Annotated in this window: 251 protein-coding genes, 6 tRNA genes, 3 rRNA genes, 27 pseudogenes, 1 riboswitch and 2 other annotated features (2 of these 290 cut by a window edge); of the genes and pseudogenes, 228 read left to right on the top strand and 59 right to left on the bottom strand. The window is 32.8% G+C overall.

Annotated features, from left to right (window positions below):
* Positions 1–875: the 5' portion of a MocR-like pyridoxine biosynthesis transcription factor PdxR gene (pdxR, locus tag NMU03_RS08800; RefSeq protein WP_290137711.1), read on the bottom strand. The gene continues 364 nt to the left of window position 1, outside the view; 875 of the gene's 1,239 nt are visible here — the first part of the coding sequence; it begins with the start codon at positions 873–875; its stop codon lies beyond the left edge, outside the window.
* 122 nt (positions 876–997) lie between these two features.
* Here pdxR and NMU03_RS08805 point away from each other — a divergent pair, with 122 nt between their 5' ends.
* From NMU03_RS08805 to NMU03_RS08820, 4 genes are all read left to right on the top strand, one after another.
* Complete coding sequence (locus NMU03_RS08805; RefSeq protein WP_290137713.1) at positions 998–1,423, top strand: ECF transporter S component; 426 nt, start codon at positions 998–1,000, stop codon at positions 1,421–1,423.
* Between the two features lie 200 nt (positions 1,424–1,623).
* Positions 1,624–1,700: transfer RNA gene (locus tag NMU03_RS08810), tRNA-Thr, on the top strand.
* A gap of 309 nt (positions 1,701–2,009) precedes the next feature.
* Positions 2,010–2,852: an HAD family hydrolase gene (locus NMU03_RS08815; protein WP_290137715.1), complete on the top strand. Its 843-nt coding sequence runs from the start codon at positions 2,010–2,012 to the stop codon at positions 2,850–2,852.
* A 466-nt stretch (positions 2,853–3,318) separates the two neighbouring features.
* Entirely contained in the window at positions 3,319–3,996 is a 678-nt protein-coding gene (locus tag NMU03_RS08820; protein ID WP_290137716.1) for an Rpn family recombination-promoting nuclease/putative transposase, read from the top strand.
* Positions 3,997–4,075: 79 nt separating this feature from the next.
* Here NMU03_RS08820 and NMU03_RS08825 read toward each other — a convergent pair whose 3' ends face one another.
* Positions 4,076–5,272, bottom strand: a complete 1,197-nt coding sequence (locus tag NMU03_RS08825) for an O-antigen ligase family protein (RefSeq protein WP_290137717.1) — start codon at positions 5,270–5,272, stop codon at positions 4,076–4,078.
* Between the two features lie 90 nt (positions 5,273–5,362).
* Here NMU03_RS08825 and NMU03_RS08830 point away from each other — a divergent pair, with 90 nt between their 5' ends.
* The 3 genes from NMU03_RS08830 to NMU03_RS08840 are packed head-to-tail and all read left to right on the top strand — an operon-like array spanning position 5,363 to position 7,163.
* Entirely contained in the window at positions 5,363–6,286 is a 924-nt protein-coding gene (locus NMU03_RS08830) for a TRM11 family SAM-dependent methyltransferase (RefSeq protein ID WP_290137718.1), read from the top strand.
* Positions 6,287–6,297: 11 nt separating this feature from the next.
* A complete protein-coding gene (locus NMU03_RS08835; RefSeq protein ID WP_290137720.1) occupies positions 6,298–6,600 on the top strand; it encodes a diacylglycerol/lipid kinase family protein in 303 nt (100 codons plus the stop codon).
* Complete coding sequence (locus NMU03_RS08840; protein WP_290137722.1) at positions 6,597–7,163, top strand: diacylglycerol/lipid kinase family protein; 567 nt, start codon at positions 6,597–6,599, stop codon at positions 7,161–7,163. The genes NMU03_RS08835 and NMU03_RS08840 overlap by 4 nt, the downstream gene beginning before the upstream one ends.
* 184 nt (positions 7,164–7,347) lie before the next feature.
* On the opposite strand, the gene NMU03_RS08845 is transcribed toward NMU03_RS08840, so the two are convergent.
* Genes NMU03_RS08845 through NMU03_RS08855 form a run of 3 tightly spaced genes read right to left on the bottom strand, consistent with a single transcriptional unit; the run spans position 7,348 to position 8,830 of the window.
* Positions 7,348–7,923, bottom strand: a complete 576-nt coding sequence (locus NMU03_RS08845) for a sortase B protein-sorting domain-containing protein (RefSeq protein WP_290137723.1) — start codon at positions 7,921–7,923, stop codon at positions 7,348–7,350.
* 20 nt (positions 7,924–7,943) lie between these two features.
* Entirely contained in the window at positions 7,944–8,141 is a 198-nt protein-coding gene (locus tag NMU03_RS08850) for a hypothetical protein (RefSeq protein ID WP_290137724.1), read from the bottom strand.
* A gap of 59 nt (positions 8,142–8,200) precedes the next feature.
* Positions 8,201–8,830 carry a GNAT family N-acetyltransferase gene (locus tag NMU03_RS08855; RefSeq protein WP_290137726.1) on the bottom strand — a complete coding sequence of 210 codons (630 nt, stop codon included), beginning with the start codon at positions 8,828–8,830 and terminating at the stop codon, positions 8,201–8,203.
* Between the two features lie 91 nt (positions 8,831–8,921).
* Between NMU03_RS08855 and NMU03_RS08860 the strand changes: the two genes are divergently transcribed.
* Positions 8,922–9,734 (top strand): MerR family transcriptional regulator, encoded by an 813-nt coding sequence (locus tag NMU03_RS08860; protein WP_290137728.1) that lies wholly within the window; start codon positions 8,922–8,924, stop codon positions 9,732–9,734.
* A gap of 57 nt (positions 9,735–9,791) precedes the next feature.
* On the top strand, positions 9,792–10,190 hold the full coding sequence (locus NMU03_RS08865) for a hypothetical protein (RefSeq protein ID WP_290137730.1): 399 nt from the start codon (positions 9,792–9,794) through the stop codon (positions 10,188–10,190).
* A gap of 229 nt (positions 10,191–10,419) precedes the next feature.
* Here NMU03_RS08865 and NMU03_RS08870 read toward each other — a convergent pair whose 3' ends face one another.
* The 3 genes and pseudogenes from NMU03_RS08870 to NMU03_RS08890 form a co-directional block, all read right to left on the bottom strand.
* The gene (locus NMU03_RS08870) at positions 10,420–10,920 is read right to left on the bottom strand and encodes a hypothetical protein (RefSeq protein WP_290137732.1); all 501 of its coding nucleotides are present in this window, start codon (positions 10,918–10,920) and stop codon (positions 10,420–10,422) included.
* 91 nt (positions 10,921–11,011) lie between these two features.
* Positions 11,012–12,836: pseudogene (gene asnB / locus NMU03_RS08880) on the bottom strand (asparagine synthase (glutamine-hydrolyzing)).
* 76 nt (positions 12,837–12,912) lie between these two features.
* A complete protein-coding gene (locus NMU03_RS08890; protein ID WP_290137735.1) occupies positions 12,913–13,104 on the bottom strand; it encodes a hypothetical protein in 192 nt (63 codons plus the stop codon).
* 150 nt (positions 13,105–13,254) lie between these two features.
* Here NMU03_RS08890 and ftsE point away from each other — a divergent pair, with 150 nt between their 5' ends.
* The 15 genes from ftsE (at position 13,255) to NMU03_RS08965 (ending at position 23,502) form a co-directional block, all read left to right on the top strand.
* Positions 13,255–13,947 carry a cell division ATP-binding protein FtsE gene (ftsE, locus tag NMU03_RS08895; RefSeq protein WP_290137737.1) on the top strand — a complete coding sequence of 231 codons (693 nt, stop codon included), beginning with the start codon at positions 13,255–13,257 and terminating at the stop codon, positions 13,945–13,947.
* On the top strand, positions 13,934–14,251 hold the full coding sequence (locus NMU03_RS08900; protein WP_290137739.1) for a cell division protein FtsX: 318 nt from the start codon (positions 13,934–13,936) through the stop codon (positions 14,249–14,251). Before ftsE ends, NMU03_RS08900 begins: the two co-directional genes overlap by 14 nt.
* On the top strand, positions 14,248–14,433 hold the full coding sequence (locus tag NMU03_RS08905) for a permease-like cell division protein FtsX (RefSeq protein ID WP_290142308.1): 186 nt from the start codon (positions 14,248–14,250) through the stop codon (positions 14,431–14,433). Before NMU03_RS08900 ends, NMU03_RS08905 begins: the two co-directional genes overlap by 4 nt.
* 71 nt (positions 14,434–14,504) lie before the next feature.
* Positions 14,505–14,837, top strand: coding sequence for an FtsX-like permease family protein (locus tag NMU03_RS08910; protein WP_290137741.1), 333 nt, complete (start codon positions 14,505–14,507; stop codon positions 14,835–14,837).
* A 40-nt stretch (positions 14,838–14,877) separates the two neighbouring features.
* The gene (locus NMU03_RS08915; RefSeq protein WP_290137743.1) at positions 14,878–15,375 is read left to right on the top strand and encodes an AAA family ATPase; all 498 of its coding nucleotides are present in this window, start codon (positions 14,878–14,880) and stop codon (positions 15,373–15,375) included.
* 150 nt (positions 15,376–15,525) lie between these two features.
* A complete protein-coding gene (locus NMU03_RS08920; protein WP_290137744.1) occupies positions 15,526–16,797 on the top strand; it encodes a transposase in 1,272 nt (423 codons plus the stop codon).
* A gap of 238 nt (positions 16,798–17,035) precedes the next feature.
* A complete protein-coding gene (locus tag NMU03_RS08925; protein ID WP_290137745.1) occupies positions 17,036–17,593 on the top strand; it encodes a CDP-alcohol phosphatidyltransferase family protein in 558 nt (185 codons plus the stop codon).
* Between the two features lie 85 nt (positions 17,594–17,678).
* A complete protein-coding gene (locus NMU03_RS08930; RefSeq protein WP_290137747.1) occupies positions 17,679–18,080 on the top strand; it encodes a hypothetical protein in 402 nt (133 codons plus the stop codon).
* Between the two features lie 29 nt (positions 18,081–18,109).
* Entirely contained in the window at positions 18,110–18,289 is a 180-nt protein-coding gene (locus tag NMU03_RS08935; RefSeq protein ID WP_290137748.1) for a hypothetical protein, read from the top strand.
* A gap of 34 nt (positions 18,290–18,323) precedes the next feature.
* On the top strand, positions 18,324–19,874 hold the full coding sequence (gpmI, locus tag NMU03_RS08940) for a 2,3-bisphosphoglycerate-independent phosphoglycerate mutase (RefSeq protein WP_290137749.1): 1,551 nt from the start codon (positions 18,324–18,326) through the stop codon (positions 19,872–19,874).
* A 163-nt stretch (positions 19,875–20,037) separates the two neighbouring features.
* Positions 20,038–20,379 (top strand): hypothetical protein, encoded by a 342-nt coding sequence (locus tag NMU03_RS08945; protein ID WP_290137751.1) that lies wholly within the window; start codon positions 20,038–20,040, stop codon positions 20,377–20,379.
* 23 nt (positions 20,380–20,402) lie between these two features.
* Positions 20,403–20,642 carry a hypothetical protein gene (locus tag NMU03_RS08950; protein ID WP_290137753.1) on the top strand — a complete coding sequence of 80 codons (240 nt, stop codon included), beginning with the start codon at positions 20,403–20,405 and terminating at the stop codon, positions 20,640–20,642.
* Positions 20,639–22,012: a hypothetical protein gene (locus NMU03_RS08955; RefSeq protein WP_290137755.1), complete on the top strand. Its 1,374-nt coding sequence runs from the start codon at positions 20,639–20,641 to the stop codon at positions 22,010–22,012. Before NMU03_RS08950 ends, NMU03_RS08955 begins: the two co-directional genes overlap by 4 nt.
* A gap of 171 nt (positions 22,013–22,183) precedes the next feature.
* The gene (locus NMU03_RS08960; RefSeq protein ID WP_290137757.1) at positions 22,184–22,699 is read left to right on the top strand and encodes a DUF6568 family protein; all 516 of its coding nucleotides are present in this window, start codon (positions 22,184–22,186) and stop codon (positions 22,697–22,699) included.
* Positions 22,696–23,502 (top strand): zinc ribbon domain-containing protein, encoded by an 807-nt coding sequence (locus NMU03_RS08965; RefSeq protein ID WP_290137759.1) that lies wholly within the window; start codon positions 22,696–22,698, stop codon positions 23,500–23,502. Before NMU03_RS08960 ends, NMU03_RS08965 begins: the two co-directional genes overlap by 4 nt.
* Positions 23,503–23,530: 28 nt before the next feature.
* On the opposite strand, the gene NMU03_RS08970 is transcribed toward NMU03_RS08965, so the two are convergent.
* Positions 23,531–23,968 (bottom strand): hypothetical protein, encoded by a 438-nt coding sequence (locus NMU03_RS08970; RefSeq protein ID WP_290137761.1) that lies wholly within the window; start codon positions 23,966–23,968, stop codon positions 23,531–23,533.
* Between the two features lie 392 nt (positions 23,969–24,360).
* On the opposite strand from NMU03_RS08970, the pseudogene NMU03_RS08975 reads away from it, so the two are divergent.
* A pseudogene (locus NMU03_RS08975) lies at positions 24,361–24,783 on the top strand (IS1634 family transposase); the annotation flags it as partial.
* A gap of 129 nt (positions 24,784–24,912) precedes the next feature.
* Here NMU03_RS08975 and NMU03_RS08980 read toward each other — a convergent pair.
* From NMU03_RS08980 to NMU03_RS08995, 4 genes are all read right to left on the bottom strand, one after another.
* Complete coding sequence (locus tag NMU03_RS08980; protein WP_272595459.1) at positions 24,913–25,254, bottom strand: DUF6618 family protein; 342 nt, start codon at positions 25,252–25,254, stop codon at positions 24,913–24,915.
* Positions 25,255–25,259: 5 nt separating this feature from the next.
* Positions 25,260–26,066 (bottom strand): ExeA family protein, encoded by an 807-nt coding sequence (locus NMU03_RS08985; RefSeq protein ID WP_272595460.1) that lies wholly within the window; start codon positions 26,064–26,066, stop codon positions 25,260–25,262.
* Positions 26,020–27,360, bottom strand: a complete 1,341-nt coding sequence (locus tag NMU03_RS08990) for a TnsB C-terminal domain-containing protein (RefSeq protein ID WP_290137768.1) — start codon at positions 27,358–27,360, stop codon at positions 26,020–26,022. Before NMU03_RS08990 ends, NMU03_RS08985 begins: the two co-directional genes overlap by 47 nt.
* A gap of 89 nt (positions 27,361–27,449) precedes the next feature.
* The gene (locus tag NMU03_RS08995; protein ID WP_272595462.1) at positions 27,450–28,073 is read right to left on the bottom strand and encodes a DUF6431 domain-containing protein; all 624 of its coding nucleotides are present in this window, start codon (positions 28,071–28,073) and stop codon (positions 27,450–27,452) included.
* Between the two features lie 241 nt (positions 28,074–28,314).
* Here NMU03_RS08995 and NMU03_RS09000 point away from each other — a divergent pair.
* The 34 genes and pseudogenes from NMU03_RS09000 to NMU03_RS09165 all read left to right on the top strand — a co-directional run.
* Positions 28,315–29,583, top strand: a pseudogene (locus NMU03_RS09000) (IS1634 family transposase); the annotation flags it as partial.
* Between the two features lie 272 nt (positions 29,584–29,855).
* Positions 29,856–30,644 carry a Cof-type HAD-IIB family hydrolase gene (locus tag NMU03_RS09005; RefSeq protein WP_290137771.1) on the top strand — a complete coding sequence of 263 codons (789 nt, stop codon included), beginning with the start codon at positions 29,856–29,858 and terminating at the stop codon, positions 30,642–30,644.
* A complete protein-coding gene (gene hisC, locus NMU03_RS09010; RefSeq protein WP_290137773.1) occupies positions 30,641–31,696 on the top strand; it encodes a histidinol-phosphate transaminase in 1,056 nt (351 codons plus the stop codon). The genes NMU03_RS09005 and hisC overlap by 4 nt, the downstream gene beginning before the upstream one ends.
* 50 nt (positions 31,697–31,746) lie before the next feature.
* Entirely contained in the window at positions 31,747–32,400 is a 654-nt protein-coding gene (gene ppaX / locus NMU03_RS09015; protein ID WP_290137775.1) for a pyrophosphatase PpaX, read from the top strand.
* Positions 32,397–33,299: a thioredoxin-disulfide reductase gene (gene trxB / locus NMU03_RS09020; protein WP_290137776.1), complete on the top strand. Its 903-nt coding sequence runs from the start codon at positions 32,397–32,399 to the stop codon at positions 33,297–33,299. The genes ppaX and trxB overlap by 4 nt, the downstream gene beginning before the upstream one ends.
* Before the next feature lie 99 nt (positions 33,300–33,398).
* Entirely contained in the window at positions 33,399–34,247 is an 849-nt protein-coding gene (gene rapZ, locus NMU03_RS09025; protein ID WP_290137777.1) for an RNase adapter RapZ, read from the top strand.
* A gap of 12 nt (positions 34,248–34,259) precedes the next feature.
* Positions 34,260–35,207 (top strand): DNA-binding protein WhiA, encoded by a 948-nt coding sequence (whiA, locus tag NMU03_RS09030; protein WP_290137779.1) that lies wholly within the window; start codon positions 34,260–34,262, stop codon positions 35,205–35,207.
* A 2-nt stretch (positions 35,208–35,209) separates the two neighbouring features.
* Positions 35,210–35,446: a helix-turn-helix domain-containing protein gene (locus tag NMU03_RS09035; RefSeq protein ID WP_290137781.1), complete on the top strand. Its 237-nt coding sequence runs from the start codon at positions 35,210–35,212 to the stop codon at positions 35,444–35,446.
* A gap of 43 nt (positions 35,447–35,489) precedes the next feature.
* A complete protein-coding gene (locus NMU03_RS09040) occupies positions 35,490–35,774 on the top strand; it encodes a DUF4834 domain-containing protein (protein ID WP_290137783.1) in 285 nt (94 codons plus the stop codon).
* Between the two features lie 12 nt (positions 35,775–35,786).
* Positions 35,787–37,040 (top strand): DUF5050 domain-containing protein, encoded by a 1,254-nt coding sequence (locus NMU03_RS09045; RefSeq protein WP_290137785.1) that lies wholly within the window; start codon positions 35,787–35,789, stop codon positions 37,038–37,040.
* Positions 37,040–37,375, top strand: coding sequence for a hypothetical protein (locus tag NMU03_RS09050; protein WP_290137787.1), 336 nt, complete (start codon positions 37,040–37,042; stop codon positions 37,373–37,375). Before NMU03_RS09045 ends, NMU03_RS09050 begins: the two co-directional genes overlap by 1 nt.
* 102 nt (positions 37,376–37,477) lie before the next feature.
* Complete coding sequence (locus tag NMU03_RS09055) at positions 37,478–38,830, top strand: UDP-N-acetylmuramoyl-tripeptide--D-alanyl-D-alanine ligase (protein ID WP_290137788.1); 1,353 nt, start codon at positions 37,478–37,480, stop codon at positions 38,828–38,830.
* A complete protein-coding gene (locus tag NMU03_RS09060; protein ID WP_290137790.1) occupies positions 38,827–39,864 on the top strand; it encodes a D-alanine--D-alanine ligase family protein in 1,038 nt (345 codons plus the stop codon). Before NMU03_RS09055 ends, NMU03_RS09060 begins: the two co-directional genes overlap by 4 nt.
* A 205-nt stretch (positions 39,865–40,069) precedes the next feature.
* Entirely contained in the window at positions 40,070–40,669 is a 600-nt protein-coding gene (locus NMU03_RS09065) for a hypothetical protein (protein ID WP_290137793.1), read from the top strand.
* Positions 40,662–40,799, top strand: coding sequence for a hypothetical protein (locus NMU03_RS09070; protein ID WP_290137794.1), 138 nt, complete (start codon positions 40,662–40,664; stop codon positions 40,797–40,799). The genes NMU03_RS09065 and NMU03_RS09070 overlap by 8 nt, the downstream gene beginning before the upstream one ends.
* A gap of 189 nt (positions 40,800–40,988) precedes the next feature.
* Positions 40,989–41,239, top strand: a binding site (T-box leader).
* A 58-nt stretch (positions 41,240–41,297) separates the two neighbouring features.
* On the top strand, positions 41,298–42,983 hold the full coding sequence (gene leuA, locus NMU03_RS09075) for a 2-isopropylmalate synthase (protein ID WP_290137795.1): 1,686 nt from the start codon (positions 41,298–41,300) through the stop codon (positions 42,981–42,983).
* Between the two features lie 3 nt (positions 42,984–42,986).
* Positions 42,987–43,502, top strand: coding sequence for an acetolactate synthase small subunit (gene ilvN, locus NMU03_RS09080; RefSeq protein WP_290137796.1), 516 nt, complete (start codon positions 42,987–42,989; stop codon positions 43,500–43,502).
* 4 nt (positions 43,503–43,506) lie between these two features.
* Positions 43,507–44,523, top strand: coding sequence for a ketol-acid reductoisomerase (gene ilvC, locus NMU03_RS09085; protein WP_290137798.1), 1,017 nt, complete (start codon positions 43,507–43,509; stop codon positions 44,521–44,523).
* 82 nt (positions 44,524–44,605) lie between these two features.
* Entirely contained in the window at positions 44,606–45,877 is a 1,272-nt protein-coding gene (gene leuC / locus NMU03_RS09090) for a 3-isopropylmalate dehydratase large subunit (RefSeq protein ID WP_290137800.1), read from the top strand.
* A 1-nt stretch (position 45,878) separates the two neighbouring features.
* Positions 45,879–46,397 (top strand): 3-isopropylmalate dehydratase small subunit, encoded by a 519-nt coding sequence (gene leuD, locus NMU03_RS09095; RefSeq protein ID WP_290137801.1) that lies wholly within the window; start codon positions 45,879–45,881, stop codon positions 46,395–46,397.
* Positions 46,372–47,453: pseudogene (gene leuB, locus NMU03_RS09100) on the top strand (3-isopropylmalate dehydrogenase). The gene leuD and the pseudogene leuB overlap by 26 nt, the downstream one beginning before the upstream one ends.
* A gap of 15 nt (positions 47,454–47,468) precedes the next feature.
* Positions 47,469–49,136: a dihydroxy-acid dehydratase gene (ilvD, locus tag NMU03_RS09105; RefSeq protein WP_290137803.1), complete on the top strand. Its 1,668-nt coding sequence runs from the start codon at positions 47,469–47,471 to the stop codon at positions 49,134–49,136.
* 10 nt (positions 49,137–49,146) lie between these two features.
* Entirely contained in the window at positions 49,147–50,679 is a 1,533-nt protein-coding gene (ilvB, locus tag NMU03_RS09110; RefSeq protein ID WP_290137805.1) for a biosynthetic-type acetolactate synthase large subunit, read from the top strand.
* Positions 50,680–50,699: 20 nt separating this feature from the next.
* Entirely contained in the window at positions 50,700–50,822 is a 123-nt protein-coding gene (locus NMU03_RS18040; RefSeq protein ID WP_290137807.1) for a hypothetical protein, read from the top strand.
* A 108-nt stretch (positions 50,823–50,930) separates the two neighbouring features.
* On the top strand, positions 50,931–53,252 hold the full coding sequence (locus tag NMU03_RS09120; protein ID WP_290137808.1) for an HAD-IC family P-type ATPase: 2,322 nt from the start codon (positions 50,931–50,933) through the stop codon (positions 53,250–53,252).
* Positions 53,253–53,338: 86 nt separating this feature from the next.
* On the top strand, positions 53,339–54,232 hold the full coding sequence (locus NMU03_RS09125) for a DUF7916 family protein (protein WP_290137810.1): 894 nt from the start codon (positions 53,339–53,341) through the stop codon (positions 54,230–54,232).
* 109 nt (positions 54,233–54,341) lie between these two features.
* A pseudogene (locus tag NMU03_RS09130) lies at positions 54,342–54,940 on the top strand (phosphoenolpyruvate carboxykinase (ATP)).
* Positions 54,937–55,929 carry a phosphoenolpyruvate carboxykinase (ATP) gene (locus tag NMU03_RS09135; RefSeq protein WP_290137811.1) on the top strand — a complete coding sequence of 331 codons (993 nt, stop codon included), beginning with the start codon at positions 54,937–54,939 and terminating at the stop codon, positions 55,927–55,929. The pseudogene NMU03_RS09130 and the gene NMU03_RS09135 overlap by 4 nt, the downstream one beginning before the upstream one ends.
* A 177-nt stretch (positions 55,930–56,106) precedes the next feature.
* Positions 56,107–57,396: a phosphopyruvate hydratase gene (gene eno / locus NMU03_RS09140; protein WP_290137812.1), complete on the top strand. Its 1,290-nt coding sequence runs from the start codon at positions 56,107–56,109 to the stop codon at positions 57,394–57,396.
* Between the two features lie 174 nt (positions 57,397–57,570).
* Positions 57,571–57,804 carry a PTS transporter subunit EIIC gene (locus tag NMU03_RS09145; RefSeq protein ID WP_290137813.1) on the top strand — a complete coding sequence of 78 codons (234 nt, stop codon included), beginning with the start codon at positions 57,571–57,573 and terminating at the stop codon, positions 57,802–57,804.
* A 29-nt stretch (positions 57,805–57,833) separates the two neighbouring features.
* Positions 57,834–57,983 (top strand): hypothetical protein, encoded by a 150-nt coding sequence (locus NMU03_RS09150; protein ID WP_290137814.1) that lies wholly within the window; start codon positions 57,834–57,836, stop codon positions 57,981–57,983.
* A gap of 120 nt (positions 57,984–58,103) precedes the next feature.
* Positions 58,104–58,340, top strand: a complete 237-nt coding sequence (locus NMU03_RS09155) for a PTS transporter subunit EIIC (protein WP_290137815.1) — start codon at positions 58,104–58,106, stop codon at positions 58,338–58,340.
* On the top strand, positions 58,234–58,623 hold the full coding sequence (locus tag NMU03_RS09160) for a PTS transporter subunit EIIC (protein ID WP_290137816.1): 390 nt from the start codon (positions 58,234–58,236) through the stop codon (positions 58,621–58,623). The genes NMU03_RS09155 and NMU03_RS09160 overlap by 107 nt, the downstream gene beginning before the upstream one ends.
* Complete coding sequence (locus NMU03_RS09165) at positions 58,583–58,783, top strand: DUF956 family protein (RefSeq protein WP_353956607.1); 201 nt, start codon at positions 58,583–58,585, stop codon at positions 58,781–58,783. The genes NMU03_RS09160 and NMU03_RS09165 overlap by 41 nt, the downstream gene beginning before the upstream one ends.
* Here the strand turns inward: NMU03_RS09165 and NMU03_RS09170 are convergent.
* The 3 genes from NMU03_RS09170 to NMU03_RS09180 form a co-directional block, all read right to left on the bottom strand.
* Entirely contained in the window at positions 58,773–59,081 is a 309-nt protein-coding gene (locus tag NMU03_RS09170; protein WP_290137817.1) for a rhodanese-like domain-containing protein, read from the bottom strand. The two genes, NMU03_RS09165 and NMU03_RS09170, sit on opposite strands and share 11 nt — an antisense overlap.
* 80 nt (positions 59,082–59,161) lie before the next feature.
* Positions 59,162–59,431 carry a DUF4351 domain-containing protein gene (locus tag NMU03_RS09175; RefSeq protein WP_290137818.1) on the bottom strand — a complete coding sequence of 90 codons (270 nt, stop codon included), beginning with the start codon at positions 59,429–59,431 and terminating at the stop codon, positions 59,162–59,164.
* Positions 59,397–59,972 carry an Rpn family recombination-promoting nuclease/putative transposase gene (locus tag NMU03_RS09180; protein WP_353956691.1) on the bottom strand — a complete coding sequence of 192 codons (576 nt, stop codon included), beginning with the start codon at positions 59,970–59,972 and terminating at the stop codon, positions 59,397–59,399. The genes NMU03_RS09175 and NMU03_RS09180 overlap by 35 nt, the downstream gene beginning before the upstream one ends.
* 295 nt (positions 59,973–60,267) lie before the next feature.
* Here NMU03_RS09180 and NMU03_RS09185 point away from each other — a divergent pair, with 295 nt between their 5' ends.
* From NMU03_RS09185 to NMU03_RS09210, 6 genes are all read left to right on the top strand, one after another.
* Positions 60,268–61,452, top strand: coding sequence for a phosphoglycerate kinase (locus tag NMU03_RS09185; RefSeq protein WP_290137819.1), 1,185 nt, complete (start codon positions 60,268–60,270; stop codon positions 61,450–61,452).
* A gap of 16 nt (positions 61,453–61,468) precedes the next feature.
* On the top strand, positions 61,469–62,212 hold the full coding sequence (gene tpiA, locus NMU03_RS09190) for a triose-phosphate isomerase (protein WP_290137820.1): 744 nt from the start codon (positions 61,469–61,471) through the stop codon (positions 62,210–62,212).
* Between the two features lie 129 nt (positions 62,213–62,341).
* Positions 62,342–62,689, top strand: a complete 348-nt coding sequence (locus NMU03_RS09195; protein ID WP_290137821.1) for a sodium:calcium antiporter — start codon at positions 62,342–62,344, stop codon at positions 62,687–62,689.
* Positions 62,690–62,721: 32 nt separating this feature from the next.
* The gene (locus tag NMU03_RS09200; RefSeq protein ID WP_290137822.1) at positions 62,722–63,270 is read left to right on the top strand and encodes a sodium:calcium antiporter; all 549 of its coding nucleotides are present in this window, start codon (positions 62,722–62,724) and stop codon (positions 63,268–63,270) included.
* A gap of 172 nt (positions 63,271–63,442) precedes the next feature.
* On the top strand, positions 63,443–66,073 hold the full coding sequence (gene adhE / locus NMU03_RS09205; RefSeq protein WP_290137823.1) for a bifunctional acetaldehyde-CoA/alcohol dehydrogenase: 2,631 nt from the start codon (positions 63,443–63,445) through the stop codon (positions 66,071–66,073).
* A gap of 98 nt (positions 66,074–66,171) precedes the next feature.
* On the top strand, positions 66,172–67,641 hold the full coding sequence (locus NMU03_RS09210; protein ID WP_290137824.1) for a glycoside hydrolase family 1 protein: 1,470 nt from the start codon (positions 66,172–66,174) through the stop codon (positions 67,639–67,641).
* A 66-nt stretch (positions 67,642–67,707) separates the two neighbouring features.
* Here NMU03_RS09210 and NMU03_RS09215 read toward each other — a convergent pair whose 3' ends face one another.
* Positions 67,708–68,028, bottom strand: coding sequence for a PTS sugar transporter subunit IIB (locus tag NMU03_RS09215; protein WP_290137825.1), 321 nt, complete (start codon positions 68,026–68,028; stop codon positions 67,708–67,710).
* Positions 68,029–68,181: 153 nt separating this feature from the next.
* Between NMU03_RS09215 and NMU03_RS09220 the strand changes: the two genes are divergently transcribed.
* Entirely contained in the window at positions 68,182–68,532 is a 351-nt protein-coding gene (locus NMU03_RS09220; protein WP_290137826.1) for a NusG domain II-containing protein, read from the top strand.
* Positions 68,533–68,674: 142 nt separating this feature from the next.
* Here the strand turns inward: NMU03_RS09220 and NMU03_RS09225 are convergent.
* Positions 68,675–70,354, bottom strand: a pseudogene (locus NMU03_RS09225) (IS1634 family transposase).
* Positions 70,355–70,525: 171 nt separating this feature from the next.
* On the opposite strand from NMU03_RS09225, the pseudogene NMU03_RS09230 reads away from it, so the two are divergent.
* A pseudogene (locus NMU03_RS09230) lies at positions 70,526–70,783 on the top strand (NusG domain II-containing protein); the annotation flags it as partial.
* A gap of 511 nt (positions 70,784–71,294) precedes the next feature.
* A pseudogene (tnpA, locus tag NMU03_RS09235) lies at positions 71,295–71,818 on the top strand (IS200/IS605 family transposase).
* A 99-nt stretch (positions 71,819–71,917) separates the two neighbouring features.
* Here the strand turns inward: tnpA (NMU03_RS09235) and NMU03_RS09240 are convergent.
* Positions 71,918–72,709 (bottom strand): HAD family hydrolase, encoded by a 792-nt coding sequence (locus tag NMU03_RS09240; RefSeq protein WP_290137828.1) that lies wholly within the window; start codon positions 72,707–72,709, stop codon positions 71,918–71,920.
* A 129-nt stretch (positions 72,710–72,838) separates the two neighbouring features.
* On the opposite strand from NMU03_RS09240, the pseudogene NMU03_RS09245 reads away from it, so the two are divergent.
* Together NMU03_RS09245 and gltA are read left to right on the top strand one after the other, a co-directional pair.
* A pseudogene (locus tag NMU03_RS09245) lies at positions 72,839–73,688 on the top strand (sulfide/dihydroorotate dehydrogenase-like FAD/NAD-binding protein).
* Positions 73,688–75,091, top strand: coding sequence for an NADPH-dependent glutamate synthase (gene gltA / locus NMU03_RS09250; RefSeq protein ID WP_290137829.1), 1,404 nt, complete (start codon positions 73,688–73,690; stop codon positions 75,089–75,091). Before NMU03_RS09245 ends, gltA begins: the two are co-directional and overlap by 1 nt.
* An 8-nt stretch (positions 75,092–75,099) precedes the next feature.
* On the opposite strand, the gene NMU03_RS09255 is transcribed toward gltA, so the two are convergent.
* Positions 75,100–75,687: a substrate-binding domain-containing protein gene (locus tag NMU03_RS09255; protein ID WP_290137831.1), complete on the bottom strand. Its 588-nt coding sequence runs from the start codon at positions 75,685–75,687 to the stop codon at positions 75,100–75,102.
* Positions 75,669–76,103 carry a LacI family DNA-binding transcriptional regulator gene (locus tag NMU03_RS09260; RefSeq protein ID WP_290137833.1) on the bottom strand — a complete coding sequence of 145 codons (435 nt, stop codon included), beginning with the start codon at positions 76,101–76,103 and terminating at the stop codon, positions 75,669–75,671. The genes NMU03_RS09255 and NMU03_RS09260 overlap by 19 nt, the downstream gene beginning before the upstream one ends.
* A 161-nt stretch (positions 76,104–76,264) precedes the next feature.
* On the opposite strand from NMU03_RS09260, the gene NMU03_RS09265 reads away from it, so the two are divergent.
* From NMU03_RS09265 to NMU03_RS09300, 9 genes and pseudogenes are all read left to right on the top strand, one after another.
* Entirely contained in the window at positions 76,265–77,458 is a 1,194-nt protein-coding gene (locus tag NMU03_RS09265) for a UDP-glucose--hexose-1-phosphate uridylyltransferase (protein WP_290137835.1), read from the top strand.
* A 64-nt stretch (positions 77,459–77,522) separates the two neighbouring features.
* Positions 77,523–77,768, top strand: coding sequence for a hypothetical protein (locus NMU03_RS09270; RefSeq protein WP_290137837.1), 246 nt, complete (start codon positions 77,523–77,525; stop codon positions 77,766–77,768).
* Positions 77,761–78,774, top strand: a complete 1,014-nt coding sequence (locus tag NMU03_RS09275; RefSeq protein WP_290137839.1) for an aldose epimerase family protein — start codon at positions 77,761–77,763, stop codon at positions 78,772–78,774. Before NMU03_RS09270 ends, NMU03_RS09275 begins: the two co-directional genes overlap by 8 nt.
* 160 nt (positions 78,775–78,934) lie before the next feature.
* Positions 78,935–80,053 carry a galactokinase gene (locus NMU03_RS09280; RefSeq protein WP_290142310.1) on the top strand — a complete coding sequence of 373 codons (1,119 nt, stop codon included), beginning with the start codon at positions 78,935–78,937 and terminating at the stop codon, positions 80,051–80,053.
* A gap of 79 nt (positions 80,054–80,132) precedes the next feature.
* Positions 80,133–80,195 (top strand): annotated as a pseudogene (locus NMU03_RS17650) (zinc-ribbon domain-containing protein); the annotation flags it as partial.
* Between the two features lie 157 nt (positions 80,196–80,352).
* Entirely contained in the window at positions 80,353–80,484 is a 132-nt protein-coding gene (locus NMU03_RS09285) for a hypothetical protein (RefSeq protein WP_290137841.1), read from the top strand.
* Between the two features lie 73 nt (positions 80,485–80,557).
* Positions 80,558–81,217, top strand: coding sequence for a helix-turn-helix transcriptional regulator (locus tag NMU03_RS09290; protein WP_290137842.1), 660 nt, complete (start codon positions 80,558–80,560; stop codon positions 81,215–81,217).
* Between the two features lie 15 nt (positions 81,218–81,232).
* Positions 81,233–82,165, top strand: a complete 933-nt coding sequence (locus tag NMU03_RS09295; protein ID WP_290137844.1) for a DRTGG domain-containing protein — start codon at positions 81,233–81,235, stop codon at positions 82,163–82,165.
* A 23-nt stretch (positions 82,166–82,188) separates the two neighbouring features.
* Positions 82,189–82,872: a manganese-dependent inorganic pyrophosphatase gene (locus NMU03_RS09300; RefSeq protein WP_290142311.1), complete on the top strand. Its 684-nt coding sequence runs from the start codon at positions 82,189–82,191 to the stop codon at positions 82,870–82,872.
* 23 nt (positions 82,873–82,895) lie between these two features.
* On the opposite strand, the gene NMU03_RS09305 is transcribed toward NMU03_RS09300, so the two are convergent.
* The gene (locus NMU03_RS09305) at positions 82,896–83,651 is read right to left on the bottom strand and encodes a Cof-type HAD-IIB family hydrolase (RefSeq protein WP_290142312.1); all 756 of its coding nucleotides are present in this window, start codon (positions 83,649–83,651) and stop codon (positions 82,896–82,898) included.
* Positions 83,652–83,730: 79 nt separating this feature from the next.
* Here NMU03_RS09305 and NMU03_RS09310 point away from each other — a divergent pair, with 79 nt between their 5' ends.
* The 4 genes from NMU03_RS09310 to NMU03_RS09325 are packed head-to-tail and all read left to right on the top strand — an operon-like array spanning position 83,731 to position 85,208.
* On the top strand, positions 83,731–84,420 hold the full coding sequence (locus tag NMU03_RS09310) for a glycerophosphodiester phosphodiesterase family protein (protein ID WP_290137845.1): 690 nt from the start codon (positions 83,731–83,733) through the stop codon (positions 84,418–84,420).
* 7 nt (positions 84,421–84,427) lie between these two features.
* On the top strand, positions 84,428–84,802 hold the full coding sequence (locus NMU03_RS09315; RefSeq protein WP_290137846.1) for an AbrB/MazE/SpoVT family DNA-binding domain-containing protein: 375 nt from the start codon (positions 84,428–84,430) through the stop codon (positions 84,800–84,802).
* Positions 84,799–84,945, top strand: a complete 147-nt coding sequence (locus NMU03_RS09320; RefSeq protein WP_290137848.1) for a hypothetical protein — start codon at positions 84,799–84,801, stop codon at positions 84,943–84,945. The genes NMU03_RS09315 and NMU03_RS09320 overlap by 4 nt, the downstream gene beginning before the upstream one ends.
* Complete coding sequence (locus NMU03_RS09325; RefSeq protein WP_290137849.1) at positions 84,936–85,208, top strand: RNA-binding S4 domain-containing protein; 273 nt, start codon at positions 84,936–84,938, stop codon at positions 85,206–85,208. Before NMU03_RS09320 ends, NMU03_RS09325 begins: the two co-directional genes overlap by 10 nt.
* A gap of 490 nt (positions 85,209–85,698) precedes the next feature.
* Here NMU03_RS09325 and NMU03_RS18235 read toward each other — a convergent pair whose 3' ends face one another.
* From NMU03_RS18235 to NMU03_RS09340, 3 genes are all read right to left on the bottom strand, one after another.
* Complete coding sequence (locus NMU03_RS18235; RefSeq protein ID WP_494337156.1) at positions 85,699–85,857, bottom strand: replication initiation factor domain-containing protein; 159 nt, start codon at positions 85,855–85,857, stop codon at positions 85,699–85,701.
* A gap of 228 nt (positions 85,858–86,085) precedes the next feature.
* Positions 86,086–89,199, bottom strand: a complete 3,114-nt coding sequence (locus NMU03_RS09335) for an immunoglobulin-like domain-containing protein (RefSeq protein WP_290137851.1) — start codon at positions 89,197–89,199, stop codon at positions 86,086–86,088.
* A 196-nt stretch (positions 89,200–89,395) separates the two neighbouring features.
* Complete coding sequence (locus NMU03_RS09340) at positions 89,396–90,004, bottom strand: recombinase family protein (protein ID WP_290137853.1); 609 nt, start codon at positions 90,002–90,004, stop codon at positions 89,396–89,398.
* 479 nt (positions 90,005–90,483) lie between these two features.
* Between NMU03_RS09340 and yabP the strand changes: the two genes are divergently transcribed.
* The 9 genes from yabP to NMU03_RS09380 are packed head-to-tail and all read left to right on the top strand — an operon-like array spanning position 90,484 to position 95,788.
* The gene (gene yabP, locus NMU03_RS09345) at positions 90,484–90,777 is read left to right on the top strand and encodes a sporulation protein YabP (RefSeq protein WP_087244315.1); all 294 of its coding nucleotides are present in this window, start codon (positions 90,484–90,486) and stop codon (positions 90,775–90,777) included.
* 56 nt (positions 90,778–90,833) lie between these two features.
* The gene (locus NMU03_RS17655; RefSeq protein WP_353956692.1) at positions 90,834–91,187 is read left to right on the top strand and encodes a hypothetical protein; all 354 of its coding nucleotides are present in this window, start codon (positions 90,834–90,836) and stop codon (positions 91,185–91,187) included.
* The gene (locus tag NMU03_RS09350) at positions 91,159–91,452 is read left to right on the top strand and encodes an FtsB family cell division protein (RefSeq protein WP_290137855.1); all 294 of its coding nucleotides are present in this window, start codon (positions 91,159–91,161) and stop codon (positions 91,450–91,452) included. Before NMU03_RS17655 ends, NMU03_RS09350 begins: the two co-directional genes overlap by 29 nt.
* 41 nt (positions 91,453–91,493) lie before the next feature.
* Positions 91,494–92,291 (top strand): alpha/beta hydrolase, encoded by a 798-nt coding sequence (locus tag NMU03_RS09355; RefSeq protein WP_290137857.1) that lies wholly within the window; start codon positions 91,494–91,496, stop codon positions 92,289–92,291.
* On the top strand, positions 92,279–93,091 hold the full coding sequence (locus NMU03_RS09360) for a Cof-type HAD-IIB family hydrolase (protein WP_290137858.1): 813 nt from the start codon (positions 92,279–92,281) through the stop codon (positions 93,089–93,091). Before NMU03_RS09355 ends, NMU03_RS09360 begins: the two co-directional genes overlap by 13 nt.
* A gap of 6 nt (positions 93,092–93,097) precedes the next feature.
* Complete coding sequence (locus tag NMU03_RS09365) at positions 93,098–93,916, top strand: Cof-type HAD-IIB family hydrolase (protein ID WP_290137860.1); 819 nt, start codon at positions 93,098–93,100, stop codon at positions 93,914–93,916.
* A complete protein-coding gene (locus tag NMU03_RS09370) occupies positions 93,916–94,569 on the top strand; it encodes a uracil-DNA glycosylase (protein ID WP_290137862.1) in 654 nt (217 codons plus the stop codon). The genes NMU03_RS09365 and NMU03_RS09370 overlap by 1 nt, the downstream gene beginning before the upstream one ends.
* The gene (locus NMU03_RS09375; protein WP_290137864.1) at positions 94,569–95,525 is read left to right on the top strand and encodes a bifunctional folylpolyglutamate synthase/dihydrofolate synthase; all 957 of its coding nucleotides are present in this window, start codon (positions 94,569–94,571) and stop codon (positions 95,523–95,525) included. The genes NMU03_RS09370 and NMU03_RS09375 overlap by 1 nt, the downstream gene beginning before the upstream one ends.
* A gap of 20 nt (positions 95,526–95,545) precedes the next feature.
* Complete coding sequence (locus tag NMU03_RS09380) at positions 95,546–95,788, top strand: hypothetical protein (protein ID WP_290137866.1); 243 nt, start codon at positions 95,546–95,548, stop codon at positions 95,786–95,788.
* A 46-nt stretch (positions 95,789–95,834) separates the two neighbouring features.
* Here the strand turns inward: NMU03_RS09380 and gerQ are convergent, their stop codons facing one another.
* The gene (gerQ, locus tag NMU03_RS09385; RefSeq protein WP_290137868.1) at positions 95,835–96,137 is read right to left on the bottom strand and encodes a spore coat protein GerQ; all 303 of its coding nucleotides are present in this window, start codon (positions 96,135–96,137) and stop codon (positions 95,835–95,837) included.
* Positions 96,138–96,207: 70 nt separating this feature from the next.
* A complete protein-coding gene (locus NMU03_RS17660) occupies positions 96,208–96,567 on the bottom strand; it encodes a cell wall hydrolase (RefSeq protein WP_353956608.1) in 360 nt (119 codons plus the stop codon).
* Between the two features lie 209 nt (positions 96,568–96,776).
* Here NMU03_RS17660 and NMU03_RS09395 point away from each other — a divergent pair, with 209 nt between their 5' ends.
* The 19 genes and pseudogenes from NMU03_RS09395 to rpoC all read left to right on the top strand — a co-directional run bounded on the left by NMU03_RS09395 (position 96,777) and on the right by rpoC (position 115,821).
* On the top strand, positions 96,777–96,893 hold the full coding sequence (locus tag NMU03_RS09395) for a sugar phosphate nucleotidyltransferase (RefSeq protein WP_290137869.1): 117 nt from the start codon (positions 96,777–96,779) through the stop codon (positions 96,891–96,893).
* Positions 96,855–97,900 (top strand): annotated as a pseudogene (locus NMU03_RS09400) (glucose-1-phosphate adenylyltransferase); the annotation flags it as partial. The gene NMU03_RS09395 and the pseudogene NMU03_RS09400, both read left to right, overlap by 39 nt.
* 18 nt (positions 97,901–97,918) lie before the next feature.
* Positions 97,919–99,025 (top strand): glucose-1-phosphate adenylyltransferase subunit GlgD, encoded by a 1,107-nt coding sequence (gene glgD / locus NMU03_RS09405; protein ID WP_290137871.1) that lies wholly within the window; start codon positions 97,919–97,921, stop codon positions 99,023–99,025.
* The gene (glgA, locus tag NMU03_RS09410) at positions 99,025–100,452 is read left to right on the top strand and encodes a glycogen synthase GlgA (protein ID WP_290137872.1); all 1,428 of its coding nucleotides are present in this window, start codon (positions 99,025–99,027) and stop codon (positions 100,450–100,452) included. The genes glgD and glgA overlap by 1 nt, the downstream gene beginning before the upstream one ends.
* Before the next feature lie 100 nt (positions 100,453–100,552).
* On the top strand, positions 100,553–101,068 hold the full coding sequence (locus NMU03_RS09415) for a hypothetical protein (RefSeq protein ID WP_290137874.1): 516 nt from the start codon (positions 100,553–100,555) through the stop codon (positions 101,066–101,068).
* Between the two features lie 116 nt (positions 101,069–101,184).
* Positions 101,185–102,522 (top strand): cysteine--tRNA ligase, encoded by a 1,338-nt coding sequence (cysS, locus tag NMU03_RS09420; protein ID WP_290137876.1) that lies wholly within the window; start codon positions 101,185–101,187, stop codon positions 102,520–102,522.
* Complete coding sequence (locus NMU03_RS09425) at positions 102,522–102,932, top strand: Mini-ribonuclease 3 (RefSeq protein WP_290137877.1); 411 nt, start codon at positions 102,522–102,524, stop codon at positions 102,930–102,932. The genes cysS and NMU03_RS09425 overlap by 1 nt, the downstream gene beginning before the upstream one ends.
* A gap of 20 nt (positions 102,933–102,952) precedes the next feature.
* On the top strand, positions 102,953–103,684 hold the full coding sequence (rlmB, locus tag NMU03_RS09430) for a 23S rRNA (guanosine(2251)-2'-O)-methyltransferase RlmB (RefSeq protein WP_290137879.1): 732 nt from the start codon (positions 102,953–102,955) through the stop codon (positions 103,682–103,684).
* Positions 103,685–103,696: 12 nt separating this feature from the next.
* Complete coding sequence (locus tag NMU03_RS09435) at positions 103,697–104,311, top strand: sigma-70 family RNA polymerase sigma factor (RefSeq protein ID WP_290137881.1); 615 nt, start codon at positions 103,697–103,699, stop codon at positions 104,309–104,311.
* A gap of 38 nt (positions 104,312–104,349) precedes the next feature.
* Complete coding sequence (gene rpmG / locus NMU03_RS09440) at positions 104,350–104,499, top strand: 50S ribosomal protein L33 (protein ID WP_087357603.1); 150 nt, start codon at positions 104,350–104,352, stop codon at positions 104,497–104,499.
* Between the two features lie 9 nt (positions 104,500–104,508).
* A complete protein-coding gene (gene secE / locus NMU03_RS09445) occupies positions 104,509–104,697 on the top strand; it encodes a preprotein translocase subunit SecE (RefSeq protein ID WP_290137885.1) in 189 nt (62 codons plus the stop codon).
* A 1-nt stretch (position 104,698) separates the two neighbouring features.
* A complete protein-coding gene (gene nusG / locus NMU03_RS09450; RefSeq protein ID WP_290137886.1) occupies positions 104,699–105,256 on the top strand; it encodes a transcription termination/antitermination protein NusG in 558 nt (185 codons plus the stop codon).
* 178 nt (positions 105,257–105,434) lie between these two features.
* Positions 105,435–105,853, top strand: a pseudogene (gene rplK / locus NMU03_RS09455) (50S ribosomal protein L11).
* 23 nt (positions 105,854–105,876) lie between these two features.
* Positions 105,877–106,560, top strand: a complete 684-nt coding sequence (gene rplA, locus NMU03_RS09460) for a 50S ribosomal protein L1 (protein ID WP_290137888.1) — start codon at positions 105,877–105,879, stop codon at positions 106,558–106,560.
* A gap of 15 nt (positions 106,561–106,575) precedes the next feature.
* Positions 106,576–106,693, top strand: a sequence feature (ribosomal protein L10 leader region).
* Between the two features lie 36 nt (positions 106,694–106,729).
* Entirely contained in the window at positions 106,730–107,245 is a 516-nt protein-coding gene (gene rplJ / locus NMU03_RS09465) for a 50S ribosomal protein L10 (protein ID WP_290137890.1), read from the top strand.
* Positions 107,246–107,268: 23 nt separating this feature from the next.
* Positions 107,269–107,640: a 50S ribosomal protein L7/L12 gene (rplL, locus tag NMU03_RS09470; RefSeq protein WP_290137892.1), complete on the top strand. Its 372-nt coding sequence runs from the start codon at positions 107,269–107,271 to the stop codon at positions 107,638–107,640.
* Between the two features lie 54 nt (positions 107,641–107,694).
* A pseudogene (locus NMU03_RS09475) lies at positions 107,695–108,245 on the top strand (class I SAM-dependent methyltransferase).
* Between the two features lie 205 nt (positions 108,246–108,450).
* Positions 108,451–112,110 (top strand): DNA-directed RNA polymerase subunit beta, encoded by a 3,660-nt coding sequence (gene rpoB, locus NMU03_RS09480; RefSeq protein ID WP_290137894.1) that lies wholly within the window; start codon positions 108,451–108,453, stop codon positions 112,108–112,110.
* A gap of 13 nt (positions 112,111–112,123) precedes the next feature.
* Positions 112,124–115,821 (top strand): annotated as a pseudogene (gene rpoC, locus NMU03_RS09485) (DNA-directed RNA polymerase subunit beta').
* Between the two features lie 179 nt (positions 115,822–116,000).
* On the opposite strand, the gene NMU03_RS09490 reads toward rpoC, so the two are convergent.
* Positions 116,001–116,174, bottom strand: coding sequence for a hypothetical protein (locus tag NMU03_RS09490; protein WP_290137684.1), 174 nt, complete (start codon positions 116,172–116,174; stop codon positions 116,001–116,003).
* A gap of 71 nt (positions 116,175–116,245) precedes the next feature.
* The gene (locus NMU03_RS09495; protein ID WP_290137895.1) at positions 116,246–117,322 is read right to left on the bottom strand and encodes an ISNCY family transposase; all 1,077 of its coding nucleotides are present in this window, start codon (positions 117,320–117,322) and stop codon (positions 116,246–116,248) included.
* A gap of 263 nt (positions 117,323–117,585) precedes the next feature.
* On the opposite strand from NMU03_RS09495, the gene rpsL reads away from it, so the two are divergent.
* From rpsL to tuf, 4 genes are all read left to right on the top strand, one after another.
* Entirely contained in the window at positions 117,586–117,999 is a 414-nt protein-coding gene (gene rpsL, locus NMU03_RS09500; protein WP_087244288.1) for a 30S ribosomal protein S12, read from the top strand.
* 19 nt (positions 118,000–118,018) lie between these two features.
* Positions 118,019–118,489: a 30S ribosomal protein S7 gene (gene rpsG / locus NMU03_RS09505; RefSeq protein ID WP_087244287.1), complete on the top strand. Its 471-nt coding sequence runs from the start codon at positions 118,019–118,021 to the stop codon at positions 118,487–118,489.
* Positions 118,490–118,526: 37 nt separating this feature from the next.
* Positions 118,527–120,602 (top strand): elongation factor G, encoded by a 2,076-nt coding sequence (gene fusA, locus NMU03_RS09510; RefSeq protein WP_290137898.1) that lies wholly within the window; start codon positions 118,527–118,529, stop codon positions 120,600–120,602.
* 85 nt (positions 120,603–120,687) lie between these two features.
* Entirely contained in the window at positions 120,688–121,872 is a 1,185-nt protein-coding gene (gene tuf / locus NMU03_RS09515) for an elongation factor Tu (RefSeq protein ID WP_290137900.1), read from the top strand.
* Positions 121,873–122,147: 275 nt separating this feature from the next.
* Here tuf and NMU03_RS09520 read toward each other — a convergent pair whose 3' ends face one another.
* On the bottom strand, positions 122,148–123,710 hold the full coding sequence (locus NMU03_RS09520; protein WP_290137902.1) for a DDE-type integrase/transposase/recombinase: 1,563 nt from the start codon (positions 123,708–123,710) through the stop codon (positions 122,148–122,150).
* 205 nt (positions 123,711–123,915) lie between these two features.
* Here NMU03_RS09520 and NMU03_RS09525 point away from each other — a divergent pair, with 205 nt between their 5' ends.
* The 4 genes from NMU03_RS09525 (at position 123,916) to ltrA (ending at position 126,972) form a co-directional block, all read left to right on the top strand.
* Positions 123,916–124,059 (top strand): HAD family hydrolase, encoded by a 144-nt coding sequence (locus NMU03_RS09525; RefSeq protein ID WP_290137904.1) that lies wholly within the window; start codon positions 123,916–123,918, stop codon positions 124,057–124,059.
* Between the two features lie 22 nt (positions 124,060–124,081).
* Positions 124,082–124,705: an HAD-IIB family hydrolase gene (locus NMU03_RS09530; RefSeq protein WP_290137906.1), complete on the top strand. Its 624-nt coding sequence runs from the start codon at positions 124,082–124,084 to the stop codon at positions 124,703–124,705.
* 87 nt (positions 124,706–124,792) lie between these two features.
* Positions 124,793–125,101 (top strand): PTS lactose/cellobiose transporter subunit IIA, encoded by a 309-nt coding sequence (locus NMU03_RS09535; protein ID WP_087244283.1) that lies wholly within the window; start codon positions 124,793–124,795, stop codon positions 125,099–125,101.
* A gap of 554 nt (positions 125,102–125,655) precedes the next feature.
* Positions 125,656–126,972: a group II intron reverse transcriptase/maturase gene (gene ltrA, locus NMU03_RS09540; RefSeq protein WP_290137909.1), complete on the top strand. Its 1,317-nt coding sequence runs from the start codon at positions 125,656–125,658 to the stop codon at positions 126,970–126,972.
* 239 nt (positions 126,973–127,211) lie between these two features.
* Here ltrA and NMU03_RS09545 read toward each other — a convergent pair whose 3' ends face one another.
* Positions 127,212–128,048 carry a transposase-like zinc-binding domain-containing protein gene (locus NMU03_RS09545; protein ID WP_290137911.1) on the bottom strand — a complete coding sequence of 279 codons (837 nt, stop codon included), beginning with the start codon at positions 128,046–128,048 and terminating at the stop codon, positions 127,212–127,214.
* Between the two features lie 368 nt (positions 128,049–128,416).
* Here NMU03_RS09545 and NMU03_RS09550 point away from each other — a divergent pair.
* The 45 genes and pseudogenes from NMU03_RS09550 (at position 128,417) to rpsI (ending at position 156,439) form a co-directional block, all read left to right on the top strand.
* Positions 128,417–129,938: ribosomal RNA gene (locus NMU03_RS09550) — 16S ribosomal RNA — on the top strand.
* An 18-nt stretch (positions 129,939–129,956) separates the two neighbouring features.
* The gene (locus tag NMU03_RS09555) at positions 129,957–130,118 is read left to right on the top strand and encodes a hypothetical protein (protein ID WP_290137913.1); all 162 of its coding nucleotides are present in this window, start codon (positions 129,957–129,959) and stop codon (positions 130,116–130,118) included.
* Between the two features lie 30 nt (positions 130,119–130,148).
* Positions 130,149–133,031: ribosomal RNA gene (locus NMU03_RS09560) — 23S ribosomal RNA — on the top strand.
* A gap of 53 nt (positions 133,032–133,084) precedes the next feature.
* A 5S ribosomal RNA gene (rrf, locus tag NMU03_RS09565) occupies positions 133,085–133,193 on the top strand.
* The 16S, 23S and 5S rRNA genes sit together here, the layout of an rRNA operon.
* Positions 133,194–133,689: 496 nt before the next feature.
* A complete protein-coding gene (gene rpsJ / locus NMU03_RS09570) occupies positions 133,690–133,998 on the top strand; it encodes a 30S ribosomal protein S10 (protein WP_087245344.1) in 309 nt (102 codons plus the stop codon).
* 21 nt (positions 133,999–134,019) lie between these two features.
* Positions 134,020–134,736 (top strand): 50S ribosomal protein L3, encoded by a 717-nt coding sequence (gene rplC / locus NMU03_RS09575; protein ID WP_290137917.1) that lies wholly within the window; start codon positions 134,020–134,022, stop codon positions 134,734–134,736.
* Between the two features lie 22 nt (positions 134,737–134,758).
* Positions 134,759–135,385, top strand: coding sequence for a 50S ribosomal protein L4 (rplD, locus tag NMU03_RS09580; protein WP_290137918.1), 627 nt, complete (start codon positions 134,759–134,761; stop codon positions 135,383–135,385).
* A complete protein-coding gene (gene rplW, locus NMU03_RS09585) occupies positions 135,385–135,675 on the top strand; it encodes a 50S ribosomal protein L23 (RefSeq protein ID WP_290137919.1) in 291 nt (96 codons plus the stop codon). Before rplD ends, rplW begins: the two co-directional genes overlap by 1 nt.
* Before the next feature lie 58 nt (positions 135,676–135,733).
* Positions 135,734–136,567, top strand: a complete 834-nt coding sequence (gene rplB / locus NMU03_RS09590) for a 50S ribosomal protein L2 (protein WP_290137920.1) — start codon at positions 135,734–135,736, stop codon at positions 136,565–136,567.
* 62 nt (positions 136,568–136,629) lie between these two features.
* Positions 136,630–136,862 (top strand): annotated as a pseudogene (rpsS, locus tag NMU03_RS09595) (30S ribosomal protein S19).
* A 20-nt stretch (positions 136,863–136,882) separates the two neighbouring features.
* Positions 136,883–137,213, top strand: a pseudogene (gene rplV / locus NMU03_RS09600) (50S ribosomal protein L22).
* Positions 137,214–137,224: 11 nt separating this feature from the next.
* On the top strand, positions 137,225–137,878 hold the full coding sequence (rpsC, locus tag NMU03_RS09605) for a 30S ribosomal protein S3 (RefSeq protein WP_290137921.1): 654 nt from the start codon (positions 137,225–137,227) through the stop codon (positions 137,876–137,878).
* A 2-nt stretch (positions 137,879–137,880) separates the two neighbouring features.
* The gene (gene rplP, locus NMU03_RS09610) at positions 137,881–138,291 is read left to right on the top strand and encodes a 50S ribosomal protein L16 (protein WP_290137923.1); all 411 of its coding nucleotides are present in this window, start codon (positions 137,881–137,883) and stop codon (positions 138,289–138,291) included.
* Positions 138,292–138,293: 2 nt separating this feature from the next.
* Positions 138,294–138,487 (top strand): annotated as a pseudogene (gene rpmC / locus NMU03_RS09615) (50S ribosomal protein L29).
* A 12-nt stretch (positions 138,488–138,499) separates the two neighbouring features.
* Positions 138,500–138,802 carry a 30S ribosomal protein S17 gene (rpsQ, locus tag NMU03_RS09620; RefSeq protein WP_290137924.1) on the top strand — a complete coding sequence of 101 codons (303 nt, stop codon included), beginning with the start codon at positions 138,500–138,502 and terminating at the stop codon, positions 138,800–138,802.
* Positions 138,789–139,157: a 50S ribosomal protein L14 gene (rplN, locus tag NMU03_RS09625; protein ID WP_290137926.1), complete on the top strand. Its 369-nt coding sequence runs from the start codon at positions 138,789–138,791 to the stop codon at positions 139,155–139,157. The genes rpsQ and rplN overlap by 14 nt, the downstream gene beginning before the upstream one ends.
* Positions 139,158–139,171: 14 nt before the next feature.
* The gene (rplX, locus tag NMU03_RS09630; RefSeq protein WP_290137928.1) at positions 139,172–139,504 is read left to right on the top strand and encodes a 50S ribosomal protein L24; all 333 of its coding nucleotides are present in this window, start codon (positions 139,172–139,174) and stop codon (positions 139,502–139,504) included.
* Between the two features lie 18 nt (positions 139,505–139,522).
* Positions 139,523–140,062 (top strand): 50S ribosomal protein L5, encoded by a 540-nt coding sequence (rplE, locus tag NMU03_RS09635; RefSeq protein ID WP_435372897.1) that lies wholly within the window; start codon positions 139,523–139,525, stop codon positions 140,060–140,062.
* Between the two features lie 14 nt (positions 140,063–140,076).
* Positions 140,077–140,262, top strand: coding sequence for a type Z 30S ribosomal protein S14 (locus NMU03_RS09640; protein ID WP_066447586.1), 186 nt, complete (start codon positions 140,077–140,079; stop codon positions 140,260–140,262).
* Between the two features lie 33 nt (positions 140,263–140,295).
* Positions 140,296–140,685: a 30S ribosomal protein S8 gene (rpsH, locus tag NMU03_RS09645; protein WP_290137931.1), complete on the top strand. Its 390-nt coding sequence runs from the start codon at positions 140,296–140,298 to the stop codon at positions 140,683–140,685.
* Between the two features lie 28 nt (positions 140,686–140,713).
* Positions 140,714–141,259, top strand: a complete 546-nt coding sequence (rplF, locus tag NMU03_RS09650; protein WP_290137932.1) for a 50S ribosomal protein L6 — start codon at positions 140,714–140,716, stop codon at positions 141,257–141,259.
* A gap of 28 nt (positions 141,260–141,287) precedes the next feature.
* The gene (gene rplR, locus NMU03_RS09655) at positions 141,288–141,644 is read left to right on the top strand and encodes a 50S ribosomal protein L18 (protein ID WP_290137933.1); all 357 of its coding nucleotides are present in this window, start codon (positions 141,288–141,290) and stop codon (positions 141,642–141,644) included.
* Positions 141,645–141,658: 14 nt separating this feature from the next.
* The gene (rpsE, locus tag NMU03_RS09660) at positions 141,659–142,222 is read left to right on the top strand and encodes a 30S ribosomal protein S5 (protein ID WP_087357965.1); all 564 of its coding nucleotides are present in this window, start codon (positions 141,659–141,661) and stop codon (positions 142,220–142,222) included.
* 14 nt (positions 142,223–142,236) lie between these two features.
* Positions 142,237–142,428 (top strand): 50S ribosomal protein L30, encoded by a 192-nt coding sequence (gene rpmD / locus NMU03_RS09665; RefSeq protein ID WP_290137936.1) that lies wholly within the window; start codon positions 142,237–142,239, stop codon positions 142,426–142,428.
* Positions 142,429–142,439: 11 nt separating this feature from the next.
* Positions 142,440–142,880, top strand: a complete 441-nt coding sequence (gene rplO / locus NMU03_RS09670) for a 50S ribosomal protein L15 (protein WP_290137938.1) — start codon at positions 142,440–142,442, stop codon at positions 142,878–142,880.
* A 268-nt stretch (positions 142,881–143,148) separates the two neighbouring features.
* Positions 143,149–144,182, top strand: a pseudogene (secY, locus tag NMU03_RS09675) (preprotein translocase subunit SecY).
* A gap of 24 nt (positions 144,183–144,206) precedes the next feature.
* A complete protein-coding gene (locus NMU03_RS09680; protein ID WP_290137940.1) occupies positions 144,207–144,854 on the top strand; it encodes an adenylate kinase in 648 nt (215 codons plus the stop codon).
* Positions 144,854–145,600 carry a type I methionyl aminopeptidase gene (map, locus tag NMU03_RS09685; protein ID WP_290137942.1) on the top strand — a complete coding sequence of 249 codons (747 nt, stop codon included), beginning with the start codon at positions 144,854–144,856 and terminating at the stop codon, positions 145,598–145,600. Before NMU03_RS09680 ends, map begins: the two co-directional genes overlap by 1 nt.
* A 16-nt stretch (positions 145,601–145,616) precedes the next feature.
* Positions 145,617–145,838 carry a translation initiation factor IF-1 gene (infA, locus tag NMU03_RS09690; RefSeq protein ID WP_290137943.1) on the top strand — a complete coding sequence of 74 codons (222 nt, stop codon included), beginning with the start codon at positions 145,617–145,619 and terminating at the stop codon, positions 145,836–145,838.
* 30 nt (positions 145,839–145,868) lie between these two features.
* Complete coding sequence (gene rpmJ / locus NMU03_RS09695) at positions 145,869–145,982, top strand: 50S ribosomal protein L36 (RefSeq protein WP_006505646.1); 114 nt, start codon at positions 145,869–145,871, stop codon at positions 145,980–145,982.
* 14 nt (positions 145,983–145,996) lie between these two features.
* Positions 145,997–146,362 carry a 30S ribosomal protein S13 gene (gene rpsM, locus NMU03_RS09700; RefSeq protein WP_087245394.1) on the top strand — a complete coding sequence of 122 codons (366 nt, stop codon included), beginning with the start codon at positions 145,997–145,999 and terminating at the stop codon, positions 146,360–146,362.
* 14 nt (positions 146,363–146,376) lie between these two features.
* Positions 146,377–146,766, top strand: coding sequence for a 30S ribosomal protein S11 (gene rpsK, locus NMU03_RS09705; RefSeq protein WP_290137952.1), 390 nt, complete (start codon positions 146,377–146,379; stop codon positions 146,764–146,766).
* Between the two features lie 40 nt (positions 146,767–146,806).
* On the top strand, positions 146,807–147,751 hold the full coding sequence (locus tag NMU03_RS09710; RefSeq protein WP_290137954.1) for a DNA-directed RNA polymerase subunit alpha: 945 nt from the start codon (positions 146,807–146,809) through the stop codon (positions 147,749–147,751).
* Positions 147,752–147,786: 35 nt separating this feature from the next.
* Complete coding sequence (gene rplQ / locus NMU03_RS09715) at positions 147,787–148,149, top strand: 50S ribosomal protein L17 (RefSeq protein WP_087357973.1); 363 nt, start codon at positions 147,787–147,789, stop codon at positions 148,147–148,149.
* 167 nt (positions 148,150–148,316) lie between these two features.
* Positions 148,317–148,688: a hypothetical protein gene (locus NMU03_RS09720; RefSeq protein WP_290137956.1), complete on the top strand. Its 372-nt coding sequence runs from the start codon at positions 148,317–148,319 to the stop codon at positions 148,686–148,688.
* Between the two features lie 79 nt (positions 148,689–148,767).
* Positions 148,768–149,565, top strand: coding sequence for a MurR/RpiR family transcriptional regulator (locus NMU03_RS09725; protein WP_290137958.1), 798 nt, complete (start codon positions 148,768–148,770; stop codon positions 149,563–149,565).
* Between the two features lie 140 nt (positions 149,566–149,705).
* Positions 149,706–150,535: pseudogene (locus tag NMU03_RS09730) on the top strand (energy-coupling factor transporter ATPase).
* On the top strand, positions 150,511–151,362 hold the full coding sequence (locus tag NMU03_RS09735; RefSeq protein WP_290137960.1) for an energy-coupling factor transporter ATPase: 852 nt from the start codon (positions 150,511–150,513) through the stop codon (positions 151,360–151,362). Before NMU03_RS09730 ends, NMU03_RS09735 begins: the two are co-directional and overlap by 25 nt.
* Complete coding sequence (locus NMU03_RS09740) at positions 151,355–152,155, top strand: energy-coupling factor transporter transmembrane component T family protein (protein ID WP_290137961.1); 801 nt, start codon at positions 151,355–151,357, stop codon at positions 152,153–152,155. Before NMU03_RS09735 ends, NMU03_RS09740 begins: the two co-directional genes overlap by 8 nt.
* The gene (gene truA, locus NMU03_RS09745; RefSeq protein ID WP_290137963.1) at positions 152,152–152,886 is read left to right on the top strand and encodes a tRNA pseudouridine(38-40) synthase TruA; all 735 of its coding nucleotides are present in this window, start codon (positions 152,152–152,154) and stop codon (positions 152,884–152,886) included. Before NMU03_RS09740 ends, truA begins: the two co-directional genes overlap by 4 nt.
* Positions 152,873–153,781, top strand: coding sequence for a histidinol-phosphatase (locus NMU03_RS09750; protein WP_290137964.1), 909 nt, complete (start codon positions 152,873–152,875; stop codon positions 153,779–153,781). Before truA ends, NMU03_RS09750 begins: the two co-directional genes overlap by 14 nt.
* A 75-nt stretch (positions 153,782–153,856) precedes the next feature.
* Positions 153,857–154,330, top strand: a complete 474-nt coding sequence (locus NMU03_RS09755; protein WP_290137966.1) for an RNA polymerase sigma factor — start codon at positions 153,857–153,859, stop codon at positions 154,328–154,330.
* The gene (locus NMU03_RS09760; protein WP_290137967.1) at positions 154,323–155,456 is read left to right on the top strand and encodes a hypothetical protein; all 1,134 of its coding nucleotides are present in this window, start codon (positions 154,323–154,325) and stop codon (positions 155,454–155,456) included. The genes NMU03_RS09755 and NMU03_RS09760 overlap by 8 nt, the downstream gene beginning before the upstream one ends.
* 137 nt (positions 155,457–155,593) lie before the next feature.
* Positions 155,594–156,031, top strand: coding sequence for a 50S ribosomal protein L13 (gene rplM / locus NMU03_RS09765; protein WP_290137968.1), 438 nt, complete (start codon positions 155,594–155,596; stop codon positions 156,029–156,031).
* A 15-nt stretch (positions 156,032–156,046) separates the two neighbouring features.
* Positions 156,047–156,439: a 30S ribosomal protein S9 gene (gene rpsI / locus NMU03_RS09770; protein WP_087357982.1), complete on the top strand. Its 393-nt coding sequence runs from the start codon at positions 156,047–156,049 to the stop codon at positions 156,437–156,439.
* A 991-nt stretch (positions 156,440–157,430) separates the two neighbouring features.
* Here the strand turns inward: rpsI and NMU03_RS09775 are convergent.
* Together NMU03_RS09775 and NMU03_RS09780 are read right to left on the bottom strand one after the other, a co-directional pair.
* Positions 157,431–158,261: a class I SAM-dependent methyltransferase gene (locus NMU03_RS09775; protein ID WP_290137970.1), complete on the bottom strand. Its 831-nt coding sequence runs from the start codon at positions 158,259–158,261 to the stop codon at positions 157,431–157,433.
* A 203-nt stretch (positions 158,262–158,464) separates the two neighbouring features.
* A complete protein-coding gene (locus tag NMU03_RS09780) occupies positions 158,465–159,352 on the bottom strand; it encodes an ABC transporter ATP-binding protein (RefSeq protein ID WP_290137971.1) in 888 nt (295 codons plus the stop codon).
* Between the two features lie 182 nt (positions 159,353–159,534).
* On the opposite strand from NMU03_RS09780, the gene yqeK reads away from it, so the two are divergent.
* The 7 genes from yqeK to NMU03_RS09815 all read left to right on the top strand — a co-directional run bounded on the left by yqeK (position 159,535) and on the right by NMU03_RS09815 (position 163,537).
* Positions 159,535–160,782 (top strand): bis(5'-nucleosyl)-tetraphosphatase (symmetrical) YqeK, encoded by a 1,248-nt coding sequence (yqeK, locus tag NMU03_RS09785; protein WP_290137973.1) that lies wholly within the window; start codon positions 159,535–159,537, stop codon positions 160,780–160,782.
* Positions 160,766–162,130: an MATE family efflux transporter gene (locus NMU03_RS09790; RefSeq protein ID WP_435372898.1), complete on the top strand. Its 1,365-nt coding sequence runs from the start codon at positions 160,766–160,768 to the stop codon at positions 162,128–162,130. The genes yqeK and NMU03_RS09790 overlap by 17 nt, the downstream gene beginning before the upstream one ends.
* A gap of 62 nt (positions 162,131–162,192) precedes the next feature.
* The gene (locus NMU03_RS09795) at positions 162,193–162,861 is read left to right on the top strand and encodes an N-acetylmuramoyl-L-alanine amidase (protein ID WP_290137977.1); all 669 of its coding nucleotides are present in this window, start codon (positions 162,193–162,195) and stop codon (positions 162,859–162,861) included.
* Between the two features lie 74 nt (positions 162,862–162,935).
* Positions 162,936–163,012, top strand: a tRNA-Ile gene (locus NMU03_RS09800).
* A gap of 24 nt (positions 163,013–163,036) precedes the next feature.
* Positions 163,037–163,113: transfer RNA gene (locus NMU03_RS09805), tRNA-Ile, on the top strand.
* A 13-nt stretch (positions 163,114–163,126) separates the two neighbouring features.
* A tRNA-Ala gene (locus NMU03_RS09810) sits at positions 163,127–163,202 on the top strand.
* Between the two features lie 137 nt (positions 163,203–163,339).
* Positions 163,340–163,537 carry an AAA family ATPase gene (locus tag NMU03_RS09815; protein WP_290137979.1) on the top strand — a complete coding sequence of 66 codons (198 nt, stop codon included), beginning with the start codon at positions 163,340–163,342 and terminating at the stop codon, positions 163,535–163,537.
* Positions 163,538–163,636: 99 nt separating this feature from the next.
* Here the strand turns inward: NMU03_RS09815 and NMU03_RS09820 are convergent, their stop codons facing one another.
* Positions 163,637–163,864 (bottom strand): type II toxin-antitoxin system RelE/ParE family toxin, encoded by a 228-nt coding sequence (locus tag NMU03_RS09820; RefSeq protein ID WP_290137981.1) that lies wholly within the window; start codon positions 163,862–163,864, stop codon positions 163,637–163,639.
* Positions 163,857–164,108, bottom strand: a complete 252-nt coding sequence (locus tag NMU03_RS09825; protein WP_290137982.1) for a type II toxin-antitoxin system Phd/YefM family antitoxin — start codon at positions 164,106–164,108, stop codon at positions 163,857–163,859. The genes NMU03_RS09820 and NMU03_RS09825 overlap by 8 nt, the downstream gene beginning before the upstream one ends.
* 749 nt (positions 164,109–164,857) lie before the next feature.
* Here NMU03_RS09825 and NMU03_RS09830 point away from each other — a divergent pair.
* Positions 164,858–166,147, top strand: a complete 1,290-nt coding sequence (locus NMU03_RS09830) for a PTS sugar transporter subunit IIC (protein ID WP_290137984.1) — start codon at positions 164,858–164,860, stop codon at positions 166,145–166,147.
* 205 nt (positions 166,148–166,352) lie between these two features.
* Here NMU03_RS09830 and NMU03_RS09835 read toward each other — a convergent pair whose 3' ends face one another.
* On the bottom strand, positions 166,353–167,756 hold the full coding sequence (locus NMU03_RS09835; protein WP_290137985.1) for an IS110 family RNA-guided transposase: 1,404 nt from the start codon (positions 167,754–167,756) through the stop codon (positions 166,353–166,355).
* A 341-nt stretch (positions 167,757–168,097) separates the two neighbouring features.
* On the opposite strand from NMU03_RS09835, the gene NMU03_RS09840 reads away from it, so the two are divergent.
* From NMU03_RS09840 to NMU03_RS09930, 18 genes and pseudogenes are all read left to right on the top strand, one after another.
* Positions 168,098–168,832 (top strand): alpha/beta hydrolase, encoded by a 735-nt coding sequence (locus tag NMU03_RS09840; RefSeq protein WP_290137987.1) that lies wholly within the window; start codon positions 168,098–168,100, stop codon positions 168,830–168,832.
* A 12-nt stretch (positions 168,833–168,844) separates the two neighbouring features.
* Positions 168,845–170,311: a family 1 glycosylhydrolase gene (locus NMU03_RS09845; RefSeq protein ID WP_290137989.1), complete on the top strand. Its 1,467-nt coding sequence runs from the start codon at positions 168,845–168,847 to the stop codon at positions 170,309–170,311.
* A 54-nt stretch (positions 170,312–170,365) separates the two neighbouring features.
* On the top strand, positions 170,366–171,208 hold the full coding sequence (locus tag NMU03_RS09850) for a helix-turn-helix transcriptional regulator (RefSeq protein ID WP_290137990.1): 843 nt from the start codon (positions 170,366–170,368) through the stop codon (positions 171,206–171,208).
* Positions 171,209–171,261: 53 nt separating this feature from the next.
* Entirely contained in the window at positions 171,262–172,191 is a 930-nt protein-coding gene (locus NMU03_RS09855; protein WP_290137991.1) for an ROK family protein, read from the top strand.
* Positions 172,166–172,921 carry a ChbG/HpnK family deacetylase gene (locus NMU03_RS09860; RefSeq protein WP_290137992.1) on the top strand — a complete coding sequence of 252 codons (756 nt, stop codon included), beginning with the start codon at positions 172,166–172,168 and terminating at the stop codon, positions 172,919–172,921. The genes NMU03_RS09855 and NMU03_RS09860 overlap by 26 nt, the downstream gene beginning before the upstream one ends.
* Positions 172,922–172,986: 65 nt before the next feature.
* Positions 172,987–174,051 carry a putative ABC transporter permease gene (locus NMU03_RS09865; protein WP_290137994.1) on the top strand — a complete coding sequence of 355 codons (1,065 nt, stop codon included), beginning with the start codon at positions 172,987–172,989 and terminating at the stop codon, positions 174,049–174,051.
* Positions 174,052–174,068: 17 nt separating this feature from the next.
* Positions 174,069–174,736: pseudogene (locus NMU03_RS09870) on the top strand (PTS sugar transporter subunit IIC).
* 18 nt (positions 174,737–174,754) lie between these two features.
* Positions 174,755–176,206, top strand: coding sequence for a UDP-N-acetylmuramoyl-L-alanyl-D-glutamate--2,6-diaminopimelate ligase (locus NMU03_RS09875; RefSeq protein ID WP_290137995.1), 1,452 nt, complete (start codon positions 174,755–174,757; stop codon positions 176,204–176,206).
* Positions 176,207–176,357: 151 nt separating this feature from the next.
* Positions 176,358–177,455, top strand: a complete 1,098-nt coding sequence (locus NMU03_RS09880; protein WP_290137997.1) for a polysaccharide deacetylase family protein — start codon at positions 176,358–176,360, stop codon at positions 177,453–177,455.
* Positions 177,392–177,649 (top strand): polysaccharide deacetylase family protein, encoded by a 258-nt coding sequence (locus NMU03_RS09885; protein WP_290137999.1) that lies wholly within the window; start codon positions 177,392–177,394, stop codon positions 177,647–177,649. Before NMU03_RS09880 ends, NMU03_RS09885 begins: the two co-directional genes overlap by 64 nt.
* 62 nt (positions 177,650–177,711) lie before the next feature.
* On the top strand, positions 177,712–177,954 hold the full coding sequence (locus NMU03_RS09890) for a MerR family transcriptional regulator (protein WP_290138000.1): 243 nt from the start codon (positions 177,712–177,714) through the stop codon (positions 177,952–177,954).
* The gene (locus NMU03_RS09895; RefSeq protein ID WP_290138002.1) at positions 177,897–178,250 is read left to right on the top strand and encodes a hypothetical protein; all 354 of its coding nucleotides are present in this window, start codon (positions 177,897–177,899) and stop codon (positions 178,248–178,250) included. The genes NMU03_RS09890 and NMU03_RS09895 overlap by 58 nt, the downstream gene beginning before the upstream one ends.
* A gap of 150 nt (positions 178,251–178,400) precedes the next feature.
* Positions 178,401–178,700, top strand: a complete 300-nt coding sequence (locus NMU03_RS09900; protein ID WP_290138003.1) for a hypothetical protein — start codon at positions 178,401–178,403, stop codon at positions 178,698–178,700.
* A gap of 348 nt (positions 178,701–179,048) precedes the next feature.
* Positions 179,049–180,391: pseudogene (locus tag NMU03_RS17665) on the top strand (glycoside hydrolase family 1 protein).
* A 115-nt stretch (positions 180,392–180,506) separates the two neighbouring features.
* A complete protein-coding gene (locus tag NMU03_RS09915; RefSeq protein ID WP_290138007.1) occupies positions 180,507–181,172 on the top strand; it encodes a LacI family DNA-binding transcriptional regulator in 666 nt (221 codons plus the stop codon).
* 80 nt (positions 181,173–181,252) lie between these two features.
* Positions 181,253–181,525 (top strand): substrate-binding domain-containing protein, encoded by a 273-nt coding sequence (locus NMU03_RS09920; RefSeq protein ID WP_290138009.1) that lies wholly within the window; start codon positions 181,253–181,255, stop codon positions 181,523–181,525.
* Positions 181,526–181,621: 96 nt separating this feature from the next.
* On the top strand, positions 181,622–184,228 hold the full coding sequence (locus NMU03_RS09925; RefSeq protein ID WP_290138011.1) for a polysaccharide lyase family 8 super-sandwich domain-containing protein: 2,607 nt from the start codon (positions 181,622–181,624) through the stop codon (positions 184,226–184,228).
* Entirely contained in the window at positions 184,204–187,290 is a 3,087-nt protein-coding gene (locus NMU03_RS09930) for a discoidin domain-containing protein (protein WP_290142315.1), read from the top strand. Before NMU03_RS09925 ends, NMU03_RS09930 begins: the two co-directional genes overlap by 25 nt.
* A gap of 32 nt (positions 187,291–187,322) precedes the next feature.
* Here the strand turns inward: NMU03_RS09930 and gltX are convergent.
* Positions 187,323–188,734, bottom strand: a pseudogene (gene gltX / locus NMU03_RS09935) (glutamate--tRNA ligase).
* 48 nt (positions 188,735–188,782) lie between these two features.
* Between gltX and NMU03_RS09940 the strand changes: the two are divergent.
* The 4 genes from NMU03_RS09940 (at position 188,783) to NMU03_RS09955 (ending at position 190,982) form a co-directional block, all read left to right on the top strand.
* A tRNA-Gln gene (locus NMU03_RS09940) sits at positions 188,783–188,858 on the top strand.
* A gap of 233 nt (positions 188,859–189,091) precedes the next feature.
* The gene (locus NMU03_RS09945; protein WP_290138013.1) at positions 189,092–189,577 is read left to right on the top strand and encodes an AAA family ATPase; all 486 of its coding nucleotides are present in this window, start codon (positions 189,092–189,094) and stop codon (positions 189,575–189,577) included.
* Positions 189,577–190,425, top strand: a complete 849-nt coding sequence (locus NMU03_RS09950; protein ID WP_290142316.1) for an AAA family ATPase — start codon at positions 189,577–189,579, stop codon at positions 190,423–190,425. Before NMU03_RS09945 ends, NMU03_RS09950 begins: the two co-directional genes overlap by 1 nt.
* Positions 190,425–190,982, top strand: coding sequence for a hypothetical protein (locus NMU03_RS09955; protein WP_290138015.1), 558 nt, complete (start codon positions 190,425–190,427; stop codon positions 190,980–190,982). Before NMU03_RS09950 ends, NMU03_RS09955 begins: the two co-directional genes overlap by 1 nt.
* A gap of 305 nt (positions 190,983–191,287) precedes the next feature.
* Here NMU03_RS09955 and NMU03_RS09960 read toward each other — a convergent pair.
* A tRNA-Glu gene (locus NMU03_RS09960) sits at positions 191,288–191,363 on the bottom strand.
* Between the two features lie 294 nt (positions 191,364–191,657).
* On the opposite strand from NMU03_RS09960, the gene murA reads away from it, so the two are divergent.
* Both murA and rpmE read left to right on the top strand, forming a co-directional pair.
* A complete protein-coding gene (gene murA, locus NMU03_RS09965; protein ID WP_290138017.1) occupies positions 191,658–192,923 on the top strand; it encodes a UDP-N-acetylglucosamine 1-carboxyvinyltransferase in 1,266 nt (421 codons plus the stop codon).
* Positions 192,924–193,024: 101 nt separating this feature from the next.
* A complete protein-coding gene (rpmE, locus tag NMU03_RS09970) occupies positions 193,025–193,228 on the top strand; it encodes a 50S ribosomal protein L31 (RefSeq protein ID WP_290138019.1) in 204 nt (67 codons plus the stop codon).
* A 60-nt stretch (positions 193,229–193,288) separates the two neighbouring features.
* Here rpmE and NMU03_RS09975 read toward each other — a convergent pair whose 3' ends face one another.
* Both NMU03_RS09975 and NMU03_RS09980 read right to left on the bottom strand, forming a co-directional pair.
* Positions 193,289–194,638, bottom strand: a complete 1,350-nt coding sequence (locus tag NMU03_RS09975; RefSeq protein WP_290138021.1) for an MATE family efflux transporter — start codon at positions 194,636–194,638, stop codon at positions 193,289–193,291.
* The gene (locus NMU03_RS09980; protein ID WP_290138023.1) at positions 194,628–195,221 is read right to left on the bottom strand and encodes a cytidylate kinase-like family protein; all 594 of its coding nucleotides are present in this window, start codon (positions 195,219–195,221) and stop codon (positions 194,628–194,630) included. The genes NMU03_RS09975 and NMU03_RS09980 overlap by 11 nt, the downstream gene beginning before the upstream one ends.
* Positions 195,222–195,345: 124 nt before the next feature.
* Here NMU03_RS09980 and NMU03_RS09985 point away from each other — a divergent pair, with 124 nt between their 5' ends.
* The 3 genes from NMU03_RS09985 to NMU03_RS09995 all read left to right on the top strand — a co-directional run bounded on the left by NMU03_RS09985 (position 195,346) and on the right by NMU03_RS09995 (position 197,379).
* Entirely contained in the window at positions 195,346–196,095 is a 750-nt protein-coding gene (locus tag NMU03_RS09985; RefSeq protein ID WP_290138024.1) for an MBL fold metallo-hydrolase, read from the top strand.
* Complete coding sequence (gene rlmH / locus NMU03_RS09990; protein ID WP_290138027.1) at positions 196,085–196,564, top strand: 23S rRNA (pseudouridine(1915)-N(3))-methyltransferase RlmH; 480 nt, start codon at positions 196,085–196,087, stop codon at positions 196,562–196,564. Before NMU03_RS09985 ends, rlmH begins: the two co-directional genes overlap by 11 nt.
* Before the next feature lie 95 nt (positions 196,565–196,659).
* Positions 196,660–197,379, top strand: coding sequence for a glucosamine-6-phosphate deaminase (locus tag NMU03_RS09995; protein WP_290138029.1), 720 nt, complete (start codon positions 196,660–196,662; stop codon positions 197,377–197,379).
* A 25-nt stretch (positions 197,380–197,404) separates the two neighbouring features.
* Here NMU03_RS09995 and NMU03_RS10000 read toward each other — a convergent pair whose 3' ends face one another.
* The 4 genes from NMU03_RS10000 to NMU03_RS10015 form a co-directional block, all read right to left on the bottom strand.
* Positions 197,405–197,875 (bottom strand): LURP-one-related/scramblase family protein, encoded by a 471-nt coding sequence (locus tag NMU03_RS10000; RefSeq protein WP_290138031.1) that lies wholly within the window; start codon positions 197,873–197,875, stop codon positions 197,405–197,407.
* Between the two features lie 57 nt (positions 197,876–197,932).
* Positions 197,933–198,901 (bottom strand): C40 family peptidase, encoded by a 969-nt coding sequence (locus NMU03_RS10005; RefSeq protein WP_290138033.1) that lies wholly within the window; start codon positions 198,899–198,901, stop codon positions 197,933–197,935.
* Positions 198,817–199,305, bottom strand: a complete 489-nt coding sequence (locus NMU03_RS10010; protein ID WP_290138035.1) for a hypothetical protein — start codon at positions 199,303–199,305, stop codon at positions 198,817–198,819. Before NMU03_RS10010 ends, NMU03_RS10005 begins: the two co-directional genes overlap by 85 nt.
* A gap of 146 nt (positions 199,306–199,451) precedes the next feature.
* Complete coding sequence (locus tag NMU03_RS10015) at positions 199,452–201,509, bottom strand: elongation factor G (RefSeq protein WP_290138037.1); 2,058 nt, start codon at positions 201,507–201,509, stop codon at positions 199,452–199,454.
* A gap of 139 nt (positions 201,510–201,648) precedes the next feature.
* Between NMU03_RS10015 and NMU03_RS10020 the strand changes: the two genes are divergently transcribed.
* The 16 genes and pseudogenes from NMU03_RS10020 to NMU03_RS10095 all read left to right on the top strand — a co-directional run bounded on the left by NMU03_RS10020 (position 201,649) and on the right by NMU03_RS10095 (position 213,483).
* The gene (locus tag NMU03_RS10020; protein WP_290138039.1) at positions 201,649–201,891 is read left to right on the top strand and encodes a hypothetical protein; all 243 of its coding nucleotides are present in this window, start codon (positions 201,649–201,651) and stop codon (positions 201,889–201,891) included.
* 40 nt (positions 201,892–201,931) lie between these two features.
* Positions 201,932–202,413: pseudogene (locus NMU03_RS10025) on the top strand (peptidylprolyl isomerase).
* A 1-nt stretch (position 202,414) separates the two neighbouring features.
* Complete coding sequence (locus NMU03_RS10030; protein ID WP_290138041.1) at positions 202,415–202,660, top strand: thioredoxin domain-containing protein; 246 nt, start codon at positions 202,415–202,417, stop codon at positions 202,658–202,660.
* Positions 202,661–202,673: 13 nt separating this feature from the next.
* Positions 202,674–203,675 carry a UDP-glucose 4-epimerase GalE gene (galE, locus tag NMU03_RS10035; protein WP_290138043.1) on the top strand — a complete coding sequence of 334 codons (1,002 nt, stop codon included), beginning with the start codon at positions 202,674–202,676 and terminating at the stop codon, positions 203,673–203,675.
* Between the two features lie 110 nt (positions 203,676–203,785).
* Positions 203,786–204,616 carry an ABC transporter ATP-binding protein gene (locus tag NMU03_RS10040; protein ID WP_290138045.1) on the top strand — a complete coding sequence of 277 codons (831 nt, stop codon included), beginning with the start codon at positions 203,786–203,788 and terminating at the stop codon, positions 204,614–204,616.
* Entirely contained in the window at positions 204,616–205,377 is a 762-nt protein-coding gene (locus NMU03_RS10045; protein ID WP_290138047.1) for an ABC transporter permease, read from the top strand. Before NMU03_RS10040 ends, NMU03_RS10045 begins: the two co-directional genes overlap by 1 nt.
* A 26-nt stretch (positions 205,378–205,403) precedes the next feature.
* Positions 205,404–205,673: an acylphosphatase gene (locus tag NMU03_RS10050; protein WP_290138049.1), complete on the top strand. Its 270-nt coding sequence runs from the start codon at positions 205,404–205,406 to the stop codon at positions 205,671–205,673.
* Between the two features lie 266 nt (positions 205,674–205,939).
* Positions 205,940–208,120 carry an anaerobic ribonucleoside-triphosphate reductase gene (nrdD, locus tag NMU03_RS10055; protein ID WP_290138051.1) on the top strand — a complete coding sequence of 727 codons (2,181 nt, stop codon included), beginning with the start codon at positions 205,940–205,942 and terminating at the stop codon, positions 208,118–208,120.
* A gap of 2 nt (positions 208,121–208,122) precedes the next feature.
* Positions 208,123–208,644: an anaerobic ribonucleoside-triphosphate reductase activating protein gene (gene nrdG, locus NMU03_RS10060; RefSeq protein ID WP_290138053.1), complete on the top strand. Its 522-nt coding sequence runs from the start codon at positions 208,123–208,125 to the stop codon at positions 208,642–208,644.
* Positions 208,645–208,773: 129 nt separating this feature from the next.
* Positions 208,774–209,388 carry a GyrI-like domain-containing protein gene (locus NMU03_RS10065; protein ID WP_290138056.1) on the top strand — a complete coding sequence of 205 codons (615 nt, stop codon included), beginning with the start codon at positions 208,774–208,776 and terminating at the stop codon, positions 209,386–209,388.
* Between the two features lie 26 nt (positions 209,389–209,414).
* Positions 209,415–210,172, top strand: a pseudogene (locus NMU03_RS10070) (exodeoxyribonuclease III).
* Positions 210,169–210,708 carry a phosphodiesterase gene (gene yfcE, locus NMU03_RS10075; protein ID WP_290138058.1) on the top strand — a complete coding sequence of 180 codons (540 nt, stop codon included), beginning with the start codon at positions 210,169–210,171 and terminating at the stop codon, positions 210,706–210,708. The pseudogene NMU03_RS10070 and the gene yfcE overlap by 4 nt, the downstream one beginning before the upstream one ends.
* Positions 210,709–210,775: 67 nt before the next feature.
* Entirely contained in the window at positions 210,776–210,982 is a 207-nt protein-coding gene (locus NMU03_RS10080) for a GntR family transcriptional regulator (RefSeq protein ID WP_290138060.1), read from the top strand.
* Entirely contained in the window at positions 210,969–211,484 is a 516-nt protein-coding gene (locus NMU03_RS10085; RefSeq protein WP_290138061.1) for a UTRA domain-containing protein, read from the top strand. The genes NMU03_RS10080 and NMU03_RS10085 overlap by 14 nt, the downstream gene beginning before the upstream one ends.
* A 90-nt stretch (positions 211,485–211,574) precedes the next feature.
* Positions 211,575–213,174, top strand: a pseudogene (locus NMU03_RS10090) (ABC-F family ATP-binding cassette domain-containing protein).
* 51 nt (positions 213,175–213,225) lie between these two features.
* Complete coding sequence (locus tag NMU03_RS10095; RefSeq protein ID WP_290138063.1) at positions 213,226–213,483, top strand: heavy metal-binding domain-containing protein; 258 nt, start codon at positions 213,226–213,228, stop codon at positions 213,481–213,483.
* An 87-nt stretch (positions 213,484–213,570) separates the two neighbouring features.
* On the opposite strand, the gene NMU03_RS10100 is transcribed toward NMU03_RS10095, so the two are convergent.
* From NMU03_RS10100 to NMU03_RS10140, 9 genes and pseudogenes are all read right to left on the bottom strand, one after another.
* On the bottom strand, positions 213,571–213,708 hold the full coding sequence (locus NMU03_RS10100; RefSeq protein WP_290138064.1) for a hypothetical protein: 138 nt from the start codon (positions 213,706–213,708) through the stop codon (positions 213,571–213,573).
* A gap of 203 nt (positions 213,709–213,911) precedes the next feature.
* Positions 213,912–214,724, bottom strand: a complete 813-nt coding sequence (locus NMU03_RS10105; RefSeq protein ID WP_353956694.1) for an ATP-binding protein — start codon at positions 214,722–214,724, stop codon at positions 213,912–213,914.
* Positions 214,710–214,871: pseudogene (locus NMU03_RS10110) on the bottom strand (AAA family ATPase); the annotation flags it as partial. The pseudogene NMU03_RS10110 and the gene NMU03_RS10105, both read right to left, overlap by 15 nt.
* Positions 214,872–215,065: 194 nt before the next feature.
* Entirely contained in the window at positions 215,066–216,394 is a 1,329-nt protein-coding gene (gene tnpC / locus NMU03_RS10115) for an IS66 family transposase (RefSeq protein ID WP_290138066.1), read from the bottom strand.
* Positions 216,391–216,648, bottom strand: a complete 258-nt coding sequence (locus NMU03_RS10120; RefSeq protein WP_290138067.1) for a hypothetical protein — start codon at positions 216,646–216,648, stop codon at positions 216,391–216,393. The genes tnpC and NMU03_RS10120 overlap by 4 nt, the downstream gene beginning before the upstream one ends.
* Positions 216,649–216,714: 66 nt before the next feature.
* Positions 216,715–217,062 (bottom strand): IS66 family insertion sequence element accessory protein TnpB, encoded by a 348-nt coding sequence (gene tnpB / locus NMU03_RS10125; RefSeq protein WP_290138069.1) that lies wholly within the window; start codon positions 217,060–217,062, stop codon positions 216,715–216,717.
* Positions 217,059–217,322, bottom strand: a complete 264-nt coding sequence (gene tnpA, locus NMU03_RS10130; RefSeq protein ID WP_290138071.1) for an IS66 family insertion sequence element accessory protein TnpA — start codon at positions 217,320–217,322, stop codon at positions 217,059–217,061. The genes tnpB and tnpA (NMU03_RS10130) overlap by 4 nt, the downstream gene beginning before the upstream one ends.
* A gap of 69 nt (positions 217,323–217,391) precedes the next feature.
* Positions 217,392–217,598 carry an AAA family ATPase gene (locus tag NMU03_RS10135; RefSeq protein WP_290138073.1) on the bottom strand — a complete coding sequence of 69 codons (207 nt, stop codon included), beginning with the start codon at positions 217,596–217,598 and terminating at the stop codon, positions 217,392–217,394.
* A gap of 151 nt (positions 217,599–217,749) precedes the next feature.
* The gene (locus NMU03_RS10140; RefSeq protein WP_290138074.1) at positions 217,750–218,253 is read right to left on the bottom strand and encodes a flavin reductase family protein; all 504 of its coding nucleotides are present in this window, start codon (positions 218,251–218,253) and stop codon (positions 217,750–217,752) included.
* Positions 218,254–218,327: 74 nt separating this feature from the next.
* Between NMU03_RS10140 and NMU03_RS10145 the strand changes: the two genes are divergently transcribed.
* Positions 218,328–218,873 (top strand): alpha/beta hydrolase, encoded by a 546-nt coding sequence (locus NMU03_RS10145; protein ID WP_290138075.1) that lies wholly within the window; start codon positions 218,328–218,330, stop codon positions 218,871–218,873.
* Positions 218,858–219,247 (top strand): alpha/beta hydrolase, encoded by a 390-nt coding sequence (locus tag NMU03_RS10150; RefSeq protein ID WP_290138077.1) that lies wholly within the window; start codon positions 218,858–218,860, stop codon positions 219,245–219,247. Before NMU03_RS10145 ends, NMU03_RS10150 begins: the two co-directional genes overlap by 16 nt.
* An 18-nt stretch (positions 219,248–219,265) precedes the next feature.
* Here NMU03_RS10150 and NMU03_RS10155 read toward each other — a convergent pair whose 3' ends face one another.
* From NMU03_RS10155 to NMU03_RS10180, 6 genes are all read right to left on the bottom strand, one after another.
* Entirely contained in the window at positions 219,266–219,451 is a 186-nt protein-coding gene (locus NMU03_RS10155; protein WP_290138079.1) for a hypothetical protein, read from the bottom strand.
* 451 nt (positions 219,452–219,902) lie between these two features.
* Positions 219,903–220,313: an ATP-binding cassette domain-containing protein gene (locus NMU03_RS10160; protein WP_353956695.1), complete on the bottom strand. Its 411-nt coding sequence runs from the start codon at positions 220,311–220,313 to the stop codon at positions 219,903–219,905.
* On the bottom strand, positions 220,301–220,507 hold the full coding sequence (locus NMU03_RS10165) for an ATP-binding cassette domain-containing protein (protein WP_290138080.1): 207 nt from the start codon (positions 220,505–220,507) through the stop codon (positions 220,301–220,303). Before NMU03_RS10165 ends, NMU03_RS10160 begins: the two co-directional genes overlap by 13 nt.
* Positions 220,508–220,516: 9 nt before the next feature.
* On the bottom strand, positions 220,517–221,014 hold the full coding sequence (locus NMU03_RS10170; protein ID WP_290138082.1) for a hypothetical protein: 498 nt from the start codon (positions 221,012–221,014) through the stop codon (positions 220,517–220,519).
* Complete coding sequence (locus NMU03_RS10175) at positions 221,007–221,210, bottom strand: hypothetical protein (protein WP_290138084.1); 204 nt, start codon at positions 221,208–221,210, stop codon at positions 221,007–221,009. The genes NMU03_RS10170 and NMU03_RS10175 overlap by 8 nt, the downstream gene beginning before the upstream one ends.
* 127 nt (positions 221,211–221,337) lie before the next feature.
* Complete coding sequence (locus NMU03_RS10180; protein ID WP_290138085.1) at positions 221,338–221,847, bottom strand: hypothetical protein; 510 nt, start codon at positions 221,845–221,847, stop codon at positions 221,338–221,340.
* Positions 221,848–222,004: 157 nt separating this feature from the next.
* Here NMU03_RS10180 and NMU03_RS10185 point away from each other — a divergent pair, with 157 nt between their 5' ends.
* From NMU03_RS10185 to purD, 11 genes and pseudogenes are all read left to right on the top strand, one after another.
* A complete protein-coding gene (locus NMU03_RS10185) occupies positions 222,005–222,334 on the top strand; it encodes a hypothetical protein (RefSeq protein WP_290138087.1) in 330 nt (109 codons plus the stop codon).
* A 202-nt stretch (positions 222,335–222,536) separates the two neighbouring features.
* Positions 222,537–222,707 carry a hypothetical protein gene (locus tag NMU03_RS10190; protein WP_290138088.1) on the top strand — a complete coding sequence of 57 codons (171 nt, stop codon included), beginning with the start codon at positions 222,537–222,539 and terminating at the stop codon, positions 222,705–222,707.
* A gap of 56 nt (positions 222,708–222,763) precedes the next feature.
* The gene (locus NMU03_RS10195; protein WP_290138090.1) at positions 222,764–222,940 is read left to right on the top strand and encodes a hypothetical protein; all 177 of its coding nucleotides are present in this window, start codon (positions 222,764–222,766) and stop codon (positions 222,938–222,940) included.
* A 25-nt stretch (positions 222,941–222,965) separates the two neighbouring features.
* A riboswitch (ZMP/ZTP riboswitch) is annotated at positions 222,966–223,045 on the top strand.
* Positions 223,046–223,207: 162 nt separating this feature from the next.
* Positions 223,208–224,841, top strand: a pseudogene (locus tag NMU03_RS10200) (formate--tetrahydrofolate ligase).
* Between the two features lie 15 nt (positions 224,842–224,856).
* Entirely contained in the window at positions 224,857–225,342 is a 486-nt protein-coding gene (gene purE / locus NMU03_RS10205; RefSeq protein WP_290138092.1) for a 5-(carboxyamino)imidazole ribonucleotide mutase, read from the top strand.
* A gap of 18 nt (positions 225,343–225,360) precedes the next feature.
* The gene (gene purC / locus NMU03_RS10210; RefSeq protein WP_290138093.1) at positions 225,361–226,065 is read left to right on the top strand and encodes a phosphoribosylaminoimidazolesuccinocarboxamide synthase; all 705 of its coding nucleotides are present in this window, start codon (positions 225,361–225,363) and stop codon (positions 226,063–226,065) included.
* A gap of 11 nt (positions 226,066–226,076) precedes the next feature.
* Positions 226,077–227,102 (top strand): phosphoribosylformylglycinamidine cyclo-ligase, encoded by a 1,026-nt coding sequence (purM, locus tag NMU03_RS10215; RefSeq protein WP_290138094.1) that lies wholly within the window; start codon positions 226,077–226,079, stop codon positions 227,100–227,102.
* Complete coding sequence (gene purN / locus NMU03_RS10220) at positions 227,096–227,689, top strand: phosphoribosylglycinamide formyltransferase (protein ID WP_290138096.1); 594 nt, start codon at positions 227,096–227,098, stop codon at positions 227,687–227,689. Before purM ends, purN begins: the two co-directional genes overlap by 7 nt.
* Complete coding sequence (purH, locus tag NMU03_RS10225; RefSeq protein WP_290138098.1) at positions 227,690–229,213, top strand: bifunctional phosphoribosylaminoimidazolecarboxamide formyltransferase/IMP cyclohydrolase; 1,524 nt, start codon at positions 227,690–227,692, stop codon at positions 229,211–229,213. It begins immediately after the preceding gene.
* A 14-nt stretch (positions 229,214–229,227) separates the two neighbouring features.
* A complete protein-coding gene (locus NMU03_RS10230) occupies positions 229,228–229,656 on the top strand; it encodes an ASCH domain-containing protein (protein WP_290138099.1) in 429 nt (142 codons plus the stop codon).
* A gap of 11 nt (positions 229,657–229,667) precedes the next feature.
* Positions 229,668–230,686, top strand: partial view of a phosphoribosylamine--glycine ligase gene (gene purD / locus NMU03_RS10235; RefSeq protein WP_290138100.1) — the 5' portion only. 238 nt of this gene lie beyond the right edge of the window; only the first 1,019 of its 1,257 coding nucleotides appear in the window; the start codon lies at positions 229,668–229,670; its stop codon lies off the right edge, out of view.

A 230,686-nucleotide genomic window follows, 5' to 3' on the forward strand; every position in this document is an offset into this window, starting at 1 on the left:
TCATTTTGATCAATTTGAAATAAAGGAGATAAAGGTTTTCCTCGCATACGAAATTCACTATCATAATCATCTTCAATGATATAATGATCGTTTTGTGCCCATTTTAATAGTTCTAAGCGTCTTTGGATAGGCATTGTGATTCCAGTAGGAAAATGATGTTGTGGGGAAATATGAACAATTTGGGCTTGGCTGACATAAAGATTTTTCATATCGATGCCTTGTGAGTCTAAAGGAATGGGATGATAAGTCACATGGTTAATGTGATAAACTTTTGAAATACTTTGATGTCCTGGATTTTCTAAAGCATAAATCTTGTCATGACCTAATAATTGAATTACAAGATTGTATAAATATTCACTTCCTGCTCCAATAATGATTTGTTCAGGTAAAACATTCATCCCACAAAAAGCATAAAGATGTAAGCAGATGGCACGTCTAAGACTATCACAGCCTTGATTGGGGGAACGTGATAAAAGTTCCTGTGATTGTGAAGATAGGATTTGTCGTGTTATTTTAGACCATGTTGAAAAAGGAAATTGTGATGAAGCAACGGTATTGGATTTTAAATCTATACGATAGTTTTGTTGGGGAATTGATGAAAAGTTAGGCGTATGATGAGAAATATAATGGGGATAATGTAACTCACTGACAAAATAACCTTTTCTTTCTTTGGCATAGATATAACCTTCCAATAGCAATTGATGGTATGCATTTTCAACGGTAATTAAACTGACATTTTGATTTTTCGCAAAAGCTCTTTTTGATGGAAGTTTTTCATGAGGTTGAATTTTTTGATGGATAATATCGTTTTTAATACATTCATATAAATATTCATACATAGGTTTATCTTCATGCTCGAAAGAATATGTTAGCATAATAAGTTCACTCCTTTTTCCACATTATAACAAATCTGGTCATATAAAAAAATATAAAACTGGCTATTTTCATATAACCAATAATCGTTTATACTGTGTTACATATTAAGGGGGAATGAATCATGAATACAAAGATATTAAAAATTGTTGTAGTGGGGTTAATGGCAGCATTGTGCTATATTTCTTTTATGTTTTTACAAATTAAGATTCCAACGCCTGCAGGATTTACGTCTTTTCATTTAGGTAATACATTTTGTGTTTTAGCAGCTTTATTATTAGGTGGATTGCCTGGAGGTATCGCAGGAGCGATTGGTATGGGAATTGCAGACTTGTTGGATTCAGCCTATGTGCTTGTTGCACCCAAAACAATGATTCTCAAACTAGGTATTGGAATCATTACTGGTATTGTAGCGCATCGTATTTTCCATATTCAAAAAAAGCAAGGAGCAGCTTTATGGAAAGCAGTCCTTGTATCTACAATAGCTGGAATGTTGTTTAATGTGATTGGAGAACCAATTTTTCTTATTTTTATACAGCTTTTATTTTAGGGGCACCAGATCATGCAGCTAAAGCCTTAGCATCATGGAATGCCATTACAACTTCAGTCAATGCGGTACTTGCTGTTGTATTATCTACAATACTTTACATAATTATGGCTCCAAGGTTACAAAGCAATGGCATATTAAAGAAAATTGCACCGAAGGAATAGTGGAAATCTATTCCTTTTTGTATTATAATATTAAAGGATGCCGACATAGCTCCAATCGGTAGAGCAGGCCACTCGTAATGGTCAGGTTGCAGGTTCAAGTCCTGTTGTCGGCACCATCTGAAATATTAAGGCTCTTGACACAGAGCCCACAAAATACTTTAGATCAAGATGTTCAATCAAATATTCAATAAGTATTTTTTAAATCAAATATGTTGTTAATGATTTGAAGTATTTCAGGGTAAATCTTTTCTTTTTATTATAGAACTGAGCATTTAAGAATTGACAAGTGATTCATAAGAGCTTATCATACATGAATTTGGTTTTTTATATAGATAGACGCATATGCGTCTATTATTTTTTACAAAAAGAGAAATAAATTTGTCAAAATAAAAAAAGTTATTATAATAAAGGCAAGGGGTGATTTGGTGGAAAAGAAATTAATATTTTTAGATGTGGATGGTACATTGACATTGCCTGATGGCAATGCTTCTTCTAAAGTTCAGGAAGCTATTAGACAAGTTCAAAAAAATGGACATGAGGTTTTTTTGTGTACTGGAAGAAGTTATGCAGGGACAAGACCTTTATTACCAATTGGTTTTGATGGCATTATTTGTAGTGCTGGTGGATATATTGAAGTTCATGGACAAAAGATTTTTGAAACATCTCTTTTAGATGAAGATATTCAAAAAGCAAGAGAAGTGTTTGATCAACATCATGTTTTATATAATTTAGAAACAAATTATATGACTTTTCAAGATGAAACAATGAATTATGAATTTGTAAAACATCGCTTAAAAGAAGGTGAAAATTTAAATTCAGAATTACAGCGTTTATTAAATGAACAAAAAGAACATTTCAATATTCATCCTTTAAAAGAATATGATGAAAATCCAATTCCTGTTCAAAAAATATGTTTTATGTGTGAAACAGAAGACCAGTTAGTAGAACCAAAACGAGTTTTATCTGATAAATTTCATTTTGTGATTCATGAAATCTTTTCGCAAGATGTAATTAATGGTGAAATTATTTTAAAAGAAACAGATAAAGGAACTGCAGTACAAAAAGTTTGTGAATATTTAAATATACCTATTGAAAACACTATCGCTTTTGGAGATAGCATGAATGATTGTGCGATGATTCAAGCTTGTGGTCGAGGTGTTGTCATGAGTAATGGTTCTGAAGAATTAAAACAGTATGGTGATGCCATTTGTGAAAGTGTTCAAGAAGATGGCATTTATCATGAATTGCATCGTTTAGGTTTATTTTAATCATAGCAAGAAAGCTATGATTTTTTTAAAAAAGGAATTCTATTATTAATCACTTCTATAAAATATATATTTTATAGAAATGATTTATTTAAACTGTTGTTAAAGCTTTCGCATTTTGAATAAAATAAAAAAATTATAAAAAGTTGGAAATAAAAAAATTGCGTATATAAATAATAGGAGGGTTCTTATTAAAAATGAATATGTTTATAATAAGCAAATATTGTTGTATAATTTCTTTGAGCCCTCCTGGAATATTGTGAAAGGAGGAAACTATCATGAAAATGAAAACGGATCACATAATTAAGGATTTCTTCAAGGACACCACTCGTTTTTCTGACTTGATGAACGCTATTCTATATGATGGTCAGGATGTCATTTAGCCTGTAGAACTTCAATTAATGGATTCAAATGAAATCTTTGTCGGTGAAGTTCTTTCCAAAGAAAGACGACGTGATGTCATCAAGTTGTGGAAAGAAAAAACACACAGGCTATTCTTGCATTGGAAGCACAGGGTCAAATTGATTTTACAATGGTGTCAAGAACACTTCTCTATGATGCATTGACCTACAACATGCAGGATAAGGAATCAAAGAACTACAAGATATTGCCCGTTGTTAGTTTAGTATTATTTCATGGTGAAGGGAAATGGACAGCTGCCTCATCATTGATGGAAAGAATGGATATTCCTGAAAATTTGAAGGGAATACCAAATGATTGGAAGATGAAGATTGTTGACATCAAGGATTTGGATTATCACCTACTTGGAAATGAAGATAATCGTAATGTTGTCAAAGCGGTAAGGAAGATATGGAAAGATCAGTCTGACAATCTTAAAGGATTTTTTGTCACAAAAGCAGTGGCAAGAGTCATTGCCGTATTAACAGGAAAAGAAGAAATCTTAGACCAAATAAAAGGAGATGAAGGAACTGTGGCAATGTGGTCATTTTGGCAAGATATTGAAGATTTAGGTTTTCAGAAAGGAAAAATGGAAACATTAAAAATGATGCTAACGAATCTTTTTGGAAAACTTACACCTGAATTGACATTAAAAATTGAATTAAGTAATAAAGAAAAATTAAATAATCTTACATTACATATTTCAGACATTCATAGTGAAGCTGATGTCTATAAGATACTTGAATAATACAATAAAGGAATTTCGTTAATGATGGCGAAGTTCTTTTTTATCGTTTTTAGAATCAAAAAAGCCTACCGTAGTAGACTTATAAAGGTATTCTCTTTTTGTGAATATCAAATGAGCTGGCAATTAACAGATATAAGAAACCAGTTTGAACAAAGAAAATCGTATAATCCAATACACCATGTATTAAAATCATAACTGTAAAGGAAACAATTAAAGCAACAAGTGTTTTATCTATTTTGAGTTTCCATAAGCGATATAATCTTTGAATATTAGAATAAATATATGGTGTAATTGTTAATAAACCAACAATTCCGAAGCATAGCAATGGATCAAGATAAATGCTATGTGCATGTTCTGTAGGATGACCATTATACAATGAATAAATATGCATATATGTCATAGGACCTTCACCAAATAAAGGATGTGTTTTGATGTTTTGAATGGCTACTTCCCAAATACCAGCACGTGTCATGAAATAATCAATGATATTATCCACACGTGGAAACTGTGATGGATTAAATAAGAAATAAATGCAAACCAGAATGACAAGGGCTAATATTGTAGTACAAGTCTTATAATGCTTATCAATAATTAACATGATTAATATACCACCAGCTAATGCAGGCCATGCTGTACGACAAGCTGTTAATAATAAGACAAAAAGATTTAAAGCAATCACAGCGGCGTAATAAACAAATCTTTTCCATTCTAATTTTATATTTTTAATCTTTAATATTTTATAAAATGTTATACAAACAAAGAATTCTATCATCATTGCATAATAATTCGCATTAAAGAAAACAGAATTGATACGATCTTGAGGTCTATTAAAAATAATAATCTCAAACTGATCAATATTTAAGTCTTTTAAAATACCAATATATTCAATTAAGCCATAAATAGCTGCAAAAATACTTAAGACAACAAGACAATTGGTAATATATTCAAATAATCTTAAAGTAATATGAATGCGATAATACAAAACAAAAGATAAAATAAACAATAATCCAATACTACAAACAAGACCATAATAATTTTGGTAAACCAAAGAAACGATAGCACTTAATAAACAAAAATAAAGAATATATCGACTTTTAGGAATTTGTTTGTAGGCTTCTTGGATTTCACCTTTCCATAATAAACGCAGTGTTAAAAAAATAAGAATAGCCCCACACATATAGAAAGGTAAAAACATAGAAAACACTGCAACAATAATATATCTTTGATGATGTGTAAAATGTGTTTTTAAATAATCTATCCCAAAAATAAAAAACACCTCCCAAACGTATCTCTATTTTACAACATTTCTAAATTTATGTATACTATAAATAACAAAGATAACAAAAATGTAAGAAAAGAGGAAAATATGTTAAAGTATTTGTATATATATAATTATTCACCTCATGAACAAGACTTATGTGAAATGGAATTTAGACGTATTTTTCATGAAGATATGAAAACAAAATACTATATCACGACTCAAGATTTTAATCATACAAGAAGTGGATATATAAGGGGAAAATTAAATATTTTATATGAGAGTTCTTGTTTTGATGAGATTGTCACTTTTATTGAACAACAGAAATATTGTTATTATGATTTTAAAGTGATTTATTTAAAAAATGAAATCAGCCATGTACCTTATCAGGAATCATTAGAAAAATGCAAAAGAGTTGCTTTGCCTATTGCTGGATCAGTCAATATGCATCATCCACGTGTTATTTTTGCTATTACGAAAATACATCAACAATGGTATTTTGGTATTTATGAAGATAATAGGGTTTGGAATGAACATGGTAATAAACCACATTCTTATTCTCATTCATTAGCTTTAAGAGATGCCAGAGCAGTCGTGAATATTGCGATTGGTCAAGATTTGTCAAAGACAATTGTTGATCCATGTTGTGGAATAGGAACAGTTGTTTTAGAAGGATTAAGTATGAAAGCTAATATTGTTGGGTTTGATATTAATAAATATGTGGCTTATCAGGCAAGATTGAATTTAGAACATTATGGCTATGATCCTTTGTTGATACAAAGACAAGATATGAAAACATTGACACAGAAATATGATGTCTGTATTTTAGATATTCCTTATGGGGTTTATAGTCCTTTTACATATCAGCAACAATGTGAACTTTTAGAAAAAACAAGCGATCTTGCCAAAGAACTTGTTTTGGTATCACATATTTCCATGAATGAAAAATTAGAAGATATAGGTTATCATATTGAAGATCAGGCAATGATACAAAAAGGGAGTTTTCAAAGATATATAACATACTGTAAATAGGAGCGGGGAAAATGAAACATATTTTTATGATGCATGATACAAAGCGTCATCATGATTTAGAAGGCATGATTCATGAAGTCATGCAAGAATATTCATATGAAGTGATTTATACAACATCTATGAAAGATAGTCAAAAATATATTCAAGATTGCTTAGAACCATCACGTTTTTATGCTGTAGGGGGAGATGGCACAATCAACGGTTTATTACAGGCACTTGTTTATACGAATCATGAGCTTGTAATTTTGCCTTATGGCACAGGCAATGATTTTTGTCATACACTAACAAAAGAAAAAATCTCAAGAAAATATTGAAACAGTCTTTACAACAAACAAGTCAAAAAGTAGATACCATACAAATTAATCAACATTATTATTTGAATTCAGCATGTTTTGGATTGGATAGTATCATCGCAAACCATGTTCATGATATATCAGATATTCCACTTGTGCCTGAATCTCAAAGTTATATTGTTTCTATCTTTAAACAAGTTTTTCGTTATCAAAGTCAACATGTTAAAATTGTAAGTGATGGGAAGTGTCTTTATGATCATCCCGTTATTTTATGTACAGTAAATAATGGGAAGTATTATGGTGGTGGTTTTCAAATCACGCCTCAAGCCAATATTCAAGATGGTTATATGGATATCTGTATTGTAGACCGTGTACCTAAAATAAAAATACCATATCTGGTCACTTATCTTCTTTCTCATCGACTTCATAAAAGACATGAAGTACATTTCTTTAAAGTGAAAGAAGTGACTGTTTATAGTCAGACAAGTTGTAATGTTGATGGAGAAGAAATGCAAGGAGATACATATCATCTACAAATTTGTCCACAATCACTTCAACTTGTGATGTATGGGGATTTTAAGTAAAAGATTTCATTGGAAAGATTATCTTTTTAATGAATCTTTTTTTATTGAAATATCATATATGCTTATATATAATGTGATGCTCTTTTAATGAAGTTTAATTTCAATCAAACTTCTACACTTAATCCATAAAAAATGAGTAGTTATCATTTAACGATAACTACTCATAAATCATTTGACATAATATTTATTTTAAAGCTTTTTTCTTTTTGTTAAGAATAAGAATTGCAGCACCAACAAACGCTAATGAAGCAATAGATGCATATAATACAATATCACTATCATCAGAAGTTTTTGGTTTTGAATCAGTTGTATTCGTATTTGTTGTAGAAGCAGCAGATTGAGATGGGTTAGGTTGAGTTTCTACAGCTGATTTGTTTGGTGAAGATGTTGTTTCATTTGAATCTTCACTAGGTTTCGTAGTATGAGAAAGATCTTCGTTAGGTTTTATTGTATCTAATGGTTGATCTTCTAGAGTAGTTGGTTTTTGAGTGTCTTGTTTTGTGACAATGACATCAATTTCAATCGTTTTTCCATTAGCATTAACAACAATCTTTGTTTGACCTTCTCCTACAGCAGTAATAACACCATCTTTAACAGTTGCTACTTTTTCATCTTTTGAACTCCATTTTAATGGAATGTTGTTACCATCATAATCTTTAGCAGTGACATTAACTTTGACAGTATCACCGATTTTTAAATTTGATGACAAAGCAAATATTGCTAAAATAATTTCTAGTAAAATCAATAAATATTTTGGCATTTTCATCTACTCCTAGTAGCTTAAATTGGAACAGTTGCATACTTAACGATTTGTTTGTTATTCTCTTTATTTCCCATAAAAGTTAAAGAAATCTCATAACCACGAGGAATAATGGCAACGTTATTTGCACTTATATCCCCGTATTCATCGTAGGTACGCCCTAGAAAGTGCTTCCCATCTGCTGATTTACAGGTAAAACTACTACAACTAGCTTTCATAAAATATTCTCTTAATCTTAGTTTACAATAATAGCATAAACTATACACTAAGTATAAAGTCAATAGGTTATATTCTGATAGTCATAGATAAAGAAATTCATTTTAGCTGACTGTCCGTTGATGTTGAAGATATGCTCTTTTTCGCAACGTCGTGTCAAGCCTTGATGTTCATAAAATCCATAGTTACAGCTTGTGTCCGTAAACAAGTAAAATTCATTTAGGCTTCGACGTTTCATATAATCAAGAGCTGACTGGAAAAGTTGTTTACCTATCCCTTTTCCCTGACAGGAAGAACTGACGGCGAATAGAGCTAATTCTGCTGGATATGTTTTTTGACAATCATTCAACAACTGCCTGTCTATTCCGTTTACATTTTTAAAGATTTGGGAAACTTTTCTTCCTTCACTGGAAAGATACAGCTTTAGAATAGATTTAATCTGTCTATAACGATTATAGAGGGTACATCTATGGGCTTTGATGTCTTTTACTAAAATTATTCCTACTATTTCATCATTGAGTATGGCTACCTGTGAATAGGTATAATTCGTTAGACAACTGCTCAAAAAGACTTCTGCCAGCTTGGAAGCTGTTTTGGGACTGCTAAATTCATCATAGTGCCATGTTTCTCTGATAATTTCTTTTAAAGGCTGAAAATCCTGTTTCTGATATTCTCTAAATTTTATCTGCATTGCAATATCTCCTTGTACTTGTATTTTACATCTACTATAATAATCTTTACAGTAACTGTAATGTCAATACTGTGAAAGGAGATTTTTAGAAATGACACATACCAATATAAAAATGACAACAGCTCAGTTTGCAAAACTGCATAAAGTCAACAAACGAACACTGCATTATTACGATAATATCGGACTGTTCTCTCCCTCGACAAAAGGTGATAATGGCTATCGTTACTATGATGTATCACAGAGTATAACATTTGAGTATATCCGTATGCTGAAAGAAATGAATATGAGCATAGAGGAAATTACAGATTACTATAAACATCCCACAGCAGATAAATTCTTGAAAATTGCAGATATGAAAGAAACAGAATTGGATTTGGAAATCCAAAAGTTGAAACGCATTAAAAAAATATTAAAGGCAAAAAAAGACCAAATACGCCTTTGTGAAGATTTACAGGAACAGGAAATCAGAATTGAAGAATGTAAGGCGGTGAAACTATCTGTGTTACCCTACGATTTTGTTGATGATGATATATCGCATATTTTCGCTTTTCTTAACGATAATTGGAGCATAGAACAAATACGCATGGGAGTGGGAAGTTTTATTTCACTTGATAAAGTAATCAATAAAGCTTTTGAACGGTATGATGGGATTTATACTTATATGCTAGGAAAAACTACCGTATCTGATACGCTTGTCAGATCAAAAGGAAAATATCTTTGTGGCTATCAGAAAGGCAGTTGGGATAAAGCCCCCGCCATGTATGAGAAAATGATAGCCTATGCACGTCAAAATAACCTTATGCTGACAGGATATGCCTATGAAATAGGACTGAATGAATTTACCATTTCCAGCCCAGAAGAGTATGTTACAAAGTTTATGATTAAGATTGAGGAAAAGTATTGACTTTACACTTACTGTATAGTTTATACTAAAAAATATTATTTTAAGGTGGTGTCAAAAATGAAATGGATATTTCTCTTGCTGATTGTCGTAATTAAAATAATCTTGGATAAAGGATTGGTATTAGGACTTGTTTTATTATCGGTTTGGTTTAAAGGAAAATCAATTAAAAATTCTACCCTTGCATGGAACAAATATTTTCTGTCCATGAAAGAGAGCTTCTTAACTAAATATTTTATCGTACTTTATTTTATTTCCACTGTTTTATCTTCCTGTATTGCTTATGTGCTTTTCAGTGTATTTGAATTTCAAAATCCTCTGCTTAAGACAATTCTGCTTGCTATAGTGTGTATTGTACTTTCTATAAAGAGGTATAAAGTGAAAGGAAAGCAGGCAATAAAGGACGGATTAGATAAGGCTCAAAAATCTGTGGTAGAGGAAGAAATGGAAAAAGTTTAGGAGATTGATAAGATGATTGGACTTAAAAACGAGATATAAAAAAGCAATGAAGTTTGAAATCAAACGAAGTAATCAATGGAATAAAGAAAGAAAATATAGGGAGATACACAGTTATTTGTGCTATCTCCCTTAGCCGTTTTATCATCATATCAAGGCTCATTCAATCGTGGTAAAATGAATGTTTTCCTATACTTCAAAATGCTTGAAAGTATTGTATTTATGCGGATAATCAAAAATCAGATATAAAATTTAAATCAAATTTTTTATAATATTTAGAAAATAAATTCTTTTCATTCAATTCATAGACTTCATTTTTTATACAATAGTAAGATTGTCCATCTTGAAAATAAATATCTAGTACTGTTTGTGAATCTCTAATATTAGAAACAATTATAAATGATTTAGATGTTTGTGTTGTTCCAAAAAGAATAGTAGGAATACGAGTATAACGGTAAGACATTTCTACAGGTATCCTTAAAGATGCATGAAAATTATGATTGGTTGTTTTAACATCATTTGTATACATTGCTAGTATATGAAAAATATCTTCAAAGTTATGATGAAAAGGCATGGCTAAACAACTGCCTTTCTTTTGCAGTTCATCTTCATTTATTGGGAGTTTTCCTTTATATAAATATTGGGACAGTTCTAATATTTTTTGTTTTGATAAAGATTTAAAAACAATATATCCTGTAACTTGATTATCTAAGTAGAGTTCATCTAGAGTCATGATAAACACTTCCTTTCCTTTTTATTTTATAACATATAATAAAGATAATCTATATAAACTGTTTTTTAACAAAAAAACACCAGACATAAATCTAGTGTTTATATTCTTCAGCAAAGAAAACTTGATGCCATAATGAGAAACAGTAAACTGTCCATATTTTTTTATAATAGTCATGTTTATGATTTTTATGGTCTTCTAACATTGATAATAATTTTTGATCATCAAAGAGTTGTTTAATAATAGGTGTTTGTAATCCTTCATACACTTTTTGATAAAGATCATCTTCACGCATCCATTCTCTTAATGGAACAGGGAATCCTAATTTCTTTTTCTTATAAGCTTCATTAGGAATGACTTTTTTGCGGCTTGTCTTAATAAGACTTTTGTGTTTTCTTTTGTGACTTTTTGATTATCTTTTAATTGACTAGCCACTTGGAATACTTCTTTATCTGTAAAAGGTACACGACTTTCAATGGAATGAGCCATTGTCATCTTATCACCTTTTTGTAAAATATCTTTAATAAACCATGTCTGCAAATCAAAAGCTTGTCTTTTTTGAATATTGGTTGCCTTTTTGACATAATCAAAGACATTGCCTACAATATCTTGATGACTATGTAAATGACTTGTATCTTTTAATAAATGTTTACAGTCATTATCTGAAAAGACAGGATTGACACCCACATAATAATCTTCAATACGTTCACCATTTCTAATTAAGAAAGGGACACCTTTAAATGTAGGAAGGTGTTTACATAAAGAAGCAATCGCATGTCTAATAAAGAATGGTAACTTTCCATAAATACCACTATCAATATCACCACGATAAGTATTATATCCACCAAAGAATTCATCTGCGCCTTCGCCAGATAAAACAACTTTAACATCCTGACTAGCAAGTTGACTAACAAAATATAATGCGACAGCAGCTGGATCAGCAGTTGGTTCATCTAAATGATACATAATCTTGGGTAAAACTTGAAGATATTCTTCTTTAGAAATAATCTTGCTTTTATTTTCAATACCTAACTGTTGTGTTAAATCTTTAGCATAGCTAATTTCATTATATCTTTCATCATTATATCCCACTGTATAAGTATGTTGTGGTCTAGCTAGTGAAACAAGATATGATGAATCAATACCACTACTTAAAAATGAACCAACTTCAACATCAGCAATCAAATGGTGTTGAATAGAATCTTTCATAATTTGATCAATGGCTGCAATCATTTCTTGATCTGTTTTATATTGGTCTTTAAAAGCAATAGAATAATAACGTTTGATTTCAATAGATTGATTCTTATAAATCAAATAATGTCCTGGTAATAATTGTTTTACATTTTTAAAGAATGTATTTTCACCAGCCACATAATTCATCTTTAAATAAATATCTAAAACATCAGTATTTAATTCCTTATGAAAATCAGGATGATCTAAAAATCCTTTGATTTCACTAGCAAATAAGAAATGTTGAGGATCATTATAATAATAGAAAGGTTTAATGCCAAAATGATCTCTAGCACAGAATAATTCATGTGTCTTTGTATCGTATAATGCAAAGGCAAACATTCCTCTTAAATAATTCACAACATCATAACGATATTCTTGAAATCCATGTAAAATGACTTCTGTATCACTATGTGTTAAAAAAGTATGACCTTTAGCTTCTAAATCTTTTTTAATTCCAAATAATTATAAATTTCTCCATTAAAAACAATAACGAGATTGTCTGATTTCATAGGTTGTTGACCACCAGCTAAATCAATAATTGATAAACGGCGATGTCCTAAAGCTACATATTCATCAATAAACTGACCTTCACCATCGGGACCTCTATGGGCAATTCGATCCATCATTTTTTTTAATATTTGACTTGCATTTTCATTGGTTGGTGCGAATCCAACTATTCCACACATTATAATCACATCCTTCGTGAAAGCATTATAACACGCTTTTTCATATAAACAAATAAAAAGTAAAGAAAAAGAGGACTTAATCCTCTTTTACATCCACATATAATTCTACATACCCACATTTTTTACATAACGCAGCTTTTAAAGGATATTCACTTTTTTTAAGATTTTCATTTTTTTCAATCAATGTAAAATCACTAATTGGTTGTGCTGTATCCTTGATATAACAATCTTCTTTCATTTCACTATGACATCTTGGACATTTTCTCATCTATACCACCTCTTTACTATTATTATACAAAATTTTAAAAAGAAAACAAAGAAAAAGAAAAAATGGATGATAATGATTTTACAAGAAAACCATTATTTCCCATTTTATTCGTTGAAATATATGTTATAATATGTCGAGGAGAGTGATAAGATGATCAAACTTAAAAATGTAACAAAAGTGTATAAGACCGGTGTAAGAGCCGTTAATAATATGAATGTTGATATTGGTGAAGGAGAATTTGTTTATGTGATTGGGCCTACTGGAGCTGGAAAATCAACGTTTATCAAATTATTATATCGTGAAGAAAAAGCTAGTTCTGGTAAAGTGATTGTTGCAGGGCAGGATGTCTCAAAAATTAAAGATCGTAAAGTTCCTTATTTTAGAAGAAATATTGGTGTTGTTTTTCAAAACTTTAGATTATTACCAAAGAAAACTGTTTTTGAAAATGTTGCTTTTACATTAGAAGTTACAGATACCCCAAAAGTCCAAATTAGAAAGAAAGTCAGAAGAACATTAGAACTTGTAGGGTTGGAAGATAAAGCCAATGCTTTTCCTCATGAGTTATCTGGTGGTCAACAACAACGTGTAGCAATTGCAAGAGCGATAGTAAATACACCTAAAGTTTTGATTGCTGATGAACCAACAGGAAATCTTGATCCTGATACATCAAATGAAATTATTGAACTATTAGAGAGAATTAATGAAGTGGATCATACAACAATTCTTGTGGTTACACATGATAAAGAAATTGTTCAAAAACATAAAAAGAGAACAATATTGATTGAAGATGGATGTATAAAAACAGATACAAGTGTAGGAGGTTATGTAGATGGAGCTTATTAGTTGTATAAGAAACTTTCCTAAACATTGTAAAACAGCATTTCAGAATATTTGGCGAAATGGAGTGATGTCAGTATCTTCTATTTTTGCAGTAACAATTACATTGTTGTTGATTGCTGTGATTGGTGTTATTGCGATTAATGTTCAGGATGTGACTTATAGTATTGAAGATAGTTTAACCATCTATGTGAAGATGGATCGTGAAATTAGTGATAAACAGGCTCAAGAAATATTGCCTGATATTGAAAAGATAGATGGTGTAAAAAAGCGACATTTTCATCTAAGGAAAATGAATTGGATAAAATGATTGAAAAACAAGATGAAGATGGTAAAAAATTGTTTGAAGGTTATCGTGAAAATAATCCACTAGGTGCAGCTTACATAGTCGAAGTCAATGATGCTAGCGAGATAGATACTGTGGCAGATAAGATTAGTGCCTTAGATCATGTTAATGATGCGACATCAGGGGAGCATCAACAAAGACTTTAGTTGATACTTTAGAAACAATAAGAAATGGTGGAGCTGTATTTGTTGTAGGTTTAACGATTGTCGTTTTATTTATGATAGCTAATACAATTAAAATAACAATTACTTCACGTCAAACAGAAATCAGTATCATGCGTATGGTTGGTGCCAGCAATTGGTATATCCGTTTACCATATATGTTAGAAGGTGTCTTTATTGGAATGTTAGGAGCAATTATTCCTATTTTGGTTGTTTACTTTGGGTATAATTGGATGTATAGTGGCGCAGCTGATTTTTTACCATCAATGGTTTCAATGCGTGCACCAATGCCATTTATTTGGCAGTGTTCAGGTCTTTTGGTGGCTTTAGGAAGTGGAGTCGGTTTAATTGGAAGTTTTGTATCAGTAAGAAAATTTTTGAAATTTTAAAAGCTTTAGGTCTTTTCCTAAGGCTTTTTTGGAGGTTATAATGAAAAGATTAATAATGATTGGTGGTACAATGGGTGTTGGTAAAACAACAATTAGTCAATTGTTGAAAAAGAAATTGGATTGTTGTGTCATGTTAGATGGAGATTGGTGTTGGGATATGCATCCATTTGTAGTGAATGATGATACAAAAGCAATGGTTATGAATAATATTGTTTATCAATTACAATCTTTTATTGACTGTTCGGTAATTGAAAATATTGTTTTTTGCTGGGTTTTATATGAACAGGAGATTATTGATGAAATCTGTCAGAGACTTGATTTATCCAATGTTCAAGTTTATCCAATTTCACTTGTGTGTGACAAAAAGACTTTAAAAGAACATTTACAAAAAGATATTGAATTGGGAATCAGAAATGAGAGTGTGATTGAAAGAAGTTTGGAACGTTTACAACATTATCATAAACTAACAACACATCAAATTAATATCTCTGCTTTAAGTCAAGAAGAGATTGTTGGACAGATTCTTGATTATATTTAATAACAACATATTTGAGTTTCGGTAAAAAAATAAAAAACAGGTAAAAAGTTATTCACAAATTGCCTGTTTTGCTTTATTTATAAGGAAAATCAACCTCTTAAATGTTATAATAATTTTAGATCAATAAACAAAATTTAGGAGGGATTTTCCATGAGTTATTTTACCACAGATCTATATGAAACGAAAAGAGAAATTGTCAATTTTTCTAATAAATTATCAGACAGTCTTGATAAACCTGCTGCCAAGTTTGTCATGGACATGATGTTTGGTCTTGCAAGAAGTCAAAGTGTTCTACTTAGCGATATTGCCAGAGCTCTTGATGAAAATATCAAGCTCAATTATACAATTGACAGATTATCCAATCATTTGGCTCAATTTGATGATGAAGCAATGAACCAAATGAAATCCAATTATAATGATATGGTTATCAAGCATCTTAGCGAAGACAGGATCATTTTACTTGATAACAGTGAAATCATCAAAAAATATGGAAGAAAATTTGAAGATCTTTGTATGGTCAGGGATGCTTCCTCACTTAAGGATGACATTTATCCTGGATACCATGTATGTGAGGCAACTGCCCTCACACAGGATCAACATCATCCAATATCTTTGTATAGCCATATCTATTCAACTGAAAGTGAAGGATTCAGGTCAATGAACGATGAAACAATAAAGAGCATAAAATATGTCAAATCTCTCATTACTGAAAGATGTACATTTGTATGTGACAGAGGATATGATGCCAATGTATTTTATGATTACTTCATAGATGAAAATCATAATGCAGATGATTTCATCATCAGACTCAAAGAAAATAGAACATTATTGTTTAAAGGGAAGCCAAAGAAAGTAGGAGAAATCGCCAAAAGAAGAAAAGGCAAGATTAAGATGAACATGTATTTTTCTAAGGAAGACAGTGAAGTCTATGTATCACATACGAGAGTGGAACTGCCATCACAAAAGGGAAGGATATTAAATCTAGTCATTGTGTATGGATTAAGTGAAGAAAAACCGATGATGCTTTTAACGAATAGAGAGATCAGGAATAAAAGAGATGTGCATAAGATAGTGAGGGCATATATGTCAAGGTGGCGAATCGAGGAGAAATTCAGATTCAAAAAGAATCAGTATGGTTTTGAAAATATAAGAGTAAGGACAATGAAATCAATAAATGTATTGAATACGATATTGATGATGCATATAGGGCATATAACACTGTTGGCAGAGAAAGTAGACAAGAAATTACTGGTCATAAAGATGATAGAGAGAAGCAAATCGCTTAAAGGAAAGAGATATTACTGGTGCTATCAGATTAGTAAAGGAATACAGGAAATATTAAAATATGCACAAAAGGGAATCAAGGAGTTTCAAAATATAAGAGAGAAGCAGGAATACAGGCAGCTGCAACTGAAACTATAAAATGAACATATAGTAAATAATAAAAAAAGGTCATGAAAATGACACTTTTTCAGCTACAATAAAAAGAGAACAAAAACAAAAAAGATGATATAGATAAGAAAACAAGGGTTATGACAATAAACAACAAGACATACCCTTCAAAAAAGAATGCAAAAAACCGAAAGTCAAAAACAACATACGTTTGACTTCATTATCTATTTTCCTTATAATAGGGAATATATAAAGGCAGGGACATATGATGTTTACAAAGAAAGAAATTTTTAGTATTCCAAATATATTGTGTTATTTTCGTATCTTACTTGTACCCGTATTTTTATGGGCGTATTTTGATTTGCAGTCAGATGAGGGACATTTTGTGGCTGCTGGGATATTGGTACTGTCAAGTTTAAGTGATTTTCTTGATGGATTTATTGCCAGAAAATGTCATATGATTACTGAACTTGGGAAGTTGATTGATCCTGTCGCTGATAAATTGACACAATTTGTAGTAGCGTGTACACTGATGTATACTTATCCAGCTTATGCTTGGCTAGTCGCTATTATTGTTTTGAAAGATGGTATGTTATTGTTTGTGGGGTATTATATTTATCGTAAGAAAGATAAACATTTGGATCAGGCCCAGATGCCTGGTAAAATAGCCACCGCTGTTTTCTTTGTTGTTTCAATTATCCTTGTTGCGTTCTATATTCCAGAAACAATGGTTTCATCATTGTTGATTTATTCAACTGTTGTCTTAATGATTATTGCGATGATTTATTATGGTCATGATTTATATTGTTTATATCGTGAAAACTAGAAGCTTGAAAAAGGGCTTCTTTTTATTTTATGAAAGTCTATGTTTTCTACTTGGAATTTTGTATAATAAACATAGGTGATGAACAATGGGAAATAAAAGAGATTTAAAACGTTTGTGTTATATAGAAGCTTTGGAAGATAATGTTGTAGGCGTTGAAATGATTTTAAATCGTTTTAATCAAATTGAAGATAAAAAAGGTATTTTTGATTCATATATTTTAACGCACGATAAAACAAAAACGACCTTAGATTTAGAGTTATCATTAGCGACACTTTGTATTCTACTTAGAAAAATGTCAGAAAATTTAATGGTTGTCATACCGTCAGAATTACGTCGCGATATGAATAGTATTATTCATTCTAATCGTTTTGAATATAATCGTTTTGAAGTTGTTGTTTACTCACAAAAAGGAAGAGAGTTAGTGGATTTAAGAGGGTTACTTCGCTTTTGCCATTCAATTCTTGATAGTGACAAAGTTCGTAAATAGGTCGTGTTAGAATATTATTGGTGATGACAATGAATTTAAGAAAGAATATAGGTATCATAATGATGATGTTAGGTGTGATTTTAACAATTAATCATGACCAGCAAAATGAATTAGTAAAACAGTTGGAAACAAGTATAAAAGCTTATTGGCCTTTGTTCATTAGCTTTATTGGTATTTATATGATTTCGACACCTAGAAAAAGAAAATAAAATGTATATATAACTTTATTTTTTGAGTCAAATTTTGTATAATGAACGCGTATGGAGGTATAGAGAATATGAAAAAAGACCTGTAGTTTTATGTATTTTAGATGGGTATGGATTAACTGATCGTATTGATGGAAATGCTGTAAAATTAGCCAATACACCTAATTTGGATGATTTAATGGCAATGTATCCAACAACAACTTTAAAAGCTTGTGGAAATGCTGTAGGATTACCAGAAGGACAAATGGGAAATAGTGAAGTTGGGCATTTAAATATTGGAGCTGGAAGAATTGTTTATCAATCTTTAACTTTAATTAATAAAGCAGTTGAAGAAGGAACATTCTTTACCAATGAAGCTTTCTTAAAAGCTATTCAATATGCCAAAGATAATCAATCAAAATTACATATTTGGGGATTATTATCAAATGGTGGTGTCCATTCTTCAAATGAACATATTTATGCTTTATTAAAACTTGCTAAAGATCAAGGATTAGATAAGGTTTATGTTCATGCATTCTTAGACGGAAGAGATGTAGCACCTGATAGTGGTTCTGATTTCGTGAAAGAATTACAAGATAAAATGGATGAAATTGGTGTTGGACAAATTGCTTCTATTTCTGGTAGATATTATGCAATGGATAGAGATAAGAGAATGGATCGTGTTGAATTAGCTTATAATGCATTGATTGGTAAATCTGGTGAAACTTATAGTGATCCTGTTCAATATGTGAAAGATTCTTATGCTAAAGAAGTCTATGATGAATTTGTGATTCCAGGATATAATCCTGATACACATGGAGCTATTGAAGATAACGATTCTATCATCTTTGCAAACTTTAGACCAGATAGAGCCATTCAAATGTCAAATGTTTTCACTGCTGATGTTTATGATGATTTTAAACCTGCTGATAAACCTCAAAACATTCATTTTGTATGTATGATGAGATATGCTGATACTGTTAATGGAGATATTGCTTTCCATTCATTAGATTTATCTAATACTTTAGGTGATTATTTATCAGCTCAAGGATTAAAACAATTAAGAATTGCTGAAACTGAAAAATATGCTCATGTGACATTCTTTATGGATGGTGGAGTTGATAAAGAAATCGAAGGGGCAACACGTGTATTAATCAATTCGCCAAAAGTTGCAACTTATGATTTACAACCTGAAATGAGTGCATATGAAGTCAAAGATGCATTAATTGCAGAATTAGATAAAGATATTTATGATGTTGTCATTGTGAACTTTGCAAACTGTGATATGGTTGGTCACACTGGTATTATTCCAGCTGCGATTAAAGCTGTAAGTGTTGTTGATGAATGTGTTGGAGAAGTTTACGAAAAAGTTCTTGAACTTGGTGGAACAATGTTAATCACTGCTGATCATGGTAATAGTGAAAGATTATTGGATGAAGAAGGAAATCCATTTACAGCACATACAACAAACCCAGTTCCTTTAATTCTAACAAATACACATTTAGAATTAAAAGAAGGTGGAAAATTAGGAGATTTAGCTCCAACAATCCTACAATTATTAGGATTACCAGTACCAAAAGAAATGACTGGAGAAAGTTTATTGAAATAATCAAATAAAGAGATTGGAAGTATGATTGTATGAACAATGATATGGAAAATCTCTTTTTATATTGAAAAATTAATCATTAAAAAAATTTAAATTTATACCTGCAAAAGAAATTCTAAAAAGAGACAAAATATGATATAATAGTAAAAAGGGGAGGGATTATAAAATGAAAACTCAATTAAAATATGCTCCATTAGCAATTTTAACGGTTATCGTGAGTGCAATTGCTTTGATAGGAGCATATATGATTTATTCACCACTTAGCAGTTTGGTTAATGCTGCAACTTCTGGAAGTTATTCTGACATGCTAGGCTTTTCTGCTGATAGTATGGGCGGTGCATCACTTCTTTTTGTTTTAGGAATTGCTGCTATTGCGGTGATTGCGATTATTTTAGTTGTTTTCTTTATTTATGAAGAAAGAAAATTAGCCATTATAATAAGTGCTATCATTGGAGTTATTGAATTTATTTTATCTTTACGTTTTTTGGGAATGTTGTTTCTACCTTAACAGGTGGACTAGGATCCATTTTCATGGGCTCTGCAGATAGTGCTTTATCAATGATGAATTCTATTGTGGGGAATTTACAACTTACATTAATTGTGATTTTGATTGGAACAGTTTTTAATGTTGTTGTGCTTTTACAAATGTATCATGTGATTCATCTTTCATTTTTACAGCCATATATTCCATCACTCACATGGAATAAAGTGAACACTGTACAAGTAGAACATTCTTCTCAAGAATCAAATGAGGGAGGGGAATCATTATGAAAAAAACATATGCTTTTAAACCATTATGTATATTAATTTTTATTTTTGATTTGATTTTATCTCTTGTATTATGGAGATTTTTATCAATGGCATCTGATGTTTGGGGATTAATGAGTTCTTTATCAACTCTTATTAATGTTGTTATCTTTTTAATGGTTGGTATATTAGGTGTTATTGTTGTAACGATATTACTTTATATCTATTATTTGAAACAAGAAAAAATTCAGGGAATTCTTTGGGATGCTATTTTGCATACAGTTTTTTCTGCATACTTTGCAGTTCAAATGTTATCTATGAATAATCAGATGCTCACAGGTAGTCATACTTTAATGACACTTATTGGTATTTTTGTTTTTGCATCAGCATTATTGCATTTATTTGTTATGTTACGCTTAGATAAAGTTATCCATGTGACTGTTTTGGATGCTTATTTACCTGCAGGGCAAGGGAGTCTTGAAGCGTCTTCTACTCAAACAGAAACTGAACCATCACAAATAGTGCAAGAACAACAGGTTTCAACACCACCTGTTATAACAAAGGAAAAAGCACTCACATTCTTGAAGTCAAAGAATGGCAAAATAGCTCTAGGAATTGTTACTGTTATTATTGTAGCGGTTGTTGGTTATAAGGTCTGGGATGCTTTCTTTAATAAAACTGTCATTGATGCATTTGCAAATATGCAAGTGACTTATGATGGTTATGATGGTGCAGGTGAAGCAAGAATTGATGGTGTTGATATTGATTATGATATGACAAATACAGCATTGGAACAGTTTGTCAATGATATTTCATTTGATATTGAAAAAAATGGTGAGCTTTCTAATGGTGATAAAGTCACAGTTAAAGCTATATACTCTCAAGAAACAGCCAAACAGTTAAAAGTGGTCTTAAAAGAAGAAAGTCAAACATTTGATGTTTCAGGATTAACTGTTAAATATCAGAGTGCATCACAAATTGATAAGGCAGTTTATCAGAAAGCTTATGATAAAGCTAATCAGGAATCGAAGGAAGAATCATATTTTAGTTCAGATGGTTCTACAAAAACATTTTATAAATCTTATTATATTGTGAATACAAATGAGGAAATATCAATACAAAGAAATTATTTGGTCTTTGTTTATAAAGAAGATTATAAGAGTTATGACTTTGCGGCAGGTAAAGACGTTGATCAGGTAAGATATATTTACTATTATACAAATATTGATTCAAGCTATGATAGCGAAGAGGAATATATGAGCCAATCAACTTTGCATAATGATTCCTTTGATTATGTCAGCAATGAAGCTGAAATTTTACCAGCACTTCAAAAACAGTCAATTACAGATTACGGTGAGGCTAAAGTTGAAGAAGTGAATATATCTATTGAATGATGATAAGTGGGGAGAAGTCCTCACTTTTTTATTTATGAATAAAGAATTCAATGAAATGAATCTTATAATAATAAGATAATATTGATTGAGTTAATATACAGTTTAAATATTCATGTTAGATTGAAAAAAGAAAGAGTTTTGTGGTATATTAAACAAAAGTGGTGATGAAATATGAAAAAATGGATTTGTCTGTTCATGGTATGTTTTTTATTATGGGGTTGTCAAACATTTAAAACAGAAAAATTAGATATACAAGGTATACAGGCAATACCTTATGAAACATTGACAGAAAAATTAGATGAAGATGTGACATTTTTATTATACATAGGTAGACCAGATTGTGGTGATTGTCAGGAATTCTATCCTGTGCTTGAAGCGTATATAAATGAACATCAAGGAACAGGTATTTATTATTTAAATATTAAGGAATATCGAGATCAGGCACGTGAAGAAGATGCGACGCAAGAAGAAAAGGATTTTTATGAAAATCTTTATCAAAGATTAGATTTTGATTGGACACCTACTATTCAAAAGATTACAAATGGTCAAGTTGTTCAAACTTATCAATATCTAGATGAAGATTATTTTGAAATCAAAGATCGTCAAAAACAATTAGAAACAAAACAATATTTTTTAGATGCTTTTGAAACATTTATGGATGATTATTTTGAGGAGGAAACAATATGAAAAAATGCCCAAGATGTGGACATGAATTAAAAGATAATGAGAATTTCTGTTCTCATTGTGGCTTGGATTTGCGCAATCATTATCAACATCGCCGATCTAACAATAAAGCCATGACTTATTTATTATATGTGATTATATTCTTTTCATTTGTGACTATTCCTTTGTTGTATAGTCGAGCACTAGGCGAAATGACAGGAAATCGTACCAATATTCAACAAAGTGAAAAAGTGGCTTTGCCAGAAATGAATGGCGAGGCAAGAAGTCTTATTGCAAGTTATGATACATTGGCAGATTTTCAAAATCAATTTACAAATGTTGATGGGATAGTTGATAATATTCATCGATTTGAAGATTCACTGTCACAAAAACAAGCGGGATCATGGTCTAAATCTTATCAGGTTCAAATTGCTGATAACTATAACATATTTTTTGAATTAACATATCAAATAGAGTTAGAGGATCATACGATTCTTCAAGTACAGCGTTCTTTTGATCGTGCACATAGCTATAATGATGAAACAGTAACATTTATAAAGAATAATATCACAACTTTTGATGAATTATTTTTAACCACATCACAACAACAATTATTTGAAACATTTACAGGTCAACAATCCACAACCAATCAATTGATGGATAGTTTTAAAAAACGTCAAGATGAATTTGAAAAGAAAAAAGAAGCATTAGGACATTATGGTATAGGGAATTATGATGGTCAATCTTCTTTTGTTGTATATCGTCAAGAGAAAATATATCAGTCAAAATTAACATATGTTCATACACCTCAAGAATATATCTATTAATAAAAAGTGGGCTTTATTCAAGCCCATTTTAAAATATGTTTTGAAGAATATAAAGATACTTTTGATCATAAATAACATACATTTCATCATATCCATAATCACTTTTGAATATTTGATAAGTACACTGATCAAAGTGAGGATAATATGAGGATGGAATAGAAAATTCATAAGATATATCAAGGAATGTCTGTTCAAATTTATCATCACCAGAATGAGAAAGGTTAAAAGTCTTTGTAATAAGGGAAGGATTTTTAACGTCAAAGACTTCATAATAAACACCATCATTTTGAAAACCAAGCTCACTATGAGTTTTATAAATGGAAGTGAGATCCTCAGGCAAAGTTATGTGCCAATGGTCACGATAAAGTGAACCTTGATGTGTCATAAGATGATATGTTTCTAATGCCATACAAACAAGCATACCAGTTATAAAAAAGATTAGTATAAAAAGAGTACGCTTCTTCATATTCATCACCCTTTTTAACATAACATAGAGATATGAATAAGTTGTGTAAATATTTATCTTTTTTAGAAAAAATAGAGTTTCATTTTATGTTGATAATAAGAAATTTTATCTTTGCTTTTTATAAGAGGTTAGATATAATAGGAACAATAGGTGATGCATAATGAAAATATTAATAAGTGATGTAGATGGAACATTGATTCATCATGATCAAAATATAAGTGATGAAAACCCGTCTTTAGGAGTTCTCACTATATTTTTTAGTAATCCTTTTTTATCAAATATTATATTATGCCGATTTTATCGGCTTTTTTTGTTTTTTATCTTTTTTTATTTATTTTTTTATGTTATAATTTATATAGTGATACTAGTGATATCTATTATGGAGGTTATTTATGGCTTATTTTCTTAAAAAAACTCATCGTAACGGGCGTGCCTACCTTTCTATCGTGGAAAGTTACTATTCCCCTCAAAAACGCTGTGGAGCTCACCGCACCTTTAAATCCCTCGCTTCTGTCGAATCTTGGAAAGCCAAAGGAATTGATGATCCTATCGCTCATTTTCAAAAAGAAGTCAATGCTCTTAATGATGAAATTTCTAACAGTCAGGCTCTCAAAATTTCTGAATCATCTCCTGAACTTTATTTAGGATATTTTCCTTTTGTTTCTTTACTGAATAAAATGAATATCAAAAAGTTTGTTGACTATTTCAATATTTCCAATTCTTTTGAATTTGATCTGTACGAATTGCTTTCCTCTCTTATTTTTGCCCGACTTGTGAATCCTTGCAGTAAATACAGAACTTTTCATGAAGTGTTAAACCACAAATTCTGCGATAATGTTAACTGCAGATTAATTTATACTGATTTATCACGTCCTTTTATTTTTAACCGCAGATTATTTGCTACCTGCTGATGGATAGTAAGTGATCAATGAAAAAAGGATATATCATATCGATACATCCTCATAGTTATATTGTTCAAATATACTTTTTATCGCGTATGCAATCCTTCTGCTTTCTAATTCATCATCTATATTATCATACACAGATTCCGTATTCCACATGATATCTGTTGGATATGCCAGTGGTATAAATCTATCCTGGTTTTTTCTTATGATTTTATCGTAGTAATGTATAAACAATTCCCATTCCCCCGCTATTACGTGCATCTGACACCTATATATACTTTTTTCTGTTTTTATGTTAAATGTATAATATGGTCTGATTTCTATGCAGTCGATCTCCCCAACCTGTTTTTTATTTTCTCTATCTTTATATATATAATCCATCTTTCCTATCCTATCATTAATTCCTTGCCTGCTTCCATGATCAGTTCGCTATCAATGATATCCTTTTTATAATGCATTCCTAATATCAGGCTCTTACTGATGATCTGATTGAGTATCCTGACGGAGGTATTCATCAGTGTATAAAGTGTATGATAGCTTTCTTTTGTAAACAGGTCTGTTCGGCAACCGACCGATTCCAAACGTGATTCCACATAATTTTTTACTTCTTCTTCATTGAATCCTGTAAACGTATAATTCATATTGATACGTTGTCTAAATGGTTCCAGGACTTTAAGTCGCAGTGTTCTTATAAATTCATTCTGCCCTACGAATATCAGTGTACAGTAATCTTTTGAATCATAATCAAAATTCATAAGCATGATGAATTCTCTAAGCACTTCTTTTCTGAGAAATTGTGCTTCATCTATCGCTATAATGACTTCCATTTTGTTTTCTACTGTCAATCTTCTCAGTTCATCCTGGATAGCTTGAAACATCTTCGACTTTTTTGTCATCTCTTCAAGCCCCAGTGCATCATTAAGCATTCTGTAAAAATCTATGGCTGTAATCGTTGTCATACAGATATAGATTACTACATATCGATTGGGGTTGAGAGATTCCAATGTTTTTCTCAGACATGTGGTCTTTCCCATCCCAGGATTGCTTAAAAATACACCGATTCCTCTTGATTTGATGATAAATTCCAATCGGTTCGTCATCTGTTTAAAATCATTAGATTCATATAATGTTTTAATCATTGTATCTTTAGTAAATGGATTTCTGTCCATTCCGTAATACGTTGTCATTTCCATTAATAAATAATCTCCTCTCTTCTTGTCCTTCCGTTTTCAACCTTATCTGTCCTACTGATTGGAACTTTCTTTTTTCGGATATATCATACAGATAGGTATTTTCAAAAGTTCTTGGATCATATCGAATGATTACCCTCATCCCGATATAAATGGACGGAACATCAAATAAAACATTTTCAATCAATACGGTTGAATCTCCATTTACCTTACGTGTCGTTTCATGCATGAACACATCGTCAAGCCAGGCTCTGTATTCAACGGATGATTTATTGGATAGCTGACATACCTCCACGTCCTTCATATCGTACATGTATCTTTCCAATGGAGTGTGATTGTCGTGAATGTCATCCTTCAGTGAAGAATGAGGGGTACGGTTATATTCGTTAATCCAACTTTTTAATCTCATATTGAGCTCGGTCAATGAATGATAATGGCTTCCATGATCCCCATTCATCCATCTCATCTTGATGGTAGAAAAGAACCTTTCAATAACGGCCTTTCCTTCCGGTGAATAAGGTGGATTGTAGATGATTTTTGTGCCCAGCCTTGCTTCTATCTCCTTGGTGCTTTTATTTTTGTAGCTTGATCCATTGTCAAGGATGATCATCTTACTTCTCCCATATCTTAGTACTGCATCATGCCATACCTTCTGAAAATTAACGGCATTATCATTAAAAAAGAATTCAGCACCAACTATCATTCTTGAATGATTATCGATGATGGCAATCAGATAAGTTTTTCTGTACTCACCGGCTTCATCAAAAATATAAAAGGTATGACAGGTATCCGCTTCATATCCATCACATGAATGAGCAAATTCCCATGTACGTCTTTCTTTTGTGACAGGTTTTGACCCATGACGCAATCCTGAATTTTTAATGTACCTCTGAACAGTATCTACCGATACATCACCTACGTTGAGGAGCCCCTTTTCAATCATTCTTTCATAGATCATGACGCCTGTCACTTTAGGGAATTCCTTGATCATATCGCTAATAAAATCTTTATGGCGATTGTCCAGCTTCCTGACTCTTCCGGCATCCAGACGATCTTTAGGCATCAGTTCATCAAATCCACAATTTCTATAAATATAAAGCCAATTCTTTAAAGTTACAGCAGAAAACTTTCTTCTGGTACCATCGGGCCAATCGACCTCATTCTTGGAAACACGCCTAAAATAGGCTTCAGCGGATATATCCGTAAATGTAGCCGAAACGACAGGTGCAATAAGTGAAAATTTGACCTGTGCAACGAGTTTTCTGTACTCGTAACGATCAGTATTCTGTTTGTTCATAACTTTTTACCTCCCAAAAAAGTATAGAACAGTGAAAATGATAAAGATATTTCCATCTTATTTATTTTTATATTCTAATGATCATCATTTCACGAAGGAGCAAATAATTTGCGGTCATATTGAAATAAAGCATGGGAACTCAAATCGTAGATATCATTCATGACATCCTCATAAAGATAAATCATTGAAACAAAAAAAGACATGCGGTAACTGTTTCTAAGCTGCATATAGTAGCGTAGATAGCACATGTATTTTTTGATCCATCTGTAGATTGTAGAAATAGATATTCCATATTTATTTGAAACATCATTTACAGTCAATGAAGAATAAAATTTATCAAAAAGGACAGATAATATAAAAGGAATAGAATATTGGCAATGAGGCACAATGAAAAGATGAGGAAGGACAGCATGAAAATGTTTGCAGTTTTCACAGTAAAGCACGGGAATCGAAACAGTTTCCTCAACAACGGCATTATCACGGAAAGTAATAAAATAGCGATCATAAGAGATAAAGAATTTAAAATTAGGTGACTTACATATATGATCATCATGGATATGAAACGCAGAGAGTTCCAGATGATTTAATAAAAAGGTTTCGAGAAGCTGAAATTCACTAGCAGAGAGAGAATGGTTAAAATTAATAGGACAAGTTTGAAAAATATGCTTGATTAAAACAGAAAATGATTGTACCATAGTAGCGGGTGGATTCATCAAAGATGAACCCAGGAGAAAAGATGAGATTGAGCCTGCAAAACTGAACCTATCTTTTCTCTTTTTCCTTTCTTAAGATTAAAAAAATCAGTCAAAATAAATAACACATAGAATATTATAAATCAAAAAACAGATAAAGGATATAAGAACTGCGGTTTCTAACGGCAAATCTTATATCCTTTTGATTATATTAATCTGCGGTTTTTCATCTAAATTGATTTTGTAGAGTTTTCGGTTTAACAATGAAGTTATTCCTCAATTGAGAGGTGCCACTCATTTTTCTTATAATCAGCTTCTAGACGGTCTTGCATTCATGGGCAATGATTACGGCAAGTTCATCGAGATTTTTAATGAGCAGATGAAGAAAGTCTATAATATCAATACTTCAAGGACTTATTTTGATTGTACCAATTTCTATTTTGAAATCGATAAAGAAGATAATTTTAGACGAAAGGGTCCATCAAAAGAAAATAGAAAAGACCCTATTGTGAGTTTAGGGCTATTGCTTGATGCCAATCAAATCCCTATTGGCATGAAGCTGTTTCCTGGTAATGAAAGTGAAAAGCCAGTCTTAAGAGATGTGATTCAGGCTCTTAAAAAGAAAAACCAAATTTCAGGAAAAACTATACATGTAGCTGACAAGGGATTGAACTGCACTCAAAACATTGCTTTTTCTAAAGAAAATGGAGATGGCTATTTATTCTCCAAATCTGTCAAGACTCTCCCTGAAAAAGAAAAGATATGGGTATTGTTGAATAATGAAGACTGGAAAGAAATAAAAAATGATAATGGTACATTATTATACAGATATAAGTCATGCATTGACAAATTTCCTTATCATATAGAAATTGACGGGAAAAAGAAGACTATATATTTTACTGAGAAACGAGTAGTGACTTATAATCCAAAGCTTGCATCTAAAAAAAGATATGAAATCAGCAAACAGGTTGAAAAGGCAAGAAGCCTATGTTACAGTCAGGCAAAAAGAGCCGAATATGGAGATCTAGGAAAATACGTTAATTTCACTAATGAAAATGGAGAAAAAGCAAAGGCAACAATCAATGAAGACATCATAGAAAAAGAACTTGAACTGGCAGGTTATAATTTATTGATCACATCAGAAACAAATATGAAGTCAACAGACATCTACAATACCTATCACAATTTATGGAGGATAGAAGAATCATTTAGAATAATGAAATCCGATTTGGATGCCAGACCAGTATTCCTTCAAAAAGAAAACAGTATAAAGGGACATTTTTTGATATGTTACCTGGCAGTATTATTGGAAAGAATATTCCAATTCAAAATCTTGAACAATAAATATAGTACACAGGAAATTATGAAATTTGTAAAAAGTTTTAAGATAGTCAAGGGAGAAAGTAAATATATCAACGTAACAACATCAAGCAAGTTCATAAAAGACTTTGAACAAATGACAAAATTACCGTTAACAAATTATTACTTGACAGAAAGGCAAGTAAAACAAATATTCAGGTACAAAATATAAAAAAGCAGTAGCAATCACTTAAAAGATTACTACTGTTTTTCAATGAAAGTCTCACTATATTTTAATGTTGGATACCAAAGTCAGGTAGTATAAAAAGAGTACGCTTCTTCATATTCATCACCCTTTTTAACATAACATAGAGATATGAATAAGTTGTGTAAATATTTATCTTTTTTAGAAAAAATAGAGTTTCATTTTATGTTGATAATAAGAAATTTTATCTTTGCTTTTTATAAGAGGTTAGATATAATAGGAACAATAGGTGATGCATAATGAAAATATTAATAAGTGATGTAGATGGAACATTGATTCATCATGATCAAAATATAAGTGATGAAAACATACGATATATGAAAGAACTTCAAAAGCAGGGGCATCAAATTGCTTTGTGTACAGGAAGAAATCGTTTTGAAATGCAATGGATTTTAGATGCAATTGATTTTCCTTATGATTATTTGATATTGAACAATGGAGCACAGATTGTGGATAAAAACCATCATGTTCTTTATGAAAAATATCTTGATGGAGATGTAGGAAAAGCTGTATTAGATTATTTATCAAATTTTGAAGAATTGGCTTTCTTTTATAGTGATGGCAAAGTTAGCTATGGCTATGAAAATGGACATTGCATGGAACGTATGACAAAAGAACAAAAACCACAAGATGGTATGCTTTGTGATAGGTATCAGCTATCATCATGTTTTGAAATTATATCTTTTCATCAAAAGAATTATGAAATGGATATAACACGTCCTTGTTTTGAATATATTGAAAAACATTGGAAAGAACAATTAAGTATTTATTATAATTTGCATTGTGTAGATATAGTGGCTAAAGGGTGTTCTAAAGGAAATGCACTACTGTGGCTTTGTCAATATTTAGGTGTTAAGGATGATGATGTTTATGCTATAGGAGATTCTTACAACGATCTATCGATGTTGGAAAAAGCTAGAAATAGCTATACATTTGATTATGCACATCAGGATATAAAATTATTGATAACACAACATGTTCATTATGTTTATGAAGTGATTCAAGAAATGTTAGGAGGAAAAATATGAGCTGGCAAGATAAATTAAGAAAAGTTGAACCTTATCAGGCAGGGGAACAACCACGCATTCAAAACTTAATTAAATTAAATACTAATGAAAATCCTTATGATCCAGGTGAAAAAGTTAAAAAGGCTATTCAGGACTTTGATTCATCACGTTTATCTCTTTACCCACGACCTGATGCCGATGAATTAAGAAAGGCTCTAGCAGAATATCATCACATCAATGAAAACCAAGTTTTTATTGGAAATGGTTCAGATGAAGTTTTGGCACTTATCTTTTTAACGTGTTTTAATGGGCATGAACCAGTTCTATTTCCTGATATCAGTTATTCTTTTTACCCAGTTTACTGTGAATTATATCAAATTCCCTATCAGAAAGTTCCATTAAATGAAAGTTTTGAAATTGTTAAAACAGATTACTATCAACCTAATTCAGGAATCATATTTCCTAATCCAAATGCACCTACAGGAATATGTGTCTCTTTAGATTTCATTGAAGATATTTTAAGACATAATCAAGACAGTATTGTGGTAATTGACGAGGCTTATATTGATTTTGGTGGAGAAAGTGCTGTGACTTTGATTGAGCGTTATCCTAATCTATTGATTACCCAGACTTTTTCTAAATATCGTTCATTAGCGGGTATACGTTTAGGTGTCGCTTTAGGAAGTCAAGAAGTTATTTCTAAATTATATGATGTGAAAAATTCATTTAATTCTTATCCAATTGATAGTTTAGCTCAAGTTATTGGACTGGCAAGTATGGAAGATAGTGATTATATTTATCAAAATGCGATAAAAGTGATTGAAACAAGAGAATATACAAAAAAAGCACTGAAGGATTTAGGCTTTGTTATGCCGAATTCTAAAGCAAACTTTATTTTTGTAAAACATCCTGATTATGATGCTCAAAAACTTTTTGAACAGTTAAGAGAAAAAGGAATATTGGTACGTTATTTTAATCAACCAAGAATTCATCAATATTTAAGAATTACAATTGGTACACCTCAACAAATGGAAACATTGATTCAAGAAGTGAAAAATATTTTACAAGCATAACAGTATAGGCTTTTTGATGATTGTGTTATAATGCCTATAAAGGAGATTATATGAAAAAAGATTTTGCAGTTATTTTTGATTTAGATGGAACTTTATTAAATACGGATTTGTTGATTAGAAAATCTTTTGAACATGTGTTTCATCATTATAAACCTGATTATCAAATCAGTGAAGAAGAACATTTGTCCTTTTTAGGACCAGCTTTAAAAGAAACGTTTTCAAGATATTTTCCAGAGGATATGATTGATGAATTGATTGATTATTATCGTGATTATAATCATCAACATCATCAAACTTATGTAACGATTTATCCTCATATTCAAGAAACTTTGAAAATTTTAAAAGAAAAAGGTTATCCTTTAGCTGTAGTCACAACAAAATATCGTCATGCGGCTTTGATAGGCTTAGATTTATTTGCGCTTACACCTTATTTTGATATGATTTTAGGAATGGATGATGTTGAAAATGTTAAACCTCATCCTGAAGGAATTTTAAAGGTGATGCAAAGTTTAGGTTGTCAAAAAGGTCTTTATATTGGTGATAATGTGACTGATATGAAAGCTGGACAAAATGCTGGTATTTATTGTGCAGGTGTCAAATGGACACCAAAGGGCTATCAGGCAATGCAGGATTTACATCCTGACTTGATGATTGATGATATGTTAGAAATAATTGAATTTATTGAAAGGAAGAATGAAGAATGATTGATTTAATTGTGGTTGGAGCTGGACCAGCTGGGTTAACAGCGGCTTTATATGCATCTCGTGCAGGTGCGAGTGTACTTGTTTTAGATGGTGGAGCACCGGGTGGAAAAATGAATTTAACGGCTGAAATAGAAAACTATCCTGGTTTAATAACGAAAGGACCAGAACTGGCTTATGCTATGTATGAACAATGCTTATCTTTTGGTGCTAAATATGAATATGGAGAAGTATCACGTATTGAACATCATGATGATCATCAAATTGTTTATGTGGGAGATCAGGCATATGATGCACGTTATGTTTTCATTGCGACAGGAACAAAGGAACGTCATATGGGTATTCCTCATGAAGAAGAAATGAGTGGACGAGGTGTGTCTTATTGTGCTGTTTGTGATGGACCATTCTTTAAAAACAAAGATGTTTGTGTGATTGGTGGTGGGAACAGTGCCATTGAAGAAGCTATTTATTTAAGTGATATTGTCGCAAAGGTTCATGTGATTGTGCGTCGTGATGTCTTACGTGCTGATCAATATTTAGTTAATAAATTACAAACAAAAGAGAATATTGAAATGCATTATTTAAAGAAGCCTCATGAAGTTCTTGTGGATAATCAAAAAGTGGCTGGACTAGTTGTCGAAGATTCAAAGACTGGTGAGCTTTCAACCATTGCAGCACAGGGAATTTTCCCATTTATTGGTTTGGATCCTATCACAGAGTTTGTGAAAGATTTAGGAATTATAAATGACAAAGGATATATTGAAGTGGATGCTAATCAAGAAACAAAAGTTGCTGGTATTTTTGCAGGAGGAGATGTTGTAGATAAACAATTGCGACAAGTTGTGACAGCTGCAAATGATGGGGCTGTGGCTGGTCAATATATTGCGTCTTTATTAAAATAATATTGAAAGGGAAAAGGCGAATCTTTTCTCTTTTTTCATAAAAAGAGTACACTTATAATGTGGTTTTTGGTATATTATAAAAAGAAGAGGGTGAGTTTTATGAATAAGATTGAAGTTGTGATTGTAACAGGAATGTCTGGGGCAGGAAAAACACAGGCAATGGCTATTTTTGAAAATATGGAATATCGTTGTATTGATAATTATCCAATTCCTTTATTGAAGGAATTTGGAGATTTAATGCGTACTTCAACAAAATATTCTAAAGTGGCAATGGCAGTATCCTTAGGAGATGCGATTTTGGCTGTTCGTATTTTATCAAATATGGATTGGGTTGATTTAACAGTTATTTTTCTTGATTGTGATGATAAAGTTTTACTTTCACGTTATAAACAGACAAGACGTTCTCACCCATTGATGATTAGTAATGTGGCTTCATCTCTGGTTGATGCGATTGAATTTGAACGTGAAATGGCTGATCCTATTAGTCAATTAGCTAGTATTGTGATTGATACAACACTATTAAAACCAGCAAAATTACAAGATAAATTAGAAAGTTATTTTTATAAAGGAAATCGTGATACTTTCAGAGTTTCCTTTATTTCCTTTGGATATAAACATGGCATTCCTAGAGATGCTGATTTATTGTTAGATGTTCGTTTTCTACCAAATCCTTTTTATATTGAAAGTTTAAGAAAACTGACGGGAAATGATAAAGAAGTTTATGATTACGTTATGTCACAAAGTGAAACGCAGGAATTTGTGCAAAGAACGATTGAATATTATGATTATTTACTGAAAAAGTATGAGGAAGAAGGAAAAATGCAAATGATTATTGGAATAGGTTGTACAGGGGGTCAACATCGTTCTGTTACCCTTACGAATTATTTTGCTGATCATTATGCTGAGTATTATCAAGTTTACAAATGGCATCGAGATGCTGATCATTAAGGAGGGTTTAGGATGATTTCTTTTTCAAGAGTCGTCAAAGAAGAAATTGTTTTTAATGATTTTGATCAAGCATGTGAAAAAGCAATTTTATGTGCAATGATTAAAATTATTGGAACATTGTCATTAAATCAAGCTGGGTTATCACTCACATTAAGAACTGAAAATGCGAAAATAGCATCTAAGTTGCATAAGTTTTTAAAAGATTTATATCAGCCCCATATTGAATTTAGGGTATCTAGAAAAATGAAATTAAAGAAAAATAATATTTATATTTTGATGGTTTCTAAAGCGAGAGAGATTTTAGAAGATTTGCACTTAATGGAAGGAATAGGTATGCAAAGTTTCCCTGATATACGTTATTTAGAAACAGATGCAAAGAAAAGGGCTTATCTAGCAGGCGTGTTTTTATCTTGTGGCAGTGTGAATAATCCAGATACTTCTAACTATCATTTAGAAATGAGTGTGACTGAACCCGAATATGCTTCGTTTATTATGGAATTAATGAATCATTATGATTTGAATGCGAAAATGATTAAAAGACGTAATAAATATGTTGTTTATTTGAAATCTGCAGAAAAGATTGGTGATTTTTTAAGAGCCATAGGAGCTTCTCAATCAGTCATGAATTTTGAAATGACACGTATTGATCGTTCGATGGCTAATACTGTCAACCGATGGAATAATTGCGATATCGCTAATGAAGTGAAGGCGATGAGTGCCTCTTCTTCACAGATTGAAGATATAGCTTATATTATTGATAAAGTTGGTATTGAAATTTTAGATGATAAAACACGTATGGTAGCAATGTTGCGTTTAGAAAATCCTGAACTCACATTAAATGAGTTGGCGGATGCCTATGTTGAACAAACTGGACAAACCATCAGTAAGTCAGGATTACATCATCGTTTTAAAAAGATTAAAGATGAGGCTATGAAAATACGTCAAATGGAGAATCAATAGCTATGGAAAATATTAATATCCGATTTGGGAGAAGGATTAAAGAATTGCGTTTAATGCAAAATGTTTCTCAGGAAGAATTAGGGTTTCGTTGTCAATTATCTAAAAACTATGTGTCAGATGTCGAAAGAGGACGTCGTAATGTTTCTTTAAAAGCTGTTGAAAAATTTGCATTAGGATTAAAAGTGCCAGTTTATTATTTATTTGTCTGGCATGATGAGGAAGAAACAGTTCATTTATAGTTTATATTTATCATATAGACTATATCGCAAAAGGAGAAATGTTATGGGATATAATTTTATCTATTTGTTATGTGTTTTAGTGTTATTGATGTTAGCTTTAAGGCTATTTTTACCAATATTAATGGTTTTAATTGGTGTAGGTATTGTGATTTGGTTAATTAGAAGACTTTTGACTTCTCATCATAAACGTCAATATGAGGATGAAGATGATCGTAGTTATTATGAATCTATTTATCAGGAACATCAAAACCAAAATCAAAATGAAGATGTTATTGATGTTGATTATAAAGTTGTTGATGAACAGGAAAATCCACATCAACAGTCATAGGGGGATTAAGATATGTTTTGTCCAAAATGTCAAAATGAATTAAATGATGATATGAACTTCTGTCCACATTGTGGCTATCAAGTCAAACGTTGTCCATATTGTCATCAATTAATTAAAGAAGGGGATTTATATTGTTCTGCATGTGGCAGATCATTACAAACAACACCCCATGATCAGATGGGTGGCTATTATCAACCACTTTTCTATGATGAAACACCAGTCCAAGATGAAGAAAAAACTGATTTTAAAAAAGTACCCGTGAAACAAAAAGTAAATAAAGTGGTTGTACTTGTTAGTGTCATTGTTTTAGTGATTTTAACAGTTTTATCTTATGAATATCTAGAACATGGACCTACTTTAACGCAACAATCACCACAAATATCTTTACCACAGGAGGACATGACAATTGCTGGTCAAACGGTAGAGTCAAGTCTTATTGGTAATATTAATCAAAATGGTCAAGCTTATTTTGATGGAAAAGATCTTTATTTATGTGATTCAAATGGCTATCTTGTGCGTATGAATCAAAATCTTGATCAACAAGAAACAATTCTAGCTAAATCATGCCAGTATATTACCATACATAATGATAAAATTTATTATACTGATGAAAATAATTATTTTTGTGAAATGTCAAAAGATGGTCAAAATCAAAAAACTTTGATTTCTAAGGATATATATTATCCTTGTATTGATAATGATAAACTCTATTATCAATTGGATGAAGATGATGAATCTCTTTATGTTTATGATTTTCAATCACAAAAACAAACCAAACTAAACAATCGACATTCTTATTGTATAAATATTGTAGATGATATGATTTATTATAGTTCGACAGATGGAATTTATCGTATTCATAAAGATGGGAAAAATGATGAAAAGATTATTAGTGGGAAGTCAGGAAATGTTATTTATTCTCAAGGAAAACTTTACTATTTATCAACTGAAGGTCTTTGTGCCCTTGATATAAAAAGTGAAAAAGTAACAGTAGTAGAAGAAAATGCTGCTATTTTCTTAAATATGAATGACCAGTATCTTTTTTATCAATCTATGGATGGTAGTGTTGTTCGATATGATTTATCTAGCCAAGAAGAAAAAACAATTTATAATGGGTTGGTAGAAAATTGTTATATTGCTGGAGATAAACTGATTATCAAAACAAGTTCATCTCTTTATCAACAGGAGAGTTATTCTGTGGTAATGGATTTTGATGGTTTACAACAGCGTCGATTATTTTTTAATGGTCAAGGAGAGTATATTTAATGATTGTTGTTTTGGTGTCGGCACGATATAAGCGTATTTTACAATGGTTACAGAATGCCCCTATAGAAAGTATTCAATCCATTGAAGTTGTGAAACAAATAGGACCTAAATTATTTTTGTATGTTGATACGACACTTTCATATTCACAGATTATTCAATCTTTTAAACAACGTATTTATGAAAGTGGTGGAGTGATGTATGTTTGTCAGTTTTATTGCATTTTTAATGGAATGATAGATTATAATGAGTATTTATCTGATGAAACAAAATTATCCATGCCTTATTATCAATCACAAAAGAAAGATATTTTAGAATCTGAATATTTCAAGAAATAGTTGCCTTCAGGCGACTTTTTTCATATAAAGATGTATAAATTTCATAGCAATCCTTGGTAACAGGTGCTATAATAGTGCATATATTAAAAATGAGGTAAAATTATGTTGATAAAAGAGATTATTGAAGCAACTGGTGGAACGTTGTTAAGTGGAAATATGAATGATGATATTCATGGCTTTACACAAGATACAAGACAAATTCATAAGGGAGATATGTATATTCCATTGGTTGGTGAAAAAAATGATGGACATCAATTTATAAAGCAGGCTTTTGAAGCAGGAGCAAGTTCAATTATCACTGCTCATCCTATTGATGATACAAGTCATAATGTGATTTTAGTGAAAGATACTTTACAGGCATTAACTGATATGGCGACTTATTTAAGAAAACATCGTCATGTTAAGGTTGTTGGTATTACTGGTAGTGTTGGAAAAACGAGTACCAAAGATATGATTTATGCAGTTGTATCTAGTCAATATAAAACATTGAAAACATTAGGTAATTATAATAACCATATTGGTTTGCCTTTGACAATATTAAGACATCAAGATGAAGAAGTTATGGTTTTGGAAATGGGGATGAATCATCTTGAGGAAATTCATCATTTAACAATGATTGCTAAACCTGATGTTGCTTGTATTACAAATGTTGGTACAGCTCATATTGGTGAACTTGGTTCACGTGAAAATATCTTAAAAGCAAAAATGGAAATTGTTGACGGATTAAGTGAACAAGGAACTTTGATTATTAATGATGATAATGATATGTTGCATACTGTTTCATGTGATTGTTGTCATGTTGTACGCATTGGACAAAATGATGATTGTCAGCTAAAAGCACACCATATTCAATTATTGTTGGAAGAATCTTATTTTGATTTAGATTATCAAGGACAAACTTATCAAGTACATGTTCCGGTTTCTGGTGAACATTTTGTGAGTAATGCTTTAATGGCGATTGCAGTTGGTTTATCTTTGAATATTGATATAGACAAATGTATTGCCGGGATTGAAAGATTTGAACTCACAAAAAATCGTATGGATATCATTGCGTTAAGTGATAATGTGAAAATGATAGATGGCACATATAATGCTAATCTTGATTCAATGAAATCAAGTTTGGATGTTTTAGCAAAATATCCAGAAAGAAAGATTGCTGTTTTAGCGGACATGTTAGAATTAGGAGAATATGAAAAGGCGTTCCATGAAGAAGTTGGAGAATATGTGGCAAAGAAACAAATCGATTTGTTGATGGCAGTTGGTCAGGCAAGTCAAAATATTGTACACATAGCTAAAAATCATGGAATAGAAGCTTATCATTTTGAAAATAACCAACAATTGATTCAAAGGCTTGTTGAAGTGATGCAACCCCATGATGTTATTTTATTAAAAGGTTCTCATGGTATGCATCTTCAAGAAGTTGTGGAATATTTAAAGGAGAAATATAAAAAATGAGAAAATTAATGATTGTTTGTGGGGGACAATCCACAGAAAATTTGATTTCAAGAATGTCTTGTACATCAGTTTTAAAAAATCTTCATAGAGAAAGTTATGATTTAACTTTGGTAGGTATTGATTTATCTGGTGAGTGGTATTTATTAGATGATATGCAAGAAGATTTGGCTTTAGACTCTTGGCTAGAAGGAGCCAAGCCTATTGAAGATGTTTATCATTTACTAAAACAGCAAGATGTTGTTTTTCCTGTTCTTCATGGTCTTTATGGAGAAGATGGAACAATTCAAGGATTGTTTGAATTAGCCAATGTACCTTATGTGGGATGTCGTACCTTGGCTTCAAGTGTCGCAATGGATAAAATTTATACAAAGAAAATCTTAGAAACTGTTGGAATTCCACAAGTGAAATCTTTATATGTTAAGAAAAGATATGATGGTCAATATGTAGTAGTCGATTCTCAGTTTAATGAAAATAAAGATGTAGTAAGTGTTGTGAAAGAAAAATTAGGGTTCCCATGCTTTGTTAAAGCGAGTCGTTCTGGTTCAAGTGTAGGATGTTATCGTGTTGATGAAGAAACAAACTTTTTAGATATATTACATCAAGCTGGACAATATGATAGTCATATTGTTGTGGAAGAATGTATTGATTGCATTGAACTTGAAACAGCAGTTTTAGGAAATGATGATCCGATTGTATCACGTGTTGGTCAGATTATGCCCCATGGTGAATTTTATACATTTGAATCAAAGTATGAAGATGAAGAAAGTCAAACTTGTATTCCGGCATTAGTTGATCAAGACATTCAAGATCAAATTAGGGAATATGCTTTAAAAGTCTTTAAAGCCATTGATGGTCATGGACTTTCACGTGTTGATTTCTTTTTAGATAAAAAAACAAATCAAATTTATTTAAACGAAATTAATACAATGCCTGGCTTTACAAAGATTTCTATGTATCCACAATTGATGGCTGATTATGGTATCACTTATAGTGATTTAATTGATCGTTTGATTGCATTAGCATTTGATCGCTAGAATAACCTTTGGGTTATTCTTTTTTTATAACATATATGCTTTAAGCAAATATATTATAAAAAAGATAAAATTTTTGTAAAGAAAAATGGGGATGAAAATGCATATATATAATAGAGAGGTGTTTTCTATCTTTGATTTTAAACTAGATATTGTTTTTAAATATATATTTTCATCATAGGATCAAATGGGACAATCTTTATTACATATGTTAGTTGATTCTTTTCTGTGTGGTGTATCTTCAAAACTCAAAATATTGAATCCAGAAATTCTAAAGACAAATCCAAGAGAAAAGGGAATACGCTATGATTTAAAAATGATTGATGAAAGTTTGTTTGTAGGTGATTCTTATGAAGAGTTGCCTCAACATATTCAAATTATATTTATTAATGATTGTCATTCACATGTTTGTTCCCTTATAGAAAAATATGAATTTCCTACAGAAATGGGTGTTTTTGAAGGTGAGTCAAAAATGAATGAGGACGAAGTTTTGAGTATTCGTTATTATGTTTATATTCCATTTATTGATTATATTGTGAATGAAAAAGGATTAATGAATCTTGATGATTTTGAAATGATTGTTTACATGATGCGTTATGGTATTCAAGAACAAATAAAACAGTTGAATAGAAAGGTGGTATTCTATATGGAAAGACAAGCAGAAGAATTTTATCAAAATAATCAGTTAAGAGAAATGGAATTTAATCGCATAGTAGAGATGTATGTTTACATGAGGAAAGAATATTATGAAAAAGGATATAAAATAGGAAAGCATTTAGGACTCAAAAATAAAAGTAATTATGATTAAAATGATGTATCCAAATCAAGAATATTTCCATTGGTTGGAGTCTTTAAATGACAAACAATTGTTAAAAGTTATTAAAGTTTTATATACAACACATAGTTATGATGAATTATATCAATATTTTGTAAAATAGTTGCTAAAAAGTGTGATGTAATGGTCAAAAAAGGAATTTTGAAGATGTTCTTGGATATATGTTATTTTTTGAAAAAAGCGAAAAATGATACCTATAATTTCATAAAACTAAAAAATGAAAAGGTAAAAAAAGAAAAATATGGTTGACTATACTTTCAAAAAGGTATATGATATATCCAACAACTCTATAATAAATACAGTGATAGGAAATAGTAGATAATAAAGGAAGCATAGAGAAGTTCTGACTGGTGGAAAGAACTGTGAGCGTATTATTGAACTCGTCCTTGAGTGGAGCACTGAAATATAAGTAAGCTGCTACGGATGCGACCGTTATCACGCTAGAGTATGAACTTATAAATAAGCGTACTTGATAAGGTTATTGTCGTGAGGCAATAATGAATATGAGGTGGAACCACGAAGTCATGAACTCTCGTCCTCTATTATGATTTTTTTCATAATGAGAACGAGTTTTTTATTATAGGAAAGGGGAGGAAAAGAAATGAACTATAAAAAGTATAAGAAGTTTGAAACAATTAAATTAACAGATCGTACATGGCCTGATCGTGAAATTGAACAAGCGCCTGTCTGGTGTTCAGTCGATTTACGTGATGGCAATCAAGCGTTAATTACACCAATGGATATTGATGAAAAGGTGGAAATGTTCCAATTACTTGTTCATTTAGGATTTAAAGAAATAGAAGTTGGGTTCCCATCATCATCACAAATTGAGTATGATTTTTTAAGATTATTGATAGAAAAAGATTTAATCCCTGATGATGTCACTGTTCAAGTTTTAACTCAAGCTAGAGAACATTTAATCAAAAGAACTTTTGAATCATTAAAAGGATTAAAAAGAGCAATTGTGCATATTTATAATTCAACATCAGTTTTACAAAGAGATGTTGTTTTCCATAAAAGTAAAGAAGAAATTAAACAGATTGCTATTGATGGTACAAAATTAGTTAAAGAATTATCACAAGAATTTGACGAAGAAGTCATCTTAGAATATTCACCTGAAAGTTTTACAGGAACAGAAGTTGATTACGCAATGGAAGTTTGTGAAGCCGTATTAGATACATGGGAAGCTTCACCTGAACGTAAAGTGATTATTAATTTGCCATCAACAGTAGAAATGGATACACCAAATGTTTATGCTGATCAAATTGAATGGATGTGCCGTCATTTTAAAGATAGAGATAGAGTGATTGTCAGTGTTCATCCACATAATGATAGAGGTTGTGGTGTAGCAACAACAGAATTAGCTTTACTTGCTGGAGCAGATCGTGTGGAAGGAACATTATTTGGAAATGGTGAAAGAACTGGAAATGTTGATATTATTACATTAGCTTTAAATATGTTTACACATGGTATTGATCCAAAACTTGAATTAGGACAAATGAATCAAATTAAAAATATTTATGAAAAATGTACAAAGATGGAAGTGCCACCAAGACAACCATATGCTGGTGAACTTGTTTTTACAGCTTTTTCAGGTAGTCATCAAGATGCTATCAACAAAGGAATGTACGCTTATCATCAACGTGGTGAAGGCATTTGGGAAGTGCCTTATTTGCCAATTGATCCAGCTGATTTAAATCGTCAATATGAACCAATTGTACGTATCAATTCACAATCTGGTAAAGGTGGTGTAGCCTTTGTCATGGATACTGTTTTTGGTTATCATTTACCAAAGGCATTGCAGGCAGATTTTGCAAAAGCAATTCAAAATATTAGTGAAATTGAAGGAGAAGTTTCACCAGAACGTATATATGATACATTTAAGAAAGAATATATTGATTTAGAATACCCATATAAATTTATTAAACAAAGATTAATTGATATTAGTGAAGAAGATGGAGAACATGAAAGACGTGCTGAAGTCACAATTGAAGATCATGGTGAAGTGAAAACTTTAGTTGGTTATGGGAATGGACCGATTGATGCAGTAAAAAATGCTTTTAACTCAACAGAAGATTTCTTATATACTGATTTAATTGATTATAGTGAACATGCTTTAACAGCGGGTTCTAATTCTAAAGCAGCTGCCTATGTTCAACTTCGTCCTCAAGGAGAAGAAAAATGTGAATATGGTGTTGGCGTGCATTTGAATATTACAACTGCAACGATTAAAGCCATGATTTCTGCTATGAATCGTATTTACAAAAATATAAAAAAGGAAGGATAAATTATGGAAGAACTCATCTTATCAATTCTTGTGCATAATAGTGCTGGGGTCTTAACACGAGTGAGTGGCTTGTTTTCAAGACGTGGCTATAATATAGATAGTTTAACTGTGGGACCAACAAGCAATGAAGGAATTTCTCGCATGACAGTGGTTGCTCATGGAAATCAACAGATTTTAGAACAAATTGAAAAACAATTAAGAAAATTGGAAGATGTATTAGAAGTCTTTGCTTTACCAATTGAGACATCGGTTTATCGTGAACTTGTTTTAATTAAAGTTGAAGCTAATCAAAGTACACGTGCTGATATTGTTTCAATAGTCGATATTTTTAGAGCAAAAATTGTGGATGTGTCACCAGATTCAATGGTTATTGAAGTGACTGGAACACATAGTAAAATCAATGGCTTATTAGCCATGTTGGATGGCTTCAATATTGTTGAGATAGTGCGTACTGGGGTTGCTGGTATTGCCAGAGGTCTTAACGATTTTGAAATAAATAACAAAGGACACAGGGGGTAAAAATATGTCAAAAATTTATTATGAATCAGATTGTAATTTAGCTTTATTAGATGGAAAAACAGTAGCAATTATTGGTTACGGTTCTCAAGGGCATGCACATGCTTTGAACTTAAAAGAATCAGGAGTACATGTCATTGTTGGGTTATACGAAGGATCAAAATCATGGGCTAAGGCTGAGGCTCAAGGATTCGAAGTATATACTTCAGCTGAAGCTGCTAAAAAAGCAGATATTATCATGATTTTAATTAATGATGAATTACAGGCAAAATTATATAAAGAATCAATTGAACCAAACTTAGAAGAAGGAAATATGTTGATGTTTGCGCATGGTTTCAATATTCACTTTGGACAAATTGTGCCACCAAAAAATGTTGATGTGACAATGATTGCACCAAAAGCACCAGGACATACAGTACGTAGTGAATATCAAGCTGGAAAAGGAACACCTTGTTTGGTCGCTGTTGAACAAGATGCAACAGGCAGAGCTTTAGATATGGCTTTAGCTTATGGTTTAGCTATTGGTGGTGCTAGAGCTGGTGTTCTAGAAACAACATTTAGAACTGAAACAGAAACAGATTTATTTGGTGAACAAGCTGTTTTATGTGGCGGGGTTTGCGCTTTAATGCAAGCAGGATTTGAAACATTAGTAGAAGCTGGATATGATCCAAAGAATGCTTATTTTGAATGTATTCATGAGATGAAATTAATTGTTGATTTAATCTATCAATCAGGATTTGAAGGAATGAGATATTCTATCTCTAATACAGCTGAATATGGTGATTATATTACAGGACCAAAAATCATTACTGCTGATACAAAGAAAGCTATGAAACAAATCTTAAAAGATATTCAAGATGGAACATTCGCTAAAGATTTCTTATTGGATATGTCACCAGCTGGTGGACAAGCTCATTTCAAAGCAATGCGTAAATTAGCGAAAGAACATCAAAGTGAAAAAGTTGGTAAAGAAATTAGAAGTTTATATAGCTGGTCTGATGAAGATAAACTAATTAATAACTAAAAAACACACACTTTGTGTGTGTTCAGTAAAGAGTCATTTGACTCTTTAGTGAGGACATACAAAGAAAAGGGGGGATATGAATATGTCAATGACAATGACACAAAAAATATTAGCTGCTCATGCAGGATTAAAGGAAGTTGTGGCTGGGCAGTTAATTGAAGCAAAGCTAGATGTTGTAATGGCAAATGATATTACAGGACCAATGGCTTTACCAATTTTTAAACAGATGGCCAATCAAGTGTTTGATAAGGATAAAGTTGTATTGGTACCAGATCATTTTACACCTAATAAAGATATGAAATCTGCAGAAAATTCAAAAGCAATCAGAGAGTTTTCAAGAGAACAATGTTTAACACATCATATGGAACAAGGGAAATGTGGTGTTGAACATGCGATTCTACCTGAACAAGGGATTGTTGTTGCTGGTGAATGTATTATTGGTGCTGATTCACATACTTGTACATATGGAGCTTTAGGTGCTTTTTCAACAGGTGTTGGAACAACTGATATTGCGACAGGGATGGCAACTGGAGAACTTTGGTTTAAAGTGCCAAGTGCCATTCAATTTGTTTTAAAAGGTGAATTGCAACCTTATGTCAGTGGTAAAGATGTCATTTTACATATTATTGGAAAAATTGGTGTTGACGGGGCTTTATATAAATCAATGGAATTTACTGGTGAAGGTGTGGCTTCATTATCAATGGATGATCGTTTTACTATTTGTAATATGGCGATTGAAGCAGGGGCTAAAAATGGTATTTTCCCTGTTGATGAAAAGACGAGAGAATATTTAAAAAATCATTCAAAGAAAGAGTATAAAGAATATCAGGCTGATGAAGATGCTGTGTATGATGAAGTCATTGAAATTGATTTATCAAAAATTACACCAACTGTAGCATTCCCTCATTTACCAGGTAATGCTCATACAATGGAAGAAATTAATGAAAGTGAAAAAATTTATATCGATCAAGTTGTGATCGGTTCATGTACAAATGGAAGATTAAGTGATTTGCGTAAAGCTGCACAAATCTTAAAAGGACAAAAAGTTGCCGATCATGTAAGAGTGATGGTGATTTCTGCAACACAGAAGATTTTTGTGGAATGTATTCGTGAAGGCTTGGCTGAAATCTTTGTGGAAGCTGGTTGTGCGTTTAATACGCCAAGCTGTGGACCTTGTATGGGTGGACATATGGGTGTTATGGCAAAAGGAGAAAAATGTGTTTCTACAACAAATCGTAACTTTGTTGGTAGAATGGGTGATACAGAAGCTTTAATTTATTTAGCTTCACCAGAAGTGGCAGCAGCCAGTGCGATTGCTGGATATATTGCTGATCCAAGAAAAGGAGGACAATAGTATGCAGGCAAAAGGAACAGTTTTAAAATATGGGGATAATGTCGATACCGATGTTATTATTCCAGCACGTTATTTAAATTCATTTGATGCTAAAGAACTTGCCAGCCATGCAATGGTTGATATTGACCCAACTTTTACCCAAAGATTACAACCTGGGGATATTATGGTTGCAGGTAAAAACTTTGGTTGTGGTTCATCTCGTGAACATGCTCCTTTGGCTTTAAAAACAGCAGGTGTGAGTTGTGTCATTGCTGAGTCATTCGCACGTATTTTTTACCGTAATTCAATTAATATTGGATTTGCGATTTTGGAATGCCCAGAAGCCGCCAAAGATATTGAAGAAGGCAATCAGGTAGAAGTCAATTTTGATGATGGAACAATTTATAATTTAACAAAAAATAAAAAATATCAGGCTCAGCCATTCCCTGAATTTTTACAGAAAATGATTCAGGCCAATGGTTTAGTAAACTATGTCAATGAAAAGAGGGTAATCTATGGAAAAAACAATTGCAGTGATTAAAGGTGATGGTATTGGACCAGAAATTGTGGATGAGGCTTTAAAAGTTTTAGATGCTATTGCGAAAAAATACAATCATACATTTGATTATCAATATATTGATATGGGTGGGGCTTCCATTGATAAATATGGTGTTCCATTAACAGATGAAGCGATTGAAATTGCTAAAAAGAGTGATGCAGTATTGTTAGGTTCAATTGGTGGAGATACAAATACTTCTCCTTGGTATCAATTAGAACCATCATTAAGACCAGAAGCAGGATTATTAAAAATGCGTAAAGCATTAGGTTTATTTGCCAATTTAAGACCGCTTATTTATATAAAGAATTAAAAGGAGCTTGTCCATTAAAAGAAGAATTAAGTCAAGATGGTTTTGATATGATGATTGTAAGAGAACTCACAGGTGGACTTTATTTTGGTGAACGAGAAACCAAAGAAGTTGATGGACAGATGGTAGCTCATGATAATCTTGTTTATAGTGAAACAGAAATTCGTAGAATTGCCAAAAGAGCTTTTGATATAGCATTAAAACGTCGTCATAAAGTGATTAGTGTTGATAAAGCCAATGTTTTGGATACATCACGTTTGTGGCGAAAGGTTGTCAATGAAGTTGCAAAGGATTATCCTGATGTAGAATTAGAACATATGTTAGTTGATAATTGTGCGATGCAGTTAGTGAAAGATCCAGGACAATTTGATGTTATTTTAACAGAAAATATGTTTGGTGATATTTTAAGTGATGAAGCAAGTATGATTACTGGTTCAATTGGCATGTTGTCAAGTGCTTCATTAAGAGAAGATAAATTAGGAATGTATGAACCAAGTCATGGTAGTGCTCCTGATATTACCGGACAAAATATTGCCAATCCCATTGCGACAATTCTTTCAGCTGCCATGATGCTTCGTTATTCTTTTGATATGGATGAAGAAGCGAATGATATTGAAAAAGCAGTAGAAAACGTATTGGAACAAGGTTATCGTACAGTTGATATTATGTCAGCAGGAAAACAACAAGTATCTTGTTCTATGATGGGACAATATATTGTTGAAAACTTATAGTGAGGAGGTAATGAGATGAAAAGTGATCAAGTCAAAAAAGGTGTGGAAAGAGCGCCTCATCGTTCATTATTTAATGCGTTAGGAATGACCGAAGAAGAATTAGATAGACCATTAATTGGTGTTGTCAATTCTTATAATGAAATTGTACCAGGGCATATGAATTTAGATAAAATTTGTGAAGCTGTCAAAAAAGGGGTTTATTTAGCTGGTGGAACACCTATTGAAGTGCCAGCCATTGCTGTATGTGATGGAATTGCTATGAATCATACCGGAATGAAATATTCTTTAGTCACAAGAGAATTGATTTGTGATAGTACTGAATGTTTAGCCAATGCTCATCAATTTGATGGATTAGTGATGATTCCAAACTGTGATAAAAATGTACCTGGTTTATTGATGGCGGCAGCCAGAATTAATGTTCCAACTATCTTTGTCAGTGGTGGACCAATGTTGGCTGGACGAAGATTAGATGGTAAACAAACATGTTTATCTTCATTATTTGAAGCAGTTGGACAATTTAATGCTGGAAAAATGACAGAAGAAAAATTAAAAGAATTTGAGGAAAAAGCATGTCCAACTTGTGGATCATGTTCGGGTATGTATACAGCTAATTCTATGAACTGTTTAACTGAAGTCTTAGGAATGGGACTCAAAGGAAATGGAACTATTCCTGCTGTTTATAGTGAAAGAATCCGTTTAGCCAAACACGCAGGTATGCAAATTATGGAATTAGTCAAAAAAGAGATCAAACCAAGAGATATTATGACAAAAGATGCTTTCTTAAATGCTTTAACAGTGGATATGGCACTAGGATGTTCAACAAACTCTATGTTGCATTTACCTGCCATTGCCTATGAAGCTGGGGTTGATTTGAATTTAGAAATCGCCAATGAAATTAGTAAGCATACACCAAACTTATGTCACTTAGCACCAGCTGGTGATACATTTATGGAAGACTTAAATGAAGCCGGTGGTGTATATGCTGTCATGAATGAATTAGATAAGTTAGGTGTTTTACACACTGATGTCTTAACTTGTACAACAAAAACATTAAAAGATAATATTGCAGGATGCGTCAACTTAGATCCAAATATTATTAGACCAGTTGAAAATCCTTATATGAAAACAGGTGGGATTGCTGTTTTAAAAGGAAATCTCGCACCTGATAGCTGTGTTGTCAAACAAAGTGCAGTTGCTAAAGAAATGCTTCAACATACCGGACCTGCCAGAGTCTTTGATTGTGAAGAAGATGCCATTCAAGCAATTCGTGCTGGAAAAATTGTAGCTGGTGATGTTGTTGTGATTCGCTATGAAGGGCCAAAAGGTGGACCTGGAATGCGTGAAATGTTATCACCAACTTCAGAAATTGCTGGTATGGGATTAGATAAAGATGTTGCTTTAATTACAGATGGTCGCTTCTCTGGTGCAACGCGTGGAGCATCTATTGGACATGTTTCACCTGAAGTCGCTGTTGGTGGACCGATTGGTCTTGTTGAAGAAGGCGATATGATTGAAATAGATATTATTAATCATCGTATTGAATTATTAGTCAGCGATGAAGTTTTAGAAGAGAGAAGAAAGAATTTTAAACCTAAATTACCGGTTGTTAGTGGATATTTGAAAAAGTATGCTTCAATGGTGACTTCAGCTAACACTGGTGCAGTATTAAAAGTCAAAGAATAGGGGGAAGTCTATGTTATTAACTGGAGCCGATATTGTTATTGAATGTTTGCTGGAACAGGGTGTTGATACTGTTTTCGGTTATCCTGGTGGAACGATATTAAATGTCTACGATAGTTTATATAATTATCGTGATAAGATTCATCATGTTTTAACTTCTCATGAACAAGGAGCAGCTCACGCAGCTGATGGATATGCCAGAGCAACTGGAAAAGTTGGTGTTTGTATGGCAACAAGTGGACCGGGAGCGACTAACCTTGTGACTGGGATTGCTACTGCTCATATGGATTCTGTTCCATTAGTAGCGATAACCGCAAACGTTGGAGTACCATTACTTGGAAAAGACAGTTTTCAGGAAGTTGATATTACCGGTGTGACGATGCCAATTACTAAACATAATTATATCGTCAAAGATGTAGAAGATTTAGCACCAACAATCCGTAAAGCTTTCCAAATTGCTAAGGAAGGACGACCAGGACCGGTACTTGTTGATATTACTAAGGATGTGACATCTGCAAAATGTGAATATCATTCACAAAAACCTGAAAGTATTGAAAGACGTAGTTATACGTATCCTACATCAACATTAAAACAAGCAATCGAAATGATTGAAAAGAGTGAAAAACCATTTGTTTTTGTTGGCGGTGGTGTTGTACGTTCTCACGCTTCTGAAGAATTACGTGAATTTGTTGAAAAAATTGATGCTCCTGTTACTGATTCTTTAATGGGAAAAGGATCATTTGATGGAACAAATCCTCGTTATACTGGGATGCTTGGAATGCATGGGACAAAAACAAGTAATTTTGGTGTTTCTAAATGTGATTTATTAGTTGCCGTTGGGGCAAGATTTAGTGATCGTGTGATTGGAAATGCTGAAAAATTTGCGAGAAATGCGAAAATTATTCATATTGATGTGGATGAAGCAGAAATTAATAAAAATGTAAAAGTAGATTTAGGTATTGTTGGAGATGCTAAAAGTGTTTTAAATGCATTGAATTTGTTATTGAAACAACAAAACCATTCACAATGGTTAAAAGAAATCAGAGCATTAAAAGAACAATATCCATTATCTTATGATACGGATAAGTTAACTGGTCCATATGTTATTGAACAAATTGAAGCATTGACTGATAATAATGCAATTATTTGTACAGAAGTTGGGCAAAATCAAATGTGGGCAGCACAATATTATCATTTTAAAAGACCATGTCAGTTAATCACAAGTGGAGGACTTGGAACAATGGGTTATGGTTTGGGAGCTTCTATTGGTGTAAAATATGGTAAACCAGAACAATATGTTTTTAATATTGCTGGGGATGGTTGCTTTAGAATGAATATGAATGAATTGGCAACAGCCTCACGTTACCAAGTACCAATTATTGAAGTTATTTTAAATAATCATGTTTTGGGAATGGTGCGTCAATGGCAAACATTATTTTATGGCAAACGTTATTCAGCGACTATTTTAGATGATAAAGTTGATTTTTGTAAAACAGCTGAAGGTTTAGGATGTAAAGCTATTAAAGTTACAAAAAAGAAGAAGTAGCACCTGCTATATTAGAAGCAATGGATTGTCAAGGACCTGTTGTTATTGAATGTATGATTGAAGAAGACGATAAGGTCTTTCCAATGGTTGCACCAGGTGCACCAATTGATGATGTTTTTGATCAGAATGATATTCAGGAATAGTATAAAAAGCTATTCCTTTTTATTTAGAAAATCTTAAGAAAAAATTCATGGCTTTTCCATATAAATATGATAAGATTAAAAATAGCTATATATTGAATGGGTGATGATATGAATGAAGTCAAAGGATTAACAAATCAGCAAATACAAGAACAAATCAAATTGGGACATGTTAATATTTCTCCAAAACCATTGGTTAAAAGTCATTGGCAAATATTTTGTGAACATATTTTTACGCTTTTTAATGCTTATAATTTTATTATTGCTTGTGCTTTGGTTTATGTTCAGGCATGGTCAAGTTTATTTTTTGTTTTAATTGTCACAATGAATACAGTCATTCATATTTATCAGGATATACGTTCACGTAATATGGTGGCAAAATTAAATTTGATTATTTCACCAAAAACAAAAGTTTTACGTGATGAAAAGATTCAAAAAATTGATAATGAAGAGATTGTTCTTCACGATGTTGTTTTATTGGAAACAGGTCAACAAATAGCAGCTGATTGTATCGTTTTAGATACGGCAGTAGAAGTTGATGAATCATTATTAACTGGCGAAGCAGATCCAGTTTTAAAAAATGTTGGAGATCATTTGTTGTCAGGAAGTTTTATTGTATCAGGAGCATGTCATGCTCGTGTAGAACATGTTGGGATGGATAACTATGCCACTCAGATTGCTAATGAAGCCAGAAAACGTAAGCCAGTCACTTCTGATTTGGTTATCACTTTTAAAAAAGTGACACGCTGGACAAGTATGCTTGTTTTACCAATGAGTTTTTGTTTGTTGTATCAGGCAATGGGTGTAAGAGGTGAATCATTAACTGCGACAATAGTGAATACCTCTACAGCATTATTAGGAATGCTGCCAGTTGGGTTGGTTTTATTAACGAGTGTTTCACTGGCAACCAGTGTTGTCAGACTAGGAAAACGTAAAGTTTTGGTTCAAGAAATGTTTAGTATTGAAACTTTATCCCATGTTGATGTTTTATGTTTGGATAAAACAGGAACATTAACACAGGGGAAAATGCAAGTTCAAAATGTTTATACACTAGAGAGTCAATGGCAGGATAAATTTGATTTGATTATGAATTCATTTGTCAAAGGAAGTCTTGATAATAATGCTACCTTTTTAACAATGAAAGATTATTTTCAAGGGGAAACACCTTATGCTCCATTAAGAAGAGTTTCATTTTCATCAGCAAGAAAATGGAGTGCTTTGGAATTAGAAAATATAGGAACTATTATTGTTGGAGCGCCAGAAATGATTTTACCAGATTTTATTTTGCCCTCTTCTATTGAGGAGGCTAAACATCAAGGGGCAAGAATTCTATTAGTAGCAAGACATCATGATTTTGATACTTTTCAACAAGATATGGCAAACAGTATTCCTTTAGCTATTATTGTGATTTTTGATCCATTAAGGGAAGATGCTAAAGAAACGATTCAGTTCTTTAAAGATAATGATGTTGATGTCAAAGTGATTTCAGGGGATAATCCTGTAACTGTTAGTGCCTTAGCAATGCAGGCAGGCATCGAAAATGCGCAAAATTATATTGATGCATCAACACTCAAAACGCCTGAAGAATTAGAACAGGCGATTATGAATTATCATGTGATTGGTCGTGCTTCACCATCTCAAAAACATGATATGATTTTATATTTACAACAACATAGACAAAGAGTCGCTATGACAGGAGATGGTGTCAATGATGTATTAGCACTCAAAGACGCTGATGTTTCAATCGCAATGGGATCTGGCTCTGATGCAGCCAAACAAATTTCACAGTTTATTGTGATTAACGGTGAATTATCAACAATGGTTGATGTTGTTAAAGAAGGACGTTTAAGCATTAATAATGTCACACGTTCAGCTTCTATGTATTACTTAAAAACAATCTATACAATCCTTATTTCTCTTGCTTGTATTCTTTTTAATATGCCCTATCCATTTATTCCATTTCAAATGACATTATTAGATAACTTCGTAGAAGGTTTTCCATCATTTATGATTTTATTTGAAAAGAATATATCTAAACAAAAGGAATCCATTGGTAGATACACATTACGTTATTCATTTCCTAATGCGATTGCAATTGTTTTATGTGCTATTTTATTAAGACTATTAGCACCAACGCTTGCTTTATCATTAAATCAAGTTTTTACAATTCTTTATTATACAACGGCTATTTTATCTATTCATATGATATATCGTATTTATAGTCCGATTAATCTTTATCGTACAGTTGTTTTGACTATAGATGTTATTGCTTTTATTCTTGTGTCTTATATCACTTATGATTTATTACAGTTAGCCCCTCTTACAACAACATTAATTCAATATATTTTGATGATATTATTGTTTGGACTCATTGTTTCTACATGTTTATCAAAGATTGTTGTTCATTATTTAGATACACATCCTCAAGACTAGGTAATTAAGCCTAGTTTTTTAAAAATAAAGTTTCTTGAAAGCGTTACAACAAAGCGATATAATAATGTTTAGGAGGATATGAGAAAATGAAAAGATTATTAAATTGTACAACAAGTGAAATGTTATCAATGAACAAAGATGAATTGAAACAATCTATTTTAGCAAGTGAAGGAAGAACAATTATGACTGAAACAGTTGTGGCTTGTCCACCTTTACTTGGAGATTTAACAAATGCAGAATTGGCTGTGTCTTTTGGAAGTGATATGGTTTTATTAAATGTTTTTGATTGTGATCATCCTCAAATCAACGGATTACCAGAAACAGATGAACCAGTGAAACTTTTAAAGAAATTAGTAGGTAGACCAGTGGGATGTAATTTGGAACCTATTGATGAAAATGCCAAAATGATGGAAAACAGATTAGAAATATCTCATGGTCGTCATGCGACAAAAGAAACATTTATCAAAGCAAAGGAATTAGGTTTTGATTTTATTTGTTTAACAGGAAATCCAGGAACAGGTGTCAGCAACGCTTCTATTGAAAATGCCATTAAACTTGCAAAAGAATATTTTGGTGGAATGATTATTGCTGGAAAAATGCATTCTTCTGGAATTGATGAAGCATTGGTTGATTTACCAAGCATCGAAAGATTTATTGATGCTGGAGCTGATATTATTTTAATGCCTGCTGTCTATACAGTACCAGGGCTATCTGAAGAAGAAGTGAGAGATGCTTGTAAGCTTATTAAATCTAAAGGTGCTTTATCATTAAGTTCTATTGGAACATCACAAGAAGGTAGTGATGAAGGAACAATCAGAGAAATTGCTTTAGTTAATAAACGTTGTGGTATTGATATTCAACATATTGGTGATGCTGGTTGGTGTGGTATTGCTTTACCTGAAAATATTATGGCATTATCTATTGCGATTAGAGGTAAACGTTGGACATATCATAAGATTGCATCTTCAGTGAATAGATAGGGATTCTCAGGAATCCTTTTTTTTTTTTTTGAAAGTACGAGTTTTCTTGAGGTCAAGGCATATTTTTTATAGAATAAAAGAAAGAGGACTTTAAGAAAGGGGTGTTTATATGGATGAATATAATATAAAAAAATATGGTATTCATACAACAGGCAGTGTTTATAGAAATATTCCTGCTGGTTCATTAATTGAAAAAGCATTGATAAAAAAAGAAGGGCGTTTAAGCCGTGCTGGATGTTTGTGTGTAGAAACTGGAGAAAGAACAGGCCGTTCACCAAAAGATAAATACGTGGTAGATACACCTGCAACACATGATAAAATTGCATGGGGAAAGGTTAATCAACCTATTTCTAGAGAACAATTTGAACAAGTGTATCAAGCAATTATTCAACATTTTCAAGATAAAGATTTGTATATTTTTGATGGTTATGCTGGGGCGAATCCAAAATATTCGTATGGCTTTAGAATTATTAATGAAAAAGCCAGTCAAAATCTTTTATTTCAAACTTATTAATTAAACCAACACCACGTGAATTACAACATTTTCAAGAAGATTATCTAGTATTGGTAGCACCTGAATGTCATATTGATGCCTCAGTTGGTTTAAATAGTGATGTGGCTGTTATTATTGATTATGAAAAACAGATTGTGCTGATTGCTGGAACAGGATATGCAGGTGAAATTAAAAGAGTATTTTCTGTGTTATGAATTATATGTTGCCTCAGCGTAATGTTTTCACTATGCATTGTTCAGCCAATATTGGTGAAGATGGAAATACTGCATTATTCTTTGGTTTATCAGGAACAGGAAAAACAACATTATCTACGGATCCTCGTCGTAAATTGATTGGTGATGATGAACATGGCTGGTCACGTACTTCGGTTTTTAACTTCGAAGGTGGATGTTATGCAAAATGTATCAATCTTTCTAAGAAAAATGAACCAGATATTTGGGATGCAGTTAGATTTGGTGCATTAGCTGAAAATGTTTGTTTATTTGAAGATACAAGAATTATTGATTTTGATGATGATTCAATTACTGAAAACACACGTGTTGGTTATCCTTTGAACTTTATTAAAAATATTGAACCAACTGGAATGGGACCTATTCCTAAGACAATTTTCTTTTTGGCAGCTGATGCCTTTGGGGTTTTACCTCCTATTTCTAAATTAGATATGAACTCAGCAGTTTATCACTTTGTTTCTGGCTATACAAGTAAACTGGCAGGAACAGAAAATGGAATCAGTGAACCACAAGCAACATTTTCAACATGTTTTGGTGAACCATTCTTACCAATGGATCCATTACTTTATGCAAAACAATTCCAAAAACGTATGACTAAAGCAGGATCTAATGTCTTTTTAGTGAACACTGGCTGGGTTGGTGGCTCTTATGGGGTTGGACGTCGTATTCCTTTAAAATATACAAGAGCGATGATAGAGGCCGCTATTAATGGTGAATTAGATTATGTCAGCTATGAAGTTGATCCATTCTTTAATCTTAATATTCCATTATTCTGTCCAGGCGTTCCTACAGAATTATTAAATCCACGTACAACATGGGTAAGCAAAGATGCTTATGATATGACTGCACAAAAACTTGTTGAAATGTTTCAGGATAATTTTAAGCAATATACAAATTTCCCTGATACGATTGTTCATGCTGGACCAGGTGGAAAAGTGAATAATAATTTTTAATGGCAATTCTCATTGCCATTTTTTAATTTTTGCGTATAGAAAAGAAAATAAAAGATATACTATTTATGAAAATATTTTTGGGTTATTATCATTGCACAGCAATAAAAAATATGATATTCTATAAATAGTTAGATATAGCTAACTCTAAAATAAAATCTCAAATAGGAGGAAGAAAAAATGAGTCAAATTGTAAGTGTTTATGCAAGAGAAGTGCTAGATTCACGTGGGAATCCAACAGTTGAAGTAGAAGTTCGAAGCGAAAAAGGTGCTATGGGCAGAGCGATTGTTCCTAGTGGTGCTTCTACGGGTGTTCATGAAGCCGTTGAATTAAGAGATCAAGATACAAATAGATATTTAGGACTAGGTGTTTTAAAAGCAGTAGCTAATGTTAATGAAGAAATTGCTGGAGCTGTTATTGGACAAGATGTGATGGCACAAAGAAAAATTGATCAAATGATGATTGATTTAGATGGCACACCAAATAAAGGACGTTTAGGTGCTAATGCGATTTTAGGTGTTTCATTAGCAGTGGCTAAATGTGCAGCTAATGAATTAAATATGCCATTATATCGTTATATTGGTGGGGCTAACGCTCATGTTTTACCATCACCAATGATGAATATCATTAATGGTGGAGCACATGCTGATAATAATGTTGATTTTCAGGAATTTATGATTATGCCAGTGAATGCATCTTCATTTAAAGAAGCAATTCGCATGGGGGCTGAGGTTTTCCATAGTTTAAAGAAAGTTTTAAAAGCTAAAGGATTAAATACAGCTGTTGGAGATGAAGGTGGATTTGCTCCTAACTTGGCATCTAATGAAGAAGCCATTCAAACAATTTTAGAAGCCATTGAAAAGGCTGGATATCAACCAGGTGTAGATGTGAAACTTGCAATGGATGTGGCAAGTAGTGAATTCTATAAAGATGGAAAATATACATTACCAGGAGAAAACAATAAATCATTTACTTCTAAAGAATTAGTTGATTTCTATGTTGAACTTTGTGATAAATATCCAATTATTTCTATTGAAGATGGATTGGATCAAGATGATTGGGAAGGTTGGGATTACTTAACTGAAAAATTAGGTGATCGTATTCAATTAGTTGGTGATGATTTCTTTGTTACAAATACAAAACGTTTACAACAAGGAATTGATAAAGGTGTTGCTAATTCAATCTTGATTAAAGTTAATCAAATTGGAACATTAACTGAAACATTAGAAGCTATTGAAATGGCTCAAAAAGCTAATTATACAGCTGTGGTTTCACATCGTTCTGGAGAAACAGAAGATACAACAATTGCTGATATTGCAGTAGCAACAAATGCTGGACAAATCAAAACAGGTTCGGCTTCTCGTACAGATCGTATTGCAAAATACAATCAATTAATGAGAATTGAAGATGCATTGGCTGAACAATCTTGTTATGCAGGTGTAGAAGCCTTTTATCAATTAAATAAATAATGTTTGATTAAAACTTGAAGAAGGTATTCATTATGAATATCTTCTTTTTATGTGTGAAATGATTGGGCTTTTGAAACGATATTCTTTACAATAAGATTAGAAAATCTACAGAAGAGGTTGGATTATGGTTAAGAAAAAGCGTTTAGCGTTTTACAGAGAATTGGACGTAGTTTAATGTTGCCGATTGCTGTTTTACCTGTAGCAAGGTTATTTTTAGGAATTGGCAGTTCATTAACGAATCCAGCAACAATTTCATCTCTACATTTAGAGACTATCTTAGGCAAAGGGGCTTTTTTATATCAGTTTTTAATTTTATTAATGCAGGTAGGAGAAATTTTATTTGATAATTTACCACTTTTATTTGCCGCATCGGTGGCTTTAGGAATGGCTAAAAAGCCAAGGAAGTAGCTCTTCCTTCTATTATTGCTTTTTTTGTTATGCATTCTACTATTAGTGGCTTGTTGACCTTGACTGGTGTTATTAATGATAGCCAGATTGTGCAAACTGTACTTGATGGAACTTTAACCTATGTTTGTGGAATACTTTCATTAGAAATGGGTGTTTTTGGAGGTATTATTGTAGGATAGGGTGTAAGTTTTCTACATAATCACTTTTATCGTATACAATTACCAGATATTTTTTCTTTTTTTTGAAGGTGAAAGATTTATTCCTATTATTTCTACTGTTGTTTGTTTGTGGGTATTTTAATGTTTTATATATGGCCGTTTATTCAAAATGGAATTTTTACTTTAGGTCAATTTATCAATGATGCTGGATATTTTGGAACATTTGTTTATGGAATTTTAAAAAGAGCTTTGGTATCTTTTGGTTTACATCATGTTTTTTTATATGCCTTTTTATCAAACAGCGATTGGTGGTTCAATGGTTGTCGATGGTGTTGTGGTCAATGGAGCACAAAATATTTTCTTTGCACAGTTAGCTGATCCACAGGTGGTTCATTTCAATAGCGAGGCAACAAAATTTTTTACAGGTGAATTTATCTTGATGATGTTTGGTTTACCTGGTGCAGCACTAGCCATGTATCATATGGCTAAAAAGGAATCTAAGAAAGTTGAGGGGAGTCTTTTTTTATCAGCAGCATTAACGAGTATTTTAACAGGGATTACAGAACCGATTGAATTTACGTTTGTCTTTGTAGCACCTTTATTATTTGGGGGTTCGTGTTATGCAAGCGCCAACAACTTTTGTGATTGCTCAAATATTTGAGATTGCGATAGGTTTTATTTTTTCGACGCGTGATAATAAAGCAACTTTAAGAGCTGTTAACCAATACATACCTTCTGATCGACTTGTTCGTTCATTGAGTTTCTTTCAAGTCTTGCATAGAGGTTTGATTGGGACTTTTCGTAGAATATTTAAACGTTAAGATGGGCATTCCCATCTTTTTTTGTATTTTGGAATATTAATGAAAATCCATAAGGAATTCCATAACATTGATAACCTATTTTTTGTAATTTTGAAGCAAGCATTTTCGCATTTTTTCCTGTTTCGCAAATGAGATAAATTTGTTTATGAAAAGGCAGAAATGGGATTTGTGAGTCAAAGTCATCAAGAGGAATATTGATGGTGTTCTTGAAATGTTGTTGCTTGAATAATTGTGAATCTCGTAAATCTATAATGATATTTTGAGGATTTTGAATAAGTTCATTTATATCTATTTTCACATTTATCACCTATATTAAGATATGTACATTTTTTGAAGATGATAAAAAGAAAGTAACAAAAATCACTTTCTTTAATGGTATTAAACGAATTGTAGATAACGTGTAATGTCTTTTTCTTCTTGAATATCAAAGGTATGTATTGTTAAATAATCAAGCTGTTCTTGATTGTATGATTGGATAGTATCTAAAGTATTGCTTGATAGGTTTCCAAATTTTAATTGGAGTTGTCTGATTAATGTTTTGATAATACCTTGACTTTTTCCAATACTGATACCCTCTTCTTTACCTAATCTCTTTTTTTGCTTTCTGTAATCCTTAAAAGCCTTGCACATATCTTTCTTGACTTTCATAGAGATACTTCAACCCTCTCACCAATTCCTTAAGCTCTGGCGTATGGAATCTTTCTTCATCCATGTATCGCATCTCAATCAAAGGATAGGATTCTACATTCATATACTGCTCCAATGTTGGTGGGATAGGTCCCATCATGTCCTTGTAGGTTCTTGCATGCTTCCATGGCTTCTGTCCATAGTAGGCAACAAGCGTCATGACACCTTTGATGAGCAAAAGATGTGACTGGTACTGAAAGAACTGCTGGAGATAGGACATCTCGTCATAGTCCATTGTTTTCTGGAACATGGTATTGTCAACCTGAGCCTGATGTTCAATGCTTATGAAACATTGACAGTTTTCAAGTGTGACATTAACAATGTTATCTCTGGTTCTTTCCTTAGTGATACCAATGGAAAAGACATGGGAATCCTGATTGGAGTCGAGGATGGAAACATCATCTGAGGAGATGGCCTGCTGACCGTTAAAGAGAACACCGTTGATGAAATCAGCTGCGATGCGATTATCCCTGAAAAGTGTTCTCGTGCGAATATCAAAAATCTTTCGTAACTTCTTTTTTTAGAGAAACTTTTTTAAGAAATTATAATTACAAAGACATTATAACACAAATAATTGCTTAAAGCATATATTATTGTTAATGAAATTTATTTGATTAGAGATGGACTGATTTTCTTACGTATATTTTAGAAGATAGTGAATTATTCTTTGTACTATCTAAAGTCATGAATTTTATTTTATAAATAAAAATGGCATTTATTATCGAATGAACATCTATAAAATCGATTGAAAATCACTTATAAGAATGTTATAATTTGCACATGGAGGGTTGAAGAAAATGGATAAAAAAACAATTAAAGATATTGAAGTGACTGGAAAAACTGTCTTAGTTCGTGTTGACTTCAATGTACCTAGAAACAAAGAAACAGGAGAAATTACTAATGACAACAGAATTGTTGCCGCTTTACCTACATTAAAATATTTATTAGAACAAAAACCAAAAGCTATTGTATTGTTCTCACATTTAGGTAAAGTAAAAACTGAAGAAGACAAAGCTAAAAATGATTTAGCTGTTGTTGCTCCTAGATTATCTGAATTATTAGGAGTGGATGTAAAATTCGTTAATTGTACAAGAGGAGAAGAACTTGAAACAGCTGTTAAAGAAGCAGATAATGGTCAAGTGATCTTAGTACAAAATACACGTTATGAAAAAGGTGAAAGCAAAAATGATCCTGAATTAGGTAAATACTGGGCTTCTTTAGGAGATGTATTTGTTGAAGATGCATTCGGTTCAGTACATAGAGCACATGCTTCTACTGCTGGAATTCCTGCTCATTTACCATCTGCTGCTGGATTCTTAGTTGAAAAAGAAATTGCTTATATTGGAAAAGCTGTAAGTAATCCTGAAAGACCAATGGTTGCGATTTTAGGTGGAGCTAAAGTTTCTGATAAAATCTTAGTTATCGAAAACTTATTAAAAATTGCTGATAAAGTTATCGTTGGTGGAGGTATGTCTTATACTTTCGCTGCTGCACAAGGACACAGCATTGGAAATTCTTTAGTTGAAGAAGATCGTATTGAAGTAGCTAAAGAATTAATTGCTAAAGGTGGAGATAAATTAATCTTACCTGTTGATTCAGTTGTGAATAATGCATTTGCTGCTGAAGGTGATATCAAAGTTGTTGGTGAAGATATTCCTGATGGATACATGGGATTAGATATTGGACCTAAATCTGTTGAAAATATTAAAGCTGCTTTAGAAGGAGCTAAAACTGTTGTATGGAATGGTCCAATGGGTGTATTTGAAATGGAACCATTTGCTAAAGGAACAATCGCTGTATGCGAAGCTTTAGCTAATTTACCAGATGCTAATACAATTATCGGTGGTGGAGATAGTGCTGCTGCTGTTATGCAATTAGGATATGCTGATAAAGTTTCTCATATCTCAACTGGTGGAGGAGCTTCATTAGAATATATGGAAGGTAAAGTATTACCTGGTATTGCTGCAATTGATGATAAATAATAAGGGGATTATGAAAATGAGAAAACCAATTATTGTAGGAAACTGGAAAATGAATAAAACAATTGCTGATACAAAAGTATTTGTTGAAGCTGTTGATGGTGCTTGTAATGATAAAGCTCAGTGGGGAATTGCAACTCCATACTTAGCATTACAAACAGCAAAAGGAGCAGCTAAAAATTTAATTGTTGCTGCACAAAATTGTCATTTTAAAGACAATGGAGCTTATACTGGAGAAGTCAGTGTAGAAATGTTAAAAGAAATTGGAGTTGAATGGGTCATCTTAGGACACTCTGAAAGAAGACAATATTTCGCTGAAACTGATGAAACAGTGAATGCTAAAATGTTACAAGTTCTTCATAATGATATGACTCCAATCGTATGTGTTGGTGAAACATTAGAAGAATATGAAGCTGGAACAACAAAAGACGTTGTCAAAACACAAACTGTTGCTGCATTTAAAGATGTATGTCCAAATTGTGCAAGTCGTGTTGTTATTGCTTATGAACCAGTATGGGCTATTGGTACTGGAAAAACTGCAACGAATGAAATTGCTCAAGATGTTTGTGCATATATTAGAAGCGTTGTTGCTGAATTATATGGACAAGAAGTGGCTGATAAAGTAAGAATTCAATATGGTGGATCTGTAAAACCTGAAGGATTAAAAGCTTTATTAGAACAACCTGATATTGATGGAGCATTAGTTGGAGGAGCTTCTTTACAAGTAGATTCATACAAAGCTATGATTGCTGCATTAGATTAATGATAAGAGTCAACCTGCGGGTTGGCTTTTTAAATCATCTCATTTTAAGAATTGATTCTATCATTGTCGAATGAGTCAAAAAGTGATATAAAAAGAATATATTGATAATGAGAGAAAGGAGTGTTTCCGTTGATCATACATATATTTTTATTAATTATAGGCTTTGTCTTACTGATTAAAGGTGCAGATTTTTTTGTGGACAGTGCTTCACAGATAGCTTTACATTTTCATGTTTCAGAATTGATAATTGGTTTAACGATTGTTGCTTTTGGAACAAGTCTACCTGAAGCAGCAGTGAGTATTACTTCAGCATATACTGGCACAACAGGCATTGCCATTGGAAATATCATTGGCAGCAATATTGCTAATGTCTTATTGATACTAGGAATATCAGGAATCATTGGTCAATTGACAGTTCAAAAAAGACGTTTTATTTTGAAATTCCTTATGTTATTGTTGCAACAATATTATTATTGACTTTAGGTTATTTTGGACAGTCCCTTTCTTTTATGGATGGGGTTATCTTATGGTTGTTTTTTATCGTTTTTTTAGTCTATCTCTATCATAGTGCTAAACAACAAAAAGAAGAACAAAGTGAGTCCAAACAACAAACATCCATAATAAAATTACTATTTTATGTTGTTTTTTCATTGGTATGTATTATTGTAGGAAGTGAAGTTACAGTAGATGCAGCACGTTATATAGCTGCACAGTTAGGTATGAGCGAACGTTTGATTGGTTTGACAATTGTGGCTGTAGGAACGTCTTTACCAGAGTTAATGACATCATTGGTAGCTTCATATAAAGGAAAAAATGATATAGCAGTAGGAAATATTATTGGAAGTAATATCTTTAATATCTTATTTGTATTAGGAACAGCATCGCTTGTTGCACCACATGGAATTGCTTTTGATGTTCAATTTATCTTAGATGGAATCATAGCAATAGGGGTAGTTGTTTTGTTTATGATTTTTATAGATAAAGATATGATTTTAAGAAAATATGGAGCATTGGTGATGCTTATTGGTTATATTATTTATATTATTAGTTTGATATAGTTTTTGGAAAGGTTTACATTATTATGTAAGCCTTTTTATTTTTAAAAAATATGTTCTCTTGCTTGTTTTTTCACAAGGAATATAGTATATTAATCGTGTAAATATTAAATGATGTCGGAGGAAATGTTATGGCAGAAAAAAAGCTGTAAAAAAAGAAGCCCCAAAGGCTGAAATGACTAATGAACAAGTTGATGCTCATATTGATGAGTTGGTTCAAAAAGCATTAGTCGCATTAGACAAATTTGAATCTTTTGATCAAGATGCTGTTGATTACATTGTTGCTAAATGCTCTGTTGCTGGTTTAGACCAACATGGTGTTTTAGCTGAAGCAGCAGTCAAAGAAACTGGTAGAGGTGTCTTTGAAGATAAAGCTGTGAAAAATTTATTCGCTTGTGAATATGTAACAAGTAATCTTCGTCACTTGAAAACGGTTGGAATCATCAACGAAGATCCTTTAACTGGAATTACTGAAATTGCTGAACCAGTTGGTGTTATCTGTGGTATCGTACCAACAACAAACCCAACTTCAACAGTTATTTTCAAATCATTAATTTCATTAAAGACAAGAAACCCAATCATCTTCTCATTCCATCCATCTGCATATGAATGTTCAGTGCAAGCTGCTGAAGTCATCAGAGATGCTGCAATTGCTGCAGGTGCTCCTGAAGACTGTATTCAATGGATTGGAATCAGAGGTTCAATGTATGCAACAACTGCATTAATGAATCATCCAGGTGTCGCAACTATCTTAGCAACTGGTGGTAATGCAATGGTTAAAGCTGCTTACTCTTGTGGTAAACCTGCTTTAGGTGTTGGTGCTGGTAACGTACCTGCATATGTTGAAAAATCATGTGTATTAAAAAGAGCAGTTAATGATATCGTATTATCAAAATCATTTGATAATGGTATGATTTGTGCTTCTGAACAAGCTGCAATTGTAGACCAAGAAATCTATAATGACTTTAAACAAGAAATTTCTCGTTTTAAAGTATACTGGGTAAATGCTGAAGAAAAAGCAAAACTTGAAAAATATATGTTCGGTGCTGAAGCATATAGTGATAAAGTTAACGAAGTTGGAACAGTTAATGCTAATGTTGTTGGTAAAGCTGCAACTTGGATTGCTGAGCAAGCGGGATTCAAAGTACCTGAAGATACTCAAATCTTACTTGCAGAATGTAAAGAAGTTGGTCCAAATGAACCATTAACAAGAGAAAAATTATCTCCTGTATTAGCTGTATTAAAAGCAACTTCTACTGAAGATGGTATTGCAAAATCAGCTGCAATGGTTGAATTTAATGGTTTAGGACACTCTGCTGCTATTCATACACAAAATCATGATATTTCAGTAGAATTTGGTTTAAAATGTAAAGCAATTCGTGTTATAGAGAATGCTCCATCTACATTCGGTGGAATCGGTTCAGTTTATAATGCCTTCATTCCATCATTAACATTAGGATGTGGATCTTATGGTCACAACTCAGTTTCTAACAACGTAAGTGCTGTAAACTTATTAAATATTAAGAGAATAGGGAGACGTAACAACAATATGCAATGGGTTAAACTTCCTCCAAAAATCTACTTTGAAAGAAATTCAATTAGATATTTAAGAGATATGAAGATTATGGAAAGAGTCATGATTGTTACAGACAGAGGTATGTACAATCTTGGTTATGTTGACAAGATTGAAGATGCAATCAAGAGAAGACGTAACAAAGTTAAAATGGAATTATACTTTGATGTAGAACCAGATCCAAGCATTGATACAGTTAATGAAGGTGTTGAATTAATGAGAAAATTCGAACCAGATGTAATCATCGCTATCGGTGGTGGATCACCAATGGATGCTGCTAAAGTTATGTGGTTAATGTATGAACATCCAGAAGTTAACTTCGATGACATCAAACAAAAATTCATGGACATCAGAAAACGTGCATTCAAATTCCCTGAATTAGGAAAGAAAGCAAGATTAATCTGTATTCCAACAACTTCAGGAACAGGTTCAGAAGTTACACCATTTGCCGTTATTACAGACAAGAAAGCAAACAAAAAATATCCATTAACTGACTATGCATTGACACCAACAGTAGCAATCGTGGATCCAGAATTCGTAACAAGCTTACCACCAGCAATTGCTGCTGATACAGGAATCGACGTATTGACACATGCAATCGAAGCATATGTATCAATCTTAGCATCAGACTTTACAGATGGATGGGCTAAACAAGCAGTTAAATTAGTATTTGACTACTTAGAAGAATCAGTGAAGAAAGGAACACCACTTGCAAGAGAAAAAATGCATAATGCTGCAACAATTGCAGGTATGGCATTTGCCAATGCGTTCTTAGGAATGAACCACTCATTAGCACATAAGATTGGTGGAGAATATCATATTCCTCATGGACGTACAAATGGTATCTTATTACCACATGTTATTAGATACAATGGTACAGTTCCAACTAAACTAAACATCTGGCCAAAAATTGAAAACTACAAAGCAGACGTTAAATACATGGAATTAGCACAATTAATTGGATTAAATCCAAAAACACCAGCAGAAGGTGTAGAAATGTTTGCTGATGCAGTAGAAAAATTATGGGTAAGCATTGGTGGAGTAACAAACGTTAAATCACAAGGAATCGACAAAGCAGCATGGGATGAATCAATCCACAGAATTGCAATGAATGCTTATGAAGATCAATGTACTCCAGCAAACCCAAGAATGCCAATCGTAAAAGATATGGAACAAATCTTAAGCACTATTTATGATTATGAATCAAAATATGCAGTAAAGAATGAAAAATAGTAAAAATGGAGCATAACTTGCAACAGTTATGCTCTTTTTTCTTACAAACATATCAAAATATTGTATAATTAAATATATATGAAATGGAGGTAATGAAAATGAGTTTTCCTAAAGATTTTTTATGGGGTGGAGCTGTTGCTGCCAACCAATGTGAAGGAGCCTATTTAGAAGATGGTAAAGGGCTATGTGTACCAGATATGTTATTAGGTGGAGATGTCAATACACCAAGAACATTCTTGCCAAAAACTGATCCAACAGCTTTTTATCCAAGTCATGAAGCTGTCGATTTCTATCATCATTACAAAGAAGATATCGCATTATTTGCCAAAATGGGATGGAATGTATTTAGACTTTCTATTAACTGGGGAAGAATCTTTCCTAATGGAGATGATGAAGAACCAAATGAAGCAGGATTAGCATTCTATGATAAAGTTTTTGATGAATGTCATAAACATGGAATGGAACCATTAGTGACATTATGCCATTATGAAATCCCATGGAACATTGTTACAAAATATAATGGTTTTACTGATCGTCGTGTGATTGATTTATTTGTGAAATATGCGACAACTTGCTTTGAACGTTATAAAGATAAAGTAAAATACTGGTTAACATTCAATGAAATCAATATTGCTTGTATGGGTGAAGGTGGGATTGGAAATCTCTATGGATTAGGAATGATGGATCCAGAAGATGTTAATGCTGATCATCGTATACCATTAACTGAACTTAAATCAAATGATCAAAAAATGTTTGAGGCTTTACATAATGAATTTGTTGCCAGTGCATTGGCAGTTAAAGCAGGGCATGAAATCAATCCTGATTTTATGATTGGAAATATGATTGCACATACAACAGTTTATCCATTAACACCAAATCCAAAAGATGTGTTAGCTGCTTATGATGAAGATGATTATAAAAATAATTTCTGTGGAGATGTACAGGTTAGAGGAGAATATCCTTCATTTATGTGGCGTTATTTTAAAGAACATGGTATTGATACTTCATTTATTACTGAAGAAGATCAAAAGATTCTAAAAGAAGGAACAGTTGATTTCTATACTTTCTCTTATTATCAATCAAATTGTATTACAGTTGATAAGAATGCTCAAATGACGAAAGGAAATATGACAGTTGGTGCAAAGAATCCATATCTTGAAGCATCTGACTGGGGATGGCAAATTGATCCTGATGGATTACGTTATACATTAAAATTGTTAAATGGACGTTATCCACATACACCATTAATGATTGTTGAAAATGGTTTAGGAGCATTTGATAAAGTAGAAGAAGATGGATCTATTCATGATGATTATCGTATTGCATATTTAAGACCTCATATTGCAGCAATGAAAGAAGCAATTGAAGATGGTGTACCATTAATTGGTTATACAACTTGGGGACCTATTGATTTGGTTTCAGCAGGAACAGGACAATATGCAAAACGTTATGGATTTATTTATGTTGATAGACATGATGATGGTACAGGAGATTTCTCAAGAAGTCGTAAAGATTCATTCTATTGGTATAAAAAAGTTATTGAATCAAAAGGGGAAGATTTAGATTAAACAAGCAAAAAGGACATAGCAGCAAGTTATGTCCTTTTTAAAAGTATTCATTTTAAAAGCGAATGTTTATTTTTTCCAGTCTTCTAGCATTTTTAAAGCTTGATCTAGAACTTTAGATCCATCCATCATACCATAAGTACGCATGTCAATAACATCCACAGGAATGGCATGGTTCACTTGATCTTTGATAGAATTTAAACGGAAACGAACTTGAGGTCCGATAAGTAAAACATCGCATGGATCAGCAGCATATTCAGTTGTAAGAGCAGTTTCACTTATAGCCCAAATTTTTGCTTCTAAACCTCTATCCTGTGCAGCTTTTTGCATTCTAGTTACAAGTAAGCTTGTTGACATTCCTGCACTACATGCTAACATGATTTTCATCATATTCATATTCCTCCTTATTTGTTTTTCTATACTCATATTATACACCTATTAGATATATTATGAAATAACAAAGATAGAATTTCATAAATTTATTGACTTATTGTAGTGTCTTGATTACCATAGTAAAAGAAGTTGAAGAAAAGGAAAAGAGATATGAAAAAGAAAGATATTATTTTTATTATAGGATTATGTATTGTCATTGGAGTAATCTATCTTGTTTATGAATTTACACAAACTCAAAAAGGTGGGAAGATAGAAGTTTATTATCATAATGAACTCAAGGAAACCATAGATATATCAAAAAACCAAATATATACTTTTGAAGGTGATTATGGAACTTTTCATTTAGAAGTTAAAGATTATCAATATCGTGCCATTGATGTTGAATGTCCTAATCACGATTGTGAAGAAGAAGGTTGGATTCAAGAAGGAAGTTCAAGAAAAATTATTTGTGTGCCTAATAATATTTATGTTGTCCAAGCAGATATTGCGCCTAAATATTAATGATAAGCTCAGATTAAGAAAATGTTCACAGTCAATTCATAAGCTTAAGTTATGATACCTGACTTTGGTATCCAACATTAAAATATAGTGAGACTTTCATTGAAAAACAGTAGTAATCTTTTAAGTGATTGCTACTGCTTTTTTATATTTTGTACCTGAATATTTGTTTTACTTGCCTTTCTGTCAAGTAATAATTTGTTAACGGTAATTTTGTCATTTATTCAAAGTCTTTTATGAACTTGCTTGATGTTGTTACGTTGATATATTTACTTTCTCCCTTGACTATCTTAAAACTTTTTACAAATTTCATAATTTCCTGTGTACTATATTTATTGTTCAAGATTTTGAATTGGAATATTCTTTCCAATAATACTGCCAGGTAACATATCAAAAAATGTCCCTTTATACTGTTTTCTTTTTGAAGGAATACTGGTCTGGCATCCAAATCGGATTTCATTATTCTAAATGATTCTTCTATCCTCCATAAATTGTGATAGGTATTGTAGATGTCTGTTGACTTCATATTTGTTTCTGATGTGATCAATAAATTATAACCTGCCAGTTCAAGTTCTTTTTCTATGATGTCTTCATTGATTGTTGCCTTTGCTTTTTCTCCATTTTCATTAGTGAAATTAACGTATTTTCCTAGATCTCCATATTCGGCTCTTTTTGCCTGACTGTAACATAGGCTTCTTGCCTTTTCAACCTGTTTGCTGATTTCATATCTTTTTTTAGATGCAAGCTTTGGATTATAAGTCACTACTCGTTTCTCAGTAAAATATATAGTCTTCTTTTTCCCGTCAATTTCTATATGATAAGGAAATTTGTCAATGCATGACTTATATCTGTATAATAATGTACCATTATCATTTTTTATTTCTTTCCAGTCTTCATTATTCAACAATACCCATATCTTTTCTTTTTCAGGGAGAGTCTTGACAGATTTGGAGAATAAATAGCCATCTCCATTTTCTTTAGAAAAAGCAATGTTTTGAGTGCAGTTCAATCCCTTGTCAGCTACATGTATAGTTTTTCCTGAAATTTGGTTTTTCTTTTTAAGATCATGAATCACATCTCTTAAGACTGGCTTTTCACTTTCATTACCAGGAAACAGCTTCATGCCAATAGGGATTTGATTGGCATCAAGCAATAGCCCTAAACTCACAATAGGGTCTTTTCTATTTTCTTTTGATGGACCCTTTCGTCTAAAATTATCTTCTTTATCGATTTCAAAATAGAAATTGGTACAATCAAAATAAGTCCTTGAAGTATTGATATTATAGACTTTCTTCATCTGCTCATTAAAAATCTCGATGAACTTGCCGTAATCATTGCCCATGAATGCAAGACCGTCTAGAAGCTGATTATAAGAAAAATGAGTGGCACCTCTCAATTGAGGAATAACTTCATGAAAAGTTCTGTATTTACTGCAAGGATTCACAAGTCGGGCAAAAATAAGAGAGGAAAGCAATTCGTACAGATCAAATTCAAAAGAATTGGAAATATTGAAATAGTCAACAAACTTTTTGATATTCATTTTATTCAGTAAAGAAACAAAAGGAAAATATCCTAAATAAAGTTCAGGAGATGATTCAGAAATTTTGAGAGCCTGACTGTTAGAAATTTCATCATTAAGAGCATTGACTTCTTTTTGGAAATGAGCGATAGGATCATCAATTCCTTTGGCTTTCCAAGATTCGACAGAAGCGAGGGATTTAAAGGTGCGGTGAGCTCCACAGCGTTTTTGAGGGGAATAGTAACTTTCCACGATAGAAAGGTAGGTACGCCCGTTACGATGAGTTTTTTTAAGAAAATAAGCCATAAATAACCTCCATAATAGATATCACTAGTATCACTATATAAATTATAACATAAAAAAATAAATAAAAAAAGATAAAAAACAAAAAAAGCCGATAAAATCGGCATAATATAATATTTGATAAAAAAGGATTACTAAAAAATATAGTGAGAACTCCTAAAGACGGGAAAAGGTGGGAAGATAGAAGTTTATTATCATAATGAACTCAAGGAAACCATAGATATATCAAAAAACCAAATATATACTTTTGAAGGTGATTATGGAACTTTTCATTTAGAAGTTAAAGATTATCAATATCGTGCCATTGATGTTGAATGTCCTAATCACGATTGTGAAGAAGAAGGTTGGATTCAAGAAGGAAGTTCAAGAAAAATTATTTGTGTGCCTAATAATATTTATGTTGTCCAAGCAGATATTGCGCCTAAATATTAATGATAAGCTCAGATTAAGAAAATGTTCACAGTCAATTCATAAGCTTAAGTTATGATATAAGTGTCTTAAGATAAGACATATAATATTGAGATATAGACGACCTCTCCCTATATGTAAAATGCGTCTATACAAGAAGAACGTCAATTTCCCGCGTTCTTCTTTTTTTACAATGGATTTTAAAATGTCACATATGATAGTGATTTATTATATAAAAAAGTTCACATAAAGTTGATATTAAATTCACAATAAATTCATATCAATAGGTTAATATATAAGTGTCTTAAGACAAGACATATAATATAAGATATAGACGACCCCTCTCCCTATATATAAAATTCGTCTATACAATAAAAAAGAACGTTTCCCCACGTTCTTTTTTATTGTAGAATAATACCACGTGTTATACGCGTGGTAAGGAAAGAGCTTAAAGCGTTGTAAGTAAAAAGCCTCCAATGGTATAATGAACTTAGCCTGGCAGCTAAGAAATAAAATAATCAAAGGAAGTGTGTCTATGAAAGACACAAATAGTTTATTACATACATCATATAGATGCAAATATCATATAGTTATAGTGCCAAAATATAGAAGATTGATTATATATAATAAATTGAGAAAGGATATCATAGAGATACTTGTAATGCTGATTAACAGATTCAAAGATGTAGAACTGATAGAGGAACATGCATGTCCTGATCATATCCATATGTTACTTGAAATACCACCAAAATATTCCATATTAGAATTTATGGGACAGTTGAAGTCAAAGTCAACACTGATGATATTTGACAGACATGCGAACTTGAAATATAAGTTCGGGAATAGACCTTTCTGGGCAGAAGGGTATTTTGTAGATTTATGCCGATAACGGTATAAGTAGATACAGTAGGAAAAAACGAAAAAATGATAAAGGAATATATACAAAATCAATTGCAGGAAGACAAGATATATGATCAGATGAGTTTAAAAGAATTTATAGGCCCGTTTACGGGTGAGCTGGTGGAAAGTGGCAAAAATAAAAAGCCCCTTAAGGGCTAGCCAGTAAAGGAGGTTGCGACTGTCAGGCTTCGATAGCTGAAGACCTCCGCAACAAAATGCCCTTCTAGGACCTGTACATACCACGTCTTTTAAGCGTGGTTATGATATAATTTGAAAATGTTTGAGAGCATTTTCAATACCATTTTGATCAATATTTGTTGTGATATAAGATACTTTATCAAATAAAATAGGGTTACTATTTCCCATAGCGACAGATTCATGCGTATATGTTAACATAGGTAAATCATTTGTTGAATCACCAATGCTGATAGTATCTTTAAGTGTATATCCAAGATGGTCAACTAAATATTGAATACCGGTTGCTTTAGAGTAGGGCAATGGGACAATTTCTAAAAAATCAACATCTCGTTGGATGATATGAAAATCGTTTTGTAAAGCTTGTTTAAATGCATCAATTTGTGTATCAGGTTGATACCAAGTTGTGAGTTTGTCAAAAGAAACAATCTCTTGATGAGAAAAGTCGCCAACATGAAAACCAAGTTTTTGGTAATGTTTTTGAATAGTTTGAATAAAAGGATGTTTTAAATGTTGAGAAAAATAGACACCATCACTTCCCTCTAACATTGCATCAAGCTGATATTTTTCAATAGCGTTGATAACTTTTTGTTTGAGTTTATCATCTAATTGAGCATGAAATAATGTTTGGTTGTGATATTGTATATAAGTGCCACAACCACATATATATCCATCAAAAGGAATGTCTGTGATAATAGAATCAATTGTAGAAATAGGACGACCAGTATTGATAAAACAAAGGTGTCCATTTTTTTGTGCTGTTTGAATGGCATGAATTGTGGAATCAGGTACAGTTCCTGTTTTTTCATCTAATAAGGTACCATCTATATCAAAAAAGATAAGTTTTGTATGCATAATTATTCTCCTTTTTTCTTTTATCATAAGCCATGAATTAAAGAGGGTCAAGAGATAATTATGATGTTGTATTGCGAAAAAATTATCTCTATGATATAATTTTTGAAACTATGAGAGGGGTAGATAGAAATGTATAAGATTTTACACAAAGAAAAATTAAATGATGTTGTAGAGTTAATGGTTGTTCATGCACCCCATGTTTCGAGAAAATGTGAACCTGGGCAGTTTATTATTTTAAGAGTTGGTGAAGATGGTGAAAGAATTCCATTAACGATTGCAGATTATGATAGAGAAAAAGAAACGATTACAATCATTTATCAAATTGTTGGGTATTCTACAAAAGTGTTGGCTTCATTAAATGAAGGTGATGAAATCACTGACTTTGTAGGACCTTTAGGTGAACCAACAAAGCTTCATGCTTCTAGGCATGTTGTTGGGGTTGCTGGTGGTGTTGGAAGTGCACTCGCTTTATCCACAGCTAAGAGCATTAGCCAATATGGGTGTTGATGTGGATGTAATTATTGGTGGTAGAGAAGCACAATATGTCTTATGGGCTGATGAGTTTAGAAAATTCTGTAAGAATGTTTATATTACAACGGATGATGGATCATTAGGTACAAAAGGTTTTGTCACTCAAGTGCTTGGAGATATGATTGATCGTGGTGAAGTGATTGATGAAGTCATTGCGATTGGACCAGTACCAATGATGAAGGCTGTTGTTGGAGTTACAAAGCCACACAATATTAAGACTTCTGTATCCTTGAATCCAATCATGATTGATGGGACAGGGATGTGTGGATGCTGTCGTGTCAGCGTAGATGGAAAAATCAAGTTTGCCTGTGTTGATGGACCCGATTTTGATGGATTGCAGGTTGACTTTGATGAATTGATGGCTCGCCAGAGAATGTTCAAGGAAGAAGAACATCAAATGGATGAAAAGGCCAATCGTATGTGTAATTTAATGGGAGGTGTCAGATAATGCCAAATATGTCATTGGAAAAGGTGAAAATGCCTGAACAGGAACCTCAAGTAAGAAATCAGAACTTCAAAGAAGTGGCTTTAGGATATACAAAAGAACAGGCAATGGAAGAAGCAACGAGATGCTTGAACTGTAAACATAGTCCATGTAAGAATGGATGTCCTGTAGGTGTGCCAATTCCTGAATTTATCAGTGAAGTGGCTAAAGGGAATTTTGAAGAAGCCTATGAAATCATTACACAGGAAAATGCTTTGCCAGCTATTTGTGGACGTGTCTGCCCACAGGAAAATCAGTGTGAAGGAAAATGTGTCAGAGGCATCAGAGGTGAATCGGTAGGAATTGGTAGACTGGAAAGATTTGTCGCTGACTATCATCGTGAACATGGTACAAAGAAAGTCAATCAGATAGAAAAAAATGGCATGAAAGTTGCTATTGTAGGAAGTGGACCAGCTGGCATGACATGTGCTGGAGAACTTGCTAAGAAAGGTTATGATGTGACAGTCTTTGAAGCATTGCATAAAACGGGTGGTGTATTATCTTATGGAATTCCTGAATTCCGTTTGCCAAAGGATTTAGTTCAAAAGGAAATTGATGGTGTTGCTGATTTAGGTGTCAAATTTGAAACGAATGTTGTCGTGGGACGTTCTGTGACAATTGATGAACTTCAAGAAGAAGGATATGCTGCAATCTTTGTTGGTAGTGGAGCTGGACTTCCACGTTTTCAGGGAATTCCAGGAGAAAACTTAAATGGTGTTTATGCAGCCAATGAGTTTTTAACTCGTGTGAATCTAATGAAAGGGTATGAATTCCCAAATCATCCAACACCAGTCAAAATCAGTGATACAGTCTGTGTCATTGGAGCAGGAAATGTAGCTATGGATGCAGCCAGAACAGCTAAACGTTTAGGAGCAAAAAATGTCTATATTGTTTATCGTCGAGGAGAACAAGAAATCCCTGCCAGAGCGGAAGAAGTGCATCACGCTAAAGAAGAAGGGATTATCTTCAAATTGTTGACAAATCCTGTCAAGATTGAAGGAAAAGATGGCTGGGTAGAGTCAATGGAATGTGTAGAAATGGAATTAGGTGAACCAGATGCCAGTGGTAGAAGAAGACCAATTGAAAAGGCAGAATCAAACTTTACGATTGAAACAGGAACAGTTATTGTATCCATTGGACAAAGTCCAAATCCATTGATCAGACAGACAACACCGGGATTAGATACACAAAAATGGGGTGGAATCATTGTTGATGAAGAAACTATGAAAACATCAAAAGACGGTGTCTATGCTGGTGGAGATGTGGTAACTGGAGCTGCCACAGTTATTTTAGCAATGGGAGCTGGAAAGAAAGCTGCTCAAGCGATTGATGAAGCATTAAAACAAAAGCAATGTAAAAACGATTAGAAAATTCTCTAATCGTTTTTTTTGAGTTTTTGACATGATTCTCTTTCTACTAAATAACAAGGGAGTTGAATACGCATGGGTAATAATTTTGTATGATCTTTAATGGCTTGGTGTAAAAGTTTTGCGCCAAAATGTCCCATGTCAAATGATGGAGCATAGAAAGTTGTTAATGGGGGATATGTATAATTGCTGGCATCAATATTATCAAAGCCAATAATAGATATATCTTGAGGAATCTGATAACCATAATCATTTAAAGCTTTCATAGCTCCTATCGCAATGGGATCACTTGCTGCAAAGATAGCTGTTGGTAAATGTTGTGATTGAATCATATGAACCATCATTGCATAACCTGATTCACTCGTGAATTCTCCTTCTAGAATATAATCTTGATAATCTAAATGATAAGCATCTGCATACTTTAGAAAAGCTTGTTTACGAATATCATCATAAGGCTTACCATCATCAAGATATTCAATACCTCCTAAATAGCCTATTTTTTGATGACCTAGTTTTTTTAAATAAGTTAAAGCTTGTTTTAAAACAAGATCAAAATCTAAAACAATCGAACATTCTTTTAAATTTTCATAATCCATATCCAATAAAATAATTGCATCATTATATTTTTTAAAGTCTCAATATGGCTTTTACTAAATTTGCCTAAACAGATAATACCATCAATACCTTTTAATGATTTTTCAATATCAACATCATCTTTAAAAATACGTTTGAGAATAATACCATTTTTTGTACAATAATCCTCTACTCCATGACGTAAAGTTAAATAGTAGGGATCATGAATTTCTTGTTGTAAAGAATACCATTGAATTAAGCACACGTGAATATGTAAATCTTTTTTCTTCTTTTTTTGATATTGAAGCATTTTTGCGGCAGCTAGGACATTTTCTCGTGTTTGTTCTGGAACACTTAAAGTCGGATCATTATTTAAAATACGTGAAACAGTCGCAATAGAAACTTGTGCCATCTGGGCAACATCTTTTAAAGTGGCCATAATTACCTCCTTGTCTTTTTACTATTATATAGGAAAATAAAAGAAAAAGCCATGTTAATTCATAGAATATAAAAATAAGTAAAATTTTAGTTAAAAATGAGTAAAATAAATATTGACTTTTTAACTAAGCGTGGTATCTTATAGATAAGGGAGGATAGAGTATGAATACAGCAATTAATGAATTGATTCAATATGGTTTGGATTGTCATCTTATTCAAGAAGATGATGTAGATTATGCAGTGAATTTACTAATGGATTTGCTACAAATGAATGATTTTCATAAAGAAGAGATCATATCCAACAGAAAAGAGTGTACACCGATATTGGAGAAAATGTTAAATTATGCAGTTGAACAAGGAATAATAGAAGATAGTATTGTAGAAAAAGACTTGTTTGATACGCGTTTAATGAATTGTTTAATGCCTAGACCGAGTGAAGTTGTGAAGACTTTCCATGAACATTATCTTCATTCACCACAGGCAGCAACGAATTATTTTTATAATCTTTCGACATATTCACACTATATACGTAAAGATCGAACAGATTTAAATATTCAATTTCAAAAATATTATAAATATGGCAATATTGATATAACGATTAATTTATCAAAACCAGAAAAAGATCCTAAGGACATCGCAAAAGCAAAACTTATCAAAACAAGTGGTTATCCAAAATGTTTATTATGTAAAGAAAATGTCGGCTTTAGTGGTGATTTTCAGCTTCCTGCCAGACAAAATCATCGTATTATTCCCATTGATTTAAATGGTGCTAAATATTACTTACAATATTCACCATATGTTTATTACAATGAACATTGTATTGTCTTTAATGAAGAACATATATCAATGGTCATCAATGAACAGACATTTCAACACTTGCTGTCATTTGTTGAACAGTTCCCTCACTATATGTTAGGTTCGAATGCTGATTTGCCTATTGTTGGTGGATCGATATTAACGCATGACCATTTTCAAGGAGGTTGTTATGAATTTCCAATAGAAAGTGCTGATGTTGTCAAAACATTTTATTTTGCTACTTATCCACATATGAAAATTGAAATATTAAAATGGCCACTTTCAACAATCAGAGTGACTTCAGCCAATAAAGATGAAATTGTACGTTTTGCCTCGCAGACATTACAGGCATGGAAACACTATTCACATCCTTCTTTAGATATTGTTTCACACACAGCTGAGACACCCCATAATACAATTACACCTATTGCGAGAATGAAAAATCAGCAATATCAAATGGATTTAGTATTAAGAAATAATCGTACCAGCGAAAAATATCCAGATGGTATTTTCCATCCCCATCAAAATCTACATCATATAAAAAAGAAAATATTGGTTTAATAGAAGTGATGGGATTAGCAGTATTACCAGCTCGATTAAAACATGAATTAGAATTATTAAAGGAATGTTTGTTAGGAAAAAAGAAATCATACAATATCCTGAATTACAGAAACATAAATTATGGTATAATGAAATTAAAGAAAATTATCAAATAGAAAAACAGACAATAGATGATGTATTAAAAACAGCATTAACTCAAAAATATGTGGAAGTCTTAGAAGATGCAGGTGTATTTAAGATGGATGAGGCTGGAATTGATGCTTTTATATCATTTGTTGAACAATTAAAGGAGGATGAAAAAAATGATTGAAGTCATTCAACACATTGATGATCAAATTGATTTGATATCGATGAAAAATGATCAATTAGAAATTGTTGTGTCTAACTATGGTTGTACAATTATTAAAGTGATGATGCGTGATCGTTATGGACAAATTGATGATGTTGTATTGGGTTATGATGATTTTACACAATATCAAACATTGGATGCATATTTAGGAGCATTGGTTGGACGTGTAGCGAATCGTATTAAAGGTGGACGATTTACATTAAATGGACAAGATTATCATTTGGCAGTTAATAATGGACCGAATCATCTTCATGGTGGTTTGAAAGGGTTTAGTTATCAAATCTTTGATTATATAATAAAGGATGATAGTATTTTAGAATTTCATTATTTATCAAAAGATGGGGAAGAAGGATATCCTGGTGATTTAGATTTAACAGTCACATATACATTAAAAGCAGATACATTGACTGTTCATTATTATGCGACTTCATCAAAAGATACATTGATTAATATCACAAATCATTCTTATTTCAATTTATCAGGACATCAAGAAAATATTAATCAGCATACTTTACAGATTCATGCCTCTCATTTTGCATGTGTAGATGGTGATGGTTTAACAACTGGTCAGATCAAAGATGTCACAAATACAGCATTTGATTTTAGACAACCAGCTTTGATTGGAGAAAGAGTCAATCAAAACGATGAACAATTATTACTAGCAAAAGGTTTTGATCATCCCTTTATTTTTGATGTTTCAAAGCAACAGGTTATCTTAACGCATCAAGTAACTGGACGCCAATTGATTGTTTCAACAACATTACCACAGGCACAAATTTATACAGCTAATTATTTAGATGGTAGATTAGGTAAAAATCAACATCGTTATGATGCCAGAGATGCGATTTGTATTGAAACACAAAATATGCCAGATGCTATTCATTTGGAAGACAATCCAACAACAATCTTAAGAAAAGGAGAAACATATGATGAAACGACATCATATCAGTTTAAAGTGATGAAATAATGAAAAAAGCAAGTTTATTGATTCAAGATATTCAAAATCATGTTTATGAAAAGACTTTTTAGATATTTATGTTGATCAACATCAAATATCTTACCAACAAACACGTTATATTCGAGCTATAGAAAAATTTATTGATTTATATGGTGATAGAGAAGTTGCTATTTATAGTACACCAGGAAGAAGTGAGGTTTGTGGTAACCATACTGATCATCAACATGGAGAAGTATTGGCGGCTGCAATTAATTTGGATATGATTGCTGTGGTAGCAAAAGAAGAAAATACAATTAAAATCTTATCTGACGACTATGATATTCAAGCTATTGATATTCATGATTTAGCGTTAAGAGAGGATGAAAAAGAAACATCTGAAGGTCTTATTCGTGGAATTCTTGCTCGATTTGAACAACTTGGTTATCATATGGGTGGTTTTGTAGGTTATATGACGAGTGATGTTTTACAAGGTTCTGGTTTATCATCTTCTGCAGCTTTTGAAGTTATGATTGGAACAATTTTGTCTGGTATGTATAATAACATGACTCTTGATCCTGTAGAGATTGCAAAAATAGGACAATACAGTGAAAATGTATATTTTGGAAAACCATGTGGATTAATGGATCAATGTGCATGTTCTGTAGGAAGTTTAATTCATATTGATTTTCAAGATAATGAGAATCCAATAGTAGAAAAGATTTCTGTTGATTTTCCTCGTTTTCATCATAGTTTGTGCATTGTGGATGTTCATGCTTCACATGCTGACTTAACTGAAGACTATGCCTCTATTCCTCAAGAATTAAAAGAAGTCAACCATTTTTTCCATCAGGAATATTTAAGGGATGTTGATGAAAAAGATTTTTATGCAAAATTGAATGAATTAAGAGAAAAAGTTTCTGATCGTGCACTTTTACGAGCTATTCATGTATTCAATGAAAATAAACGTGTACAAGGGGCTGTTCAAGCATTGAAAGATGGAGATTTTGAAACATTTAAAGCAATGGTTAAAGCCTCAGGAGAAAGTTCTTTCCAATATCTTCAAAATATATATTCAAATCATTATGTTGATCAACAAGCTGTTTCATTAGCTTTAGCTTTATCACAAGATATATTGGATCATCATGGTGTCTGTCGTGTTCATGGTGGTGGTTTTGCAGGTACTATTCAGGCATTTGTAGAAGATGATTATGTTGATATTTATCAACAGGAAATTGAAAAATACTTTGGTCAGGGAAGCTGTCATATTTTGAAAGTTAGAAAATATGGTGGTATGAAAGTGATCGATTAAGCTGATGGAAAATCAGCTTTTTTTGTACTCATTTTCTTCACATAAATATGGTAAAATAGTAAGACGAGGAGGGATGTTTATGTATTGTCATCAGTGTGGAAAAGAAGTGGGAGAAGATATGAAATACTGTCCCTATTGTGGAACTGTGATGCAAAATGGTCAAGTTTATGATCAAAGGGAATACGATGCACCAAGCTTGTTATTTGCTTTTGTTTCTTTTTTATACCTATTGCAGGAATTGTCTTGTATGTCATTTGGCGTAAGGAATTCCCAAAAAAGCTGCTTCATGTTTAAAAGGATTGGTTGCTGGCATTATTGTAGAAATTATTCTTTATATTGTATTTTTAAGTATTATTTCTCAAAGTGTTAATACTTTTGAAGATATTTATTATGAAGGTATTGTGTTGATACAAAGTATTATGATGAGATAATTGTTTTTTTATCATGATAAAAAAGCTATCTCTTTTAAAAAATTAGTGTATAATTTCATTGGAGGCGAAATTCATGTATAAATTATTAGAACCCTATGCAAAGTTAGTTGGATTTTTAGGAGAGGCTTTAGGTGATAATGTTGAAGTAGCACTTCATGATCTCACTTCCAAAGAGCAGGAAATCGTTGCCATTGCAAATAGTCATATTTCAGGGAGAGAAATTGGTGCGAAGTTATCTAACTTATCCATTCATTATCTCAAAACAAAGCAATATAAAGATCACGATTATGTCATGAATTATAAGACAACAGGAAGTGATGGGAAATTGCTGCGTTCAGCAACCTACTTTATTAAAGAAGATGGACATGAACTTCCAATTGGGATGCTTTGTATCAATGTCAATATTTCTGATTATGAATATATTGAAACGACTTTAAAGAGAATTTTAGGGATTAAAGAACGTAAAGATGTAGAATTTAAATTGGATAATCCTATTGAAATTTTATCATCACCATTGGATGAAATGATTGATAAATATATTAAAGAATGCCTAGAACAAATGGGATTCCCAAGTTATTTTCTCGTTGAAAGATTGAATGTTGAAGAAAAAATAAAAGTGGTGAAATACTTACAAGAAAAAGGAACGTTTAAAGTCAAGGGGGCAATTGTGCTTGTGGCTGAAAAACTCGCTGTAAGTGAACCCACAATTTATCGTTATTTAAAGAAAATGTAAGGAAAGGGGATAGACATGAAAGATATCGTTTTTGTCAGTGGGCATAAAAATCCGGATAGTGATTCTATTTGTAGTGCGATTGCTTATGCTGATTATTTATTTAGAATTGGACGTTATAACGCTGTTCCAGTTAGATTAGGTGATATTAATAAAGAAACGGAATATATTTTAAAAAGATTTCATACTGAAATTCCTGTTTTATTAAAAACAGTTAAACAAACAGTAGAGGATTTAGAATATGACAAAGTGACTGTTTTTTCTAAAGAATTGACTTTAAAAACAGCGTGGTCACTAATGAAACAACAAAACTTAAAGAGTGCACCTGTTTTAGATGATCATAGTCAATTATTAGGCTTATTATCAACGTCTAATATTATTGAAGGATATATGGATCAATGGGATAGTCAAATTCTAAAAGAAGCGAATACACCAATTGAAAACGTGATTGATACTTTAGATGCAAGTATTTTGTATTTGGATAAACAATTAAAAACAATTAAAGGTGAAATTCATATTGCAGCCATGACTGGTGAAGAAGCCAGCAAACGTGTACATGAAAATGATGTAGTGATTGTTGGTGGAGATCGAGATGAAGCGATTGAACAATTAATGAATGCTCATATTTCATTAGTCATTTTAACAGGTTCATTAACGATTTCTAAAGAATTATTAAATCATTGTATAGAAGCTCATATCAGTGTGATTTCTACACCATTTAATACTTTTATGGCTTCACAACAGATTATTCAGGCTGTACCAGTTGAATATGTTATGCAAAAAGGTGGTTTAACAACGTTCTCAACTGATGATACTGTTGATTATGTTAAAGAGGTTATGAGCGAAACACGTTACCGTAGTTATCCTGTGATTGATTTTATGGGACGTGTCGTGGGATCAATTTCACGTTATCAGGTCTTAAATGGAATGAAGAAAAAGTTATTCAGGTAGACCATAATGAAAGAAGTCAAGCGATTGATGGTATTGAAGAAGCTGAAATCTTAGAAATTGTAGACCATCATAGAGTAGCTGATATTCAAACGATTGGACCAGTGTTATTTAGAGCGGAACCAGTAGGATGTACGGCTACCATTGTTGCGAAATGTTATAAAGAATCTGGTATTGAAATTCCTAAAGATATGGCGGGGTTAATGTTAGGGGCTATTATTAGTGATACACTATTATTTAAATCTCCTACATGTACACCAACAGATACAAAAATCGCAAGAGAGTTGGCAGAAATTGCTGAGGTTGATATTAAAGAATTTGGTATGAGCATGTTTAAAGCTGGAACTTCTCTTGTTGGAAAAACAGTGGAAGAAATCTTCAATCAAGATTATAAGAAATTCGCATTTGGTGATTTATCTGCTGGTGTGGCTCAAGTCAATACAATGGATATTGAAGGGTTTGCCCCATATAAGAAAGATATGTTGGCTTATATGGAAAAAGTGGCTAAAGATAACCATATGGAATTTGCAATGTTGTTGTTGACAGATGTTATTAATGCGACAAGTGAAGTGTTAGTTGCAGGACCACGTAAAGATTATGTGGAAACAGCTTTCCATGTTGAACTTGTTGATCAACAAGCAAGTTTACCAGGTGTTATTTCAAGAAAGAAACAAGTTGTACCAGTGATTACAGAAGTTTTAACACAATAAAAATGCAGGAAACCCTGCATTTTTTAAATGATTTGATATTTTTTTAAAGCATTGTAAATACCATCATGATCAATATCATCAGTCACATCATCACTATGGCTTTTGACTTCATCATTGGCATTGCCCATCGCAATACCAATATGTACACATTCTAGCATATCTATATCATTATGCCCATCTCCAAAAGCCATTGTTTCTTCAATCTTGATATGGTATTGTTTTAAGATTTCTAAAATACCATTTTGTTTGCCACCCTCACGTGGAATAATGTCAATGGCTAAATCATGCCAACGGGTATGTTGACAATGGGGCATTTGTTTTAAGATAGCCTTTTCCTGTGCTACAGTGACATCATAGGGAATCACTTGATAGATAGGATGTGTTAAACCACGTTTTAAATCACCAAGATCAGGTAATGGTGTAGAAATGGCGTTTTGGACTTTTTCGACAGCTTGATTGTGATAATTGATATACATTTTCTCGTCTTCAACAAAAATACAAGGAAATGGCTTTTCTTCAATAAGATTCAAAACTTGCTGAATATCTTGTTGATGGATTGGTAAAGCATAAATCACACCATCTCTGTTATAACAATATTGTCCATTTAATGTAATATAACCTTCAAATTCTAAATTTTCTAAAGGTAAATCTTTGATTTCAGAAATATGTCTACCCGTTGCAATAAAAGTATAAATTCCTTTTTCTTTCAGTATTTTTAATGCTAACTTAGTAGATTCCGGAACACTTTGACTATGATGGGATAATAAGGTTCCATCAATATCAAAAAAATAGCTTTAATCATTTGTAACACCTCGCATTTATAGTATAATATTATAGCATAGTGCAGGTGATAAAGATATGAAATTATTAGCTCATCGTGGATATAGTGCGCATTATCCCGAAAATACAATGGAAGCTTTTATTCAAGCCTATCGAAGAGGTTTTGATGGGGTGGAAACCGATGTTCATATGACTAAAGATGGTAAACTTGTTTTGATTCATGATGAAACCATTGATCGTACCAGTAATGGAAGTGGTTTTATTCAAGATTATACTTATAAACAATTACAGGATTATTCATTTTCTTATGGTTATCCAGGTTATTATCCGTTGCCATTATTGGAAGATTTATTGGTATTGATTCAAGGAAAACCATTTGTTGTGAATATTGAATTAAAGACTGATGTCATTGCTTATCCAGGCATTGAAGAAAAGGTTTATCAGTTAGTTCATGAATTGGGCGTAGAGAAACAGATTTATTATTCTTCGTTTTCTTTAACTTCTGTTTTAAAAATGCAAAAACTTGATCCAAAAGCTTATGTTGGATATTTAATGGAAGAACATTATGAACAAAAATATCAAGAATTATTAAAACATCATATTCGTGCTTTTCATCCCCGTTATGATTTTTTAGATAAACAAACTATCACAACATTAAAAAGACATGGGATTCAAATTGCTTCATGGACAATTCCCGATTTCACTGAATATCAAAGATTAAAAGACTTAGGAGTGGATATACTAATATCAAATGAATATTTGAGGTGAAAGCGTAATGAAAACAACTGGAATGGTTAGAAGAATTGATGATTTAGGAAGAATTGTGATTCCTAAAGAAATTAGAAAACAACTGATGTTGAAAGAAGGCGAAAGTGTTGCTTTTGCAGTAGAACACAATCATATTATTTTGACAAAGTTTTCGATGTTATATAAATTAAGTCCAACAATTCAAATCTTATTGGAAAGATTGTATAGCAAGTATCATAATACATTTTTATTATGTGATAAAAAATGTATCGTTGTTTGTTCATCAGATGGTTTGGCTAAATATCAAAGACGTGATTTAACAAAGGATTTTTTGTTGCAGTTAAAGAAAAATGAACAACAAATAGAAGTCGCTATGGATTTTTTGGTAAAGAGGAAAAAGTGACGATTTTTCCATTGCTTTATGAACAACAAATACAAGGGGCTTTATTGATGTTAAGTCATCAGACACCTTATTACTTAATGGATCAGGCATTGCTTGATTTTGTGAAAGATATTATTGAGGAGGAAATAGAATCGTGCGTTTAGATAAATTTTTAAAAGTATCAAGAATTATTAAAAGAAGAACCTTATCTAAGGAAATGAGTGAAGCATCACGTGTGAAAGTGAATGGCAAGATTGCAAAGCCATCAACCAAGCTCAAGATTGGTGATATCATTGAAGTAGAATTTGGGCGTAGTCTTTTGACTGTCCAAGTGAAAGAATTAAAAGATCATGTCTTAAAGGATGATAGTCATATGTTATATGATATTATTGAAGAAAAGAGGAAAGAAGAGGTTACGATTTTGTAGCCTTTTTTTCTTCTAAAAACAGATACTAAATTGAGAAAAACTGCATAAATACAATATTTATCAACAAAATAACAAAAAGAAAACAAGAAAAATTACAACAAATGAAAGAGCCTTGTGTAACGACTTATAAAGAGAACTGGGTTTACACTACGCATATCTTCGCTGTCAATCGTTGTACATTTCGTTGTAAATCACGCTATCATACTTCTCATTTCTTTATTTGCCCAACTCCTGAGGCATGAGCGTATAAGTTGAGTGTGATTGTTATGTTAGAATGTCCCATAATATACTGTAAATTCTTTGGGTTGTCTTTGAGTTCTGCCTGTTCAATCATATGTTTCAGTATCGTTGTATGATTTTCTTCGTCCAATGCCTGTACCATTTTTATCGTTGGTGCAACCTATCTTTGTAGCCAATACAATGCCTTTTGTAAAGTGTAAGGCTCTGGCTTTGTGGTTAAGCGTATCGGTTCTCTGTTTTCTCCTACAAATCAAGCCCAATCATCATTCGTTTTCCATTGACTTTTCGGTTTATCGTCCTCTCTGTCAACAAAGCGGACATAATGATTGATGATAGAAAAAGAGGTGCGTTCAGCGTCACGATAGGTCAGTAAATCTACAACTGTATAATAGGCTCGTTCATTCTTCAATTCCTCCAATCAAAAAAGGCAACTACCATATTTGATAATTGCCTATACTTACATTTCTGCAAAAGAAAAAGACAATCAATCTCTTATTTGAAATCAACTGTCTTTCCTATGTCTTATTCAATTTTATGTGTTAAATGAGTGCCTTTTAGTTAATACCCTGTTAAAAGCGGTTTTGCCTTGTAAATACAGCATTTCGCTTTTTATCTTTCAAGATTTCTAAAAATCTTCCTATTTATGCTCCAACGCTTTCTTTTTCTTTAATACCGTTAATACAGCGATACCAAGTGCACTCATGGAAAGCAGAACAGTAAATAAACCTGTATTTGTTTGATCGCCTGTTTTTGGTGCTTTATCTGTTGTATCAGGTTTTTCTGGCTTATGTGGGTTAACTGGAACTTTTTCTTTTACAGTAACCTTTATCGTCTTTGTTGTAGAAGCGCCTTTACTATCTGTTACTTTATATGTAGCACTATATGTTCCTGCCTTTGATGTATCAACTTCATTCTTTAAGATTTCGATTTTTCTTGTAAGGTCGCCATCTTCCTTATCAAATGCAGTTACATCTTTGAGTGAGTCAAATGTATCACCAACCGTTAGTGTTTTATTCTTTGCGTTGATTGTTGGAACATGATTTAATTCTTCTATTTTGGGATTGACTGTTACATATATTGTCTTTGTTGTAGAAGCACCTTTACTATCTGTTACTTTATATGTAGCGCTATACGTTCCTGCCTTTGATGTATCAACTTCATTCTTTAAGATTTCGATTTTTCTTGTAAGGTCGCCATCTTCCTTATCAAATGCAGTTACATCTTTGAGTGAGTCAAATGTATCACCAACCGTTAGTGTTTTATTCTTTGCGTTGATTGTTGGAACATGATTTAATTCTTCTATTTTGGGATTGACTGTTACATATATTGTCTTTGTTGTAGAAGCACCTTTACTATCTGTTACTTTATATGTAGCACTATATGTTCCTGCCTTTGATGTATCAACTTCATTCTTTAAGATTTCGATTTTTCCTGTAAGGTCGCCATCTTCCTTATCAAATGCAGTTACATCTTTGAGTGGGTTGAATACATCTCCAACAATTAAAGTTTGATTTTTTGCGTCAATTACTGGAATTGCGTTCCATTGCGCATATAGAGTTAAATCAGTTTCAACTATGTCTTTATTAAAATCCCACAGATTTTCTAATGCGGATTCTTTATACCAACCAATAAGTTGATACCCAACTTTTGTTGTTTGAGGTTCAGTGATTTTAGTACCATATTTAACATCATTTAAGTCAGCAACCTCTGTACCACCATTTTCTTCAAAGATTACATCGTAAGCATGAACATTCAAATACCATTCTCTTTGGATTCCATTGGATAAATTAACACTTCGATTATCTACAAAAAATGCAGTATCTGTCGAAGCAAACTGTGATACAGGAGTTGTATCTTGTTTTGTCTGCAAGAATGCATAACTTTGTTCATAAGATTCTTGTGCATTACTTGATGTATAAGAAGCTCCTGTACTAGAAGACACAGTTTTTTCTACTATTAATTTGGCTCCAGCCATAGTTGTTAGATTTCCCGCTGAGTTGAAATTACCTAAGATGGTATTATCTCCCAATAAATCTAAAGTTCCAGTCGTTCCTATTGTAACATTTTGTACGTTATTAAATATTTCTCTTGGACCATTGGTACTCGTTGCACTTCCGTTGTATTCCCTTACATGTTCTAATAATGAACCGTTTGTGATATTTACATTATCAAAATCATGAATAGTTGTAATTGTATTGATTCCTTCGACAACATTCACATTCGCTTTATAACTCTTATCATATTCATTTTTAGTTCCACTTGTTGCCATACGGTTATACAAATCACTGCCGACTGAATCAATATTACGATCAGCTCCTCCACCATATAAATTCACGGTAACTAAACCTTTGACTTGGGCATATTTACCTTGTGTATGAAGTCTTACTCGTGTATTTAAAAGATTGATTGTTACCGCTTTTTGGCTAACTACTTTATTGTCTTCATTTCCTTTTCCACCACCGTATACATTTGGTGTTCCATCTATATTTCTTAAAGTTATCTCTGTAGTTCCATCTACATTAGCCTTTTCTTCACCAGCACCGTAAATATCTCCAAAATTTCCATTCTCATAAGTAATGCTTACATTTCCTTTAACTCCTGCTGATTTAGAATTTGTAAAACTCCCAGACCCTGCACCATAAATAGTCGTATTGTTCTTTGACATATCATAATTTTTGACCGTGATATTCACATTTCCGCCAACATAGGCATCTCCTTTTCTGGCTATACCAGCACCATAAATATTTTTACCACTATCTTTTACAGTGTCATGATTAATCGTAACATTGCCTGTTACAATCGCATTAGCATTGCTTCCATCACCGCCACCATAAATATGTGGTTTGCTTGTTAATTGTGCGTTCTGAATAGTAATATTTGTATTTCCTACTACATTAGCGGGATTTTGGGACTTATAAACACTAAGACCACCACCAAATATTTGTGTACATGTTCCAGTTACGATTACATTGGTATTACCTGTAACATCACTATCAACTCCACCGCCATAAATCTTAGTGACTAATAATGTTCCATTGTTTTCTATATAAGTATTTCCAATAACATCTTCATAATAACCACCACCAAAGATAGCCCCGCTATATTTAGATGTGTCTTCATTTGTTTGAACACCACTTCCAATTACAAGTCTATGTGTATTCGCAACGATAACAAACATAGATAATAAATATTGACTACCACTAGGTTCAACTTCTAACATTAAATTATCCAGTGTTAAATCGCTTTCTAAAGTAATACTAGCAGTATTTTCTTTTGCAGTACTTCCTTTTGCCATTCGCAAAATAGAAGTATCTTTATTTTCTCCAGAAATCGTGATATTGTATGCTGGACTATGCCAATCTTTTGGTAATTGTACTTCTCCTACCAAAATAAAAGAATCTCCATCTTGAGCTTGTGTCATAGCGTCAGTAAAGGATAATGCATTTTCTGCACTTTCTCCATTTGCAAGTCCAACACTTTGTTGAGCAACATAAATAACACTATCACTTAATGCAAGTTCTTCATTTACAATTTTATTGTTCTTCTCAATCATTTCGCTATCTGACGAAATAATATCTGGTTCTGTACTCAATATATTGTTATCCGTTGTTTCATTAACGTTTTCTTGTTCTGTTTCATTTTGCACATTATCTTTTGCATAAACAATAGCATAAGAACCACTAAAAACTGTGGACAAAACTAAACTTATTACAAGCATGATTGACATTCTCCATTTAATTTTAGCTTTCATTTTTTCTACTCCTTTCTTGACTATTCTCAAAAAGTACACCTTTTGCAAAATGCATAATCTGCCAGTCACAGTAAAAAATAACATCTTCAAGGCTGTTTAAAACGATAAAATCATTGAAAAACAGAGTATTTTAAACTATAATATAGATGATATAGTAGACTATTAAAAGGTGTACTTTTTGATAGTTTAGAGCAAATTACCTTTTCTGTAATAGGCGATATTCCCTTAATTTTCGATAGAATGTAGCTTCGCTCATTTTGCATACATCTAAGACTTCTGACAGAGGAAGTCTTTTCTTTTCCCATTCATGAACAAGTTCTCCAAAATTTTTCGGAAGCCTGATTTCTGGTCTGCCAAATTTTATGCCTTTTGCTTTTGCCACCGCTATTCCTTGTGCCTGTCTTTTTCTGATGTTCTCACGCTCATTTTGCGCTACAAACGAAAGTATCTGTAATACGAGGTCGGCAATGAATGTCCCCATTAAATCTTTACCGTTTCTGGTATCTAGTAAGGGCATATCTATAACGCATATATCAATTCCTTTTTCTTTTGTCAGTATTCGCCATTGTTCCTGTATTTCAAGATAGTTTCTGCCTAAGCGGTCAATACTTAAAATATAGAGTAAATCACCCTGTTTTAGCTTTCTCACGAGCTTTTTGTATTGCGGACGTTCAAAACTTTTTCCCGACTGCTTGTCTATGTAGATATTCTTAGAAATCACATTCCTTTTTGATAGTTCAACAATCTGTCGTCCTTCATTCTGGTCTATACTTGAAACTCGTACATATCCATAAATCTTTGCCATTCTTTATCACTCCTCCTTTGTCATGGATATAGTGAAATATCATAAACAAAAAAAGCACCTTACTGTAAAAGTAAAATGCTTCATTTGAAAAATATTTTGTTGTCTTATTTGTGTTCCATTTTTCCGTTGAGAAGATATGACTTATTCCATAACTTGTAAAGAGTGCTGACGCATTGCATTGCAAACAGCTCTTGACAAGCTATGAGTGAAGTCGTTGATAAACGAACAAGCATCAATGAGATAGTCTGTTGTTTCACTACATAGAAAAAAGACGCTCTGTTTCAAGCGTCGTTCTTCTATAACTCTGTATTTCTCTTTATAAGTCGTTACACAAGGCTCTTTCATTTGTTGTAATTTTCCTTGTTTTCTTTTTGTTGTTTTGTTGATAAATATTGTATTTATGCAGTTTTTCTCAATTTTGTAGCCTTTTTTTGCATAAAAAAGTTTGAATCACATATGTTGATGTAGGAGGGTTGAATATGGATAATAGTTTACATTTTGAACAGACGCCTTATCATCATGTGTGTTTAAAAGATCGTAAGAGTTTAGAGTTAACGGGTGTTAAGAAGATAGAAAGTTTTGATGCTTATGAATTTTTGATTGAAACATCACTTGGTTATTTAAATATTACAGGAAGTGAGTTGACATTGGTACGTTTGGATCAAGATCAAAATGAAGTCAGTATTCGTGGTAATATTGATAGTATTTCATATGTGTCTGATAAGAAAAAGCAACATCCTAAAGAAAAAATGTTTAATAAACTCTTGAAATAATGTCATTAATTATACAGTTTCAATGTCTTGTCTATTCTTTTTTGTTTGGTTTTGTGATGACAGGTGTTTATCATATCATTAATCGTTTTTTATATGGTATACCTTTATGGATAAGATATTTTTTACAATGTTTGATAGGGAGTGTCTTTGGAGTTTTATATTTTGCTGGATTAGTCTTTTTCAATGAAGGTGTTTTGAGGGGTTGCTTTTTTATTTTTATATTTCTTGGCTATTTGATGTATAGTCGTTATTATGCTTACTATCTTTTGTATGGCTTAGAGAAAATTGTACGTATTTTCAAAAGAATATTCTCACCTTTTATCTTCTTTTTTCGTTATATTAATGGTATAATACAAAAAAGAATAGGAAGGATGAAGAAAAATGGCAAAAAAGAAAACACCAAGATATAAAAAACTCTTAGGCTTTGTCTATATTGGTATTTCTGCTTTGCTGATCTATACATTAGGAGTGAATGCTTATCGTGTCATAGGACAAAAACAGCAACTTGCTCAATTAGAAGAAAGAAAGGCAGAATTGGAAAAGGAAAAGCAAGAATTATCTGAAGAAGTTGAACTTTTAACGGATGATGATTATGTTGCCAGATACGCAAGAGAGCAATATATTTTTCCTGATGATGACGAAGAGGTTATTAAATTACCAGAAACAAAGAAATAAGCTCGGGCTTATTTTTTTGTCTTATCAAAGGAGGTTAGAAGATGTTTGTGTCATTTTGTTTTCCAATGAAAACATTGCAACGTGAACGTGAAATTACTGTTTATTTGCCCGATGATTATTACCAAAAAAGCAAGGATTATCCTGTGCTTTATATTCAGGATGGACAAAATGCTTTTTTTGATTATACATCATATAGTGGTGTAAGCTGGGGCTTTTTAGAATATGTGAAAGCAACAAAGATGGATATCATTTTGGTTGCTTTGCCATGTAATGAGGAAGGCTTTAAACGTATGGATGAATATGGACCTTGGCCTATTCATGAAGTGCTCTCTTATCAGGAAACACAACAAAAAGGAATGATTATAGGAGGCGAGGGAAAGGAATATATCAATTGGCTTAAAGATGAATTAAAGCCTTATATTGATCGACGTTTTCGTACGCAAAAGGATAATACAGGAATTGTAGGAAGCTCTATGGGAGCTGTTATTAGTGCTTATGCAGCTTTTCAATATCCACAAGTTTTTAAAAAATGTGCCGCTTTATCAACAGCCTTCTGGTTTTATGTTGATGAATTTATAGATATCATTGAAAATCAGCAATATGACCAAGATAATCGTTTTTATTTGGATTTAGGTGAATTTGAAAGTGGTGATGATCGTGTCATCAATCAATGGTACATTGAAAGTAATCAGGAGATTTATGAGCATTTAGAACCTAAAGTTGAACATTTACAGGTTCATTATTTTGAAGGAGCGCATCATAATGAAAGCGAGTGGCGTCAAAGAGTTCCTTTATTTATGTCATTTTTGTATGAGGAGGATGAATTATGTATCGAATGATTTTATCGGATTTAGATGAAACATTATTAGTCAATCATCATGTGCCATCATGTAATCAAAAAGCAATCCAAAAGATGAAGAATGTCCGTTTTGTTCCTGCAACTGGACGTTCATTTGGCATGATTGAAGAAATTTTAAAGGAAATAGGAACAAGTCAAAAGGCTGATGAATATTCTATTTGTTTTAATGGTGGTTTGATTGTTGAAAATAAGGATGCCAGAATTTTATCTTTTCATGGTTTGTCTTTTCAAGAAGCAAAGTTGCTTTTTGATTTAGGTGAAAAATATGATGTTTGTGTTATGATTTTTACTTTGGATCATTGTTATATATTTAAGGCGGATCCTAGTGAAGTTGCTAGAAAAACAGCTCAAAAAGCAGCGTTTACTGTGATTGATGAATATAATATGGATTTTTTGAAAGATGAAAAAATTGCTAAATTTTTATATGTAAAACCTGATATGGATTATCTTCAAAACATTGAAAAAGATTTACCTGAAACGATTAAGTGTCAATTTGCCATGAGTTATTCATCTTATCGTTATTTGGAATTTAATCCTTTAGGAGTCAGCAAAGGGGCTGCTTTAAAATGGTTGGCTGATTATTTACATATAGATATTAAAGATGTTATTGCAGTGGGAGATAATTATAATGATGTTTCAATGATTGAAGCAGCAGGTCTGGGTATATGTGTGGCTGGAGCGAACGAGGATATTCAGTCATTGAGTGATTATGTGACAACTGTAGATTTTGATCAAGGAGCTGTTAAGGAAGTTATTGAAAAATTTATATTGGAGGAGTAGAGGACTATGAAATACAAAGTCATTGCGAGTGATATGGATGAAACATTGTTAAATGATCAACATGTGATTTGTCAAAGAAATATTGATTTAATTCGTCAAGCCAAGGAAAAAGGAGTTAAGTTTGTACCAGCAACAGGACGTGGTTTTATGTCTATTCAACGTGATTTGAAATTGTTGGGGTTATATGATGTTGCTAAGGAATATGTTATTTCTTTTAATGGTGGAGCTTTAACTGAAAATAAAGATAATCATTTATTGTATTTTGAAGGATTGTCTTTTGAAAAGACGAAGGAAATTTTTGAATTTGGATTAAAACAGGATGTTTGTCAACATATTTATACAAAAGATAAGGTTTATGTTTTTAATTTATCCCAATCAGAAGCTAAACGTATTCAAGAACAACAGGTTGAATGTGAAATTATGACAGAAAATTCAATGGATTTTTTAAAGGATGAACCGATTTCTAAGATCTTGTTTCAAAATACAGATGTTCCTTATTTAATGAGTTTGGAACCACAAATGAAATATATTACAGAAGGTATGTGTGCTGTTAGTTATTCTTCTAATCGTTATATGGAATTTAATAAGATTGGTGTCGATAAAGGTCAAGGATTGAAACATTTGGCACAGATTATTGGAGTGGATTTGTCTGAATGTATTGCTGTGGGTGATAATTATAATGATTTGCCAATGTTGGAAGTAGCTGGTTTATCAGTAGCTGCAGGAAATGCTGTTGAAGATGTGAAAAAAGTTTGTGATGTTGTGACAAAAGCTGATAATAATGAAGGTGTGATTGCTGAAATTATTGAAAGGTTTATTCTCTAATGGATTTTAAAACAATTATTAATCGTGAGCGCCAACAGCCTTATTATCAACAATTAGAAGCCTTTGTTAATCATGAATATCAGATACATACTGTTTATCCTCCACGTCAACGTATTTTTCACTGTTTTAATTTTAAAGATTATGAAGATATTAAAGTTGTGATTATTGGACAAGATCCTTATCATGAAGAAAATCAAGCTAATGGATTGGCTTTTAGTGTCGCAAAAGGTGTGCAAATTCCACCAAGTCTTGTCAATATTTATAAAGAAGCACATGATGATGTTGGTATTGATATTCCACGTCATGGTGATTTGTCATCATGGGCCAATCAAGGCGTTTTATTGTTAAATACTGTTTTAACAGTTCAAGCCCATCGTGCGAATTCACATAAGGAAAAAGGATGGGAGATTTTTACAAATCATATTATTGAAGATATGAATCAAAGAGAAAAACCATTAGTTTTTATTTTATGGGGTAGACAAGCCATTGATAAAGCAAAGATGATTGATCAAACAAAACATTGCGTGATTACAAGTCCACATCCTTCACCTTTATCAGCTTATCGTGGTTTCTTTGGTTCTAAGCCTTTTTCTAAAACAAATCAATTTTTAATCAGTCAGGGAATAGAACCGATAGATTGGAGGATTCGATGATGTTTAAGGATGTTAATGAAGCAATTGCTTATATAGAATCAAAAAGAAACAAAAGACCTATTGATGCTTTTAGAGATACTTTGAATAAATGTCATATTTTAATGAAACAGAAAAATATGATTCATATTGCTGGAACTAATGGAAAAGGTTCAACAGTGAATTATTTACGTAGTATACTCAATGCCCATGGTTATAAAGTAGGAACGTTTACTTCACCTTATTTGATTAGTCATAATGATCGTATTCGTGTGGATGATGTCCCTATTAGTGATGAAGATTTATTGAAATATGTTAATCAGTATTATGCTATTATTGAAGAAGATGAATTGTCAATGTTTGAAATTGATGTGTTAATTATGTTGGCGTATTTTCAATCACTTGATTTAGATTATCGTATTATTGAAACGGGTATTGGAGGATTGAATGATAAAACAAATGTTATTGATTCAATTGTTAGTGCTATTACAAATATTGGTTTGGATCATCAAAAACAACTTGGTGATATTTATGATATTATTAATGAAAAAATGGGTATCATTAAACCCCACCAAATGTTTATTACTAGTGAAACCAAAGGAACAATTCTCGCACGTTTTCAAGAACAATGTGATGCTATGGGGGCTGTGATGTATGTGGTGCCTGAATATCAGGTTTCTCGTTATCCATTCCATTTTAGATATCGTGATATGGCCTTTACTTTAGAAAATCAAGGCATTTATCAGGTGACAAATGCTCGTCTTGCTTTAACTATTGCTTCTAAATTGATAAAGCTTGATCCACTCAAAACGCAACCGGCGATTGAAGATGCCTCTTGGAAAGGGCGTTACGAAACACTGACCTATCAAGATGTTACTGTCGATATCGATGGAGCACATAATATGCCAGGCATTAAAGCTTTGCTTCAAACTTTAAGAGTAAAAAAGAAAAAGATGTTGCTATTATTTTTTCTTGTTTAAATGATCGTGATGTAGATGAAATGTTAGATGCTATGTTGAAAGCGGGTTATCCAGTGTATTTAACAACTTTTCAAGATGAAAGGGCGATAGATTTATCGACAATTGAACCACGTCCACAGTTAATTGTTGTTAATAGTTATATTGAAGCCATGCAGACAGCATATATTAAAAAACAACATATTGTTGTGACAGGATCATTACATTTTATTTCAAAAGTTAGAAAGTATTTAATTGATTTACAAAATTCAAATACAAAAAAATAATGAAAAAACCAATCGGGAGTCTATGACTCTTTGATTGGTTTTTTAGCTAACGGATATTGAAATTGATAGGTTCATCAAATTCGGCCCAGTCAAAATAAACAAATTGAAAAATATAAAATTTCTGATTTTTAGGATCACGTACGACAAAGTGATCTCGACCGACTTGTTCAATGGTTCCTTTGTAGATACGATCACGCCAGTCTTCACTGCCTGTATAAGTGAAATAAAAAGTACCAAGTTTTCCAATGTTTAAACGTAAAATGTTTTCTAAATAAGTTTGTTCAGAAATTGGGGTAGGTAATGATGAGGTTTGACCTCCGGGAATGATTGTTTGATTGTTTGTGTCCATAGATCCTCCTATAAGTCACATCTTAATTTAGCACCTGGGGTGTAGAAACAATGATTTTTATAACGTCCACTCAATTCACCATAAAATTGTTGGGGACAGGTGACATTGCTGCCAGGATTTTTAAACCAGAGTGCATTTGTTGCTGGTTCAATGCGATAACCATCAATATTACGTAAAGCGAGTTCTTTTTCTTTAGCATTAACAGGTTGATTGAACAGGGGTTGGTTGACACCGGCAAAGGCATTTTTTGATAAACCACTTCTGAAATGGTACGCGTGTTTTTGAAAACATCACAGTTAGCAACAACACGATTGACAATGACATTGCCGACCATCAGCATCCCTTCTTCGCCTTCTCCTAAAGCCTCCGCTTTCATAATACGGGCCAGTAATTCAATATCAGAATCATTGTATAAGATTCTTGGGGACATTGTGATCACCTCTCTTTACTATATGAAAAAAATAGAAAAGTTGCTTCAAATCAAAAAATATTGATAACTTCAATGATATTTGAAAATGCATAAAAACAGTCAAAAATTTTTCATGAAAATTGACATGAAGTAGTATTTTTTAAAAGAGATTGTGATAGAATAGATATATAGGTAAGCACTTTCATAATCACAATTGAGGAGGAAAAATTATGGGAAAAGAAATTGTTGCGATGATTTTAGCTGGAGGACGTGGTACACGTCTTGAAGCCTTAACTGCAAAAGTAGCGAAACCGCTGTACATTTTGGAGGAAAGTATAGAATTATAGACTTTCCTTTAAGTAATTGTGCTAACTCTGGTATTGATGTTGTTGGAGTTTTGACACAATATGAATCAGTTCTATTAGGAACATACGTTGGTGCTGGAACAAAGTGGGGACTTGATGGAAATAACTCACTAGCTGCAATCTTACCAGCACGTGAAAGAGGTGGCGTTGGAGCAACTTGGTATGCTGGAACAGCCGATGCCATTTATCAAAATATCAGCTTCTTAGATCAATACGATCCTGAATATGTTTTAATCCTATCAGGAGACCATATTTATAAGATGGATTATGCTGAAATGTTAGCGGCACATAAAGAAAAAGGTGCTGATTTAACAGTTGCTGTATTAAATGTTTCGTTAAAAGAAGCAAGTCGTTTTGGTATTATGAATACAAATAAAGACGGAACGATTTATGAATTTGAAGAAAAACCAGCAAATCCTAAATCTACACTTGCATCTATGGGGATTTATATCTTTACTTATAAAGAATTAAGAAAATACTTAATTGCTGATGCTGAAGATGAAAACAGTAAACGTGACTTTGGTATGAATATCATTCCAATGATGTTAGCTGACAATAAGAAATTATATGCTTATGAATTTGCTGGATATTGGAAAGATGTTGGAACTGTTGAAAGTTTATGGCAAGCGAATATGGACTTGTTAGATGATAAAGAATTAGATCTTTATAACATTAAAAAAGATTGGAAAATCTATACTGAAGATACATTGAGTAAACCTCAAATTATTGGTGAAAAAGCATCAATTAAACATTCACTTGTCACTCAAGGATGTATTGTTAATGGTGAAGTAGAAGGTTCTGTTTTATTCAACAATGTATATATTGGTGAAGGTGCAAAAGTTGTTGATTCAGTCTTAATGCCAGGTGTATTGGTAGAAGAAGGAGCCCAAATCTATAAAGCTATTATTGATGAAGGTGTTGTGGTGAAATCAAGTGAAGTTATTAATAAAGACGCTAAAGAAGTGAAACTTGTCAGTGACAATGCATAATAAGAGGGGGTTAACGAGATGGCAAAAGTAGTTGGATATATAAATTTACACTCTGATATTTCATATAAAGGTTTAACAGAAAGAAGACCAGTAGCTTCAGTAAGCTTTTTAGGTCGTTATGGAATTATTGACTTTGTTTTATCAAATATGTCAAATTCTAATGTGGATACTGTAGGTATTTTGATTAAGGAAAAACCTAGATCATTATTTAAACATTTAGGAAATGGAAACTCTTGGAATTTTAACTCTAAATCAGGTGGAGTTTCACTTTTATACAATGAAAAGTATGCAAATAGTCCAATGTACAATCATGATATCAACAACATTGTGGAAAATATTGCATTCCTTGAAAAATCTAAAGCAGATTATGTTGTGATTGCACCTGCACATATTATTACAACTATGAATTATGCAGAAGTTGTAGATGCTCATGCAAAATCAGGAGCTGAAATCACAATGGTTTATCAAAAAATTAATAATGCTGATGAAGCTTTTGTTGGTTCTGATTTCTTACGTTTAAAAGGTAAACAAGTTATGGAAATCAAGAATAATAAAGGGAATAGAAAAGAAAGAAATATTTCCCTAGAAACATATATCATTAATAAAAAGACCTTATTAAAGATTATTCAATATGCTCAAAAAGTAAGTTCATTCTTTAATTTGAGAGATACACTTGCTTATTTATGTGATGAAAGAAAGATTATGGCTTATGAATATAAAGGATTTGCAAGATGTATTGATTCTTATGGATCTTATTATAAAGTAAGTATGGAATTCTTGGATATGGATATTTCTACACAAGTATTTAAGAGTACTTGGCCTATCTTTACAAATACAAATGATACACCACCAACAAAATATTTAAAGAATGCGATTGTGAAAAAATCATTTGTTGCTAATGGAGCAGTGATTGATGGTGAAGTTGATGGATGTATCTTGTCACGTAATGTTACAATTGGAAAAAATGCGGTTGTGAAAAACTGTATCATTTTAAATGGTTCTAAAGTATGTGCAGGAGCACATCTTGAAAATGTTATTATTGATAAAGATGCACGTATTGAAAAGAAAACTGAACTTATTGGTGAAGAAGAACCACTTTATGTTAGAGAAGGGGATGTTGTTTAATGAGAATAGTTTTTGCGACAAGTGAAGCGAATCCCTATATTAAATCTGGTGGTTTGGCAGATGTTTTAGGTTCACTTCCAAAAGCACTTGTTCAAAAAGGACATGAATGTATTGTTGTGTTACCAAAATATCAGGATATGAAATTGGCTGATACACTTGAATATGTGACGAACTATGATATTTGGGTAGGTTGGAGAAAATGCTATTGTGGTGTTTTTAAAGCTGAATATGATGGTGTGACTTACTATTTCATTGATAATGAACAATATTTTAGAAGACCAGGTTTATATGGGTATGATGATGATAATGAAAGATTTGCATTCTTTGATTTTGCAGTATTAGAATTGTTGTCACATATTGATGTGAAACCAGATATTCTACATTTACATGATTGGCAAACAGCTATGATTGCGACACTATATAAAGAAAGATATGCTTATTATGAATATTATCAAGGAATTAAAGTTGTCTTTACAATTCATAATATTGCTTATCAAGGAAAATGTGATCCAGCTTTATTAAGTGATCATTTTGGATTAGATAATTATCTTTATTATAATGGAAACTGCCGTAACGATGGATGTTTCAATATGATGAAGGCTGCAATTTATTATAGTGATATTATCACAACAGTATCACCAACATATGCTAAGGAAATTTTAACTGATAGCTTTGGTGAAGGATTGCAGAATATCTTACAAATGCGTAGACATGATTTGTATGGTATCTTAAATGGAATTGATTATGATACAATCAATCCAGCAACAGATCCAGAAATTGTTGAACATTTTGATATTACAAATGTTGATGAAAAGAAAGTTATCAATAAATTAGCTTTACAAAAAGAATGTGGATTACCTGAAAATAAAGATGTACCTTTAATTGGTATTGTGACAAGATTGACTTGGCAAAAAGGATTAGATTTGATTATCAATCGTATGGAAGAATTGATGAAACGTGATGTGCAAGTTGTTATTTTAGGTGCTGGTGATCAAAAATATGAAGAACCATTAAAAGGAATAGCGGCTTATCATAATCAAAAATTATCATTAAATTTGAAATATGACTTTGGATTATCTTGTCGTATCTATGCAGGATGTGATATGTTCTTAATGCCATCATTATTTGAACCTTGTGGTTTATCACAGATGATGTCACTTCGTTATGGAACAATTCCTATTGTAAGAGAAACAGGTGGATTAAAAGATAGTGTTGAACCATATAATGAGTTCAATAATACTGGAGATGGATTTAGCTTTACAAACTATAATGCTCATGAAATGATGGATATTATTGATTACGCATTAAAGGTTTATCAAGATAAAGAACAATGGCAAGGATTAGTACATCGTGCAATGGAAGCGAAACTTGATTGGGATAAAAGTGCTGATGCCTATTTGAAAGTTTTCAATTCATTGTTAGATTAATAAAGGGGATAGGGAAACCTATCTCTTTTGTTTGAAAAAGAAATTTTATTTGATTTTCGAGTTTGAGTTTAGTACAATGTTTTCGTAAGGAGGGAGGAAGATGAAAGTATTCATCAAAATTTTTACGGTTTTTTTGTTGATGGGATGCTTATTTGCCTGTGAACAAGGTGACGTAAAAGTATCTTTAGAAAGAGATGGGAATTTATATGAAGTCACAGATCTGGTTTCTTTCTACTACCCTAAAGATTTTCAATTGGATGCCAATCATGAAAATCAAAAAGATGTACGTTTTATTAAAGATGATGCCTCATATATTTATGCGACAATAATTGATGATACAGATAATGTTTTAGAAGAACTTCCACAACTCTATGAAGGACAGCTAGAAGAAGATGGTGCGATTGATATTTATTTCCAACGAGAAACCATTCCAAGTGGAATTAGCTGTTATGAGTTTACAGGAACATATCAGGCAACGGGAATGAAATTTGTCCAAATGGTATATTTTACAGAAGATGCCAGCTATGTTTATAGCTATCAGGCTCCAGAAAAAGTCTATGAAGACCAGATTGATATTGTTAAACAGTATTTAGAATCTTTGACAGTGCATCATTAATCTTGATTAACAAAAATGAATTTGTTATAGTATTGATAAAGAGTTTATAAAGCATTTGATAAAGTTAATAAAGAGGAGTCTTTATCATCTGCTTTTTTATTTAAGGAGGAATAGAAATGAAACTATTTAACTCATTAACCAATAAAAAAGAAGAATTTGTCCCTATTAAAGAGGGAGAAGTGAGTATTTATGTTTGTGGTCCAACGGTTTATAACTATGCACACATTGGTAATACACGACCTATGATTGTTTTTGATATTTTAAGAAGAACTTTTGAGTATTTAGGATATCAAGTGACTTTTGTATCTAATTTTACAGATGTCGATGATAAGATTATCAAAGCAGCCAAAGAAGAAGGTATCAGTGAAAAAGAATTGACTGATAAATATATTCAGGCTTATGAAGATGTTCGTAGAGGTTTAAATTTGTTGTTTCCAACATATGCTCCTCGTGTTACAGAAACAATGCAACCAATCATTGATTTTATTGATGATTTGGTTAAACAGGGTTATGCGTATGAAGTAGATGGAGATGTTTACTTTAGAGTGACAAAGATTAAAGAGTATGGAATGTTATCAGGAATTAAAATTGAAGATTTGATTGCTGGGGCAAGTGAACGTGTTGATGATAATGATAAAAAGGAAAGTTCGACAGATTTTGCATTGTGGAAAAAGACGGATGAAGGTATTCAGTTTGATAGTCCTTGGTCTAAAGGAAGACCGGGGTGGCATACAGAATGTGTTGTGATGATTAATGATATTTTTGAAAATGGATGTATTGATATTCATGGGGGAGGACAGGATTTGAAATTCCCACATCATGAAAATGAGATTGCTCAATCTATAGCTTGCCATCATCATCCAATTGCACATATTTGGATGCATAATCAGATGATTAATATTAATAATCAGAAAATGTCTAAATCTTTAGGAAATGTTTTATGGGCAAAAGATTTATTAGAACAATTAGGATGTAATGTCTATAAGTGGTTAATGTTGTCAACACATTATCGTAATCCATTAAATTTTACTGATGAAGTTTTAAATAACGTGAAAAAAGAAGTTGATAAAGTAGAGAATATTTTAAAACAGGCTTCTCTTTATTTGCAGGTGAATCGTTGTTTAGAAGATCAGTACTGTAAAGAAAGTGTTGATGAAATGGTTAAGGCATTAAGTGATGATTTGAATACATCTTTGGCTTTAACACAAATTTTAGGGCAAGTTAAAGTTTTAAATCAGTTAATGCGTGTTAAAGAAAAAGATAATGCAAAGATCTCACAAGAATATCAAACTCTTGTGAAGATGTTAGATTGTATGGGATTTGTTCATGATGTCAAACAGCTAAGTGAAGAAGATATTGCTTTATATCAAAGTTGGCAACAAGAAAAAAGTGCCAAGAATTTTGAACAGGCAGATTTATTAAGAAAAGAGTTACAAGATAAAGGAATTATATAATGAGACCAGAATTGATGAATGTATTAGCTTTAGCGTATTTAGGTGATGGTGTTTTCGAGGTTTATGTCAGGGAATATTTATTGGTTGAAAAAGGTATTATGAAACCAGATGTTTTGCAAAGAGAGGCAAAAGCTTTTGTGAGTGCGAAAGCACAGGCTGCCTTTATGCATGAAGCAATTGAAAAGCAATGGTTAAGTGAAGAAGAAATAGGCTTTTATAAAAGAGGAAGAAATGCTAAGAGTCGTCATGTTCCAAAAAATACCCCTTTGATAACTTATAATCAATCAACGGGGTTTGAAACATTGATTGGACACTTGTATTTGTTGAAAGAAAACGACAGAATTGCTGAGATTTTTCATTTGTTTAAGGTGTTTGTGAGTGAAAATGAGAAAAAATTGAGACAAATTTGAGACGCATGGAGTGAAAAAATATGACACAATATATTTATGGAAAAAATACAGTTATTGAATCTTTAAAGGGAAATAAGCCTGTTTATGAGGTTTATTTGATGAAAAATGCAAAAGATGATAAAGTTCTTTCTTTAGCAAAAGCAAAGAATGTAAAAGTGCATATGGTGCGTCATAAAGATGAATTAACTCAGCTTGTTGGTCAAGTCGTTCATCAGGGAATTGTTGCGGTGGTGGAAAGTTATCGTTATTATTCTCTTGATGAAATTATTCAAGCTATTCCTCAGGGAAAACAACCATTGTTGTTGATGTTGGATGGTTTAGAGGATCCACATAACTTAGGGGCGATTTTAAGAACCTGTGATGCTATTGAAGTAGATGGTGTTATCATAGGTAAAAATCGAAGTGTTGGTTTGTCATCAACAGTAGCCAAAGTTTCTACAGGGGCTATAGATCATGTGAAAGTGGCACAAGTGACAAATCTTTCTCGAACTTTAGATGAATTAAAAAAACAAGGGTTCTGGGTCGTAGGATGTGATTTGAATCAATCACAAGATTATCGTTCTATTGATTATAATATGCCTCTTGTTGTAGTGATTGGTTCAGAAGGTTTTGGTATTTCCCGTTTGGTAAGAAAAAACTGTGATATGAATGTTGTCTTACCAATGACAGGACATGTGACTTCATTAAATGCATCTGTTGCTTCGGCAGTTATACTTTATCAGATTTACAATTCACGTCATCCTTTAAAGTAGAAGGGAGGTAGCATGAAACGCTACAACAATGATGATGAATTGGTTTATTTAATGCGATGTGGCAGTGAACAGGCCAGGGAAATATTATATAAGCGCTATTATCGCATTGCATCTAAATGGATGTTAGCTTTTTCTAAATATTTTGTTAGCGGTTATGAGCTAGAAGATTTTATTCAAATGGCAATGATTTGCTTTCATGATGTTATTGATAGCTATCGTGATGATCAGCAAGCGAATCTGTCAACATTTATGAAAGTTTCAATTACAAAACGTATTTTGAGTTTATTACGCGTCAATAAAGATATTTGTTATCGTAAAGAAACCAAGATTTTATCTTTAGATAGTTATGCTGATGAGCAAAATAAAACACGTTATGTTGATATGGTTGCTGATATACATGAACGATATCAGCCTGATGTTGAACTGTTTGTTAAAGAGACTGAAACATATTATTCGACGCAAATTGATGCTATTATTTCACCACGTGAAAAACAGGTGATGGAGTATAAAAATATAGGCTATGATGAAATAGAAATAGCAAAAATGCTTCATATTTCTGTGAAAAGCGTGTATAATGCGGTTTATCGTTACTCAAAGAAAATAGTTGGCATTGACGTGCCAAAATAAATGTGTTAAATTATATTAACAGTAAAGGAGTGATGAACATGAAACAAAAAGTGATTCTCGTATGTACGGAGTGTTTATCACGTAATTATTCAGTCACTAAAAATAAAAGATTAAATGTAGAAAGACTTGAACTAAGAAAATATTGTAAAAAATGTGGGAAACATACAATCCACAAAGAAACAAAATAGGAGGTAAACATGAAAATCAAAGAATGGTGTACACTTAAAGGTGTTCGTAGTGAAATCAAGAATATCCATTGGTTAACTAAAAAAGAATTGGCTTATAATTCAGTTGTTGTTTTGGTTTTTTGCTTTTTGTTTGGAGTTTACTTTTATGGCAGTGATGCAGTGATTGCATTAATTTTAAAAGCATTGGGGATGAATTAAGATGTCTGGAATGAATGATGAAGGAAGACGCTGGTATGTAGTTAACACATACTCGGGTCATGAAAACAAGGTTAAAGAAAACTTAGAAAAACGTGTTGAATCTATGGGACTTCAGGATTGTTTATTTAATATTGTGATTCCTGAACATGTAGAAACAGAAATTAAAGATGGTAAAAAAATCAATAAAACAAAAAATATGTTTCCAGGTTATGTGCTTGTTGAAATGATTATGACTGATGAGGCATGGTATATTGTCCGTAATACATCAGGAGTTACAGGATTTATTGGATCATCTGGTGGTGGAGCTAAACCTTTCCCATTACCAAAAGAAGAAATTGATCCAATATTAAAGAGCATGGGTATTCAAACATCACAGCTTGAAGTGGATTTTGGAGTTGGAGATGAAGTTAAAGTTATTTCAGGACCATTTGCTGGAAAACAAGGAAGAGTAGAATCTATTGATCATGAAAAAGAATCTGCTTCAGTATTTATTAATTTCTTAGGAAATGAAAACTTGATGGAAATTGGACTTGTCCAATTAGAAAAAGTGGAATTATAATCGAAAGACCTATGTAAGGTCTTTTTTTGTAAAAAAGTTGATATATTCAATAAAAAACTATTGCAATTGGACGCAGTTTATGTATAATAAATAAACGACGCAATATGTGTTACTATGCGTGGGAGGATTGACTATCCTGTACCACAGCACGGACAAATTTTTATAGGAGGTGTGTCGCGTGAGTAAGAAAGTCACAAGAGTTATGAAGATTCAATTCCCTGCTGGGGAGCTAAACCAGGACCAGCTTTAGCAGGTGCTGGAATTCAAATGCCAAAATTCTGTACTGCTTTCAATGATCAAACAAAAGATCGTATGGGAGAAACTGTACCAGTTGTTTTGACAATTTATGAAGATAAAAGTTTTGATTTCGTATTAAAAACTGCTCCAACTGCAGAAATGATCAAAAAGGCATGTGGAATTAAAAAAGCTGCATCTGATTCTAAACAAACAGTAGCAACTTTATCAGCTGATAAATTAAAAGAAATCGCTGAATACAAAATGCCTGATTTAAATGCTAACGATTTAGAAGCAGCAATGAAAATCGTAGCTGGTACTGCTCGTAATATGGGTGTAAAAGTTGAAGGCTTAGATGCTTAATTTAATGAAGAGGAGAAAAGAAAATGGCTAAAAGAAGTAAAAAATATCAAGAAGCCGCTGCTCTTATTGAAAAAGGTAAAGCTTACCCAATTGATGAAGCAGTTGCTTTAGTAAAGAAAACAAATAAAGTAAATTTTGATGCAAGTGTGGATGTTGTATTTAAATTAGGATTAGATACAAGACATGCTGATCAACAATTACGTGGTGCTGTTGTGTTACCACATGGAACAGGAAAAACTAAAAAAGTTTTAGTTGTCACTCAAGGAGCTAAAGTTGAAGAAGCAAAAGCTGCTGGAGCAGATGTTGTAGGTGGAAAAGAAATCCTTGAAGATATTCAAAAAGGATGGCTTGATTTCGAAGTTATGATTGCAACACCTGATATGATGGCTGAATTAGGTAAATTAGGACGTATTTTAGGGCCTAAAGGTTTAATGCCTAACCCTAAAACTGGAACAGTAACTATGGACGTTGCAAAAGCTGTTCAAGAAACAAAAGCTGGTAAAGTGACTTACCGTACTGATAAAGATGGTAATGTGCATATGCCAATCGGAAGAATTTCTTTCGATGATGAAAAAATTGCAGAAAACTTCAAAACAGTTTATGACTTATTATTAAGAATTAAACCATCTTCTGCAAAAGGAACATATATGAAGAATATTGCTATTTCTTCAACAATGGGTCCTTCAGTAAAAGTTGCTTCTATGTAATATAGAGGCTATACAATCGGCGCAATCAATATACCGTAGACAGCAACGGGGAAACCTTAATTAAGTTGCCGAGGTGATATTGTCAATGAATTGACAACTCCCTCGCTAGTCGTGGGAGTTTTTCACGGATATATTGTTGCATATATAAAATTTCATAGGAGGTGTAACAATGTCAAAAGAAATCTTAGAAGCAAAACAACAAGTCGTTGCTGAAATAAGTGAACAATTAAAAGCTTCACAATCAACAGTTGTTGTTGAATATCGTGGATTAACAGTGGCTGAAGTTACTGAATTACGTAGAGCTTTAAGAGCTGAAAATGTGGGATTCAAAGTTTATAAAAACACATTAGTTCAAAGAGCTGTTGAGCAAGAAGGTATGAATGAATTAGGAGAATACCTTGTTGGTCCAAATGCATTAGCATTTGGTAAGGATGATGCTGTGGCTCCTGCAAGAGTTTTAGCAAAATTCGCAAAAGACCATGAAGCATTACAAATTAAAGCTGCTTATATCGAAGGTAAATTCTTACCTAAAGAAGAAGTTATGGCAGTATCTCAATTACCTAATCGTGAAGGTATGTACTCAATGTTACTTGCATGTATGAAAGAACCTGTTGCTAAAGTGGCAAGAATTATTCAAGCCGTTGCTGATGAAAAGGGTGGAGATGCAGCTGAAGCTGCTCAATAATTAAATAAATGGAGGAAATAAAAATGGCAAAATTAACACATGAAGATATCTTAGCTTACTTAGAAGAAGCTACAATTTTAGAATTAAATGATTTAGTAAAAGCAATCGAAGAAAAATTTGACGTAACTGCTGCTGCTCCTGTAGCTGTTGTTGCTGGTGGGGATGCTGCTGCTGATGCTGCTCCTGCTAACGTAACTGTAACATTAACTGATGTTGGTGCTACTAAAGTTGCTGTTATCAAAGCTGTAAGAGAAATCACTGGTTTAGGATTAGTTGATGCTAAAGGATTAGTTGACAAAGTTCCTGCTGAAATCAAGAAAGATATTCCTGCAGAAGAAGGAGCTAAAATTAAAGAACAATTAGAAGCTGCTGGTGCAACTGTAGAAGTTAAATAATTTCTAAAAATTAAAAAGCCCTTATTTAAGGGCTTTTTTTACAAGGAGAGAGATATGGCCCATTATTATACAAATAATATTGATTTAAAATCTCAAAAAACGCAAATTCATTTTCAATATCGTGGACATGATTTAACTTTTATTAGTGATTTAGGTGTTTTTTCTAAAGAACGTGTTGATTATGGATCACGTGTTTTGTTAGAAAATTTTCAATTATCTTCATCACAAAAAACATTGCTAGATGTTGGCTGTGGTTATGGAACGCTGGGATTATCACTAAAAAAGTTTACCCATCATTAAAAGTGGATATGGTTGATGTGAATGAACGTGCTTTAGCTTTAGCCAAAGAATCACTTCAATATAATCAAATGGATGATGTTCGTATTTATAAAAGCTCAGTTTATGAAAATGTTACAGGTTGTTTTGATGTGATTGTTTCTAATCCGCCAATCCGTGCTGGTAAAAAAATTGTTTTTGAGATTTTAGAAAAAGCATATCAACATTTAAATGATTCTGGAGAATTGTTTGTTGTTATTCAAAAAAACAAGGAGCACCGTCTGCTAAGAAAAAGATGGAAGATGTTTTTGGGAATTGTGAAATTATAAAAAGAGATAAAGGATATTTTGTATTAAAATCTGTAAAATAACACTGTTTTTGATGTTTCAAAAGAAATTTTGAAATTTTTGATTTGGTATTGACTTCAACTGGCCTCTATGCTAGTATAATAAAATGCCTACTCATATATAAAAAGCAGTGTTTTTTGCTTGCTTTAATAAGGAGATAGAGATAATTGATAAGGAGTGAAGTGGCTTGGAAAGAAATGTAACTCAGGCAAAAAGTCGTATTAATCGTCGAAATTATTCAAGAATTAGTGGGTCTTTAGAATTACCAAACTTAGTAGAAATCCAGACAAATTCTTATGAATGGTTTAAAAACGAAGGTATTAAAGAAGTTTTTAACGATGTTTATCCTATTAGCAATTTCAATGAAACTTTAACTTTAGAGTTTGTTGATTGCCGTTTTGATGAGCCAAAATATTCAGTAGATGAAGCTAAAGATCGTGATGCAAATTATTCTGCACCGATTCGTGCTACTTTGCGTTTAGTGAATAATGGAACTGGTGAAATCAAAGAAAATGAAGTGTTTATGGGAGATTTTCCATTAATGACTGATGCAGGTACTTTTATCATTAACGGAGCTGAACGTGTTATTGTTTCACAATTAGTACGTTCGCCAGGTGCATACTTTGCTGATGCAATGGATAAAAGTGGTAAAACTGTTTTTACTGGAAGCATGATTCCTTCAAGAGGAACATGGCTTGAATTTGAAAATGATGCAAAAGATATTTTGAATGTGCGTATTGACCGTACACGTAAAATTCCTGGAACAATTTTATTACGTGCTTTGGGGTTAAGCAGTGATGAAGATATTATTGAAGTTTTAGGTGACCATGAGTTTATCAGAAATACTTTAGCAAAAGATACAACTCATAATACGGATGAAGCTTTAATTGAAATTTACAATAAATTAAGACCAGGAGAACCTGCGACGTTAGAGGGTGCTAACACATTATTATATACAAGATTTTTCGATGCAAAAAGATATGATCTTGCACGTGCAGGACGTTTTAAACTTGGTAAAAAATTGAGTTTATTAGATAGAATTACAAACCGTGTTTTAGCTCAAGATGTTATAGATATAGATGGAAATGTTGTGATGAAAGAAGGAACTTTATTAACAAAAGATAAGGTTGACCTTTTGGCTCCTGTTTTCCAAGCTGGAGCGCATACAATGGATATCCATACCAATGATTTTTTAAGATCTCATGGGCGTATTCAAGTTCTTGAAGTCTATGTTGATGAAACAAAATCAAAGAAAATGAAAGTTGTTGGAACTGATTTATCATTGGATTGTAAGTATATTACAATCTCTGATATGATTGCAGCTTATTCATATATGTTGAATCTTGTGGATATTTATGAATCATTAGATTTAGCAAGTGACGATAGAGTTAATTTAATGAGTCGTATTGGTTTATTAGATGATATTGATCATTTAGGAAATAGACGTGTACGTTCTGTTGGTGAATTAATTCAAAATCAATTTAGAATTGGTTTATCAAGAATGGAAAGAGTTGTAAAAGAAAGAATGTCATTATCTGAAATCGACAGTGTGACACCTCAATCACTTACAAATATTCGTCCATTAACTGCCGCTATGAAAGAGTTTTTCTCATCATCTCAGTTATCTCAATTCATGGATCAAATAAATCCATTGGCTGAGTTAACAAATAAACGTCGTTTGTCTGCATTAGGGCCAGGTGGGTTATCAAGAGATCGTGCTGGATATGAAGTGCGTGACGTTCATGCCTCTCACTATGGTCGTATCTGTCCAATTGAAACACCTGAAGGTCCAAATATCGGGTTAATTTCAACTCTTGCTTCTTATGCAAAAATTAATAAATATGGATTTATTGAAACACCATATCGTAAAGTGAATCATAGTGTGATTGATGAAAACGATGTGCGTTATTTAACAGCTGATGAAGAAAAGAATTATGTTATTGCTCAAGCAAAAGTTCAACATGATGAAAATGGAAAAATCTTAGATGAACAAGTTATTGCCCGTCATTTAGGGGAAAATATTATGGCAAAACCTGAAGAAATTGATTTTATTGATATTTCTCCAAAACAGATTGTTTCTGTTGCCACTTCATGTATTCCTTTCCTTGAAAATGACGATGCTACTCGTGCCTTAATGGGTGCCAACATGCAACGTCAGGCTGTACCATTATTAGATCCTCATACACCACTTGTTGGAACTGGTATGGAATATCAGGCAGCCAGAGATTCTGGAGCAGCGGTTGTTGCGAAAAAAGATGGTATTGTTACTTATGTAGATGCGAAAAAGATTATTGTAGAAGAAGATACAGGACCTCATAAATATCGTTTAACAAAATTTGCGATTTCTAATGCAGGAACATGTATTAATCATAGACCGATTGTAAAAGCCGGTGATAAAGTTGTTAAAGGGGAAATTTTAGCTGATGGTCCATCTATGGAACAAGGTGAATTAGCCTTAGGACAAAATGTATTAGTTGGTTTCATGACATGGAATGGTTATAACTATGAAGATGCTGTTATCATGTCAGAAAGATTGGTTAAAGAAGATATTTATACATCTATTCATATTGAAGAATATAGTATTGAATGTCGTGATACAAAATTAGGCCCTGAAGAAATTACAAGAGATATTCCTAACGTTGGGGAAGATGCCCGTAAAAACTTAAATAGCGAAGGAATTATTATGATTGGGGCTGAAGTCAAAGAAGGAGATATCTTAGTTGGTAAGGTCACTCCAAAAGGACAAGCAGAATTATCTGCTGAAGAAAAACTTTTATTAGCAATCTTTGGTGAAAAATCTAGAGAAGTCAAAGACAATTCATTAAGAGTTCCTCATGGTGGAGCAGGAATTGTTCATGATATTAAAGTTTTCTCTAGAAAAAATGGTGATGAATTACAACCAGGTGTCAACAAAGTTGTCAAAGTATACATTGTTCAAAAACGTAAAATCTCTGAAGGAGATAAAATGGCAGGTCGTCATGGTAATAAAGGGGTTATCTCTAAAATCTTACCAATTGAAGATATGCCACACTTAGAAGATGGAACAATTCTTGATATTATGTTGAATCCATTAGGGGTTCCTTCACGTATGAACATTGGTCAGGTATTGGAATTACATTTAGGTTATGCTGCCAGAGAGTTAGGTATGTACTTTGCAACACCAGCCTTTGATGGTATTAACTCAACTGATCTAGAAAATATTATGAAAGAAGCCGGAATGTCTGTTGATGGTAAACAAGCAGTCATTTCAGGAAAAACAGGAGAATATTTTGACTCGAATGTTTCAGTTGGGGTTATGTATATGATTAAATTAGCCCACATGGTTGATGATAAATTACATGCCAGATCAGTTGGTCCATACTCACTAGTGACTCAACAGCCTCTTGGTGGTAAAGCACAAAATGGTGGACAGAGATTTGGGGAAATGGAAGTTTGGGCACTTGAAGCTTATGGTGCAGCTTATACATTAAGAGAAATCTTAACAGTGAAATCAGATGACGTTGTTGGACGTGTCAAAACATATGAAGCTATTGTTAAGGGACAAAAATTACCTGAACCTGGATTACCTGAATCATTTAGAGTTCTAACAAAAGAATTACAGGCACTAGCTTTAGATATTCGTATGTTAGATGAAAATGGTGAAGAATTAGATGCAAGAAAGATTGAAGATGAAGAACGTCGTTTCCCAACTTCAATTGACACAACTCCTGAAGAACCAGAAGTCACTGATGAAGAAGTGGCTGAGGTAGAAGGTGATTTCTCAGAAGATGAAGAATCATTTGATGATTTGGATTCAGCAATTGATGAACTCTTCACTGATGATGAAGAAGAAAGTAACGAAGAATAGGAGGAAATCATGAATGGCAGATGTCAATAACTTTTCAGCAATCCAAATTGGATTAGCTTCTCCAGAAAAAATTCGTGAATGGTCTTATGGTGAAGTTAAAAAACCTGAAACTATTAATTATCGTTCTCAAAAACCTGAAAAAGATGGTCTGTTTTGTGAAAAAATCTTTGGACCATCTAAGGATTGGGAATGTAGCTGTGGAAAATATAAGAAAGTCAGATATAAAGGTGTTGTCTGTGATCGTTGTGGTGTAGAAGTTACAAAATCTTCTGTACGTCGTGAACGTATGGGGCATATTGAACTTGCCACACCGGTTGCACATATCTGGTATTTAAAAGGAATTCCTTCAAGAATGGGGCTTATTCTTGATATGACACCAAAGCAACTTGAAGAAATTATTTACTTTGTTTCTTACGTTGTTACAGATAAAGGAAGTACACCTTTAGAATACAAACAAGTTTTATCTGAAAGAGATTATCGTAACTGTTATGAAAAATTCGGCCATCAGTTTGAAGCCAAGACAGGGGCTGAAGCGATTAAAATCTTACTTCAAAAAGTGGATTTAGATGATGAATTTGAATCAGTGACAAAAGATTTAAAAGAAGCACAAGGACAAAGACGTTCTAAATTATTGAAAAGATTGGAAGCTATTGAAGCGTTTAGAACTTCTCATAATCAACCTGAATGGATGATTCTTGATGTTCTTCCAGTTATTCCACCTGATTTAAGACCAATGCTTCAATTAGATGGTGGACGTTTTGCGACAAGTGATTTGAATGATTTATATCGCCGTGTCATTACGCGTAATAACCGTTTGAAAAAATTACTTGAACTTGGAACGCCATCAATTATTGTACAAAATGAAAAACGTATGTTACAGGAAGCTGTTGATGCTTTGATTGATAATGGACGTCGTTCAAAACCAATTACTGGTGCTGGAGGAAGACCATTAAAATCATTAAGCCATACATTAAAAGGAAAACAAGGACGTTTCCGTCAAAACTTACTTGGAAAACGTGTTGATTACTCAGGACGTTCAGTTATTGCAGTTGGTCCAGACTTGAAAATGTATCAATGTGGTATTCCACGTGAAATGGCTTTAAACTTATTTAAACCATTCGTTATTAGTGGGCTTGTTAGAGAACAAATCGCAACAAATATTAAGGCAGCAGAAAGATTAATTGACAAGATGGATGACGTGATTTGGCCAATTGTTGAAGAAGTCATCAAAGAACATCCTATCTTATTAAACCGTGCTCCTACGTTGCATAGATTAGGGATTCAAGCATTTGAACCTAAATTAGTTGAAGGACGAGCTATTCGTTTGCATCCACTTGTATGTCCTGCCTTCAATGCGGACTTCGATGGTGACCAGATGGCGGTTCACGTACCATTAGGTGAAGAAGCCATTCAAGAAGCTCGACAATTAATGCTTGGTTCTCACAATATCTTAGGACCAAAAGATGGAAAACCAATTGTTACACCTTCTCAGGACATGGTGTTAGGGAACTATTACTTAACATTAGAAGATGAAGGTGCAATTGGTGAGGGAACTGTTTTTGCGATGTCAATGAAGTTTTAATGGCTTATGATGCAAAAACTGTGCACTTACACACAAGAATTGCGATTAGAGGAAAATCTCTTAAAAATAAGACATTTACTCCAGAACAGAACAACAGTTATTTAATTACAAGTGTTGGTAAAATTATCTTTAACCAGATTTTTGATGGAGCTTTCCCTTTCATTAATGATTCTAGTAAAGAAAACTTAGTTGCTACACCTGATAAATATTTCGTTCCTATGGGAACTGATATTAAAGCGCATATTAAAGCTCAACCTTTAATTAAACCTTTAGGTAAAAAAGCTTTAGGGAACATTATTAATGAAATGTTCGATCCTACAAAAATTAGTGATACAACAGCGATGTTGGATAAATTGAAGGATCAAGGATTCTATTATTCAACAATTGCCGGAATTACTGTTTCTGTATATGATATTCAGGTTCCTCAAAGTAAATATGTATTATTTGATGAAGCTGATGAAAAACTTGAAGTGATTAAAAAATTATATCGTAAGGGTAAAATCACTGATGAAGAAAGACATAACATCGTGATTAAGTTATGGGAATCTGTTAAAGATCAAGTTCAGGCTGTCGTTAAAGAAGAATTCGAAGCAGATGATCGTAACCCAATCTTCATCATGTCAGATTCAGGAGCCCGTGGGAATATCTCAAACTTTACACAGCTTGTTGGTATGCGTGGATTGATGTCAAATCCAAAAGGGGAAACAATCGAGTTGCCTATTAAATCTTCATTTAGAGAAGGTTTAACAGCGTCAGAATTCTTTATTTCTACGCATGGTGCCCGTAAAGGTTCTACCGATACAGCCTTAAAGACAGCCGATTCAGGATACTTAACAAGACGTTTAGTTGACGTTGCTCAAGAAGTTATTGTTACTGAAGAAGACTGTGGAACAGATCAAGGATTTGTCGTTACAGAATTATATAATACGTCTGATAACTCAGTTATTGTTCCATTATATGACCGTCTTGTAGGGCGTTATTCACAAAAAGATATTGTGCATCCAGAAACAGGAGAAATTCTTGTTAAAGCTGGTGAAATGATTGATGAAGCTATTGCGAAAGATATCACTGATGCTGGTATCAAAGAAGTAGAAATCAGATCAATCTTTGGATGTAAAGCGAAAAACGGAATTTGTCGTAAATGTTATGGCCGTAACTTAGCAACTGGTGAACAAGTTGAATTAGGGGAAGCGATTGGTATTATGGCTGCTCAATCTATCGGTGAGCCAGGTACACAGTTAACAATGCGTACTTTCCACATGGGTGGAGTTGCTGGTGGAGCTGATATCACTCAAGGTTTACCACGTATTCAAGAGTTATTTGAAGCGAGAAATCCAAAAGCAAAATCAATTATTTCAGAAATCGATGGTGAAGTTTCTAATATCATTGATAACAATGGTAGAGCAGAAGTTGTCGTTTCTAACCTATTAGAAACAAGAAGTTATTTAACACCATATGGTGCAAAATTAAGAGTTTCTGTTGGAGATGAAGTTGGTATTGGTTCTAAAATTACTGAAGGTTCTATTGATCCAAAAGAATTATTAGCTGTTGCAGATGTTAAAGCTGTAGAAAACTATATCTTAAAAGAAGTTCAAAAAGTTTATCGTTTACAAGGTATTGAAATTTCAGATAAGCACATCGAAGTTATTATCCATCAAATGTTGAAGAAAATGAGAATTGTTGAAGGTGGAGATACAGGTGCCTTACCGGGAACTCATATTAATGTTCAACGTTTTACAGAACTTAACAAAGAAGTTTTAAAGGCTGGTAAACATCCTGCTGTGGCTAGACCAATTTTATTAGGTATTACTAAAGCTTCACTTGAAACTGAATCATTCTTATCAGCTGCATCATTCCAGGAAACAACAAAAATCTTAACGGATGCTGCAATTAAAGGCAAAGTGGATGAATTAAGTGGACTTAAAGAAAATGTTATTATTGGTAAATTATTACCTGCTGGTACAGGTCTTAGAGGGCCATTGAAATCTCCTGAAACAATTGCTAGAGAATTAGAAGAAGCACGTAAAGAAAAAGAGTTGGAAGAAGCTGAATTACTAGAAGCAGAAACTTTATCAGAAAATTTATTAAGTAGTAGCGAAAGTGATGAAGAATTTTCTGTAGCTGAATAGAATTGTTGACAAGGTCTTGAAATCAAGACCTTGTTTTGTGTTTTTGTACATTAAAAAGAATAAAAAGTGTGTCAAGCAATTTTGAAAATGTCCTAAAAATTTTTAAACATTAGCACCGCAATTTCGGTGCTTTTGCTTTGCAAGATACCTTAAATAAGAATCTTGTTTCCATGGATGACTCATTGGTGGAATATATTTATTTTTTCTTTCTTTGGCTTTATTTCTTCATCAAATTCTTTAGAATATGGACTGTGTTTCGGAACTTCCTGCATCAGGTAAATTTGATCAAGAATATTCACATATAATCCTCCATCAAATGATTCTATGACCATACAATCCATCTTATTTTTCATATAGCATGGGGTCCCGTTTGATGTCACCGGTATGTATATCTTATTTTTGAATTTGATACTGTGTCCTGCATCTATCTTTCTTGGTGAAAGAACCGCCAATGTATGATTAATCTTCTCCAATGATGGTTGCATTTCAAAGACCGATTTGGTACTATTGAGGTGTAGAGCAAATCTGTCATTGAATTTTTTAGGTATGAGTTTAAAAATTCATTGGCTGACTCTATATCTTTGATATGAGCACGTTTAAGCTCGACAGGCAATCTTGATTGAAAGGTCTGATTCAATCGTTCGATTCTGCCTTTGGCTTGAGCAATGCTCGTTGTTTTAATATCAACGCCAAGATTATGACAGGCATAGGAAAACTGTGTAAAGGTGTCTTCGTCATCAAAGGCGTTGTTTTTTCTTTTATATTCAAACACAGTGCGGCGATCAGTATAGAACATGGCAGGGATTCCATAGTTAGTGAGAATTTGATAAAAGACATGATAATAGCCATTTAATGTTTCCTGATGATCAAAACAAGCCCCAACCACCTCACCGGTAGCATCATCGACAGCAAGGTGAAGATGCCAAATTTGACCAGGAATCCACTCATAGCTGGATGCATCCATTTGAATCATCTCACCCTTATATTTACATCTAGGTCTTCTAGGATGAGCATCATTTTCATCAACAGAGGCAATGACTTCTTTGATTTGATTTTGAATTTTTCTAGAAGAAGTATTATTCAATTGAGCCTTCAGTTGATTTTTAAGGATTTTTCTAGTTTTTTTGGTAGCTTTAGGAGAAATAATATTTTCCTCTCTAAGCCATTTATTCAAGGTAGTATCACTGATTTTGACATAAAGATCATCATGAACGATTTCACAGAAATGAGTAAAATTGGCATTAGAGTAATAATCGACATATAATTTAATGATCTGATTTTTAATATCAAGAGGGATGGTAGTAGCAGGAGCTCTACCTCTATTGCCATGAACGAAACCAGCTTTTCCATAAGTTTTATATTTAATGATCAATCTATTAATGGTTCTGACAGAGCAGTTAAGTTTAACAGCAGCACGCTTTTTATTACCATTAGTTTCAACAAGTTTTTTAATAGTCAGATATTTATTTTCTTCATTCATTCTTAAAACAACCTTTCTCATAGAATAACCTCCCAACAAAAGTGAGATTATATAATAACATGAATTTTTGAATATGTCCTGCTAGCAGGACATATTCAACTTGGATACATTAAGACATTATCATATTTGAATCAGATTTGTATGATAAAAAGAATAAAAAGTGTTGACTTTATATATTTTGTCGTATATAATTGCTTTCGGTACTCGACTAAGAGTGCATTTTATCTAATCAAAAAATGAAACACCCGGAATTGTGTGTTAAGAAGAAAGGAAAGGAGAAAGACATGCCTACAATTAATCAATTAGTCAGAAAAGGACGTAGTGAAAAAACATCTAAATCAAAATCACCTGCGTTAAATAGAGGATATAACTCATTATTAAAAAAACCAACTAATATTAGTTCACCTCAAAAACGTGGAGTTTGTACTCGTGTTGCCACTATGACACCAAAGAAACCTAACTCGGCTTTACGTAAATATGCCCGTGTTCGTTTATCAAACGGAATGGAAGTAACTGCATATATTCCAGGAATTGGGCACAACTTACAAGAACACAGCGTTGTGTTAATTCGTGGAGGACGTGTTAAGGACTTACCAGGGGTTCGTTATCACATTATTCGTGGTACTATGGACTGTGCTGGGGTAAAAGATCGTATGCAAGGACGCTCTCGTTATGGAGCTAAAAAACCTAAAAAATAAGAGATAGGAGGAAAAACTGATGTCAAGAAGAGGACGTGTAGCAAAAAGAGATGTACTACCTGATCCAATTTACAATTCTAAGGTAGTTACAAAATTAATTAACAATATCATGCTTGATGGTAAAAAAGGTGTTGCGCAAAACATCTTGTATGAAGCATTTAAAAAGGTTGAAGAAAAAACTGGAAATCCTGCAATGGAAGTATTTGATCAAGCAATCAACAATATTATGCCTGTACTTGAATTAAAAGTAAGACGTATTGGAGGAGCTAACTATCAAGTACCTGTTGAAGTATCTCCAGAAAGAAGAATGACATTAGGTTTAAGATGGTTAGTTAACTATTCTCGTTTAAGAAATGAAAAAAGTATGATTGATCGTCTTGCTAATGAAATTATTGATGCCTCTAATGGAACTGGTGCTTCTGTGAAAAAGAAAGAAGATACTCATAAGATGGCTGAAGCAAATAAAGCATTTGCACATTTCCGTTGGTAATATATTATTTAGAGGAAATATTTGAAAGGAGAAAAATATGGCTCGTGAATTTTCGTTAGAAAAAACTCGTAATATTGGAATCATGGCTCACATTGATGCTGGTAAAACAACAACAACTGAACGTGTTCTTTATTACACTGGAAAAATTCATAAAATTGGTGAAACACATGACGGTGCTTCACAAATGGACTGGATGGAACAAGAGCAAGAACGTGGTATTACAATTACTTCAGCAGCCACAACTGCACAATGGAATGGATACCGTGTTAATATCATTGATACACCAGGCCATGTCGATTTCACTGTTGAAGTAGAACGTTCATTACGTGTACTAGACGGTGCGGTTACTGTATTGGATTCAAAAGCTGGTGTTGAACCTCAAACTGAAACAGTTTGGCGTCAAGCAACAACTTATGGTGTACCTAGAATTGTATTCTGTAATAAAATGGATGCAACAGGTGCTGACTTCTTAATGTCTGTTGAATCAATTGGAAAAAGATTAGATGCAAATGCTGTAGCTATTCAATTACCAATTGGTGCTGAAGATACTTTTGAAGGTGTTATTGACTTAATCAAAATGAAAGCTGTTCATTTCGAAGGAGCAAAAGGAGAAAACGTTGTTTACTCTGAAATTCCTGAAAATATGAAAGCACAAGCAGAAGAATATCGTCAAAAAATGATCGATTCTGCAGCATCATTTGATGATGATTTAATGATGAAAGTTTTAGAAGAAGAACCAGTTACTGAAGAAGAAATTAAAGCGGCTATCCGTAAGGGTGTATTAGCTGTTGAATTATTCCCAGTATTATGTGGTTCTGCATACAAAGATAAAGGTGTTCAATGTATGTTGGATGCTGTTATTGATTACTTACCTGCACCTACTGATGTTCCATCAATTAAAGGTGAAGATGAAGATGGTAATGAAATCGAAAGACATGCAAGTGATGATGAGCCATTCTCTGCATTAGCATTCAAAATTATGGCCGATCCATTTGTTGGAAAATTAACTTTCTTCCGTGTTTATTCAGGTTATGTTGAATCTGGATCATATGTATTAAACTCTTCTAAAGATAAAAAAGAACGTTTAGGACGTATCTTACAGATGCATGCTAATACACGTAAAGAAATTAGCGAAGTTTATGCAGGGGATATTGCTGCAGCAGTTGGATTTAAAAATACAACAACTGGGGATACTATCTGTGATGAAAAGAACTTCATTATCTTAGAAAAAATGGAATTCCCTGAACCAGTTATTGAATTAGCAATTGAACCAAAAACAAAACAAGACCAAGATAAATTAAGTAATGGTTTAGCAAGATTGGCTGAAGAAGACCCAACATTTAGAGTGACTACAAATCCAGAAACTGGTGATACTATTATCGCTGGTGTTGGTGAATTACACTTAGACGTTATCGTAGATCGTTTAAAGAGAGAATATAAAGTAGAAGCTAACGTCGGTGCTCCACAAGTTGCTTATCGTGAAACAATTAGAAAAACTGCTGACTGTGAAGGTAAATTCGTACGTCAGTCAGGTGGACGTGGACAATACGGGCATGTATGGATTAAATTTGAACCTAATGAAGGTAAAGGATTTGAATTCGTTGATGCCGTAGTTGGTGGTACTGTCCCTAGAGAATATATTGGTTCAGTTAAAGCTGGGCTTGAAGAAGCATTAGATAATGGTATGATAGCTGGTTATCCAGTATTAGATATTAAAGCAACATTATTTGATGGTTCTTACCATGATGTCGATTCATCAGAAATGGCATATAAAGTGGCTGCAAGTTTAGCATTAAAAGAAGCTGGTAAGAGATGTGATCCAGTTATCTTAGAACCAATCATGGCAGTTGAAGTTACTGCACCTTCAGAATATTTAGGAAGCGTTATGGGAGATATTTCTTCTAGACGTGGTATGATTGAAGGACAAGAAGAAAGAGGAAACGCTGTTTTAGTGCAAGCAAGTGTACCTTTATCTGAAATGTTTGGATATGTTACTGATTTAAGATCATTTACACAAGGACGTGGAAACTATACTATGCAATTCGATCGTTATGAACCAGTTCCTAAATCAATTGCTGAAAGTATTATTAAGAAAAATGGTGGAAATAATTAATCACTAAAAGTATTGCATTTTTCAATCAAATCATTTAGAATGTATATGTAAAAATTTAATGAAATTTATATAGGAGGAAGCTTAAATGGCTAAAGAAAAATTTGACCGCTCTAAAGCGCATGTTAATATTGGAACAATTGGTCACGTTGACCATGGTAAAACAACTTTAACTGCAGCTATCACTACTGTTTTAGCAAAAGAAGGAAATGCTCAAGCAATGGATTACGCTGCTATCGATGCTGCACCTGAAGAAAAAGAACGTGGTATCACAATCAACACTGCACACGTTGAATATCAAACAGCAACTCGTCACTATGCACACGTTGACTGTCCAGGTCATGCTGACTACATCAAAAACATGATCACTGGTGCTGCACAAATGGATGGGGCTATCTTAGTAGTAGCTGCTACTGATGGACCTATGCCTCAAACAAGAGAACACATCTTATTATCTCGTCAGGTAGGTGTACCTTACATTATCGTATTCTTAAATAAATGCGATATGGTTGATGATGATGAATTAATCGAATTAGTTGAAATGGAAGTTCGTGAATTATTAAATGAATACGGATTCCCAGGAGATGATACTCCAATTATTCGTGGATCAGCTTTAAAAGCATTAGAAGGAGATCCAAAATGGACACCAGCTATCACTGAATTAATGGATGCTGTAGATAGCTATATCCCAACTCCAACTCGTGATACTGATAAACCATTCTTAATGCCAGTTGAAGACGTATTTACAATCACTGGACGTGGAACAGTTGCTACAGGACGTGTTGAAAGAGGACAATTAAAATTAAATGACCCAATCGAAATCGTTGGTATTCATGAAACTCAAAATACAGTTGCTACTGGTATCGAAATGTTCCGTAAATTATTAGACTACGCTGAAGCAGGAGATAACGTAGGTGTATTATTAAGAGGTATCAACAGAGATCAAATTCAACGTGGACAAGTATTAGCTAAACCTGGTTCAGTACATCCACACAAAAAATTCGTATGCCAAGTTTACGTTTTATCAAAAGATGAAGGTGGACGTCATACACCATTCTTCTCTAACTATAGACCACAATTCTATTTCAGAACTACTGACATCACTGGTGTTATTGAATTACCAGAGGGTGTAGAAATGGTTATGCCTGGAGATAATGTAGAATTAACAGTTGAATTAATCCACGCAATCGCAATTGAAAATGGTACAAAATTCTCAATTCGTGAAGGTGGTAGAACTGTTGCTTCTGGAACAGTTACTGAAGTTATTGAATAATTTCGCAATAAAGGTATTCGTAATGGATACCTTTTTTGTTTACTCTTGTTAAAAAAAACGTTATGATGAATGAGGTAGAGTCAAAAATCTATGAAAGTTTTACTCTTTGCAACTTTACAAAGTGTACGATGACTCTGGCAGGATGCATTTATTTGAAAATCTTTCTTTGCCTTTTTCCAAAATTTACGGACTGCCATCTTTCCAATAAAAAAGCCCATTTTTGGGCGCAATGAGGGTATCGTTTCTCACGTCATTTTTTAAAAATGGTGAACTTTCTATGCTGCGTGATATTGTGAGCTGTACTCGATAAGTTGCAGCCATCTGTCAGGCATAAGCATATCCTTTTTGAACAGACCGTCATCAACAGGCGTCTTATAGTTCAGTGCTGAATGCCTTCTTAAGAAATTGAAGAAGCATACAAACAGGACCATATAACTATTTGCACATTCAAGCCTGTCATAGCCATTTGTTCCCTGATAGTTTTGCTTGTATGTCCTGTTGAGGCGCTCCTCAATCTGCTTGAAAGGTCTGTATTTCTGTGATTCCTCATCAAGATTCTTTACACCGATGACCTGATGCAGGTCAAACTTGATTCCATTGATTTCAAAGAAAACCTGTGCTGCATTATAGATTGGATTCCCATCTGTTATAAGAGTCATGTCATCTGGGATTTCACTGTAATGACTTAGACACTCATAAATAGATGTACAGGCACATTTTGTATCTCTTACGGGATAAATTGTGTAAGAAGTGATGATCTTTGTCTTGGGATCAGACCAGAAGAACACGTAATGATTCTTGCCTCTTATCTTAATATAGGTTTCATCGCCGGACAATATGGAGCCAAGCCTGTATGGATACCTGTCAACAAGAGGCTTGACCAGACGTGATACAGTTGTCGCATAGTTGATGACTGTCTGGTGTGATATTTTAAAGCCATGGACTTCCCTGATGATCAGTGCAGTCTTTCTTGAAGAAAGACCATAGTTGACGTAATAGGTCAATGCCAATCCAAGGATTCTGTGATCAAAATGAATTCTTGAAAGATTGACAGGAGTTGTGATGTTTTCTTCAGCCTTTTTAAGATTGTCAAGATTGAACTTGAAGTCACGATAGTGATAGCGAAGCCTGTACTGATTGCTTGAAGTCAGAAGGTGTTCTCCCTTTCCTTCATCGACAAGCTTTTTGTTTTTGATGTAATAGGGGCATTTCATGCTTGGGCATACAAAAACAAGATATCCCTGGCGGTCGTGCTTCATATCAAGCTTTTTGCCACAATGAGGACAGAAGATGCCCGTTTCACCGGAAAGAGAGATCTTCAGGGAGAATGTCTGGCAGCATACCTTGCACATGAATTGACCGCGACCATTGTTGTCATAGATATATTCATGAGGAGCACCACAAAAAGGGCAGACACCCTTAAAGTCAAAATTATTGTTTCTTCTGTTGACGGGCTTGATAGGACGACCATCCTTTAATGCATTTCTAAGAATATCTTCAAAACTCAGCTGAACAGGTGCTTCCTTTTTGAAGACAGGAGGCTCGTCAATTTTAAAGTCGGCATAAGGAATGGTATGATCATTCTTATTGGATTTCTTTAATTTCTTAAACTCTTTTTTAAGAGAGGGATTGATGTGTTTATCAAAGAAATCAATCATCCAGTCGAGATGGATTGTCACCTGCTCAAGGTGATAAATAAAATCAGAGGAATTAAGATGATACTCAACAGAATGAGGGATAGAATTTATCAACTGAAAGAAATCAATATATTTGGAAAACTTAAAGTTAGATTTAGAAAAAGAATTTAAATTATTTAAGATATGTGTTATAGTATTCATGTGAAATATCCTTTCGTTAGATTTTGTGTAAAGAATACTATAACATGGATATTTCACTTTTTTAATACAAATTTTAGAGAAATAGTAAAAAAATAAGAATACAAATTATTATTAAAATAGAACAAATAAAACAAATCAAGAGTAGTGCATTTGTGTTGTCATATAGCAACTTTTGACACTACCATGAATGAGAAGGGGGTATTTTATGGAAAAACTATTTTTCTTTGATATAGATGGGACATTGATTGAGTGCAATAAGGGTATTTATAGCATACCACAAGATGTCAGAGATGGATTAAGAAGTTTACAAAAAAAGGACATGATGTTTTTTAGCGACAGGAAGATGTAAGTGTTTTATTGTTGATGGTGTAATGGATTATCCTTTTAGTGGATATGTGACTTGTAATGGTGCTTATGTAGAATATAAAGGAAAAGAAGTTTATAAAAAAGTGGTCAGTCAAGAAGCAATCAAAAAAACACATGAACTGTGTCTAAAAAGAAATCTAGCCTATTATTTTGAAGGTAATGATTTTATTTATGTATTAAATAAGCAAAATCCTCGACATATCGAGTTTAAAGATAATTGGGGTATGAAAGATAAGGTTATTATTGATGATTTTTGTATAGATGAAATAGAAACATATATTGGAATGATTGTTTTAAATTCATCAGATGATATTGTTCCTATGTATGAAGCTTTATCGGCTTATTTCGATATTCAACAACATCAAAGTGGTTTGTCTTTTGATTTAACTTTAAAAGGAGAATCCAAAGCAAAAGGAATTCAAAAACTGGTTGAGGCTTTAGGAAAAACAATGGAAGATACAGTGGCTTTTGGTGATGGACGTAATGATGTTGAAATGATTTCACAAGTTCATTTAGGGATAGCTATGGGAAATGCCGTATCTCAAACAAAGAAAGTTGCTGATTTTGTAACAGATAATGTTGATTGTGATGGGATTATGAAAGCACTTGAACATTTTTCGTTTCTTTAATGTTTATAGTTGAAATTGTAATGTTGATTTGATAAAATAAATATACAGAGTAATTCTGAATTTGTTTGTTAAAGGAGATATTGAAAAATGGATGAACAAGAACAAGTAGTTATTAACCTTATCGTAAACAGTGGTAGTGCACGTAGCTCAGCTATCGAAGCTATTCAATATGCTAAAGCTGGTGATTTAGATAAGGCTGATGAATCATTACAAAATGCAAAAGAAACTGTAAATGAAGCACATCATGCACAAACTGAATTAATTCAAGCAGAAATTAGAGGAGAAAAAGCTCCATTAAATTTATTAATGGTACATGCACAAGATCATTTAATGACTGCATTAGTTGTTATTGATTTAGCACAAGAATTTATTGATCTTTATAAAAAAATTAAATAAATATAATCATTAATAATTTTAAGATGAAATCCTATTAATTGAATTTGACTCAATTAATAGGATTTTTTGTATGCCGGGCATGGCATATATCTAGGTGGTGAAAGTCCACTGTGGGGGCGATGTCGCAACTGCCAACCACTAGCCAATATCAAGGGTGTCTATCGTGAGATGGAATCTGAAAGAAGATGGAGGCAAAGTCCTGGTCCGAGGAACACGAATCACATCAGGCATATAATAGGGACGAGTGTGCAAAACAACACGAAGTCATAAGAGGTTGCGGAATAGGACTATTATATGTAAATGTGGCGGATATATGGGAGGAAAGAGATATGACCTTATCCCGGGAGGTCTCACTAGCGATACAGCAGTAACAACGAATAGTGAGAAGTCAGCAGAAGTCGTAGTAGTAAGGAAGTGACTGTAATGGTCATGGAGCGAAGGACTGAATAAATCTATCAGTTATTGAATTTTGAATTGATTTCATTATACGAAACCGTGGAGATAGACGAGTACACTAGAAGACCCGAAAGAAGAATGTAGGGAAGGTGAGTATAATGGATAGCGAAAGAAATGGAGGTAACGAAAATATGAAAACTGATAACACATTGCTTGAGGAAATGCTTAGTGATACTAATCTAGAACTAGCATTTACACAAGTCAAACGAAACAAAGGTGCAAGTGGAGTAGATGGAATGGAAGTAGCTGAACTTAAAGACTATTTAGATAAACATCTAGAAGAAATTAAGGACAGTATACGAAACAAGACATATAAGCCACAACCTGTGAGAAGAGTAGAAATACCCAAACCCGATGGCGGAATACGAAATCTAGGAGTGCCAACAGTACTTGATAGATTTGTCCAACAAGCCATAGCCCAAGTGTTAATACCTATCTATGAACCAATATTCAGTGACAATAGTTTTGGATTTAGACCAAATAGATGTTGCGAAATGGCAATCATCAAAGCATTGGAATATATGAATGAAGGCTATCAGTGGATAGTAGATATAGACCTAGAAAAGTTCTTTGATACAGTTAATCATGATAAACTTATTTCACTTGTCATGAAAGATGTAAAGAGTGGAGAAATAGTATCCCTAATTAGGAAATATCTAGTAAGCGGGATTATGATTGATAATGAATATAAAGAGTCAGTCGTAGGAACACCACAAGGTGGAAATCTAAGTCCGCTACTCAGTAACATAGTTCTCAATGAACTAGATAAGGAAATGGAAGCACGAGGACTAAGATTCACACGATATGCAGATGATTGTATTATATTAGTGGGTAGCAGTAAAGCCGCCGATAGAGTAATGGAAAACATTAGTAAATTCATAGAAAAGAAACTAGGACTTAAAGTAAATATGACTAAAAGTAAAGTTTCCAAACCTAATGATATTAAATATCTAGGATTTGGATTCTATTATGACTCTTTTTCATCTATGTGGAAAGCAAAACCACATGAGAAATCTATCGCAACACTGCAAACAAAACTAAGGAGACTAACAAATAGAAGTTGGTCAGTATCGTGGGAATATAGAATACTTAAGATAAGACAACTTGTAAATGGGTGGATTAACTATTACCGTATTGGAAATTTTATAAAAGTCTGTAGAAAACTAGATGCACAAATAAGATTTAGGATACGTATGTACTTATGGAAGAAATGGAAAACCATAGGAAATAGAGAAAAGCAACTAAGAAAGTTAGGGGCATTACCATGGCAAGCTAAAACTTGGGCAAACAGTCGAAAATCATATGCAAGATGTGCAAGTACATTTCTTCGAACAAGAATAACTAATGATTTATTATATAGAAAAGGACTACCATCAATGGTAGCCCAATATCAGTTAAAACATATTTCAGTATAGATTTAAACCGCCGTATGCCGAACGGCACGTACGGTGGTGTGAGAGGTCGAAAATAAATATAAAATTATTTATTTTCTCCTACTCGATTTAAAAAATATGCTCTTTTTAAGAAAAACGTTGCTAAGGGATGACTATCCTGCAAAGATGCCATAACGATATTCATAATATGCTTCTTTAAGAGATATTGGCATTGGTATTGCCAATACAAATTCATTCTTAAATGCTAATGTCTTTTGTACTTATTCTAGTATCTTTTCTGCCAATTCGTTGCGTTTGTATTTATACTTCATCTGTTTTCTAAGTATATTAAAGTTGAGATATCCCTGCATATATCTTGTTCCTATCCCTCTGCTTAATGTTATCAGCTCACGGATTTCCTTCATCATTTCATTGCTTCCCAATGATTTCCCATCTGCTGTGAGATATTTCTTTCCTATCGGTGATGTTGGAATCTGATTGCTCTTGGCTCCTAGATAATTTGCAAATTGCTTTATGCATTGCTTGGAATCTGATATGAGTTCTTTGACATCTTCAAAATATTTTTCATTGGCTTTGTATTTATCAAATGATTCACTGCCCAATCCTGTGATGTTCATAATCATGTAATCAGCATCATCAACTGCACAGATGATGCTTGCGTACTGTGCATCAATTTCTATTTCACCTGAAAGAATCTGCTGATTAATGATTTCAGTGGCTACATGATAGAGTTTATGTCGCATGTAAAAACATGTTGTGACACTCACGCCTAAAAAATGAGCTTCATCTTCCAATTTTATCTTGGATATCTCAAAATTTATGAAATTTTTCCATTGTTCCATAGAAAGATGTGACCGGTAAAGCAGGGTATTTGTTTTATCACAGAATGTTCTATGGCAGTCTTTGTATAGATATCTTTGATTTCCACAATGATCTCTGCCATTTTTCTTGATATGGATAGAACCGCATATAGGACATGTATCCATATCTAATGATTCATCATTTGAAAAATCATTGTTCAATGAAGAAATTAATCTGTTGATATAGTCACTGTCTTTAGGTTTCAAGAAATCAATAACTTGTTTTTCACTAATCATGATAACCACCAATCCTTTTCATATAATATTTTATATGAAATGAAAATTTCATGATTAGAGAAACAATGTTTTAACACCTAAAAAATGGAGTTAAAATCAATTTGTTATATTTTCAGCAATAAATTTATTAAAAAGATTGAAAAAATATAATGCAAAAAAAGTCGATGAAAAGGGAGAAAAAAGGAAAGTGAAGAAAAAAGTAAAAAAAAGATAAAAAAAGACTTGCAAAGGGGAGATAGAGATGGTATTATAGATGGGCACTCGAGAGAGGGCGACAGGGACATTGAAAACTGAACAGTAAACACGTCAATAGAAGATAAAGAAAAGAAAGAAGAGTCAAGAAGACAGGAAGTTGTCTTTAGATAGAGACAATGGAGAGTTTGATCCTGGCTCAGGATGAACGCTGGCGGCGTGCCTAATACATGCAAGTCGGACGCAGTGCCAAGAGCACTGAGTGGCGAACGGGTGAGTAAGACATAAGCAACCTGCCCCTGTGAGGGGGATAACTGCTGGAAACGGCAGCTAAGACCGCATAGGCATCGAGGTCGCATGACCATGATGTTAAATGTCCCACGGGACAGCACGGGGATGGGCTTATGACGCATTAGCTAGTTGGCGGGGCAGCGGCCCACCAAGGCGACGATGCGTAGCCGGCCTGAGAGGGTGGACGGCCACACTGGGACTGAGACACGGCCCAGACTCCTACGGGAGGCAGCAGTAGGGAATTTTCGGCAATGGGCGAAAGCCTGACCGAGCAACGCCGCGTGAAGGAAGAAGTCATTCGTGATGTAAACTTCTGTTATGAAGGAAGAACGCTGGATGGAGGGAATGCCATGCAGGTGACGGTACTTCATGAGGAAGCCACGGCTAACTACGTGCCAGCAGTCGCGGTAATACGTAGGTGGCGAGCGTTATCCGGAATCATTGGGCGTAAAGAGGGAGCAGGCGGCAGTGCAGGTCTGCGGTGAAAGACCGGAGCTAAACTTCGGTAAGCCGTGGAAACCGCACAGCTAGAGAGCATCAGAGGATCGCGAATTCCATGTGTAGCGGTGAAATGCGTAGATATATGGAGGAACACCAGTGGCGAAGGCGGCGGTCTGGGGTGCAGCTGACGCTCAGTCCCGAAAGCGTGGGGAGCAAATAGGATTAGATACCCTAGTAGTCCACGCCGTAAACGATGAGTGCTAAGTGTTGGGGGTCAGACCTCAGTGCTGGAGTTAACGCAATAAGCACTCGCCTGAGTAGTACGTTCGCAAGAATGAAACTCAAAGGAATTGACGGGGGCCGCACAAGCGGTGGAGCATGTGGTTTAATTCGAAGCAACGCGAAGAACCTTACCAGGTCTTGACATGCCGTCAAAGGCTCCAGAGATGGAGAGATAGTCATGGCGGACACAGGTGGTGCATGGTTGTCGTCAGCTCGTGTCGTGAGATGTTGGGTTAAGTCCCGCAACGAGCGCAACCCCTGTTGCCAGTTGCCAGCATTAGGTTGGGGACTCTGGCGAGACTGCCTCTGCAAGGAGGAGGAAGGCGGGGATGACGTCAAATCATCATGCCCCTTATGACCTGGGCTACACACGTGCTACAATGGACGGATCAGAGGGCAGCGAAGCCGCGAGGCGGAGCGAAACCCAGAAACCCGTTCACAGTTCGGACTGCAGTCTGCAACTCGACTGCACGAAGCTGGAATCGCTAGTAATCGCGAATCAGCATGTCGCGGTGAATACGTTCTCGGGCCTTGTACACACCGCCCGTCACACCATGAGAGTTGGTAACACCCGAAGCCGGTGGCCCAACCGCAAGGAGGGAGCTGTCTAAGGTGGGACTGATGATTGGGGTGAAGTCGTAACAAGGTATCCCTACGGGAACGTGGGGATGGATCACCTCCTTTCTAGGGAGAAGAGAGAAGATGTGGATACTGTTTGGTTTTGAGTGTATCTGTAAAGATGCATTCAAGGCAGGAACATTGAAAACTGAACAGCAAACTTTCTACAAAGAAAGCGAAGAAACGAAAGATGAAAGAGATCAGGAAAGAAAAGAAGAAGGTCGAAATCATCTAGTTGCAAACTAAGAAAGCACGAAAGAGAACTTGAACACTTTAGGTTAAGCGAAGAAGAGCGTATGGCGGATGCCTGGCCACCAGGAGGCGAAGAAGGACGCAGCAAACGGCGAAACGCGACGGCGAGCAGTAAGCATGCTAAGACCCGTCGATATCCGAATGGGGGAACCCGTCATCCAAGGGGATGACATCGACAGAAGTCGAGGCGATACGCAGGGAACTGAAACATCTCAGTACCTGCAGGAAAGGAAAGTAAGAACGATTCCGTGAGTAGTGGCGAGCGAAAGCGGAGGAGCCCAAACCATCAGATGATGGGGTTATAGGGGTGCCGATAAAGCCAATGTGACATGACAGGAGAAGCGCAGGGGAAGGCGCAGCGAAGAGGGTGAAACTCCCGTATCCGAAGTCGTGGAGCGAGGCGAGGCAGGCCCTGAGTACGTCGGGACACGAGGAATCCTGACGGAAGGATCGAGGACCATCTCGAAAGGCTAAATACTCCCTGGTGAGCGATAGTGGACCAGTACCGTGAGGGAAAGGTGAAAAGAACCCCGGGAGGGAGTGAAAGAGAACCTGAAACCATATGCTTACAAGAAGTCAGAGCCCGTTAAGGGGTGATGGCGTGCCTTTTGTAGAATGAGCCGGCGAGTTATGATATGGAGCGAGGTTAAGCAGGAGATGCGGAGCCGAAGCGAAAGCGAGTCTGAAGAGGGCGACAGTTGCATGTCATAGACCCGAAACCGGGTGATCTAGCCATGATCAGGTTGAAGTCGGGGTAAGACCCGATGGAGGACCGAACCGACCCCCGTTGAAACGTTGGCGGATGAATTGTGGCTAGGGGTGAAATTCCAAACGAACCCGGAGATAGCTGGTTCTCCCCGAAATAGCTTTAGGGCTAGCGTCGCGAGGAAGTCGCATGAAGGTAGAGCACTGAATATGTGATGGCCTCATCTCGAGGTACTGAGCATAATCAAACTCCGAATGTCATGAGGACATGCGCGGCAGTCAGACCATGGGTGATAAGGTCCATGGTCAAGAGGGAAACAGCCCAGACCATCAGCTAAGGTCCCCAAATGCATGCTAAGTGGAAAAGGATGTGGAGATGTACAGACAACCAGGAGGTTGGCTCAGAAGCAGCCATCCTTGAAAGAGTGCGTAACAGCTCACTGGTCGAATGACTCTGCGCCGAAAATTTACCGGGGCTAAGCATGATACCGAAGCTATGGATTTACGGAAGTAAGTGGTAGGGGAGCGTTCCAGACAGCGATGAAGCGGCATCGGAAGGAGCCGTGGAGCGTGTGGAAGAGAGAATGCCGGTGTGAGTAGCGGCACGTGGGTGAGAATCCCACGCACCGGAGACCCAAGGTTTCCAGAGGAAGGTTCGTCCGCTCTGGGTAAGTCGGGACCTAAGGCGAGGCCGAAAGGCGTAGTCGATGGACAACGGGTGGAGAGTCCCGTACCGGAGTGCAGGCGAGGGAGTGACGGAGACGGCTAGGCTGACCAGCTGCTGGAAAAGCTGGGGCAAGCGAGGTAGGGGCCATCCAGGCAAATCCGGATGGCATAACCCGAAGGCGTGATGCGGATGGAACATTGCGATAAGTACAGAAGATGCCAAAGCCGGCTTCCAAGAAAAGCTTCTAGCATAACTGCACTCTGCCCGTACCGAAAATGGACACACATGGGTAAGGAGAGAATCCTAAGGTGAGCGAGAGAACTATAGCCAAGGAACTCTGCAAAATGACTCCGTAACCTAGGGAGAAGGAGTGCTCAGTGAAAGCTGAGCCGCAGTAAAACGGCCCAAGCGACTGTTTACCAAAAACACAGCTCTCTGCGAAGACGCAAGTCGAAGTATAGGGGGTGACGCCTGCCCGGTGCTGGAAGGTTAAGGGGAGTGGTCAGCGCAAGCGAAGCCATGAACCGAAGCCCCAGTAAACGGCGGCCGTAACTATAACGGTCCTAAGGTAGCGAAATTCCTTGTCAGGTAAGTTCTGACCCGCACGAAAGGCGTAACGATTTGGGCGCTGTCTCGGCTGTAGACTCGGTGAAGTCTTAGTACCTGTGAAGATGCAGGTTACCGCGACTAGACGGAAAGACCCCATGGAGCTTTACTGTAGCCTGATATTGGACTCTGATGCATGATGTACAGGATAGGTAGGAGGCAGTGAGACGGATACGCCAGTATTCGAGGAGCCGACGTTGGGATACTACCCTTGATGCATTGGAGTTCTAACCGGGCCTCATGGAGCTGAGGACGGGACAGTGTCAGGTGGGCAGTTTGACTGGGGCGGTCGCCTCCCAAAGAGTAACGGAGGCGCCCAAAGATACCCTCAGCATGGATGGAAACCATGCGCAGAGTGCAAAGGCAAAAGGGTGTTTGACTGCGAGACAGACGAGTCGAGCAGGGACGAAAGTCGGGCTTAGTGATCCGGCGGCACCGAATGGAAGGGCCGTCGCTCAACGGATAAAAGCTACCCTGGGGATAACAGGCTGATCTCCCCCAAGAGTTCACATCGACGGGGAGGTTTGGCACCTCGATGTCGGCTCATCGCATCCTGGAGCTGAAGTCGGTTCCAAGGGTTGGGCTGTTCGCCCATTAAAGCGGTACGCGAGCTGGGTTCAGAACGTCGTGAGACAGTTCGGTCCCTATCTGTCGTGGGCGCAGGAAGTTTGAGGAGAGCTGCCCTCAGTACGAGAGGACCGGGGTGGACGGACCGATGGTGCACCAGTTGTCACGCCAGTGGCACAGCTGGGTAGCCAAGTCCGGAAGGGATAAACGCTGAAGGCATCTAAGCGTGAAGCCCCTCCAAGATGAGACTTCCCATTCGTAAGAAGGAAGGTCCCTCCAAGACGAGGAGGTAGATAGGTCATAGGTGCAAGCATGGCGACATGCTGAGCTGAATGATACTAATAGACCGAGAGCTTAGCCAGGGAAGTGTGAAAGAAAAAGCTGTTCAGTTTTGAGCGTTCGTGCTCTAAGGGGATCTGGTGGCGAAGGCATGATGGACACACCTGTAACCATGCCGAACACAGAAGTTAAGCATCATAGCGGCGAAGATAGTGGGCAACTGCGACAATAGCACGCTGCCAGTCCATTCGGGAAGGTTCAGTTCTTCTGTTTCCTTCCCTTTTTTATTCTCAATTATAATATCATACAAGAAAGGAATGATTATATTGGGTATCAATATAACCATTTCTTTTTTTATATAAATGTTTAATGATCATTTATATATTTTGCAGATAATTTTCTTAATAAATTAATAGGATAAGATATTGAATTGAATGGAAAGCTTGTTATAAAATCGATTATCTAACTACATGTTTCTATTGAGGAATATTAAAGCAAAAAATGATATTAATTTATTTAAAATAATGGCATAGTAAAAAGAGAAAAAGCTAACTGAAAAAAATTAAAAAAGATGCGAAAAAAGCTTGATTTAAAAGACAAATTAGTGTAAAATGCACTTGTTGTGAATGCGTAGAAGTGCGAGGTTGCTGAAACGCTGAAAGCCGTTGTCATGAGCGGAGGACGTTTTCAGGGAATTCGCATCGAGCAGCCAATAAAATTGGCAAGAAGGAGGAATAAGTCATGGCAAACAACAAAATTAGAATTCGTTTGAAATCATTTGATCACAAAATCTTAGATACTTCTGCTGAAAAAATTGTTTCAGCTGCTAAGAAGTCTGGAGCACAAGTTGTAGGTCCAGTACCATTACCAACTGAAAAAGAAGTATATACAATTTTAAGAGCAGTTCACAAGTATAAAGATTCACGTGAACAATTTGAAATCAGAACTCACAAACGTCTAATTGACATTGTGAATCCAACACCAGAAACAGTTGATGTATTAACTCGTTTAGAATTACCAAGTGGTGTGGATATTGAAATTAAATTATAAGGAAAGGTTAAGGTGTAACTCATGAAAGGAATCTTAGGTCGTAAGATTGGAATGACTCAAGTTTTCACTACTGATGGAAAATTAATCCCAGTAACAGTTGTAGAAGCAACTCCAAACGTTGTATTACAAAAGAAAACAGTTGCTACTGATGGATATGATGCAATCCAAGTTGGTTTTGAAGATAAGAGAGAAAAATTAGCAACTAAACCTCACAAAGGACATGTTGCAAAAGCTCAAACAGCTCCTAAGCGCTTCATTAAAGAATTTCGTTATGACGAAATGATGAGTTATGAAGTTGGTCAAGAAATTAAAGTTGATAGCTTTGTAGCTGGTGAAGTTGTGGATGTAACAGGAACTAGCAAAGGTAAAGGTTATCAAGGTGTTATAAAAAGACATGGACAACAAAGAGGACCAATGGGACATGGTTCAGGTGCTCATAGAATCGTTGGATCAATGGGACCAATTGCTCCAAACAGAATCGCTCCAGGTAAGAAATTACCAGGACATATGGGTAACGTTACAAGAACAGTTCAAAACTTGGAAATCGTTGCTGTTGATGTAGAAAACAATGTATTATTAATTAGCGGATCAATTCCTGGTCCTAAAAAAGGATTGGTTGTTGTAAAATCAGCAATTAAAGGGAATGGAAAAGTTAATCCTGCTAAAGATTTAGTTGTATATGAAACTGAAAGTCCAGTAGTGGAAGAAACTACTGATGCAGTGGAAACTGCTGAATAATGAAGCGAAAGGAGGAAAACTAATGTTAAAAGTTGCAGTATATAATCAAGAAGGACAAAAAGTTAAAGATACAGAATTAAATGAATCTGTATTTGGTATTGAACCAAATAACCAAGCAATCTTTGATATGGTCTTACTACAAAGAGCTTCATGGAGACAAGGGACTCATAAAGTGAAAAACCGTACTGAAGTTAAAGGTGGAGGAAAGAAACCTTGGCGTCAAAAAGGTACAGGTAGAGCAAGACAAGGATCTATCCGTGCTCCACAATGGAGAGGTGGAGGAGTTGTATTTGGACCTACACCAGATAGAAACTATAAATTAAAAATGAACAAAAAAGTAAGACGTTTAGCACTTAAATCTGCTTTAAGTCAAAAAGTTATTGATAGTGAATTAACTGTTTTAGATAACATCACTATTGATGCACCAAAAACAAAAGCAATGGTAAAAGTGTTAGAAAACTTAGAAGCTAACAGAAAAACATTAATCGTTATGGATGAAATCAATGAAAATGTTGCTTTATCAGCAAGAAATATTCCTGGTGTTAAAGTGATTAATTCAAAAGGACTTAACGTATATGATATTTTAGATAGCACAAAGTTAGTAATGACTGAAGGAGCTATCAAAGCTGTTGAGGAGGTATTGGCATAATGGCACATATTACAGATGTTTTAAAGAAACCAGTACTTACTGAAAAATCTTTATTGTTACAACAAAACGAAAACAAATATACATTTGATGTAGATGTAACTGCTAATAAAACTGAAGTAAAAGTAGCAGTTGAAAAAATGTTTGACGTTAAAGTTGAAAAAGTAAACATTATGAATGTGAAACCTAAAACAAAAAGAATGGGTAGATACGTTGGTAAAACAAATAGAAGAAGAAAAGCTATTATTAAATTAAAAGAAGGATATTCAATCGATTTATTTGGTGAAGAATAATCCTAAGAACTATTGGAATGAACTCCATTCCAGATAAAATAAATAAGGAGGAAATCAGATGCCTATTAAAGTATATAAGCCTACGACAAATGGACGTCGTAATATGACTTCTTTAACTTATGAAGAAATTACAACAAATAAGCCTGAGAAATCATTAACAGTTCGTTTATCTAAAACTGGTGGGCGTAATAATCAAGGTGTAATCACTACTCGTCATCACGGTGGTGGACATAAACGTTTATATCGTATTATCGATTTCAAACGTAATAAAGATGGAATTGTTGGTAAAGTTGCAACAATCGAATATGATCCAAACAGATCAGCTAACATTGCATTAATTCACTATGTAGATGGTGAAAAAAGATATATTTTAGCTCCTAAAGGATTAGAAGTTGGAATGAAAATTATTTCAGGAGAAAATGCTGACATTATCGTTGGTAACAGCTTACCTATGGGAAATATGCCTGAAGGTACAGTTATCCACAATATTGAAATGCATCCTGGAAAAGGTGGGCAAATTGCAAGATCAGCAGGTGTTTCTGCTCAAATCTTAGGTAAAGAAGGAAAATATGTTACTGTAAGATTAGCTTCTGGTGAAGTTAGAAAATTCTTAGCAGTTTGTAGAGCAACAGTTGGTGTTGTTGGAAATGAAGATCATGGATTAGTTAATATCGGTAAAGCCGGACGTAATAGATGGAAAGGAATTAGACCAACAGTTCGTGGTTCTGTTATGAACCCTAATGACCATCCACACGGTGGTGGTGAAGGTAGAACTTCAATTGGTCGTAAAGCTCCTATGACTCCATGGGGTAAAAAAGCTCTTGGAGTTAAAACAAGAAATAGTAAAAAAGCTTCAAATAAATTAATCGTACGTCGTCGTAACTGTAAATAAAAAGGAGGGTTATAGAATATGGCAAGAAGTTTAAAAAAGGTCCATTCGTGGATGAACACTTAATGAAAAAGTTGAAGCATTAAATGCTGCAAACAAAAAAGAAGTCATTAAAACATGGTCAAGACGTTCTACAATCTTCCCACAATTTATTGAACACACGTTCGCAGTTTATAACGGAAGAGAACACATCCCAGTATATGTTACTGAAGATATGGTTGGACATAAATTAGGAGAATTTGCTCCTACAAGAACTTATCATGGTCATGATGCTGATGATAAAAAATCTGGTAAATAGAAAGAGAGGAGAAAATAAACATGGAAGCAAGAGCTCAAGCTAAAATGATTCGTGTTTCACCTCAAAAAGCAAGATTAGTTGTTGACTTGGTAAGAGGGAAGCAAGTAAAAGAAGCACTTGGAATCTTAGAATTTGTAAACAAAAGTGCAACTCCTGCAATCATTAAAGTCGTTAAATCTGCTGCACAAAACGCTGTATTCAATGAAGGTGCAGAAGAAGATAAATTATACATCAAAGAAATTTATGTAGACGAAGGTCCTACATTAAAAAGATTCCGTGCAAGAGCAAAAGGAAGTAACTCAAATTTTAAAAAGAACAAGCCACATCACTTGTGTGGTTGCTGAAAGATAGGAGGGCAAAGTATGGGTCAAAAAGTAAGTCCAGTAGGATTACGTGTTGGCGTTAACCGCGATTGGAATTCAAGATGGTACGCTAATGATAAAGACTTTGCTTCATTATTACACGAAGATATCAAAATTCGTGAATTCTTATATGCAAAGTTAAAAGGCGCTTATGTCGCTAATATTGAAATTGAAAGATCTAAAAATCGTGTAAGTATCTATGTTCATACATCTCGTCCTGGTGTTGTTATTGGAAAAGATGGTGAAGCTGTTGATGCTTTAAGAAAAGAAGTTGCCAAAATGGTTAACGGAAAACAAGTATTTATTAACATTGTTGAAATTAAAAATCCAGATGTTGTTGCTCAACTTGTAGCAAACAAAATTGCTGAACAATTAGAAAACCGTGCTTCATTTAGAACAGTTCAAAAAAGAGCTATTCAAGCTGCTATGAGAGCTGGTGCTAAAGGAATCAAAACTGCTGTTTCAGGACGTTTAGGTGGTGCTGATATGGCAAGAACTGAAGGTTATTCTGAAGGTGTTGTACCTCTTCATACATTAAGAGCTGACATTGATTATGCGACTGCTGAAGCTGACACAACTTATGGAAAATTAGGAGTAAAAGTTTGGATTTGTAAGGGAGAAATTCTTCCTGCAAAGAAGAAAGGGGATAAATAATCATGTTGATGCCTAAGAGAACTAAATATAGAAGACCTCATAGAATCAAATATGAAGGTAAAGCTAAAGGTGGAACTGAAGTTTCTTTCGGTGAATACGGATTACAAGCTTTAGAAGGTGCTTGGATTACTTCAAGACAAATCGAAGCTGCTCGTATCGCTATGAACCGTTATATGAAACGTGGTGGGCAAGTTTGGATTAGAATCTTCCCTCATTTAGCAAAAACAAAGAAACCTCTTGAAGTCCGTATGGGTTCAGGTAAAGGTGCTCCAGAAGAATGGGTAGCAGTTGTAAAAACAGGTCGCGTTATGTTCGAAGTTGCTGGTGTAGAAGAAGAAGTTGCAAGAGAAGCATTAAGACTTGCATCTCACAAATTACCAGTGAAATGTAAGATTATTGGAAGAGGTGAGTAATTGTGACAGTTCAAGATATTAGAAATACAGAAACTCAAGAATTACTTAACAAAGTAGAAGAGTACAAAAAGAATTATTTGGATTAAGATTCCAACAAGCAACAGGACAATTAGAAAATACTGCTCGTATTAGAACAGTAAGAAAAAATATTGCAAGAATTAAAACAATTATTAGAGAAAGAGAATTAAACAAATAGAAGGAGTAGACTATGGAAAGAAACAATCGTAAAGTTTACACTGGAACAGTTATTTCTACAAAAATGGATAAGACAATTACTGTTTTAGTTGAAACTCATGTTAAACACAAAAAATACGGAAAACGTGTTAAATCTTCTAAAAAGTTTAAGGCTCATGATGAAGAAAACATTGCAAGAGATGGAGATGTTGTAAAAATCATGGCAACTCGTCCATTGTCTGCAACTAAACGTTTCCGTTTAGTAGAAGTTGTAAAAAAGCAGAAATTATTTAATGAAAAGAATCTGAAAGGAGGTCACTTGAATGATCCAGAATGAAAGCAGATTAAAAGTTGCTGACAATACAGGAGCAAAAGAAGTATTAGTAATTAGAAACCTTGGTGGTTCAAATAGAAAATTTAGTAACATCGGTGATGTAGTCGTAGCAACAGTGAAACAAGCGACTCCAGGTGGTACAGTTAAAAAGGGTGAAGTTGTAAAAGCGGTTATCGTAAGAACAAAATACGGTGTCAACCGTGATAATGGTTCTTATATCAAATTTGATGACAACGCTTGTGTTATTATTAAAGATGATAATTCACCTAAAGGAACTCGTATCTTTGGACCGGTAGCAAGAGAGTTAAGAGATGCAGATTTCATGAAAATCGTATCATTAGCTCCTGAGGTATTATAGGAGGAAACGAGAAGATGAAATTACGTGTAGGTGATACAGTTCAAGTTATCGCTGGTAGCGATAAAGGAAAAACTGGAGAAATTATTCAAATTCTAAGAAAAGAAGATAGAGTGATTGTTGAAGGTGTTAACATGGTAACAAAACACATTAAACCTTCACAAACAGATCCAGAAGGTGGTATTGTAACAAGAGAAGCACCTATTCATGTTTCTAATGTTGCATACTATGATTTAAAAGCAAAACAACCTGTAAAAATCGGATATGCATTCGATGAAGACGGTAAAAAATACCGTATCAACAAAAAAACAGGAAAAGCTTTAGATAAAAATACAAAGAAGAAAAAGTAATCGGAAGGAGGTTAAATAATGAACCGACTAAAGGAACGTTATGAAAATGAAATTGTTAAGTCATTAATGACTAAATTTAATTATAGTTCTGTAATGCAAGTTCCAGCTATGGAAAAAATCGTTATCAACATCGGTGTTGGTGATGCTGTTAGCAATTCTAAATTATTAGACGAAGCTGTAGAAGAATTAACTTTAATTTCAGGACAAAAACCAGTGATTACTAGAGCAAAGAAATCAATTGCTGGATTTAAATTACGTGAAGGAATGCCAATTGGTTGTAAAGTCACTTTACGTGGAGAAAGAATGTATGAATTCTTAGATAAATTAATCAGTATTTCTTTACCTCGAGTTAGAGATTTTAGAGGTGTACCAAAGAATTCTTTTGATGGAAGAGGAAATTACACATTAGGTGTTAAAGAACAATTAATTTTCCCAGAAATCAATTTCGATAAAGTAAACAAAATTAGAGGAATGGATATTGTATTCGTAACAACTGCTAAAACTGATGAAGAAGGTCATGAATTATTAGCACAATTAGGAATGCCATTCCAAAAATAAGGAGGACTTAATTAATGGCTAAAACATCAATGAAAGTTAAACAACAACGTCCTCAAAAATACAAAGTTCGTGAATATACAAGATGCGAACGTTGTGGACGTCCACATGCAGTAATTAGAAAATTTAAATTATGCCGTATTTGCTTCAGAGAATTAGCTTACAAAGGTGAAATTCCTGGTGTTAAAAAAGCAAGCTGGTAATCAAATCATCCAAATGGAAGGAGGACATTTCAAATGACAGATCCAATTGCAGATATGTTAACAAGAATTCGTAATGCGAATCAACAACGTCATGAAGAAGTTGTTGTACCAGCATCAAAATTAAAAGTGCAATTAGCTGAAATTTTGAAGAACGAAGGATTTATTAAAGGTTATAAAGTTGAAGGTGAAGGAGTTATCAAAAATATCATCATCACTTTAAAATATAAAGGTAACGATAGAGTTATCACTGGATTAAAAAGAGTCTCTAAACCTGGACTTCGTCAATACGCTAAAGTAAACGAAATTCCTAAAGTATTAAATGGTTTAGGTATTGTAGTATTATCTACTTCTCAAGGATTAATGACTGATAAAGAAGCAAGAGCTAAACAAATCGGTGGAGAAGTATTAGCATATATCTGGTAATAAAATAAGAAAACAGGAGGTGTAACTGATGTCTCGTGTAGGTAATAAGATTATCAACGTACCTGAAGGTGTTAAAGTTGAAATTGCAGCAGATAACACTGTGACTGTTACAGGTGCAAAAGGGACTTTAGTCAGACAATTTTCACCATTAATTAATATTAATATGGATGAAAATGTTATTACAGTAAGCAGAACAAGTGAACAAAAGAACGTAAAACAATTACACGGAACAACAAGAGCTTTACTTGCTAATATGATCGAAGGTGTACACAACGGTTATAAAAAAGAGCTTGAAGTTGTTGGGATTGGTTACCGTGCACAAATGCAAGGTAATAAATTAGTATTAAATGTTGGATATTCTCATCAAGTTGAAGTTGAAGGAGAAGAAGGAGTTAAAATTGAAACTCCATCTCAAACATCAATTGTTGTATCAGGAATCTCTAAAGAAAGAGTTGGAGAAATTGCAGCAAGAATTAGAGCTGTGAAAAAACCTGAACCTTACAAAGGAAAAGGTATTAAATACGTTGATGAAAGAATTATTAGAAAAGAAGGTAAAACTGCTGGTAAAAAGTAGTTAATGAAATAAGGAAGGAGCTATTATCATGGCTAAAACTATGTCAAGAAACGATTTACGTAAAAAACGTCATGCAAGAGTTCGTAGAAAAATCAGTGGAACTCCTGAATGTCCTCGTTTAAATGTATTCCGTTCAAGCTCTCATATTCATGCACAAATTATTGATGATGTGAATGGTGTGACTTTAGTTGCTGCATCTTCAGTGGATATGAAACTAGCAAATGGTGGAAATGTTGAAGCTGCAAGCCAAGTTGGTGCTGAAATTGCAAAGAGAGCTATCGCCAAAAATATTGAAAATGTAGTATTCGATCGTGGTGGATATATTTATCATGGTCGTGTCAAAGCACTAGCTGAAGCTGCTAGAGAAGCTGGATTAAAATTCTAATAGGAGGTTAAAGAATGGAACAACGTAAACCAAGAGAAAATGGACCAAGAAGAAATGGGCCAAGAAGAAATGGGCCAAGAAGAAATGGACCAAGAGTTGAAAAAGAATTCGAAGAACGTGTTGTCACAATTAACCGTGTTACTAAAGTTGTTAAAGGTGGACGTAAATTCCGCTTTGCTGCATTAGTTGTTATCGGTGATAAAAAAGGTCGCGTTGGATTTGGAACAGGTAAAGCTAACGAAGTACCTGATGCTATTAGAAAAGCATCTGAAGCAGCTAAAAGAAATGTTATCAACGTACCTATTATTCATGGAACTATTCCTCATGAAATTAATGGTATGTATGGATCAGGTAATGTATTCTTAAGACCTGCATCTGAAGGTACTGGAATCATTGCTGGTGGACCAGTTCGTGCGGTTGTTGAATTAGCTGGATATTCAGATATCATTTCTAAATCAATTGGTTCTAGAACTCCAATCAACATGGTTCGTGCAACAGTAGAAGGTTTAAAATTATTAAAAACTGTTCAACAAGTTGCTGAATTAAGAGATAAAAAAGTTGAAGAAATTTACGGATAGGAGGAGCGTAAGAAATGGCAGAAAACAATACAGTTATCATTACGCTTGTAAAAAGTCCGATTGGTGCGAAAAAGAATCAAAAGGATACTCTTAAAGCGTTAGGTTTAACAAAAATGAACAAATCAGTTGAAAAAGTAAACAACGAATTTATTCAAGGTATGATTAATACTGTTAGCCACCTTGTAAAAGTTGAAGAAAGTAAGTAGGAGGTGTAAACATGAAATTACACGAGTTACAATATACTGAAGGAGCACGTAGAAATAGAAAACGTGTTGGACGTGGAACAAGCTCAGGACATGGAAAAACTTCTGGTAGAGGTCAAAAAGGTGCTGGAGCAAGAAGTGGTGGAGGAAAGAAACCTGGATTCGAAGGTGGACAAACACCATTATTCATGCGTTTACCTAAACGTGGTTTCACAAATTTCAATAAAGTTGAATATGCAATTGTTAATGTTGAAGACTTAAACAAATTTGAAGCTGGAAGTGTCGTAGATATGGAAGCTTTAAAAGCATGTGGACTAATCAAAAAAGAATTAGATGGTTTAAAAGTTTTAGGTAATGGAAAATTAGAAGTTGCTTTAACTGTTAAAGCAAAGAAATTCTCAAAGTCAGCCATTGCTGCAATTGAAGCCGCAGGTGGAAAAACTGAGGTGATCTAGGATGTTAAACTTTTTTAAGAATGTCTTTAAAAAAGGTGAATTACGTCGTAGAATTATATTTACACTTGGTATGTTGTTCGTATTCCGTTTAGGTGCTGCTATTACAATTCCTTCAATTAATGCTGATGCTATTACAGCTTCAGCTACGAATAGTGGTATCCTAGGAATCATGAACATGTTAGGTGGAGGAATGTTAGAAAGATTCTCAATCTTTTCATTAGGTATTTCTCCATATATTACAGCATCCATCATCATTGAATTATTATCAATGGATGTTATTCCCGTATTAGCTCAATGGCAAAAAGAGGGAAATACTGGGAAAAAGAAAAAGATCGTGTAACACGTTATGTGACACTTGTTTTAGCTGCAATTCAAGGTGGATCATTAACATATGCATTTGATAAAATGTATGGTATACTTGATTCATCATCGTTGTTAGAATATGCATACGTTATTGTTGTCATGATGGCAGGAAGTATGTTGGCAATGTGGATTGGAGATCAAATTACACAAAAAGGTGTTGGAAATGGAACATCATTATTGATCTTTACAGGTATCGTTGCAAATTTACCAACAAACTTTATTACAACATTTAATAATTTAGTTTCATTTGATAATGGAACTCAAACAATGGTTTTAGGTATCTTATGGTATGCATTATTTGTGATTGTGTATCTTGCAATTGTCATCTTTGTTGTCTTTAATGAAGGGGCAGTTAGAAAAATCCCAATTATGTATGCTACAAATTCAAATCCAACAATGAGAACAAAAGATACAACACATATGCCTATTAAAATTAATAGTTCAGGTGTGTTACCAGTTATCTTTGCATCATCAGTCTTAGCTGCTCCTAGAACAATTATTAGTTTTATGGAATCTAGTGATGTGACGAAAATGATTGATACAATCTTAAATTATCAAGAACCATTTGGTTTTTGCTTATACTTATTGATGATTGTTTTATTCGCTTTCTTCTATTCTAATTTACAGATTGATGCACATAAGATTAGTGATGATTTAAAGAAAAATGGTGGTTCAATTCCTGGTGTTAGAACTGGGAAAGATACAGAAAGATTCATTAGTATGGTACTAAATAGAGTTACTGTAGTAGGATCAATTTTCTTAGTTATTATTGCAGCCATTCCAATTATGACACCAGTTATTTGGTCACAAACATCTAATGCGGCTTTGACATTAGGTGGAACTGGTTTAATTATCATTACAGGTGTTGCACTTGAAACAACAAGACAAATCAAAACTTTAATTACTCGTAAAGAGTATCATGGATATATAAGAAAATAGTATAATATAAAGGAGCGTGTAAAAATGAACATTATTTTAATGGGGCCTCCTGGTGCTGGTAAAGGGACTCAAGCTGAAAGACTTGTTAATAAGTATGGATTAACACAAATATCAACTGGCGATTTATTTAGAAAAGCTTTGCGTGAACAAACAAAATATGGTGTTATTGCTAAGTATTTTATGCAATTTGGGCACCTTGTACCAGACGATTATACGATTGAAATGGTAAGGGAATATCTAAAAGAAAATACTTTTGAAAATGGATTTATTTTAGATGGTTTCCCAAGAACAATAGTTCAGGCTAGAGAGCTTGAAAGTATTGCGAAAGAATTTGATTTTACAATTGATGCAATTGTTAATTTGGATATTCCAGTCGAAAAATTAATCACAAGATTATCTGGTAGAAGAACATGCAAAAATTGTGGATCAACATTCCATGTTGAATTTAATCCACCTAAAGTTGAAGGTATTTGTGACAAATGTGGTGGAAATTTGTATCAAAGAGAAGATGAAAGCGAAGAGGCTGTTAAGATCAGACTTGATACTTATAACAAACAAACAAAACCTTTAATTGATTATTATACAATGAAAGGTACAATCATTAATATTAATGGTGACCAACCTATGGAAGACGTCTTTAAAGACATTGAAAAAAGCTTGGAGGGTAAATAATGATTGTCACAAAAGACCAAAGAGAAATTGAATTAATGCGTGAGGCTGGACGTATTGTGGCACTTGTCCATAGTCGTTTAAAAGAATTTATTAAACCTGGTGTTACAACAATGGAAATTAATAAGTTCTGTGAGAAAGTTATACGTGATGCTGGTGCAACACCATCATTTCTTAATCTTTATGGTTTTCCTGGAGCTGTCTGTACTTCAATCAATGAAGTTGTCGTCCATGGAATTCCAAATAACAGAAAATTAAAAGATGGTGATATTATTTCAGTGGATGTTGGTGCATGTTATAAGGGTTATCATGGTGATAGTGCATGGACATATGCAGTTGGGCAGATTAGTGGTGAAGCTGCTCATCTTATGAAAGTGACTGAAGAGGCACTTTATGCAGGTTTATCGCAAGTGAAACCTGGCAATCGTTTATCCGATATATCTCATGCTGTACAAACATATCTAGAAAATCATGGGTGTTCTACTCCAAGAGATTACACTGGTCATGGAATAGGGACGCAGGTTCATGAAGATCCTACAGTGCCTAATTATGGGGCACCTGGGAAAGGACCTAGATTAAAAGAGGGAATGACTCTTGCAATTGAACCAATGGCACATCTAGGCAGATGTGAAACAAATGTACTTAATGATGATTGGACAGTTGTGACAAGAGATGGATCTCTGGCAGCTCACTATGAACATACTATTGTCATTACAAGTGATGGGTATGAGATTTTGACAAAACTTTAAAAGGGAGTTATAATCAATGGCAAAAAAAGATGACGTTATTGAAGTAGAAGCAACTATTCTTGAAACATTACCAAATGCAATGTTTAAGGTAGAGTTGCAAAATGGAGCTATTATTCTGGCTCACGTTTCTGGTAAAATCCGTATGAATTACATTCGCATTTTACCGGGGGATAAAGTAACCGTAGAGATTTCTCCATATGATTTAACACGTGGGCGAATTACATTTAGACATAAGTAGAAAATCTTCCCAAAGGAGGTAAAGATTAAGATGAAAGTAAGACCATCTGTAAAACCAATATGCGATAAATGCAGAGTAATTAAACGTAAGGGTAGAGTAATGGTAATCTGTGAAAACCCAAAACATAAACAAAGACAAGGTTAATAGGAGGAGAAACAATGGCTCGTATAGCAGGTGTTGATATCCCACGTGATAAACGTGTGGTAGTTTCTTTAACTTATATTTATGGTATCGGTTTATCTACAGCTCAAAAAATTTGTGCTGCAACTGGCATCAGTGAAGATGTAAGAGTTAAAGATTTAACAGAAGAAGAAGAAGGAAAGTTAAGAAAAGAAGTTGAAAATTATAAAGTTGAAGGAGATCTTCGTAGAGAAGTTGCATTAAATATTAAACGTTTAATGGAAATTGGATGCTATAGAGGAATCCGTCATCGTAAAGGACTTCCAGTTCGTGGACAAAAAACAAAAACAAATGCTCGTACTCGTAAAGGTAAAGCTCGTCCAATTGCTGGTAAGAAAAAATAGGAGGTTGAACGAAAATGGCAAGAAACAATACTCGTGGTAAAAAACGTGTTAAAAAGAATATAGCAAAAGGTGTCGCACATGTACATTCAACTTTCAATAACACAATTGTTACTGTAACTGATGAACATGGGAATGTAATCACTTGGTCAAGTGCTGGAGCACTTGGTTTCAAAGGATCAAGAAAATCTACTCCATATGCTGCTCAAATGGCTGCTGAAGCTGCTGCTAAAGCATCTATGGATCATGGTATGAAAACTGTTGACGTCTGTGTTAAAGGACCAGGACCAGGACGTGAAGCTGCAGTGAGAGCTTTACAGGCTGCTGGATTAGAAGTAACTTCAATCAATGATGTTACACCAATTCCACATAATGGTTGTCGTCCACCAAAACGTCCTCGTGGATAATGAAGTAAATAAGTAGTTATTTCTAAGTGAGGAGGAAATAATGCAAAAGTTTGAAAAAGCAAATTTTAATGTCGCAGAGTATGATGAAACAGATTTCTATGGTAAGTTCGTCATTGAACCTTTAGAAAGAGGTTTTGGAACAACTTTAGGAAATGCTCTACGTAGAGTTTTGTTATCATCTATTCCTGGATGTGCAGTACATGCAATTAAAGTTCAAGGAGCAATCCATGAATTTTCTGCAGTTGATGGTGTCGTTGAAGATGTCACTTCAATTATCTTAAACATTAAAAAATTGGTTTTTGCAATTGACGGTGATGATGATGTAACTATGGTTATTGATGTCAAAGGACCAGCTGTTGTAACTGGTGCTGACATTCAATGTCCATCAAATGTGACAATGATTTCAAATGATTTAGAAATTGCACATGTTGCTGAAGGAGCTCATTTCTATATGGAAATGTCTGCTCATAAAGATCGTGGTTACATGAGTGCTGATCAAAATAAGAAACTTATCAATACAATTGGTGTTATTGCAACTGATTCAATTTATTCACCAGTTGTTAAAGTGGCTTATAATGTTGAACCTACTCGTGTTGGACAAAGTGCAAAATATGATCAATTGACTTTAGAAGTCACAACAGACGGGTCTATTCAGCCTCATGAGGCTTTAGCTTTAGCAGCTAAAATCTTAGTAGAACATTTAAATATGTTTGTTGAATTAACTGACATGGCAATGAACATGGAAGTAATGAGTGAAACTGAAGAAGACACAAGTAATAAAGTATTAGATATGACTATTGAAGAATTAGACTTATCTGTACGTTCATATAATTGCTTAAAAAGAGCTGGTATTCAAACAGTTCAAGAACTCGCTTCTAAGAGTGAAGACGATATGATTAAAGTAAGAAACTTAGGGAAAAAATCTCTCAAAGAGGTTAAAGAAAAATTAATCGAATTAGGTTTAGGTTTTAAACAAGTAGATTAATTATAGACGAAATATATTGGAAGGAGCACTAATTTATGGCACACAATAGAAAATTAGGGCGTGTATCATCTCATAGAAAAGCAATGCTACGTAACTTAGCTACAGATGTTATCATGTATGGAAAAATTGAAACAACAGTTACAAGAGCTAAAGAAGTTCGTTCAATCGTTGATGAATTAATTACTTTAGGTAAACGTGGAGATTTACATGCAAGAAGACAAGCAGCACAAGTATTACAAGATGTTGTTGATCCTGCTACTGGGAAAACTGCTGTTCAAAAATTATTTGACGAAGTTGCCCCTAAATATGCAGATAAAAATGGTGGATACACTCGTGTTTTAAAAACATATAATCGTAAAGGTGATAATGCACCAATGGCAATTATTGGTTTATTCTAAAATCAAGGGCGATGATGAAAATCATCGTCTTTTTGTTTATCTTATTTACAAAATTATCTTTATAATGAAATATATTTTGTTAATAAACATATCAAATGATGGCAAAATATACAATTTAGAAATACTGTGTTTTATAATAGAGTCGTCAAATAAAGGAGGACAATGTTATGAAAACAAGAGAACAAATTATTATATTAGCTAAAAAGGCTTATAATCAGTATTTTAAAAATGATTATAATGAAAATCATGAATATACGAAGGTTGATGATATAAAACTTAATAAAGAAGAAATTATACATGATATAAGTAACATGAAAATTGAAGAAGAAAACAAATTAAGAACTTTGGAAGTGTTACAAATAAAAATTGAAAAAGAAGCGCGACTCTCTTATCAAAAGATGTTTAAAGAAAAAAACTATAAACCTTATATTTATGAAAAAATGAATATAGATAAAATGTATAAAAAGTTAAAAGAAAATCAGATATATTTAACACAAATGGTTGAAAATATGAAACAAAAACAACTTGCTCACAAATAAGTACATCGCTCTAGGATGTACTTTTATTTTGCAAGTTTCATTCATTTCCTTTATAATGTGGAAAAAGAGGTGATTGGATATGCTCATTCATAAAATAGAAAAAACTCATTTCTCTCCAAGTGAAGCGATTATTGTCGACTATATTCTCAAAAAAGGTTTACAAATTGAGAAAATGACAATTGCTCAAATTGCTCAGGAAACTTATACATCACCACCACTATTAGTACGAATTGCCAAAAAATTAGGATATGATGGTTATAATGAATTTAAAAATGATTATATCAAAGAATTGAAATATTTATATATGAATCAACAAGTAGATGCCAATATTCCCTTTGTAGTCAATGATGACATGATGCATATTGCTTATAATTTATGTATTTTAGAAAGGGAAACAATTCAAGATACTTATGCTTTAGTTGATCATGATCAACTTCAAAAAGCAGTACGTTTACTAAGGGATTGTCAGCATATTGATATTTATGGACGAACACAACATATTGATATTGCTCGTTCTTTCCAAAACCGTATGTATATTCTTCAACGTCATGTTCAATTGTGTTCTTTGAGTGATGAATTGGATTCAACATATTTACTCAGTGATTCATCACATTGTGCTATTACTATTTCATATTCTGGTCATGCTCCAAGTATACAACGACTTATTCATGTTTTAAAAAAGAAGCAGACGCCTATAATTGCTATTACAAATATTGAAGAAAATGATTTATCAATGATGGCAGATGTAACATTAAAGATGTCATCAAGAGAATTAATTTATACAAAGATAGCTGATTATGCAACGAGCTTATCTATAAAATATCTTCTAGATCTTTTGTATAGCTGCATTTTTCTATTCACTATCAGAAAAATTTAGATAATTGCATAAAAATAGCTAAAGAATTAGATGAAATGCAACATGAGGAATTTATGTAAGAATATGATAATAAATGTTAAAAGATGATGGTTGACAACTGATATAAATCATACTAAAATTGAACTACTTGGAGGCTAGATATGGAAAAAATTATTGAAGTAAATCACTTATCTTTTGGATATGATGAAAACATTTTAACGATAGATGATATTTCATTTCATATTCAAAAAGGTTCATATACAACAATTTTAGGACATAATGGGAGTGGAAAGAGTACTATTGCGAAATTACTGATGGGATTATTAGAAAAAAATCTGGTGATATCATCATTGGTGGAATCCCATTATCAGAAGAGACATTAGGTCAAGTTAGAAATCAAATTGGGATTGTTTTTCAAAATCCTGATAATCAATTTATTGGTTCAACAGTAAGAGATGATATTGCTTTTGGGTTAGAAAATAATTGTGTTGATCCAGCATTAATGGATGATATTATTAATGAATATGCGAAGAAAGTGAATATGTATGAATTTCTTGATCATGAACCAACAAAACTTTCTGGGGGTCAAAAACAAAGAGTAGCGATTGCAGGAATATTAGCTATGAGTCCATCAATCATTATTTTAGATGAAGCAACAAGTATGCTTGATCCTCGAGGAAAAAATGAAATTAATGCATTAGTTCATCAGTTAAATAAAGATAAAAATATGACAATTGTTTCAATTACACATGATATTGAAGAAGCTGCTTTGTCTGATTATGTTATTTTATTAAGTGATGGTCATGTTGTGGATGAAGGAACACCGGAGCAGGTTTTAATGAAAAAAGCTAAAATTGAAAGTTTATCATTAGATATACCTTTCGCATATAAAATTAGTGAAGGCTTACAAAAGATGGGAGTTTCCTTATCAAATCAAATAGAAAAAGAAAAGTTGGTGAAAGAATTATGTCAATTACATTCAAAGAAGTAGAACATACATACTCTCCAGAGACTCCTTTTGCATACCATGCTTTAAAAGGTGTTAACTTGGGTATCAAACAAGGCAGTATGACTGCCCTTATTGGGCATACAGGAAGTGGGAAATCAACACTTATTCAACATATTAATGCTTTATTACTACCAACATCTGGAGAAATTCAAGTCGAAGATTTTTTCATAACTGCAACTGATAAGCCATCTTCTTTAAAGCCTTTAAGGAAAAAAGCAGGGTTAGTGTTCCAATTTCCTGAATATCAGTTATTTGAAGAAACAATACTCAAAGATATTATTTTTGGTCCTAAGAATTTTGGGATTAATGAACAAGAAGCTATTGATATTGCTAAAAAGATGATTAAGTTAGTTGGGTTGGATGAATCTTATTTAGAACGATCTCCTTTTGATTTATCAGGAGGACAAAAACGTCGTATTGCAATTGCAGGTATTTTGGCTATGAATCCAGATATACTTATCTTAGATGAACCAACGGCAGGATTAGATCCTCAGGGAGCTAAAGAAATGCTCCAATTATTTAAAAAAGTCAATCAGGAAGGAAAAACAGTTATTTTAGTTTCACATGATATGAATCAGGTTTTAGAGTATTGTGATGATGTTATTGTTATGAATCATGGTTGTGTTGAAAAACACGTAAGTGTAAGTGAACTTTTTAAAGAAACGGAATATTTAACTTCATTAAGTATTGATTTACCTATGATTACATCATTTATTTTAGAATTAAATAAAAATGGTTTTCATATTGATCCTTCTATTAAAGATATAAATGTTTTAATCCAAGAAATAGGAGGACAACTCAATGAATAATATGATGTTTGGAAAATATATCCCGATTGATAGTTTTATACATCGTTTAGATCCTCGTTTAAAAATAGGGTCTTTACTCTTATTATTGATTGCTGTATTTTTTGATGCTGGTTTTATTGGATATGCAGTTTTAGGTATATTTGTTATTATGATGGCTTTAATGTCACGTATTAAGATTTCACAAATCTTAAAGGCTGTGAAACCAATGCTTTTTATGATGGCTTTTTTAATGTTTTTTAATCTTTTATTTATTCAGCAAGGAACTTTATTGTTTTCGTTAGGCTTTATAAAGATTTATGATCAAGCTGTTTTTCAGACATTATATATATTTATCAGATTAATTTTGATTATTGTTATGACAACGATTTTAACAGCGACGACTAAACCTTTAGATTTAACATTAGGAATTGAACATCTTTTATCACCATTTAAAAGAATTGGATTTCCTACTCATGAAGTTGCTATGATGATTTCAATTGCTTTGCGTTTTATTCCAACATTGCTTGAAGAAACACAGAGAATTATGAAAGCACAGGCGAGTCGAGGAGTGGAATTTTCAGAAGGAAGTTTAAAAGATAAAATACTTTCTATTGTTTCACTCATCATTCCTTTATTTATTTCAGCTTTTCAAAGAGCTGAAGATTTAGCTAATGCGATGGAAAGTCGAAATTATAATCCAGAAGCAAAACGTACAAGATATAAACAATTAAAATGGAAACTTGCAGATACAATTGCTTTTTCAAGTGTCATTTTAATATGTAGTGCGATGGTTATAATGAGCATTGTTTTATGAGAGTGAAATGTATTGTAAGCTATGATGGAAGTCGTTTTCATGGCTTTCAGGTGCAAAATCATGAAAGAACGATTCAAGGTGAAATTCAAAAGGCAATCCAAAAAATAAATGAAGAAGGAACTATCATTCATGCTTCAGGAAGAACTGATGCGAAAGTTCATGCTGTGCATCAGGTTTTTCATTTTGATACAAGAAAGAACTTACCAGAAAATCAATGGAAAAGAGCAATTAATCATTTTTTACCTAATGATATTTATATTTTAGATGCAAAATATGTTGATGATGATTTCCATTCACGTTATAGTGCTGTTAAAAAAGAATATCGTTATTTACTCAATACAAAAGAATATAATCCTTTTCAAACTCATTATATTTATCAATATGGACGTGAATTAGATATTGAACGCATGAAAGAAGCTGCTCAAATATTTATCGGGGAACATAATTTTGCTTCGTTTTGTAGCTATGATCAATATGGCAATACAATTCGTCATTTATATAGTTTTGACATCTTTCAAGAAGAAGGCATTATTACTTTTCGTTTAATTGGGAATGGTTTTCGTCGCTATATGGTTAGACACCTTGTTGGCGGAATCATTCAAGTTGGTGCTAAACGTATTCAAAAGGAACAACTTTTAGAAATGTTAGAGAGCTGTGGAGAGAAAAAATGTCTTTTTAAAGCTAAGCCACAGGGATTATATTTGCAGGAGGTGTATTATGAAGAAGACTAATTTCCATACACATACATATCGTTGTGGACATGCTAATGGGAGTGAAGAAGACATGGTCTGTGCAGCGATAAATATGGGTATTGAAGAACTTGGAATTTGTGAACATATCCCATTACCCCATTATCGTCGCCACTTATTCAAATCACTTGGAGCAGTGAGAAGCCTAAGAAGTCTTTTGTCACTGATTCATGCTTTTATTAAAAATGGTCCTAGTATGCGTATGCCTTACAAAGATTTAGAAACACATTTAGAAGCAATTAGTGAATGTCAAAAGAAATATCAAGATCAAATCAAAATATATAAAGGATTTGAGGCTGAAGGATTGGAAGAATATTTTGATTATTATCAAAGTTTATTATATGAACATAAAGTGGATTATTTAATTTTAGGTCATCATTTTCATAAACATTGTATACATAGTGATTATTATGGTAAAGACAACATGAAGAAAAAAGATATTTATCAATATTGTAATGATGTGGAAAAAGCTTTAGATACTGGATTGTTTAGTTATTTGGCTCATCCTGATTTATTTATGATTGGTTATAAAGAATTTGATTTAGATGTCAGAACAGTCAGTCAACGTATCTGTGAAAAAGCCAAAGCCCTACATATTCCTTTAGAAGTCAATGCTGGTGGAATGAGAAGAGGATTAAGAAATGTCAACGGTGAAATGCTTTATCCATATCCTAATGCACATTTCTGGCAAATTGCTGGAGAAGTAGGAAATGATGTAATTTTAGGCTTTGATGCTCATGATCCATCTGATTTTAATGATGGTATGTATAAACAAATGATGCAATTTTGTGAGGAACATCATTTACATGTGATTGATCATTTTGATTTTTTACAGGGACATATTGAAAAATTTCAAGGAGAATATGATATTCGTTAATGAATGATCATTTTCTCTTTTTTTGCAACCAAAAGGTTGTTATTTTTGTATTATAAGTGGAAGGAGGTTATATGAATGGAAAGGATAATGGGGTTATCTTTTGACGAGATTGTAGAAAAGTATAGTGATATGATTACAAGAATTGCAATCTTAAATTTAAAAAATTCTCAGGACGCTAAAGATTGTTTTCAAAATACATTTATAAAGTTATATATGTCTAATAAAAAATTTTCTAGTGAGGAGCATTTAAAAGCTTGGTTAATCAGGGTATGTATCAATGAATGTAAAAATTATCGTCGTTTGTGGAATAGAAATGTAGTACAAATTGATGATGTTGTAGCACCTGAGCATCATGATGAACTTTTTATAATATTAGAAATAATGAAACTCTCAAAACACCAAAGAAATACTTTGTATCTTTATTATTATGAAGGTTATAAAATATTTGAAATTGCTCAAATGTTGAATATGAAAGAAAATACTGTTAAGTCATATTTAAAAAGAGGCAGGGATACTTTAAAAGAAAGGATTGGTGAGTTTTATGAATAATAGGTTCAAGGAATTTAATTGGATTCAAACACCTGAAGATTGGAAAGATATTGATATGACTCAAAAACGAAAGCATGGGTTGATGTTTTATCGTTTGATTTATGTAGGTATTGTCGTAATTATTTGTATTTCATCATTAGGTTTGGTTTATGCCTACAACAATTCTTTTAGAGAGTGGATTCATCAGTATTTTACAAATGATCAAGTTAAGAAAGTTCAACCATTTTATGAAACAAAAAAATATATAGACGGACCATTTTTATGTTATTATCATGAAGATGAGCAAGCCAATCAAATTATTGACAAAGTCAGTATTTTTTATGAGGGACAATTTATAGATACAAAGTGTCATCGTTTTGAAGGAGAATTTCATGGTCAGGCATTTGCTTTTGATTATTATCAACTAAATGATAATATATATACATTCAATCATAGTGGATTTGTACAATATACAGTGGATCAGTTGATTGAACAAGATTTGTATTTTAGTTCTTCTGATATGAATTTATGTTGTTTAAATATGGAAACAGGTAAAGTAACAGAGATTACAAGTGATCAGCGTTCTGTTAATTTTCGTTTATCACCATCAAAAAGAAATATTATGATTAATAAAAGTGATAAATATTGGACAGTTTATGATGTTAAAACAAAGCAAGAAACGAAAGTCGAAGGATTATCAGGTTATGCCAGAAACAGTGAGTATTGTTTTATAGATGATTGGACGATATTATGTTTTAATGAGCAGGACAATAGTCGTTTGCTTGATTTGAAAACAATGACATATCGTGATTTTAATGAATCTGGATTGTATCCATATCTTTCATCATGGTATATGGCTGATGTGGATCAAAGTTCAACGAAACTGGTCAATATGTTTAATAGTCAGACAGTGACACTACCTTATGTTGTCAATGATTATAATTATACGATGTTGGATAATCGTTATATTATTTTAGAAAGAGAAGATGAAATTATTATTTTTAATCTTGAAAATAAACAATCAAAGGTGTTTCACTCGATTTTAGAAGAAAGTTTGATTGATGTGATGTGTCTTGATCAAAAATATATTATTTTTGCGAGTGAGGATGAATATGTTGTTTTAAAAATTGATGATATATTTGCTTAATTTTGATGATAAATAGATGAAAAAATCGATGATGATAAATAGATGAAAAAATCGTATTGACAAATGGAGGAATGTTGCTATAATAATAGGTGCCTTATTTTAACTTTGTAGCCCCGGAAACTACAGGAGGATAGAAAATGAGACAAACAACAATGGCTAAAGAAGCCACAATTGAACGTAAATGGTACGTTGTTGATGCTGAAGGACAAACTTTAGGACGTTTAGCATCAGAAGTAGCATCTGTATTAAGAGGAAAACATAAACCAACATTTACTCCACATGTAGATACTGGTGATTATGTAATCGTTGTTAATGCGGATAAAGTAGTAATGACTGGTAAAAAATTAGATACAGTTAAATACTATCATCATTCAGGTTGGTTAGGTGGTTTAAAAGTAAAAACTGCTCGCCAATTCAAAGAATCAAATCCTACAGGATTTGTAGAAGCAGCTGTTAAAGGTATGTTACCTCATAACACACTTGGAAGAAAACAAGGGATGAAATTATTTGTTTACGCTGGTAGTGAACATCCACACGCTGCACAACAACCAGTTGAATTAAAAATTAAGGGATAAGGAGGACGAGAATAAATGGCTAATGTACAATACAGAGGAACTGGACGTAGAAAGTCTTCAGTAGCACGTGTTATTTTAACACCAGGTGCAGGTAAAATTGTCATCAATGGTAGAGAAGCAAAAGATTATTTACCATCAGATGTATTATTAATGATCGTCAACCAACCACTTGAATTAACTGGTACAACTGGTAAGTTTGATGTGACTGTTAATGTTAAAGGTGGAGGTTACAGTGGACAAGCTGGAGCTATCCGTCATGGTATTTCAAGAGCTTTATTAGAAGCTGGAGAAGATTATAGACCAGCATTAAAAGCAGCTGGATTCTTAACTCGTGATGCAAGAGTTAAAGAACGTAAAAAATACGGACTTAAAGCAGCTCGTAGAGCACCACAATTCTCTAAGAGATAGTATTAAATTGTGGTCTGAGAACATCAGAAAAAATGAAATTATGCAAAAAGCCCTCTATTTACGAGGGTTTTTTCATTTTCTTAATTGCTTTTGAAGACCGTGAATTTCTGATAAAAAGTGCTGATAATTGCTAGAAAGCCATCTATTGACGGAAATTATGCAGCAAACTGGCGTAATTTCTGCGTAAAATTTAGCGTAACTTTGGCGTAAGATTGTGTGATGAAGCTTTTTATATAATCTCGATATTTATCTAGATGTTCAAATTTGAACATCTTTCAGTACTATGAAAGAACAGTTATTGCTAACCTTTGTATATGCCCATCATACAATATAGAAAAAAGCCGGTATAGAAATGTTCGTTTTAAAATTCATATTTGTATGTTTGGCAGTTTTATTTGTACTGCTCTTTTTCATGATAGCTTACATTTTGGTTTATCTAATTATCTTCCTTAAGTTATGGGAGCAGGAGTTATACTTCTTATCGTATTTCTTTTAATCTAATAAGTGATCATAGTATGTATAAAGAGTAGCTTAAAAATGAAGAAATTAAAGTAAGTTCTTTCTAAACTACTTTCAAGTTAAGGAATATATTATTTATCATGTAGTAATGGCTAATCACTAGCCTCAAAGTCTTTTTTTATAAAGAATAAGAAATAATGTTGTTGCAAGAATAATTTCTACAGTTAATATAATAAGACTATGAATTTGGAATGAATTAGTATTAGCGGTGATGTTGTTTACAAAATCCATGATAACACCAGTAAATGTTAATGAAGATACTGCTTCGATGATAGAAGGAATAAAAAAACATTTTTCCTATTCCTAGGGCTTATTTTAATATAGTCATAACTTTTATATTTTGTTTTATCGTGTTACTTTTCTAAATTAGGTACATTTTTGTTAAATTATGTAAAGATAAAATAAAAAATGAAACGATTCTTTTTATAGAATTGAGAACGTTTCATTTTTTTCTGTTTTAAGCATAGATGCTTTAAAACTCCATCTTTATAATTGACATCTTCATCATTCTATCTCCCAGTCTTGCAAGCAGACGATGAGATGGATGGATGCTGGGACTTTTCATGTCATAATAGCCCAGCATATATCCTTTTGAGCTCACGTTGATTGTATCCGACCAGTTTAATTCTTTAAGTGGATCAGAGACACAGAAATAGCCTTTCACATCCTGTATTTCCATGTTTTTAAGAATTTTGCTCATCATGAGCCTGAGCCCTGCTTTTCCTACTGTATCAAAAATCAGACAACCGGTTGGATAATGCTGTGAGAGTCTTAAAACCAGTGCTTTGACTTCCTCCGTTTTAAAATAATGGAAGACACCTGAAGCAAACAGAATGATTCCCTTGTTTCCATCTATCTGATCCATCCATGAATCATTTCTTATATCTGCCGCGATATTCTCTTCTCTTTCATGTACTGGCATCCAAAGATTACGAATCTTAATAATGTCAGGAAAATCAATGTTGACAATATGGCATGTACCGTTATCACATGTAAGTCCGGTCTGATCCAATCCACAGCCTAAGTTTACGACGGTTGCATTAGGGTGCTTTTTGAGATAATTCTTTATTTCCCACATCATATCCAGCTGTCGCATAGCTGCTTCCAATGCACCAAACTCGTAGAAAAAGGTATCCTGCTTCTTTTCCAGCTCGCTAAAATCATAATCCAGCTTTTCACAGAATGCTTTTGCAGATGTATCGGTATATAATTCAGGAAATTTCTCAGCACACATTTTTCTTCCAAACAGAGGTACGATCAGAGTTTCCTGAACCGAATTCTTTTCAATATGTATTTTATTCATTTCTTATATTTGCCTCCTTTTTTGGTTAGCTTTGTATAACTATTATATCAGATGAGAATCCCTTTTCATAGATAAAATGCCAAGCTGAATTAGCCTAGCTGATTGGTAAGATTATATACTGATTCACTCTTATTCACCAGTTTCTGGTATAATCCCTTCTCTTTTAGAAGTTCTTCATGAGTGCCTGACTGTACAATGCTCCCCTAATCAATGACAAGTATTTGATTGGCTTTTTCAATAGTATGCAATCGGAGAGCAATTACAATCAGTGTTTTTCCCTTGCATAGTTCCATGATGGCTTCCTGAATGTAGCTTTCATTATCAGCATCAACATTAGCGGTTGCTTCATCCAGAATGATAATTGGCGAATCTTTTAGAATACAGCGGGCTATGGATATGCGCTGCTTTTCACCGCCTGATAGACTGGCTCCACCTTCTCCAATAAGGGTATCAAAGCCATTTTCCAGTTCCATGATAAAATCATAGCAGCGAGCTTTTTTAGCTGCTTCAATCACCTCTTCTTTTATCGCATCAGGTTTTGCCATGGCGATATTATTGTAAATGGTATCTTGAAAAAGATACACTCTCTGGGATACCATGGAGATCTGATTCATCAAGCTTGCCAGCTGAACATCCTTGACATTTCTGCCATGAATGCAGACTTCCCCTTGCAAAACATCCCAGAATCGTGTCAGAAGGGAAGCAATAGTGCTTTTTCCAGAACCGCTTGGCCCTGCCAAGGCCAGCATTTCACCTTCTTTTAGATGAAAGTTTACATGATGCAGCACTTCCTTCTTTCCATAGGCAAAGCTGACATCTTTCATTTCAATTTCATATTCAGAAGAAACAGGAAACTCCTCTTTTCCGTTATCATTCAGTTCGTTTTCACGGAAAACATCTTCGATGCGATCCAGACAGCTGCTCATTACCGTAAAACGAGAACTTTCACTGAAAAGTGCTTTTGTAGGAGCGTAAAGATCAAATACGAAGAGTATCATGCCAATCAGATAAGGAACGTCTAACATGGACTGTTTATAGAGTATGAAAGCCAGCAGCATGATACTGGATCCAACTCCAAAGGCAATATTCAACAGAACTTTCTCATTCTTTCTAAAAAAGAGAAACACTTTCAAAAGCCGGTCGTATTTATTTACAAATTTTAAAAGACATATACCATCTTACATGATAATGATTTTTTCATTATCATTTTCTTTTATTGTTTCTTTTTATCGTTCGTGAGATAATAATGTCAAAAGATGAAAGGAATATATCCATGAGTTATACAATTTATCAATCAGCTTGTGATTTGCAAGAACATGTTTGTCAAATTCTAAAAGAAAATCATTGTTTGCATACGTTAGAACATGTTTTAAAAGTTGCCAATCAAGCTAAATTAATGGCTATCCAATGGCATAGTGATGTCGAAAAATGTTATCAGGCTGCTTTATTGCATGATATAAGTGCTATTATGCCTAGAAATGAAATGTATGATTTTGCATTGCAACAAGGCTGGCAAATTGATCAAGCATGTCAAAAATATCCTTTTTTATTACATCAAAGAATTTCAGCATGGATGGCGAGTCAATATTTTGGTATTGATGATGAAGAAGTTTTATCAGCTATTTCTTGTCGTACCACATTAAAAAGAGAAGCCGGCGATATAGATATGATTGTGTTTCTAGCTGATAAAATAGCGTGGGATCAATCAGGAATTCCACCTTATTTAGAACTAATTGAAACAGCTTTGCCGGTATCTTTAGAAAAAGCCTGTTGGATCTTTTTAGATGACCAGTTAAAGAATCATCGTATTTTATATCCTCATCAGTGGTTATTAGAGGCTTATCAAGATTTAAAAATGAAATTGGAAAGGAAAGGTATTATGAAAAAATATAAAGCGATTATTTATGATATTGATGGAACAGTGTTAAATACGTTAAATATGAATATGTATCCATTAATGAAGATTATTAAAGAAGAATTGAATGAAGATTGGAGTTTTGAAGATGTTTTGAAATTTGCAGCTTATCCAGGTATGAAAGTGATGGAAGAATTAGGCATTCAAGATAAAGAAAAAACTTATGCTAGATGGGTGCAATATGTGAATGCATATGAAGAAGGGGCATCACTTTATGAAGGTTTTGAAACAGTTTTTCCAGCTTTTCAAAAAGCTGGCATTATTCAAGCTGTTGTGTCGGCTAAAACCAAAGCCCAATATCAAATTGATATGGTTGATAAAGGATTGGATCAATATATGGAAGTTGCTATTTTAGCAGAAGATACGACTAAACATAAACCGGATCCTGAACCATTATTAGAATGTATCAAAAGATTACAAGTTGATTTGACTGATGTGATTTATATTGGTGATGCAAAATCTGATGCTTTAGCATCCCTGAATGCTCATATTAATTTTGGTTATGCCAAATGGGGCAATGTTTTAAAAGAAGATTTAGAAGGAGCAACATTTATTTTTGAAAAACCATTGGATTTATTGGGATTAATTGATGCAACAACAGAATAATTTTGCGATTGGAAGTGTGTCACAGCATATTTTACATATTGCTGGACCAATGATTGTTGCTAAATTGATTAATGTTTTATATAACGTTGTTGATCGTATTTATATTGGGAGATTGCCAGAAGTTGCTACGCTTGCCATGAGTGGTTTAGGGTTATGTTTACCATTGATTTCTATTATTATTGCCTTTGCGAATCTTTTTGGCATGGGTGGTTCACCTTTGTGTTCGATTGCTAGAGGAAGTGGAGATAATGATTTGGCTGAGGAAATTATGGGTAATGCTTTTTCATTATTAGTTCTTTTTTCATTGTTGATTATGGTTATTGGTTTTCTCTTTAAAGAACCTTTATTATGGACTTTTGGAGCAAGTCAGAATACAATCGGTTACGCTAATGATTATATGACTATTTATTTGTTTGGAACACCTTTTGTTTTAATTGGATTAGGGATGAATAGTTTTATTAATTCTCAGGGATTTGCAAAAATAGGGATGATGACTGTTTTACTTGGAGCTATTACCAATATCATTCTTGATCCTGTGTTTATCTTTGGATTTTCAATGGGTGTCAAAGGAGCTGCTCTTGCAACAGTTATTTCTCAATGTGTATCTGCTCTATGGACTTTACAGTTTTTAACAGGAAGACGTACAATTTTACGTTTAAAGAAAGAAAAACTTTGGTTGAAAATCAAACATGTTCAAAAAATATTTGCGTTGGGTATGGCTGGTTTTATGGTGGGTGTGACAAATTCAATTGTGGCAGTCGTTTGTAATGCAACTTTACAGACATATGGTGGTGATTTTTATATTGCAATTATGACAATCATTAATTCAATCAGAGAAGTCATATCTTTGCCTGGACAAGGTTTAGCCAATGCATCCCAGCCTGTTTTAGGTTATAATTATGGTGCTAAACAATATCAAAGAGTTTTAAAAGCTATTCGTTTTACAACCATTACATGCTTTTTCACAAGTTTTCTTTTATGGTTGAGTATTACTTTATTTCCTCAGTTTTATATTCAAATATTCAGCCATAATACAGATATTTTAGCTGATGGCATACAAGCTATTCATTTGTATTTCTTTGGTTTTTTTATGATGGCTTTTCAAATGAGTGGACAAGCTGTAGCTGTAGGATTAGGAAAATCTAAACAAGCTGTTTTCTTTTCTGTTTTTAGAAAAGTGATGATTGTTGTGCCATTGACTTTGATATTGCCTTTGTATATTGGCATTGATGGTGTATTTATAGCTGAAGCCATTAGTAATTTTATAGGTGGAGGTGCTTGTTATATCACAATGCTGTTGACAATTGGAAAAGATTTAAAGAAAAAGAGTCAATCTGTTGATAATTGATGATATATTCTTAAGCATAAAGACATTTCTTTTTTCATATAAATAAACGGGTGATGATTCATATGAAAAAAATGATGTCTTTTATTATTCTTTTTGCTTTGTGTACATGTTTATATAAACCAGTTATTCATGTTTCATCATCTCAGTTATTAAGCAAGAGAGTGATTGTTTTGGACCCTGGTCATGGTGGGCTTGATAATGGAGCGAGTGTGGCGGGAGTAAATGAGGATGAATTGAATTTAAAGATTAGCTTTGCTTTAAAAGAAGAATTAGAAACACGTGGAGCTACGGTATATATGACAAGAACTGATGATCAGGATATGACAAGAAGGGATTATAATTATTCTAAGCAGGATGATATGTATTTAAGAGCTTTGAAAGTTGATGAATATCAACCAGATTTGTTTTTAAGTATTCATTTAAATTCATCCTCGTCCAGTGCATGGGGTTCTCAGGTCTTTTACTATAAAAAAAGTGAGGAAGGACAAAGACTGGCAAGTTGTATTCATGACCAGATGAAAACTTTAACAGGAACAAGAAAGAATATTTCATCGAGTAGTTTTTATATTTTAAGAGCAACTCAATCATTAGGCGTTTTGATTGAATGTGGTTTTCTTTCTAATGCTAATGAAAGAGGACAATTAAAAAATAAGGCTTATCATAAAAAATTAGCATCTGCCATCAGTGATGGTATTGAAGATTATTTTCATTCATTTTCGGCTCCTTTTTAAAAATATGCATAAAAAATAAAAAAAGTATTGACGAAAAAAGTTGCCTATGCTAATATATTAGGGCAGTTGTTAATGGGCCTGTAGCTCAGCTGGTTAGAGCGCACCCCTGATAAGGGTGAGGTCGATGGTTCAAGTCCATTCAGGCCCACCATTAATTACTGTTTATATATAACATGGGCCTGTAGCTCAGCTGGTTAGAGCGCACCCCTGATAAGGGTGAGGTCGATGGTTCAAGTCCATTCAGGCCCACCATGTTATAAAAAATGGGGCTTTAGCTCAGCTGGGAGAGCGCCTGCTTTGCACGCAGGAGGTCAGCGGTTCGATCCCGCTAAGCTCCACCATTAGAAATTTATGCCTATATCATATGATATGGGCTTTTTTATTTATCTTTTAATGAAAAGGATAAAATATATAAATACTTTCATGGTGAAATACGATATTATGATTTGTAATAAGGAAACTATGGAAGGAAAATTCTTTGAAACAAATCAATACAGAAATTAATGATTTTAAAGAATTATTAGATAATGATTGTTATTATGTAGATAAGACAATGCTTATTGAAGATGTATTAAGTGATAAGGTTATGTGGTATACCAGGCCAAGATGTTTTGATAAAAACACTCAATATGAGTATGTTTTATTATTTTTTTCCTACAAAGAAAGCACTAAATGATGTATTTTCTCATTTAGTGCTTAATTTATAAATGTCGTCCTTGATATTGTATCGTTACCACATAAACGGTTTTACGAAGTTCATCAATGTGGAATATGGCTATATAGTTATCAATAGTAATTGACGGTATTCTTTTCTGGCATATCTTCTCTCATTTCGTTCTTGGTGAGATTGTGGAAAAGTATCTAGGCTTAAAATGGCATACTTAATTCTATCAGGTTGTCTTTTAGCATTTTCGGGAGCTAATTTTTCACTTGCAATATATTTATAAATGTGGTCTAATTCACGGATTGCTTGAGGGTTAATCTTTACTTTATATTTATTCAAAATGTTTTTTCTCCAATTCTGCAAAAACTAACTGAGCGTCAACAGCTTCAGATTCGTTGGTAATTTCTTGTCCAGATTCAAATATGGCTTGGTCAATACGATTTATTTTTACATATTTATCATACAATTCACTGCTCATTATAACCAAGTCACTATATCCATTATTTGTAATAAAAATAGGTTCCTGTGCATTGTGTGCGATATTAGAAATCTCGGTTGTATTGCGTAAATCTTTAATGGGCATATGTTTCACTCCTCGAACATAATTATAACATAATTGTGTTCAAGAAAGGCAATGTGGGTATATAGTATATTGTTGGCTTTATAAAAATAATAACACAAAGTAGTCAGTATCATTAAATGACATAAGTTAATGAATTTTCTTAGTATAAATTCATTTGTAGTATTAAAGATGATGGGTAGGTATTACTTTTTACATTATACTAGAGAAATCTTTTGGAAACAGATATTCGTATTTTAAGAAAAAATTTCTAGTTCTCGAATAATCAGAAAGATCATATAAACATTTTATAAAATGAAAATCAGTCAAATCATTTTATAATAGAACATCTTAACATGGGTTATTATAATTCTTTGTTTTAGAAAGGTAGCAAATATTTTTGAGCTAAATGTTGAGTTATTTTCAAATGGGTATGAAATGGTGAGTCTCTAATGATTGACCGTTTTTTTCATAAGAAATTTCAAGTCTTTTATTTATAACGATGATATGACATAGAAGAATCGTTATTCTAATCATTTTTATAATATTGATAATTTAATTTTTTGGAATAGTGTTCTTGTTATAGTAAAAGATAGAATAAAGCTTCTTTTAAAGAAAAAAACTTTTTTGTTAAGTGATGGATAAAATGAGTTGTTTATTTTCGCTCATAAAAATATTAAAAATAAAACATTTTCAACAAAAAAACTCATGTATACTTGGATTAGAAAGAGAAATGATAGCGCTATGAATTTCACAATAAAGGAGGAAAAATGATGAATTTTTTTAATAAGCTACAAACAGGCTTAGAGAAAGTGGTTGGACCATTTGCAACAATGGTAGCTAACAGTAAATATATTAAAGCCTTAACAGAAGGTTTTATGTATACAATGCCAATAACTTTAGGGGTTGCTTTTATTGCTGTTTTATCAAATTTACCTATTGATCCATGGGTTGATTTTCTTAATAGTATAGGTTTATATACTATTGGACAAGAAGTTGTTTCACTGACATTATCTTTACTTGCAATATATGTTGTAGGGGCAATTGGATATTGCTTTACAAGAAATGAAGGAGAACAAGGTATTATTGGGGCTGTGATGTCAACAGCAGCATTTATTATTTTGATGCCAATTCAAACTTTTACTAATGAAGCAGGAAGTTCTGTTTCCACTCTAGCAACAAGCTATATGGGTAGTGATGGAATTTTCTTGGCATTAATTTTAGGACTCTTTATTCCTAGATTATATTGCTTTTTAATGAGTAAGAATTTAAAATTAAAATTACCAGATTCAGTACCACCAATGGTCGCTCAATCATTAGCACCAACATTTGTAGCGATGATTATCTTTACATTTGTGTTCGCTTTAAAATATGTTTGTACATTGACACCATATGGTAATGTCTTCAATGTTGTTTCAACATTGATTGGAAAACCTATTTCTTATTTTGGAGCATCTCCAATTTCACTTATTATTGTCTTTTCATTAATGAATTTAATTTGGTTCTTTGGTATTCATCCTAATGCGATTTTAATGCCATATATGCCAGTCTTAATGATGGCATCAATGGCAAATACAGAAGCATTCTTAGCGGGGAAAGCCATGCCTTATCTTGTTTTTGGAATCATTGGAACATGTGTACAAATTGGTGGGGCAGGAAATACTTTAGGATTATGTATTGCGACCTTATTTGCAAAATCTGAAAAATATAAAGCTATGCGAAAACTTGTGATTCCGGCAAATATTTTTAATATCAATGAACCAATCATCTTTGGATTCCCAATCATGTTGAATCCATTATATGTGATTCCAATGGTCTTTTCACCAGCTGTTTCAGGACTCGTTGCATGGGCATTAATTGGTGTTTTCCCAATTTCATTTAACCCAACCATTTCAATGCCGTGGGTTACACCAGGATTTATTACAACATTCTTCCAAGGTGGTGTATTCCTATTGTTGTTATGGTTAATAAGTTTGGCTATTCATTTTGTGATGTATTTACCATTCTTCTTAATTGATGACAACAATGCTTTAAAACAAGAACAAAAAATGAAAGCTGAATAGAAGTTTGTTTCGACAAACTTCTTTTAAAAGACAAACTATTAAATGTCAATAATTAATTTAAAAAAATGATTTTAATAGTGTTTGTCCTGATTTAGAGGAGCAATCCGATGTTCTTTGATGTTTTTAGTGGATTTTTGGGTGCACTAAAAACAACTTCTCAAAACTCAGTGTTTGAAAGCTCTTACATTTTAGGTTTTCTTTGTTTTTAAGCTACTGATTCCGTTGCTTCGTTCCTATAAACAAAGCGATGGATTTCACCATTGATATCAGAATACTGATAAATCTGTTTTCTGGTATTCTTTGGAAAATCTAAAGATATTGAATTGAAGAACGTATTTCGGGTTTCTTCTGGTAATCGCATGATATTTTCATGCATGATTATAAAACTGCTTTCGTTTTTCATGATTGAATAGATATATCTGGCAATGCGATTGGCAACTGCAATGACCGCTAATTTATGACGCTTTTTATTTCCGTTCTTCACTCTTTCAAATAAGTGTTTAAGAACAGGATTATGTCGTCTGGCAAATTCGGCAATCATGTAAAGAGCGTGTCTCAGGTATTTTGAGCCTTTCTTGGAAATCTTGCCCATGATTTCCACAGACTTGCCAGAACGCTTGTTACGTGGTGATGAACCACTGTAAGAGACATAATGATCAGCATTTTTGAATCTGAAGATGTCTCCGGTTTCAGCGATGATAACAGCGGCAGTCAAAGGACCACAGCCAGTGATGGTCAACAGCAGACTGTAAACATTAAAAGTGGCAGCAAGCTTTCTGATATCTTTTTCAATCAGTTTCAATTGTGTACGAATATGGATGATGCTTTCAACAGTGTTGGAAATAACATATCTCATATGATCGGATACATGTGGAACCAGTGTATCCTGAGCATAATTGAAAAGCTTATCAATCTTATCCATACTGCAGCGATGTTTAGTTGCTTCGTAAACAAGATGAAACACTTCATTTTTGGAAGCATTTATGATATCATGCGAAGTAGGATATTGAGATAAGACAGCCAGGAAAGCAGCTGATTTAGGTTCAAAAACATACTGAAGTTCAGGGAAATAACAATCACAAAGGGCAATGAGACGGTTAGTTTCCTGAGAATAGAGTTTTTTAATCTGATAGTGTCTGTGAACGAGAGCCTTAAGATCTTGATATCCGTTTTTGTTTTCAAAAACAGAATCTGAAACATATTTGACCTGATCATCAGTACCGATAATGGAACAGATGGTTTGAGCATCCAAAGGATCAGATTTAGATATATTATGGCTTTCTCTCCATTTATTAACGAAATCCGTATTAAGCTGATGGATTTCTTCATCGCTATTACAGTTTTGTTTAATAAAGGTGTAGATATTAGTAGAATATATGCCAGTGACTTCCAAAGCAAAATAAGTGTGGAGACAGTACTGATCACTGGAATACTTTCTAACAGTATTTAAAAACTCAACAACTTCAGATTTAATAAACTTAAAAGATAATTTTTTTCTAAGGAAATGAGGTTTGACCGATCTTAATTCAGGGACAGCCAGAACAGCAGCATCAGCCTTGCCTTTAGAGACATCAATGCCAACATAAAGATTGTAATTGTAATTTTTCATAAAAAATGACCTTCTTTCTAAAGTATGTAAATGGTTTTGAATTGCACCTCTAAATCAAGACAAACGCAACCTCGTAAATGCGGAGACAAGTGAGAATACACTGCTGCAACAAACTCATTCGGGTATAAAGTACGCCTTGAACAGAGGATTAAGTCTTTTAGAAGCGAACATAACAAGATGGCCGCAGGAGAAAAGAATAAAACCTTGATTCAAAACGAAACTATTATCTTAAAAGAGAGTGTAGAAGCAAGGATTTTTTAAACAACTGAGATATCTCAGTTGTTTAAAAAGAGAAATCCTTAATTCAAACTTCTATACATATTATACGAGGAGAGATATATATGGCGAAAATACAATGTAATGTGATTTCGTATACTTTAATGAGAACGGTTGATATTGATGTGATTTTACCAACTGTAACAATTCCTGAAAGTTTGATGAATCAGGGAAAAGTGCATCATGACTATCAAAAGAAATTTCCAGTTTTATATCTTTTACATGGGTTTGGAAACAATCATGCACAATGGTGTGGCTATACTAATGTAGAACTTTATGCTGAGGAAAGACAAATCGCAGTCGTGATGATTTCAGGTGAAAACAAAAAGTATATTGATCAAAATGAAGATTTGTTTGCGAATTTTATTGCTTATGAGCTTCCTGAGTTTATTACGCAAGTTTTCCCAATTTCTACAAGAAAAGAAGATACTTTTATTGCAGGACTTTCAATGGGAGGATTTGGAGCTTTATATCATGGTTTAAGTCGTCCTGAGAAATATAGTGCTATAGGAGCTTTTTCACCAGGAATCAAAATGCAAGGAAATCCAATAGATCTTTATGAAGTATTGGAATCATGTGATCAAAAGATTCCTATCTATATGGCTTGTGGTGAAAATGATTTCCTTTATGATACAAATGTTGAATTTGTAAAAAGTCTTCAAGACAAACATATGCCATTAACATGGTTGAGTGTACCAGGTTATGAACATGAGTGGCGTTTCTGGGATAAATGTATTGAAGAATTTTTAGATTGGATACAGCGCAGTGATGCCTATGCCAATGCAAAAAGAAAAATTTAAGGAGGTATAATCATGGGATTTCCAGAAAACTTTTTATGGGGTGGAGCAACCGCAGCTAATCAATATGAAGGTGGTTATTTAAGTGGAGGTAAAGGTTTAGCAACTGCAGATACCATTACTAATGGTGATCAAAAACATCCCCGTCGTATTGTTATTGAATTGAAAGATGGAAGTAAAAAAGAAATCAGTCGTTTTGAAGATGTTCCTCAAGGAGCTAAAGCTATTGTTGATGAAGATGTTTATTATCCAAGCCATGTAGCTACTGATTTTTATCATCATTATAAAGAAGATATTGCTTTAATGGGAGAAATGGGCTTTAAGACTTTTAGAATGTCTATCAACTGGTCACGTATATTTCCTCATGGCGATGATTCACACCCAAATGAAGAAGGACTCAAATTCTATGATGATGTTTTTGATGAATGTCATAAATACGGAATTGAACCATTGGTAACTATTAATCATTTTGATTTACCCCTTCATTTAGCTCATCAATATGAAGGATGGTTGGATCGTAAAACAATTGATTTCTTTATGAATTATTGTCGTACGATTTTTACCCGTTACCAACATAAAGTTAAATATTGGTTAACATTTAATGAAATTAACTTTTTAAGAGATTATTCAACACTTGGTATTTGTGAGGCTTCAAATCCCCAAAAACAACAACAGGCAATCTATCATTTATTACTTGCTAGTGCTAAAGCAGTATATTTAGGGCATCAAATTAATCCTGATTTTCAAATAGGTTTAATGATAGCCAATATCTTATTTTATCCTGAAACATGTAATCCTAATGATGCGATTGCCCAGATGGAAATGGCAAGAGATTTTAAAGATTTCTATTATGATGTTCAATGCCGTGGTTATTATCCATCTTATAAATTAAAAGAATTAGAAAGACAAAATGTTGTTTTACAAAAAGAAGATGGTGATGATCAGATTCTACGCTTAGGAACAGTTGATTTTATTTCATTTAGTTATTATAATTCATCAGTGATTTCAACACGTCAGAATAGTGAAAAATCAGGTGGTAATCAATTAGGTGGTGTTAAGAATCCTTATCTTGAAGAAAGTGAATGGGGATGGCCAATTGATCCACAAGGTTTAAGACTTGTTTTAAATCGTTTATATGATAAATATCAACTTCCATTGATGATTGTTGAAAATGGATTGGGAGCATTAGATACTATAGAAACAGATGGTTCAATTCAAGATGATTATCGTATAGATTATCTAAGAAAACATATTCAAGAAATTCAAAAAGCCATTGAATATGATGGTGTAGATGTCATAGGATATACACCTTGGGGTTGTATTGATTTAGTATCTGCAGGAACTGGTGAAATGAAAAAACGTTATGGTTTTGTCCATGTTGATATGGATGATTTAGGACGGGGAACGCTTAAAAGAACACGTAAGAAATCTTTTGAGTGGTATCAAAAAGTTATCGCAACTAATGGTCAAGATCTTGATTAGTATGTAAGTTGATGTGATATCCAAAAATATGTTAGAATGTTGCTGGTGATAAAAATGCGATTAATTTTTGATGAAGAATATGAAGATATTGATAGTAGCGTGAGAAACTATGATAATAATAAATATTGCTTATTTATAGATTCGGCAGGGTACAATGAAACATCATCAATAATAGATGTTCATTGGCATGAATGGTTAGAAATTGTACATATCATTGATGGTCATATGACAACATTGACACCCTCAGGGGCATTTGAAGTGGGAGCAGGCGATGTGATTATAATTGGTATGCAGTCATTGCATAAAATGATTGGTAATGCTGGGAACTTTCGTTTTCAGTGCTTACATATCAATATTGGATTTATTTTACAACATATGCCTTCAACATTATTAATTGATAAAGTGTTTATGATTCAAAATCAAAAGGTTTTTATTGACTTGCTTTCACAAGTTATTTTAAAAATGAATCATGATGATATTATTTCCCAATTAGAATACAAAGCATCCCTTCTTTCTTTATTAGCACAATGTTTGCAAGAAAGTCATTATGATCCAACCTCTTATCATCATGAAAATAATGATACATTTTCAAGGATTCTCTTTTATGTCAGTACTCATTATCGTGAAGATATTTCTTTAGCACATCTATCTGAGCATTTTGGATATACAACACAACATATTTCATTAATGTTTAAACGTTATTTAAACACAAATTATTATACTTATCTTACAAAACTACGTTTAGATAGAGCTAAATTTTTATTAATGACATCACAAAAACGTATTATTGATATTGCGTTTGAATGTGGTTTTTCAAGTGAACATGTATTAATTAATCATTTTAAAAAATGGTATGCAATTACACCATCACAATATCGTAAACAGGAACATTCATAAATGACAAGGACCTTTTCTTTAAGAAAGTGTCCTTGTTTTATAAGGAGGGCAAAATGGAAGAAAAAGTATTAGTCATTGATGTGGGAGGAACTTTTATCAAATATGGTTTGATTGATGAACAATGTCATTTGACACAGACATCAAAAATCAAAACACCTTATCAATCACAGGAACATTTTTTAGAAACTTTACAAAATATTTATTTATCTTATCAAAACGTACATATTCAAGGAATCGCCATGAGTGTGCCAGGTAAGATAGATGTTATGCAAGGCGTGATGCTGACAAGTGGAGCGTTGGTGTACCTAGAAGGATTGAGACTTGCCAAAAAGTTATCTGCTTTATGTGATCATGTGCCTGTATCAGTTGAAAATGATGGCAAAGCTGCGGCTTTATGTGAGTCGTGGGTAGGACAGGCAAAAGACTGTCAAAGCTGTGTTGTTTTGATTTTTGGTTCTGGTATTGGTGGAGGTATTGTCATAGAACATCACGTTTTACGAGGCTTAGATTTAATAGCGGGTGAATTTAGTCCGGTTTTTATTGATTTACATAAAGGCCATTATCAAAATTTTGCTGAAACCTATTCGACTTTATCAATTGTAAAAAAGGTACAACACATGAAACAAAACGAACATATTGATGGTGAATATATGATGCAACTTTATCGTCAACAAGATCAAGATATTGTTTCTATTTTAGATGATTGGTTTGAAGCTATCGCTAAATTTTGTTATAACATTGATTGTATGATTAATCCAGAATGTATTTGTATTGGTGGGGGCATTAGTCAGGATGTTTTATTTGTTGAAAAAATAAAGGAAAAGATTGATGAAGTTTTTGGTAAAGCATATCTTTTTAGAAAACCGCAAGTGAAGTCTTGTCAATATCATAATGATTCTAACTTAATTGGTGCGTATTATACATATCGTCAATTATTTTCAAAGGATGGTGAAAAGAATGAAAATAATTTTAAGGGCAGATGATTTAGGCATCAGTGAAGGTGTGAATTATGGCATTTTTAAAGCCGTTTATGATGGGATGGTTAGTTGTGTTGGATTGATGCCCAATATGGAAAGTGCTAGACATGGTTATGATTTGATAAAAGATTTAGATATTTGTTTAGGACAACATACCAATATCTGTTTAGGTAAACCAGTGAGTGATCCTTTGAAGATTCCATCTTTAGTTAATGAAAACGGAGAATTTTATATAAGTCGTGAAATTAATCATCGTCAACAAGATACGGTAGACATTTTAGAATGTGAATTGGAAATTGAAGCACAACTTCAAAGGTTTATAGAAATTACAGGAAAGAAACCAGAGTATTTTGAAGGACACGCAGTGTTTTCAAAAAATTATTTTCAGGCACTCAAAAACGTGGCGAAAAGATATCATCTTTTCTATGATCATCCAATGGATGAAAACTGGCAGAAACAATATCATATTCAATCTTTAGATTACTTTTCATTGGATGATAGAGGTTTGTATGATCCTTATCAATATTTTGAAAGTCAATTACCAAATATTCAAAAAAATGAGTGTAGTTTAGTTGTTTTTCATCCCGGTTTTTTAGATCAATATATTTTGAAACATTCTTCTTATACTTTGATTAGACCCATGGAATGTGCATTTTTATGTAGTCAGTGGTTAAAAGACTGGTTATTAAAACATCATATTGAAATTGTAGATTTTCGTAACTATCAAAAGGAGTAATGCTCCTTTTTTCTTGCTTAATCATGAAAACAAAGTATAATATCTTTATACAAAAGGAGTTTACTATGGAAAAATATATCAGTGCTTTGATAATCACTTTTTATATATATGGTTTTGCTGGATGGATATGGGAATCATTTGTTTGCCCGATTCTTACACGACATAAAATCAAAAACAGTGGTTTTTTAAATGGCCCTATTGTTCCTATTTATGGGGTTGGGGCATTAACAGTATCGTTATTGTTTTCGGCTAAAGAAAGTTATCTTTCTATTTTTATTGAAGGAGCTTTTGTGGCTTGTGTGATTGAATATATCACATCTTGGGCGATGGAGAAGCTTTATCATCGCCGTTGGTGGGATTATTCAGATAAAGCTTTTCATGTCAATGGAAGGGTTTGTTTAGAAGGTTTTTTAATCTTTGGTCTTTTTAGTGTGGTGGCTGTCAAATATGTTCAACCAATGTTGTTAGAAAAAGTGATGCAATATGGTTTAATTACATTGGTTATTATTGCAACGATGTTGACAACATTACTTGTAATAGATTTAGTTTTCACGGTTGTTTCTTTAACACATTTAGATGAACGTTTAGATGCTTTAAGAAAAGATTTAGAATTAACTGTACAAACTTTGATTGATAATGTTGAACAAAGCAAACATGATTTTGATGAAATTATGGAATTATGGAAAGAAAATGATCTTGCAAGTTATCGTCAATGGTTCCATGAAAAGTCTATCAATGAACGACGTATTATGAAAGCTTTCCCAATGTTAATGAAACATCAGGATAAAGGGGAGAAAAAGATGGTAAGAAATAGACATGAAAATTATTTATCACGTACCTGTCATGGGTTGGCTTGTGGCTATTTTGTAAGTTTTGTTTTAGGGACAATATGCAAGGAGCTTGGACAGATTGTACATTTTTCTATATTATATCAATGGGGAGTCATGTTGACTTATATGATGGGACCTGCAATTGGTATTGCGATGGCATGGTGTATGGAAGCCAAAGGAATCAATTTATTAGCTGCTGTACTTGCTGGAAGTATTGGGGCAGGAAGTATTGTCGTGGATGGCAGCCAGGTGTCATTGGCGATTGGGCAACCTTTTTGGCTTATTTGGCAGTTATATTAGCTGTTGAAGTCATTCGCTTGATTCAAGATAAAACATCATTCGATTTGTTGCTTGCACCTATACTGGCTATGTTATGTGCTGGTTTGATGGTTTGGTTGATGAAACCTTTTTATCTTCAGTTGGTACATTGGTTTGCTGGAATTATTCAACAATGTAGTCATATGCATTCCGTTTTGCTAGGAATATGTGTGGCATTACTGGCAGGAATGATTGCAACATCACCTCTGACTTCTTTATTTTTAATGTCAGTTTTGAGTGAATCAAACAGTCTTGTTTTAGCTACAGCCATGGCTGGTGTTTGCAGCCAAATGATTGGTTTGGCAGTGATGTCTATACGTGATAATCATTTTGGAAATGTTTTTGCTATTGGACTAGGAACAAGTCTTCTACAGTTTAAGAATATTATCAAACGACTGTTGGTTTGGTTACCACCCCTTATAGCAAGTATGTTAAGTGGAGTTATAACTGTTTTCTCTCTTTACATTGTACAGTTCAGGGAGCATCGCTAGGTTTAATGGGACTTGTTGGACTCAGTGATATCATCAATAAAATGCAACCAACTTATTGGTTTATTTTTATCTTGGTTGATATTGTTTTACCAATGGGAGTTTGTTATAGTATGTATAAAGTATTGAGAAAATTAAATTATATCAAGAGTGGAGATATGCATATATCTGGAATATAAAAAGAATGGGTGAGGAAAATGAAATTAGAGGGATTATTAAAGGAATTAGATTATCAATTGATACAAGGACATTTAGATGAAGAAGTGTCACAAATTGATTATGATTCAAGACAAGTCAAAGAGGAAAGTTTATTTGTTTGTATACCTGGTGCTAAGGTGGATGGACATTCTTTTATTGATCAAGTGATTGAAGCTGGTGCGAAAACAATTGTGATTGAACATCCTATTGAATACCAGCCAGGAATCACTTATGTGTTAGTTGAAAATGCCAGAAAGGCATTGGCTTTATTGTCATGTGCCTTCTTTAATCATCCTAGTCGTGAGATGACAGTGATTGGTTTAACTGGGACAAAAGGAAAAACGACAACATCTTATATGGTTGCATCTATTTTAGAAAAAGCACATAAAAAAGTAGGCATTATTGGGACAATAGGTTCAATTGTCAATGGTGAATTTAAGAAAACAAAAAATACAACACCAGAATCTTTTGAGTTACAGCGTTTAATGCGAGAAATGGTGGATGCTGGTTGTGAATATTGTGTGATGGAAGTGTCATCACAAGGTTTGATGTTAGATCGTGTCACAGGTATTGATTTTGATATTGGGGTATTTACCAACTTATCACCTGATCATATTGGAGAAAACGAACATCGTTCTTTTGAACATTATATGTCATGTAAAAAGAAATTGTTTCAAATGTGTCATATAGGCTTATTTAATAAAGATGATGAACATTATAAAGATATGATTGATCAGGCACAATGTGAAATCAAGACTTATTCTATTCAACAGCCAAGTGATTTGCAGGCATCACATATTGTCTTATATCAAGATAAAAATATTTTAGGAACAACATTTGATACAAAGGGAGTCATTTCATCTTCATTCCAAACAAATATTCCTGGTCAATTTAGTGTCTATAATTCATTAGTTGCGATTATGATTTGTTATTTATTGCATATTGAAGTTCCATATATTCAAGAGGCATTAAAACAGGTCAGTGTCAAAGGACGTGTCGAAATGGTACCAGTTCCTCGACCTTATACAGTCTTGATTGATTATGCACATAATGCCTTATCATTTGATAGTATTTTATCAACTATGAGTGAATATCAACCTCATCGTATTTACTGTGTTTATGGTTTAGGTGGGCATCGTGATCCTCATCGCCGCTATGATGCTGGATCGATTGTCGCTAAATATCATGCTTTCTCTGTTTTAACGGCTGATAATCCTCGAGGAGAATCAGTTCAAGATATTTGTAATGATATTATTGAAGGAATTAATGAATATCAGGGTGAATATATTGTCATCGAAGATCGTCGTGAAGCCATTCATTATGCTTTGAAACATGCTAGTGAAGGTGATGTGATTTTGTGTCTAGGTAAAGGTCATGAGGATTATCAAATCTTAGATGAAGAACCATTACCTTTTAGCGAAAGACAAATCATTGAAGAATATTTTCAATAAAAGGACTAAAAAAGACTTTTGATTCATATAGTATTTTGGTGATACATATGAAAAAGTCTTTTTTTATAGTCTTATAGTTATAACATTTTTCTTCATTTTTATTTATATTTATTTTCAACCAAAAATTATTTTTGTAGATAAAGAAATTCATTTGGCACTTTATCAAGAAGTTGAGCCACTTCAATATATTGAAAAACTTTCACATATTGAAGAAAATGATATTCAAATAGATAATCAGGTAGATAATGGAAAATTAGGGGAATATCAGATTCTTTATTCTTATCATCAAAAAGTCTTTGCTTTAACAGTTTATATTGATGATATGTTACCACCTCAATTTGAAACTCAAAATAAAACAATATTAATCAATGAAAAAGTTTCCCCAAAAGAATTAGTCAAAAATATAGAAGATGATTCCAAGACAAAAGTTTATTTTCCAAAAGAGTATGTTTTTGACAAAGAAAAGACATATAAGGTTGTCGTTGTTGTAGAAGATAGTTATGGCAATAAAACTGAGAAAAATGCTTATGTGCAAGTACAGGCAAAAGATGAACAACCTCCAGTTGTCAGTGGTTTAACACCAATAACTTTATTGATTGGGGATGAAATTGATTTGAAAAAAGATGTTGTGGTTAAAGATAATCATGATGATTCACCAACTTTAACGATTGATGATTCGCAGTTAAATATTCGTAAAATTGGTGAATATGAAGTTTATTATCATGTCAAAGATGTTTCAGGTAATGAAGATACTTTCACAAGAAAAGTGGAAGTTTTGAGTCAATATGATAATCGTGAAGCCATCAAAGATGGAATTAAGACTTGTTATTTAACTTTTGATGATGGTCCTTCACAAAATACCAAGGAAATATTAGATATTTTAGATGAATATCAAATCAAAGCAACATTCTTTGTGACAGGAACATCACCTCAACATTTCCATTATATTAAAGAGGCTTATCAAAAAGGACATACGATTGGTTTGCATACGTATAGTCATGATTATGAATATATTTATAGTTCATTAAAAAATTATATTAGTGATTTGAATAAGATTAAAGATGTTGTTTATCAACAAATTGGAAAGAATGTTGATTTCATACGTTTTCCTGGTGGATCAAGTAATCTTGTTTCTAAAAAATATAATGATGGCATTATGACACGTTTAACAAAAAAGTCATTGATTTGGGTTATCAGTATTATGATTGGACTTCTATTAATGGTGATGGGGAGGGTATTAAAACTGTAGAGGGGTTAAAGAAAAAGGCGATAGAAGAAATTGGAGATCAGGAAGATATTATGTTTTTGATGCATGATAGTGGTACACAAGAAAATACTGTCAAAGCGTTACCAGATATTTTAGATTATCTGATTGAAAAGGGATATGTTTTTCAAGTTTTAGATAAAACTTCACCCACTTTTCATCATCATGTACAAAATTAAATTTTTTCTTGCTGATAACGTGACGTTATCCTCTATAATAATATCATGGGAGGCGTTCATTGGTGGAAAAGAAAACATATACAAGTGGAGAAATCGCAAAAATTTGTCACGTTAGTATCAGAACAGTTCAGTATTATGATTATGAACATATCGTCAAACCATCACATTTAGATGAAAGTGGTAGAAGACAATATTCTATTGAAGATTTACAGCATTTTCAACTGTTTTGTTATATAAGGATTTGGGTTTGTCATCAAAAGAGATTCGTCAGATTTTTCAAGAGAATCATCATTATTATCTGTTAGTACAAATGTTAAAATACCAACATCAAAAAAATGATCAACATCTTCATCGTTTACAAAAACAAAATGAAAAAATAACTATTTTATTAGAAGAACTTCAAACCAAACAGAAATTAACAGTTTTTAATCATGATGATTTACATTATCTTGTTTTAGATACACAATATCAAAAAACAACTCATTTAACTTATTTATTATTGTTTTTTTACTTCTTAATTATGATTTTTACAATTATTATCATAGCTTTAACACATCTGTATTTTCTTGTTTTACTGGATGTTATTTTACTATTATTATGAGTTAAATTTCATTCTCAACGTTATGCTTATATATGCCCACATTGTCGTCGCAGATATTGGATGCAAGAAACTTATCGTGAAAATTTTTGAAGGATTTGTAATCGTATAAATTTTATATATGGAATAAATAAGATAAAAAACATCTCTTTATTGTATTATCCTGAAAAGAAAGATTTATTTTTTATAGAATTGGAACAATGGTTTTTTGAAGAATATCATATCCGTCTTTATGATTATAGTTATGATGTCACACATGAACATAAAACACGTTTAAAGCTAATTGTATGGGATAATTATAAATGGTTTGTAGGTGTAAATGCACAAGAAATAAAAACTGAGATTCAAAACTATTTCTTTGAATTATGTCAAAAATATCATCATGAGATACAAATAAAACCTGAAATTATCATGTTTGATACTTTAAAAGATGAAGTCAAAAAAGAATTTTAAAGCAAGTTTCTAGCTTAATTCAAAGTATTGAATATCCTGAAATATGGAAAATAGAAATTATTTTTGAGCAGGTTCATGTTTTCTTTGAAACCGATGAACAATGTACTCACTGTCAAGCATCAGGGATAACTAATCAAATTAATCACAAGATATTAGAGATTGTGAGTCCTTATGATGAATTTCATGTTTTTGATAATGATTTTTCTTGTGTTTTTACAAGTCATCAAACATTGAATGAGAATATCAAGGAAGTATGTTTTTCTATACGAGATAAATTCAAGTGATTTTTAATTGAAATTCAAGTAAAATAAAGCGAAAATACGAATGGATATGAAAGGAGTCACGAGAATGTTAAGAAAAGATTTTTTATGGGGTGGAGCAGTGACTGCTCATCAAAGTGAAGGTGGATACACAGAAGGTGGAAAAGTACCAGCTGTTTGTGATTTAACAGTGACAGGTAAGTTTTCTGATTTTAAAGATGGTATTGATAGTTATCATCGATATAGTGAAGATTTTGATTTGTTTCAGGAAATGGGGTTTAATGCTTATCGTTTTTCTATTGATTGGTCAAGAATGATGAGTGATGAAAACACATATAATGAAGCAGGTTTTGAATTTTATGATCGTTTTATTGATGCTTTATTAGAAAGAGGAATAGAACCTATTCCAACTTTATATCATTTTGAAATGCCAGTTTTCTTACAAGAAAAATATAATGGTTTTGCCAGTCGAAAAGTGGTGAATATATTTGTAGAATTATGTAAGAAAATTGTGGATCGTTATTATCATAAAGTGCATTATTGGATTACTTTTAATGAACAAAATGGGATTTTACAAAAAGGTCCAAAGATGTTTTTTGGAGGTATTTGCCCAGATGGTATGAATCCACAAACATTTGATAATCAGATTATGCATCATACATTGATTGCGCATAGTTTAGTGAATGATTATATTCATCAAAAAGGTGGTCATGTGATGGGGATGGCAACGGTTGTTCAAAGTTATCCAGAAACATGTCATCCTTTAGATACATTAGAAAGTATGAAAGCACAAAGTGAAGCCTATGTGTTCTTAGACGTTTTTGCTAGAGGACATTATAATTCTTACTACTATGCTAATATGCAAAATGAAGGCACAATGCCAGAAATTTTAGGGGAGATTTGGATATCTTAAAATTAGGAAAAACAGATTCTTTATCTATTAGTTATTATATGTCAACGATTTCTCATTATGGTGAAGAAAGTTTAACTAATGTGGAAGATGTTGTGATTAAAAAGAATCCTTATTTGGAAATGTCTGAATTTGGTTGGACAATTGATCCTGTTGGTTTAAGAATTACTTTAAGACAGTTATATGATCGTTATGAAATGCCTATCTATATTGTTGAAAATGGTTTTGGTTGTGACGATGTGATGAATGAAAATGGCGAAATCATTGATGATTATCGTATTGATTATATGCGTAAACATATTTTAGAAATGAAAAATGCGATTAATGAAGGTGTTGATTGTCGTGGTTATTTAGCATGGGGACCTATTGATATTTTAAGTAGCCGTGCCAATATGAATAAAAGATATGGAATGATTTATGTAAATCGTAGTAATGATGATTTAAAAGATTTAAAACGAATCAAGAAAAAATCTTTTGAATGGTATAAACATGTGATTGAAACAAATGGTGAAGAACTTTAAAAGCTGTGTATAAAACATGGCTTTTTTCATTGAAATTTCAAGCAATTAGATATTGCAATTCAAGAGTAAATCATTGAAAATAGAATTAGTAAATACTCTTGAAAGGAAAAAGCCTATGAAAGTGACAATGAAAGATATTGCGAAAAAATTAAATATTTCAATTAATGCTGTATCTATTGCTTTAAATGACAAACCGGGTGTGAGTGATGAAATGCGTTGGTTGATATTAAAAACGGCTGATGAAATGGGTTATATTAATGAAAAAAGAAAATATTTATCTGTTTTTTCGAGAACGAATATTTGTATCCTGATGCAAAGCTATTATGCTAATACGGGTCATTTTTATTCCATTGTATTACGTTCCATTGTAGATGAAGCAAAGAATCTAGGATATTCGTCTATTATGAATTATTTTGAAGATGAACATATGGATATGCCTGAATGTATTGTGGAAAGAAAAGTGGCAGGGATGGTCGTTGTTGGAAAAATCTCTGATGTGAATTTAAAGCAATTAAAAAAGACTGGAATACCGATTGTTTTGGTTGATTTTACATCTTTATATGATAGCTGTGATTGTGTACTCACCCATAATAAACAAGGTGGCTATATGATAACCAATTATGTATTACAAAAAGGTTATCAAAAGATTGGCTTTTTTGGTGATTTGAATTATTCGATGAGTTTTCAAGATCGTTTTATAGGTTTTAAAGAGGCTTTAATGAAACATCATATCATACAAGGATATTGTGATGATGCTTATATTCGTCAATATTCTTTTTAGAAAATATAGAAACCTTTATTTTAAATCAACAGATTGATGAAATTATTCATTTATTACAATCAAAGCCATTGCCTGAAGTTTTGATTTGTGCCAATGATTCTAATGCTTTTGTAGTGATACAGGCATTACATACAATGGGATTAAAAATACCTGATGATATAGGTGTGACTGGTTTTGATGATACCCCTTTGGCAGAAAAATTTATCCCATCATTAACAACATTACAAGTGCAAAAGGAAAGTATGGGAAAAGAAGCTGTTCATCGTTTGGTTGATCGTATTCAAAGAAAGGACTATATTCAAAAAACGGAATTGTTAAGTGTGAAGATTATTGAAAGAACTTCTGTGAAATAACAGGAGTTTTTTCAAGTATTTTTTTGTTGAAATTCAAGTGAAAATATCAAAAAATAATAATATAGTAAGCGTTTACGGATGGGAGGTAAACATATGATGAAAAAGATATTGAAGATTATATTATCATTCATGATGTCTTTAGGGCTTTTTTTAAGTTCAATCAATGTGTCTTTTGCAAGTGCAAATGATTTTGAAATTATTAAAACACGTTTAAAAGATTTTATGATTTCTCAAGATACTTTTGATGATGGCGCAAAAGTTGAAACATGTTATGTTTCTAAAGCAGGAGATTATCTTGATATGATACAGGAAGATGGTTCTTTTGATGATGTGGACTATACAATGACAGGGAGTGCAGCCAATGGTGGAGCGTGGGAACCTTATTTGGCTTTAGATAGACTTCAAGCTATTGCGATTGCTTATCATGTACAAGATAATGAACTTTATCAAAGTAAAGAAGTTATTACAAAATTGAATCAAGCAATCAAACATTGGACAATTGCCAATAATGGTAAAGAACCGACTAATAAAAATTGGTGGGAAGTACAAATAGGTATTCAATTGAGATTTTCTCGTATTGCTTTGATGTTAGATGGTGTTGAAGGAATTGAAGAAAAAACTATGAATACTTTACTTTATAAATTATTAGAAAAGACACCTGTGAAAAAGGGTACAGGTCAAAATAATTTATGGTTTGATCAAAATTATGTTTATTACGCTATTATTACAGAAAATGGCACAAAATATAAAAATTCGCTTGGATCAAGAAAAATGATTGATTTAAAAGAGTTGGTTGATAATTATTTAAGTTATTGTCTAGTTGTACAAAAAGATGATAACACAGCTGAAGCTGTACAAGTTGATAATAGTTTCTATATGCATGGTAGACAGTTTTATTCTAATGGATATGGTTTATCTATGTTTAGAGATATGAGTTATTGGCTTTATATGTTAAATGATACACAATTTGCATTTAATCAAAGTATTGTTGATTTAATGGCTGATTATATGCTTGATGGAACAAGCTGGACAATTAGAAATGATATTATGGAATTATATTTAGGCTATCGTCCTTATGACTCGGATATTGGATATAAAAATTACGCATCTGCTTATATTTTGCCATTAGAAAGAATGATGGAAGTAGATAGTGAACGTGCTGAAGAATACCAAAAGATATTGAATAATGTCAAAGGTAAAAGTTCTACAAATGGTAAAAATGGAAATTATTATATGTGGCGTTCTGCTTATGCTTCGCATATGAGAAATAACTATGGTGTCAATATCAAAATGGATTCTAATCAAGTGATTGGTGGAGAATGGAGAGGAAGCTGGACTGGACAAAAAGATGGTGGACAGTTGATTTATTGGACATCTTCAGCTTCATCTGCAATCACTGTTGATGGAAATGAATATATTAATGTTTATCCAACTTATGATTGGGCACATGTGCCAGGAACAACAACAGCTGCACGTATAGTAGAGGATTACTCTAATTCAGGTCGCTTTACAAATGGAACTGAACATACAATCGGTGTTTCTAATGGAAAATATGGTGCAACAGCTTATGATATGAGTAAAAAAGGGACGACGGCAAAAAAAGGATATTTCTTCTTTGATGATGAATTTGTTGCTTTAGGATCAGGAATTAGTTCATCAGAAGATGTGAATATTCATACAACATTAAATCAAAGTGAAGCCAAAGATGTCAATGTTGGTGGTCAAACAGTAGCTTCAGGGACTGTTAATCAAAAATATACAACAAAATGGTTGTATAATGATGATATTGGATATGTATTTTTAGATGATACTGATGTTGTTATTAGTAATGCAACGCAAAAAGATAATCCTTCATTATGGCAACAGGAAGATAAAGATAACGCTGCTGCAACATTTAAAGCCTATATTGATCATGGATTAAAACCAAAAAATGGAAGTTATGCTTATATTGTGATACCAAATAAAGATGCTAGTCAAACTCAAGAATATGCTAATAATATTCCAGTGACTGTTATTGCCAATACAAGTCAAGTTCAGGCAGTAAGACATGATGGATTGAAGCAAACACAAATCAATTTCTATAAAGCAGGTTCATTGGAATATAAGGATGGTTGTACAATTACAGTTGATAAGCCATGTAGTATAATCATTGATGAATCAAAGGATGTTAGACAAATTTCTTTGGCTGTTAGTGATACAAGTGCTAATGAAGAAGTTCATGTGAAGATACAAGCTGATAATCAATCATCTACAACATCATTTGTATCTGGAGCATTACCTTATGCAGGGCAGACAATGACATTAACTGAAAATTCAGATAATCGTTATGATGCTAGTTCAATGATTGATGAACATGAAATTGAAAAAGCATTTGATGGTGATGAAAGTACATATTGGCAAAGTGAAAATAATGAAAATCAATGGATAAGTATGTTCACTGAAAATAAAAAGCACTTATCTACTATGGATATTATCTGGGGTGATAACTTTGCAAGTGACTATGATGTGTATGTATCACAAGATGGAAAAGTTTATCAATTATTAACTTCTATTACAGATGGAAATGGTGGAATTGATACGGTTGATTTAAATGGTGTATATCCATATATAAAAATTACATTCCAAGATAGTATAAGAAGTAATTATCAAATCAAAGAAATTACATGGCAAGCGAGTGAATCGTTAGCCTTAAAAAAGAAGTAGAAGTCAGTAGCACATCAACAAATGATCCAGAAAATACAAAGGATAAAGCTGTCGATGGGAATACAGGAACAAGATGGAGTTCTCTACGAAACAAAGATGATAATTGGATTATTGTTGATTTAGGAAAATATGCTCAAATTGATGCTTTGAGTGTTTTATGGGAAGGTGCATGCTCAGATGATTATGATATTCAAGTATCAAGTGATAAAGTCAATTGGGTAACAGTTGAAGATGGAAAGAAAACATCTGATGATTTACTTGATGAATATAACTATGATGAACCAGTATATGGTCGTTATGTAAAAATTCATTCTCATAAATCAACACAATTGAAATATGGTATAAGTATTTATGAGATTTCAGTTTATGGAAATTATGTTAATGAAGATATTGTTGCAAATAAAAATGTTTTCTCTAGTACAATTAAAGATTTCAATTTCCCTACAAATGTTGCTGATCATAAGGCTAATACATCTTGGATTTCTAAAGATTCAGGAGAACAATGGATTTACGTTGAATTAAAAGGTATTTATGAAATTTCTAGTATGTCTATTGATTGGGGAAATAGTTGGGCAACTCATTATGAAATTCAAATATCAGATGATGCTCAAAATTGGGAAACAATTCAAACTGTTACTGATGGGAAAGGTAATAGCGAAACTATTGACGATTTAAAAGATAAAAAAGCCAAATATGTACGTTTGAAATTGAATCAATGTAGTGGTTTGGCATATGAAATCATTCAATGGTCAGTTTACGGGAATTTGATTGAAGCAGATATTAAGGAAAATATTGCTTTTAATAAATCGGCAACAGCCTCATCAAGCTATAACAATAAGTATCTTGCATCAAAAGCATTTGATGGAAGTTTTGATGGAACAAGTGGAAGTGAATCAAGATGGGTATCAAATAGAAAGTCTAATGATGAATGGATATATGTTGATTTAGAAAATGTTTATGATTTAACAGGTGTGAAACTTTATTGGGAAGGTGCGTGTGGTAAAGAGTATAAAATTCAAGTTTCTAATGATACGAAAGAATGGACAGATATTGCACATGTTACAGATGGAAAATCTGGTATTATTGAATTTGAATTGGAAAATGTGAAAGCGCGTTATGTCAAAATGCAAGGTATTGAACCTATTGGACAATATGGTTATTCAATATGGGAGTTTGAAGTTTATGGCACTTTATATCAAGAACCTATCCAACCTAAAGTGAATATAGCATTAAATAAAGATTCAGTAGCAAGTAATGAATTTGTGGATGGAAAAAAGCATTTTACATCTTCATTAGCATTTGATGGTAAAGGAATCAATGAAGAGGTTGATGGAACACCTTCTCGCTGGGTTTCTTTAAGAAAGAAGAATAATGAAGATAAGGATTATAATAATCAATGGATTTATGTTGATCTTGGAGCTAATTATGATATTTCAAAGGTTGTTTTGAACTGGGAAGGAGATCAAAAATTAACATTAGATTATAAGATTCTTGTTTCAGATGATGCAAAAGAATGGAAAGAAATTGAAAGTGTTGTTAATCGTGAAAGAGGTATTCATGAGTTTGAATATAAAAATGTAACAGGTCGTTATGTGAAAATGCAAGGAGTAAGAGTTGGTTCGGATTATGGATATTCGTTATGGGAATTTGAAGTGTATGGAAATACAATATTAGAATCGAATAGTCCTAATGAAAATATTTCACTTAATAAAGATTCTGTGACGAGTTCAGAATACACTGATTCTAAAGATGGGAATAAAACATATAAATCACTGCTAGCTTTTGATGGTTTGGGAATAAATCAAAAAGTTAATGGTCAAGATTCAAGATGGGTATCTCGTCGTGATTGGTCAGATGATGAATGGATTTATGTTGACTTAGGTGGAGTTTCTAGTATTAATAAAGTTGTCTTGGAATGGGAAGGTGCTGGAGCTAAAGAATACAAGATTCAGGTCTCAAATGATGCCATAGAGTGGACAGATGTTATTCATGTTAAAGACACTTCAAATGGAGTTGCTGCATTAGCTGTTGATGAAGAAATACAGGGGAATAATCGTATTCATGAATTAACATTTGATACTGTACAAGCGCGTTATGTGAAAATGCAAGGTATCCAAGTCGCTAGTCAATATGGTTATTCATTATGGGAATTTGGCGTTTATGATACAACATATCAAACAATGCTAGAAGAAACATACAATAAGTATAAAGATTTAGATGTTTCTAAGTACACTCCTGCAAGTGTAGAGTTGTTTACAAAAGCCTTGAATCAACTTGTTATTATTGGTAATGATACAAATTCTACAAATGAAGATATTGAAAAAGCAATTGAACAATTAGAAACAAGTGTCAAGGGATTAGTAAAACAGGTTGATAAAACAGAATTAGAAGATGCTATTATTTTGGCAAGTCAGGAATTTGATACAACAAAATATACGCCTGAATCAATAGAAAAACTTTCTTCAGCATTACAAAAAGCAAGAATGATTTTATTGGATGGAAATGCAAGTAAAGAAGAGGTAAATGAAGCCATTCAAGCTTTAAATGATGTTATGGATGGACTTGTTAAAAAAGCCAATAAAGATAATTTAACATCTATTTTCAATGAAGCTTATCAATTAGATCAAGATAAATATACTGCTGAAAGTCTTGCAAAAGTCAACACATTATTAAAAGATGTTGAAGCGCTTATAGATGATGATAATGCATCACAGGATGAAGTTGATAAAATGTATGAACAATTACGTCAAGCAATTGCTCAACTTGAAAGTAAACCAAATGATAATATAACACCACCTCAAACAGAGAAACCAGAACATACGGAAAAACCTGAAGGAAATGAAAATGAGACAAATTCTAATCAGTCTGAATCTGATATTGAAATAAGTGTTGTACCTGATTCAAAACCGCAGAATAATCAAACTTCAGTGAATTCAGTAGCACAAGAAACACAAACAGTCAAAACAGATGATACAACGTCTACGATACCATTTGTGATTATGTTCATGATTTCTGGTGTTGGATATTATTTTACAAAGAAAAGTTCATTATTGAAAAAATAAAAGAAACACGGTGCATTTGATGTACCGTGTTTTTAAGAAAGATTATTTTTTAAATCATGAATGGTTTGATTCAAACGTTTCAATGTTTCATTCTTACCAAAAATATGAACAAGCTCAACAGCACCGCCAGCACTAGAACGCTTATGTGTTAAAGCGGCTCTGACGGGTTCCATAACTTGACCATTTTTTAAATGATTATCTTTAGCAATCGTCATAAAAAATTGAAGAATCAAATCATCATCTTGAAAATCTTTAAGATAGGGAAGTTGTTCTTGAACCAATAATAAAGCATTTAAAGATTTTTCAGGGGTTGTTTTAAACTTTTTATGTGAAAAAATAGTGATATCAAAGGGATAGGGTTGATTTATAAAATCAAGCATATCCTGAATAATATCTTGATTCACTTGGAGTAAACGTGGTTGTAAAACACGTGAGATTTCTAATAAGTCAACTGGTTGTTTTATAAAATTATAATAAGGTCGTAATAATTGATGAAAGGTTGATAAAGGCATTTGTCTTAGATACATACCATTCATCCATTTGAGTTTTTCTATATCAAAAATAGCTGGAGATTTAGAAATATGTTTAATATCAAATTGTGTGATTAAATCTTGTAAAGAAAGCATTTCATCTTCTTGAGGTGACCAGCCAAGTAATGCAATATAATTGATGATTGCCTCAGTGAGAAATCCTTGACTTTTTAAGTCTTGGTAAGAAGCGTCACCATGACGTTTGCTTAATTTATGCGTTTCATCTTTATTCACACTTGGAAGATGAATATAAACAGGAATATCCCAACCAAATGCCTGATAAATTAGATTATATTTAGGTGTACTTGAAAGATATTCGTTTCCTCTCACAACATGAGTGATTTGCATCAAATGATCATCTATGACATTGGCAAAATTATAAGTTGGATAACCATCACTTTTAATTAAAATTCCTTCATTTAAGGTATTGTTTTGAACTTCAATGTGTCCATAAACTTGATCATCAAAAGAAGTTATACCTGTTTGTGGAATGGTTTGTCTAATGACATAAGGTTCACCATTTGCGATTCTTGTTTGAATCTCTTGTTGACTTAAATGTAAACAAGGGTCTTGATCTTCTATTTCATCTAAACAAAAGCAATAATGAGCACCACCTAATTCAATAAGCTTTTTAGCATAATCATGATAAATATCTAATCGTTGAGATTGAATATAGGGACCAAATGTTCCACCCGTTTGTGGACCTTCATCCCATTGTAAACCTGTTTCTTTTAAAACTTGATAAATCAAATCAATGGCATCTTTGACTTCCCTTTTTGATCAGTATCTTCTATTCTTAAAATGAAATCACCGTTATCTTGTTTTGCAATAAGATAACTATATAAAGCCGTTCTTAAATTACCTATATGCATATAGCCAGTTGGACTTGGTGCGAATCGTGTTCTAATTTTCATTTTTCTCTTTACTCCTTTTTAAAAAAGATATATAATATAGTCTGTGATTGGGGTATAGCCAAGTGGTAAGGCATCAGACTCTGAATCTGACATTTCCTTGGTTCGAATCCAAGTACCCCAGCCATAGAGTCAATTGAGAATCCTGAGGGATTCTTTTTTTGTATAAAAGCTATTGTTATCATGATATAAAGCTCTTAATGATTTGTCAAATATTTATGTGTTTTTATTTATAATTATGATATGATATGCATGAGGATGAGAGCAATATAATTTGAAGATTTATAAACATTATTGTATGAAAGAATACGTTTTCTTATCTTCAAAAAAGATACTAAAATCATAAACGGAGGTGAGAAAATGGAAAGGAGAAATCGTATGCAATTACATGTAGAAAACTTTGCTAAGATTAAAGAAGCGGATATTGAAATTGAAGGAATTACTGTCATTGCTGGAGAGAATAATACAGGAAAAAGTACGATAGGAAAGCTATTATATTGTTTTTTTAATGTCTTTTATAATTATGAAGATAGACTTTATAAACAAAAAGTGTCTGCCTTGAAAGAAAGAATAAACAACAGTATTAAAGTCACACAGATAATAAGTTCACAAGGAAGAATAGTTAGAAAACTTGGGAATTTTAATAAGGATTTACTTGATAAATTTGTTGATTTATTTATTTCACATTATCATATGGATATATCATTAAAAGAATATGCTGATGTTTGTCAGGCTTTCTTTCAAAGTAATGAAAATTATCATATTGAAGTTGATGATTATGATGTTTTTATAAAACAGATTTTTTTATTTTATCAGTTGAAAAAGATAAGGAAATTAATCAATTGATGTTATTATCTTTAAATACAGAGTTTCATAATCAGTATTTACCTTTAGATAATACAAATGATGTTCATGTAACATTAGAAATAAAGAGTGGAAATATTTCATTTGATATAACAAACTCACAACAATTTATGAATGTGAAAACGTATAGAGTACTTCATAATGAAATCATTTATTATGATAATCCTTTCGTTGTAGATAAACTTTCCAAAGAATCATTTTCTCATGTTATGAAATTTGCTCTTGATAATGAAAAAGAAGGGATATTTGTTAATCATTTAGATTATATGTCTATTCTTTTAAATAAACCTTCTTACATGAATAAGTCAAATATATATAATCAAATTTTAAGTGATAATATTATATTGGATATTGAAAAAGAAATTATGACTTCAGTTCATGGTGATATTGTGTATGAAGATGGTGAATTTAAATTTAAGGAAAAGAATCTAGATGTTGCACTCAATATGTGTAATTTATCAACAGGTGTGAAAAGTTTTATTGTGTTATTGAAATTAATCAAAGATTTTAAGATTGTTGAAAATGGAACGATTATTTTAGATGAACCAGAAATTCATTTGCATCCAAAATGGCAATTAAAATATGCAGAATTATTAGTTTTATTACAAAAAACTTTGAATCTACATATCTTGATTAATTCTCATAGTCCTTATTTTATAAATGCTATTGAGGTCTATTCAGCAAAACATAAAATAGCTGATAGATGTAAATATTATTTAGCAGATTTAGATAAAGAAAATAGAGCTTATTTTGAAGATGTGACAACAAATATTGATAAAATATATTGTAAATTATCACAACCTTTATTAGACTTGGAGGATGTTTTATAATGAAAGTTCGCTTTATAGATTATTTAGATTCATTAAAAAATACTTCTTATGATAAAACGAATAATGCGTATATGGTTAATAATATTCATCAAGTTATTAATTTTGATCAATTTCAAGAGGCTTATTTTTCACAATATAAGAAACCTGTGACTTGTTCTATTGATGCGTTGAAACAACATAATCGTGAATGGTTCTTTATTGAATTTAAAAATGGCAAAATAGATAATAAGACAAAGAAAAACATAAGCGAAAAAGTTGGGCATAGTTTATTTTCTTTTTTAGATGTTTTAAATGAGAAAATAGATTATTGTCGTAAGAAAGTAAATTTTATATTTGTCTATAATAAAGAAAATAATTCTCAATCAGGTCATAGACTTTCTTGTGATGACTATCAATTGTCAATAGAACGACAAAAGCTTAAATCTCTTTTGCTAGGAGTCAAAAAATATATACCTCTTTTTCAAATGGGGAGATATGAAGATGTTTATTTTAAAAATGTCTATACATATGATCAAGAACAGTTTGAGAAGTTTGTTAATGAAAATTTTGATGATTAAAAAAATGGATTGATTTTTAATAGAGAATTTTGTGATATTTAAAACAAGTGTTTTGTGTACTTTGATGAATTATCAAGAAGTTATACCAGGAGTTATTATATTTTTTATAATCCAGGAATTATGTAAATAAGAGTAAGTATCGAAAAATCATGAAGAAAGAGAACTGTTGGAGTCGTTCTCTTTCTTTTTTAGGTTATATCGACTATTAATAACATAGAAGTTTTAAAGTGTTTTTTCCAAATGAGTGTCGCAGACGTTTCTAAAATGAAAAAAACCCTATTTTATCAGGGGTTTTTGATTTCTATTGGTAGTCCGTAGGGGTTTCGAACCCCTGAATGCTAGGATGAGAACCTAGTGTGTTGACCACTTCACCAACGGACCAGATAAACTATAATATAAGTATATCACGACTTAATAAAGTGTAAAGATTTTTTTCGAATTTATGCAATAAAAAGAGATGAAAAAGCATTAATAATAATGAGTTATTAAATTTTAAAGAAAAGTCATAATAAGATTGAGTGTCTATCATTTGAATGTTATAATGAAAGCGAAAAAATTGTGAAATTGTTTTGATATTGACGACACATATGTGTATAATCTCATTGAAAAGAGAAAAAGTGTCATAAATAAGAGATTGATTGGATATATATAAAGAGATAGAAAGGAAATAAACACATGGCAGAAGTAATTGCGATAGATGGTGGATATAAATTAAATGGAACAGTAAGAATTAGTGGGGCAAAGAATGCAACAGTTGCTTTAATTCCAGCAGCAGTATTATCAGAGGGACCAGTAGAAATATTAGGAGTTCCTGAAATTTCAGATGTTGCAGCTTTAGCAACACTCTTAAAAGAATTAAAATGTGATGTAGAGATAGATGGAGAACGTATTAAAGTTGATCCAACACATATGGAAGATATGCCATTGACAAGCGATGCAGTTAATAAATTAAGAGCATCTTATTATTTTATGGGTGCATTATTAGGTAAATATAAACGTGTTAAAATTAAAATGCCTGGAGGATGTTATTTGGGACCTCGTCCTATTGATTTGCATTTAAAAGGATTTGAAGCTTTAGGGGCAAAAATTACTTATGAAGATGATACGTATTTATTAGAAGCTGATGAATTAATTGGTACTTCTATTTATTTAGATTTTGCATCTGTAGGAGCAACAATTAATATTATGTTGGCAGCTGTTAAAGCACAAGGAAAAACAATTATTGAAAATGCAGCAAAAGAACCTGAAATTATTGATGTTGCTAACTTACTTACAAAAATGGGCGCAAAAATTAGAGGTGTCGGTACGGATACGATTACAATTGAAGGGGTAGAACATTTAAATGGAACATTCCATGAAATTATACCTGATCGTATTGAGGCAGGAACATTTTTGATTATTGCAGCAGCAGCTGGAGAAAAAGTCATTGTCCAAAATATTATTCCTCAACATTTAGAAGCATTAATATCTAAATTAAAAGAAATGGGTATCAAAATGGATGTTGTTGGTGATAGTATTGTGGTTTATGGTAGAGAAGGGGATTTGAAAGTGATCAATATTAAAACGCAAATTTATCCAGGGTTTGCGACTGATTTACAACAACCATTGACAACTCTTTTAACACAGGCCAATGGTGATTCTCATGTGGAAGAAACAATCTATATTGAACGTTTTAAGCATTGTCCTCAATTAGATAAAATGGGAGCCAATATTGATTTAGAAGAAGCTCAAAGTATTGTTCATGGTTCTACACCATTACATGGTGCTAGAGTTGAAGCGACAGATTTAAGATGTGGTGCAGCTTTAGTTGTGGCTGGTTTGATTGCTCAGGGAAGAACAGAAATTACCAATGTTTATCATATTGATCGTGGATATGATAATATTGACCATAAATTAATTACATTAGGAGCTCATATTACAAGATACAATATAGATGAATAAAAAATAAAAAAACTATTGTGTTTATTGTCAAGAAATGATATTATAATTGAGCAACTTACTTTGAAGTAGCAAATATTTCAAGGCGGAAGGAGAAAAGAAAAATGAAAAAAGGAATTCATCCAGATTATAAAAAAGTAAAAGTAATCTGCACATCTTGTGGAGCTGAATTTGAAAGTGGATCAATTTTAAATGAAATTCGTGTTGATACATGTTCAAATTGTCATCCATTCTATACAGGAAAACAAAGATTTGCAAGTGCTGATGGACGTGTAGAAAAATTCAATAAAAAATACGGACTTAAATAATAAAAACCTGCCTAAGCAGGTTTTTCATTTTGAAAAAGCTGTTTCACGACAGCTTTTTTGTTAAGATGGCATGAGTGCATCAAGTTGTTTTTTAATACGATTAAATAAGATGGTTGAAATAATCACAGCGACGAGTTCTGCGATTGGAAAAGCTAACCATATCAGATTTAATTGTCCAAATAAAGAAAGAACAAAAGCACAAGGTAATAAAACAAATAATTGACGAATTAATGAAGATAATAAACTATATGTTCCTTTACCAACAGCTTGGAAAACAGCACTACATACAATTGAATATCCTGCTAATACAAAGTGAATCGCAATGATTCTTAAAGCTGGTGTTCCAATCTCAATCATTGCATCAGAAGCATTAAAAAAGCCAAGTAAGATTTCAGGAATAGATTCAAAAACAATCACACCGATTACCATTAATCCAATTGCATACATCATTGCTAAACGAATCGTTTTTAACATACGGTTTTTTTGTTTGGCTCCTAAGTTGTAAGCAATAATCGGAATCATACCATTATTTAAACCAAAGATTGGCATAAATACAAAGCTTTGAAGTTTAAAGTAAACACCAAATACAGCTGTGGCTGTTGTTGAAAATTGAATTAAAATCGTATTCATACCAAAAGTCATGATACTTCCAATAGATTGCATAATAATGGAAGGAATACCAACAGAATAAATTTGTTTAATAATATGTAAATTCGGTTTAAATTGACGAAAATAAAATTGAATATCGTGATTAAAGCGAAGATTAAAAAATAAAGCTAATAAACAGGCAATGATTTGTCCGATAACTGTAGCTATAGCAGCTCCAGCTACACCCATTTTAGGTACACCAAATAATCCAAAAATAAAAATTGGATCGAGAATAATATTGATGATAGCTCCTAATCCTTGTGTAAACATTGTAAATAATGTACGTCCTGTGGCTTGTAATAAACGTTCAAATAGAAATTGACAAAATAAACCAATAGAACATCCTGTTACAATCATGGCATATTGTGTTCCAGCTGTGACAATTTCACTGTTTTGTGTTTGAACAGTAAAGAAAGTATGAGAAAGTGTTAAACCACCAATCATAAATACAAGCGTTGTTATTAAGAAAATAAAAATGGCATTCAAAGCAGTCTGATTGACATGATTTTGATTCTTTTCACCTAAACTTCTTGATAATAAAGCATTCACACCAACAGCTGTTCCTCCTGCAAAAGCAATCATTAAATTTTGCAAAGGGAAAGCGAGAGATACAGCAGTCAATGCATTCTCGCTTATTTGTGCCACAAACACACTATCAACAATATTATACAATGCCTGAACAAGCATTGAAATCATCATTGGTAAAGACATTGAAATTAAAAGCTTATTAACGGGCATAGTACCCATTTTATTATCTTCCACGTTGTTCTCCTTTTTGATATAACGCAACGATAATATCAGCTACTTCTTCAATACCAAAATCACTATTGATCGTTAAATCAAAATTCTTTAACTGACCCCATTTTTTTGTTGTATAGTAATTATAATAATTACTTCTAGCTTTATCCTTTTTCATAACAAATTTCTTATAATCATCATGTTCTTCTTTGTAATCTTCTTTGACACGTCTAACTCTTGATTCAAATGGTGCATGAATAAAGATAGTTAAAACATCATCAAAATCTTCCAAAATATAATCAGCACAGCCACTGACAATAATACAAGTATCATTTTGAGCAATATGACGAATAATCTTAGATTGCATAGCAAAGACTTGATCGTTCAATGGTAAAGTAAATGCTGTTGAAGATAAAGTATACATAAAACTTGATGATTTTTCTTCTGATACTCTACGAATAGTATCTACATCAAATCCTAATTCTCTTGCTGCCAGATCAATAATTTCATTATCATAATAAAATATTCCTAGTTTTTCAGCAACACGTTGAGCAATTAAACGACCACCAGATCCATATTCTCTTGCTATTGTAATAATTCTAGGCATAAAATACCCCTCCTTTATAATCTTATTTTACCATATTTTTAAATTCATGTTAAATTTTTCATATATGAAAAAGTTGTTTTTTTATGTTTGAATTTGTATAATAGATACACAAAGGAGTTGAACTATGGAATTTCATGTTTTAGCAAGTGGATCAAAAGGTAATGCAACATTTATATATGATCAACAATGTGGGATATTGATTGATTGTGGTATTACCAGAAAACAGCTTTTATTTAAATTAAATCAGTTAGGATTTCAACAAGAGGATATTACTTATGTCTTTTTGACACATGATCATTATGATCACAATAAAAATATTCATATTTTTGATGCTGGTAAAGTATATAGTGCTAAGAAGAATATTCAAGATTTAGATGAATATCATACATTAGTTCCTTATACTCACCGTCAATTTGGTGTTTTTGATGTTTTGACATTAAGAACTTCTCATGATGCCAGTGATCCCATTGGTTTTGTCATAAGCAGTGGCAATGAAAAATTATTGTATATGACGGATACAGGATACGTTTCTCAAAAAAATAGACAATATATGAAAAACTTAGATTATTATATTATTGAAAGTAATCATGATATTGAAATGTTAATGGCTACCAAAAGACCAATGTTTCTAAAAAATCGTATTTTGAATGATATGGGGCATTTAAATAATGAATATAGTGCACATTTAATGTGTGAAATGATAGGGGAAAACACGAAGGAAATTGTATTAGCGCATTTATCTCAAGAAGCCAATACGAAAGAGATTGCATTAGCAACATATCAAAGAATATTCAATGAAGAACAGATTGTTTTTTCAAATATTAAAGTTGCGAGTCAAATTGATGTTGTATCTGGAGGAAACTATGAAAATTAAATTAATTTGTGTTGGAAAATTAAAAGAAAAATATTTACATGATGGAATTAAAGAATATTTAAAAAGATTATCAGCTTATAGTGATGTAGAAGTCATTGAAGTAGCTGATGAAAGAATACCTGATCATCCTTCATTAGCTCAGGAAACAATTGTGAAATCAAAAGAAGGACGACGTATTTTAGATAAAGTTAAACAAGATGATTATATGATTTTATTAGATGTACAAGGAAAAGAAGTTGATTCTGTTCAATTTGCTAAGCATATTGAAAATTGTATGTTGAATGGAAAGAGTACGATTGATTTTGTGATTGGAGGATCATTAGGACATGGAGAAGATGTTTTAACAAGAGCTAATGTCCGTATAAGTTTTTCACCAATGACTTTTCCTCATCAGTTAATGCGTTTAATTTTGGTGGAACAAATTTATCGTGCCTTTAAAATTATGAAAAAAGAAACTTATCATAAGTAACCACAATCATGTGGTTTTTTCTTTTGGGAAAGATGTTTTTAATGAATTTCACATTTTAACATTATATAATAAAAGAAAGAGGAGGATGAAAAATCATGAAATTAGTTATAGAGAAAGACGTTAAAGCTATGAGTGAAAATGCAATGTACATCTTACTTGGAGCGATGTTGCAAGATAAAAGAGTCAACATTTCTTTAACATCAGGACGTACGCCACGCCAATTATATGAAATGATGATTCCACTTGTGAAAGATCAAAAGAAGTTTAAAGATATTGAATATTATTTGTTTGATGAAAATCCATTTATTGATGAACAATATGGAACAAATTGGGCTGAAATGAAAGAAATGTTTTTTGAACCTGCGCATATTGATGAAACACATATTCATCGTATAACTTTAGATAATTGGATCGATTATGATTGGCAGATTCGTCAAGCTGGTGGTCTGGATGTGATGATTATAGGATTAGGTCATGATGGTCATTTTTGTGGCAATTGTCCACGCTGTACACAATTTGATAGCTATACATATTGTATGGAATATAAAGATAAATTAGCGGTAAATCCAACTTATGGTGAACGTCCAAGACAACCTTATACAATTACAATGGGAGCAAAAAGTTTAATGCGTGTTCAACATCTTGTCATGATTGTTAATGGAAAAGAAAAAGCAGAAATTTTTAAGCGTTTTATTGAAGAACCTGTCAATGAAGAAGTGCCTGCAACGATTTTAAAACTGCATCCTAATTTTACAGTGATTTGTGATGATGAGGCAGCATCTTTGTTGTCAATTGAAGATGAATCTCGATTATAAAAAGCGATAGTTTATTCTATCGCTTTTAATGATATTCTGAACATTTTTGGGCATCAATAGCTAAGACAATCATTAAAACATACAAAGCATTTTCAGGTTTGACAATATCTAAAACATAAGTATCTGTTAAATGATAAATATCTTTAGAAATATCTGCAATAACAACTCCATGACGATCCTTAATTTGATAATTCCATTCCAACCAATTTCCTTCAACAGTCCAATCATTGCAATCTAAAACAAATTTAGGTTTAAATATAGTGATTTGCTTTTTAATGCATCCTACATATTCATCTTGAATAAACATCTCAAATTGGGGTTTTAATGTAAGAACAACTTCTTTTAATCTCCCCACTTTTTGATCATTTTGATAAATGTCTAGACAATGTCCAAAACTTAATTTACCATTTACACTATATATTGTATGCTCATGTTCATCATAAATATCATAGCTATCTAGCCATGAAAATAAACGTTGTTTAAAAAGTAGTTTCATAGAAAGCCTCCTTTCAATCAGTATATCAAAAATAAAAAGACATCACAATCATGATGTCTAATATAAACGTCGGCATGTATACCATTCTCTTTGCCAATAACTATAATTTAAATTTGCAACCTGAATGGCTTTTCCAGTTGAAGGGGCATGAACCATTTTATTATCTCCAATATAGATACCAACATGATGCACACCACTGGCTTTACCATTATCACTGAACAAGATAATATCCCCAGCTTGTAACTGGCTCTTAGTTACACCTTTTCCAGCATTAATTAATGATCCTGTGTAATGAATACGACCTAAATCAACACCTGCTTGATAATGTGCCCAATTGACTAATCCAGAACAGTCAAATTGTGTCCAGTTAGGATTTTTAATACTACTCCAGCTATGTCCTCCACCCCAGACATACATATAACCTTGACGTGTTAAAGCTTTATTAGCAATCGCCAATCCTAATTCTTCACTTGATGTTAAAGTGTTATCAGAAGAAGTGTTATTGTTTTCTTCTTGTGAAGTATTGTTGTTTTCTTGATTAGAACTATTGTTTTCTTGATTCGTATTGCTAGACTGATTATTATCAGTACTTGGTTTTTGTGGTTGAGAAGGTTTGGCAGCTGGTTTTTTATTAGGTGTTGCCTGAGTCACATTGTTTACTTTTGAGGCATCAGAAGCTTTCTGAATAGCAGCTAAGTTTTTTTGAATGGATTCAATGGACTCTTGATTAGCAGCAGCCTCAGATGTATTGTCAGCCACAGTTTTATTTTGTTCTGTTAATTTTGCCTGGAATGTTTTTTGTAGGCTTGCTTGTTCTTTTTTATCTTCTTCTAAAGATGCTTTTAAATTCTTTAAAGTTGTTTCCTGTTTTTGAACTTCTTTTATATTTTCATTAATTTGAGCTATAAGTTCGTTATCATAATTTGTAATTTCTTTAATATTCATGACACGACCCATAAAATCTGATATTGTATCAGCACCAAAGATATATGTTGTAAAAATATTGGAATTAATAGTTGTTTGCATACTATACAAACGTTCTTGAAGTTTTTCGCTTTGTTCTTCAACTTCTTTTTTAATTTTTCAATACTTTTCTGGATATAGTTTAATTCACTTTTTGCAGATTCTATTTTTGTATCAATCTGTGTAATCTTTTCAGCAATCTTTGCAATATCTTCTTTTGTATCTTGAGCATCTTTTTTAGCCTGAGAGGCTTCTTCTTTAAGTTCTTTGTTTTTATCATATAAATAACTGTTAAATTCTTTACATGTTTTTTGTTGACTGTTTGTCAATTTTGAAGAAGAACATAATTTGATATATTTTGATTCTTTGCCTTCAAAATCTGTAGCGTTCACACTATACAGTGATGCAAAGAGACAAACTAACATGCTTAATGACAAAAACGATGCGACAATCTTCTTTTTAAACACTTAGATTTCCTCCTTTATTGACTTCCTACTTTCTATTCTAAAGCATTTTTAAAAACTGTCAAATGAAATAGAGAAAATATTATTGGAATTTTATGGGAATTCATGTGAAAAAAGGAAATAACAAATTTTGTCATTTCCTTTCTTTATTATTGATGGTTTGCAATCACACGTTTTGTTACATGATCAGGTGCAAACTCATAACCTAGAAATTCCATATCAAAGAAGCCTTGACCTTGTGTCATTGCTCGTAAATCAACAGCGTAATTCATGACTTCTTCCTGAGGAGCTTCAGCAGTAATCTTAATTAAACCATCTTCTAAGATTTCACTACCCATCACACGTGCACGTTTTTTATTGAAATGTCCCATAATATCTCCCGTAAATTTTTCATCAATATAAACATGCAAAGTCATAAATGGTTCTAATAAAGCAGGTTTTGCTTTTTCCATTGCTTCTTTAAAACACATAATAGTTGCTGTTTTAAATGCCATCTCAGATGAGTCAACACTATGATATGAACCATCAATTAAAGTTGCTTTAATACCTAAAACAGGATATTGAGCCAAAATACCATGTTTTGTTGCTTCAATCAAACCTTTTTCAACAGCTGGGAAGTATGCTTTAGGAACGGCACCACCAAAGATCTTTTCTTCAAAGATAAATGGGATAGTATAATCATGAGAAGGTTCAAATGTCATTTCAACATCACCATATTGCCCATGACCACCAGATTGTTTCTTATATTTATAACGTTGTGTCACTTGACCACGAATTGTTTCACGATAAGGAATAATAATATTATCTAAAGTGACATCAATATTAAATCTTTCTTTTAATTTAGAAACAACACTATCAATATGAATATCACCAATTCCATAAATACATTGTTGTTTGGTTTCACCATTATTTTCAAATTTTAATGTTTTATCTTCTTCTAAAAGCTTATTTAAAGCATTTGTAATCTTTTCTTCATTCGCTTTACCAACTGGTTTAATAGCCTTACCATAATAAGGTTGAGAGAATAAAATTGTTTCATAAGTGATACGATAATCTAAAGTACATAATGTGTCATTTGTTTGGGTATATGATAATTTAGATAAAGCACCAATATCACCAGCATTTAAACAATCTGTTTCAATTAAATCTTTACCTTTCATGACATAGATTTTATTTAATTTTTCAGCTTCTTTTTTCTGAACATTAAATAATGTCATACCTGAACGAATGGATCCCGTACAAACTTTAAATAAAGAAATACGTCCAACAAAAGGATCAGCAATTGTTTTAAAAACAAATAAAGAAGGTGCAAGTGATTCATCAAAACCAATTAAATCATCTTCATCTGTTTCTTCATTATGCACAACCATTGAATTGACCATATCTCCAGCAGCACTAAAGAAAGCAACCATTGAATTTAAAATAATTTGAATACCTATCTGGTTTGTACCACATAAAACAGGAATTAATGTTTTATTCATAACACCTTGACGTAAAGCCCAAGAAATTTCTTCTTTAGTGAATGGTTCTTCATTAATATATTTTTCTAATAATTCATCATTCGTATTTGCAACAGCTTCGTCAATCATGTTTTTGATAGGTGTGATTTTATCCCACATATCATCAGGAATAGGACAAGGATGTGTTTGTTCACCATCAAAATAACGTCCTTCCATTTTCGCAACATTGACATATCCCACCATCTTTGAACCTTCCATGATTGGAACTTGGATTGGAGCAATCGCTTTACCATATGTCATTTTTAAATCTTCCAATTTTTGTTGATAAGCCGCATTTGGATAATCTAATCCACTGATATAAATCATTTTGGCTTTGTCATACGCTTTATGCATGGCTTCTTTTGTGCCAACACTAATACCTTCTGTAGCAGGTACAACAATTAAGGCACTTTCTGCAACTTTTAAAGCAGCTTCTACTTCACCTACAAAGTCAAAAGAACCAGGTGTGTCTAATAAGTTGATTTTACAGTTATTCCATTCTAATGGAATAACTGATAATCCAACCGAAGAATGTCTTTTGATTTCTTCAGGTGAATAATCACTAAGGGTATTCCCATCTTCAATTTTTCCAATACGATTTGTTAAACCAGCACGATAGGCCATCGCTTCAATCACGCTGGTTTTGCCACTCCCAGAGTGACCTAACACAACGACATTTCCAATTTCGTTTGAGTGATAAGCTCTCATTATCATCACGCTCCTTTAATATTTTTTGGAATATCTTTCTTCTATTCTAACACATTTACAAAATAATGAAAACGGTTACAGCATAATTATAGTGAAATTTATAGAAAAAGATGTTATGATAACACTAGGAGGATAAAACATGGAAGTTGGATTAATTATTATATTGTTTTTATCAAATGCTTTTGCATTGGATTGTCTTTATAATAAAAGAATAAAAACAACAGGCGCTTTATTGATTTTGAATTTATGTTTAACTGTAGCTTTGGCATACCAATTTGAACAAATGGAAAAGATTGTTCATTTGTTGTTAGGATGTATTGCCTTAATTATTTTATTTTTTGGTGTAAAATTTTATTTAAAGAAGAAAAAGAAGATACGATGAATACAAGTCATCGTATGATTGAAGAGAAAGAGGATGAACTATGAAAACAATTGATTTTGAAATTGAAATGGAAAATGGAGAAGTGATGTCGGGTGAGTTATATCCTGAGATTGCCCGCGTACGGTGAAAAATTTTGTGGACTTGATTGAAAGTCATTTTTATGATGGATTAATTTTCCATCGTGTCATTGCTGGATTTATGATACAAGGAGGTGGGTATGATAAAGATATGCATATTCATGAAACACCTGCCATTAAAGGTGAATTTAAAAGTAATGGAATTGATAATCCATTGTTGCATACCAGAGGTGTGCTTTCAATGGCCCGTACGATGATAAAAGATTCTGCGAGTTCACAATTCTTTATTATGCATGAAGATGCTCCTCACTTAGATGGCGATTATGCAGCGTTTGGTAAGATTACCAAAGGAAAACATGTCATTGATGAAATTGCTAATGTTGCTACAGATGCCAGAGATTGTCCATTAGAACCAGTCGTTATTAAAACAATGAGGTTAATCTAGTATGAAACTATTTTATTTAAAGAATTGTCCATATTGTCGTCAGGCATTAACGTGGATTCAAGAGTTATATCAAGAAGATGAAAAATATCAGCAAGTTCCATTAGAAATGATTGAAGAAAGTGAACAGAGTGAATTGGCTGATCGTTATGATTATTATTATGTTCCTTGTTTTTTGAAGATCAGAAAAAACTTCATGAAGGAGCAGCTTCTAAAGACATTATTCAAAAGATATTTGAGGACTATTTAAAGGAGGAAAACAAATGAAAATTTTAGTCACAGGAGGGGCAGGCTATATTGGCAGCCATACAGTTGTAGAATTAATGCAGGAAGGTCATGAAGTTGTGATTGTTGATAACTTTTATAATTCTAAACCAGAAGCATTGGATAATATTACCAAGATTACTGGAAAAAGACCGACTTTTTATGAAGTGGATTGCTTAGATGAAATGGCTATGGAAAAGGTTTTTCAGGAACATCATATTGATGGAGCTATTCATTTTGCTGGTTATAAAGCGGTTGGTGAATCCGTTCAAAAACCAATGGAATATTATCAAAATAACTTGATGAGTACGCTAGTTTTATGTCAGTTATTAAGAAAATATAACTGTAAGAATTTGATTTTTTCATCAAGTGCAACAGTTTATGGAAATCCTCATACTGTTCCAATCAAAGAAGATTTCCCATTAGGACCAACAACAAATCCTTATGGTACAACAAAATTAATGATTGAAAATATTTTAAGAGATATTTATATTTCTGATGATGAATGGAATATCGTCTTATTAAGATATTTTAATCCAATTGGTGCTCATGCCAGTGGATTGTTAGGTGAAGATCCTAATGGTATTCCTAACAATTTGGTGCCTTATATTTCAAAAGTTGCAGTTGGAGAACTTGAATGTTTAGGTGTCTTTGGAAATGATTATGATACACCTGATGGAACAGGAGTCAGAGATTATATTCATGTGGTTGACTTAGCCAAAGGGCATGTTAAAGCGTTGAAAAAATTAACTGGAGATCATGGTGTCTATACTTATAACTTAGGGACAGGACATGGTTATAGTGTTTTGGACATTGTTAAAGCATATGAAAAAGCCAATGATGTGAAAGTTAATTATGAAATCAAGCCAAGACGTGCGGGTGATATTGCGACTTGTTATGCTGATCCAACAAAAGCCAGAGAAGAACTTGGTTGGGTGGCTGAAAAAACATTGGAAGATATGTGTAAAGACGCATATCACTTTATCACAAAGAATCGTTAAAAGTATCTTTCGGGATACTTTTTTCATAACAAAAACTTCCCTGCATAAGTCAATAGGGACTTGCAAAAAAGTCGGGGGGGGGTATATAATAGAAGTGAGGAGGATATATGATGAATGAAAATGTCATTGAAGTCAAAAAGCTATCTAAACAATTTGCCACAACGATTGCTTTAGAGAACTGTGATTTGATGATAAAAAAAGGAGAAATTTTTGGCTTTTTAGGGCCCTCGGGAGCTGGTAAGACAACGACAATTAAATTGTTGACGGGGCAATTAAAAAATGATAGTGGCGATATTTTGGTTTTGGGTGAAAATCCTTTTTCATCGAAGATGAAACAAAAGATTGGAATTATGAGTGATAACAGTGGATTATATGAGAAGATGAGTGTTTATGATAATTTGTTGTTGTTTACAAAAATCTATGATATTGATAAAAGTTGTATTGAAAAAGTTTTAGCAGAAGTTGATTTGTTGGATGTTAAAAATCAGCAGGTCAGTCAATTATCAAAAGGAATGAAACAAAGATTAATTTTTGCAAGAACAATTATTCATTCACCATCACTTTTGTTTTTGGATGAACCCACAGCAAACCTTGATCCTTCAACAGCTCAAGAAGTCAGAGAGATTATAAAAAAATTAAATGCAAAGGGAACAACCGTCTTTTTAACAACACACAATATGGAAGAAGCAGATGAAATGTGTCATCGTGTTGCTTTCTTGAATCATGGACATATTATTGAAAGTGGCGAACCAGAGGCTTTGAAGTTAAAGTATTCAAAACAATTGATTCGTATAAAAACGGATAAAAAAGATTATACGATTCCTTTAGATAAGCCCCTTTTAAAACAGGAATTAGAACAGATGAATGAATTATTAATGATTCATTCTATTGAACCAAGTTTAAAAGAAGTCTTTTTAACACTTACAAAGGAGGAATCATAATGAATATACGTATTTGTAAAGCTTTATTTATGAAAGATTTAAAGAATTGTTTTGTGAATAAAAATGTCTTTTTGATGTTAGCTTTACCAGTCTTATTTGGTGCGATGTATAATTTTTTATTGAGTGATATATTAGAAGGAGCGACTGGTAGTTTTGTTATTGTGCTTTGTATTGTCATGACAATATCAATTGTACCTTTGAATGTTCTAGCTAATATGGTTGCTGAAGAAAAAGAAAAACATACATTACGCTCATTAATGCTTGCAAATGTCAGTGCGACAGATTTTTTAGTAAGTAAAGCAATGGTTGCTTTAGGATTAATGTTAATTGATGGTATACTTATTTTTCTTGTCTGTGGACAACCTTTAGGGCAATTAGGATATTTTATATTATTTTTTGTCCTTTCATCTTTAGGTGTTCTTTTCTTTGGCGCTTTAGTTGGTTTATTGGCTAAAGATCAAATGAGTGCTGGGACATTAAGTTCACCATTAATGATTTTCTTAATGTTACCACCAATGTTTAGTCAGTTTAATGAAGTGATTGGAAAAGTGGCATTATTGTTTCCTACTACATCTTTTCAAACATTATATTTACAATTATCTCAAACATCGTTTTGGAATCAAGATGTATTTATTGCGATGGTTGTTTGTTTGATTTGGGTTATTGTTGGAATTATTGCTTTTATTTACGGTTATCGAAAAAAGGATTGGATGATTAGAGAAATCTTGAGGGTTTTTCTTTTTTTCATTTTGATAAGATGATAGAATAAAAGTAAGAAGGTGATAGGATGGTTAGAAAACATATTATTTTTAAAGGACACGTTCAAGGTGTTGGCTTTCGTATTACATTTTATCAACAGGCAACACGTCTTCATTTAACAGGCTGGGTCAGAAATTTAAGTAACGGTGATGTTGAAGCTTGTGTGCAAGGGGAATGGTCTTTGATTCAACAGGCTATTATGCATATGCAAAGTATTCGCTATATTCGTATTGATCATTATGATATAGAAGATTTAGCTGTTTTAGAAAACGAAAAGAGTTTTGAAATGAAATATTGATACTCATTTTGCTGGTTGAAAATGAGAAAATAATTTTCCGTCAAATTATCAGTTTTACTCTTTTATTTTGTCTATAAATAAGCTATAATGTTTCTAGATAATAAAATCAAATCATCGAGATAAAATCAAAAAGTATTGATAAAATCAATGCTTTTTGATTTTGTTTGTGAGATTTTTAAAAACTAGGGAGTGATGGTGTATATTCCTTTTCTTTAGATGATGAATATGATACACTAACTATTACAATAACAAGGAGGAAGGGTTTTATGAAGATTATTAAACGTAATGGAGCTGAAGTGATATTTGACCAATCGAAGATTACAGCTGCTATTGAAAAAGCGAATAATGAGGTTGTCAGCAAGGATAGATTATCAGATGAAGATATTGATAATATTACAAACAATGTGAAATATCAATGTGAAAAAATGAAACGAGCATTGAATGTTGAAGAAATTCAAAATCTTGTTGAAAATGAAATTATGAAATTAAATGCTTTTGCGGTAGCGAGAAAATATATTACATATCGTTATATGCGTGCATTGGTGCGTAAATCTAATACGACAGATGAACAGATTTTAAGTTTGATTGAATGTGCTAATGAAGAAGTGAAACAAGAAAATTCAAATAAAAATCCAACTGTTAATAGTGTTCAACGTGATTATATGGCAGGAGAAGTGAGTAAGGATATTACGAAACGTTTATTGTTGCCAGGACATATTGTTAAAGCTCATGAAGAGGGGATTATTCATTTCCATGATTCAGATTATTTTGCACAACATATGCATAATTGCTGTTTAGTCAATCTTGAAGATATGTTACAAAATGGAACAGTCATCAGTGAAACAATGATTGAAAGACCAAAGAGTTTTTCAACAGCTTGTAATATTGCGACACAAATTATTGCGCAAGTAGCCAGCTCACAATATGGAGGACAAAGTATCAGCTTATCTCATCTTGCTCCTTTTGTTGATGTCAGTCGTCAAAAATTTAGAAAAGAAGTACGTGAAGAATTTGAACAGGAAAATATTCCAGTGACAGAAGAACAGATTAATGAATTGGCTGAATATCGTGTGCGTAAAGAAATTAATCGTGGTGTTCAAATGATTCAATATCAGGTCATTACTTTAATGACAACAAATGGCCAGGCACCATTTGTGACAGTCTTTATGTATTTAAATGAAGTGCCTGATGGACAAGTGAAAGATGATTTGGCTTTAATTATTGAAGAAACATTAAATCAAAGAATTTTAGGTGTGAAAAATGAAAATGGTGTGTATGTCACACCAGCTTTCCCTAAATTAATTTATGTTTTAGAGGAAGATAATATTAGTGAAGATAGTCGTTATTGGTATTTAACAGAATTAGCTGCAAAATGTACAGCTAAACGAATGGTTCCTGATTATATTTCTGAAAAGAAAATGTTGGAATTAAAAGTGGATAAAAACAATGAAGGACATTGTTATACATGTATGGGATGTCGTAGTTTCTTAACACCATATGTTGATCCAAAAACAAATCAACCTAAGTATTATGGACGTTTTAATCAAGGGGTTGTCACTATTAATCTTGTGGATGTGGCTTGTTCATCACAAGGTGATATGAAAGAATTCTGGCGTATTATGGATGAAAGATTGGCTTTATGTAAAGAAGCTTTAATGTGTCGTCATAATCGCTTAAAAGGAACAGTCAGTGATGTGGCACCAATTTTATGGCAATATGGAGCTCTTGCGAGACTTCAAAAAGGAGAAACACTTGATCAATTGCTTTATGGTGGTTATTCAACAATTTCACTTGGTTATGCAGGACTTTGTGAATGTGTGAAATATATGACAGGAAAATCACATACTGATCCTGAGGCTACACCGTTTGCCTTAGAAGTGATGCAACATTTAAATGATGCTTGTGCTTTATGGAAAGCTCAAGAAAATATTGATTTTAGTTTATATGGTACCCCAATTGAATCAACAACATATAAATTTGCAAAATGTTTACAAAAACGTTTTGGAAAGATTCCTGGTGTGACTGATAAAAACTATATTACAAACAGTTATCATGTCAATGTGACTGAAGAAATTGATGCTTTTACAAAATTAACATTTGAATCACAATTCCAAAAATTATCACCAGGAGGAGCTATCAGCTATGTTGAAGTTCCTAATATGCAAGATAATATTGAAGCTGTTTTAGCGGTAATGAAACATATTTATGAACATATTATGTATGCAGAATTAAATACAAAGAGTGATTATTGTATGGAATGTGGCTATGATGGAGAAATTCAAATCAAAGAAGATAAAGATGGAAAATTGATTTGGGTATGTCCAAATTGTGGCAATACAAATCAGGATAAAATGAGCGTAGCCAGACGTACATGTGGATATATTGGAACACAGTTCTGGAATCAGGGACGTACACAAGAAATTAAGGAACGTGTCTTACACTTATAAAAATGAAGTATGCAACTATTAAAACTGTTGATATAGCCAATGGAACAGGAGTGCGTGTGTCACTCTTTGTTTCTGGCTGTACCCATCGTTGTCCTGATTGTTTTAATGAAATTGCATGGGATTTTCAATATGGTCAAGATTTCACGCAAGAAACGATAGATTTTATTTTAAAGGCACTTTCACCAGAACATATTGCTGGATTAACTCTTTTAGGTGGGGAACCAATGGAATTAGTCAATCAAGAAGGTTTGTTGCCTTTATTAAGACAAGTGCGCAATACTTATCCTGATAAAAATATCTGGTGTTATACAGGTTATTTGTATGAAGATTTGTTACCTGGTGGTAGAGCTTATGGTGAAAATACAGACGAGATTTTAAGCTATATTGATATATTGGTGGATGGTCCTTTTATTGTCAGTCAAAAGAATATTCGTTTAAAATTCAGGGGATCTGAAAATCAAAGAATTATTGATATAAAGCGAACAAATCAAGCTTGTCAAGTTGTTTTGTGGGATGAAAAGTGATTAAAAAAATCACTTTTTTTGTGTGAAAAATAAAAAATAAGATGATAAAAAATAAAAAAATCCTAAAATAAGTAGATATTTTTATGGAAATTATATATAATGTTAAATGCAGTGGAAGGAGGATTTTCAATGAAGGAAGGCATTAGAAGAGAGTATAAAAAGCAATATGATGCTTCAACAAAAAGAATTGATGTTGTCGATGTGCCAGAATTTAATTTTCTGATGGTTGATGGAATCGGAAATCCCAATGTGGAAGAGTTTAAATTAAAAGCTGAGGCTTTACATATATTATCTAAAGCAATTAAAGATTATTTTAAAGAAAAGATGGATTTATTATATTTAATTTCTCCATTAGAAGGCTTATGGGATACATATGATAATAGCCAATTTGATGTCACAAGAAAGAAAATGATTAAATTTACTTTGATGGTTGCACAACCAAAAGTCCTTGATGAACAGACTTTTGAAATGATTAAAGAAAATGTGGCTTTAAAAAAGGATAATCCATATCTTGTTGATGTGTATTTAAAGAAGTTTACAGAAGGACGTTGTGTACAAATGTTACATAAAGGGGCTTACAACACAGAAATTAATACAACCAAACAAATTATGGAATATATTACAATTCAAGGGATGAAATTAAGTGGATTCCATCATGAGATTTATTTAAATGATCCAGAAAAGAATCCTGTTGATAAACTCAAAACAATTGTAAGATATGCTATTGAGGAAGAGGGGGTATAACCCCTCTTTTTAAAAAGGAGGAAAATATGTTATTTGTATCATGGAATGTGAATGGTTTAAGAGCTTGTTTAAATAAAGGATTTCAAGATTTTTTCTTAGCTGTTGATGCAGATATTTTTGCAATTCAAGAAACAAAATTACAAAAGCAACAATTAGATTTACAATTTGATGGTTATATTTCGTACTATAATGATGCAGTGAAAAAAGGATATAGTGGAACAGCTATTTATACAAAAAAGAACCTTTGTCTGTAACCTATGGTTTAGGCAAAGAAGAACATGATCAGGAAGGTCGTGTCATTACATTAGAATATGAAAACTATTATTTTGTGACAGTCTATACACCTAATTCTAAAAGAGGATTAGAACGTTTAGACTATCGTCAAGTTTGGGAAGATGTTTTTAGAGAATATGTGAATCGTTTGAAACAGAAAAAATCAGTTGTGATTTGTGGAGATTTGAATGTAGCGCACAATGAAATTGATTTAAAAAATGATAAAACGAATCATAAAAATGCTGGTTTTACAGATGAAGAAAGACAAAAGTTTACAGAATTGTTGGAGAGTGGTTTTATTGATACATTCCGTCATCAATATCCAACAGTAGAAAAGTATTCTTGGTGGTCATATATGTTTAAAGCGAGAGAGAAAAATGCTGGCTGGCGTATTGATTATTTTGTTGTGTCTGAGGATTTAGAAAAACAGATTCAAGATGCTTATATTTATAATGATGTTTTTGGATCTGATCATTGTCCTGTTGGGGTTGAATTGGAGGGATTGAAATGAAATTAATGATTGTTTCAGATATTCATGGTTCTTATGATGATTTTAAAAGAGTGATGGATATTTATGAAGAGGAACAGGTTGATAAATTGATTTTACTAGGAGACTTGCTTTATCATGGTCCTAGAAATCCATTGCCTGAAGGTTATCAACCTAAAAAAGTTATTCAATTGCTTAATCAGTATAAAGATAAGATTATAGCGGTGAGAGGAAATTGTGATGCAGAAGTAGATCAGATGGTTTTAGAATTTCCAATGCGAAGTGACTATATTGAAATGTATATTGATCAACATCGTTTCTTTTTGACACATGGACATTTATATGATGAGACACATTTACCGATGTTACAACAAGGTGATGTTTTTATGTATGGTCATTTCCATAAACCTGCATTAAAGAAAGAAAATGGGATTATTTTCTTTAATCCTTCATCTATTTCATTACCAAAAGCCGGAGAAAAAAGTTTTGGGATTTATGAAAATGGCGAGTTAAAGATTGTTTCTTTGGGTAAAAAGTGTCTTCAAAGTATGAAAATATAGAAAAATAATAAAAAAACCGTGAAATTAAATTAAAAGTATGGTATTTTTATATTGGTGAGGTGAGTTTATGGCAAAGTACAGAGATATTGCTGATGATATTCGTCAGAAAATTAAAAATCAAGAATATACTTTTGGTCAAAAGCTTCCTTATGAGTATGTTTTATGCATGAGCTATCATTGTAATAAAGAAACAATGAAAAAAGCTTTAGATATATTAGTCAAAGAAGGATTGATTATTCGTCGACGGGGCAGGAACTTTTGTGAAGGATTTTGATCCATTAATGGAAAGAGCTGTGAATAAATCAGCAAGAGGTTTAACAGCCCAATATCAAGGCATCAAAGAAGTGACAAGTGATGTTTTAGAATTTGAAGTTGTTCCCGCTGATGAATTATTATCAGAGAAATTACAGATTGATGTTGGAGACTTTGTCTATCATATTATACGTTTACGTTTTTTAGATAAAATTCCTCATCTTATAGATATTACCTATATTCCTATTAGTGTCATTCCTAATTTGAAATTACAACATTTAAAAGGCTCAATCTATGGCTATATTGAAAATGTCTTGAAATTAAAGATTCAAAGTTGCCATTTAACAATTCATGCAGCTTTATCCACACCTTTAGAACAACAATATCTTGGTTTAAAGGAAAATGAACCCTATATTCAAGAAGAACAAATCTCTTTTTTAAGCAATGGTTCGATTTTTGAATATACTTTATCAAGACAACACTATGCCCATTTTGAATTTCAAACAGTGATTGTTCAACAATAATGCGTTATCATGCTTTTGATAACGTTTTTCTTTGCAAAAAAATATCTTTCATGTATAATAGAGTGGACTTGTCAAAAAGGAGAATGAGAAATGATAGCAACGCAAAATGTATCTTTAAGATATGGTGATCGAGCCTTATTTGAAAATGTATCTATCAAGTTTACAGAAGGAAACTGTTATGGGATTATTGGTGCCAATGGTGCTGGAAAATCTACTTTTTTAAAAATCTTATCAGGTGAAATTGAACCCAATAAAGGAGAAGTTTTGATGACACCGGGACAAAGACTTTCGGTGTTAAAACAGGATCATTTTGCCTATGATGATCAGGAAGTTTTAAAAACAGTTTTAATGGGAAATAAACGTTTATATGAAATCATGTTAAGAAAAGAAGAACTTTATAGTAAAGCAGATTTCAATGATGAAGATGGAATTGAATTGGCTGAACTTGAAGGTGAATTCATGGAAATGGATGGTTGGAACGCTGAAACCGATGCTGAAATTTTATTAAATGGATTAGGTATTTCATCTCAGTTTCATCATGTCTTGATGAAAGAATTAGGTGACCAGCAAAAAATTAAAGTTTTATTAGCACAGGCATTGTTTGGTAATCCAGATGTCTTATTATTAGACGAACCAACAAACCACTTAGATTTAAAGAGTGTGACATGGTTAGAAAACTTTTTACTTAATTTCCCTAATACTGTTATTGTTGTATCACATGATAGACATTTCTTAAATAAAGTTTGTACACATATTGCTGATATTGATTATAGTAAGATTCAATTATATGTAGGTAACTATGATTTCTGGTATGAATATTCACAAATGATGTTGAAGCAGGCCAAGGAAATCAATAAAAAAGCGAAGCCAAGAAAAAGAATTAGAAGAATTTATTGCACGTTTTAGTGCCAATGCATCAAAAGCAAAGCAGGCGACATCACGTAAAAAATTATTAGATAACTTAGAAATGGTAGATATAAAACCATCACTCAGAAGATATCCATTCATTGGTTTTACACCAGATAGAGAAGTAGGAAATATTGTTTTAACGGTTGAAGATTTAGGTTACAAACAAAATGGTGAACAAATTTTTGATCATGTATCTTTCTCTATCTCACCAAAAGATAAAGTAGCTTTTGTTTCAGATCATGAATTAGCTGTGACTTGTTTCTTTAAGATTATTATGGGAGAAATCACAGATTATACAGGTACTTTCCAATGGGGTGTTACAACATCAAGATCATATTTTCCAAAAGACAATAATGAGTATTTTGATGATTGTGATGTGACATTGGTAGATTGGTTAAGACAATATGCTAGTGAAGATGCTTATGAACAGGATTTAAGAGGATGGCTTGGTAGAGTCTTGTTCTCAGGTGAAGAGGCTTTAAAGAAAGCAAATGTCTTATCAGGTGGAGAAAAAGTGAGATGCATGTTAGCTAAAATGATGATGGCTAATGCCAATGTTTTGGTTTTAGATGAACCAACCAATCATTTAGACTTGGAATCTATTCAAGCATTGAATGAAGGGTTAATGCGTTTTAAGGAAAATATCTTATTTGCATCACATGACCATCAATTTGTCCAAACTGTCGCTAATCGTATTATTGAATTAAAAGATAATGGATGTATTGATCGTTTATCAACATATGATGAATATTTAGAATATAAAGAAAGTTTAGAAGGTTAAGAGTGATTCTTAGCCTTTTGTGCTATAATGGAAGAAAGGAAGGTGGCTTATATGATTACATCAACATTATCTTCTTATCCAGGTAAGAAAGTTGTTAAAGATTTGGGTATTGTTTTTGCATATGATGATGCAATTCGTCCCACACGATTTGCAATGAATATGGAAGTGTATTTGAATCATGCTTTAAAACGTTTAGGTGAAAAAGCAAAGGAAAAAGGCGCCAATGCAGTTTTGGGTGTTTGTTTTGATTTAAGAGATTCAATGAAACCTATGGTCATGGGTACGGCAGTTATTTTAGAAGATGAATAAAATATTTATTCAATTGGAATCCAGATATTATGCCAGTTAAAGTATTCGTCTTCTGGTTTACTCATAGCAACAATTTGTGTGATCATATCACCAGCTAAGTTGAGGTTGTTCTTGTTGATTAATAATTTCATCAATATCTGTTAAATTCTCTTTTTGTAAGATTTGAACTATTTCATCATGAATTAACTTATCATAATAACAGATGATTTCAGCAGTCATTTCCAAGATTCTTACTCATTTTCCACTTGTATAATACATAGAAAAACTAAGCTTTCAAATAATTTGAGAGTTTTGATTCTATTTGATAAAAAAAGAACAGGAGTATGAATCTTGTTCTCTTTTCAGTTATTCTAAAATATGTTTTTCTAAGTTTAAGATAAATTCTAATGTATATAATGGATAATAGTGAATTTGATGAGAGTTTTCTCCTATATTTTTTGAGAAAAACGAAAAGCAATGTCTGGGTGATATTGATCAATATAGCTATCAAATGATTTTGAAGATGTATGGCGAGAAGATTTCACTTCCATAGGTGTCACTTTTCCTTGATAGTAAATCACAAAATCAATTTTTTGTGTTGGAGAAGGTTGATAATAATAAGTACTTTTTTGTTTTGAATGAAGTATTTGAGCGACTATATTTTCATATAATGCACCTTTAAAATAACCAATATCTCTACTTATGAATGTTTTGATAACAGCCTCGTCAAATTGTGAAACAAGGAGACCGGTATCAGTCATATAGACTTTAAAAATATTTAATTCTTTATTGACTTCTAAAGGCAACTCAGGTGTTTTGAGTCGATATGTCTTGACAATCAGACCACTATCTTTTAACCAATCAAGACTTGACTCATAGTAACGAGCATTTCCCCCATTTCTAATCAATTTATATTGAAACTTTTTATTTTCTTTGGCAAGTTGCAAAGGTATGGAATCAAAACATTCTCGTGCTTTGATTCTCTCAGAACCATGAGCATATTTCAGCATATCATTTCGATAATCATCCACAATCTGTCTTTGAATAAGTAAAGCATCACGGTATGATTTTGTTTTTAAGAATGTTTTGACAACTTCAGGCATTCCACCAATAATCATATAATCTTTAAAAAATTGATTGAATTTTTCATGGATAGCTAAAGGAATAGAAGTGTTATTTTGAATACAATTATAAATCGTATCAATAATCGTTGGATTTACCCCCATCGCTTCAATAAATTCTAAAAAGGTCAAAGGGAACATATCCCATGTTTCAACATAACCTACTGGAAATGAAGAGCTTGAAGCAACCGCAACACCTAACATACTTCCAGAGCAGATAATATCACAAGGAAAATCTTCTGATAGAAATTTAAGAGCAGTCAAAGCATCACTACAAGCTTGAATTTCATCTAAAAAAGAAGTGTATTTTCATCAAAAGAGATATTCATATAAGTTAGTTCAAAATATTGGAGAATATCTAAAGCTGTTTTGGTATTTTGTAAGCGTCAAATAATAAAGCCCTATAAATAATGCTGAAGAAACACTATAATAGGACTGTAAGTATTTATTGGATTTCATTTAACGACTAAAAGATCGTATTTCTACGATTTTTTAGTCAGATATATGTTTTCTGGTAATGATTTTGACCATGGCATGATCTTTTCTAGTTCCTTGTCATCATTAATATCTATTTCAGTTAATGCTGTTAAAAGATATTCAAAATAATCATATGGCTTGAGATTATTAAGTTTTGCTGTTTCAAGGAGCGAATAGATTGCTGCACTTGCTTCTGCTCCTTTAACTGTGTTTGAAAACAGCCAGTTGCGACGACCTACGCAGAATGGACGAATTGAATTTTCTGCTCGATTGTTGGATATTTCAATACGACCTTCTTCAAGATACAATCTTAAGTTTTCTTCCTGGTTGATGCTGTATGTTAAGGCTTGGCTGAGTTTGGTCTTTTCAACTGCTACTTTTGCACATTCCTTGACATCCTTGAAGAAATCATCAATGATTGGCTTTGCTTCTTTTTGCCTTGTGTCTTTGATCTCTTCATAGCTTTTGCCTTTTAATTTCTTTTCAAGCGTAAAAAGCTTATTGATCTTATGAAGAAGTCTGTAACTTGCAGTACCTTTTAGATCTGTATCAGATGGTGCACCATCAAGTGCTTCTAAATACTTTCGACGACAATGTGCCCAGCATCCCATGTGTCTGATATCATCAAGTTTGTCATAGGCCTGATATCCATCTGTCTGAAGTATATTATGATATCCTTCAAGATGTTTCTTTGCATGTTCATGACCTCTTGTGTTTTCATAAATGAAATGAACAATTTGCTTGTCTTCACTTCGTCCTGTCTTGTATACCCACATATAGGATTTTGTTGTTGGTTTCTGGTCTGGAACATTCAAAACCTGATTTGTTGTTTCATCCGCATGCAGATATTCACTTTGAAGAAGTGTCTTATGCATATAATCAGTCATTCTTTTGAAATATTCATCATGAAGCTTGATCATCCAGTTGGCCATTGTCTGTCTTGATAGTTTCAATCCAATCTGATTGAACATCACTTCCTGTCTGTATAAAGGCAATGCCTTATTGAATTTATTATCAATAATATATGATAAAAGTGATGGTGATGCAAAACTCTTATAGATAACAGAAGCTTTCATATCTGCCTTGAATATTTTTGATTTTAATGAATCTTCCTCACATCTGTCACAGGTATAGACATATTGAACATGCTCAATAACTTCATACCTTGCAGGATAATAGACAAGTTCTTTTCTGATGTTTTCACCAATCTTTCTTAATGGTTCACCACAGTCAGGACAGTTCTTGTTTTCTAGATCATAAATCTTTGTTACAGCGGGTAATGATGAAATATCAATGCCACGTTTATTGTTTTTCTTTTTTCGTTTATATGTCACTTCTTCAAGTTTTGGCTCTGCTTTGATTGGAGTTGATTCAATTTCAATTTCATCAAAAAGAGAAATCTGGTCAGGAAGAACAGTTTTTTCTGATGATGAACCAAAAGCTTCTTCTGCTGAAGTCTGATCTGCTGACTGTACCAGTTTAACTGTTCACTTAAAACATTGATCTCGTTATCCTGTCTTTTGATTCTTTCTTCAAGCATATTGATTTTTTTGATTAGTTCTTCCTGACTTAGATTTCTCAGATTCATTGTATAATTCACTCCATATATTAATAATTCAACGAATAGTATTGTACCATATTTCAATATGAATTATTAGATGAGAAGCTGTTTTTCTTTGAATTTTTCTTCAAATTCAAGGCCTTCCAGAAGCCAGTTGAGCTGAGTGGAAGTTATTTTTCTTGTATTGGAATCATCATGTTCTTCAATCTTGAACCTGCCATGTTCAAGTCTTTTGATAAACAGCCAGAAACCATTGGATTCATAATAGAGTATCTTGATCCTGTTTCTGGCTTTGTTTGTAAAGATAAACAAACTATGATCAAGAACATTCATCTGAAAGTGAAGATTCACGATCTGTGTCAAACCATCAATCGACTTTCGCATATCAACATAATGGCTTGAAACATATATATTCTTGATTTCATCGGTGTTAATGATCATTTTAATGCACCAATGACTTTATCAAGCAATGAAGAATCAAATTCAACAGTATGACCATCAATATTCATCGATACAAGTGTTGGCATGTCATCAATAACTCCAACAGGCAGAAAGATATCAGTAGAAACCGAATCCTTTTGAATCTTCCTTTTATTTTTATAGAAAGAGCTGAGAGCAAGATGATGTTCATCACAGTATTTATTAACAGTGAGTCCACTGTTCAGCTGATCATCAATGATCTTTTTCCAATCATATTTCATGTAGCTAAACCTCCTTTTCAATTGGTAGTTACATTTTATATGATTTGTTTTATAAATATCAGTGCTATTTCATTTGACGCTTACGGTATTTTGAAATAATGTTTTGAATTCATCATCTCTTTCAAAATTAATCTCTATTAAATGCTGATAATGATTTTTTGCAAATTCTCTGACAATATATGTTTTGCCCGTCTGCCTCGCTCCTTTAATAATAAGTGGTTTTTTTGTTGATTTATTTTTCCATTGGATGAGATCATTATATATCGTTCTTTTCATTTTTATCACCACCTGTACTTATTATATCATCTTTTTTATAAAAAATGCAAAATGCATAAAATTTATATGTAAAAAAATGCAAAATACATATTTTATTTATTTTTTAAAGAAATGACTATAAAAGAAAAAATGAGGTTAAAATAATAAGGTGTTATACCTTTTGGTAAACACCTTTTATTTTCGCAATATAGACATGATGATAATCTTTTTCAGGATACCATTTTTGATCTAAAGAAGTATCAATAAAATTCTCTGGTTTTATAATATCTTCATAAATTTTTTCAACAATGAAAACAAATTTTGCTTCTTCAAAAGTAGGGACACCATCAATGAAAGTTGGATGAAAATCAACATTTTGAATCTTATCTTGATCACGTCCAGAAACTGTTCCCAAAACAGAGAGTTCTTTTTTATAACCATCAAAAAATGATAATGAAAAGCATGATTGCTCGTCAACAAATTGTTTTGTATAGCGTTGAGGACGAATATAGGCTTGGACAACATTTTCTCCCCATAAAACACCCATACCACCCCAAGAAGCAGTCATAGTATTGATTTTATTTTGATCACCTGCCGTTATCAACATCCAATCTTTGCCGATTGCCTGAAAAGTATTCATATCTAAATTTTGAATATCTATTTTTTTAAAAGCCATCTTTTTTCCTCCTTTCCATAATTATAACATAATATATGCATAAAATAGAAAATATAAGAGAGGTGCATCCAAAAATGAAAAAATCAATCAAAATTATTCTCTGTTTTATTTCTGTTGTGGTTCTTTTTCTTGGAGGTATCACTTTCTATGTTGGTAATTATTTATATGATTATACATTAAATCCACTTTCACAACATTCACTATTTGAAAATATGGTTTCATCAAATCCATCTGAATCTCATCAATGGTTAGAAACGCATGCTGTTCATACTTCTATTCAAAGCTATGATGATCTTTTTTTGCATGCTTATTATATAGAACAGGATGCACCTGTATACGTTATTATGGTTCATGGTTATCGTAGTGATGGAACAAGTATTATTAATCCTATTAAGCGTTTTTATAAACAGGGTTATAATCTTTTGATTCCTGATTTAAGAGGTCATGGACAAAGTGAAGGTGATTATATTGGAATGGGCTGGGATGATCGTTATGATATTCTTGGTTGGATTGATTATATTTTAACTAAAGATGCACATGCCCAAATTATCTTATATGGTGTGTCAATGGGTGGCGCAACGGTTATGAATGTTGCGGAGAAAAATTGCCACCACAAGTGAAAGCCGTGATTGAAGATTGTGGTTATACCAGTGTCTGGGATGTTTTTCAATATCATATTTCCATGCAAAAATGGCAAAGTGAAATTGCTTTGCATATGGCAAGTTTTGTCACAAAAATACGTGCAGGTTATGCATTAGAAGATGTCAATCCTTTAAAACAAGTACAAAAAAGTCAGGTGCCCATGTTATTTATTCATGGAAGTCAAGATGATTTTGTCCCTTGTGAGATGGTTGAAGAACTTTATCAAAATGCGACCTGTCCTAAAGAAAAGCTAATTGTTGAAGGAGCAGGTCATGCCCTGAGTTGTTCAACTGATGCATCAGTCTATTATCAGACCATCTTCCAGTTTATTGAACGTTATACAAAAAAATAGATGCTATATAACATCTATTTATGCTCTTTGGATACGCATTTCATTTTTTAATTCATATAAAGCATGACGTGCTTCTTCAATATCTTCAATCACATCATAAATAGCTTGACGTTGTTCATCATTCATATGCACATCTTGAGAAATATTTAAAAGCTTCTCTAATGCCTGATAAATAAAATCATTCGCAAAATCTATTCGTTCCATTGCTGCCCTCCTTTATAAAAATATGTGTATACCAATCATAATGACTACCATTGAGATATAATGATAACTCGAAATGTTATGAAATACAAGTGAAACTACAAAAGCAATCGTCCATAAACCAAGCTGTAGAGTAAGTAAGGATAGAGGAATAGGAAGAGATAAAAAAGACAAGAGAATGATATGAATCAAAGCATAAAAAGCAAGATATTGTAGCCACTTTTTAAATAATAAAAGATAACGTTCTAACAATGATAGACGTAAGCGTATGAGAGTATTTAAACATAAATACTGATAAACAATTTGATAAAAAAGTAAACTCCAAAAGATTTGAATCAAAACAAAAATAAGATAACGAAAATCAAAAAAAGGATAATGAAATAAAAGATAAGGTGTTATATCCAAATAAAGATGATTCAAAAAGCAAACAACGATACTATAAAATAAAAAGACTTTAATCCATTTCATCTAGATGAAGTTGTCCTTCTAAATGATAAATATGCGTATAATGAATATCTGGTAAATAGTCATGAGCAGCAATGATAATGGTATGACCTTGAAGATGTAATTGATTAATGATTTGACAAAAAGTTTGAATAGATGCCTGATCTAAACCTCGGGTTGGTTCATCTAATAAAATCAAATCCTGTTTTTCCATTATGGCTTGAATAATACCTGCTTTTTGACGCATTCCAACTGAAAAGTTTTTTAATTTCATACGACTATGAAAATCGAGTTGAAACTGTTGGCATAAATCTTCTATATATTCTGGATAATAATGATTGTTTAATGACGCTAAAAATTTGAGATTATAGGCTAGGGTTTCGTTTTCTAAAAAACCAGGATTTTCTATTAAGGCACCGATTTGTAAACCTTCTTTTTTTCAATGGTTCCAGATGTAGGTTTTAAGATGCCACATATTAATTTAAATAATGTGGATTTACCAGAACCATTGATGCCATGAATATAAATCAATTCCTGTCCATGAAGATGTAAAGATAAATGTTGCAAGACAGAATGTTTATGAAAGTCTTTGCTTAAATCTTGAATATCTAACATATTTCCTCCTTAAAATAGTTTTGTATAAATAAGATGAAATAAAAAATTAATAAATATAGGTAAAGCTAAATAAATAAAATTTTTCTTATGACCAATTTGTAAATAAATAATCGTAATTTCGATAAAAGTTATAATCAGATTTGTTATCATAAAAATAACAGTGATGAATAAATCGTTTCTTGGTATGGCACCAAAAAAGAAACGATAACTGATATAAATGGTCAACGTATAAATTAAACTAACTAAGATTAAAAAGAGATAGGCAGTTATATAGGCTTTTTGTTCACTGACTCTGATAAGTATAGGTGATAAAAGACGATTGAATCTTGATATCCATTGATAAACCACCAACAAAAAGACATTATTCATATAGACAGCCAGATAATGAGAATAAATCAAACAGATTGTATAAGTGTTTTTGCCACATAATACTGGTGAAGCAATTAACATCAGAATTAATAATAAGACAACTCTTTGATCCAAAAGAGAAAACCATTTTCTAATCATTGCTTTCTCTCCTTATCAGCAGTACTTGAAAACATCCATAACAAATTCCTGCATAAATGATAAAACAAATCAAATACATAGACCAATGTGATAGACCATATGGATTTTCTCTTACATGTTCTAAACCTAAAGCCACAAGATTGTTGATTTGAATTAAAAAAGCACTCTCTGGATAAGGGAGATAACCTTGAATCAAAGCTGGGAATAAAACAAGTAAGATACCAATAATAACTCCACAACAACGATAAACATATTTGTTCGTTATAAAACTTTGTAGAGAAAAATTAAACCGGAAATAAGAGCATATCCTAAAGCTGTCATGATTAAAAAAGAATTAAATTCATACATTCATTCGTACAAAGCAATTGTGTAGTGATGTAATAACCATCAGGATAAGTCATGCTTTGAAAATGAATCGGTGCTAATGTCAAATGACTAATCAATAATAAGCCTAATTGAATAATCATCACAATACAAAAAGTTAAAATGGTGTTCTTCAAATAAGTTTCCTGATAATAACATTTCCTAGATAGACGTGTTTCAATAGGATAGGCTGCATGATTTTGATGCATATTTAAAAGGTCATAGGACATAATGTTTGGTAGCATCAACATCATTAAAATAAATAAAAATGGATTGGTTCCAATACGAAAAAGACTATAATAGAATTCCAGTCCAGCATTGGGATAGGCTTGTTGATAACCAGCTTGTGAAAAGATTGATTGTTGAAAACTATAAATCATGCTGATTACCATCAACATAAAGACAACAATCACTAAAAATAGTTTTTCTTTTGAAAGAAATGCTTTCCATAGAAAACGGTGTTCTTTCATAAAATCAAATTCCTCCTTCCTTATATGATTTCCTCTTTACCTTAACAAATTTATGTAAAAAATGATGGAAACTGTGTCAAAAATGCACAAGCAAGAGTAAAAGTGGCATTTTTTCTATAAAACTGTATAGGTAAAATAAAAATGAGGAGTGAGAGTTATGAAGATTTTAATTTGTTTAGATGACGAAGATTGTATTGAACGTTTATGTGAGTTATTGTATCAAACGCAAATTGATGAAGATATGATGATTGATAGTTATAGTGATTATATAAATATTTCGCGTTCGCCACAAAAAGAGAGCTATAACGTGGCTTTTATTGGTGATACGATTGGTCAAAGAAGTGGATTTGAATTAGGAAGGGCGCTTCATGATGTGAATCCTGAATGTTTAATGATTTATATTGGTGATGATTATACACATATGCATGAAAGTTTTCGTGCATATGGTTTTCAAATGTTTTTAAAAAAGAGTTATCAAATTTATTAAAAGGAGAGTTTCAAAGAATATGGCAACACTATCAGGAACTTTATCAGCAAGTTTTGTTTTATTTAGATGCGGGTGGAACCCGTCGTTTTTTACCAAGTGAGATTATTTATATTGAAACGAGTCGTTTTCATACACAGCTGGTCACTCAAAGCCAACACTTTTTGGACATTTTCATGATATCAGTCGTACCAAAGATAAATTAATGGATTATTCTTTCTTTCAAATGCATCCTCATTATTTTGTCAATATGAATGAGATTTTATTGATAAGAAATGGGGAACTAGAAATGCGTAATGGAGATTGTATACCTACATCTATTATGAATAAAGAACTTATTAATGATGCGATTCAATCTTTTGTTGGACGATTGTAGTTCATGAAATATTACGTTCAATATTTTTTTAAATGTTTGAAATGGTTATATGGATATTGGTTGAAAAATATCCAAGAAATAGGCTTGAAATCAATGAGTTAGCTATTTTAAAACATATGATATATTTATATATTGGTGGAAGAATAAAGAATTTATTAAAGGATGAATCTAAGCAAAAAGATATATCTAAAAAACTTGATAAAGGAGCTTTAAAAAATATCAATAATTGTTGAAAAAAGAGTAGAAATGATATTATTCATGTAGTTATACAACTGACGGAAGTGGAATAGACCACATGGAAGTATAATGGGAAAGAGTCGACCGTCTGGGCAATCGTCTGGACGTTTAGACTCTTTTTTGGTTTTTCATAAATTGACAGCGATATCAATAGTCAAAAGTATGAATTTATGGTATAAAGAAAGTGTTAAGAGGTCCACAAAATCAAAACAGAAAGGGTGTTAATGATGTTAACAGATGTAGAAATTGCACAAAGTGCAAAAATGAAACCAATTCAAGAAATCGCAAAAAAAGTTGGATTAAGTGAAGATGATTTAGAGCTTTATGGAAAATATAAAGCGAAAATTTCTTTAGAAGCCATTAATCAACTTCAATCAAAAGACAATGGAAAACTTATTTTGGTAACAGCGATTAATCCAACACCTGCGGGTGAAGGAAAAACAACAACGATGATTGGTTTATCTCAGGCTTTAAACCAATTAGGGAAAAAGCTGTTGTGGCAATGCGTGAGCCAAGTTTGGGTCCATGTTTTGGTATTAAAGGTGGTGCTGCTGGTGGTGGATATGCACAGGTTGTTCCAATGGAAGATATTAATCTTCATTTTACAGGGGATATTCATGCTATTACAACAGCGAACAATTTAATTGCAGCGATGTTGGATAACTCTATTCAACAAGGAAATCCTTTGGATATTGATACACGACAAATTGTTTGGAAAAGATGTGTGGATTTAAATGATCGTGCTTTAAGACATATTGTTGTAGGACTTGGTGGCAAAGTTAATGGTGTGCCAAGAGAAGATGGTTTTGATATTTCGGTTGCCAGTGAAGTGATGGCGATTTTATGTTTGGCAACATCTTTAGAAGATTTAAAACAACGTGCAGGACGTATGATTGTGGCTTATAATCATGCTGGTGAACCTGTTACTGTGGATGATATTCAGGCAACAGGTGCAGTCACATTATTATTGAAAGATGCGATTAAGCCAAATTTAGTACAGACTTTAGATCATACACCAGTTTTTGTTCATGGTGGTCCATTTGCCAATATTGCACATGGATGTAATTCAGTGATGGCGACAACTCTAGCCATGAAACTTGGTGACTATGCAATTACTGAAGCTGGTTTTGGAGCTGATTTAGGGGCTGAAAAATTCTTAGATATTAAATGTCGTCAAGCAGGATTAAAACCTGATGCAGTAGTCATTGTGGCAACAGTCCGTGCTTTAAAAATGCATGGGGGTGTAGCCAAAAAAGATTTAGGTGAGGAAAATCTTGAAGCTTTACGTAAAGGTATTGAAAACTTAGAAAAACATATTGAAAATATTCATAAATATCATTTACCTAGTGTGGTGGCTATTAATGCTTTCCCAACTGATACAGAAGCTGAACTTCAATTATTAAAAGATATTTGCTTAGAAAAAGGTGTGGATGTAGCGATTAGTGAAGTTTGGGCTAAAGGTGGTGAAGGTGGAGTAGAACTTGCTGAAAAATTATTGGATGTTTTAGAAACAAAAGAAGCCAACTTTGAACCTTTATATGATTTAGATTTATCAATTGCTGATAAGATTAAAGTGATTGCTAGAGAAATATATGGGGCAGATGATGTGACTTTCACAAAGAAAGTAATCAATAAAATGAAAAAATATGAAGCACAGGGATTAGGACATATGCCTATCTGTATTGCCAAAACACAATACTCACTTTCTGATGATCCAACTTTACTTGGTCGTCCTAGTGGTTTTGTGGTGAAAATTAATGACTTGATCCCAAATACTGGAGCTGGATTCTTGGTTGCGATTAGTGGCGATATTATGCGTATGCCAGGTTTACCTAAACAACCTGCTGCAGTGAATATGGATATAGATGAAGATGGAAAAATTGTTGGATTATTTTAAGAAAGGAATGAAATAATGAAAGTTGCAGTGATTATGGGTTCAACAAGTGATTTGCCTAAAGTTGAACCAGCGATTCAAATTTTAAAAGATTATGGTGTGGAAGTACAAGTGAGATGTTTATCTGCTCATCGTGCTCACGTTGGGTTAAGTGCTTTTATTGAAGAAGTCAACAATAATGGTACAGAAGTGATTATTACAGCAGCCGGCATGGCAGCTGCTTTACCAGGTGTTGTGGCATCACAAACAGTCTTACCAGTTATTGGTGTACCACTTACAAGTGCCGCGTTGGATGGAATGGATGCCTTGTTGTCAATTGTCCAAATGCCTTCTGGTATTCCCGTTGCAACAGTAGCGATTAATGGAAGTAAAAATGCTGCTTATTTGGCTTTACAGATGATGGCTATTCATCATAAAGAATTAAAAGATAAATTAGTGGCCTTCCGTCAGGACAATGAAAAACAGGCTTTAAAGGCTAATCAGGAAGTTATGGAAAAATATTAATAAGAGGAGAAAAGAAAAATGGCAAAATTATTATATGAAGGAAAAGCAAAACAAGTTTATGAAACAGAAAACCCTAATGAATACATCATTCATTATAAAGATGATGCAACAGCAGGAAATGGTGTCAAACATGATCAATTTGAAGGAAAAGGTGTTTTAAACAATACGATTTCTTGTATTATCTTTGATATGTTAGAAGAAGCAGGAATCAAAACACATATGATTGAAAAAATCAATGAAAGAGATATTCGTGTCAAAAAAGTAGAAATCTTCCCATTAGAAGTGATTATTAGAAATATCACAACAGGATCATTCTGTAAAAGATTAGGGGCTAAAGAAGGCATTGTTTTAGAAGAGCCTATCTTTGAATTAAGTTATAAAAATGATGATTATGGTGATCCATTAATTAATGATGATCATGCTGTGGCTTTAGGACTTGCTACTCGAGATGAATTAAAATATATTCGTGAAACAACATTAAAGATCAATGAATTATTAAAAGCATTCTTCTTAAAATTAAATTTAAAATTAGTTGATTTTAAGATTGAATTTGGAAAAACAGAAGATGGAGAAATCTTATTAGCTGATGAAATTTCACCTGATTCTTGTCGTTTATGGGATGTTGATACAAATCAAAAATATGATAAAGATGTTTTTAGACAAGATATTGGTGATTTAATTGAAACTTATAAAGCTGTACTTGCAAGAATGGAAAATAAATAAGGAGAAAATGTATGGATTATAAAAAAGCTGGTGTGGATATTGAAGCTGGATATAAATCAGTAGAATTGATGAAAAAACATGTCAAAGCAACAATGCGTCCTGAAGTGCTTGGGGGTCTTGGTGGCTTTGCTGGAGCTTTTGATTTAAGTGCGATTAAAAATATGGAAGAACCTGTATTGCTTTCTGGAACTGATGGTTGTGGAACAAAAGTCAAATTAGCTTTTATTTTAGATAAACATGATACTATTGGTATTGATGCGGTGGCTATGTGTGTCAATGACATTGCATGTAGTGGGGGAGAACCATTATTTTTCTTAGATTATATTGCTTGTGGAAAGAACTATCCTGAAAAAATCGCAACAATTGTCAGTGGTGTGGCTGAAGGATGCATTCAATCTGAATGTGCTTTAGTTGGTGGAGAAACTGCTGAGCATCCAGGATTAATGCCTGAAAATGATTATGATTTAGCTGGTTTTGCAGTTGGTGTTGTGGATAAAAAAGATATTATTGATGGTTCTACAATTCAAGCTGGAGATGTTCTTGTAGGGATTGCATCAAGTGGAGTCCACAGTAATGGTTTTTCACTTGTGAGAAAAGTTTTTGAAATGAGCGAAGAATCATTAAACACTTATTATGATGAATTGAATGGGACTTTAGGTGAAGTGTTATTAACACCTACACGCATTTATGTCAAAGCTTTAAAGAATATCAAAAAAGCAGGTATTCAAATTAAAGGATGTTCACATATTACTGGTGGCGGATTCTTTGAAAATGTACCTAGAATGTTACCAGAACATGCATTAGCTGTGATTCAAAAAGACAGCTATCCAGTTCCACCAATCTTTGATTTGATTCAAAAACAAGGACAAATTGAAGAAAACATGATGTATAATACTTTCAATATGGGACTTGGTATGGTCATTGCTTTAAAACCAGAAGATGTCAAAGAAGCAATGAAAGCTATTGAGGCAGCTGGTGATCATTGTTATGTTGTTGGACATATTGAAGATGGTGACAAAGGAGTTCAATTATGTTAAAGATTGCTGTGTTCATCTCTGGTGGGGGAACGGATTTACAGTCAATCATTGATGCCTGTGAGGCAGGAAAAATTAATGGCAAGATTGAACTTGTTGTTTCTAATCGTTTGAAAGCCTATGGTTTAGAACGTGCCAAAAATGCCGGTATTGAAACAGCTGTTGTCAAAAAAGATGATGCTTTATTGGTATCGATGTTAAAGCAAAGAAATATTGATTTAATTGTATTAGCGGGTTATTTAGCGATTTTAACAGATACATTGATTGATGCTTATCCAAATCAGATTATCAATATTCATCCTTCCTTGATTCCTTCTTTTTGTGGAGCAGGAATGTATGGGATGCATGTCCATGAGGCTGTTTTACAAAGAGGTGTGAAAGTCAGTGGTGCGACGGTTCATTTTGTCAGCAGTGAAATTGATGAAGGACCAATTATTAAACAAGTGGCTTGTGATATTTCTGATTTAGACAAGGCTGAAGATATTCAGGCGAGGGTTTTAGAAATTGAACATCAGATTTTACCTGAAGTTGTAGGATTATATTGTGATGGAAGAATACAAATAGAAAATGGAAGGGCAAAGGTGATTTAAATGAAAAGAGCTTTGATTTCTGTAACAAATAAAGATGGTGTTGTTGATTTTGCAAAAGGCTTAGTTGAATTAGGTTTTGAAATTGTTTCCACAGGTGGGACAATGAAAGTCTTACAAGATAATGATGTGGTTTGTATTGCGATTGATGATGTCACTGGTTTTCCTGAAATGTTAGATGGACGTGTCAAAACTTTACATCCAAAAGTACACGGAGGTTTATTATATAAAAGAGATAATCCTGAACATGTTAAAACAATTGAAGAACATCATATTCAACCTATTGATTTGGTATGTGTGAATTTATATGAATTTGAAAAAGCTTTAAAAGCTGGAAAACCAATGGAAGATATGATTGAAAATATTGATATTGGTGGTCCTTCAATGATTAGAAGTGCAGCTAAAAACTTTAAAGATGTCTTGATTGTCACTGATCCAGCTGACTATTCAAAAGTTTTAGAAGCCATTAAAAATCAACAAGATGATTATGATATGAGATTGCATTTGGCATATAAAGCCTTTAGTACAACTGGTGCTTACGATGCCATGATTTCTCGTTATTTTGCAGATGTATGTCATGATGAATTCCCTGATACTTTAAATATTTCTTTAAAGAAAGTGGAACATTTACGTTATGGAGAAAACTCTCAACAAGCAGCTAATAAATATGAAGATACATATGTTCAAAAATCATTATTAGATTATGAACAGTTACATGGTAAAGAAATTTCTTTCAATAATGTGAATGATTTATATGGAGCAGTAGCTTTAGTCAGAGAATTTGGTGATCAAATTGTAACAGCTGCCATTAAACATTCAACACCTTGTGGTGTAGCAATTGGTGAAACAGGTTATGATTCTTATATGAAAGCCTATGAAGCTGATCCACAATCAATCTTTGGTGGCATTGTTGCAGTGAACTATAAAATTGATAAACAAACAGCTGAGCAAATGCATAAAATTTTCTTAGAAATTGTAGCTGCACCTGATTTTGATGAAGATGCATTAGAAGTTTTAAAGAAAAAGAAAAACTTACGTATTTTAAAATTAAAGAATTTAGATGCTAGAGATGCCAAATATGATATTAAATATCTTGAAGGAAAAGTACTTGTTCAGGAATTAAATACAAAGATGATTGATGACATGAAAGTTGTGACAGATGTTCAACCAACGAAGGAACAGTTAACAGATATGGAATTTGGTATGAAAGTTGTTAAATATGTCAAATCAAATGCCATCTGTATTGTCAAAAATGGTGTCACTTTAGCCATTGGTGGAGGACAAACTTCACGTGTCTGGGCATTAGAAAATGCGATTAGAAATAATCCGGATAAAGATTTTACAGATTCTGTTCTTGCTAGCGATGCCTTCTTCCCATTCAATGACTGTGTCGAAGTGGCAGCTAATGCTGGTGTTGGAGCGATTATCCAACCTGGTGGAAGTATTCGTGATCAAGATTCTATTGATTTATGTAATGAAAAGAATATTCCAATGGTCTTTAGTGGCTATAGACATTTTAGACATTAATAGAGGTAATCAAGATGAGTGAACAAGAGATGTGGGAAGCCTTTGAAGATAAAAAAGAAAATGACTCTTATCAGGCATGGGCATATGGTGAAAGTCCAGACGAACTTGCTCAATTGACATTAGATGGTATCAAGACAGCGACATCTTCAGCTTATGCCCTTTATGAAAATGAACCCTTACCTCAAGTGGGTGAGTATAGTATTATTTTAGATAGTCATAATCAAGCTGTTTGTATTATTCAAACAACAGCGGTTGAAATCAAGCCATTTTGTGAAGTGGATGCAACCCATGCTTATTTAGAAGGCGAAGGTGATCGTACATTAGCCTATTGGCAATCCGTCCATCGCTCATTCTTTGAAAAAGAAATGCAAGCCAACCATCAAACATTTGATGAAAAGATGCTTGTTGTATGTGAAAAATTTCAAGTTGTATATCCAAAATAGAGGAGGAAACTATGAAAGTATTAGTTATTGGCAGTGGTGGTCGTGAACATGCGATTGCCTATGCTTTATCAAAAAGTCCAAAAGTTGACGAAATTCATGCGATTCCTGGTAACCCTGGTATCGCAGCTATTGGGACATGTCATCCTGGTAGTGTGGAAGATTTGGATGGTATTTTAAAATTTGTAGAAGAACACGCTATTGATTTTACAGTTATTGGTCCAGAAGTTCCATTATGCATGGGATTGGCTGATTTATTAGAAAGTCATGGGCATCTTGTGTTTGGTCCAACGAAACATGCAGCGACTTTAGAAGGCAGCAAAGCTTTCTCTAAAGACTTTATGCAAAGACATCATATTCCTACAGCTGCATACAAAGAAGTCAATTCTTATGAAGAAGCTTTACAGGCTTTAGCACAATTCGATTATCCGGTTGTCGTGAAAGCTGATGGTTTAGCAGCAGGTAAAGGTGTTGTCATTTGTGAAAATGAACAACAGGCACAAGAGACATTAAAAGATATGATGGTTGATGGTGCTTTAGATGGTGCAGGTTCAAAAGTTGTTTTAGAAGAATTCTTAAATGGTTTTGAATGTTCATTATTATGTTTTACTGATGGTGAAACCATTGTGCCAATGGTCAGTGCCAAAGATCATAAACAAATTGAAGATGGTAATAAAGGACCAAATACAGGTGGTATGGGAACTGTTTCGCCTAATCCATTTTTACCTGAAGACATGGATGATATTTTTAAAACAGAAATTCTTGATCCTTTTATGAAAGGTTTAAAAGCTGATCACATGGATTATAGAGGGGTTGTTTTCATTGGTTTAATGATTGAAAACAATCAACCGAAAGTCTTAGAATTTAATGTTCGTTTTGGAGATCCTGAAACACAATCTATCTTATTAAGATTAGATACAGATTTATTTGATATTATGTATGCAGTGAGTACCAAGACATTAAAAGATATTGATGTCAAATGGAAAGATGAACAGGTAGCTTGTCTTGTTTTAGCAAGCGCTGGTTATCCAGG

It is taken from the genome of Allocoprobacillus halotolerans, assembly GCF_024399475.1.
GTDB lineage: Bacteria > Bacillota_I > Bacilli_A > Erysipelotrichales > Coprobacillaceae > Allocoprobacillus > Allocoprobacillus halotolerans.

Coding starts and splice junctions, on each gene's coding strand:
- NMU03_RS10170 (WP_290138082.1), bottom strand. CDS start 221,014: ATGATTAGAAAATGGTTTTCTCTTTTGGATCAAAGAGTTGTCTTATTA.
- NMU03_RS09275 (WP_290137839.1), top strand. CDS start 77,761: ATGATTGAAGTCATTCAACACATTGATGATCAAATTGATTTGATATCG.
- NMU03_RS09980 (WP_290138023.1), bottom strand. CDS start 195,221: ATGCCTAGAATTATTACAATAGCAAGAGAATATGGATCTGGTGGTCGT.
- nrdG (WP_290138053.1), top strand. CDS start 208,123: ATGAAGTATGCAACTATTAAAACTGTTGATATAGCCAATGGAACAGGA.
- NMU03_RS09845 (WP_290137989.1), top strand. CDS start 168,845: ATGGGATTTCCAGAAAACTTTTTATGGGGTGGAGCAACCGCAGCTAAT.
- NMU03_RS10040 (WP_290138045.1), top strand. CDS start 203,786: ATGAATGAAAATGTCATTGAAGTCAAAAAGCTATCTAAACAATTTGCC.
- NMU03_RS08835 (WP_290137720.1), top strand. CDS start 6,298: ATGAAACATATTTTTATGATGCATGATACAAAGCGTCATCATGATTTA.
- NMU03_RS09680 (WP_290137940.1), top strand. CDS start 144,207: ATGAACATTATTTTAATGGGGCCTCCTGGTGCTGGTAAAGGGACTCAA.
- NMU03_RS09045 (WP_290137785.1), top strand. CDS start 35,787: ATGTTTTGTCCAAAATGTCAAAATGAATTAAATGATGATATGAACTTC.
- ilvN (WP_290137796.1), top strand. CDS start 42,987: ATGGAAGAACTCATCTTATCAATTCTTGTGCATAATAGTGCTGGGGTC.
- NMU03_RS09825 (WP_290137982.1), bottom strand. CDS start 164,108: ATGCCCATTAAAGATTTACGCAATACAACCGAGATTTCTAATATCGCA.
- NMU03_RS18040 (WP_290137807.1), top strand. CDS start 50,700: ATGGATTGTCAAGGACCTGTTGTTATTGAATGTATGATTGAAGAAGAC.
- rplJ (WP_290137890.1), top strand. CDS start 106,730: ATGTCAAAAGAAATCTTAGAAGCAAAACAACAAGTCGTTGCTGAAATA.
- NMU03_RS08805 (WP_290137713.1), top strand. CDS start 998: ATGAATACAAAGATATTAAAAATTGTTGTAGTGGGGTTAATGGCAGCA.
- NMU03_RS09860 (WP_290137992.1), top strand. CDS start 172,166: ATGAAAATAATTTTAAGGGCAGATGATTTAGGCATCAGTGAAGGTGTG.
- NMU03_RS09005 (WP_290137771.1), top strand. CDS start 29,856: ATGAAAATATTAATAAGTGATGTAGATGGAACATTGATTCATCATGAT.
- rplQ (WP_087357973.1), top strand. CDS start 147,787: ATGGCACACAATAGAAAATTAGGGCGTGTATCATCTCATAGAAAAGCA.
- ilvB (WP_290137805.1), top strand. CDS start 49,147: ATGTTATTAACTGGAGCCGATATTGTTATTGAATGTTTGCTGGAACAG.
- NMU03_RS10180 (WP_290138085.1), bottom strand. CDS start 221,847: ATGAAAGAACACCGTTTTCTATGGAAAGCATTTCTTTCAAAAGAAAAA.
- purH (WP_290138098.1), top strand. CDS start 227,690: ATGAAAAGAGCTTTGATTTCTGTAACAAATAAAGATGGTGTTGTTGAT.
- truA (WP_290137963.1), top strand. CDS start 152,152: ATGAGAGTGAAATGTATTGTAAGCTATGATGGAAGTCGTTTTCATGGC.
- NMU03_RS09375 (WP_290137864.1), top strand. CDS start 94,569: ATGTTTAAGGATGTTAATGAAGCAATTGCTTATATAGAATCAAAAAGA.
- NMU03_RS09215 (WP_290137825.1), bottom strand. CDS start 68,028: ATGATGAAAATCATGTTAGCATGTAGTGCAGGAATGTCAACAAGCTTA.
- rplP (WP_290137923.1), top strand. CDS start 137,881: ATGTTGATGCCTAAGAGAACTAAATATAGAAGACCTCATAGAATCAAA.
- NMU03_RS09545 (WP_290137911.1), bottom strand. CDS start 128,048: ATGATTAGTGAAAAACAAGTTATTGATTTCTTGAAACCTAAAGACAGT.
- leuD (WP_290137801.1), top strand. CDS start 45,879: ATGCAGGCAAAAGGAACAGTTTTAAAATATGGGGATAATGTCGATACC.
- nusG (WP_290137886.1), top strand. CDS start 104,699: ATGTCTGGAATGAATGATGAAGGAAGACGCTGGTATGTAGTTAACACA.
- gerQ (WP_290137868.1), bottom strand. CDS start 96,137: ATGGACACAAACAATCAAACAATCATTCCCGGAGGTCAAACCTCATCA.
- NMU03_RS09060 (WP_290137790.1), top strand. CDS start 38,827: ATGAGAAAATTAATGATTGTTTGTGGGGGACAATCCACAGAAAATTTG.
- NMU03_RS08995 (WP_272595462.1), bottom strand. CDS start 28,073: ATGAATCCACCCGCTACTATGGTACAATCATTTTCTGTTTTAATCAAG.
- NMU03_RS09950 (WP_290142316.1), top strand. CDS start 189,577: ATGTTATTATCTTTAAATACAGAGTTTCATAATCAGTATTTACCTTTA.
- whiA (WP_290137779.1), top strand. CDS start 34,260: ATGATTTCTTTTTCAAGAGTCGTCAAAGAAGAAATTGTTTTTAATGAT.
- NMU03_RS08865 (WP_290137730.1), top strand. CDS start 9,792: ATGAAATGGATATTTCTCTTGCTGATTGTCGTAATTAAAATAATCTTG.
- leuC (WP_290137800.1), top strand. CDS start 44,606: ATGTCAATGACAATGACACAAAAAATATTAGCTGCTCATGCAGGATTA.
- rpmG (WP_087357603.1), top strand. CDS start 104,350: ATGAAACAAAAAGTGATTCTCGTATGTACGGAGTGTTTATCACGTAAT.
- NMU03_RS10155 (WP_290138079.1), bottom strand. CDS start 219,451: ATGGAACGAATAGATTTTGCGAATGATTTTATTTATCAGGCATTAGAG.
- rplE (WP_435372897.1), top strand. CDS start 139,523: ATGAACCGACTAAAGGAACGTTATGAAAATGAAATTGTTAAGTCATTA.
- rplC (WP_290137917.1), top strand. CDS start 134,020: ATGAAAGGAATCTTAGGTCGTAAGATTGGAATGACTCAAGTTTTCACT.
- ftsE (WP_290137737.1), top strand. CDS start 13,255: ATGATCAAACTTAAAAATGTAACAAAAGTGTATAAGACCGGTGTAAGA.
- purM (WP_290138094.1), top strand. CDS start 226,077: ATGGATTATAAAAAAGCTGGTGTGGATATTGAAGCTGGATATAAATCA.
- NMU03_RS10185 (WP_290138087.1), top strand. CDS start 222,005: ATGAAGATTTTAATTTGTTTAGATGACGAAGATTGTATTGAACGTTTA.
- NMU03_RS09520 (WP_290137902.1), bottom strand. CDS start 123,710: ATGAATACTATAACACATATCTTAAATAATTTAAATTCTTTTTCTAAA.
- NMU03_RS09165 (WP_353956607.1), top strand. CDS start 58,583: ATGCAAGCGCCAACAACTTTTGTGATTGCTCAAATATTTGAGATTGCG.
- NMU03_RS09775 (WP_290137970.1), bottom strand. CDS start 158,261: ATGAATAAAATACATATTGAAAAGAATTCGGTTCAGGAAACTCTGATC.
- NMU03_RS10120 (WP_290138067.1), bottom strand. CDS start 216,648: ATGAATCTGAGAAATCTAAGTCAGGAAGAACTAATCAAAAAAATCAAT.
- rpsE (WP_087357965.1), top strand. CDS start 141,659: ATGGAACAACGTAAACCAAGAGAAAATGGACCAAGAAGAAATGGGCCA.
- NMU03_RS09355 (WP_290137857.1), top strand. CDS start 91,494: ATGTTTGTGTCATTTTGTTTTCCAATGAAAACATTGCAACGTGAACGT.
- rpsI (WP_087357982.1), top strand. CDS start 156,047: ATGGCTAATGTACAATACAGAGGAACTGGACGTAGAAAGTCTTCAGTA.
- NMU03_RS10135 (WP_290138073.1), bottom strand. CDS start 217,598: ATGAAAAGAACGATATATAATGATCTCATCCAATGGAAAAATAAATCA.
- NMU03_RS09270 (WP_290137837.1), top strand. CDS start 77,523: ATGTTTGTTAGGAAAAAAGAAATCATACAATATCCTGAATTACAGAAA.
- yabP (WP_087244315.1), top strand. CDS start 90,484: ATGGATAATAGTTTACATTTTGAACAGACGCCTTATCATCATGTGTGT.
- NMU03_RS10005 (WP_290138033.1), bottom strand. CDS start 198,901: ATGCAAACAACTATTAATTCCAATATTTTTACAACATATATCTTTGGT.
- rplD (WP_290137918.1), top strand. CDS start 134,759: ATGTTAAAAGTTGCAGTATATAATCAAGAAGGACAAAAAGTTAAAGAT.
- NMU03_RS09240 (WP_290137828.1), bottom strand. CDS start 72,709: ATGCATACAAAACTTATCTTTTTTGATATAGATGGTACCTTATTAGAT.
- rlmH (WP_290138027.1), top strand. CDS start 196,085: ATGAAAATTAAATTAATTTGTGTTGGAAAATTAAAAGAAAAATATTTA.
- NMU03_RS09395 (WP_290137869.1), top strand. CDS start 96,777: ATGGGAAAAGAAATTGTTGCGATGATTTTAGCTGGAGGACGTGGTACA.
- NMU03_RS09040 (WP_290137783.1), top strand. CDS start 35,490: ATGGGATATAATTTTATCTATTTGTTATGTGTTTTAGTGTTATTGATG.
- NMU03_RS09875 (WP_290137995.1), top strand. CDS start 174,755: ATGAAATTAGAGGGATTATTAAAGGAATTAGATTATCAATTGATACAA.
- NMU03_RS10000 (WP_290138031.1), bottom strand. CDS start 197,875: ATGAAACTACTTTTTAAACAACGTTTATTTTCATGGCTAGATAGCTAT.
- tnpA (WP_290138071.1), bottom strand. CDS start 217,322: ATGAAATATGATTGGAAAAAGATCATTGATGATCAGCTGAACAGTGGA.
- purE (WP_290138092.1), top strand. CDS start 224,857: ATGAAAGTTGCAGTGATTATGGGTTCAACAAGTGATTTGCCTAAAGTT.
- adhE (WP_290137823.1), top strand. CDS start 63,443: ATGACTAATGAACAAGTTGATGCTCATATTGATGAGTTGGTTCAAAAA.
- NMU03_RS09790 (WP_435372898.1), top strand. CDS start 160,766: ATGCAACAACAGAATAATTTTGCGATTGGAAGTGTGTCACAGCATATT.
- ilvC (WP_290137798.1), top strand. CDS start 43,507: ATGTCAAAAATTTATTATGAATCAGATTGTAATTTAGCTTTATTAGAT.
- NMU03_RS08925 (WP_290137745.1), top strand. CDS start 17,036: ATGTTTACAAAGAAAGAAATTTTTAGTATTCCAAATATATTGTGTTAT.
- NMU03_RS09265 (WP_290137835.1), top strand. CDS start 76,265: ATGAATACAGCAATTAATGAATTGATTCAATATGGTTTGGATTGTCAT.
- infA (WP_290137943.1), top strand. CDS start 145,617: ATGGCAAAAAAAGATGACGTTATTGAAGTAGAAGCAACTATTCTTGAA.
- ilvD (WP_290137803.1), top strand. CDS start 47,469: ATGAAAAGTGATCAAGTCAAAAAAGGTGTGGAAAGAGCGCCTCATCGT.
- NMU03_RS09555 (WP_290137913.1), top strand. CDS start 129,957: ATGTGGATACTGTTTGGTTTTGAGTGTATCTGTAAAGATGCATTCAAG.
- gltA (WP_290137829.1), top strand. CDS start 73,688: ATGCCAAATATGTCATTGGAAAAGGTGAAAATGCCTGAACAGGAACCT.
- NMU03_RS09840 (WP_290137987.1), top strand. CDS start 168,098: ATGGCGAAAATACAATGTAATGTGATTTCGTATACTTTAATGAGAACG.
- NMU03_RS10095 (WP_290138063.1), top strand. CDS start 213,226: ATGATTACATCAACATTATCTTCTTATCCAGGTAAGAAAGTTGTTAAA.
- NMU03_RS08985 (WP_272595460.1), bottom strand. CDS start 26,066: ATGGAAATGACAACGTATTACGGAATGGACAGAAATCCATTTACTAAA.
- NMU03_RS09835 (WP_290137985.1), bottom strand. CDS start 167,756: ATGAAAAATTACAATTACAATCTTTATGTTGGCATTGATGTCTCTAAA.
- NMU03_RS09955 (WP_290138015.1), top strand. CDS start 190,425: ATGAAAGTTCGCTTTATAGATTATTTAGATTCATTAAAAAATACTTCT.
- NMU03_RS09855 (WP_290137991.1), top strand. CDS start 171,262: ATGGAAGAAAAAGTATTAGTCATTGATGTGGGAGGAACTTTTATCAAA.
- rpsQ (WP_290137924.1), top strand. CDS start 138,500: ATGGAAAGAAACAATCGTAAAGTTTACACTGGAACAGTTATTTCTACA.
- NMU03_RS10045 (WP_290138047.1), top strand. CDS start 204,616: ATGAATATACGTATTTGTAAAGCTTTATTTATGAAAGATTTAAAGAAT.
- NMU03_RS09525 (WP_290137904.1), top strand. CDS start 123,916: ATGGAAAAACTATTTTTCTTTGATATAGATGGGACATTGATTGAGTGC.
- NMU03_RS08845 (WP_290137723.1), bottom strand. CDS start 7,923: ATGCCAAAATATTTATTGATTTTACTAGAAATTATTTTAGCAATATTT.
- NMU03_RS09985 (WP_290138024.1), top strand. CDS start 195,346: ATGGAATTTCATGTTTTAGCAAGTGGATCAAAAGGTAATGCAACATTT.
- trxB (WP_290137776.1), top strand. CDS start 32,397: ATGATTGATTTAATTGTGGTTGGAGCTGGACCAGCTGGGTTAACAGCG.
- rplB (WP_290137920.1), top strand. CDS start 135,734: ATGCCTATTAAAGTATATAAGCCTACGACAAATGGACGTCGTAATATG.
- rpsC (WP_290137921.1), top strand. CDS start 137,225: ATGGGTCAAAAAGTAAGTCCAGTAGGATTACGTGTTGGCGTTAACCGC.
- NMU03_RS08945 (WP_290137751.1), top strand. CDS start 20,038: ATGAAAACTCAATTAAAATATGCTCCATTAGCAATTTTAACGGTTATC.
- NMU03_RS09370 (WP_290137862.1), top strand. CDS start 93,916: ATGGATTTTAAAACAATTATTAATCGTGAGCGCCAACAGCCTTATTAT.
- NMU03_RS09915 (WP_290138007.1), top strand. CDS start 180,507: ATGAAAGTGACAATGAAAGATATTGCGAAAAAATTAAATATTTCAATT.
- NMU03_RS09315 (WP_290137846.1), top strand. CDS start 84,428: ATGAAAACAACTGGAATGGTTAGAAGAATTGATGATTTAGGAAGAATT.
- NMU03_RS10065 (WP_290138056.1), top strand. CDS start 208,774: ATGAAGGAAGGCATTAGAAGAGAGTATAAAAAGCAATATGATGCTTCA.
- NMU03_RS09760 (WP_290137967.1), top strand. CDS start 154,323: ATGAATAATAGGTTCAAGGAATTTAATTGGATTCAAACACCTGAAGAT.
- NMU03_RS09350 (WP_290137855.1), top strand. CDS start 91,159: ATGGCAAAAAAGAAAACACCAAGATATAAAAAACTCTTAGGCTTTGTC.
- NMU03_RS09530 (WP_290137906.1), top strand. CDS start 124,082: ATGGATTATCCTTTTAGTGGATATGTGACTTGTAATGGTGCTTATGTA.
- NMU03_RS09740 (WP_290137961.1), top strand. CDS start 151,355: ATGAATAATATGATGTTTGGAAAATATATCCCGATTGATAGTTTTATA.
- NMU03_RS10165 (WP_290138080.1), bottom strand. CDS start 220,507: ATGTTAGATATTCAAGATTTAAGCAAAGACTTTCATAAACATTCTGTC.
- NMU03_RS09640 (WP_066447586.1), top strand. CDS start 140,077: ATGGCTAAAACATCAATGAAAGTTAAACAACAACGTCCTCAAAAATAC.
- NMU03_RS09995 (WP_290138029.1), top strand. CDS start 196,660: ATGAAATTAGTTATAGAGAAAGACGTTAAAGCTATGAGTGAAAATGCA.
- NMU03_RS09070 (WP_290137794.1), top strand. CDS start 40,662: ATGATTAAAATGATGTATCCAAATCAAGAATATTTCCATTGGTTGGAG.
- rplA (WP_290137888.1), top strand. CDS start 105,877: ATGGCTAAAAGAAGTAAAAAATATCAAGAAGCCGCTGCTCTTATTGAA.
- rpsL (WP_087244288.1), top strand. CDS start 117,586: ATGCCTACAATTAATCAATTAGTCAGAAAAGGACGTAGTGAAAAAACA.
- NMU03_RS09710 (WP_290137954.1), top strand. CDS start 146,807: ATGCAAAAGTTTGAAAAAGCAAATTTTAATGTCGCAGAGTATGATGAA.
- leuA (WP_290137795.1), top strand. CDS start 41,298: ATGAACTATAAAAAGTATAAGAAGTTTGAAACAATTAAATTAACAGAT.
- NMU03_RS08955 (WP_290137755.1), top strand. CDS start 20,639: ATGAAAAAAACATATGCTTTTAAACCATTATGTATATTAATTTTTATT.
- rapZ (WP_290137777.1), top strand. CDS start 33,399: ATGAATAAGATTGAAGTTGTGATTGTAACAGGAATGTCTGGGGCAGGA.
- NMU03_RS10105 (WP_353956694.1), bottom strand. CDS start 214,724: ATGTTCCCTTTGACCTTTTTAGAATTTATTGAAGCGATGGGGGTAAAT.
- galE (WP_290138043.1), top strand. CDS start 202,674: ATGAAAATTTTAGTCACAGGAGGGGCAGGCTATATTGGCAGCCATACA.
- rplL (WP_290137892.1), top strand. CDS start 107,269: ATGGCAAAATTAACACATGAAGATATCTTAGCTTACTTAGAAGAAGCT.
- NMU03_RS09415 (WP_290137874.1), top strand. CDS start 100,553: ATGAAAGTATTCATCAAAATTTTTACGGTTTTTTTGTTGATGGGATGC.
- rpsK (WP_290137952.1), top strand. CDS start 146,377: ATGGCAAGAAACAATACTCGTGGTAAAAAACGTGTTAAAAAGAATATA.
- rplW (WP_290137919.1), top strand. CDS start 135,385: ATGGCACATATTACAGATGTTTTAAAGAAACCAGTACTTACTGAAAAA.
- NMU03_RS09210 (WP_290137824.1), top strand. CDS start 66,172: ATGAGTTTTCCTAAAGATTTTTTATGGGGTGGAGCTGTTGCTGCCAAC.
- rlmB (WP_290137879.1), top strand. CDS start 102,953: ATGACACAATATATTTATGGAAAAAATACAGTTATTGAATCTTTAAAG.
- tnpB (WP_290138069.1), bottom strand. CDS start 217,062: ATGATCATTAACACCGATGAAATCAAGAATATATATGTTTCAAGCCAT.
- NMU03_RS08855 (WP_290137726.1), bottom strand. CDS start 8,830: ATGCAGATAAAATTTAGAGAATATCAGAAACAGGATTTTCAGCCTTTA.
- NMU03_RS08990 (WP_290137768.1), bottom strand. CDS start 27,360: ATGAACAAACAGAATACTGATCGTTACGAGTACAGAAAACTCGTTGCA.
- NMU03_RS10190 (WP_290138088.1), top strand. CDS start 222,537: ATGGATTATTCTTTCTTTCAAATGCATCCTCATTATTTTGTCAATATG.
- NMU03_RS08980 (WP_272595459.1), bottom strand. CDS start 25,254: ATGGATTATATATATAAAGATAGAGAAAATAAAAAACAGGTTGGGGAG.
- NMU03_RS10015 (WP_290138037.1), bottom strand. CDS start 201,509: ATGAGAGCTTATCACTCAAACGAAATTGGAAATGTCGTTGTGTTAGGT.
- NMU03_RS09380 (WP_290137866.1), top strand. CDS start 95,546: ATGTTAGATGCTATGTTGAAAGCGGGTTATCCAGTGTATTTAACAACT.
- NMU03_RS09145 (WP_290137813.1), top strand. CDS start 57,571: ATGTTGCCGATTGCTGTTTTACCTGTAGCAAGGTTATTTTTAGGAATT.
- NMU03_RS09255 (WP_290137831.1), bottom strand. CDS start 75,687: ATGGATTATGAAAATTTAAAAGAATGTTCGATTGTTTTAGATTTTGAT.
- rplF (WP_290137932.1), top strand. CDS start 140,714: ATGTCTCGTGTAGGTAATAAGATTATCAACGTACCTGAAGGTGTTAAA.
- rplO (WP_290137938.1), top strand. CDS start 142,440: ATGAAATTACACGAGTTACAATATACTGAAGGAGCACGTAGAAATAGA.
- NMU03_RS08915 (WP_290137743.1), top strand. CDS start 14,878: ATGAAAAGATTAATAATGATTGGTGGTACAATGGGTGTTGGTAAAACA.
- NMU03_RS09735 (WP_290137960.1), top strand. CDS start 150,511: ATGTCAATTACATTCAAAGAAGTAGAACATACATACTCTCCAGAGACT.
- NMU03_RS08970 (WP_290137761.1), bottom strand. CDS start 23,968: ATGAAGAAGCGTACTCTTTTTATACTAATCTTTTTTATAACTGGTATG.
- NMU03_RS09720 (WP_290137956.1), top strand. CDS start 148,317: ATGAAAACAAGAGAACAAATTATTATATTAGCTAAAAAGGCTTATAAT.
- NMU03_RS10145 (WP_290138075.1), top strand. CDS start 218,328: ATGAAAAAATCAATCAAAATTATTCTCTGTTTTATTTCTGTTGTGGTT.
- NMU03_RS09425 (WP_290137877.1), top strand. CDS start 102,522: ATGAGACCAGAATTGATGAATGTATTAGCTTTAGCGTATTTAGGTGAT.
- NMU03_RS09125 (WP_290137810.1), top strand. CDS start 53,339: ATGAAAAGATTATTAAATTGTACAACAAGTGAAATGTTATCAATGAAC.
- rplN (WP_290137926.1), top strand. CDS start 138,789: ATGATCCAGAATGAAAGCAGATTAAAAGTTGCTGACAATACAGGAGCA.
- NMU03_RS10050 (WP_290138049.1), top strand. CDS start 205,404: ATGGTTAGAAAACATATTATTTTTAAAGGACACGTTCAAGGTGTTGGC.
- NMU03_RS09725 (WP_290137958.1), top strand. CDS start 148,768: ATGCTCATTCATAAAATAGAAAAAACTCATTTCTCTCCAAGTGAAGCG.
- tuf (WP_290137900.1), top strand. CDS start 120,688: ATGGCTAAAGAAAAATTTGACCGCTCTAAAGCGCATGTTAATATTGGA.
- cysS (WP_290137876.1), top strand. CDS start 101,185: ATGAAACTATTTAACTCATTAACCAATAAAAAAGAAGAATTTGTCCCT.
- NMU03_RS09150 (WP_290137814.1), top strand. CDS start 57,834: ATGCATTCTACTATTAGTGGCTTGTTGACCTTGACTGGTGTTATTAAT.
- NMU03_RS09050 (WP_290137787.1), top strand. CDS start 37,040: ATGATTGTTGTTTTGGTGTCGGCACGATATAAGCGTATTTTACAATGG.
- NMU03_RS08960 (WP_290137757.1), top strand. CDS start 22,184: ATGAAAAAATGGATTTGTCTGTTCATGGTATGTTTTTTATTATGGGGT.
- map (WP_290137942.1), top strand. CDS start 144,854: ATGATTGTCACAAAAGACCAAAGAGAAATTGAATTAATGCGTGAGGCT.
- NMU03_RS08890 (WP_290137735.1), bottom strand. CDS start 13,104: ATGAGAAAATGTCCAAGATGTCATAGTGAAATGAAAGAAGATTGTTAT.
- murA (WP_290138017.1), top strand. CDS start 191,658: ATGGCAGAAGTAATTGCGATAGATGGTGGATATAAATTAAATGGAACA.
- NMU03_RS17655 (WP_353956692.1), top strand. CDS start 90,834: ATGACAGGTGTTTATCATATCATTAATCGTTTTTTATATGGTATACCT.
- purC (WP_290138093.1), top strand. CDS start 225,361: ATGGCAAAATTATTATATGAAGGAAAAGCAAAACAAGTTTATGAAACA.
- yfcE (WP_290138058.1), top strand. CDS start 210,169: ATGAAATTAATGATTGTTTCAGATATTCATGGTTCTTATGATGATTTT.
- nrdD (WP_290138051.1), top strand. CDS start 205,940: ATGAAGATTATTAAACGTAATGGAGCTGAAGTGATATTTGACCAATCG.
- NMU03_RS17660 (WP_353956608.1), bottom strand. CDS start 96,567: ATGTCCCCAAGAATCTTATACAATGATTCTGATATTGAATTACTGGCC.
- NMU03_RS10140 (WP_290138074.1), bottom strand. CDS start 218,253: ATGGCTTTTAAAAAAATAGATATTCAAAATTTAGATATGAATACTTTT.
- NMU03_RS09135 (WP_290137811.1), top strand. CDS start 54,937: ATGAATTATATGTTGCCTCAGCGTAATGTTTTCACTATGCATTGTTCA.
- NMU03_RS10080 (WP_290138060.1), top strand. CDS start 210,776: ATGGCAAAGTACAGAGATATTGCTGATGATATTCGTCAGAAAATTAAA.
- NMU03_RS09065 (WP_290137793.1), top strand. CDS start 40,070: ATGTTAGTTGATTCTTTTCTGTGTGGTGTATCTTCAAAACTCAAAATA.
- NMU03_RS09290 (WP_290137842.1), top strand. CDS start 80,558: ATGTATAAATTATTAGAACCCTATGCAAAGTTAGTTGGATTTTTAGGA.
- NMU03_RS09055 (WP_290137788.1), top strand. CDS start 37,478: ATGTTGATAAAAGAGATTATTGAAGCAACTGGTGGAACGTTGTTAAGT.
- NMU03_RS09295 (WP_290137844.1), top strand. CDS start 81,233: ATGAAAGATATCGTTTTTGTCAGTGGGCATAAAAATCCGGATAGTGAT.
- rpmD (WP_290137936.1), top strand. CDS start 142,237: ATGGCAGAAAACAATACAGTTATCATTACGCTTGTAAAAAGTCCGATT.
- NMU03_RS09435 (WP_290137881.1), top strand. CDS start 103,697: ATGAAACGCTACAACAATGATGATGAATTGGTTTATTTAATGCGATGT.
- rplR (WP_290137933.1), top strand. CDS start 141,288: ATGGCTAAAACTATGTCAAGAAACGATTTACGTAAAAAACGTCATGCA.
- yqeK (WP_290137973.1), top strand. CDS start 159,535: ATGAGTTATACAATTTATCAATCAGCTTGTGATTTGCAAGAACATGTT.
- secE (WP_290137885.1), top strand. CDS start 104,509: ATGAAAATCAAAGAATGGTGTACACTTAAAGGTGTTCGTAGTGAAATC.
- NMU03_RS09865 (WP_290137994.1), top strand. CDS start 172,987: ATGGAAAAATATATCAGTGCTTTGATAATCACTTTTTATATATATGGT.
- NMU03_RS10230 (WP_290138099.1), top strand. CDS start 229,228: ATGAGTGAACAAGAGATGTGGGAAGCCTTTGAAGATAAAAAAGAAAAT.
- NMU03_RS09260 (WP_290137833.1), bottom strand. CDS start 76,103: ATGGCCACTTTAAAAGATGTTGCCCAGATGGCACAAGTTTCTATTGCG.
- NMU03_RS09335 (WP_290137851.1), bottom strand. CDS start 89,199: ATGAAAGCTAAAATTAAATGGAGAATGTCAATCATGCTTGTAATAAGT.
- rpsG (WP_087244287.1), top strand. CDS start 118,019: ATGTCAAGAAGAGGACGTGTAGCAAAAAGAGATGTACTACCTGATCCA.
- rplX (WP_290137928.1), top strand. CDS start 139,172: ATGAAATTACGTGTAGGTGATACAGTTCAAGTTATCGCTGGTAGCGAT.
- NMU03_RS09340 (WP_290137853.1), bottom strand. CDS start 90,004: ATGGCAAAGATTTATGGATATGTACGAGTTTCAAGTATAGACCAGAAT.
- tpiA (WP_290137820.1), top strand. CDS start 61,469: ATGAGAAAACCAATTATTGTAGGAAACTGGAAAATGAATAAAACAATT.
- NMU03_RS09925 (WP_290138011.1), top strand. CDS start 181,622: ATGAAAAAGATATTGAAGATTATATTATCATTCATGATGTCTTTAGGG.
- NMU03_RS09750 (WP_290137964.1), top strand. CDS start 152,873: ATGAAGAAGACTAATTTCCATACACATACATATCGTTGTGGACATGCT.
- rplM (WP_290137968.1), top strand. CDS start 155,594: ATGAGACAAACAACAATGGCTAAAGAAGCCACAATTGAACGTAAATGG.
- NMU03_RS09850 (WP_290137990.1), top strand. CDS start 170,366: ATGCGATTAATTTTTGATGAAGAATATGAAGATATTGATAGTAGCGTG.
- rpsJ (WP_087245344.1), top strand. CDS start 133,690: ATGGCAAACAACAAAATTAGAATTCGTTTGAAATCATTTGATCACAAA.
- NMU03_RS09795 (WP_290137977.1), top strand. CDS start 162,193: ATGAAAAAAATGATGTCTTTTATTATTCTTTTTGCTTTGTGTACATGT.
- NMU03_RS08930 (WP_290137747.1), top strand. CDS start 17,679: ATGGGAAATAAAAGAGATTTAAAACGTTTGTGTTATATAGAAGCTTTG.
- NMU03_RS09035 (WP_290137781.1), top strand. CDS start 35,210: ATGGAAAATATTAATATCCGATTTGGGAGAAGGATTAAAGAATTGCGT.
- ltrA (WP_290137909.1), top strand. CDS start 125,656: ATGGATAGCGAAAGAAATGGAGGTAACGAAAATATGAAAACTGATAAC.
- NMU03_RS09200 (WP_290137822.1), top strand. CDS start 62,722: ATGGATGGGGTTATCTTATGGTTGTTTTTTATCGTTTTTTTAGTCTAT.
- NMU03_RS08905 (WP_290142308.1), top strand. CDS start 14,248: ATGATTGAAAAACAAGATGAAGATGGTAAAAAATTGTTTGAAGGTTAT.
- NMU03_RS08900 (WP_290137739.1), top strand. CDS start 13,934: ATGGAGCTTATTAGTTGTATAAGAAACTTTCCTAAACATTGTAAAACA.
- NMU03_RS09535 (WP_087244283.1), top strand. CDS start 124,793: ATGGATGAACAAGAACAAGTAGTTATTAACCTTATCGTAAACAGTGGT.
- NMU03_RS08870 (WP_290137732.1), bottom strand. CDS start 10,920: ATGACTCTAGATGAACTCTACTTAGATAATCAAGTTACAGGATATATT.
- NMU03_RS09175 (WP_290137818.1), bottom strand. CDS start 59,431: ATGAAAGTCAAGAAAGATATGTGCAAGGCTTTTAAGGATTACAGAAAG.
- NMU03_RS08935 (WP_290137748.1), top strand. CDS start 18,110: ATGAATTTAAGAAAGAATATAGGTATCATAATGATGATGTTAGGTGTG.
- NMU03_RS08920 (WP_290137744.1), top strand. CDS start 15,526: ATGAGTTATTTTACCACAGATCTATATGAAACGAAAAGAGAAATTGTC.
- fusA (WP_290137898.1), top strand. CDS start 118,527: ATGGCTCGTGAATTTTCGTTAGAAAAAACTCGTAATATTGGAATCATG.
- NMU03_RS09830 (WP_290137984.1), top strand. CDS start 164,858: ATGAATTTTTTTAATAAGCTACAAACAGGCTTAGAGAAAGTGGTTGGA.
- glgA (WP_290137872.1), top strand. CDS start 99,025: ATGAGAATAGTTTTTGCGACAAGTGAAGCGAATCCCTATATTAAATCT.
- NMU03_RS09185 (WP_290137819.1), top strand. CDS start 60,268: ATGGATAAAAAAACAATTAAAGATATTGAAGTGACTGGAAAAACTGTC.
- NMU03_RS09755 (WP_290137966.1), top strand. CDS start 153,857: ATGGAAAGGATAATGGGGTTATCTTTTGACGAGATTGTAGAAAAGTAT.
- eno (WP_290137812.1), top strand. CDS start 56,107: ATGAGTCAAATTGTAAGTGTTTATGCAAGAGAAGTGCTAGATTCACGT.
- NMU03_RS09495 (WP_290137895.1), bottom strand. CDS start 117,322: ATGAGAAAGGTTGTTTTAAGAATGAATGAAGAAAATAAATATCTGACT.
- rpsH (WP_290137931.1), top strand. CDS start 140,296: ATGACAGATCCAATTGCAGATATGTTAACAAGAATTCGTAATGCGAAT.
- hisC (WP_290137773.1), top strand. CDS start 30,641: ATGAGCTGGCAAGATAAATTAAGAAAAGTTGAACCTTATCAGGCAGGG.
- NMU03_RS09120 (WP_290137808.1), top strand. CDS start 50,931: ATGAATGAAGTCAAAGGATTAACAAATCAGCAAATACAAGAACAAATC.
- NMU03_RS08910 (WP_290137741.1), top strand. CDS start 14,505: ATGATAGCTAATACAATTAAAATAACAATTACTTCACGTCAAACAGAA.
- NMU03_RS08965 (WP_290137759.1), top strand. CDS start 22,696: ATGAAAAAATGCCCAAGATGTGGACATGAATTAAAAGATAATGAGAAT.
- glgD (WP_290137871.1), top strand. CDS start 97,919: ATGGCAAAAGTAGTTGGATATATAAATTTACACTCTGATATTTCATAT.
- NMU03_RS08850 (WP_290137724.1), bottom strand. CDS start 8,141: ATGAAAGCTAGTTGTAGTAGTTTTACCTGTAAATCAGCAGATGGGAAG.
- NMU03_RS08950 (WP_290137753.1), top strand. CDS start 20,403: ATGGGCTCTGCAGATAGTGCTTTATCAATGATGAATTCTATTGTGGGG.
- NMU03_RS09310 (WP_290137845.1), top strand. CDS start 83,731: ATGAAATTATTAGCTCATCGTGGATATAGTGCGCATTATCCCGAAAAT.
- NMU03_RS09220 (WP_290137826.1), top strand. CDS start 68,182: ATGAAAAAGAAAGATATTATTTTTATTATAGGATTATGTATTGTCATT.
- NMU03_RS09160 (WP_290137816.1), top strand. CDS start 58,234: ATGTTTTTTTATATGCCTTTTTATCAAACAGCGATTGGTGGTTCAATG.
- rpsM (WP_087245394.1), top strand. CDS start 145,997: ATGGCTCGTATAGCAGGTGTTGATATCCCACGTGATAAACGTGTGGTA.
- NMU03_RS09365 (WP_290137860.1), top strand. CDS start 93,098: ATGAAATACAAAGTCATTGCGAGTGATATGGATGAAACATTGTTAAAT.
- rpmJ (WP_006505646.1), top strand. CDS start 145,869: ATGAAAGTAAGACCATCTGTAAAACCAATATGCGATAAATGCAGAGTA.
- rpmE (WP_290138019.1), top strand. CDS start 193,025: ATGAAAAAAGGAATTCATCCAGATTATAAAAAAGTAAAAGTAATCTGC.
- NMU03_RS10020 (WP_290138039.1), top strand. CDS start 201,649: ATGGAAGTTGGATTAATTATTATATTGTTTTTATCAAATGCTTTTGCA.
- NMU03_RS09155 (WP_290137815.1), top strand. CDS start 58,104: ATGTTTTATATATGGCCGTTTATTCAAAATGGAATTTTTACTTTAGGT.
- NMU03_RS08830 (WP_290137718.1), top strand. CDS start 5,363: ATGTTAAAGTATTTGTATATATATAATTATTCACCTCATGAACAAGAC.
- ppaX (WP_290137775.1), top strand. CDS start 31,747: ATGAAAAAAGATTTTGCAGTTATTTTTGATTTAGATGGAACTTTATTA.
- NMU03_RS09945 (WP_290138013.1), top strand. CDS start 189,092: ATGGAAAGGAGAAATCGTATGCAATTACATGTAGAAAACTTTGCTAAG.
- purN (WP_290138096.1), top strand. CDS start 227,096: ATGTTAAAGATTGCTGTGTTCATCTCTGGTGGGGGAACGGATTTACAG.
- NMU03_RS08860 (WP_290137728.1), top strand. CDS start 8,922: ATGACACATACCAATATAAAAATGACAACAGCTCAGTTTGCAAAACTG.
- NMU03_RS09490 (WP_290137684.1), bottom strand. CDS start 116,174: ATGAAAAATAAGATGGATTGTATGGTCATAGAATCATTTGATGGAGGA.
- NMU03_RS09360 (WP_290137858.1), top strand. CDS start 92,279: ATGTATCGAATGATTTTATCGGATTTAGATGAAACATTATTAGTCAAT.
- NMU03_RS10030 (WP_290138041.1), top strand. CDS start 202,415: ATGAAACTATTTTATTTAAAGAATTGTCCATATTGTCGTCAGGCATTA.